Below are 230,686 nucleotides of genomic sequence, written 5' to 3' on the forward strand. Positions count from 1 at the left end.
TCCACCACCAGCGTCCTGATGACGATGCTGAAGTCCACCGGCCCGGACAGCGAGAAGTAACCCAGCGCACCCGAGTAGACACCCCGCGGCCCGGCTTCCAGGCCGTCGATGATCTGCATTGTCCGGATCTTGGGCGCCCCCGTCATCGACCCGCCGGGGAACGCCGCCCTAACCGCCGCCACGGCCGAACCACCCGGCCGAAGTCTCGCCCGAACCGTGCTCACCAGCTGGTGCACGGTGGCGTAGCTCTCCACCGCGAAGATCCTGGGCACCTCGACGCTGCCCACTTCCGCGCAATGCCCCAGATCATTGCGCACCAAGTCGACGATCATCAGGTTCTCGGCCCGGTCCTTCGGGCTGGCCGCCAGGTCCACGCGCAAAGCCTCGTCGGCCGCCGGCGTCGCGCCACGCGGCCGGGTGCCCTTGATTGGCTCCGATTCGACCACCCCCCTCCGGTCTATCCGGATGAACCGCTCGGGTGAAGTGCTGAGGACCGCCAGTGCGCCGAAACGGAGCAGCGCGGCGAACGGCGCGGGGCTTTCCGCGCGCAGGAACCGGTACGCCTCCCACGGGTCCAGGACGCCCCGCCACGTCGCCGTGTTCGACAGGCACACCTCGTAGCTCTCGCCCGCCGCCACCGCTTCCAGGCACGCGTCCACGAGTTTCAGGTAGTGGTCGCGGTCGTGCCGCAGCCGGACCGGGGCACCCGCCGGGCGGGTCGCCGGCCGGGGTGGGTCGGTCGCGGGCAGCTCGCCCAGCACCGCCTCGGTGCGGTCCAGCCACTCGTCACCCGGAGTGAGCGTCAACAGGTACGCGCACCGCTCCGAGTGGTCGAAGACGATCGCCCGGTCGGCGAACACGAACGCCGCGTCGGGCTGCTCCGAGCGGTGCGCGGCCACGCCGCCGCACTCGGCCTTCAGCTCGTAGCCGAGGTAGCCGACCCAGCCCAGGTGGAACTCGAACGGCACGTCCGGCGCCTCGACGTGGTTCGCGGCCAGGTCGGCGGCCAGCCAGTCGAAGAACGGGCCGGGGAACTCGCGGTCGCCCACGGTGATCCGGCCGGTCCACACGTCGTAGGTCGCGACCCGCGCCAACGGCCCGCTCGCGTCACCCATCACGGAGAACCGGCCGCGGTCGCCGGGGAGGCTGCTGTCCAGCCAGAAGGCGTCCTCGGCGGTGCTGTAGAGGGCCGCGAAGACCCGTTCCGGCGACGGGTGGGCGTCGACCCGCCGAACGCTCACGACGTGGGCCACCGGCGCCTCGGTCGGGGACAGCGGCGGAACCGGGGGCGGCGACGAGGCCGGTCCCGCCGCGCTCAGGTCGCGGAAGTTCGCCAGCAGTTCACGGCCGTGGGAGGTGCAGATCGACTCCGGGTGGAACTGCACGCCCCACGCCGGGCGGGTCCGGTGGCGCACGCCCATCAGCAGGCCGTCGGACGCCGACCACGCGATCGGCTCCAGGTCCGGCGGCAGGTCGGTGACGGCCAGCGAGTGGTACCGCACCACGGGCAACGGCGACGGCAGGCCCGCGAACAGGTCGGTCCCGGTGTGCCGGACCTCGTCCACCACGCCGTGCCGCGGCGTCACGAGGTCGACGGTCGCGCCGTGCGCGAGGCACAGCCCCTGGTGCCCCAGGCACACGCCGAGCAACGGCAGGTCACCGTGGTCCACGACGGCGCGGCACAGGCCGAAGTCGGCGGGGACGTGCGGTCGGCCGGGGCCGGGCGACAACACCACGTTGTCGAACCGCCGCAGGTCGGACAGGCGGAAGTCCGGGTCGTCGTTCGGCACGACGACCGGTTCCCGCCCGTTCACCTCGGCCAGGTACTGGAACAGGTTGTACGTGAACGAGTCGTGGTTGTCGATGAGCAGCGTCCGCATGGCAACACGGGACGGTACCCGGCGGACCACCCGATAGGAGTACCCGCGAGGGCACCGCTCCTCCCGGGTTTCCCGGCTTTCGTGGAAACTTGGCGGCACCACCACTGGGGGAGGCCGGCTCTTGTTCGTCGTGCTGTTCGCTGTCGTCATGGGCGCGGCCCACTACTACGTGTGGCGGCGCACCGTGCGCGACACCACCGGGCCCGGCCGCGCGCGCCGGGTCGGCACGTGGGTCGTCGTCGGGCTGTATGCGCTGCTGATGGCCGGTTTGGCGACCAACTGGCCGGTCTTCGCCTGGCCGGGCTACGTGTGGCTGGCGTGCGCGTTCTACCTGGCGTTGCTGTTCGGCGCGCTGGAGATCCCGCGCGTGCTGCTCAACCGCACCGCCCGACGCACGACGCCCGTGCCCGCCGGTCCGGTCGCGGAAGAGGTGAGCACGACCGGAGAAGCCCCGTCACGGCGGTTGTTCATCGCCCGCACGCTGGCCGTCGCGAGCGGTGCGGCGACCGCGGGCGTCGTCGGCTACGGGATGACGCAGGCGCTCGGCGACCCGGTGGTCAAGCGGGTGCCGGTGCTGCTGGACAAGCTGGACCCGCGGTTGTCGGGCTACCGCGTCGCCGTGGTCAGCGACATCCACCTGGGTCCGCTGCTCGGCCGGGCGCACACCGAGCGGATCGTGCGGATGATCAACGAGCAGCAGGTGGACCTGGTGGCGATCGTGGGCGACCTGGTGGACGGCACGGTGGCGGAGCTGGGTGAGGCGGCGGCGCCGTTGCGCGACCTCGTCAGCACGCACGGTTCGTTCTTCGTCACCGGCAACCACGAATACTTCGCGGGCGCCGAGCCCTGGTTGGCCGAGCTGGACCGCCTCGGCGTGCACCCGCTGCGCAACGAGCGGGTGCGGGTGGAGCGGGCGGGCGCCGGGTTCGACCTCGCGGGTGTCAACGACGTCAACGGCCGCGCCTTCGACGACGGACCGGACTTCGCGCGGGCGCTGGCCGGGCGCGACGCGCGCGACCCGGTGGTGCTGCTCGCGCACCAGCCGGTGCAGGCGCGCGAGGCCGCGAAGCACGGTGTCGACCTCCAGCTGTCCGGGCACACGCACGGCGGGCAGATGTTCCCGTTCCACCTGGCGGTCGACCTGCAACAACCCGTGCGCGGCGGGTTGGCGAACGTCGACGGCACCCAGGTCTACACCAGCAACGGCGCGGGTTTCTGGGGACCGCCGGTGCGGGTGGGCGCACCGCCGGACATCACGGTGGTGGAGCTGCATCACAACTTCGCCCGCCGATAGGGCTTTCTTCACCAAGACCACCTAGAGTGGACGGCCGTGCCAGCGAACGGTTGCGGAGGGGGACCCCTAGCGAGATGAAGACGAGCTTTGCCGGCCAACGGCTACACCACGAGGCAACAGCTCGTATTCGTCGTTTCCTGGACCAGGAGCAACCCGGCACGCCCTGCCTGGTCATCGACCTGCCCACGGTGCGCGACCGGTTCACCGCGATCCGCGACGCCCTGCCCGGGGTCGGGGTTTTCTACGCCGTGAAGGCGAATCCCGCGCCCGAGGTGGTGGCGCTGCTCGCCGCCGAGGGGGCGAGCTTCGACGTCGCCAGCCCGAACGAGATCGACCTGTGCCTGGCACAGGGCGCCGCACCGGCGACGATCTCGTACAGCAACCCCATCAAGAAGGCACGCGACATCGCCCACGCGTACCAGCGCGGCGTCCGGTTGTACGTGTCGGACAGCGAGCAGGACGTGCGCGCGCTCGCCGAGCACGCGCCCGGCTCGTCGGTGCTGGTGCGCATCCTGGTGGAGGCCAACAGCTCCACCTACCCGTTCGGCAAGAAGTTCGGCTGCGCGCCGGAGATGGCGGTGGACCTGCTGCGCCTGGCGGGTGAACTGGGCCTGGTGCCGCTGGGCGTGGCGTTCCACGCCGGTTCGCAGCAGCTCGACCCGAACGGCTGGGACGCCGCGATCGCCGACGCCGCCGAGGTGACCGCGAAGCTGCGTGCCGAGGGCATCGCGCTGTCAACGGTCAACCTGGGCGGCGGACTGCCCGCCGGCTACCTGGACCCGCTGCCGCCACTGGCCGACTACGCCGCCGCGATCACCGCCTCGATCGCCCGCCACTTCGGCGATTTCACGCCCCGGGTGATGGTGGAGCCGGGCCGCGCGGTCGTCGCCGAGTCCGGCGTGCTGCGCTCCGAGGTCGTGCTGGTGTCGCGGAAGTCCTATTCGGACGAACGCCGCTGGGTGTTCCTCGACATCGGCCGCTACGGCGGCCTCGCCGAGACCGAGGGCGAGGCCATCGCGTACCCGCTGCGCACCAGCCGCGGTGGCGCACCGCTGGACGGCGGGCCCGCCGGCCCCGTGGTGCTCGCCGGGCCGACCTGCGACGCGGACGACGTGCTGTACCAGAACACCTGCTACGACCTGCCCCTGGAACTGCGCGCGGGCGATCACGTCGACCTGCTGTGCGCCGGTGCGTACACCGCCAGCTACTCCTCGATCGCCTTCAACGGCTTCGAACCGCTGGCCACCTACTGCGTGCGCTGAGCACGCCCCGGTAAGACGTTCGTCCCCACTCAAGGTGTTTGGAGTGATTGATGTCCGAAGTCCCGTGCGAAACCGAGCCGGTCGGCTTGTTCGCAGGACAGCACGTGCTCGCCGAACTGGAAGGCGTGAGCCCGGAACTGCTGAACGACGAGCGGTTCCTGCGGCACGCGCTCGGCGAAGCGCTCACCCAGGCCGACGCCACGGTGTTGGAGGTGGTCTCCAAGCAGTTCGAGCCGCAGGGGGTCACCGTGCTGGCCCTGCTGTCGGAGTCCCACGCGTCGATCCACACCTATCCCGAGGTCGGGAAGGTCTTCGTGGACGTGTTCACCTGCGGCACGCGCGCCAAGCCGGCGCTCGCGGTGCAGTTGCTGGCCGACGCGCTGGGAGCCGAGTCCGCACGGACGGACATGATCAGCCGGGGCAGCAAGGTCCCCGCGCTCATGGGTGAGGAGAAAGCGTGATCCGGGAACCGCTCGCGAACGGCTTGACCAGGCTCTGGGAGGTCGAGGACACCGTCGTCGACACCCGGACCAAGTACCAGCACCTGGTCATCGCCCGCACGTCCCAGGGCCTGTCGTTGTTCTGCGACGACGACCGGCAGAGCACCGAGTTCAGCCAGTTGACCTACCACGAGGCGCTGATGGTGCCGGCGCTGCTGCTCGCCGACCGCGTCGACCGGGTGCTGGTCATCGGGTCGAGCGAGGGCGTGGTCTGCCAGATGGCGGTGGCGGCGGGCGCTTCGGTGGTCGACCACATCGACATCGACGAAGAAGCCGTGAAGCTGTGCGCGGAACACCTGCCCTACGGGTACACGCAAGAGGAACTGGCCGCCGCCGAGCGCGGTGACGGCCCGGTCCGCGTGCGGTACACCGACGGCTGGGAGCACATCCGCACCACCTCGGAGCGCTACGACATCGTCCTGGTGGACCTGCCGGACGAGCGCGAGGAGGAGGCGCAGCACAACCGCTTGTACGGCGAGGAGTTCCTGCGCATGTGCAAGGCGCTGCTCACGCCGGGCGGCGTGGTGGTGACGCAGGCCGGCTGCCAGACCATGTGGCGCAACGGCACGCTGATCCGCTCCTGGCGGCGGTTCCACGAGGTCTTCGGGACGGTCGCGTACTACGGCTCCGACGAGCACGAGTGGGCGTACCTGTTCGGCCGCGCCGACGAGGTCGCCGACCCGACCGCGCTGATGACCGAGCGGCTGCCCGCGTGCGGCTACCGGCCGGAGACGATCGACGACCTGGCGCTGCTGGGCAACTCGGTGCCGCCGTACCAGGTGCGGCACTCCCTGGCCTGATCCGGCTCGGGCCGCTTCCCGCGACGGGAAGCGGCCCCGCCGCCGGTCAGCCGAGGGCGCGCTTGAGGAAGTCCACCTGGAGCAGCAGGAGGTTCTCCGCGACCTGCTCCTGCGGCGTCATGTGGGTGACGCCGGACAACGGCAGCACGGTGTGCGGCCGGCCCGCCGCGAGCAGCGCCGACGACAGCCGCAGCGTGTGCGCGGCCACCACGTTGTCGTCCGCCAGGCCGTGCACGATCATCAACGGGCGCACCAGTTCCGGCGCGTCGCCGATGAGCGAGTTCGCGTCGTACACCTCCGGCTTCTCGTCCGGGTGGCCGAGGTAGCGCTCGGTGTAGTGGGTGTCGTAGAGCCGCCAGTCGGTGACCGGCGCGCCCGCGATGCCCGCGTGGAAGACGTCCGGTCGGCGCAGCACGGCCAGCGCCGACAGGTAGCCGCCGTAGGACCAGCCGCGGATCGCGACCCGGTCCAGGTCGAGGTCGGGTTCGGTGGCGGCGACCGCGTGCAGCGCGTCCACCTGGTCCTCCAGGGTGGCGCCCGCGAAGTCGAACGCGATGGCCCGCTCCCACTCCGGGCCGCGACCCGGCGTGCCGCGCCCGTCCACCACGAGCACCGCGAAACCCTGGTCCGCCAACCACTGCGAGGCCAGGTACGCGTTGCGGGCGCTCACCACGCGCTGCGCGTGCGGCCCGCCGTAGGGGTCCAGCAGCACCGGCAGCTTCGTGCCCGGCACGTGGCCGGTGGGCAGCAGGAGGGCGGCACGCAGGTCGCGCTCGCCGACTGTCAGCAACCGCACGTCCGGCGTCAGCACGGGGGTTTCGGCGTGCGAGTCGATCACGCCGCCGGTCGACACCGCCACCCGCGTGCCGAAGTGCCCCAGCCCGGCCGACGACAGCACCACGACGTCGCCGCCGCGCGCCACGCCGTGCACGCCGTCCTCTGTGGACAGCCGCTCGACGCGGTCCGCCGTCACCCGGTACACGTGCGTCTGCGTCGGGTCGTCGGTGGAGGCGGTCACCAGCACGTCGTCCGCCACGTCCACCACCGAGCGGACCTGGAAGCCGTCGGGCGTCCACACCTCGTCGCCCACCAGCAGCCGGTTCGCGCCGTCACGCGGCAGCACGCGCACCAGTTCGCCGCCCGGCGCCCAGCGCGGCGCACCCGGCACGATCTCCAGCCAGTGCGGGTCTTCGTCCTCGGCGACCGTTCGCACGCCGTCCGGGTCGACCGACAACACCCGCACCCGCCGCTGGTCGCGGGACTGCACCTGGAGCAGCGGCGGACCGGCCGACCAGCTCGCCGTGGTCAGGTAGGGGAACTCGGCGCGGTCCCACTCGACGTCCACGCGGGAGCCGTCCAGGCCCAGCAACGCCGCGGACACGTCGGCGTTGGGCGTGCCGGCCGCCGGGTAGGCGATCTCGGCGGCGGGCACGGAGGGGTTGGCCGGGTCGGCGATGTGCCAGCGCGCGACCGGCGCGTTGTCCACCCGCGTGGCGAGCACGTGCTCGCCGTCCGGGGAGAACCAGTAACCGCGGAACCGCCCCATCTCCTCGGCCGCGATGAACTCGGCCAGGCCCCACGTCACGTCGTCGCCGTCCGGTTCGGCGAGCACCCGGTCCTCGCCGGACTCCAGGTCGACCACGTGCAGCGCGCCGGCGGCCACGTAGCCGACGCGGCGGCCGGTCGGGTCCAGGCGCGGGTCGACGGCGCTGCCCGCCACCGGCAGCTCGCGCACGTCGGCCGACGCCAGGTCCGCCACGAACAGCCGCCCGGACAAGGCGAACGCGGCCCGCGTGACGTCCTGGTCGGTCGAGTACGCCACGACGCCCGCCGCCTGCTCGCGACTGCGCTCACGCCGCGCCCGCTCCTCCGGTGAGAGGTCCTCGGGGTCGGTGAGCAGCTCGCCCGGGTCCACCAGGAGCCGTTCGGCGCGGGTGGCGGTGTCGAACGCCCACAGGCCGTTCGCCCGGCTCGTGGCCGTGGCGGTGCGCAGGAAGTAGACCTGGCTGCCGTCGGGTGCGACGGTGAAGTTCCGCGGCGCCCCGAGGGTGAACCGCTGCGTGCGCGCGTGCTGGCGCGGGAAGGAGATCTCGTTGCCCACGGGCACACCCTATGGCCTCGCCGCTCCGTGAGCCGCCGACGACAGGCCGCTACGGCGGTGGAGGTGGTGGGGACTGCGGCAACACCGACGAAGGGCAGCGGCGGGCGAACGGCGCGGGGCGGGCCGGCGGGGCGGGCGGCGCAAGCGGAAGCTGCGCGGGGCAGGCGGAAAACACTCCAGAGCGCACGGACGGGGCGGGGGCGGAGCGCGGCGGGGGCGGCGGACGGGGCGGGGGCGGCGGACGGGGCGGGGGCGGCGCGCGGCGAGGGCGGCGCGTAGACGGGGCGGGGCGGCGCACGGATGGGCCGGCGCACGCAAGGGCATCGGCGGCGAGGGAGCGGGCGAGGTGAACGGGAACCGCGGGTGCGCGAGCGGCGTGGCGGTGTCAGGGTGGGTCGAAAAACGGTTGTGGGACCGGGGTTGGGGCCGGGTAGCTTGTCCGATGTGTACGCCATCGCCATGATCCGGATCCGCCGCGCCTAGCGGCGGTCCTGTCCGCACCCCGGAGGATCCGCCGCCCGAGCGAGTCAGCGCCAGGCGGCACGACGCGTGCTGCCCGGCTCACCTCGAAGCCGCGGAGCGATTGTGCGCATCACCACCCACCCCGGCCGCCACGAGCTGGGGCAGAACTTCCTCGTGGACCCCGACGTCATCGACGCGTTCGTGGACCTCGTCGCCGCCACCACCGGGCCGATCGTGGAGATCGGCGCGGGTGACGGCGCGCTCACCCGGCCGCTACAGCGGCTCGGCAGGCGGCTCACCGCCGTCGAGATCGACCACCGGCTGGTCGCCCGCCTCCACCGGCTGACCGGCCCGGCGGTGGAGGTCGTCCACGGCGACTTCCTGCGCCACGCGCCACCCGCCGACCCGCACGTGCTGGTCGGCAACCTGCCGTTCCACCAGACCACGGCCATGCTCCGGCACGTCCTGCACGCGCCGGCGTGGACCGACGCCGTCCTCCTCGTGCAGTGGGAGGTCGCCCGCCGCCGCGCCGGTGTCGGCGGTGCGACGCTGATGACGGCGCAGTGGTGGCCGTGGTTCGACTTCCGCCTGGTGCGCCGGGTGCCCGCGACGGCGTTCCGGCCGCGGCCGGGTGTCGACGGCGGCCTGCTCACCGCCAACCGCCGGGCGCGACCCCTCGTGCACCACGTGGACCGCGGGCGTTACCAGTCCTTCGCGCGGCGGGTGTTCACCGGCCGGGGGCGCGGGCTGCCCGAGATCGTCGCCGCGGCGGCACGCCCGCTGACGCGCGCCCGGGTCGAGCAGTGGTCGCGGCGGAACGGCGTGCCGGCCACCGCGCTGCCCCGGGACCTGACCGCGCGGCAGTGGGCCGACCTGTTCCACCTGTGGTCGGACGCCCGCCGATAGGAGAACCGCGATCCCCCGGCACGCGGGGGATCGCGGTGCTCAGCTCACAGGTTGGGGTACAGCGGGTGCTTCGCCGCGAGCACGTCGACGCGCGCGCGCAGCTCGGCCAGGTCCGGGTCCGCCTGGAGCGCCGCGGCGATGACGTCCGCCACCTCGGCGAAGTCCTCCGCGCCGAACCCGCGCGTGGCCAGCGCGGGCGTGCCGATCCGCAGCCCCGAGGTCACCATCGGCGGACGCGGGTCGTTCGGCACCGCGTTGCGGTTGACCGTGATGCCGACCTCGTGCAGCCGGTCCTCGGCCTGCTTGCCGTCCAGCTCGGAGGCCACCAGGTCGACCAGCACCAGGTGCACGTCCGTGCCGCCGGTGAGCACCTTGACGCCGGCCGCCGCCGCGTCCGGCCGGGACAGCCGCTCGGCGAGGATGCGCGCGCCCTCGACGGTGCGGCGCTGCCGGTCGGCGAACTCGGGCGACGCGGCGTGCTTGAACGCCACCGCCTTGCCCGCGATCACGTGCTCCAGCGGACCGCCCTGCTGGCCGGGGAACACCGCCGAGTTGATCTTCTTGGCGAGGTCGGCCTCGTTGGTCAGGATCACGCCGCCACGCGGGCCGCCGAGCGTCTTGTGCGTGGTGGTGGTGACGACGTGCGCGTGCGGCACCGGGCTGGGGTGCAGCCCGGCCGCCACCAGGCCCGCGAAGTGCGCCATGTCGACCATCAGGTACGCGCCCACGGCGTCGGCGATCCGGCGGAACTCGGCGAAGTCGAGCTGCCGCGGGTAGGCCGACCAGCCGGCCACGATCAGCTTCGGCCGGTGCTCGGTGGCCAGGCGCTCGACCTCGGCCATGTCCACCCGGCCGTCGGTGTCGGACACGTGGTAGGGCACCACGTTGTAGAGCTTGCCGGAGAAGTTGATCCGCATCCCGTGCGTCAGGTGGCCGCCGTGCGCCAGGTCCAGGCCCAGGATGGTGTCGCCGGGCTGGAGGAGGGCGAACATGGCGCACGCGTTGGCCTGCGCGCCGGAGTGCGGCTGCACGTTGGCGAAGCCCGCGCCGAACAGCTCCTTCACCCGCGAGATCGCCAGCCGCTCGACGACGTCGACGTTCTCGCACCCGCCGTAGTAACGCCGGCCGGGGTAGCCCTCGGCGTACTTGTTGGTGAGCACGGAGCCCTGCGCCTGGAGGACCGACACCGGGGTGAAGTTCTCCGAGGCGATCATCTCCAACGTGCCCTGCTGCCGGCCGAGTTCGGCCGCGACGGCCTCGGCCACCTCGGGGTCGAACTCCGCGAGGGAGGTGTTGAAGTGCTCGGACATGTGGTCTCCCTTACGAGTTTCGCTTGTAGAACGGCAGCGCGACGACCTCCACGGGCTCCTGGCGGCCCCGGATGTCGACGGCGAGCTTCGTGCCGGGCTCGGCGTGCTCCGGCGTCACGTACGCCATCGCGACCGAGTAGCCCAGCGTGGGCGACAGCGCGCCGCTGGTGACCTCGCCGACCGGCGTGCCCGCCGCGTCGAGCACCGGGTAGCCGTGGCGGGGCGCGCGGCGGGACTCGGTCTTCAGGCCGACCAGCTTCGCGTCCGCGCCGCGCTCGGCGACCGCGGCCAACGCGTCGCGGCCCACGAAGTCCGCCTGCTTGTCGAGCTTCACCACGCGGCCCAGGTTGGCGTGGTACGGGGTGCGCTCGGCGGTCAACTCGTTGCCGTACAGGGGCATCCCGGCTTCCAGGCGCAGGGTGTCGCGGCAGCCGAGGCCGGCGGGCCGGATGTCGTGCGGCGCGCCCGCCGCGAGCAACGCCTGCCACACGTGCGGCGCGTCCGCCGGGTCGAGGAACAGCTCGAAGCCGTCCTCGCCGGTGTAGCCGGTGCGGGCGAGCAGCGCGGGGCGGCCGGCCACCTCGGTCGGGTAGGAGGCGTAGTACCGCACGGCGGCCAGGTCGGTGGTGGTGAGGCCGGCCAGGATCGTCGTGGCGGCCGGTCCCTGCACCGCCAGGAGGGCGTAGTCGGCCGACTTGTCCTCGACGGTGGTCTGGTAGCCCTCCGCCCGCTCCACGAGCGCCTGGAACACCACGGCGGCGTTCGAGGCGTTCGCCACGACCAGGAACTCCTGGTCGCCGGTGCGGTACACGATCAGGTCGTCCAGCACGCCGCCGTCGGCCCGCGTGATCATGGTGTAGCGGGCGCGGCCGACGCCGATCGCCGACGCGTGGCCGACGAGGGCGTGGTCGAGCGCGCGGCCCGCCTCGGGGCCGGCCAGGACGATCTCACCCATGTGCGACAGGTCGAACAGGCCCGCCGAGTTCCGCACGGCGTGGTGCTCGGCCAGCTCGCTGTCGTAGCGCAGCGGCATCCGCCAGCCCGCGAAGTCGGTGAAGTGGGCGCCCAGCGCCTCGTGCTCGGCGTGCAGCGGCGTCCGGCGGGTTTCCACGGGGTCGTCCTCCCTGGTGGCGGGCACGGCAGCGGAACCGACCGGTGTGGTCGGGCTGCCGGGGTGAAGGGTGACACGGTCCATCGGAGACTCCTCGTCGAGTGAGCCTCCCCCTCTGTCATGGGCCTGAGAGCTTCGCCGCGCAGCGCGGCTTGCACCGTGGGCGAGGCGCGCACGCGCCTGCTTTCCAGAGTTGCCTTCGTCGGGCGGTAGCTGTGCCTGAGAGATTCCGGGGAGGAGTTGCTCCTTCGGCGCCCCTGGACGGGGACTCTCCCGCGCGACATCGACGGCCGTGTTCAGTTGGTACCGCCAGACGCTAGTTGTGGCTGGTAGGCACGGTCAACCGACGTGCGGTCACAGCGCGCGCTCGGCCTTCACGCTGTCGACCACCTTGCGCTCGGCGTAGAACGACACGAACGGGATCGTGCCCGCGAGCAGCACCAGGACCGTGCCCTTGAGCGACCACCGCGCCTTGAGCGCCAGGTCGACCGTGAAGACCAGGTAGATGGCGTAGAGGAAGCCGTGGACGGGGCCGACGACGGCCATCATCGCGGAGTTGTCGCCGATGTACTTCACGAACATCGCCACCACGAGCCCGAGCAGGCCGACACCGACCACGTAAGCCATGAACCGGAACCGGCCCAACGCACCGCTCATCGCCCTACGACCCGCCTTCGCTCACCGCTGGTCCCGCGCGTTCAGCTCCCGGAGGTAGCGGTTGTAGGCCGCCAGCTCGTCGTCCTCGTCGTCGTGCGCGGGTGTTTTGACGGGTTCCACGGTAACGACCGGCGCCGCGGCCACGGGCACCGGCTCCTCGTCGGGCGCGGTCGCGCGCTGTGCGGCCAGCCGGCGCATCCGCCACACCATGAACGCGGGGAACAGGCCGAACAGCGGCCACTGGAAGACGTACCCGAGGTTCTGGAACGTGCCGCCCGCCTCGGAGAACCGCTCCCACTGCCAGTAGGCGAGTCCGCAGCACACCACCAGGGCGACCACGCAGACCGCGCCGATGGCCAGTCTCTTGGGGGTCAGGAGGGTGCCGGGCACCCTCCCAGCCTACCTACCTCACGGAGTGGACCTCACGTCGGAAGGGGCTCCCCGCCACGGAGCCCACCCTCCCGGTGACCGCTGGTCCGATCACTGCCGACGCCGCGTCCTCACCACGCGGCGGCGACCGCTCAGGCGACGCCGTCCCGGCGCTGCCGCTGCAACCTGGCCACGCACCAGGCCGCCGCACTGCCCCGACGCAGGTGCTGGAGCACCGTCATCGGGCCGAGGCGACGTCCCAGGTCGGCGGGCGTGAGCCCGGCGGCCCGGTAGTCGAGGGCGCGCTGGTCGAGCGGGCTGATGCCCGCGTCCCACCACCGCTCCGCCTCGGTGAGGTCGCCGACCAGCTGCCAGTAGCTGGCGGCCGCGGCGAGCAGGACGTCGGGCACCTCGGGCGCCCGCTTCCGCATCGCCGCCACGTAAGCCGGGTCCGCGGACTCGACCCGAACCAGTCCGCGTGGCCCGCCGTTCGCCCGCTGCACGGGGATGCCCGGTGCGGAGCGCGGCGGGGCCTCGGCCAGCCACTCGTCCTTGATCCGGTTCACCTCGCGCAGCTCGGCGTCGTCCGAGCGCTCAGCCGCCCACTGCCGCAGCAGCTCGTCGACTCCGGAGTCCTCGACCATTCTGCCTCCTCGTCGGTCGAAGATCAGCCAATGCAGCGCACCGTATTAGCGGGTACCGGCAACCGCTAGACCCCGGTTTGTCAAAAACCCTGTTACCAGCGCGTTATAGCCCTCATTCCACCCATACGGTGCAACGCCCGAGCGCCGGTGTCACCGCTGGTGACCAGACCATCACCGCGCCGGCGACCGGCTAGTCGAACAGGCTCCGGACGAACGTGATGATCGACTCGGCGCCCCGGCGGAGGCCGCCGAGGGCCGCCTTGACCGCGTCCGCGGACTGATCGGGCTGGGTGATCAGGAGGAACAGCAGCAGCGCGACCGCCGCCAGCGTCACCACCTTCTTGACGTTCACGAGTCCCTCTCCGTCCGTTCGCAGGCGCGCGGCCGGCGGCCGTGGTGCCCGCCGCGTCACCGCCCATCGTCCCCCATTCACCCGGACGATGACTGGAGAACGCGCCCTGATCCCACGACGGGGAGCCGCGGCCGGCGGGGAGGCACGCCCGGACACCGGCCTCAGTCACCCGATCGGACGATCAAGACCCGCCACGCCCCCGCCGATGACCTAGATGCGGGCCACTCGCCCCCCACTCCCCTGGCACGAACACCGAGGTTCCGCCGCATCGTCAGCACTCCGCCGCAACACGCGCCGATCACCCGCTTGCGCTGATCCGCACACCGCGCGTCATTCACCGTCACCGGTCGCCGACCATTTCTCACCGCGCCCCGGTCGATTTATCACGACCATTTTCCGCCGACTCCCGATCATCCGACCACTCCGCTCTCCCGCAGTTCCGCTATCTCCGCCGCCGACCGGCCCAACTCCGCCAACACCTCGTCCGTGTGCTGCCCGATCGCGGGCGGCGCGGTGGGCGCGGGTGCCGGGGTGCGGTCGAAGCGGGGCGCGGGCGCGGGTTGCCGCACCCCTCCGACCTCGGTGAACGTGCCGCGTGCCGCGTTGTGCGGCGCGGTCGGTGCCTCGTCGGGCGTGAGCACGGGTGCCAGGCACGCGTCCGTGCCCGCCGCCAGTTCCGCCCATTCGTCCCGGGTCCGCGTGGCCACCGCCGCCGCGATCCGCGTGCGCAACTCGGGCCACCGCGCGGTGTCGTGGCGATTCGGGAGATCAACCGCGGACAGCCCGAGCAGCACCAGGAGATCGGCGTAGAACTTCTCCTCCAGGGCCCCGATGCTCACGTACTTTCCATCCGACGCGGCATAAATGTCGTAGAACGGCGCGCCACCGTCGAGCAGGTTCGTGCCGCGCTCGCCCGGCCACGCCCCGGCGGCCCGCATCCCGTGCAGGAACGTCGTCAGCAGCGCCGCGCCGTCCACCATGGCCGCGTCCACCACCTGTCCGCGCCCGGACCGCTCGCGCTCGTGCAGGGCCGCCAGCACGCCGACCGCGAGCAGCAGCCCGCCGCCGGCGAAGTCGCCGATGACGTTGAGCGGCACGGTCGGTGGCGCGCCCGCCCGGCCGATCGGCTCCAACGCGCCCGCGAGCGCGATGTAGTTGACGTCGTGGCCCGCCCGGTCGGCCAGCGGGCCGTCCTGGCCCCAGCCGGTCACCCGCCCGTACACCAGGCGCGGGTTGCGGGCCAGGCAGTGCGCGGGCCCGATGCCCAGCCGCTCGGCCACCCCCGGCCGGAAGCCCTCCACCAGCACGTCGGCCCGCGCCACCAGGTCGAGCACCAGCTCCGCGCCCGCCGGTCGCCGGGTGTCGACGCCGATGGACCGCCGCCCGCGCCCCAGCACGTCACCGGGCACGGCCGCGACCGCGCCGACCCGGTCCACCCGCACCACGGACGCGCCGAGGTCGGCCAGCACCATGCAGCCGAACGGCGCGGGCGCGAGGCCCGCCAGCTCGACCACGCGCAACCCCGCCAGCGGCCCGCCCACTAGAGCGACCTCGCGATGATTTCCTTCATGATCTCGTTCGTCCCGCCGTAGATCTTCTGCACGCGCGCGTCCGCCCACGCGCGCGCGATCGGGTACTCGGTCATGTAGCCGTAGCCGCCGAACAGCTGAACGCACTCGTCCACCACCCGGCTCAGCCGCTCGGTGGCCCACCACTTGGCCATCGCCGCGGTCGGCACGTCCAGCCGCCCCGCCAGGTGCTCGGTGACGCACTCGTCCACGAACGCCCTGGTCACCCGGGCCTCGGTGGCGCACTCGGCGAGCTTGAACCGGGTGTTCTGGAACTTGATCAGCTCCCGCCCGAACGCCGTGCGGTCCTTGGCGTAGGCCACGGTGAGGTCGACGGCGGCCTCGATGCCCGCGACGGACGCGACCGCGATGATCAGCCGTTCCTGCGGGAGCTGCCGCATCAGCTGCGCGAAGCCCTGCCCCTCGACCGACCCGAGCAGGTTGGCCGCGGGCACCCGCACGTCGTCGAAGAACATCTCGGCGGTGTCCTGCCCCTTGAGGCCGATCTTGTCCAGCACCCGGCCGCGCCGGAAGCCGTGCGCCGCCGCGGTCTCCACGACCAGCAGCGAGATGCCGGCGGCGCCCTGGGCCGGGTCGGTCTTGGCGACCACGATCACCAGGTCGGCCTGCGCGCCGTTGGTGATGAACGTCTTGGACCCGTTGAGCACGTACTCGTCACCGTCCCGGACCGCACGCGTCCGGGTGTTCTGGAGGTCGGAGCCGCCGCCGGGCTCGGTCATCGCGATCGCGCCCACGTACTCGCCCGACGCCAGCTTCGGCAGCCACCGGTGCTTCTGCTCCTCGGTCCCGTAGGCGAGCAGGTAGTGCGCCACGATCCCGCTGTGCACGCTGTTGCCCCACGCGCTGTCGCCGACGCGTGCCTGCTCCTCCAGCAGCACGGCCTCGTGCGCGAACGTGCCGCCGCCACCGCCGTACTCCTCGGGCACGGACAGGCACAGCAGGCCGACCTCGCCCGCCTTGCGCCAGAACTCCCGGTCCACCTGCTGCTGCGCGGCCCAGCGCGCGTGGTGCGGTACCGATTCCCTCTCGAAGAACGTGCGGGCCAGGTCGCGGAGCTGGTCCAGGTCGTCCGTCAGCCACGGTGAACGGCGAGTCTGCATGGGGTCGACGGTCCCACCGGCCGGGCGCGTCCGCCATGACCGACGCACCCACAACGGCCCCCTTATCGTGAGCACAACTGTCAGGGTGTTGCGCAAGACTGCGGTTATGAACCTCCGAAGGCTGTCCCCAGCGGACTGGGCGACGTGGCGTGACATGAGGCTCAACGCACTGGCCAGCGACCCGCGGGCGTTCGGGTCCGCGCTGACCGTCGAGCGGGACTACGACGAGTCCCGCTGGCGCGACCTGCTGCACCCCCGGTGGGGTGTGAAGGTGGTCGCCGAGGCGCCCGACCCGATCGGCCTGGTGGCGGCGGTGCCCCACGCCGAGCGGGAAAGGGCGCTGTACCTGTACTCGATGTGGGTGAAACCGCCGTACCGGCGCCGCGGCGTCGGCGAGGCGCTGGTGGCCGAGGTGCTCGCCTGGGCGCGGGAGCACGGGTGGCGGTTCGTCCAGCTGCGCGTGTTCCGGGGGAACGTCGCCGCCCGCCGGCTGTACGAGCGGCTGGGCTTCACGGGTGACGGCGAGGTGATGGGCCTCGCGGTGAGCTAATAAGTCACTCCCCGGGGTCATGGGCTTGGAGGTCGCGGCTGCCTACCGTGGCAGCATGAGCGAAGCCTTGATCTTCGACGCGGTGCGCACGCCGCGTGGCAGGGGAAAGCGTGGTTCGCTGCACGGCGTCAAGCCGATCACCCTGGCCTCCGGGGTGCTCGCGGCGCTGGCGCGGCGCACCGACCTGGACACCTCGGCGGTCGACGACGTGGTGTTCGGCGTGGTGTCGCCGGTCGGGGAGCAGGGCGCGGACATCGCCCGCACGGCGGTGCTGACCGCCGGGTGGGACCTGCGGACGGCGGGTGTGCAGCTCAACCGCTTCTGCGCGTCCGGTCTGGAAGCGGTGAACCTGGCGGCGGCGAAGGTGGCGTCGGGGTTCGAGGACCTGGTGGTCGCGGGCGGCGTGGAGTCCATGTCGCGGGTGCCGATGGGTTCCGACGGCGGCGCGTGGATGGCCGACCCGGAGACGAACCTGGCGACGAACTTCGTGCCGCAGGGCGTGAGCGCCGACCTGATCGCCACGCTGGAGGGCTTCGGCCGGGAGGACGTGGACGCCTTCGCCCTCCGCTCGCAGCAGCGGGCCGCGCGGGCGCGGGAGGAGGGCCGCTTCGCCCGCTCCGTGGTGCCGGTGCTGGACCGCGCCGGGAACGTGCTGCTCGACCACGACGAGGCGATCCGCCCGGAGACGACCCTGGAGGGGTTGGCGGGCCTCAAGCCGTCGTTCGCGTTCCACGGCGACCTCGGTTTCGACGCGGTGGCGATCGACCGCTACCCGACCGTGGAGCGCGTCGAGCACGTCCACACGGCGGGCAACTCGTCGCAGATCGTGGACGGCGCGGCGGCGATGCTGATCGGCAGCGCCCGCGCGGGGCGGGACCTCGGCCTCACGCCGCGTGCCCGGGTCGTGTCGGTCGCGGTGGTCGGCACCGAGCCGACGATCATGCTCACCGGTCCGGCGCCGGCGGCGCGCAAGGCGTTGGACCGCGCGCGGCTGACGGTGGAGGACATCGACCTGTTCGAGGTCAACGAGGCGTTCTCCGCGGTGGTGCTGAAGTTCCAGCGCGAGCTGGACCTGCCCGACGTGAAGGTCAACGTCAACGGCGGCGCGATCGCGCTGGGCCACCCGCTGGGCGCGACCGGCTGCATGATCCTGGGCACCCTGCTGGACGAGCTGGAGCGCCGGGACCTGCACCGCGGTCTGGCCACGCTGTGCGTGGGCGGCGGCATGGGTGTCGCGACGATCATCGAGAGGGTCTGATGGCCATCCACTACGAGCGGGACGACGAGGGCATCGTCACCCTCACCATGGACATGTCGGGCTCGGCGAACGTGATGAACGCCGAGTACCACGAGGCGATGGGCGCGGCGGTCACGCGGCTGGAGGCCGAGCGGGACGGGATCACGGGAGTCGTGCTCACCTCGGCCAAGAAGACCTTCTTCGCCGGTGGCGACCTGAACCTGCTGGTCCGGCTCACCCCGGAGAACGCGGGCGAGGCGCTCGGCTTCCTGGAGGACGTCAAGCGCCAGTTGCGGCGGTTGGAGCGGCTGGGCAGACCCGTGGTGGCGGCGATCAACGGCGCGGCGCTCGGCGGCGGGTTCGAGATCGCCCTGGCCTGCCACCACCGCGTCGCGCTGGACGACGACCGGATCAGGATCGGCCTGCCCGAGGTCACGCTGGGCCTGCTGCCCGGCGGTGGCGGTGTGACGCGGCTGGTGCGCCTGCTCGGCGTGCAGCCGGCGCTGCCGCTGCTCATGGAGGGCAAGCAGTTGCGGCCGGCGCGGGCGTTGCAGGCCGGGCTGGTGCACGCGTTGGCGTCGTCGCGGGAAGACCTCATCGCGCAGGCACGTGCGTGGATCAAGGAGAACCCCGCGCCACAGCAGCCATGGGACCGGCCCGGCCACGTCGTGCCGGACGTGCGGTTCGGCGACCCGGAGGTGTACGGGCTGCTGGCCGCCGCGCCCGCCGTGCTGCGCAAGCGGACCCACGGCGCGTACCCGGCGCCGGAGAAGATCCTCGCGGCGGCGGTGGAGGGCGCGCTGCTCGACTTCGACACCGCGCTCCAGGTCGAGGGCCGCTACTTCGTGGAACTGGCCACCGGCCAGGTGGCGAAGAACATGATCTCGACGTTCTGGTTCCAGCTCAACGAGATCGGCGCGGGCGGCTCCCGCCCGCCGGGTGTCGGCGCCACCGAGGTGTCGAAGGTCGGCGTGCTCGGCGCGGGCATGATGGGTTCGGGCATCGCCGAGGTGAGCGCCAAGGCCGGCGTCGAGGTCGTGCTCAAGGACGTGACCCTGGAGGCCGCGACGCGTGGCGCGAACGGCGTGCCGGGCATCACCCCCACCGACTCGGACGCCGACCTCGCCGGCTGCGACCTGGTGGTGGAGGCCGTGTTCGAGGACCGCGAGCTGAAGAACCGGGTGCTGCCCGCGGCCGAGGCGGCGGCGCTCCCGGACGCGGTGATCGCCTCCAACACGTCCACGCTGCCCATCACCGGCCTGGCGACGGCGGTGCGCGACCCGGCGAGGTTCATCGGGCTGCACTTCTTCTCCCCCGTGCCGAAGATGCGGCTGGTGGAGATCATCCGCGGCGAGCACACGTCGGACGAGACGCTGGCGCGGGCGTTCGACTACGTGCTCCGGATCGGCAAGACGCCCATCGTGGTCAACGACAGCCGCGGCTTCTACACCTCGCGCACGTTCGGCACGTACGTCACCGAGGCCGTGTCGATGGTCGCGGAAGGCGTTCTGCCCGCGCTGATCGAGAACGTGGCCAAGCGCGCCGGGATGGCCGTCGGCCCGCTCGCGGTGTCCGACGAGGTGACGTTGACGCTGCCGCTGCGCATCCGGGACCAGGCGCGCGCCGACGACCCGGCGGGCGTGCTCGCCGAGCACCCCGCGTTCCGCGTGCTGGAGGAGCTGGTGGCACAGGGCCGCACCGGGCGGTCCGGTGGTGCGGGGTTCTACGAGTACCCGGAGGGCGGGAAGAAGTTCCTGTGGCCGGGCCTGGCGGAGTACGCGCGGGACGACGCGGGTGTCACCGAGCAGGACGTCGAGGACCGCCTGCTGTTCATCCAGTCGCTGGAGACCGTGCGGTGCCTGGACGAGGGCGTGCTGACGTCCGTGGGTGACGCGAACGTGGGCAGCGTGTTCGGCTTCGGCTTCGCGCCGTGGAGCGGCGGCACGCTCCAGTTCGTCAACTCCTACGGGCTGACCGGGTTCGTGGAGCGGGCGGATTACCTGGCCGACACCTACGGCGAGCGGTTCCGGCCGCCCGCGTCGCTGCGCGAGCGCGCCGCGAGGGGCGAGCGGTACTGACGGCGCCGGTGTGCGGGGAGCCGGGCTCCCCGCACACCGGGCCGGTCAGGCGACCGCGCGGCCCCGGTGCGGCCACGCGGTCGTGATGTCGGCGCGTCGCGTCACGCCGTTCACGGTGACCGCGACCGTCGCCTTGCCGGGCCGGATCGCCGTCAGCGCACCGGTTTCCGGGTCGAGCCGGGCGACGTGCCACGGGCGCAGCCCGCCGGGCGGTCCGATGTGGACGTTCAGCGAGCCGGTCCAGTCGGCGCTGACCGGGTAGGCCACCGGCACGTGCCGCCCGCCCTGCGCGACGGTCGCCGACACCTTGCCGGGCGTGCCGACGCGCACCGTGCCGGGCGTGGTGAGCGCCAGGTCGTCCACGTGCGGCCGGATCTCGGCGGCGATCCACTCCCGGTCGCGGCGCGGGTTCGCGTCGACGCCGAGCATCGTCCAGCCGGAGAAACCGCCCTCCGCCGGTGCCTTGCCGGAGTTGCCGTTGACCAGGTAGGGCACGCCGTCGACCCGCGACGCGTGGAACACGCCGACGTGCGAGCCGATGAACATCGCGCCCTTGCCGGTGGTGCGGCGGAAGTCGGCCAGCCAGCCCTCCACCACGTCGGCCTCCAGCCGGTCGCCGACCTGGCTGCCCTTGGTGGGCGTGGGATCACGCAGCGGGTGGTGCTCCACCACCACGACGGACTTCACCGCCCGGTGGTCGCGCAACGCCTCGCGCAGCATCGCGGTCTGGTCGAACCCGCCGCCGCGCAACGTGCCGGTGGACGTGTCGAGCAGCACGAACCGCGTGCCCTTGTGGTCGAAGACCCGGTTGGTCGCGCCGAACTCGCGCCGGAAGTTGTCGATCGTGCCGGGACCCATGATCTCGTGGTTGCCGGGCACGTAGTACCACGGCAGCGCGTCACCCAGCTCCTCCTCCAGGACGCGGCGCGCGAGCGCGAGGTCCGCGGGCGCGGCCTCGTCCACGAAATCGCCGTTGACCACCACGAAATCCGGTTTCTGCGCCTTGATCTCGCGCAGTGTGCGGCGTGCGGCGCGCACCAGGTCGCTGTCCGGGTTCCGGGCCACGAACTGCGCGTCGGACATCACCGCGAACCGCCAGTCCCGACCGCCCAGGTTCCCGTCGCGCACCACCACGCGATCGCGCACCTCGGGCGCTTCGGGCAGGTCGACGGCGGGCGGCACCTCGGCCACGATGTCGTCGACCAGCACCTCACCGGTGTACTGGCGGTCCGCCTTGGTCTCGATGGTGTAGAACCGGTTGACCCGCAACGGGAACTGCATCCCCGGCGGCACCTGCACCTCGATCCGCCGCCAGCCGGTCCACGTGATGTACGGGCCGTACAGCGAGCGGGTGAGCCCGGCGTCGTCGGTCACCGTGAACGCCGTCCACTCGCCACGCCCGTGGCCGTAGACCCACGCGCCCAGCGCCAGCGGCTGGCCCTCCACCACGATCGGCTTCGGCGGGATGGCGTAGGCGGTGCGGGTGCCGGTGGACTGGGTGAAGTCGTACGACAGCTTCAGGCCCGCGCCCGTCCGGCCCTCGGCGACCGGTGTCACCGAGCCGGAACCGCGGGCCGAGCCGAACGTCCAGGAGGCGGCGTCGCCGAAGTCCGCGATCACCTTCTCCTCCAGGCCGACGGTGACCGCGACCTCGGTGGTGTGGCCGCCGACCCGCGCGGTGACCGACGTGGCGCCGGGCTTGAGCGCCTTGACCCGCAACGCCCCGTCGTCGCCGGGCGTGATCTCGACGACCGACCGGTCGTAGCGCAGGGTGAGGTCGGCCGGTTCCACGGGCGCGGTGAAGCCGTCCCCGTCCCGACCGACGACGCCGAACGACCCGGTGCCGCCGACCTCGGGCAGGCTCAGCCGGTTGGCCGTGGCGGTGAGCCCGGCCAGCGAGCCGAGCACCGTCAGCTCCACCTCGCCACGCACGTTCCCGCGCCGTGCGACGGCTTTCGCGGTGCCCGTGCGGTGCGCGCGGAACACGCCGTCGGCGACCCAGCCGACGTCCGGGCGCGTGGAGTGCCAGGACCGGGCCTGGTCGCGGGCCGGGCCGTAGGTCTCGTCGTAGCCGTCCGCGACGAGCCGGCGGGTGAGGCCGGGGAACACGCGCTCCGGGTGGCCGCCCGCGACGGTGTCCGTGCCGGGCGCGCGACGCGGGTCGATCGCGGTGCGCGCCCAGAACCCGGTGAGCCGGCCGCTGCCCTCCGGCGCGTACAGCGCCAGGCCGTTGGGCACCGAGCGCTCACCGCCGTCGGAAGGCGTGTTCTCGACGGCCACGGCCGCTGTGCCGGGGGTGCGCGCGAGCAGGGTCGACGAGCCGCCGCCGTCGAGGTTGAGCGCGTTGTGCGCGCCCATTTCCTTGAGGATCGACGCCATGTCCTTGAGGTTCAGCCCCAGCAGGAACGGTGCTTGGCGGCCGTCCACGGTGAGCATGAACATCTTCTTGCCGTCGGCGGAGAAGCCGACCGCGGTGCGCGGGTGCAGCGCGTCGTCCGGCGCGACCACCACGCCGTCCTTGATCAGCAGCTGGTTGCCGCCGACGGCGGCCTTGATCGCGTTGCCGTCCGCGGTTTTCGTGGTGTAGTCGACGGAGACCCGTTGCCCCGGTTCGAGCGACGCCAGCACGTCCGCGCCGGCCTCGCGGCCGACCAGGACGTAGCCGTCGGACGGGATCGGGTCGTCGCCCGCCGCGGTGCGCAGTTCGACCACGACGTCGGCGCGCACCACCACCTCGGTCACCTTGGTCGCGCCGCGCACGGCGCGGGCGCGGCTGTAGGAGCCCCACAGCGGGTTGAACACGCCGACCGCGCCTGCCGCGATGGACGCGCTGTTGAGCTGCGCCAGGGGGATCGTCGTGCCGTCCTCGCGGGTCACGCGGCCCTCGAACAGGACGTCCATGACGCGGCCGATCCCGGCGGCGTCGACGCCGACCGCGCGGCGGTGGCCGGCGGCGGGCGACTTGACGGTGGCGCCGTCCCGCACGCCGACGCCCTCCGGCGCGTTGGAGTTGTTGATGTCGAAGAAGTCGCCGTTGACGGCGGCCACGGCGCGGGTGCGGCTCGCTTGCGCGGACAGGGGTTCCGCGCTGGTGACCCGGCCGGGGTGCAGGTACTCGACCCTGGTGCCGGCGGTGAGGTCGACGGTGAGCGCGTCACCACGCACCCAGCCGCCGGCGTCGCCGGGTTCGTACCAGTCGAAGGAGTCCAGGGAGACGCCCGGTGCGACCGGGCGGCTGGTGCGGGTGGTCTCGATGCGCCGCGCGGGGTCCACCGCGGACTTCGCGGCCACCGCGTCGGGCAGGTCGAGCAGCCGCACCGCCGGTGGTGGCCCAGGGTGGGCGGGTTCGGCGTGGGCGGGTTCGGCGTGGGCGGTCGGGACGGGGATCAGGGCAAGGACCAGGGTGGCCGCGAGCGGCCACGAGCGTCTGGACACAGGGTCTCCGCGGTCGGTGGAGGGGTTTCACCGGTGGCGGTCCCGTGACTCGGAACCCGTTGGGACGCGCCCGTTCGGCCGCGTCCCCGCGCGCCACCGGAGCACGCCGCTACTGGGTAACAGCTCCCGTCCGGTACGCACCAGGACTGTTGCCCGTCCACCGCTTGAACGCCCGGTGAAATGCGCTCGCCTCGGAGAAACCCAGGCGCAGCGCCAATTCCTCCACCGACTCGCCGCCGCGCACCAGGCTCGCCACCGCCTGGTCGCGCAGCAGCTGCTCGCGGACCTCGCGGAACGACGTGCCCTCGGCGGCGAGCTTGCGCCGCAACGTCGGCCCGCTCACCCCGAGCCGCGCGGCCACGTTGTCCAGGCCCACCACGCCGCTGCCGAGTTCCCGCCGCACCCGGCCGGACGCGTCCGCGCCGTAGTCGCGCCGGGACAGCAGTTCGGCGGGCGAGTCGCGCAGGAACCGCCGCAGCGCCGCCTCGTCCTGCACCACGGGCATCCGCAGGAAGCGGGTGTCGAAGGTCAGCACGGTCTCCGGCGCGGCGAACCGCAGCGGGCAGCCGTAGATCAGGTGGTACTCGGCCGCGTGCGGTGGTTCCGGGTAGGCGAGGTCGAGCGACCGCAGCGGGATGCGCCTGCCGATCAGCCACGACGAGAACCGGTGCCACAGCACCAGCAGCGACTCCACCAGGAACCGGTCCGGGTCGTCCACGCCCTCGGCGGCGAGCGTGAACCGCGCCACGCCGTCCCGTTCGGTCAGCCGCATCACCGGCCGCACGTCGAAGAGCCGGTAGAAGTCGAGGCCGCGCTTGAGGGCGTCGGCCAGGGTCGCGCAGTGCACGGCGAGCAGGCACATGGTCGGGAACGTGCCGCGCTTGCTGCGTTGTGGGCCGAAACCCATGAACTCGTCGTCCAGCACGTCCCAGAGGAGCTGGACCAGCCGGGTGTACTGGGCGGGCGTGACCCGCGCTCGGTCGTCGGCGAGCAGCGCCTCGGGGATGCCCGCGCCGGAGAGCAGGGACGGCACGTCGTGCCCGTGCCGGAGGGCGCCCCGCAGCGCGGCCCGGACGTAGTGGATGGCGATGGTGCGCGTGAGCATCGCTCACAGTGTGGCAGGACCCGGGGCACGGCCGAGTGCGACGGCGCGGTGTGGGGAGAGAGCAGTACCGCGCCGCCGCACCCGGTGGCCCACCCCAGTGAGCCGGCTCCTCGTCGATGGGGCATCCGCCCGCCCATCCACGAGGGACGATGTGGCCTTCACCACTTTAGGTGGTCTAGACCAGATGCGTCAATAGTGCGAAGAGGACCTGGCTGGATCAGACCAATACGAGGCACCTTCGGGCCGTTTCCCAGCAGTCGCGCCCCGGACGAACCCACACCCCGCGCCCGCCCACCGCCCTCCCCCCGTCTTCAGCACCCACGCCGCCGATCCGCGCGGTTCCACTCCGGCTCGCCGGTCCCACGAGCCCCGGCCCCCGCCCCGTGCGCCGCGGACCGAGAGCCGGCCCGCTTCCTCGGCACCCAACGCGGTGCCCGACCCGGTTCCCGGCCACGCCGGCCCAGCCCCCCGACCCGCGAGCGACAGCACCCGGCCCGGACGCCCGGCCGCGGTCCGCCGCGACGCCCGCGCCGGGTGCCCCACTCGCGGCGACGCCGCACCGGACCCGGACGGCCCGTCCTCGGACTCCACCGCGCCGACTCCGGCGGCAGTGGCCCCGACGCCCGTCCGGTCCGATCCGGCGACGCCCGCGCCGACCCCGACGGCCCTCCCGGGCCAGGCGGGTGGCGCCACGCCGCGCCCGACAGCCGCAGGCACGCCCCCCTCGTGCCCCGGAGTCGGGCGCGACCCCGACTCGTGCGGCACAAGAGTCCCGGAAACGCCTGACGAATCTCTGACGTCTCGCCGGCGGCGCGGGTTAGGGTCGCCGGGTGGGTGAACGGACCGGTCTCGTCGTGCTCGCCGCGCTGATGATCGGCAGCGCGGTTTTAGGGCCGTTCCCGCACCCCGTGCCGCTGCTGTTCGCCATCGCCGCCGCGGGCGCGGTGAACGCGGTCTTCCCGCTCATGCGCAGCTTCGGGTCGGCCGTCCTGGGCGGTGCCGCGGTGGCCGGTGTCGGTGTCGCGGCGGTGCCGTTCGTGACCTGTTCGACCGACCGGTTCACCGACGTGTTCACCTGCACCGGCGACGCGCCGACCTGGCACATGACCGGCGCGGTGCTCGTCGCCGCCCTGTCCGGGGCCGCGCTGGTGCTGGCACGCGCGCTCGGCGCGGCCGAGTTGGCACGGCGGCTGGCCGCGATCGAGCGTGCCGTGACCGAGGGGGCACGTCGGTGAAGCTGACCTGGCAGCAGGTCGCCGCGTGGCGCACGCGTGCGCACAGCCTGGACGTCCGACGTCCCGCGGCGGACGCGCTCGACGTGGTCTCCGAGCTGTGCGGGCTCCACGCACAGCTCATGTCCTCCGCCGAGGCCACCCTGCACGCGCGCGTCGACGGGCTCGACCCGGACTTCGTCGCCACCGCCCTGTGGGAGGACCGGACCCTCGTCAAGACCTGGTCCATGCGCGGCACGCTGCACCTGCTGCCGTCCCGCGAGTACCCGCTGTGGCAGGCCGGTTTCGCCACGTACCGGCACTACCGCAAGCCGATCTGGCACCGGAACTTCGGCATCACCGCCGAGGAGCTGGACGAGTTGCTGGACGGCGTGTCGTCGGCGCTGGACGGCGACCCGCTGACCCGGTTCGAGCTGGCCGACGAGGTGGCCGCCCGCACGTCGCCGCACATCGGCGAGAAGCTGCGGGAGAGCTGGGGCGCGTACCTCAAACCCGCCTCGTTCCAGGGTCGGCTGGTGTTCGGACCGGGTGACGGCAGGCTGGTCCGGTTCACCCGGCCCGACCGGTGGCTGCCGCCCGGCGAGCCGGCCCCGGAGGACGCCGTCGCCGAGATCGCGCTGCGCTTCTTCGCCCAGCAGGGCCCGGCGACGCGCGAGGAGTTCGCCCGGTGGTGGGGCGTGCAGCCCGCGGAGGGCGGGCGGGTGCTCAAGGCGTTGGGCGACCGGATCGCGCCCGTGGACGTGGCGGGCGAGCCGTACTGGATGCGTGCCGACCTCGTCGAGGCGGTGCGCGACGCCGAGCCGGTGACCGGGGTGCGGTTGCTGCCCGCGTTCGACCAGTACGTGGTCGCCGCGACCCGGCACGCCGCGCGGTTGATGACCGGGGGCACGCCGGACCGGGTGTACCGGCCGCAGGGGTGGCTGTCGCCCGTGCTGCTGGTGGACGGCCTCATGGCCGGCATCTGGAACCGCGAGGAACGCGGTGGGAAAACCACCGTCACCGTCGAACCGTTCCGCTCGTTGTCCGCACGGGCGCGGAAAGCGGTGCTCGCCGAGGTGGCGCGGACAGCCGGGTCGGCCGAGGTGGACTGGGTCGACTGAGACCTGTCGATCAAGCGGTACTGTGCTGCCGTTCGCGCCGAAGCGCAGCAGTGCGCCGCTACGAGACTCGGAGGTCGGCTGTGCGGGTGCGGTGGGCGGCCGGCGGCCTGGCCGTGGCGGCGTCGGCGCTGACCGGCGTGCTGATCGGCGTCTACATCGACGGCCTGGACCGCCCCAAAGCCGAGCCACCGCCGTCAACCTGGATCACCCGCCCCTCCCCCTCTTCCTCCGCGCCCACCACCACGACGACCAGCGCATCGACCACCGACCCGATCGCGGCGGCGACCACCGCCCGAGCGACGTCCTCCGCACCACGCACCACGGTTCCTCCCCCGCCGCGCGGGACCACCGAGGAGCCGACAGCGGAGTCCCCGACGTGGACCACGACCACCACGACCAAGACCCGCCACACGGAATGGCCCTGCGGCCCCCTCAACCCCTTCCCCCCACCGCGCTGCGACGACTGAGGGGCCGGGTTCGGTCGGCTGGTCGAGGTCGGCGAACCGACGACAGCACCCCCGATGACAGGGGCCGGACGACGATGGCCCGGGCGGCCCGGCGGCCCCAGCGCGGCGGAAGACCGCTAACTTTCAGGCAACCTCCCTGAAAGTTTCCCAGCTCGCTATCTATCAGGCAGGCTCCCTGAAAGTTTCGGGCCTCGCTAACTATCAGGCAGGCTCCCTGAAAGTTCCGCGAGCGCCGGACCGCCGGGCTCGCGACCGCCGAACCGCCACCCGCCCCGCGATCGCCGACCCGGGGTGGCCCAGTGCGCGGGCAGCGGTTCGGGAGCGGTGGTCGGCGTGTTGGCGGATGATCGCCACGGCGGCCGTGAAAGCGCTCTCACCAGGGGCGGGCCGGTTAAGCTGGTTCGGTTCCGAAGCGAGGAGTTGGTCGTCGTGTCCGTCCAGTCGCACCCCGGCCGGCCGACCCTGGAGGACGTGGCGGCGAAGGCGGGGGTGTCCCGCGCGACCGCGTCCCGGGTGTTGAACTCGTCGCCCCGGGTCAGTCCGGAGGCGCAGGAGGCTGTGACGGCCGCCGTGACGGCGCTGGGCTACCAGCCCAACCAGGCGGCGCGGGCGCTGGTCACCCGGCGGACCGGTGCGGTGGCCGTGGTGTTCTCCGAGCCGGAGCCGAAGATCTTCGCCGATCCTCATTTCGCGTGGCTGATCCGCGCCGCCGCCCGGTCGCTCGCCGACGCGGACGTGCAGATGGTGTTGCTGCTGGTCCACTCGCCGGAGGACATGGCGCGCGCCCGGCGGTTCCTCGCGGGCGGGCACGTGGACGGCGCGCTGGTGTTCGCGCCGCACAAGGGCGACCAACTCCCCGCCGCCGCCCGGAAGCTGCCGCTGCCCGTGGTGTACGCGGGCCGACCGTGGGGCCCGCTGCGTGGCCTGCACCTGGTCGACCACGACAACGAGGGCGGCGGTGTGCTGGCCACCGAGCACCTGATCGCCCTGGGCCGCAAGCGCATCGGGTCGGTCACCGGGCCGCTGGACGAGCACTCGGCGGTGGACCGCCTGGCGGGCTGGCGCGCCGCGACCGGCGCGTCGGACGAGGACGTCGCGCTCCTCACCGAGGACGGCGGGTTCTCCCGCGAGGGCGGCAAGCGCGCGATGGCCGCACTGCTGGCCCGGGTGCCGGACCTGGACGCGGTGTTCGTCGCGAGCGACCTGATGGCGGACGGCGCGCTGGAGGCCCTGCGCGCGGCGGGCAGGCGGGTGCCGGAGGACGTCGCCGTCGTCGGCTTCGACGACCACCCGGCGATCGCCCCGCACACCACCCCGCCGCTGACGACCGTCCGCCAGGACACCGGCGACCAGGTCAAGCACATGGTCACCCACCTGCTGCGACTGCTCCGCGAGGAACCGGTGCGGGCGCGTCGCGAGGTGCTGCCGACCGCACTGGTAACCCGGGGCTCGGCCTGACACGCGGACGACGCGGGATTCGGCCCCACGCGGCATTCCGCCGACGCGGGGCCGGCCCGGCCCTCGCCCGGGTCGGCCCCGCACCTGGAGTAGAGGGCCGGGCCACGCGGTCGTGACGCGTGCCGCGCGAAATTCCTGTGAAGCCGGACACACGGACGGCCCGCTCCGCACGCGGAACGGGCCGTCCGGCTCCCCCGGGTTACGCCTCGGCCATCCCTGCCACGACCGAGGTCCGGGCCGCGCGCCGCGCGGGCAGCGCCGCGGCCAGCACGGCAGCCACCACCGCCGCGCCGAGCATGGCGGCGATCTGTCCGAACGGGACGGTCAGCACGACCGCCACCGCGTCGGTGGACACCGCCGTCGTGATCACCCAGCCGAACCCGACGCCGAGCACCAGGCCGATCGCCGCGCCCATCACGGCCATCAGGACCGATTCGACCACCAGCATCAGCCGCAACTGGCCCCTGGTCAGGCCGAGCGCCCGCAGCAGCGCCGACTCCCGCGTCCGCTCCAGCACCGACAGCGTCAACGTGTTGGCGATGCCGAACAACGCGATCACCACGGCCAGGCCGATCATCGCCCACACGAACGCCAGCACCTGGTCGAGCTGCTTGTTGAGCTGCTCCTTCGTCTCCGCCGCCGAGTCCAGCACGGCCAGCGGCGAGGTGTCGGTGACCTGCTCGACCGCCGCGCGGCTGTCCGCGACACCCGGCTTGAGCTTCACCATGATGCTGTCGTAACCGGCCAGCTCGGGGTTCAACGCCTTCGCCGTCTCCAGCGTCACGACGCCGTCGCCGAGGCGCTGGCCGGTGACGATCGCGACGACCTTCAGGTCACCCGACCCGTTCTCGGTCTTCACGGCCTTCGTGGAGCCGACGGTCAGCCCTTCCGCCTTGGCGTAGTCCGACCGCACGGCGATCGTGCCCGCCTTCAGGTCGGCCAGCGACCCGCTCTCCACCTTGGGCCGGAACAGGTTGCCCAGCGAGTCCTGCGCGACGGCGACGAAGTAGGCGCCTTCGCCGACGACCTCCGCGGTCGGCGCGACGCGCTCCACGGCGGGCGACGCGGCGAGCTGGGTGGCCAGTTCGGCGGGCAGCAGCCGGCTCGGCACCGACGACGTCACCGTGTAGTCGGCGGGCATCCGCTCGTCGATCTGGGCGTTGGCGGTCTCCTTGGCGCTGTTGGCGACCACCGTCACCATCGCCACGATGGTCACGCCGATCATCAGCGCGGCCGTCGTCGCGGCGGTTCGCTTGGGGTTGCGGCCGGCGTTGGCCGACGCGAGCTTGGCGGGCACCCCGAACAGGGCGCGCGGCACCACGCCGAGGGCGCGGTTCACCGGGCCGACCAGCAGCGGGCCGAGCACCAGCACGGCGGCCAGCACGATCATCGTGCCCGCGCCGGTCACCATCATCGCCGCCTGCTCCTCCAGGCCGAGGCCCAGCACGATCACGCCCGCGCCGCCGACGCCGAGCAGCACCGCGAGCAGCACGCGCAACCGGCCGGTCCGCGACACCTCCTCGCTGCTGTCGGGCTGGCTGCGCAACGCCGCCACCGGCGGCACGCGGGTCGCCCGCCGGGCGGGCAGCACGGCCGCGAGCACGGTCACCAGCACACCGACGCCAAACGCCGCGAGCACCGTCGTGCCGGTCAGCGGGAGCTGGACCGACGGCGAGGCGCCGCCGGTGACGAACCCGCCGATCAACTGCTGGAGCAGCGCGGACACGCCGAGACCGCCGAACAGGCCGATCACCGACGCCGCGAAGCCCATCACCACGGCCTCGGCCAGCACGCTGCGGAACACCTGCTTGCGGCTCGCGCCGACGCACCGCATCAACGCCAGCTCCCGGGTGCGCTGCGCGACCAGGATGGTGAACGTGTTGTAGATGACCATCGCCGCGACCACCAGCGCGATCACCGCGAACGCCAGCAGGAACGCGGTGAACTCCGCGGCCTGCGAGCTGATCGACCGCAGCGTGTCCGCGGTCAGCTCCTCACCGGTCTGCACCCGGAGACCGGTGCCCTCCAACGCCTTCGCCACGGCGTCCGTGACCTGCTGCTGCGTGTAGCCGTCGGCGGCGACGCCGACCGCCTGGTACGCGAGCCTCTCCGGGTCGAACGACTGGAAGGCTGCGGGCGTGAGCACCAGGTGGTCCGCGCCCGACATGGACATCTCGCCCACGCCCTGCTGGTAGGTGCCGACGAGGGTGAACTCGCGCTTCTGCTCGTCCTTGCCCAGCAACGTGACGGGACCGCCCACGGTCAGCTTGGCCGTGGACGCGGTCCGCACGTCCACCGCGACCTCGTTGTCCGAGGCGGGGTAGCGGCCGGTGGACAGGTCGTACTCGCGCAGCTTCTCGGTCGACCCGAGCGGCACCGCCAGGGCGGGCTTCGCCTTGCCGGCGGACGTGATCAGCGGCACCGGGACGAACCCGCGAGGATCCGCGCCCGCAACACCGGGTGTCCGACGGATCTTGGCCAGCTCTTCCGCGCCGATGCCCTTGGCGTCACCGGACATGGTGACGGCGAAGTCGACGTTGCGCGCGCTTTTGGCGAACTCCTCCCGCATCCCGGCGCTCATGGCGTCGCCGAGCACCAGGGTGCCGGTGACGAACGCGACGCCGAGGGCGATCGCGACCGACGACAGCACCAGGCGGGCGGTGCGGGCCTTGATGCCCGCGAGGATCGTGCGCAGCATCAGCTCACGCACCCAGGTGCTTCAGGGCGGACAGCACGGAGTCGGCGGTCGGGTTGTCGATCTCGCCGGCCAGGTGGCCGTCGGCGAGCAGCACCACGCGGTCCGCGTACGAGGCGGCCACCGGGTCGTGCGTCACCATGATCACCGTCTGGCCGAGCTTGCGCACCGACATCCGCAGGAAGTCCAGGACCTCCGCGCCGGACCGCGAGTCCAGGTTGCCGGTCGGCTCGTCGGCGAACACCACGTCCGGCTTCGCGACCAGGGCGCGGGCGCACGCGACGCGCTGCTGCTGGCCGCCGGACAGCTCGGTCGGCTTGTGCCGCAACCGCTCCCGCAGGCCGAGCACGTCGACGATCGTGTCGAACCAGGCGCGGTCGGGCTTGCGGCCCGCCAGTTCCAGCCCCAGCAGGACGTTCTGCTCCGCGCTCAGCGTGGGCAGCAGGTTGAACGCCTGGAACACGAACCCGATCCGGTCGCGGCGCAGCTTGGTGAGGTCCTTGTCGCCGAGCGAGGTGATCTCGGTGCCGGCGATGTGGACCGTGCCGCCGTCGACGTTGTCGAGACCGGCCAGGCAGTGCATCAGGGTGGACTTGCCGGAGCCGGAGGGCCCCATGATCGCGGTGAACTTCCCGGCCTCGAAGGCGACGCTCACGCCGTCCAGCGCCCGGACGGCGGTGTCGCCCTTGCCGTAGACCTTCACCAGGTTCGCGGCAGCTACAGCGGTGCGCGTTCCGACGTCGGACACCAGTGCGGACATGCTCCCTCATTCCCTCTGCTCAAGCGGACAGGGGAAAACTATGGGCCGCGCACGTGCGCGGTCGTCACCACGGCGGCGGAACCCCGCATCCGCCTCGGGTATGACCCGCCCTAGTCCCGAGGTCGGGCCGGCCCCACCTGCACGGGTGGGGCAGGCACCACCAGGGGTGAGGTGGGGAGGGCGCGCGGCAGGAGATCCACGACGAGGGCGAACACGCGACGGCGCGGCGCGCGGCAGGAAAGGCGTGACGAGGGCGAACACGCGGCGGGGCTGCGGGTGCGCGACCAGGAGCACGCGGCGGGAGCGACGCGCGACCAAGAGCACGCGGCGAGAGCGACGCGCGACAGGGGCGGAAGCGCGGCGGGTGGTCCGGGTCCCGGCCGCACCGGCTCGGCAGTGGCCGGTGGTCGCGAGACCCGAAGGGCCGCAACGGAACCACCGCGAGCCGGAAGCCGACGGCCCGCCGGAACGGCTACCCGGGTTGGTCGAGCAGGCCGCGGTCGTAGGCGATGGCGACCGCCTCGGCTCGGCGGCTCGCGCCGAGCTTCGCCATGATCCGGGTCAGGTGCACGCTCACCGTCTTCTCCGAGATGTACAGCTCCTCACCGACCTCGCGGTTGGTGCGGCCCAACGCCACCAGGCCCAGCACCGAGCGCTCCCGCGGCGTGAACGGGTCCACCCGGGAACGGGGCGCCTCCGCGCCCAGCGACACGCGTGCCCGCCGCGCGGTCAACCGCACGGCGTCCCGCAGCGGCACGGCGGACAGGCGGTCGGCCACGTCCGCCGCGGCACGCAGCTGCGTCACCGCCTCGTCCCGCCGGTCCTCCGCGAGCAGCGCCTCCGCCGCCCGCCACCGGCAGACCGCCTCCTCGAACACCATGCCGAAGGCGAAGGCACCGACCGCCGCCAGCCAACGCGCGACGTCGCCACCGCCCTCCAGCCTGCTCTCCTCGGCCGCCGCCCGCACCAGCCAGGCCCGACCCTCCGGGCCGAGCGAACCGGTGCGCGGCGAGCCCCGCTCGGCGGTGGTCCGCGCGTACCCCGCCAGCTCGCGCCCCGCCGCCACGGCCGACCGCTCGGCCTCCACGTCCTTGCGCCGCCGCGCCCGCGCCGCCAGGTCGGCGTACCCGGACACGCCGATCGCGGCGAGCCGGATGCCCGCCAGCATCCACTCGCCCTCGCGGGCCGACCAGTCGATCGCGTCCGCGACCCGCTCCACGGCGTGCTCCGGCCGACCACGCCACAACGCCAGCTCCGCGCCCGTGCCACCGGTGATCAGGGCGATCTGGATGTCCCGGTGCCAGTCCGCGCGCAACTCGCCCAGCAGCTTCTCCGCCTGGTCGAACTCGCCACGCCCGACCATGACGTGGGTACCCGCGGCGGCTAGTCGCGCGGACACCGTGCTGGACACCCGCAGGCCGGGTGGTTCGGCGGCGACCGCCGCCTGGTCCCAGTCGCCGCGGTAGTACCTGGTCAGCACCTGGAGGATGCGCAGCTCCAGGCCGAACGTGCTCCACGACAACCCGGTGGCACGCGCCCGGTCCATGCCCTCGTCCAGCACCCGCGCCGCGTCCGCCAGCTCACCCAGCTCGTAGTGGTGCAGCCCGAGGTAGTACCGCGCACGCAGCTCGGTGCTGACCGCGCCCACCTCCATCGCGCACTCCACCGAACCCGCGAAGCGCCGCCGCGCCGCCGCCACGTCCGCGCCCGCGTCGTCCAGCAGGCCCAACGTGGCCAGCGCGTCCGCCACGGCGGCCTCCGCGTTCGCCTCCCGGCCGTCACGCACGGCTTCCTCGGCCCGCCGCCGCGCCTCCCCGTACTCGCGCGCCTGCCGCAACGCCGTCGCCCACACGGCGAGCACCCACGCCCGCGCCGGGCTCGCCGGGCGGTCCCGGACCAGCCGCCACGCCTCCTCGATCGCGGTGAACTTCTCGTCGTCGGTGCCGTCGAGCACCTGGAGCGCCTGCGCGAACCGCCGCCACATCTCGGCGGCCTCCTCCGGCGACCGCTCGTCCACCAGGAGCGTGCCGGTGCGGGCGAACGCGATAGCGCGCTCCGGCTGCCCCGCCGTGCCCGCCGCCCAGGACGCACGGCGCAGCAACAACAACTCGGTCATGTCCGCCGGCCGCTGCTCCGGTGGCACCGCCTGCCACAGCCGCAGCGCCTGCTCCAGGTGCCGCAGCGCTTCGGCGGGCGCGCCCGCCGACTGCGCTTCCTGCGCCGCCTCGATCGAGGCGCGCAGGGCACGCGGCAGGTCGTGGCTCTCCAGGCAGTGGTGGGCCAGCGCCGCCGCCGCGCCCCGGTCCGGCAGGGCGGCGATCCGCGCGGCGTAGGCGGCGTGCAGCCGCACGCGCTCGCCCGGCAGCAGGTCGCCGTAGACGGCTTCCCGCAACAACGCGTGCCGGAACGTGAACATCTCGTCCCGGTCCACCAGCAGCACGTGGTGCTGGACGGCCTCGCGCAACGCCTCGTCCAGGGCGACGTCGTCCGCGCCCACCACCTGCCGCAGCAGGTCGTGCCCCACCGAACGGCCGCCCACGGAGGCCACGCGCACCACTTGCTGCGCGGCGGGCGAAAGCCGTTCGATCCGGGCCAGCAGCACCTCGGCCAACGTCCACGGCACGCCGGAGCCGCACGTCGCGACGGCGATCAGCTCCTCGGCGAAGAACGCGTTGCCGTCCGACCGCTCCGCGACCTCCAGCACCAGGTGGTCCGGCAGGCCGTCGGCCAGCGCCGCCACGAAGGAACGCGCGTCGATGGCGCTGAACGGCGTCAGGTCCAGCCGCTGCACGGCGGGCAGCCGCACCAGCTCGTTGAGCAGGGACCGCAGCGGGTGGCCGCGGTGCAGGTCGTCCGACCGGTAGGTGCCGACCACCAGCAGCCGCTGCGACCGCAGGCGGGAGAACAGGAACGACAGCAGGTGGCGGGTCGACGCGTCGGCCCAGTGCAGGTCCTCCAGCACCAGCAGCACCGGCCGCTGCTCGGCCAGGTCGCCGAGCAGCCCGTGCACCGCGTCGAACAGCTGCAACTGGCCGATGTCCTGCTCCGGCCGCCGACCGACCAGGTGCGACGGCAGGCCGGACAACCCGCTGTCCTGCGCCGCGGGCAGCGCCAGCTCCGGCAGCAGCCTGCCCAACGCGGGCCGGGCCGTCAGGTCCAGCAGACCCGCCTCCCGCACCTGGCCCAGCGCTTCGGTGAAGGGCAGGTACGGCAGGCCGGCACCGCCGACGTCCAGGCACCGGCCGGTGATGACGAGCGCGTCGGCGTCGGACGCCAGCTCCTCCACCAACCGGGTCTTGCCGACGCCCGCGTCACCGGCGAGCAGCACCGCGCCCGCCCGGCCGCGGGCCGCTTCGTCGAGGGCGGCGCGCAGCCTGGTGATCTCCCGGCTACGCGCCACCAAGGGGATTCCGGAACCAAGGCGTGCCACGGGTGGCATGTTCGCACACCTCAGGCGGCCGGTCGCGCGCCATTCGCCGACGGCGGCACCCCTCGTGACCCGCCGTGCCGGACCGGTCTCCCCCGTTCGCCGTGTGCCGCGCCCGATCCGCCGTGGTCAGCGGGGCGGTAGGCCGCACGCGGCCCGCCGGGACCGGCCGAACGCGGCTCGCCACTGTTATCCGAACGCGGCTCGCCGCTGTCGTCTGAACGCGGCTCGCCACTGTCGTCCGAACGCGGCTCGCCGCGGTGGACCAACCACTGCCACCAAGACCGCCGCGGCGGACCGCTGCGCCGCCCCACGCGGGCCTGCGCGGCGTCCGCCCGCAGGGCCGCCTGCCGGTAGTCGACCTCCGCCTTGATCGCCTCGGGCGTCCACTCCACGATGCCCCCTCCTCGTCGTCGTCAACGAGGAAGAGGTTGGTGCTGAGGCACCGGCCCCGGCATCGGGTGTTCACGTGCCATCCGGGCCTGGTTCCCTTACCCGCCGCCGTGAGGGGGGACAGACGGCGGGTAAGGGATGCCTCAGGCGGACCTCAGCAGGGGCCGAGGTCCTTCCACACGCCCCACTCACCGGTGGTCCCGGGCTCGTCGCCCTGGGTCCACCACTTGGCCTGCCACTTGTTGCCCTTGTGGGAGACCTGGTTGCCACCGTTGTAGACCTTGCCCGACTCCCACGCGGCGACCGCGCAGCCCGGGTTCTGGGTCGTGGTGGTCGTGGTGGTGCTGGTGGACGGCGAGGTCGACGTCGGCGGCACGTCGCTGCTGCCGCGCGGGTAGTCCGACGCGATCGCGTAGGACTTGCCGCCGAAGGTGAGCTTGAAGTTCGACGGCGAGGCGATCGGCAGCTGGTAGCTGAGCGCCACGTCCACCGACGCGCCCGGCGCGAGCGACTGCCACGACGGCAGGGTCAGCTCGACGTGCTGGAAGTCGCCCTTCAACCCGCCCACGTTCGGCCCGCTGTGACCCCGGGACGTGACGCGCAGCCCGAACCCGGACTGGTCGCTCATGCTGCCCGGCGCGCTGGTGCCGTAGTCGAACTCGATCTTCGCGCCGCCGGGGATCGCGGTGGTGGAGTTGTTGGTGATCTTCAGCTTCGGGTTGATCGGGTAGTTGTTGTCGCCCAGCGCGAAACCGGACACCGTGGCCGACACGTTCAGCACCTCGGACGGCGGCGTGCCCGCGGCCTTCCGGCTGCCGTACGGCGCGGAGCCGCGCAGCCCCTCGTCGATCTTGGTGATGAGGGTGTCGCCGATGGTGTACTGCTTCTTGGTGTCGTCGAAGCGGTAGTCGCCCGCCAGCTCCCAGATCATGATGCCGCCGAGGCCCTTGTCCTTGACGTACTTCGCCTTGGCGACCAGCGACTGCTCGTCCTCAGTGGACAGGAAGACCTTCTTGTCGGCGTTCCACAGCCACGGCGCGCTCATCGTGTTGTCGTAGTAGCGCACGTACTGGCCGGAAACCCGGTCGGCCGGCTTGTTCTTCGGGTCGAGGCCGTACTTCTCCAGGTAGTCCGGCGTGATCTCGTTCTCGAGGTTCTTGGCGTGCCACATGGGGTTCGCGCCCGCCGGGACCTCGGCGCCGGACTTGTCCAGGTCGTGCCAGAGGTTGTCGATGCCGATCGCGCCGTTGCCGCACGGCGTGGTGGAACCGACGTTGGAACCCGTGCCGGGCGGGCACTTCGTCTGGTCGGGCAGCGCCGCCTTGCCCCACAGGCCGTTGGTGCCGCCGGTGACGCCCTGCCAGCCACGCGTGTAGAACGGCACGCCGATGTTGATCCGGCCGGCCTGCATCGCGCCGCGGAAGTAGTGGTACGCCCAGTCGGTGTTCAGGTAACCCGTGCCGTCGTACGCGCCGTAGACGCCGCCCGCCGCGAGTTCGCCGTCCTTGCCGTCGTCGTAGAGCGCGGCGTTCGGGCCGACGAAGTGGTTCCACGCGCCGTGCAGGTCGTAGGACATGATGTTGACGTAGTCCAGGAACCGGGTGACCTGGTACGCCTCCTGGCCGCGCAGCAACCAGCCGGACGCCGGGACGGCCGCGGTGAGCAGGTAGTGCTTGCCGTCGGCGGCGGACGCGCGGTCGAGCTTCTCCCGCAACGTCTTCATGAGGGCGTCGTAGCCCTTCCACAACGTGGCGCGGTTGGCGTCGGAGATCCAGTAGTCGTCCGGGTTGCCCGCGTACTTGTTGGAGGTGGCGTACTCGTAGTCGATGTCGACGCCGTTGAAGCCGTACTTGCGGATGAACTCGACGGCGGAGTCGGCGAACGTGTCGATCGAGGACTGCGACTGGGCCATCTTGTAGAAGCCGCCCGAGGCGTTGCGGGAGCCGTCGGGGTTCAGGAACCCGCCGGTCTCCGCCCAACCGCCGACGGACACGAGGGTTTTGACGTTCGGGTACTGCTTCTTGTACTTGTTCAGCAGGTTGAAGTGGCCCTTGTAGGGCAGGGACGGGTCGAGTTCGACGCCGGGCCACGTCATGCCGGTGGACGGGTTGTCGGGGCCGTCCGGGCCGACCGACACCTTGTTGCCCGCGTCGACGTGGGCGAACGCGTAGTTCAGGTGCGTGACCTTGTTCCAGGGGATGTCCGAGGCGAGGTAGGCGGGCGCGCCGTTCTTGCCGGTGCGCCAACTGGTGAAGTAACCGATCACCCGGCGGGAGTGGTCGGGGCCCATGTTCTCGCGGCCCTCGGTGTCGTAGACTGAGCAGTAGGGGACGGAGACCCCGGGGGTCTGGTAGAGGCCGTCGGGGCGGCACTCCTCCCCCGTGGCCGCGCTGGACGTGGACGGTGACGCGACCGCTATCGCGAGTCCGGCCGCGGTGGCGATGGTCGCCAGTAGCGGCAGCAACCTTCTTGGCACTGAGGTACCTCCTGCACCAGGCGGCGGCCTCGTCGCAGAGTGGAGCCAACGAAACGTAAATAGGTCCAGACCTTTCTGTCAATAGGTCCAGACCACTCAACCGATCGAGCCCCGGTCGGCGCCCCGCCGGGCGGATCCGGCCGAACGGCGCAGCGTCAGGAGGCGGTGGTGGCGGCACGCGCGCGGGCCAGCCGGGCCCGCACCTGGTCCGCCTCCGGGGCGTTCAGCTCCGTGAACAACGCCAGCGCGCGCTGCCAGTGCGCCACCGCGCCCGCCATGCCCTGCCGGTCGAACACCATCGCCAACCGGTCGTGCGCCAACGCCTGGTGGTACGGGCTCATCGCCGCCGAGGCCAGCGACAACGCGGTGCGCGCCGAGGCGACCGCCTCCGCCAGCTCGCCGGACTCCACCAGCACCGCCGCCAAGTCGGTGTGGCACACCGATTCGCCGCACTGCTCGCCGACCTCCTGGTAGATCCGCACCGCCGCGCGCAACCACGTCTTCGCGTCGTCGTAGCGGCGCATCGCCAGGTACAGCGGGCCCAGGTTGTGGTGCGCCGCGGCCTCCGCCCAACGCGAACCCGCCGCGCGCGAGACCTCCAGCGCCTCCCGGTAGTGCCGCTCGGCCTCCTCCATCCGGCCCGATGTCTGGAGCATGTCGCCGACCGTCGTCAACGCCCGCGCCTGCGCCTTCACGTCACCGCTCGCCCGCGCCACGTCCAGCGCCTCGCGCACGCGGTCCAGCGCCTCGTCGTGGCGGTGGAACTGGAGCAGCGCCACGCCGAGGTTGAACAACGTCACGAACCGCGCCTGCGGGTCGCCCAACGACGTGGCCGCCCGCATCGCGGCTTCCGTGGTGCGCAGCCAGGTGACGCGGTCCGCGCGCAGCCAGAAGAACCGCGACAACGCGTACGGCAACTGCCAGGCGTGCACCAGCCACGCCGGGTCCACGCCCTCGCCCGCGAACTCGGCGGCGGCGATCAGGTTGCCCTGCTCGGCTTCCAGCCACGCGGTCGCGTCGCCCGCGCCGGTCAGCCGCGGCACCTCCGCGGGCACCGACTCCGGCGCCACCCGCACGCTGCCCCGGCCGACCGGCAGCAGGCCGTCCGCGAGGTCCGCGCAGTGCAGGTAGTAGTCCAGCATCCGGCTGGTGGCCGCACGCCGCTGCGCCGGCGCCAGCTCGGCCGCCAGCGTCCGGGTGTAGACGCGCACCAGGTCGTGCGCGCCGTACCGGCCTGCCTCGCCGACCGACAGCAGGTTCGCGGCGGTCAACGCGTCCAGCGCCCGCTGCGCCTCCGACACCCGCACCTGCGCCATCGCCGCGACGACGTGCGCCGTCACGTCCGGACCGGGGTGCAGGCCGAGCAACGCCAGCAGCCGCGCGGGCAGCGGCGACAACGCGCGCCGGGACGCGTCCAACGCCGCGCGCACGGTCGAGTCCTCGTCCTCCAGGCCGAGCGCGGCCAGCCGACCGTGCTCGTCGTCCAGCTCCGCCACCAGTTCCGCCGCGCGCAACGCCGGCGACACCGCGAGCCGCGCCGCCGCGATCCGCAGCGCCAGCGGCAGACCGTCGCACAGCACGGCCAACCGGCGCAGCGCGCCGATCTCCGCGCCGTCCCGGCCGGCGACCCGGCCCAGCACCTCGACCGCCGCGTCGGTGTCCAGCATGTCCAGCTCCACCAACCGCGCCTCGGCGTGCGCGACCAGGCCCACCAGCCGCCGCCGGGAGGTGACCACGACGCACGACGGCGGACCCGGCAGCAGCGGCAGCAGCTCGGACGACCCGCGCGCGTTGTCCAGCATCACGACCATCCGCCGGTCCGCGACCAGCGTGCGGAACAACGCCGAGCGCTCCTCCACGGTCACCGGCACGTCCGCCGACGGCACGCCCAGCGTGCGCAGGAACCGGTTGAGCACCTCGCCCGCGCCCAGCGGTTCCTGGTTCGGGTCGTAGCCGTGCAGGTCGACGTAGAGCTGGCCGTCCGGGAACGCCTCGCGCACCCGGTGCGCCCAGTGCAGCGCGAGCGCCGTCTTGCCGACGCCCGCGGGACCGGTGACGACCAGCACCAGGCCGCCGGACGGGTGTGCCGCGAGCATCTTGTCCAGGCGCGCCACCTGCTCGTCGCGGCCGATCAACGACACCGGTCCGCGCGGCAGCTGCGCGGGCGTGGTGGGCAGCGCGGGTTCCGGCGCGGACGCGGGCAGCGCGATCGGTCGCGTCGGCCGCTCGGGTTCCGGGTCCTCGCCCGCCAGCACGGCCTGCTGGAGCCGGCGCAGCTCCGGGCCGGGTTCGACGCCCAGCTCCTCCACCAGCACGCGGCGCGCCTCGCGGTACGCGGCGAGCGCCTCGGCCTGCCTGCCCGCCTGGCACAACGCCCGCATCAGCAGGCCGTGCCCGCGTTCCCGCAACGGGTGCTCGCCGACCAGGGCCGTCAGCTCCTGCACCTGCTCCGCGCCCCGCCCGAGCAACAGCACCAGCTCGGCCCGCTCCTCCAGCGCGGCGAGCCGCCGTTCCTGCAACCGGCCGCGCTCCACCTCGGCGAACAGCCCCGCCACGCCGCCGAGCGGGTCGCCGCGCCACAACGCGAGCGCCTCGTCCAGCGCGCCGGCCGCCGCCTCCAGGTCGCCCGCCGAGCGCAGCCTGCCCGCCGCGACCACGCCGCGCTCGAACGCGTCCAGGTCGACCGCCGACGGGTCCAGCCGCAGCAGGTAGCCGTCGCCCACCGACGTCAGCAGCTCGGCGGGCGCGCGCCGGGCTCGGCTCGGCTCCAGGGCCCGGCGCAGGCCGGCGACGTAGGTCTGCACGAGGTTGATCGCGCTGCTGGGCGTGGCGTCGCCCCACACGGCCTCGATGATGTGGTCCCGGCTGACCGGGGTGTTCCGGCCGAGCAGCAGCACGGCCAGCACCGCGCGCTGCTTCGCGGCGCCCAGGTCCACCTCCTGGCCACCGCGCCGCACCCGGAGCAGGCCGAGCACCTCGAACCGCAAGGGCTCCACGCCGTCGTACTCCACCGACCGATCCTTCGCCGAAGGGCTTTGGCACCAGAAAGTACCCGACCGCGCGACCGGCTCCGGGAGATCACTTCAGTCGGGCTCCAGTCGCGCTGTAGCCGCATTCTTACGCTAAGCGTGTCCGGTCGACCACACAGGGCGAACCCCGGTGCGGGAGGTTGGACCAGACAGCGGATCATCCGCTGCTCTCCCAGAACGACGAGGGCAGGCCGGCGTGCAAGGGGCATCCAGCCCGCGGCGGCGGAACGCCGGCCCGCCCTCGTCCCCGTCTCCACGGGGAAGGCCACCCGGTAGGGGGTGGCCTCTCCCCTTGCCCTCCCCCCAGCCGAAGGGGCCGCGCTCGGGACCCGAACCCCCAAGCGCGGCCCCTTCGGCTGTCGTCACGCGGCAGGACCGCCGATGTCGGACGTTGTCCGGTGTCGGCGGTCCGCGTCTCGACCGGTGGTCAGCCGACCTCCTCCAGCTCCGGTGCGGCGGCGGCCTTGCGGCGGCGGCGCAGGAAGACCACGACGCCGACGACGACCGCGATGCCCATCAGCACCCACATCGCGCCGTTGAACACCGACTCGATGTACTTCGCGGACGCACCCGCCGCCGAGCCGATCCCGATGTGCAGCGCCGACCAGCACACCGCGCCCGCGATGGACGCGGGCAGGAAGCGCCGGTACTCCAGCTTGGACGCGCCCGCCGACGCGGGCACCAGGGTCCGCACGACCGGCATGAACCGGGCGACGAACACCGCCCACGCGCCGCGCTTGCGCAGCAACTCGCCCGCCTTGTCCCAGTGCTGCTGGCCGAGCTTGCGCACCACCTTGCTGTCCCGCATCCGGTCGCCGAACCGGCGGCCCAGGAAGTACCCGATGCTGTCGCCCGCCACCGCGCACACCGACACGATCAGCCACATGACGAGGAACCGCGGCACGCTGGTGACCGTCGTCGCGGCCAGCAGCAGCGCGCTCTCCCCCGGCGCGATGAAGCCGACGCCGATGGTGCACTCCGCCAACGTCAACGCGCCGGTCACCGCCAGCACGGCGGGCTGCGGCAGGCCCGCGAGCCCTTCCAGCGCGTCGGTCAGGAATGCCATGTCTCGTCCCCCAGGTGATACGTCGTGGTCGCGCCCCGCGCGACCGTCCGGTGTCCGACCGCGCCGGGCGGTGCGGAGTCGATCTCGGCGTCCGGTCCCGGACCGGCGGCCCCCGTGACCCGGCGGGATCGTGCCACGCGACCCGGAGCGGGGTCCGGGGTGGTCCGTCCCTCTGGCGACGAGTCCACCGGAACGGGGGTGGCGGGCGCATCGGACCCGGGTCTGGAGGGCGGTCAGACCTTGGTCGTACGGGAACCCCGGCGAAAGTCGGGGGCGTGGCGCCGCTCAACCCCGGAGTTCGCGGGCGACCCGTTCGACGAACGCGGCGGAGTCGGCCGGGTCCAGGGACGCCTCGACCAGCCGCGTGAACACCTCGGAGTAGGTCGCGATGTCCGACGCCTTCTCCGCGTAGACGTCCCCGCCCGCGTTCTCCAGGTACACCACCGCGGGATCGGACCGGTCGGGGAAGGCGAGCAGCACGAACGCGCCGGTGAGCGCGGCGTGGGCGCCGCGGGCGAACGGGGCGACCTGGATGGTGACGTTGTCCAGCCGGCCCACCTCGGTCAGCTTCCGCAACTGGTCCAGCAGCACGTCCCGGCCGCCGACCAGGCGGCGCAGCGCGGCCTCGTCGATCACCGCGTGCAGCCGCAGCGGTTCCTCGTCGTGCAGCAGCGCCTGGCGCGCGGTGCGCAGCTGCACCCGGCGGTCCACCTCGCCGGGTGGCGCGTCCGGCAGCACGGCCTCGATCAACGCCCTGGTGTAGCCCTCGTGCTGGAGCAGGCCCGGGATCATCAGGCCCTGGTAGGTGCGTGCCGACTCGGCCTCCGCCTCGAACCCGACGTACCGGCCGGGCGCGATGTCGCCGAACTCGTCCCACCACGCCTTGCGCCGCGCCTCGCGGGCCAGCTCCACCAGTTCCGCCAGCACCTCGGGGCTCGCGCCGTACGCGGCGAGCATGTCCCGCACGTCGCGCGGCGTGACGCCGACCCGGCCCGTCTCGATCCGGCTGATCTTGGACGCCGAGCACTCCAGGCGCTCGCCGACCTCCTCGATGGTGAGCGCGGCCTGCTCGCGCAGCCTGCGCAGTTCGGTGACGAGCCGCCGCTTGCGCAACGTCGGGCTGGTGCCACGGGCCATCGACACACCTCCTCCGGTCACCACAGCGTGGCCGCACACCGCCGCACGGGCAAAGCGCAGTCATCCATTCGTGTGTTGCAACTTGCAGTCCGCCGGTGACCGTCGCAGGCTGCTGGGGCACCGCCGGAACGCCGATGGTTCGGGAAGGAGCGCTGAAGATGTCCGTCACGGTCTTCAGCCAGCTCGACAAGTCGCTGCACGAGCACCTGGCGGCGCTGGAGCGGCTCGCCGCCACGGGCGACGAGGAGACCGCGGCGGAACTCGCGCGTGCCGAACTGCCCCGCGTCGTCGCCGCGCTCAAGGCGTTGCTGGACGAGCACACCCCGGACGAGCACGGGCGTTGCCCCACCTGCCGCACGAACCGCTGGAGCAGGCGGCTGCCCGCGCCGTGCCGCGCCTACCTGGGCGCGCAGCTCGCGCTGACCGCGACCGCCGAGACGCCCGGCCGCCGCAGGTACCTGCGCGACCCGGTGTAGCGGCACCCCGACGAGCGGGCGCCGTGCCCGCTCCGCGGCGGGCGACGCGCCTCCCCCCGATGATCGAGCCCCACCCGCGTCGTCCGACCGCACCCGACGGCGGAACCGGCCCCGACACCCCCGACCGGTGCCGGTTCCGCCGCGTTCACCGCCCGGCTCCCGCGTAGACGCGGTGCACGGCGAACGCGCCGCAGGCCGTGCCGATGAGCACGGCCGCCACGTGGCCGACCGCGCGGAACTCGGGCACGGTGCCGAACCAGTGGGCGGTGAGCAGCGGCTGGGCCACCAGCAACGCCACCCACGGCCCGCGCAGCACGGCCGGCAGCAACGCGGTGACCGCGCCGCCGGCCGTGAACGCGACGTAGGTGACGCCCACGTCGGTGACGTCGGTCAGGTCCACGGGGTACGCGGCGACCCCGATCGCGACCGCGGCGACCAGGGTCGCGCCGACGTGCCCGACCAGCACGACGGCCGCCGCCCGCCACGGGCCCACCTCGCGCTCGAACGCGCCCAGGCACAGCGCGACCCCGGCGAGCGCGGCGGCGGTGAACGCCGCCCCGGCACCGGGGTCCAGCACGAACGCGCTGCCCAGCAGGGCGTTGACGGGGTGGTCGGCGAGGTTGCCGGGGTTGGTGCTCATGGACGCGGTGATCTGCGCGTCCACGCCCTCGGCGAAGACGAACCGCATCAGCAGGGCGAGCCCCACCACGGCGAGCAGGTAGCCCGCCGTGACGGGGTTGCGCCGGAAGCGATCACGCACCCGGCCATGGTCGGCGCGGGTCCGCGCGGCGGCCACCGGAGGGCGGCAGGTTCACGCTTCCACCTGGGCGCGGTCACCCGACCAGCGGGTGTGGAAGCTGCCCGCGCGGTCGGTGCGGCGGTAGGTGTGCGCGCCGAAGAAGTCCCGCAGCCCCTGGACGAGCGACGCCGGCAGGCGCTCCGAGCGCAGCCCGTCGTAGTAGGCGAGCGCGGACACGAAGCCCGGCACCGGCACGCCCGCGGTCACGGCCTTCACCACGACCCGCCGCCACGCGGCCTCCGCGTTCGCCACCGCGTCCCGGAAGTAGTCGTCCACCAGCAGCGAGGCCAGCTCCGGCGCCTTGTCGTACGCCTCGCGGATGCGGTCCAGGAACCGGGCCCGGATGATGCAGCCGCCGCGCCAGATGGTCGCCATCGCGCCCAGGTCGAGGTCCCAGCCGTACTCGGCGCTCGCCGCGCGCATCTGGTCGAAGCCCTGCGCGTAGGCGACGACCTTCGACGCGTACAACGCCTGCCGCACGTCGTCCACGAGCGAGTCGTCCGGCGCGGGGACCACTTCGGACGCCCCGAACGCCGCCCGCACCGCCGTGCGCTGCTCGACCCGGCCGGACAGCGAGCGCGCGAACACGGCCTCCGCGATGCCGGTCACCGGCACGCCCAGCTCCAGCGCCTCCTGGACGGTCCAGCGGCCGGTGCCCTTCTGCTCGGCCTCGTCGGCGATCACGTCGACCAGCGCCGCGCCGGTGTCCGGGTCGGTGTGGCCGAGCACCTCGGCGGTGATCTCCACCAGGTAGGACTCCAGGTCGCCGGAGTTCCAGTCGCGGAACACGTCGGCGACCTGCGCGGGCGTCCGGCCGCCGACGCGGCGCAGCAGGTCGTACGCCTCGGCGATGAGCTGCATGTCGGCGTACTCGATGCCGTTGTGGACCATCTTCACGAAGTGCCCCGCGCCGTCCGGGCCGACGTGCACGCAGCACGGCACACCGTCCACCTGCGCCGCGATGGCCTCCAGCACCGGGCCGAGGTGCCGGTAGGACTCGACCGAGCCGCCGGGCATGATCGACGGCCCGTTGAGCGCGCCCTCCTCGCCGCCGGAGATGCCGGCGCCGACGAAGTGCAGACCGAGTTCGCGCAGCGCGGCCTCCCGGCGACGCGTGTCGGCGTAGTGCGCGTTGCCACCGTCGATCACCATGTCACCGGGTTCGAGCAACGGCGCCAGCTCGTCGATCACGGCGTCCGTGGGCGCGCCGGCCTTCACCATGATGATGATCTGCCGCGGCGTCTGGAGGCTCGCGACGAGCTGTTCCAGGGTGTCGGCGGGGACGAAGTCGCCTTCGTGGCCGTGCTCTTCGACGAGCGCCTTGGTGCGGGTGGAGGTGCGGTTGTGGACGGCGACGCGGAACCCGTGCCGGGCGAGGTTGCGCGCCAGGTTGCTGCCCATGACGGCGAGCCCGGTGACGGCGATCCGCGCGGGTGCCTCGGAGGTGGTCATCCTCCCAGCCTCCCCGAATCGGGGGCGGTGCGCACGTGTGCGCGTCGTCTCTTCCCGGCTCCTCGTCAACTCGCCCGACACCGCGGTGAAAGCTCCAGCGGGCTGAAACTTTCAGGGAGCCTGCCTGATAGATCCCGCGGGCCGAAACTTTCAGGAAGCCTCCCTGAAAGATCCCGCGAGCCGTAACTATCAGGAAGCCTCCCTGAAAGATCCCGCGGGCCGTAACTATCAGGGAGCCTGCCTGAAAGATCCTGCGGGGCCGCAACCTCCGGTTGTCCCGCTGCGGGTCACGCCGCCAGGACCGTCGCCGCCATGCCGATCAGGGCGGTGCCGCAGAGGCGGTCGAAGACCGGTCGCACCTTGGGCTTGCTCAACAGCTTCGCCAGTCGGCCGGCCAGCGGCACCACGAACGTCCAGAACACCGCGAACACACCGACCGTGACGGCCGACAACAACGCCGCCTGCGGCAGCGGGGGCGCGGCGGGGTCCATCGCCTGCGGGATGAGGCTGAGGAAGGTCAACATCACCTTCGGGTTCAGCAGGTCGCACAGCAGGCCGCGCAGGAAGACCGACTTCTCGGACGGCGGCGCGGCGGTCAGGGTCGAGCGGCGGGCGCGCAGCGTCATCACGCCCAGGTAGAGCAGGTACGCCGCACCGACGGCCTTCACCACCCAGAGGGCCGCCGGAGCAGCCGCGACCAGCGCGGACAGCCCGAGGGTGGCGAGCACGCCGTGCACGACGAGGCCGGTGACGACGCCCAGCGCGGTGAGCGCGCCCAGCCGGACGCTGCGCACGGCGTTGCCGGTGACGAGGACGAAGTCCGGGCCGGGGACGATCGTGATGACCACGAGCGCCAGCAGGAAGGAGGTCCAAGCGATGTGCACGGGCCGAATCATCCGGTCGAAGTTCGGCCGCCAACCACTCCTTCAGTACAGTGTTCGGTTGTGACCGAGACAGCCGAACTCGATTCGGTCGACTGGCGGATTCTGGAGGAGTTGCAGAACGACGCCACGCTGCCGAACCGCACCCTCGCCGACCGGGTCGGCCTGGCGCCGTCCACCTGCCTGCAACGCGTGCGCAGGCTGCGCGACCTGGGGGTGATCACCGGCTTCCACGCCGTGGTCGACCCCCGGCAGACCGGCCTGCCGCTGGAGGCGGTGGTGTCGGTGAACGTCCGCCCCCACACGCGGCCGGTGGTGGCGGCGTTCCGGGCGTTCCTGATGGCGCAGCCGGAGACCCGGTCGCTGTTCCACGTCAGCGGCCAGGCCGATTTCATGATCCACATCGCGGTGGCCGACAGCACCCACCTCCAGGCGTTCCTGATGGACAAGATCGCCTCCCGCACCGAGGTCCGGAACCTGACCAGCTCGATCGTGCTGGAACGGGTGGAGACCCGCGCCCTGACGCCACCCACCGACCGCCGACCGACCCACCGGCGGCGACGCGTGCCCTGACCGGGCTTGAGCCCGCACGGCCGAGTCGGGACCACCGGACCGCCGGCTAACGTTCGGGTATGCAGCCTGACGAGTTCCGCCGGATCGGCCACGAGGTCATCGACTGGATCGCCGACTACCGCGAACGCCTCGGCGACCTGCCGGTGCGGTCCCGGGTCGAGCCGGGCTGGGTGCGGTCCCGGCTCGCCCCGCTACCCGAGCAGGGCGAGGGTTTCGCCGAACTGCTCGCCGACCTCGACCGGGTCGTGGTGCCCGGCACGACGCACTGGCAGCACCCCGGCTTCTACGCCTACTTCCCCTCCAACGCGTCCCTGCCGTCGGTGCTCGGCGACCTGCTGTCGTCGGGCCTGGGCGTCCAGGGGATGCTCTGGTCCACCTCGCCCGCGGCCACCGAGGTGGAGCAGCACCTGATGGACGAGTTGGTCGGCGCGATGGGCCTGCCCGACCGGTTCCGCGGTGGCGGCGTCATCCAGGACACCGCCTCCAGCGCCGCACTGGTCGCCATGCTCGCCGCGTTGCACCGGTCGTCCGACAAGTGGCGCGAGACCGGGGTTTCCGGCGACGAGACCGTGTACGTGTCGTCGCAGACCCACTCGTCCATCGAACGCGCCGCCCGCCTGGCCGGTCTCGGCGAGGAGGCCGTGCGCGCCGTGGAGGTGGGTCCGACGTTGGCCATGGACGTCGACGCGCTCGCCCGGCAGGTGGAGTCCGATGTGGACGCCGGGCGCAAGCCGGTTCTGGTGTGCGCCACCATCGGCACGACCGGCACCGGCGCCGTCGACCCGGTGCGGGAGATCGCGGAAGTGTGCGCGCGGCACGGGATCTGGCTGCACGTCGACGCCGCGTGGGCCGGGCCGGCGGCGTTGCTGCCCGAGCAGCGCGCGCTGTTCGCCGGTGTCGAGCACGCGGATTCGTTCTGCGCCAACGCCCACAAGTGGATGCTGACCGGGTTCGACCTGTCGTTGTTCTGGACGGCGCACCCCGACGTGCTGGTCGACGCGCTCACCATCCTGCCGGAGTACCTGCGCAACAGCGCGACCGAGTCCGGCGCGGTCGTGGACTACCGCGACTGGCAGATCCCGCTCGGCCGCCGGTTCCGGGCGTTGAAGCTGTGGTCGGTGCTGCGCTGGTACGGGCTGGAGGGCGTGCGGGCGCACCTGCGCGGGCACATCGAGCTGGCCGAGCTGCTGGAGTCGTGGGTCGCCGCCGACGAGGACTGGGAGCTGGTCGCGCCGAGGACGCTGGCCCTGGTGACGCTCGCGCACCGGTCGGGCGACGAGGCCACCCGCCGCGCCATGGAGGCCGTCAACGCGGAGGGCAGCGCGTTCCTCACGCACACCGTCGCCAACGGCCGCTTCGCGATCCGGGTCGCCATCGGCGCCGAGCAAACCCGCGAACACCACGTCCGCGCGATGTGGGAGGCCCTGCGCGCGGTCAACGGCCGGCCGAGTTCCTGACCAGGCCGGGGAGGTCGACCGTCGCCGGGAAGGGGCTGAGCACGTCGACCAGCCCGGTCCCCCCGGCGACGTGCTCGTAGTCGCCGTCCACCAGGGTGAACGCGGTGAGCGTGGCCGGCGGGTCGAGTTCGACCAGCCAGAAGTGCGGTATCCCGCCGTACTCGGGCGGCTTGACCCGGCGGTCCGCGCTCCCCGGCGACACGACCTCCACGGCGAGCGAGACTTCGCCCGCGTCGAACCGCGTCGGGTACTCGTCTTCCGGGCGTGCGGCCACCACGACGACGTCCAGGGCGCGCACGGTCATCGGTGGCGCTGCGTCGACCAGCACGTCCACCCCGGCGAAGACCGCGAATTCCGCCGGGGACACGTCGTCCAGGAAGACCGCGAGTCGCTGGGCCGCCCGCTGGTGGATCGGCGCGGGTCGCGGCGTTCGCCGGAGGACACCTGCCCCCGGCTCGAACCGGTGTCCGCCGTCGGCGCGGAGCGCCTCATGCGCGGGCAGGTGGTCCGGCAACGAGATCGCCCCTCGGGTGGTCGGGTCAGGACATGACGCGGAGCAGGCCCTCCTGGACCACGGTGGCCACCAGACGTCCGTCCCGGGTGTAGAAGCGGCCCGTGGCGAGGCCGCGCGCGCCGGACGCCGAGGGCGACTCGCAGTCGTACAGGAACCACTCGTCGGCGCGGAAGCGGCGGTGGAACCACATGGCGTGGTCCAGGCTCGCGCCGAGCACCTTGTCCGTGCCCCAGTACACGCCGTGCCGCACGAGCACCGCGTCCAGCAGGGTCATGTCCGACGCGTACGCCAGCACGCACACGTGCAGCATGTCGTTGTCGGGCAGCTTGCCGTCGGCACGCATCCACACCTGGCTGCGCGCCTCGCCCGGCCCGTCCTCCCGCGCCCGCCACGGCGGCTCGGTGACGTACCGGATGTCGATCGGCCGCGGCATCCGCGCCATGCCCACCCGTTCCAGGTACCCGGCGGCGGACTCGGCGTAGGTCGGCAGGGTTTCCGGCGCGGGCACGTCGGGCATCGGCTCGAAGTGGTCCATGCCCGGCTCGTCGAGCTGGAACGACGCCGACAACGCGAAGATCGCCTTCCCGTGCTGCACGGCCACCACGCGGCGGGTGGTGAACGAGCGGCCGTCGCGGGTGCGGTCCACCTCGTACACGATCGGCACGGTCGGGTCGCCGCCGCGGATGAAGTACGAGTGCAGCGAGTGCACGCGGCGCTCCGGCGGCACGGTCCGCGCCGCCGCCACCAGCGCCTGACCGGCGACCTGCCCGCCGAACACCCGGACGGGCGATTCGGCGGGTGACACGCCGCGGAAGATGTTCTCCTCGATGCGCTCCAGGTCGAGCAGCGCGACGAGGCGGTCCAGCACGGGCTGCCCGTGCGGTACGCCGTCGCTGTCGAGCGGTAGGTCCGCGTAGCCGGCGGCAGCGGCGGCTCGGGCGGCCTCGGTCACGTTCGTCCCCTAAGCGTGGTCGTCCTCTCCGAGGCGGTGGACCCGGATGAGGTTGGTCGAGCCGATGGTGCCAGGCGGGGAGCCCGCCACGACGACGACCAGGTCGCCCGGCTGGTACCGGCCGATGTCGAGCATCGAGGAGTCCACCTGGCGGACCATCTCGTCGGTCGAGCCCACCTTAGGCACCAGGAACGTCTCCGTGCCCCACGTGAGAGCAAGCTGACTGCGCACGCTCTGCTCGGGCGTGAACGCGAGCAGCGGCAGGGGCGTGTGCAGGCGCGCCAGGCGGCGCACCGTGTCGCCGGACTGGGTGAACGCGACGAGGGCCTTGGCGTTGAGGCGCTCGCCGATGTCGCGGGCGGCGTAGGAGATGACGCCGCGCTTGGTGCGCGGGACGTGCGTCAGCGGCGGGACCTGGGTCGACTCGGTCTCGACCGCCTCGATGATGCGGCCCATGGTCTTGACGACCTCGATGGGGTACCGGCCGACGGAGGTCTCGCCGGACAGCATCAGCGCGTCCGCGCCGTCGAGCACGGCGTTCGCGACGTCCGACGTCTCCGCGCGGGTCGGGCGCGAGTTGGTGATCATGGAGTCGAGCATCTGGGTGGCGACGATCACCGGCTTGGCGTTCTCGCGGGCGATCTGGATCGCGCGCTTCTGCACCAGCGGCACGTGCTCCAGCGGCAGCTCGACGCCCAGGTCGCCGCGGGCGACCATGACGCCGTCGAACGCGAGCACGATGGCCTCGAGGTTGTCGACCGCCTCGGGCTTCTCGATCTTGGCGATGACCGGGCGGCGGCCGTGGCCGACGCGGTCCATCACCTGGTGCACCAGGTCGATGTCGGCGGGCGAGCGCACGAACGACAGCGCGATGAAGTCGACGCCCAGGTTCAGCGCGAACTCCAGGTCCTCGATGTCCTTTTCGGACAGCGCCGGCACCGAGACGTCCATGCCCGGCAGGGACAGGCCCTTGTTGTTGCTGACCGGACCGCCCTCCACGACCTCGCAGACCACGTCCGGGCCCTCGATGTCGGTGACGACCAGGCCCACCTTGCCGTCGTCCACCAGCAGCCGGTCGCCGACCTTGGCGTCCTTCGACAGCTCCTTGTAGGTGGTGGACACCCGGTCGTGCGTGCCCTCGACGTCCTCGACGGTCACCCGGACCACGTCGCCGGTGCGCCACTCCACGGGGCCGTGGGCGAACCGGCCCAGGCGGATCTTGGGGCCCTGGAGGTCGGCGAGGATGCCGACCGCGCGGCCCGACGCGTCCGACGCGGCGCGGACGAGGTCGTAGACCTGCTTGTGGTCGGCATGGCTGCCGTGGCTGAAATTCATCCGGGCCACGTCCATGCCGGCCGCCACCAGCTCGTTGACCTTCTCCGCGGTAGCGGTGGCGGGACCCAGCGTACAGACGATCTTCGCGCGTCGACTCACGTCTGTACAGCGTAGTCGCCTTCACTGGACCGATCAGGTTGTACCGGGGGGTAATCTGCCGGAAACAGGCACAATCAGGCTCGTGGGCCGCAGAATCCTTCCATTCGTGACCGCTGTGTTGCTCAGCGTCATCATCCTGTTCACCCCGCAGTCAGGTGTGCCCGACTCGCCGCCGGGCACCGACAAGGTCGTCCACGTGGCCCTGTTCGCGCTGCTCGCCGCCACCGGCTGCTGGGCACGCCTGCCGCGGTGGCCGTTGCTCGGCGGTCTGGTCGGCTACGCCGCGTTGTCCGAAGTGCTCCAGTGGCTCATCACGCCGCTCGGGCGTGGCGGTGACGTGGTGGACGGCCTGGTGGACGTGCTGGGCGTCGGGCTGGGGTGGGTGGTGGCGCGGCGGGTGGTCAGCGGAAGCCGATCTCGCTGAGGCCCACGTGGTCGGCGCACCAGTCGACCAGCGGGTTCACCGCGTGCCACGCGTCGCGGACGCGGTCCAGGCAGGACGGTTCGTGCAGCACGTCGTCCGGCGGCCAGACCCTGGCCACGTACAGGCGCTTGCGCTTGAGCAGGTCGATGCGCGGGTGGTCGGGGTCGAACCCGCGCGGGGCGCGCTTGAGCTGGTCACCGCGCACCTCCCAGCCGGCGTCGGTCAACTCGTCGAGCAGGGCGACCAGCGCCCGGCCGCGCAGGTCGTCGGCGACCGACTCGCGGTAGCGGGCGAGCTGATCGGAAGCCATCGCGAACGACCCGCCGCCGACGAACAGCCCTTCCGGGCCGACCTGGACGTAGTGCGCCCCGCCACCACGCCCGAGTTCCACGACGCCGCCGCAATGATCCTTGTACGGCCGCTTGTCCTTGCTGAACCGGACGTCCCGGTAGGGCCGGAACACCTTGCCCCGCCCGAATTCCGGTTCCAGCGCGGCGAGCAGCGCCTCCATGGGCGCGCGCACGTCGGACAGGTACAGGTGCTTGTGGTCCTCCCAGTACGCCTTGGAGTTGTCGGCTTCCAGCCCGTCGTAGAAGTCGATGGCGTACTCGCCGAAACCGGTGAACTCCACGCAGCCCAGCTTACGACCGCCCCCGCTGCGGCCACGGCCGGCACGGTCGGCCACGCGGCACCGGCCGCGCCCGCAGCGCGGCACCACGGTCCGCGACCGAGACACGAAGGTGCGATGCGCGGTCAGCGGGGCGCGGTCAGTCGGGAGCCGGGAGCCGGGAGCCGGGAGCGAAACTTTCAGGGAGCCTGCCTGATAGATCCCGCGGGCCGGAACTTTCAGGCAGGCTCCCTGAAAGTTTCCGGGGCTAGACGACGGCCAGCGGCAGTTGGTTGGGGATCACCGGGGACGGCAGGTCGGACGAGCCGGTCAGGTAGCGGTCGACCGCGTTCGCCACCGAGCGGCCCTCGGCGATGGCCCACACGACCAGGGAGGCGCCGCGGTGGGCGTCGCCGCACACGAAGACGCCCGGGGCCTGGGTCTGCCAGTCCGAACCGCACGAGATGGTGCCTCGCGCGGTCAGCTCGATGCCGAGCCCGTCCAGCAGCGGCATGTGTTCGACGCCCTCGAAGCCGATCGCCAGCAGCACCAGGTCGGCGGGCAGTTCCTCGACCTCCTCCGACGTCGGCACCACGGCGCGCCGCCCCGAGGCGTCCTTCTCCACCCGCACCTTGCGGAGGCGGATTTGGCGCACGTGGCCGTTCTCGTCGCCTACGAACTCCTCGACCGCGACGGCGAACTTCCGCTCCCCCGCCTCCTCGTGCGCGGGATAGGTGCGCAGCACCCAGGGCCACACCGGCCACGGGGAGCGGGCGTCGTCGCGCTGCTCCGGCGGCCGCGGGTACTGGTCCAGTTGCAACACCGACGCGGCGCCCTGGCGGGTCGCGGTGCCGAAGCAGTCGGCACCCGTGTCGCCGCCGCCGATGATCACCACGTGCTTGCCCGCCGCGTCCACGGCGGGCGCGCCGTCGCCCTCGCACGCGCGGTTCGCGGGCACCAGGTGGTCCATCGCGAGGTGGATGCCCGCCAACTCCCGACCGGGTGTGGTGTGGTCGTCGCGACCGCGCAGCGCGCCCACCGCGAGCACCACCGCGTCGTACCGCTCGCGCAACTGCTCGACGGTCAGGTCGACGCCGACCTCACAGCCGGTGACGAACCTGGTGCCCTCCTCGCGGAGCTGGGCCAGGCGTCGGTCCAGGACCCTCTTCTCCATCTTGAACTCGGGGATGCCGTACCGGAGCAGGCCGCCGAGCCGGTCGTCCCGCTCGTACACGGTCACCTCGTGCCCGGCACGGGTGAGCTGCTGCGCCGCGGCGAGCCCGGCGGGACCCGAGCCGACGACGGCGACGCGCTTGCCCGACGACACCTGCGCCGGCGTCGGTCGGACGATGCCCTGCTCCCACGACACGTCGGCGATGGTCTGCTCGACGCGCTTGATGGCGACCGCGCCGCCCGCGTCGTGGCTGATCGCCAGCACGCACGCCGCCTCGCACGGCGCGGGGCACAGCCGCCCGGTGAACTCCGGGAAGTTGTTGGTGGCGTGCAACCGGTCCGCCGCGAGCGCCCAGTCACCGCGCCGCACCAGGTCGTTCCACTCGGGGATGAGGTTGCCCAGCGGACAACCCGCGGAACCCGAGTGGCAGAACGGGATTCCGCAGTCCATGCACCGCGACGCCTGCGTGCGCACCTGCGCGTCGCGGGTCCGCGGGTCCGGTTCGACGTAGACCTCCGCCCAGTCGTCGAGCCGCTGCGCCGCCGGACGCTTCTCCGCGTCGGCACGCCGGTGCTTCAGGAAACCGTACGGGTCAGCCACGGGAAGCCTCCATGATCGCCTGGTCGACGTCCCTGCCCTCCGCGCGGGCGAGTCTCATCGCCTCCAGCACGCGCTGGTAGTCGCCGGGCATGACCTTCGTGAACGCCGCGGACCGCCGGGGCCAGTCGCCGAGCAGCGACGCGGCCACGGTCGAGCCGGTGAGCCGGTGGTGCCGCGCCACGACCTCGCGCAGCCACCGGAGGTCGTCGGCGTCGGGCCGCTGGGACTCGACCATCGCCGGGTTCACCGACGCGGGGTCGAGGTCCAGCACGTAGGCGATGCCGCCGGACATGCCCGCCGCCAGGTTGCGACCGGTCGGGCCGAGCACCACGGCCCGACCGCCGGTCATGTACTCGAACGCGTGGTCGCCCACGCCCTCCGCCACCGCGAGCGCGCCGGAGTTGCGGACGCAGAACCGCTCGCCGACCCGGCCGCGCAGGAAGATCTCGCCGCCGGTCGCGCCGTAGCCGATCACGTTGCCCGCGATCACCTGCCGCTCGGCGGCGAACGGCGCGTCCGGGTGCGGTCGCACGACGATCCGCCCACCGGACAACCCCTTGCCGACGTAGTCGTTGGCGTCGCCGATCATCTCCAGCGTGACGCCGCGCGGCAGGAACGCGCCGAGCGACTGGCCGGCGGAACCGGTGAACGACACGTGGATGGTGTCGTCGGGCAGGCCGTCGCCGCCGAACCGGCGCGTCACCTCCGCGCCGAGCAACGTGCCCACGGTGCGGTTCACGTTGCGCAGCGGCAGTTCCAGCCGCACCGGGTGCGCGTCCTCCAACGCCGCCTCGGCGAGCTGGATGAGCGTGCGGTCCAGGGCGCCGGCCAGGCCGTGGTCCTGATCGCGGACGCGGCGCTTCGCCGTCCGGTACGGGGTTTCCGGCACGTCGAACACCGGCGACAGGTCGAGGCCCGCCGCCTTCCAGTGCTCGACGGCCTCGTCGGTGCCCAGCAGCTCGGCGTGCCCGACGGCCTCGTCCACGGTGCGGAAACCCAGTGCCGCCAGGTGTTCCCGGACCTCCTGCGCGACGAACTCGAAGAAGTTCACCACGTGGTCGGCCTGCCCGGTGTACCGCTTGCGCAGCTCCGGGTTCTGGGTGGCGACGCCGACCGGGCAGGTGTCGAGGTGGCAGACGCGCATCATCACGCAGCCCGCGACGATCAGCGGCGCGGTGGCGAAGCCGAACTCCTCCGCGCCCAGCAGCGCCGCGACCACCACGTCCCGGCCGGTGCGCAGGGCGCCGTCGACCTGGACCGTGATGCGGTCGCGCAAACCGTTGAGCAGCAACGTCTGCTGCGTCTCGGCGAGGCCGACCTCCCACGGCGTGCCCGCGTGCTTGAGCGAGTTCAACGGCGACGCGCCGGTGCCGCCGTCGTGACCGGAGACCAGCACGACGTCCGCGTGCGCCTTGGCGACACCCGCCGCGACCGTGCCGACGCCGACCTCGCTGACCAGCTTCACGTGGACGCGGGCCTGCTCGTTGGCGTTCTTCAGGTCGTGGATGAGCTGCGCCAGGTCTTCGATCGAGTAGATGTCGTGGTGCGGCGGCGGTGAGATCAGGCCCACGCCCGGTGTGCTGTGCCGGGTGCGCGCGATCCACGGGTACACCTTGTACCCGGGCAGCTGCCCGCCCTCGCCGGGCTTCGCGCCCTGCGCCATCTTGATCTGGATGTCCGTGGCGTTGACCAGGTACTCGCTGGTGACGCCGAACCGGCCGGACGCGACCTGCTTGACCGCGCTGCGCCGCGCCGGGTCGTACAGGCGCTCCGGGTCCTCGCCGCCCTCGCCGCTGTTGGACCGGCCGCCGAGCCGGTTCATCGCGATGGCCAGGGTTTCGTGTGCCTCGGCGGAGATCGAGCCGTACGACATGGCGCCGGTGTTGAACCGCTTCACGATGGCGGAGACCGGCTCCACCTCGTCGATGGGCACCGGTGGGCGCTCGCCGGTGCGGATGCGGAACAGGCCGCGCAGCGTCCCGCCCTGGCGGGACAGGCGCTCGACCTCCGCGGTGTAGCGGCGGTACACGTCCTCCCGGCCGGTTTTCGTGGCGTGCTGCAAGAGGAACACCGTCTCCGGCGTGAACAGGTGCAGTTCGCCCTCGCGGCGGTAGGCGTACTCGCCGCCGACGTCCAGCCCGCGGTGCACGCGGTCGGTCGGGTTGTCCGGGTAGGCGCGGCGGTGGCGCAGCGCCACCTCCTCGGCCAGCACGTCGAGACCGGCGCCGCCCAGCTTGGAGACGGTGCCGGTGAAATACTCGTCCAGCAGGTCGCGGGACAGCCCGACCGCCTCGAAGACCTGCGCCGCGGTGTAGGCGCCGACCGTCGAGATGCCCATCTTGGACATGATCTTGAGCGTGCCCTTGACCAGTGCCGTCACGTAGTTGCGGACGGCCTTGCGCGATTCGATGCCGGTGATCGCGCCCTGCGCGATCAGGTCTTCGATCGTCTCGAACGCCAGGTACGGGTTGACCGCCGCCGCGCCGTAGGACAGCAGCGCGGCGATGTGGTGCACCTCGCGGGCGTCGCCGGTCTCCACGACCAGCGCCACCCGCAGCCGCTCCTTGGTGCGGACCAGGTGGTGGTGCACCGCCGAGACCAGCAGCAGCGACGGGATCGGGGCCAGCCGGTGGTCGGAGTCGCGGTCGGACAGCACGAGGGTGCGCGCGCCGGCCGCGATGGCCTCGGACGCCTCGCGCCGCACGCGCTCGACCGCCTCCCGCAACGCCGTCGCCCCACCGTCCACTTCGTACAGTCCGCTGAGGACGGTGCACGCGAAGCCGGGCAGGTCGCCGTCGTCGTTGACGTGGATGAGCTTGGCCAGCTCGTCGTTGTCGATCACCGGGTAGGCGAGCTTGATGTGGCGGCAGCTCACCGGGCCGGGTTCCAGCAGGTTCTGCTCCGGGCCCATCACCCGCGACACGGAGGTGACGATCTCCTCGCGGATCGCGTCCAGCGGCGGGTTGGTCACCTGGGCGAACGCCTGCGTGAAGTAGTCGTAGAGCAACCGGGGCCGCTGCGACAACGCGGCGACCGGCGTGTCCGTGCCCATGGAACCCAGTGGTTCCGCGCCGCCGACCGCCATCGGGCCGAGCAGGACCCGCAGCTCCTCCTCGGTGTAGCCGAACGTGAGCTGGCGGCGCAGCACGGATTCGTGGGTCTGCACCACGTGCTCGCGGTCGGCGAGGTCGGCGAGGTCGAGCAGGCCCGCGTGCAGCCACTCGTCGTACGGGTGGGCGGCGGCGAGCCCGGCCTTCACCTCGTCGTCGTCGACCAGGCGGCCCTCGACGGTGTCGACCAGGAACATCCGGCCCGGCTGGAGGCGGCCCTTGGCCACCACCTGCTCCGGCGGGACGTCCAGCACACCGGTCTCGGACGCGAGCACCACGCGGCCGTCGGCGGTCTGCCACCACCGGGCGGGGCGCAGGCCGTTGCGGTCGAGCACCGCGCCGACCAGCGAGCCGTCGGTGAACGTGACGCACGCCGGGCCGTCCCACGGCTCCATCAGGGACGCGTGGAACTCGTAGAACGCGCGCCGCTTGGGGTCCATCGACGCGTGGTTCTCCCACGCCTCGGGGATCATCATCAACACGGCGTGCGGCAGCGACCGGCCGCCGAGGTGCAGCAGCTCCAGCACCTCGTCGAACGACGCCGAGTCGGAGCCCTCCGGGTCGCAGATCGGGAACAGGCGCGACAGGTCGCCCGGGATCAGGTCGCTCGCCAGCAGCGCCTCGCGTGCCCGCATCCGGTTCCGGTTGCCGCGCACGGTGTTGATCTCGCCGTTGTGGGCGACGTAGCGGAACGGGTGCGCCAGCGGCCACGACGGGAAGGTGTTGGTGGAGAACCGCGAGTGCACCAGGGCGATCGCGGAGGTGAGCCGCTCGTCACGCAGGTCGGGGAAGAACACCGGGAGCTGCCCGGTCGTCAACATCCCCTTGTAGACCAGGGTGCGGGCGGACAGCGACGGGAAGTACGCGCCGACCTGGGCGGTGACCGTCTCGCGCTCGACCCGCTTGCGCAGCGCGAACGCGGCCCGGTCGAGGTCCACGCCGGACCGGTCGCCGGTCGCGGCACGCACGAACAGCATCGCGAAGTGCGGCATCACGGAGCGCGCGGTCGGGCCGACGTCGGCGGCGTCCGGGTCGACCGGCACGTCGCGCCAGCCGAGGACGTGCAAGCCCTCCTCCTCGGCGACGCGCTCCGCAATCGCTTGCGCCTTGGCCCGCTCCTGCTCGGCGGCGGGCAGGAACGCGATGCCCGCCGCGTAGTGGCCCGCGGGCGGCAGGTCGAAGTCCACGGCGGACCGCAGGAACGCGTCCGGCGACTGCACCAGGATGCCCGCGCCGTCACCGCTGGTCGGCTCGGCGCCGGCGGCGCCGCGGTGCTCCAGGTTGGCCAACGCGGTCAACGCGTCGACGACGATCCCGTGCGACCGCCGACCCCGGATGTCGGCGACCATCGCCACGCCGCAGGCGTCACGCTCCGCGCGCGGGTCGTAGAGACCGCGGGCGGACGGGATGGCGGAGAAGATCACTGCGCAGACCTCCTTCGTCGTCCTTCGAGAGAACGAGTCCTCGTGTCCAGTTGCTGGAGCTGCTGGGCACGGGACGACGATGGCCCGCGTGTTGACGCGACTTTAACAGCCGCGAAACCAGGAGACACCATCCATCGGGTGATCCGGGTCATTGACGCGTAACGATTCAGGCGGCCGGGACGACATCGGAAGCCGACCCCGTCACGCGCCTGGTCACGCGCTGTGAAGCATAACCGAGTGGACGGTGCTCCGCGTCCCTGGCGGAGGTTGCCCTCGTCACCCGTCCGGGTCCGGCGTTCCCCCTGGTCGTCGCAGGTTCACGCGGTCGTGCGAGAGGACACCCCGGACGGGTGGAAGTCACGTTCGGCTTCGGGCTCGGCGCCGTCGCGGCGGTCCAGCAGGTGGTCCACGTCGACGCGGGACGGGTCGTTCAGGACCTCCTTGAGGCGGTCGCGGTCCAACTGGCCCTGCCAGCGGGCGACGACCAGGGTGCCGACGCCGTTGCCGATGACGTTGGTGATGGCCCGCGCCTCGGACATGAAGCGGTCGATGCCGACGATCAGCGCGATGCCCACGGCCGGGATGGCGCTGTTCGCCTCGAACGCCGTCAGCGACGCCGCGAGCGTGACCAGGCCCGCCCCGGTGACGCCCGCCGCGCCCTTCGACGCCAGCAGCATGAACAGCAGCAGGCCGATCTGGGTGCCCAGGCCGACGTCGTGCCCGGTCGCCTGGGCGATGAAGATCGCGCCCATGGTGAGGTAGATGCACGTGCCGTCGAGGTTGAACGAGTAGCCGGTGGGGATGGTCAGGCCCACCACGGACCGGTCCGCGCCCGCCGCCTCCAGCTTCACCAGCATCCGCGGCAGCACCGACTCCGACGAGCTGGTGCCGAGCACGATCAGCAACTCGTCCTTGAGGTACCGCAGGAGCTTGATGATCGAGAAACCCGCGCCCAGGGCGACACCGCCCAGCACCACGAGCACGAACAGCAGGCACGTCGCGTAGAACGAGCCCATCAGCCACGCCAGCTTGCCGAGGATCGTGCCGCCGAACTTGCCGATGGTGTAGGCGATCCCGCCGAACGCGCCGACCGGCGCGGCGTACATGACGATCCGGATCACGCCGAACATCACCTTGGCGACGGTGTCCAGCGCGGACACCACCCGCTCGCCGGCCCGGCCCATGCCGCCCACGGCCACCGCCACCAGGACCGCCACCAGCAGCACCTGGATGAGCTGGCCGTCGGTGAACGCGCCGACGAACGACTTCGGCACCAGGCTCAGCACGAAACCCGTCACGCCGGTCTCCGCGGTCTTCGCCTCGGCCAGCGTCTTGGCCGCCGCCTCGTCGTTGATCGGGATCGGCGGACCGTGGTGGCCGGGCTGCACGAGGTTCACCACGAGCAGGCCGATGGTCAGCGCCAGCGCGGTCATCGCGGTGAAGTAGAGGATGGTGCGCAACGCGAGGCCGCCCGCCTTGGCGAGGTTGCCGAGCCCCGCGATGCCGACGACCACCGTGCAGAAGATGGTGGGCGCGATGACCACCTTCACCAACGCCACGAACAGGTCCGCGAGCCACTTCATGCCGGACGCCTGCGCCGGGAACGCGTAGCCGACGACGACACCGAGCACGATCGACACCAGGACCCAGAAGTACAGGTGTTTGTGGATCGGTTTGCGCGCGGTGGCCACGTTTCCTCCAGCGGTGCGGGGTAGGCCAGTGATCGTGGGCACGCGCCCGGTCCGCGACAAGGCCGCCGCCGGAAACTTCAGACGCCTCTGACGTAACCGGCCGTCCGCTGCTCCGACAGGGCTAGTGTGCTCGCCGTGCGGGTGTCCCGGCGTTCGGTGCTGCTCGCCGCGTTGGCGGCGGGGCTGCCCGCGTGCACCGGGCCCGACCCGGTCGCGCCCGCCGAGCTGGTGCTGGCCACCGGGCCGGACGGCGCGGTGTTCCGCGAGATCGGCGGCGCGCTCGCGCGGGCGTTGGCCGAGCAGCTTCCCGACACGCGCGTGGTCGCCCGGTCGACCGGCGCGTCCGTGGAGAACGTGCGCCTGCTCCGGACCGGCGCGGTCCACCTGGGACTGTCCTCTTTGGACCCGTTGTTCGACGCCGTGCTGAGCGCCGACGACCCGGGCGGGATCAGCGCCGTCGGCCGCCTCTACGACAGCTTCCTCCAGGTGGTCGTGCCCGCCGGGTCGCCGGTGGTCCGGCTGGCCGACCTCGCGGGCAGGCGCGTGTCGTTCGGGCCGCGCGAGTCGGGCACCGAGTTCACCGCGACCCGGCTGCTGGACCTGCTCGGCATCCGGGTGGAGGCGCGGCGGATGGCGCACGCCGAGGCGGGGCGGCAGCTCGCGGCAGGCGGGCTCGACGCGTTGCTCGCCCTGACCGGCATCCCGACGCCCGCGATCGCCGACCTGCCCGCCACGTTCCCGATCCGCCTGCTCGACCTGCCCGCGGAGGCCGAGCGGTTGGCCGCCACGCACCCCGGGCCGTACGTGCCGGTGACCATCCCGGCCACCACCTACCGGTCGCTCGGGCCGTGCCGGACGTTCGCGGTGCCGAACCTGCTGCTGGCACGCACCGCGCTGGACCCGTCGGTGGTCGAGGTGGTGACGCGGACCGTCTTCACCGAGTCCGCGCGCATCGCCGCCGGCCACTCCGAAGCCGCCCGGATCAACGTGCGCACCGGGATCGCCACCGGTCGCGTGCCGCTGCACCGCGGCGCGGAGCGCTGGTTCCGCTCGGTGAAGCGCTGACCACGTCAGCCCGCCCGCAGCACGACCACGACGTCCAGCCCGCGTGGCCGCGCGGCCAGCAGCCGCAGCTCACCGCCCGCCCCGGTGACCAGCTCCGCGCAGATCGCCAGGCCCAGGCCGGTGCCCGCGACGTTCTGGTGCCTCGGCGCACGCCAGAACCGCCGCACCGCCGCCGCCCGCTCCGCCTCGCCGAGCCCCGTGCCGTCGTCGGTGACGTGCAGCTCCACCCGCTCCCCCGGCACCGCCCACAGCCGCACGCGGGACGCGCCCGACAGCCGCACCGCGTTGCCGACCAGCTCGTCCAGCACGCTGCCCAGCCCGCCGGGCGGTGCCAGCACGCGCAGCCCCGGCGGCACGTCCACCTCCAGCGCGATCCCGCCCGCGAGCGCGCGCCAGGCCGGGACGTGCGCGGCGAGCAGGCCGTCCACGTCCACCGGTTCGGCGGCGGACGCGCTGTCCAGGCGGGTCGCGGCCAGCAGGGCGTCCAGCACGCGCCCCATCTCCTCCGCCTCCTCGACCGCGATCCGCCACGCCTCGTCGTCGGTGACGTGCGGGCGGAGGTTGTCCACGGCCAGCCGCAGGCTCGCCAGCGGGTTGCGGAGCTGGTGCGAGGCGTCCGACACGAACGCCCGCTGGCGGCGCAGCGCGCGGCCGACCACGTCGACCATCGCGTTGAACGAGGCCGCCAGCCGACGCAGCTCCGGTGGCCCGCCGACCTCGTCGGCGCGGGCGTCCAGCTCACCGCCCGCGACGGCGGCGGTCGCCTCGTCCAGCTTCCGCACCGGCCGCAGCACCCACCGCGACATCGGCCACGCCACGGCGACCACGGCCAGCGCCGGCACCAGCCCGACCAGTGCCAGCAGCCCCCACTGCCGCAACACCGCCGCACGCAGCCCGTCCGTGGGCGACACCGTGACGACGGCGGCGACCACCTCGCTGTCCCGCCCGACCGGTTCGACCACCACCAGGTCCGCGTCCTGCCACGGCCAGACGACCTGGTGGGCGTCACCCCGGTAGCCGCTGAAGGCGGCGTCCAGGCCGGCTTTGACCAGCGGGTCGGACAGGTCGAACGGCAGGCGTGAACTCTCGATCAGGGCGCGGTCCGTGCCGACCAGGGCGGCGGCGATGCCGTAGAGCCGGTCATACCGGTCGAGTTCTTCGCGCAGGGCCGTGCGGCGGTCCGAGGCGAGGGCGTTCTCGGCGAGCGAGGCGAACCGGCCGGCGTCGCCGAGGCGGTCGAGGTAGGTCTCCTGGCTCTCCCGCTGCACGACCGCCATGGCGAGCGGCACGCCGAGGGCGCCCACCAGGGCCACCAGCAGCGGCACGATCAGGATGAGCAGTCGGCGGAGCATCACGGCCTCGTCAGGGGGTTCGGGCCGTCATCCTGCCGCACGCCGCGGCGGGTGGGTCCACGGCTTGGGGCGGCGCGAGAGGCCGAGGGGGCTCCGGGAGGAAGGCGCGGGGTTCGGTGCGCGGGGTTCGGTGCGCGGAGTGGGGCCGGGGCGCGAGACGCGGGTTCGGGCGCGGGATGGCGCGTGAGTGTCGGGAAGGGGGACGCGCTTGCGGCTCCGGCGCGGAGCGGGGGCCGGGCGTGGGGACCCGGTTCGGCGCGAGACGCGGGTTCGAGGGGCGGGCGGAGAGGAACCGGGTGCGGTGGCCGGCGGGTGTGGGCCGCGAGGCGCGGGGCAGGCGGCGGCTCGCCGAGGCGGGTGGCGGCTCGGCAGGGCGGGTGGAGCGCAGGCTGGGCGGGTACCGGCTCGGCAGGGCGGGTGGAGCGCGGGCTGGTACCGGCTCGGCGGGGCGGGCAGCGGCTCGGCAGGGCGGGCGGAGCGCGGGCTGGTACCGGCTCGGCAGGGCAGGCAGCGGCTCGGCGAGGCGGGCAGCGGGCAGCCGAGGCGGGTGGCGGCTCGGCGAGGCGGTGGGAGGGGCTGGCGGCCTGCTGCGGGTTGTGGGCAACCCGGGTGTTGTGACGCGCGTCATGATGGGTGCCGGGACATCCGGTGTGGAGGAGGGGGATCTTGATGATGGTCCGACGGATTTTGCTGCTGGCCGCCGCCGCGGTGTCGGCGATGGCGGTGGTTGTCGCGCCTGCTTCGGCTGCCGGGGCTTGTTCGGTTGACTGGGGTTCGTTGCCCAAGGCTGCGGACGGCGCTGCTTCCGGGAACCTGACGAACATCCGGTCCGGGCGGCAGGAGTGCTACGACCGGCTGGTGTTCGACCTCTCGGGTGAGAACAGCGGGTACTTCGTGCAGTACGTGGACGAGGTGCAGGAGGAGGGTTCCGGGCGGCCGGTGGCTTTGCGGGGTGAGGGGAAGCTCCAGGTCGTGGTTCGCGCGCCCGCGTACGACTCCAACGGCAACCCGACGTACACGTTCGCCGATCGGGCCGAGTTGGTGAACGTGACGGGCTACGACACGTTCCGCCAGGTCGCGTGGGCGGGGTCGTTCGAGGGGCAGACGACGGTGGGGCTGGGTGTGCGGGCCCGGCTGCCGTTCCGGGTGTTCACGCTGCCCGGCCGGGTCGTGGTGGACGTCGCCCACCAGTGGTGACCGCTAGGAGTGGGCCGCCACCCGGTAGCCCACTCCGCGAACGGTCTCGATGCGCACCGCGTCGCCGAGCTTGCCGCGCAGCGCCGCGATGTGCGTGTCCAGGGTGCGTGACGGCGCCTCCCAGTGGGCCTGCCACACCTGGTCCACGATCAGGTCGCGGCTGACCACCGTGCCCGCGCGGTGCACCAGCAGCGCCAGCAGGTCGAACTCCTTGCGGGTCAGCGGGACGGGTGTGCCGTCGACCAGGGCCTCCCGCGTCGCCGGGTCCAGGGTGAGCGCGCCCAGCGTGAGCCGGTCACCGCGGTCACCGGCCGCGCGGGCGGTCCGGGTGCGGCGCAGCACGGCCTCGATGCGTGCCAGCAGCTCGGCCGTGCCGAACGGCTTGACCACGTAGTCGTCCGCACCCGCCCGCAACCCCAGGACGCGTTCCCGCTCCTCACCACGCGCGGTGACGGCGATGACCGCCGTGCCGGGTCTGCGCCGCAGCTCGCGCAGCACGTCCAGGCCGTCCAGGTCGGGCAGCCCCAGGTCCAGCAGCACCACGTCGGCGGGTGGCGCGGCGAGCGCGTCGGCGGCCGTGGCCGCGCGGTGCACGTCGTAGCCCGCGTGCCGCAGCGCCGTCAGCAGGCCGCGCGCCACCCGGTCGTCGTCCTCGACGACGAGGATGCGCATCGCGGCTACTGCTCCGGTTTGTCCACCGGTTCGGTGCCGGGCACCTTCGTCCGCTGGTCGGCAGCCGTCGCACCGGCGGGTGTCGGGTCGTCGTCTGCGGCGGTCGCGTCACCGGTGTCCGGGTCGGTGGTCTCGCCGCGCTCGATGACCTCGCGGTCGCCCTTCTTCGCGGCCAGCACGAAGTAGGCGATCGCCCCGATGAACACCACGGCCGAGGTGATGACGTTGATCCGCAGGCCGAAGACCTCGGTCGCCGCGTCGGTGCGCATCAGCTCGATCCAGAAGCGGCCCGCCGTGTAGCCCGCGACGTACACCGCGAACGCCCGGCCGTGCCCGAGGCGGAACTTGCGGTCGGCCCAGACGACCAGCAGCGCCACGCCCAGGTTCCACAGCAGCTCGTAGAGGAACGTCGGGTGCACCACCATGATCGGCGTGTGGTCCAGCGCCACGCCGCCCAGCTCGTCCTGGTACCCGGTGACCGGGTTGACGCGCTGGTAGATCTCCAGGCCCCAGGGCAGTGTGGTGGGACCGCCGTACAGCTCCTGGTTGAAGTAGTTGCCGAGCCGGCCGATGGCCTGCGCGACGACGATGCCCGGCGCCACGGCGTCCGCCATCGCAGGCAGCGGGATGCCGCGGCGGCGGCACGCGATCCACGCGCCGACCGCGCCGAGCGCGATCGCGCCCCAGATGCCGAGGCCGCCGTTCCAGATGGCCAGGGCCTCCCACGGGTTCTTGCCCTCGCCGAAGTATTTGTGCCAGTCCGTCGCCACGTGGTAGAGCCGCCCGCCGACCAGGCCGAACGGCACCGCGAACACGGCGATGTCGGTGACCTCGCCCTTCGCCCCGCCACGTGCCACCCAGCGGCGTTCGCCCCACCAGATGGCCACGATGATGCCCACGATGATGCACAGGGCGTAGGCGCGGATCGGGATCGGCCCGAGCTGCCACACGCCCCGGTCCGGGCTGGGGATCGTCGCCAGGAAAGTCGTCACCACGGCCCCCACCGTAGCCGGTGCGCCGGATCCGCTTGCCGGGACAGCTCGATTGTTACCGCGAACGGCCGCGCCGACCGCGGTGGGCCGCCGACGCCGCGCGCCACCCGCGCGACGCACGGGCCGCCGGGTTCAGCGCGGGGGTGGTGGGGCTGCTGCCGGGGATTCGGTCGAGCCCGGGATCGGCGGGCGTCGAGGGCCGGCTCGACGGAGCCGGGCGAAGGGCGGGCACGGCTGGACCTCGTCCCGGAGTCCGGTAGTGCTCCGGGTGGATGAGCGCGGAGGACCGGCTCCCGGGAGCCCGGCGAGGGCCGGGCGCGGTGGGCCGGCGCGCCGGACCCGGGTGAAGCTCGCGCACAACGAGGCCGGGTTCGGGAACCGGGCGAGGGCCGGGCGCGGTGAGCCGGCTCCGCGGACCCGGGTGAAGCTCGCGCACGGCGAGGCCGGGTTCGGGGGCCGGGTGGAACCAGGCCGAGGCGGGCCGGTCGGGGGCAATCGCAGGTCGGGTGGGAGTCGGGTCGCGTCATGCGGCAAGTCTCCCGACCCGCACCGACAATTCCGGGGGTCGAGAGCGACCCCCGGACCCGGCTTCACCCGAACGTGTCGCTCAGGCCGGGGAGGGCACCTGGCGGACGCCTTCCGCCAGTTCGGTGGCCAGCGCGGCGACGGTGTCGGTCTCCACGGCCGTCACGAAGGCCGACCCGACGATGACACCGTCCGCGAACGCCGCCAGCTCCGCGGCCTGCGCGCCCGACCGCACGCCCAACCCCACCGCGACCGGCATGGTGGTGTGCTCCCGCACGCGGCGCACCAGCTCCGGCGCGGCGGACGAGACGACGTCGCGCGCGCCCGTCACGCCCATCACCGACGTCGCGTACAGGAAGCCCCGCGAAGAACGCGCGTTCAGGTCGATGCGCTCCTCCGTGGACGACGGCGCGACCAGGAAGATCCGGTCCAGGTCGTGCGCCTCGGACGCGGCCAGCCACTCCTCGGCCTCGTCGGGCACGAGGTCGGGCGTGATCAACCCCAGCCCGCCGGCCGCCGCGAGGTCGCGCGCGAACGCGTCCGCACCGTACTTGAGCACCGGGTTCCAGTAGGTCATCACGACGGCACGCCCACCGGCCGCCGCGACCGACTCGACGATGCCGAACAGGTCGCGCACCCGGAAGCCCTCGCGCAGCGCGCGCTCCGACGCCCGCTGGATGGTGGGGCCGTCCATCACCGGGTCGGAGTACGGCAGGCCGACCTCGACCACGTCGCAACCCGAACCGACCATGGCCCGCAGCACGTCCTTGGACCCGTCCACCGTGGGGTACCCGGCGGGCAGGTAGCCGATCAGCGCCGCCCGCGACTCCGCGCGGCACGCCTCGAACACCCCGGCAAGCCTGCTCATGACTCCACTCCCAGCCCGAACCACTTGATCGCGGTGTCCATGTCCTTGTCGCCGCGGCCGGACAGGTTCACCACGATCAACCCGTCCGGGCCGAGTTCGCGGCCCAGCACGAGCGCGCCGGCCAGCGCGTGCGACGACTCGATGGCCGGGATGATGCCCTCGGTGCGCGAGAGCAGCGCGAACGCCTCCATCGCCTCCGCGTCGGTGACCGGGCGGTACTCGGCGCGCCCGGTGTCCTTGAGGTGGGCGTGCTCCGGGCCGACGCCCGGGTAGTCCAGGCCCGCCGAGATCGAGTGGGCCTCGCGGATCTGCCCGTCCTCGTCCTGCATCACGTACGACATGGCGCCGTGCAGCGATCCGGGCGTGCCGACGGTGAGCGTGGCGCCGTGGCGGTCCGTGTCGATGCCGTCACCGCCGGGCTCCAGGCCGACCAGCCGCACGGACGGGTCGTCGATGAAGCCGTGGAAGATGCCGATGGCGTTGGAGCCGCCGCCGACGCACGCCGCGACCACGTCCGGCAGCCGCCCGGCCTGCTCCAGGACCTGCGCGCGGGCCTCGATGCCGATCACCCGGTGGAAGTCGCGCACCAGCACGGGGAACGGGTGCGGACCCGCCGCCGTGCCGAGCAGGTAGTGGGTGTCGTCGACGTTGGCCACCCAGTCGCGCAGGGCCTCGTTGATCGCGTCCTTGAGGGTGCGCGAACCCGTCTTGACCGGGATGACCTCGGCGCCGAGCAGCCGCATCCGGGCCACGTTGAGCGCCTGCCGCTCGGTGTCGACCTCGCCCATGTAGATGACGCAGTCCAGGCCCATCAGCGCGCACGCGGTGGCCGTGGCGACGCCGTGCTGGCCCGCGCCGGTCTCCGCGATGACGCGCTTCTTGCCCATCCGCTTGGTGAGCAGCGCCTGGCCCAGCACGTTGTTGATCTTGTGCGAGCCGGTGTGGTTCAGGTCCTCCCGCTTGAGGAAGATCCGCGCCCCACCGGCGTGCGCGGCGAACTTCGGGGCTTCCGTGAGCAGCGACGGCCGCCCCGCGTAGTCGCGCAGCAGCCGGAAGAACTCGTCGAGGAACTCGGGGTCGATCCGCGCCTTCTCGTAGAAGGCCGCCAGCTCGTCCACCGCCGCGATGAGCGCTTCGGGCATGTACCGGCCACCCCACGGCCCGAAGTGGCCCCGGTCGTCGGGGTCGTGGGGCGTCGGTGCCAGTTGGCCGCGCGACATGCGTTTGCTCCCTTACCGGCTGGGCCGGGGACACGCGGGGTGCGATCCCGCCGTCACCAGCTTGTTCACCGCGACCTTGGGGTCGCCGCTCGTCACGAGTGATTCGCCGACCAGCACCGCGTCGGCGCCCGCGCCCGCGTAGGCCATCAGGTCGCCCGGCCCGGTCACGCCGGACTCGGCGATCTTGATGGTCTCGAAGGGCAGGCCGGGCGCGATCCGCCCGAACACGTCCTTGTCCACTTCCAGCGTGTGCAGGTTGCGCGCGTTGACGCCGATGACGCTCGCGCCCGCCTCCAGCGCCCGGTCGGCCTCCTCGGCCGTGTGCACCTCGACCAGCGCCGTCATGCCGAGCGATTCGACCCGGTCCAGCAACGACACCAGCGCGTTCTGCTCCAGCGCCGCCACGATCAGCAGCACCAGGTCCGCCCCGTGCAGGCGCGCCTCGTGCACCTGGTACGGGCTGACGATGAAGTCCTTGCGCAGCAACGGGACCCCGACCGCGGCGCGCACCGCGTCGAAATCCGCCAGCGACCCGCCGAACCGGCGCTGCTCGGTCAGCACGCTGATCGCCCGCGCGCCACCCGCCTCGTACCGCGCCGCGAGGTCCGCGGGCTCCGGGATCTCCGCCAACGCGCCCTTGGACGGGCTGCGCCGCTTGACCTCCGCGATCACGCCCACACCCGGCGACCGCAGCACCGACATCACGTCCTGCGGCGGCGCGACCTTCGCCGCCCGCTCCCTGAGCACGTCGAAGGGCAGTGCCGCCTCGCGCGCGGCGAGGTCCTCGCGGACCCCCTCGATGATCGACTCCAGCACGGTCATCCGAGCACCTCGCCCGTGTCCGTCAGGCCATCCGTTCCGCTCGCCAGCTCCCGCACGTCATGCTCCCCTTCCCGCCACGAGGATGCTAACCCCGGACGGCGCACCGTCCGGCCACCGGGTCGTCCCGTTCACGCAGATGACCGGGGTTCCGCCGAGTCGACGTGCGCGAACGTGCGGCCGCGCCGGGTCAGTCCCGACCCGTCGGGTCGTCGCCGCGCTCCAGCGCGTTCCACAGCTCCCGATCGGGATCCGCGCTCCGCTTGGCCGCACCCGGTGTCTGGTAGCCGCCGCCCAGTCGCGGCATCGCCGATCCCCTCATCACCAGGACAACGCCGGCGACGACCACCAGCATTCCGGCCAGGCAGGCGAAACCACGTCCCAGCAGCTCACCCGGGCCGTTCACGCCGAGCCACGCGGCCGTGCCGCCGGTCGCGACGACCACGACGCCCAGCACGCGCCGCACCCAGCCGCCGAGCGCGACCACGGGCGCGACCTCGGCCAGGCACAGCAGCGCCATCGGCACCAGGGCGGGCACGACGACCTCGCCCCGGCGGTCCGCCGCGGCGTCCCAGACCAGGAGCGAGGAGCACCACAGCGCCGCCGCGCCGAGCACGAGCAGCAGCACGACCGTCCACAGTGGACGCTTCGACGGGCGGTCAGACACGGGCCGGGTCCACCGCCGGTGCCATCGTCTGGGCGGTCGCGATCGCCGACAGCACCGCGCCCGCCTTGTTCAGGCACTCGTTGTCCTCGGCCACCGGGTCGGAGTCCGCCACGATGCCGCCACCCGCCTGGACGTACGCCACGCCGTCACGCACCAGGGCGGTGCGGATGGCGATGGCGGTGTCCGCGTCGCCCGCGAAGTCCAGGTAGCCCACGACACCGCCGTACAGGCCGCGCCGGGTCGGCTCCAGCTCCTCGATCAGCTCCATGGCGCGTGGCTTCGGCGCGCCGGAGAGCGTGCCCGCCGGGAAGCAGGCGGCGACCGCGTCGAACGCGGTGCGCCCCTCCGCCAGCTCGCCGCTGACCGTGGAGACGATGTGCATGACGTGGCTGTACCGCTCCACCTTGAAGAAGTCGACCACCGTCACCGAGCCCGGCTTGCACACCCGGCCCAGGTCGTTGCGGCCCAGGTCGACCAGCATCAGGTGCTCGGCGCGCTCCTTGTGGTCGGCCAGCAGGTCCTTCTCCAGCAGCGCGTCCTCCTCCTCGTCCACGCCGCGCCACCGCGTGCCCGCGATCGGGTGCGTGGTGGCCTTGCCGTCGCGCACCGTGACCAGGGACTCGGGGCTGCACCCGACGACGTCGAAGTCGTCCAGCCGCAGCAGGTACATGTACGGGCTGGGGTTGGAGGTGCGCAGCACCCGGTAGATGTCGAGGGCGTCCGCGGTGGTCCGCATCTCGAACCGCTGCGACAGCACCACCTGGAACGCCTCGCCCGCGCGGATGGCCTCCTTCGCCTTCTCCACCACCGCGTAGTGCTCCTGCTGCGAGCGGCGGCGGGTGAACTCCGGCTTGGGGCGGGAGAACACGGCGGTCGTGGGCGGCGCGGAACTCTGGAGGTCCTGGGTCATCCGGTCCAGGCGGGCCACCGCGTCGTCGTAGGCGGCGTCCACGCGTCCCGGCGAGTCGTCCCAGTTGATCGCGTTGGCGATGAGCGTGACGGTGCCCTCGTGGTGGTCGAGCGCCGCGAGGTCCGTGGCCAGGAGCATGACCAGCTCGGGGATCTTGAGGTCGTCCTCGGCGAGGTTCGGCAGCTTCTCCAGGCGGCGCACGGCGTCGTAGCCGATGTAGCCGACCATGCCGCCGGTCAGCGGCGGGAGGCCCGGCAGCGGGTCGGTGCGCAGGACCTCGATCGTCTCGCGCAGGGCCACCAGCGGGTCGCCGCCCTCCGGCAGGCCCACCGGGCGCGGGCCGAGCCAGAACGCCTCGCCGCCGGTCGCGGTGAGCGCGCCCGCCGAGCGCGCGCCGACGAACGACCAGCGCGACCACGAGCGGCCGTTCTCGGCGGACTCGAACAGGAACGTGCCGGGGCGGTCCGCCGCGAGCTTGCGGTAGAGCCCGACGGGCGTCTCCCCGTCCGCGAGCAGCCTGCGCACCACCGGGATGACCCTGCGCTGCGCGGCGAGTTCGCGGAACTCCTCGCGCGTCGGGCTGACCTCGCCCAGACCCGCTCCTGCACCGATGACGCTCACCATGGGCGTCATTGTGCCGTGTGCCTCGGCGCACGTCCCGGATGAGGGCTTCCGGGCCGCCTGCGGGGTCATCGGGGGCCGCCGTTCGGCTCACGGTTCCCGGGTCGGTTGGCGGGGTGTGGCCCGGGTTGGGGGTGTCCGGTGGGGGCGCTCAGCGGGCGGGGCGGGCGCGGCAGGGCAGGGCGGGACGGCGGGAGGGCACGGCGCGGTGCGGAGGGCGGGGAGGGCGCGACGGGGCAGGGCAGGGTCGGGGCGGCGGGAGGGGACGGCGCGGGGCGGCGGGCGCGGCGCGGAGGGCACGCGGGGCGGGGTCTGGACGGCGGGCGAGGCAGGCGCGGGGCGGCAGAGGCGGGGCGGGGGCCGCGCGGCGGCAACGGTGGGTGTGCGAGGCGAGGGCGGGGCACAGAGCGCGGGACGTGCGGCAATGGCGGGTGCGGGAACTCCGGCACCGCACCGGCGCGGCGGGTGGGTTGCCGTTTTTCGAGGTCGGGGGTGGCCTCCGGCCCCCGGTTCCATTATCCCACTCGACACCGACAATGTGACGCTGCGTGTGCAGCCGCACGGCCGGAGGCGGAGAAGTGGTGGCGGTGGGTGTTCGGGGCGTGTGAGGCTGGCGAGCGGGGCCGCGGCCGGTGGGGGCGGGCACTTTATTTCAGCGCGCGTTGAAAAAAGGGCTGACGTGACACATCATGGTGGCGTGAACGAAGGCACGCGACAGGCCGAGCCCAAGCGCCGGGGACGGCGCGCCGGGGGCGAGGACACCAAGGCCGCACTGCTGGCGGCGGCGCGGGAGGTGTTCGTCGAGCGGGGTTACGAGGGTGCCACGGTGCGCTCCATCGCGGCTCGCGCGGGGGTCGACCCGGCGATGGTCAACCACTGGTTCGGCGGCAAGGAGGGGCTGTTCGTCAAGGCCGTCCTCCAGCTCCCGATCGACCCGGACACCCTGGTGGAACGGCTCCTCGACGGGCCGCCCGAGCAGCTCGGCGAGCGGATCGTCCGGAACTTCATCGGGGTCTGGGACGCGACCGGCGGCGGGCAGTTCGCGGCGCTCGTGCGCAGCGTCACGGCGCACGAGCAGGTCGCCGGCGCGCTGCACGAGTTCATCGTGCGGACGGTGCTGCACCGGGTCGTCGCGACCGTCACCAACGACCGGCCCGAGCTGCGCGCCACGCTCGCCGCGAGCCAGATCGTGGGCATGGGCATGGTCCGCTACGTGCTCGCCTTCGAACCGCTGGCGAGCACGGACGTGGACACCATGGTCAAGGCCGTCGCGCCGAACCTCCAGCGCTACCTCACCGGCGACATCGGCTGACCCTCACTCCGACGCCAGCAGCAGGTCCGCGTCGAAGCACGTCCGGTCGCCGGTGTGGCACGCCCCGCCCACCTGGTCCACGACCAGCAGCAGGGTGTCGCCGTCGCAGTCCAGCCGCACCTCGTGCACGTACTGGGTGTGCCCGGACGTCTCGCCCTTCACCCACAGCTGCTGCCGGCTGCGCGAGTAGTACGTGGCGCGCCGCGTGGTCAGCGTGCGGTGCAACGCCTCGTCGTCCATCCACGCCACCATCAGCACCTCGTTGGTGCCGCGCTGCTGCGCCACCGCGCACACCAAGCCGTCCGCGGTGCGCTTGAGCCGGGCGGCGATCGCGGGGTCCAGCGCGCCGGTCACCGCGGCGCCCCGAAGTACAGGCGGGCGGGACGGGTGTTGAGCACCACCACGCCGAACACGTGCCCCGCGGACAACACGCCCGCCACGACCCGCACCCACACCGGCCCCTGGTTGAGCACGGCCAGCAGGTGCACCAGGGCGACCACGCCGTACACGACGGCGGTGGTGAGGCGGGCGGGCCGCAGGCGCGCCAGCAGGCCCGCCACCGCGAGCAGCTCCAGCACCAGGACGATCAGCGGGAACTTGACCCACGCCCCGTCACCGTCGCCCTGCCAGCGCAGGAGACCCTCCGCCAGGAACAGCAAACCGCCTGCGGCTCCCACCAGGATCGCGAGCCGGACTTCCACCGGCGCTTCACGCAGCACGTCAGCGAACCTCCACGCCCGCTTCGCGCAGGCCCTTCTTCACCTCGGCGATGCGCAGCTCCCCGAAGTGGAACACGCTCGCCGCCAACACGGCGTCCGCACCCGCGTCCACGGCGGGCGGGAAGTGGTCGACCCGGCCCGCGCCGCCGCTGGCGATCAGCGGCACGTCCACCACCGCGCGCACCAGCCGGATCAGCTCCAGGTCGAACCCGTTCTTGGTGCCGTCGGCGTCCATCGAGTTCAGCAGGATCTCGCCGACGCCCAGCTCCTGGCCGCGGGCGGCCCACTCGACGGCGTCGATGCCGGTGCCGCGCCGCCCGCCGTGGGTGGTCACCTCGAACCCGGACGGCGTCGGCCGCTCGCCCCCGGGCACGCGCCGGGCGTCCACGGACAGCACGACGCACTGCGCGCCGAACCGCCGCGACAGCTCGCCGAGCAGTTCCGGGCGGGCGATGGCGGCCGTGTTCACGCTCACCTTGTCCGCGCCCGCGCGCAGCAGCTTGTCCACGTCGTCCGGCGTCCGCACGCCACCGCCCACGGTGAGCGGGATGAACACCTGCTCGGCGGTGCGCCGCACCACGTCGAACGTCGTCTCCCGCTCGGCCGACGACGCCGTCACGTCCAGGAAGGTCAGCTCGTCGGCGCCCTCGGCGTCGTAGGCGCGGGCCAGTTCGACCGGGTCGCCCGCGTCCACCAGGTCGGTGAAGTTGACGCCCTTCACCACCCGCCCCCGGTCGACGTCCAGGCATGGGATCACGCGCACCGCGACTGACATGGGCGAAAGCCTACGGGTGCGGCCGACGGCGAACCGCGTCGCCCGCCGGTGTGGCGCGCGAGGCGCGGGACACCGGCCGGTGGGTTAGCGTGCGCCGGTGAGCCTCGGCGACGACAAGTACCTGCTGCTGACGACCTTCCGCAAGAGCGGCGTGCCGGTGCCGACGCCGGTGTGGGCGGTGCGGCGGGGCACGTCGGTCTACGTCTGGTCGGCGGCTCAGGCGGGCAAGGTCAAGCGCATCCGCAACAACCCGGCGGTGACGGTCGCGCCGTGCGACGTGCGCGGCAACCCGACCGGACCCCCCACGTCCGCACGCGCCACCGTGCTGGACGACCGGGGCAGCGCCGAGGTGCGTGCCCTGATCGCCCGCGAGTACGGCCTGGTCGGTCGGCTGACGCTGCTCGGCAGCGCGTTGCGCCGGGGCAGGCGCGGCACGGTGGGCATCGAGATCGTGCCGTCAACCGGCGGTTGACCCCGCCCACAGCGTCAACCTAGAGTTGACGGATGGTCATCGCGCCGGTGCAGCTCACCGACCTGATCGTCACCGTCGCCCAGGAGCACGCCGACGCGCTGGGCCGCCTCACCGCGGCCGTCGAGCTGAGCGGGCAGCTGGACGAACTCGGCGACCACCTCATCGGGCACTTCGTGGACGAGGCCCGCCGCTCGGGCGCGAGCTGGACCGAGATCGGCGAGAGCATCGGCGTCACCAAGCAGGCCGCGCAGAAGCGGTTCGTGCCCAAGGAGTCGCCGGACCTCAAGCCCAGCTTCGACCGCTACACCGACCGGGCGCGGCGGGTGGTCGTGCTGGCCCGCCACCACGCCCGGTTCAGCGAGCGGATCGGGACCGAGCACCTGCTGCTCGGCCTGATGGACGAGTCGGGCGGCGTCGGCGCGAAGGCCATCGCGAAGCTGGAGGGCGCGGAGGGCACCACGCGCCTGGCGACGCTCAACGCGCTCGACCGGACCAGCCGCGAACGCCCGCCGAACCAGCCGTTCACCGCGCACTGCAAGAAGGCGCTGGAACTCACCGTCCGCGAGGCGCTCCGGCTCGGGCACACGTTCGTCGGCACGGAGCACCTGCTCCTCGGGCTGCTCAGCGTCGAGGAGTGCACCGCGGCCGAGGTCATGGCCACGACGGGCATCACCAAGGCCGCGGCGGAGAGCTACGTCGTCGCGGAGTTCACCAAGGCGATCACCGCACCGCGGCAAGCGCCTCCGGGAGGGTGAACGCGCCCGCGTACAGGGCCTTGCCGATGATCGCGCCCTCCACGCCGTCGCGGCCCAGCGCGGCCAGCGCCACCAGGTCGTCCACACTGGACACCCCGCCGGAGGCGATGACCGGCGCGTCGGTGCGCGCGCAGACCTCGCGCAGCAGCGCGGTGTTCGGACCCTGGAGCGTGCCGTCCTTGCCGACGTCGGTCACCACGTAGCGGGCGCACCCGTCGCGGTCGAGCCGGTCGAGCACCTCCCACAGGTCGCCGCCGTCCCGGGTCCAGCCGCGCGCGGCCAGCCGGTGGCCCTCGGGCGTGATCCGCACGTCCAGGCCGACCGCGATCCGGTCGCCGTGCTCGGCGATGGCCTTGGCGCACCACACCGGGTCCTCCAGCGCGGCGGTGCCCAGGTTGACCCGGGCGCACCCGGTGGCCAGGGCGGCGGCGAGCGACGCGTCGTCCCGGATGCCGCCGGACAGCTCGACCTCGACGTCCAGCTCGCCCACCACGCGCTCGATCAGCTCGCGGTTGTTCCCGCGGCCGAACGCGGCGTCGAGGTCGACCAGGTGCACCCACTCCGCACCCGCGCGCTGCCAGGCGTGCGCGGCGTCCACCGGGGAGCCGTAGGAGGTCTCGGTGCCGGCTTCGCCCTGCACGAGTCGGACGGCCTGGCCGTCGGCCACGTCGACGGCCGGAAGCAGCGTGAAAGTCACGCCGAACAGCCTAGTTGCCGCTGGTCCGAACCCGCCGGGCACCCGTCACCGGAACGTGCCGAGCCAGTTCTCCAGCAGGTGCGCGCCCGCGTCGCCGGACTTCTCCGGGTGGAACTGGGTCGCCCACAGCGGTCCGTTCTCGACGGCCGCCACGAACTCGTCACCGCCGTGCTCGGACCACGTCACCAACGGCGGGCGGATCACGTCGGAGGGCTCCAGCTCCCACCGCCGCACGCCGTAGGAGTGGACGAAGTAGAACCGGGTGTCCGGGTCGAGGCCCGCGAACAGCCGCGTGCCCTCGGGCGCGCGGACCGTGTTCCAGCCCATGTGCGGCACCACGGGCGCGTCCAACCGCTCCACGGTGCCCGGCCACTCGCCGCAGCCCTCGGTGCGCACGCCGTGCTCGATGCCGCGGTCGAACAGGATCTGCATCCCGACGCAGATGCCGAGCACGGGACGGCCGCCGGCCAGGCGCTCGCCGATGATCCGCCCGCCCTTGACCTCGTTCAGCCCCGCCATGCACGCCGCGTACGCGCCGACGCCCGGCACGACCAGCCCGTCCGCGGCCAGCGCCGCCCGGTGGTCCGACGTCACCTCGACGGACGCGCCGACCCGCCGCAGGGCGCGTTCGGCGGAGCGGAGGTTGCCGGATCCGTAGTCCAGTACGACGACTCGTGCCACCCCACCAGGCTAGGCCAACGGCGCGCCGCCCTGCGTCACCGGTACCACCGGCAGCACCGTGTTGATCGCCAGGCCCGCCCGGTCGGGCAGCGCGGTGATCCACGTGTCGGCCCGGCCCTCGTCGACCAGCACGCGCACCTCGGCGACGTCGGCGGGCACCTCGGGCTCGCCCTCGACCGCGCCCAACCGCCACCACCGCAGCGCACCCACCAGGCGGCGGGCCGCGCCGGTGTACCCGGCGGCCGTCCCGTCCGCCCACACCGCGCCACGCGCGTCCCAGCGCACCAGCAACCCCGACCCGCCGACCGCGCGCACCCGCTCGGCGAACCGCCGGGCCGCCGGGAACCCGATCTCCCGGCGGGGCAGCAGCACCGTGCCCGAGGCGACCGGGACCAGGGCGGCCGGCCCGGCTTCGGCGCGGTGCAGCGCCAGTTGCAGTTCGGCGGTCGGCGCGTGTGTCCAGATCAGGGTTCTCGGCGGCACGCTCACGACCGCAGATCATGCCGCAGACCGCCGCGCAGCCGACGAACAGGCAGCCCCACGCGGCCCGCTCGACGCGCCGGCGACCCCCTTGGCACGACGGCGGATGCGGCGGGCGGGTGGGGCGACCGGCATCCCCGACCGGCCGCCCCGCCCCCGGATCGGCGGTCAGGTCGCCGGGTGGTCGAACAGGCGGCGCACGGCCGCCGCGATGCCGAGCACGTCCAGGTCGTGCGCGGAATCGTGGTCCTCGACCGTGCCGTACGCGCGCAGTTCCGCCGCGCGCCGCACGCCCATCGCCCGCAGCCGGTGCGGCACGGCGCACAGCGCCTCGGCGACGGCGTGCGCGGAGGTGCCCTCCAGGTACGGCTCCACCAGCAGCACGTCCGGCCGCGACGCCGCGACCGCCGCTTGCAGCCCGGCGGCGTCGAACGGGCGCACGGTCGTCGCGTACAGCACCGTCACGTCCGCGTCCCGGGTCGCCGCCAGCACCGGGTCCAGCATCGGCCCGACCGCGACCACCACGCCCCGCCCGCCGCGCCGCACCTCGGTGAACCCCTCGACCACCGGGTGCGGCGCGGCGTTCTCCCGCAGGGAGAGCCGGATGTAGACGCGGTCGTCACCGGCCAGCGCCGCGCGCACCACCGGGCCGACCTCGGCGGGGTGCCCCGGCACGTGCACCCGCCAGCCGGGCAGCGTGTCGATCAGCGCGACGTCGCCGGGCGCCTGGTGGGTGCGGCCCCACACCGGGTCGTCGTAGGACCCGCCGATGCTGACCAGCACGCCGCCCACGTCCTGGTGCCCGAAGTCCAGCTTGATCTGCTCGAACGGCCGTTCCACCAGGAACGGCGCGTAGCTGTGCACGACGGGCCGCAGCCCGCTCAGCGCGAGCCCGCCGCCGACGCCCACCATCGCCTGCTCGCGGATGCCCACGTTGATCACGCGCGGGTGCTCGCCGAAGACGTCCCGCGAGATCTCCGCCAGCACCACGACGACCCGCGGGTCCTCGGCCATGGCCTCCCGCACGGTGTCCGCGAACACCTGCCGCATCGATTCGCCCACGACCGCCTACCTCTTCCCGACCCGTGCGACGACCACCATCGGCCGTCCCGGGTGCGCCTCGGTGAACGCGCCGTGCAACGCGTCCTGATCCCTGCCGTCCACAGTGGACGCCTGCCAGCCCTCCACCGCGAACCGCCGGTCGACGCCGCCGGGCCAGCCGTGCGTGCCGGACTCGTTGTCCACCACCACGACCGTGAGGTTGTCCAGGCTCAGGCGACCGGCCAGCGCGATCGCCTCGTGGTTGCTGCCCTCGTCCAGCTCCGCGTCGCCGACCAGCACCACGACCCGCGCCGACCGCCCCTGGATGCGCAGGCCCATCGCCAGGCCGACGCCGATCGGCAGGCCGTGGCCCAGCGAGCCGCTGGAGATCTCGACGCCCGGCACCAGCACCCGGTCCGGGTGCTGCCCGAGCGGGGAGTCCCAGTGCGTCCAGTTGTCCAGCGTCGACGGGTCGATGAACCCCTTCGCGGCGAGCACCGCGTAGTACGCCATCGGCCCGTGCCCCTTGGACAGCAGGAACCGGTCCCGGTCGGGGTCGTCCAGCCGGTCCGGCGACACGTTCAGCACCCGGTCGTAGAGCACCCACAGCACGTGCAGCGTGGACGCCGCCGCCCACTCGTGCTTCTCGTCACCGCTCATCCGCTCGAACAACGCGGGTATGCCCGCGAAGCCCGCACCGCTCGCAACCGCCATGCGACCATCCGACAACCTCGACTATGGTCGAGGTCAAGGCTTAGGATGCACCGGTGAGCAAGCTGCCGGACATGTTGACCATCGGCCAGGTCGCCGAGCGCAGCGGGGTGCCCCACACCGCGCTGCGGTTCTACGAGGAGCGGGGCCTGATCGGGTCCGAGCGCACGACGGGCAACCAGCGCCGCTACGCGCGGTCGGTGCTGCGCCGCCTCGCGTTCATCCGCACGGCCCAGCGGGTCGGGTTGAGCCTGGAGGACGTGCACGCCGCGCTGGCGACCCTCCCGGACAACCGGACGCCGACGAAATCGGACTGGAGCAGGCTGTCCGCGTCGTGGCAGACCGAGCTGGACGCCCGCATCGACGCCCTGGTGCGGTTGCGCGACCGGCTGACCTCGTGCATCGGCTGCGGCTGCCTGTCGCTGCGCAGCTGCACGCTGCACAACTTCGAGGACGAGCAGGCCGCCGACGGTCCGGGCGCGCCGAAGCTCAAGCCCGCCTGCGAGGGCGGCACCTGATCACGCGGAAACCCGCTTCCCCGGCGCGTCCGGACCGTGCTCCACTGTGCGCCGTGCAAGAAGCAGAAGTGATCCGCCTCTCCAAGCGGATGTCGCGCCACCTCCGGCACCGGCCCGAAGCGGTCGGCCTCACCCTCGACCCCGCGGGCTGGGTCGACCTCGACGCGTTGGTCCGCGCGCTGCGGACGACCCGCGCGGCGGTGCTGGAAGTGGTGGCGCGCAACGACAAGCAGCGGTTCGCGGTCGAGGGCGACCGGATCCGCGCCAACCAGGGCCACAGCGTCGAGGTCGACCTCGGCCTGCCCGCCGCCGAACCACCCGCCGTGCTCTACCACGGCACCGCGGAGAAGTCCCTGCCCGTCATCGAGGCGGAGGGGCTGCGGCCGATGTCCCGGCACGACGTGCACCTGTCCGCCACCGCGGACACCGCGCGGCGGGTCGGCGCGCGGCACGGCCGGCCGGTGGTGCTGGCGGTCGCGGCGGCGCGGATGCACGCCGCCGGCCACGAGTTCCGGGTCACCGCGAACGGCGTCTGGCTGACCGCCGCCGTCCCGCCGGAGCACCTGTCCCGCGAGGGTTAGGAACGCGGGACGGGTTCACCGATCGCGCTCGACCGGGAACGCCGCGCGGCCCGCGAACCTAGACCAGCCAGGCGATCGCGCCGCCGACCGCGACGACGACGAGCACCGCCAGCGCGATCGACAACCCGCGGGCCGTCTTCCACGTGCTGTACACGCCGCCGATCAGGAAGCCCGCGAGCGCGAGCAGCCCGATGACCACGTACTCCTTGGGCATCAGAGCACGCCCTTGGTGGACGGCACCCCGACCACCCGCGGGTCCGGCTCCACGGCCGCGCGCAGTGCCCGCGCGATTGCCTTGAACTGGGCTTCCGCGATGTGGTGCGGGTCCCGCCCGTACTCGACCCGCACGTGCAGCGCGATCCCGGCGTGGAACGCCAGGGAGTCGAACACGTGCCGGTTCAGGACGAACGGGTAGTTCCCGCCGATGGTGAACGTGGTGAACTGCTCCGGCTCGCCCAGGTGCACGCAGTACGGCCGGCCCGACACGTCGACCGCCGCGTGCGCGAGCGTCTCGTCCATCGGGATCCACGCGTCGCCGAACCGGCGGATGCCCGCCTTGTCCCCCAACGCCTCGCGCAACGCCTGCCCCAGCACGATCGCCACGTCCTCGACCGTGTGGTGGGCGTCGATCTCCACGTCACCGGTGGCGCGCACCACCAGGTCCAGCGAGCCGTGCACGCCGAACGCGGTCAACATGTGGTCGTAGAACGGGACCCCCGTGTCGATCTCCACCTCGCCCGTGCCGTCGAGGTCCACCTCGACGTGCACCGACGACTCCTTCGTGGTCCGCTCCACCTTGCCGACCCGGCTCACCGGTCAACCTCCTTGCTCGCCGCCAGGAACGCGTCGTTCTCCTCCGGAGTGCCGACCGTGACCCGCAGATGACCTTCGATGCCGACGTCCCTGATCAGCACGCCCTGCTCCAGGTAGGAGCGCCACGCCGCGCCCGCGTCGGCGAACCGCCCGAACAGCAGGAAGTTCGCGTCGCTCGGCACGACCTGGAAACCCATGCCCGCCAACGCCTCCGCCACCCGGTCGCGCTCGGCGGCGAGCCGCGCCACCGACCCGAGCGTCTCGTCCGCGTGCCGCAGCGCCGCGCGTGCCGCCGCCTGCGTGAGCACCGACAGGTGGTAGGGCAGGCGCACCAGCAGCAACGCGTCCACCACGGCGGGCGCGGCGGCCAGGTAGCCCAGCCGACCGCCCGCGAACGCGAACGCCTTGCTCATGGTGCGGCTGACGATCAGCTTCGCCGGGTGCTCCGCGAGCAGCGCGACGGCGCTGTCCCGCGCCGAGAACTCGGCGTACGCCTCGTCCACCACGATCACGCCCGGCGCGGCCTCGACCAGCACCCGCAGGTCGGCCGGCGGGATGCTCTGCCCGGTCGGGTTGTTGGGGCTGGTCACGAACACCACGTCCGGCCGGGTGTCGGCGATGGTCTCCGCCGCGCGCGCCACGTCCAGCGAGAAGTCCGCGCGCCTGGGCGCGGGCGTCCACCGGGTGCGCGTGCCGGCGGCGATGATCGGGTGCATCGAGTAGGACGGCTCGAACCCGAGCGCGGTGCGCCCCGGACCGCCGAACGCCTGGAGGACCTGCTGGATGATCTCGTTGGAACCGTTGGCGGCCCACAGGTTCCGCTCGGTGAGCGGCACACCGGTGGCCGTCGCCAGGTAGGCCGCGAGGTCGGTGCGCAACGCCACCGCGTCGCGGTCCGGGTACCGGTGCAGCCGCGCCGCGACCCGCTCCACCTCGCGCGCGACGTCCGCCACCAGGCCCGGCGTGGGCGGGTAGGGGTTCTCGTTGGTGTTGAGCCGCACCGGCACGTCGAGCTGCGGCGCGCCGTACGGCGTGCGACCACGCAGGTCCTCGCGCAGCGGCAGGTCGGTCAGGGCCACGCGGTCGCCGACGGCGCTCATCCGCGGAACCTCGCCGTCACGGCCTGGCCGTGCGCGGGCAGGTCCTCGGCCTCGGCCAGCGCCACCACCCGCGCCGCCACGTCGCGCAGCGCGGCCTCGTCGTAGTCCACGACGTGGATGCCGCGCAGGAACGTCTGCACGGACAGCCCCGACGAGTGCCGCGCGCAGCCGCCGGTCGGCAGCACGTGGTTGGAGCCCGCGCAGTAGTCGCCGAGCGACACCGGGGAGTGCGCGCCGACGAACACGGCGCCCGCCGCGCGCACCCGTGCCGCGACCTCGCGCGCCGACGCCGTCTGGATCTCCAGGTGCTCGGCCGCGTAGGCGTCGACCACCCGCAACCCGTCGTCCACTGTGGACACCAGCACGGTGCCGGACTGCCTGCCCCGCAACGCCGTGCGGATCCGCTCCTGGTGCTTGGTGACCGCCACCTGGCGCTCCAGCTCGGCGTCCACGGCGTCGGCGAGTTCGACCGACGTGGTGACCAGGACGCTCGCCGCCAGCGTGTCGTGCTCCGCCTGGCTGATCAGGTCCGCCGCGACGTGCACCGGGTCGGCGGTCCCGTCGGCGAGCACCGCGATCTCGGTCGGCCCGGCCTCCGCGTCGATGCCGATCAGACCGCGCAGCAGCCGCTTCGCGGCGGTCAGGTAGATGTTGCCCGGTCCGGTCACCAGGTCGACCGGGACGAGGTCGGCGCCGTCGGTGTCCACACCGCCGTGCGCGAGCAGCGCCACGGCCTGCGCGCCGCCGACCGCCCACACCTCGGTCACGCCGAGCAGCGCGGCGGCGGCCAGGATCGCGGGGTGCGGCCGGCCGCCGAACTCGGCCTGCGGCGGCGAGCACACCACCAGCGACTCGACGCCCGCGGTCTGGGCGGGCACCACGTTCATCACGACGCTGGACGGGTAGACGGCGAGGCCGCCCGGCGCGTACAGCCCGACCCGCGCGACCGGCACCCAGCGCTCGGTCACCGTCCCGCCGGGGACGACCCGGGTGGTGGTGTCGGTGCGGCGCTGGTCGGCGTGCACCCGGCGGGCGCGGGCGATGGACTCCTCCAGCGCGGCGCGCACGCCCGGGTCCAGTTCGGCCAGCGCGCGGTCCAGTTCGGCCGGCGGCACCCGCACGCCCTCGGGGCGCACGCCGTCGAACCGCTCGCCGAACTCCAGCACCGCCTCGACACCGCGGTCGCGCACCGCCTCGACGATGGGCCGCACATGGTGCAGAACCGCGTCGACGTCCACTTCGGCGCGCGGCAGCGCGGCGCGCAGTTCGGCGGCGGACGGGACTCGACCTCGCAGGTCGATGCGGTTGAGCATGGGGTCAAGGGTAAGCCGTCCGGCCGAACCCCCCGCGCCCACACCCCGGTACTCCCATGATTCGAAACGGGTTTCGCGTACGGGCCGGATGGTGGTCGCGGGAGCGGGGCGATGGGCGGAGGCGGAGCGGGCGGCGGGGCCGGGCGGGTGCCGGCGAGCCGGGCGGGCGGAGTCGGGCAGGCACGCGGGCGGGACCGGGCGGCGGGACCGCGCGAGCCCGGCAAGCGGAGTCGGGCAGGCGCGTGGGCGGGACCGGGCGAGTCCGGCAAGCGGGGCGGCCGGGCAGGCACGCGGGCGCGGGAAGGGGCGGTGCGGGCGAGCGGGTTCGGGCAGGCGCGTGGGCGTGGCCGGCCGGGGCGAAGCGAGCAGGGCGGGCTGCGGCATCGGTGTGCGGACCGCCGTGGAGGCCCGCGGCGGGATAAGACCACCGGGGCGTTCTGGTCTGTCAACTGTCAGCCCGGGTACCCGTCAGGAACCCGACAAACGGGGGCTATGTCGATCTGTTACACCCGCGCCACGCTGCGTAGGCACAACTCCGTCGCAAACCCTGCTGATGATGGAGGGGCAATGTCCCGAAAGCGGCGCGGCCTTGTGGCCGCCGCGCTCGGCGTGTGCTTGACCATGGTGCTCCCCCTGAACACCGTGACGGCGCAGCCGAACACCAACAGTTCGCCGCAGCGGACCGTGTTCGAGGTCACCGCGGACAGCCCGGAGGCTCGCACCAGGGTCGCCCGGACCGGCGTGGACGTCCTCGGCGCCAACGGCCCGACGCTCACCGTGATCGCCGAGGCCCGGCAGCAGTGGGCGCTGCGCGCCACCGGCCTGCCGCTCAAGGACCTGGGCGACGCCGACGCCCAGCTCGCCGCGCTCGGCAAGGCCGACTTCACCGACCGCGCGGGTGGTGTCGACCCGCAGGACTTCCCGTCCGGCTACACCGGCTACCACAACTTCCAGGAGACGGTCGCCGAGCTGAACAAGACGGTCTCCGACCACGCGAACCTGGTGAAGCTGAGCAGCCTCGGCAAGTCGTACGAGGGGCGCGACCTGTGGGCGCTCAAGATCAGCGACAACCCGGGCGCGGACGAGAACGAGCCCGAGGTGCTGTTCACCTGCAACCAGCACGCCCGTGAGCACCTGACCGTCGAGATGTGCCTGCGGATCATCAAGAAGTACACCGACGGCTACGCCACCAACCCGACCATCAAGAACCTGGTCGACAGCCGCGAGATCTGGGTGGTGCCCAGCGTCAACCCGGACGGCGCGGAGTACGACATCGCGTCCGGCAGCTTCCGCGCGTGGCGGAAGAACCGGCAGCCGTCCAACGGCACCGACCCCAACCGCAACTGGGGCTTCAAGTGGGGCTGCTGCGGCGGCTCCAGCGGCAGCCCGTCCAGCGAGACCTACCGCGGCCCGTCGGCGTTCTCCGCGCCCGAGACGCAGCGCGTGCGCGACTTCGTCAACAGCCGCGTGGTCGGCGGTGCGCAGCAGATCAAGACGCACATCGACTTCCACACGTACTCGGAGCTGATCCTCTGGCCGTACGGCTACACCACCGCCGACACCGCGCCCGGCCTGGACGCCAACGAGGCGAACGCGTTCGCCACCCTCGGCCGCCGCATGGCGGCGACCAACGGCTACACCCCCGAGCAGTCCAGCGACCTGTACGTCACCGACGGCAGCGTCAACGACTGGATGTGGGCGCAGCACAAGATCTGGAGCTACACCTTCGAGATGTACCCGAAGTCGTCGAGCGGCACGAGCGGGTTCTACCCGCGGGACACCCAGATCGAGCCGCAGACGGCGCGCAACGACAGCGCCGTGGAGCTGTTCCTGACCTACTCGGACTGCGTGCCGCGCATCACCGGCCGCACCTGCTGACCGCTTCCACCGCCTGATCGACCTGCGCGGGCTCGACGAAGTAGTGGGGTGACGCCCGCACGACCTCGTCGAGCCCGCGCCTGGTCATGTCCAGCAACGTCGAACCCGCGTGGCTGGTGGTCACCACGACGCCGCGCCCGGCCAGCTCGTCACGCACCTCCACGGCGCCGCGCCCGGCGACGGTGAACGTGACGATGCCCGCCCGGCGCTCGCCGATGTCGCGCACCTCGACGCCGGGCAGCTCCCGCAGTCCCGCCCGCAGCCGTTCGGCGCGGGCGCCGACCTCGTGCGCGATCTCGGCCAGGCCCAGGTCCAGGGCGTACCGGGCGGCGGCGATCAACCCGAGCCGGTCGGCGATGCTCGCCTCCCACAGCTCGAACACCCGCGCGTCGGTCCGCAGCTCCACGCGGTCGGGTGCGACCCACTCGCCGCTGTGCAGGTCCACCAAGCGTGGCCGCAGCACCTCCCGCGCCCGCCGGCGCACCACCAGCACCCCGGTGCCGCGTGGTCCGCGCAGCCACTTGCGGCCGGTGGCGGAGACCAGGTCCACGTCCAGCTCGGCGGCGTGCACGGGGAGCTGGCCGAGCGACTGGCAGGCGTCCAGCAGGACCAGCGCGCCCACCTCGTGCGCGGCGGCGGCGACCTCGGCGACCGGGTTCACCAGGCCGCTGTTGGTCGGCACGTGCACCAGCGACACCAGCTTGACCCGCTCGTCCAGCATGGACCGCAGCGCGTCGACGTCCACCTGCCCGACCGCGTCGGACGGGATCGCCTCGACGGTCGCGCCGACCTGCGCCGCCCGGTGCAGGACGGGGATCGCGTTGCCCGCGTACTCGACCTCGGTGACCAGCACCCGGTCGCCCGCGCCGAGCGGCACGGCGTCGAACGCGGCCAGCCAGGAGCGGGTGGCGCTGTCGGTGAACGCGATCTCGTCCGGCTCCGCCCCGAGCAGCTCGGCGAACACCCGGTAACCCGCGGCCAGGTCGTCGGCCCGCTCCCGCGCGGCGACGTACCCGCCGACCTCGGCCTCCCGCCGCAGGTGGCCGATCACCTCGTCGAGCACCGGCCGGGGCGGCAGCGACGACCCGGCGGAGTCGAGGAACACCCGCCCGCTCGCGGCGGGTGTGTCGGCGCGCACGGCGTCCAGGTCGATCACGGTGAGGCCCCCCGGTGTGCTGGTTCGCGGACCCCTCCCGTCTACACCATCGGACGGGCCGGGCGCGAGGGTGATCGCGACGCGGTGCTTCGGGCGCGCTCAGCGCGCGGACCACTTCTCCAGGTTCCACCACGGGCCCCAGGACAGCGGGCCGTGCGTGTGCGGGTCCACGACCTCCTGGTAGCCGGTCCAGTTGTCCCGCAGCACGTACGTGTGCTGCACCGCCGCGAGCACGACCATGCCGGGCGCGGCCAGGTAGGCGTGCTGGAACTGCCGGTACGCCACCGCGCGCTGCGCCGGGTCGAGCAGCGTGCGCCCGGCGTCCAGGGCGTTGTCGACCCGCGTGTTCCGGTAGCCCCACGGGTTGTCGGTGTGCAGCTCCGGGTACGCGGTGAGGTCGGGGTCGAACGGCGTGCCGCTGCCGTGCAGCAGGGCGTCCGCGCCGAGCCGCGGCCAGATCGCCTCCCAGCTCAGGCCGGCGAGCTGCACGTCGACGCCGATCGCCTTGGCGTCCGCGGCGAACGCCGTCGCCAGATCCGCGCGCACCACGTCGCCGATGGGGTACATGAGCGTGAACCGCGCGGGCACGCCTTCGCGAGCACGCACGCCGTCCGCGCCACGCGTCCAGCCCGCCTGGTCCAGCAGCAGCTCGGCCTGCGCCTTGTCGTACTGGTAGGCCGCGGCCGGGTCGGCGAACTCCGGCATGGTGTCCGGCACCGGCGTGCTCGCCGGGCTGCCCTTGCCGCCCAGCAGGTTCTCCACCAGGCCCGCGCGGTTCACGGCCAGGTTGAGCGCCATCCGCAGCGCCGGGTCGCCGGTGACCCCTCCGGTGGGCAACGTCACGGCACGCAGGTCGGCCGACCGGTGCGTCACCACCCGCATCCCGCCGGCGCTGGTGAACGGCTGCGCGAGCCGCGCGGGCAGCTCCGCGCCGTCGAACTCGCCCGCCTGCATCCGCTGCGCACGCGTGTTGTCGTCGGGCACGAACACCACGGTCAGCTTGCGGATCTCGGGCAGGCCGCCCGCGTGCTCCGGGTTGGCCTCCAGCACGAGCCGGTCGCCCTTGCGCCACTCCACCAGCCGGTAGGGACCGGTGCCGACCGGCGGCACCTCCTTGAGCGGCACGTGGAACGCCTCGCTGGGCAGCACGCCCAGCGACAGCATGTGCGGGAACGCCGCCCACGGCTTGGCCAACGTGAACCGGACCGAGCGCACGTCGAGCTGCTCCACGCCGGTCAGCCCCGCGTACCGGGGGCGCTCGGTCGCGCCGGCCGCCGGGTCGAGCAGCGCGCGGTAGGTGGCGACCACGTCCTCCGGCCCGAACGTCGTGCCGTCGGAGAACTTCACGCCCTCGCGCAGCCGCACCGTCCAGGACAGCCCGTCGGCGGCCGGCTGCGGCAGGTCCTCGGCGAGCTGCGGGCGCAGCGAGCGGTCCGCGCGGTGCTCGTAGAGGCCGTCGTAGATCTTGGACACGCCGTCGCGGCCGTACCCGAGCAGGGGGTTCAACGTGGCGGGTTCAGTGCTGTCGGCGATGACGATCGAGCTGCCGTCCGCGGTGCCTTCCGCGTTGGGCGTCGCCGCCCCCGTGCAACCCGCTACGGCGAGGACGGCGGCCAGGACCAGCGGGGGCAACAAGGAGCGCACGGTGCCTGACACTACCTAGAGTGGGTGATATGCGTGTCGCCCTCTGCCAGATCAACTCGTCCACCGACCCGGCGGCCAACCTCGACCTGCTGCGGGCCGGTGTGGCCCGTGCCGGCGACGCGCGCGTGGTGGTCTTCCCGGAGGCCACCATGTGCCGCTTCGGCGTGCCGCTGGGCCCGGTGGCGGAGCCGCTGGACGGGCCGTGGGCGACCGCCGTGCGGGAGATCGCGGAGGAGCACGGGGTGGTCGTGGTGGCGGGCATGTTCACGCCCGCGCCGGACGGCCGGGTCGCGAACACGCTGCTGGTGACCGGCGGCGGACGTCACCTGGGTTACGACAAGATCCACCTGTTCGACGCGTTCGGCTTCACCGAGTCGCGGACCGTCGCGCCGGGCGCCGAGCCGCTGGTGGTGGAGGTGGACGGGGTCGGCCTGGGCCTGGCGACCTGCTACGACGTGCGGTTCCCGGAGCTGTTCCGGGCGCTCGCGGACCGGGGCGCGGCGGCCGTCGTGGTGGCCGCGTCGTGGGGCGCGGGGCCGGGCAAGCGCGAGCAGTGGGAGCTGCTGGTGCGGGCGCGGGCGCTGGACAGCACGTCGTGGGTGCTGGCGTGCGGTCAGGCCGACCCGGGCGAGGACCTCGGCGGCGCGCCCACCGGCATCGGGTTCAGCACGGTCGCGTCGCCGCTGGGCGTGGTCGAGGGGCAGCTCGGCGCGGAGCCGGGTGTGCTGGTCGCCGACGTGGACGTGGCGGCCGTCGAGCAGGCGCGGCGGGCGTTGCCCGTGTTGGTGAACCGGCGGCTGTAAACCACTACCCGAATCACTTTCGCGGGAACGGCATCACACGACGGAGTGACTAGGGGCACACCTCGCGACCCCTCGGGTAGTCCGCCTTCGCAAGGAATAGCCGGCGAAGGGGTCAAGCATGATCAACCAAGCCGAAGTGGACAGGCTGTACGACTGCGACGTGATCGACTCGCACGGCGAGCGGATCGGTTCGGTCAAGCAGGTCTGGCTGGACGACCGCGACGGGAAGCCCCTGTGGGTCTCGGTCCACACCGGCCTGTTCGGCACCCGTGAGTCGTTCGTGCCGATCCAGGGCGCGAAGGTGGGCAAGGGCCGCATCACGGTGCCCATCGACAAGCAGCGCGTGAAGGACTCGCCCAAGATCGACGTGGACGACGCCCACATGTCCGACGCGCAGCAGGACGAGCTGTACCGCTACTACGACCTGATCCCGAGCGCGAGCACCGGCGAGCACGACCGCATCGCCGGCACGGGCGGCGAGCCGCAGGCGCGGCACGCGGCCGGCGGCCGGGTGGCCGACCAGCGGCAGGTCCGCGAACAGCAGCTGCGCGAGCAGCAGGAACGCGGCCGGCAGGGGCGCGACCAGGGCCAGGCCGCCGGGCGGATGCCCGAGCAGCAGGTTCGCGGTCGCGAGGGCCTGTCCCGGGGTGACCTGGAGCAGCAGGACCGGACGCGGCAGGAGCAGTCGCGTCACGAGCGGGACCGGACCGAGCGGGCGGGCACCCGGCGTGGCGCCGAGTCGGTGACGCGGTTCGAGGAGCGGCTCGACGTCGGGACGCGCCGGGTGGAGACCGGGCGCGTGCGACTGGTCAAGCACGTCGTCACCGAGCAGCAGACGGTGACCGTGCCGGTGACGCACGAAGAGGTCCGCGTGGTCCGCGAACCCGCCGACGGCGACACCGGCGAGGCGTTCACCGAGCAGGAGGCGGAGGTCACGCTGCACGGCGAGGAGCCGGTGGTCAGCAAGCGCGTCGAGCCGGTGGAGAAGGTGCGGCTGGACAAGGAGACCGTCACCGAGCAGCGCGAGGTCGGCGACCAGGTGCGCAAGGAGCGCGTCGACGTGGAGCGCGACGACGTGACGGGCGACGTGAGCCGCAAGCGCGGCGACGTGACCGGCGACCTGGGCCGCAAGCGCGACGACGTGACCGGCGACGCCACCCGCAAGCGCGACCGCGGGTGACGTGCGGTCCGCCCGCGTCCGGACCGGGCAGGTGGACGCGGGCGGTCGCGCTTCAGCGCAGGTCCAGGCCCAGGTCCAGGGCCGGCGCGGAGTGGGTGAGGCCGCCCACCGCGAGGTACCGGACGCCGGTCTCGGCGTAGGCCCGCGCCACGTCCAGGGTCAGGCCGCCGGACGCCTCCAGCTCGACGCCGCCCGCGCGCCGCACCGCCTCCGCGCACTCGGCGACCGTGAAGTTGTCCAGCAGCACCAGTTCCGCGCCCTCGGCGACGGCCTCGTCCAGCTGTGCCAACGAGTCCACCTCCACCTCGCACGGCAGGTCCGGCGCGTGCTCCCGGACCGCGCGGATCGCGGCGGCCACCGAACCGGCCGCGCGCACGTGGTTGTCCTTGATCAGCACGGCGTCGCCGAGCCCGAGCCGGTGGTTCACGCCGCCGCCGCACCGGACCGCGTACTTCTCCAGCAGCCGCAGGCCGGGCAGCGTCTTGCGGGAGTCCCGCACCAGCGCGCCGGTGCCCGCCACCTCGGCCACCCAGGCGGCGGTCAGCGTGGCGACGCCGGACAGGTGGCACAGCAGGTTCAACGCGGTGCGCTCGGCGGTGAGCAGGCCGCGCACCGGACCGCGCAGCACCAGCGCGGGCTCGCCCGGCACGGCCTTCGCGCCGTCCTCGGCACGCGCCAGCACCTCGAAGTCCAGCACCTCCTCGAACACCGCCAGCGCCACCGGGACGCCCGCGAGCACACCGGCCGCGCGGGGCGTCAGCTCGGCGACCGCCACCGCGTCGGCGGGCACCGTCGCCTCGGTGGTCGCGTCCGGCCCGTAACGCAGGTCCTCGGCCAGCGCCGTGGTGACCACGCGGCGCACGTCGTCCATGTCGAGCGTCATGCCACTCCCCTCGATACCGCGGCGGGATCGGCCAGCACCGGCTGACCGGACGGGTTGAGCCGCACCACCTGGCCGCGCCGCCACGCGTCGTCACGCGCCGGGTGGTCGGTGCGCACGTGGCAGCCACGCGACTCGGTGCGCCGCGCCGCCGCCGCGATCAACGCGCGGGCGGCCAGCGTGAGCGCCGCGTCCTCGACCAGCCGCGGGCTGTCCAGCTCCCGGTCCGCGGTGGACAGGTCGAGCACCGAGCCGACCACGGCCAGGCCCTCGGCGTCCCGGCCGATCGCCGCGTACCGGCTCATCACGCGCTGCAACGAATCCCGGTCGGCGACCGGCGCGGTCGGCAGCTCGGCCGTGCCCTGGCAGCGGGCGAGCACGCCCAGCGCCAGGTCCGCCGCGACGGCCTCGGCGGCACGCGTGCCGACCACCAGGCCCTCCAGCAGGCTGTTGGACGCCAGGCGGTTCGCGCCGTGCAGGCCGGTCCGCGCCACCTCGCCCGCCGCGTACAGGCCGGTCACCCCGGTGCGACCGTCCACATCGGACACCACGCCGCCGCACGCGAAGTGCGCGGCGGGCGCCACCGGGATCGGTCGCACGGCCGGGTCGACGCCGGCCGCCACGCACGCCGCGAACACCGTCGGGAACCGCCGCGCGAAGTCCGGGATGCCGGTGGCGTCCAGGAAGACGTGGTCGTCCACGCCACCGGGCGCGTCCGCCAGGTGCCGGGTGATGGCCGCCGCCACCACGTCGCGCGGCGCGAGGTCCGCCAGCGGGTGCACGCCGCGCATCACCCGCGCGCCGGTCGCGTCGACCAGCACCGCGCCCTCGCCGCGCACCGCCTCGGTGACCAGCGGGCACCGGCCGCGCGCGCCACGCCCCGTGTAGAGGACGGTCGGGTGGAACTGGACGAACTCCACGTCCGCCGCCACCGCGCCCGCGCGCAGCGCCAGCGCGAGGCCGTCGCCGGTGGCCACCTCCGGGTTGGACGTCGCCTGGTAGAGCTGGCCCAGCCCGCCGGTGGCCAGCAGCACGGCGGGCGCGGTCAGCACGCCCGGCACGCCGTCGGCGTCCAGCACCAGCAGCCCGCACACCTGGCCCAGCGGCGTGCGCACGGCGTCCACCGCGACGTGCCGCTCCAGCACGGGCACCCGCCCGTCGGCCGTCGCCGCGAGCAACGCCCGCTCCACCTCCGCGCCGGTCGCGTCACCGCCCGCGTGCACCACGCGGAACGCGCTGTGCCCGCCCTCGCGGGTGCGGGCGAGCAGCCCGTCCGCCGCCGCGTCGAACACCGCGCCGCGCTCACGCAGCCGCGTCACGGCCGCCGGACCGCCCGCGATGATCGCCGCCACCGCGTCCTCGTCGCACAGGCCCGCGCCCGCGGTGAGCGTGTCGCGCACGTGCGCGTCGACCGAGTCGCCCTCGTCGTGCTGGTCGGGCAGCACCACCGCGACACCGCCCTGCGCCCAGCGGGTGTTGCCGTCCGGCTGCTCGCCCTTCGTCACGACGAGGACCCGCAGCCCCAGCTCACGCGCGCGCAGCGCCGCCGTCAGGCCCGCGACGCCCGTGCCGACCACCACCAGGTCGGCGCCCGCCTCCCACAGCGGGGTGCTCACTCTCCGCCGCCGGGCTGCCCGATCTCGATCATCCGCTGCACCGCGCCCTGCGCGCGGCGAGCCGTGTCGAGGTCCACGTGCACCTCGTCGCGACCCTCGCGCAGGCAGCGCAGCAGGGCGGTCGGGGTGATCATCTTCATGTACCGGCAGGACGCCCGGTCGTTCACCGCGCGGAAGTCGATCTCCGGCGCGGCGCGGCGGAGCTGGTGCAGCATCCCGACCTCGGTGGCCACCAGCACCGTCTTCGCGCTGGTGCGGCGGGCGGCGGTGATCATGTCGCCGGTGGAGAGGATCTTCACCTGCTCGGCGGGCACCGCGCCCTCGCCCGCGAGGTAGAGCGCCGACGTCGCGCAGCCGCACTCGGGGTGGATGAACAGGTCGGCGTCGGGGTTCGCCGCCGCCCGCTCGGCCAGCTCGGGACCGTTGATGCCGGCGTGCACGTGGCACTCGCCCGCCCAGATGTGCAGGTTGGCCCGGCCGGTCTCGCGCTTCACGTGCGCGCCGAGGAACTGGTCCGGCAGGAACAGCACCTCGCGGTCCGCCGGGATCGACGCCACCACGTCCACCGCGTTGGACGACGTGCAGCAGATGTCCGTCTCGGCCTTCACCTCGGCGGTGGTGTTCACGTAGGACACCACGACCGCGCCCGGGTGCTCGGCCTTCCAGGCGCGCAGCTGCTCGCCGGTGATCGAGTCGGCCAGCGAGCAGCCCGCCCGCTCGTCCGGTATCAGCACGGTCTTGTGCGGGGCCAGGATCTTCGCGGTCTCGGCCATGAAGTGCACGCCGCAGAACACGATCGTCGACGCGTCGCTCGCCGCGGCGATGCGGCTGAGCGCCAGCGAATCGCCCGTGTGGTGGGCGATGTCCTGGATCTCCGGGAGCTGGTAGTTGTGCGCGAGGATCACCGCGTCCTGCTTGCGCGCCAGCTCCAGCACCTCGTCCCGCCAAGCGGCGTCCGGCGCGATGCCGTCGTACGCACCGTCAGAGGTTCGCTCCACGTAGGCGGTAGCGACCATGGGTAATCCTCCTTCAGCCAGGTTTTCGCCTATCGGGCGAAAACGTGGCCGATAGTATCAGCCCGTGGGTCTCGCGGGACATGAGGTGTTGGCCGCAGTTCTCCAGGTGAGAGACGGATCACTACAGGTGATGCTGTGGGAGCGCGCGCGTGAGCCGCACGCCCGCCGCTGGTCGCTGCCGGGCGGCGGCCTCGGCGACGACGAGGACGTGGAGACCTCCATCCGGCGGCAGCTCGCCGAGAAGGTGGACGTCCGGCAGCTGTCCCACGTCGAGCAGCTGGCCGTGTTCAGCGCGCCCGGCCGGGTGCCCGGTCCCCGCGTCGTGGCCACCGCGTTCCTCGGCCTGGTCCGCTCGGACACCGACCCCGTGGTGCCGTCCGACACGGCCTGGCACCCCGTGGACGCGTTGCCCGCGACCGCGTTCGACCACGAGGCCATCTGCCGCCGCGCCCGCCACCGGCTCGCGGCCAAGCTGTCCTACACCAACCTGGGTTTCGCGCTGGCCCCGCCCGAGTTCACCATCTCCGCGCTGCGGTCCCTGTACTCGGCGGCGCTCGGGTACCGCGTGTCGGCGACCAACCTGCAACGCGTCCTGTCCCGCCGCGGGTTGCTGGAGCCCACCGGGGCCGTCGCGCCGGTCGGTCCGTCCGGTGGCCGGCCGGCCGCGTTGTTCCGGTTCGTGTCGCGGGAGATGCGGGTGACCGATCCGTTCGCCGTGCTACGACCACCGAGCCGCCGTAATTTGGGCACGTGACCACGACGCTCCCGTTGTTCCCCCTGGGCACGGTCCTGCTGCCGGGGACGTCGCTGCCGCTGCACGTGTTCGAGCCCCGGTACCGGCAGCTCACCGTCGACCTGGTCACCGGCAAGCTGCCCGAGCGCAACTTCGGCGTGCTCGCCATCCGCCAGGGCTGGGAGGTGGGGCCGGGCAACGCCACCGCCCTGCACGACGTCGGGTGCGAAGCGCTGCTGAACGACGCCAAACCACTGCCCGACGGCCGCTTCGACCTCGCCACCACCGGCGGCAGGCGGTTCCGGCTGGTCGAGCTGGACACCGAGAGCGCCCCCTACCTGGTGGGCCGCGTGGAGTGGCTGGAGGACACCCCCACGCCCGCCGAGCTGACCGAGCTGACGCCCCTGTTGGAGGAGGGCGCGGTGGCTGCGTTCCGGCGGTACCGGGCGGCGGCGTTCGAGGACAACCCCACGGTCGCCGTCAACGAGGCGCTGTCGTACGCGCTGGCCAACGACTGTCTCCTGACGCCCGACGACCGGCAGCACCTGCTGGAGGAGAGGTCGGAGGTCCGCCGCCTCCGCATGGTCCGCAAGATGATGCACCGGGAGGCGGGCATCATCGCCGCCCTCCACGCGGTACCCGCGCCGATCGCCGAACTGGGCCACCTCCCCCACCGCAACTGACTCCACCCACCGCCCAGCTCGGCACCCCGCACGCACCGCGCCCCCTCCGCGCCTCTCCCCCTCCGCGCCTCTCCCCCTCTGCGCGCCACCCCCCGCAGCCGCTCCCACGACGCCACGCCGCCTCCCGCAGCCGCTCCCGCACGCCACGCCGCCTCCCGCGCCCGCCGCCTTCCGCCCCTCCACCGCCCTGCCTGCCGCCTTCCGCCCCTCCATCGCCCCTGCTCGCGGCCTCCCACCCCACCGCCCCTGCCTCGGGGGCACCCCGCACTCGCCTCGCCGCCTTCTCGCCTTCCCCCGGCCTCCCCTTTCCTCCCACCCTCGCCCCGCCTTCGCGCCTCGAACGCCCCACCGCCGCCCCTCGCCTTCCCGCCCCCGTCTCCGCCTTCGCCCCCGCCCTCGCGCCTCGAAGCCCCCTCCTCCGACACCTCGCCTCGTTCCCACCGCGTCCTTTCGTCCTATTGCCCTCTAGTCGGATTGTTCAACAATCCTCTACCGTGTGTCGCGTCACACACCACAACCCCCGGCGAGGTGAGACGCATGAGCACCAGCACCGCGGAGACCGACCGCGAGGACGGCCCCTTCGCCTGGTTCCGCACCCTCGGCCCCAACGGGCGCAAGGCGTTCATCGGCGCGTTCGGCGGCTACGGGCTCGACTCCTTCGACTTCCAGGTGCTCGCCCTGGGCCTGGTCGCCATCACCGCCCACTTCGGCATCAGCACCGGCGAAGCGGGTCTGCTCAACACCGTCACCCTGGTGGTGAGCGCCATCGGCGGCACGATCGCGGGCGTCCTCGCGGACCGCATCGGCCGCGTCCGCACCCTCATGATCACCGTGGCCACCTACGCGGTCTTCACGGTCCTGTGCGGGTTCGCGACCAACTACGAAACCCTCCTGGTGTTCCGCGCCCTCCAGGGCCTCGGCTTCGGCGGCGAGTGGGCGGCGGGCGCGGTGCTCGTCGCCGAATACTGCAAACCCCGCTACCGGGGCCGCACGGTGGCGTTCATCCAGAGCGCGTGGGCGGTCGGCTGGGCGCTGTCCGTCGTCGTCTACGCGTTGGTGTTCAACCTGTTCCCGCCCGACCTGGCGTGGCGGGTGCTGTTCTGGACGGGCGCGCTGCCCGCCCTCCTGCTCGTCTACGTGCGCCGTGCCGTGCGGGACGCCCCGGAGGCGATCGAGCAGCGGAAGTCCAAGGCGCACAAGGGTTCCCTCGCCGCGATCTTCCGCGGCGACCTGACCCGCACGACCCTGTTCGCCTCCCTGCTGGCGACCGGCGTGCAGGGCGGCTACTACACGCTCGCCACGTGGCTGCCCACGCACCTCAAAGCGGAACGCGGGCTGACCGTCATCGGCACCGGCGGCTACCTGGCGCTCCTGATCTCCGGCGCGTTCATCGGCTACATCACCGGCGGCTACGTGACGGACTGGTTGGGGCGCAAGAAGACCTTCGCCCTGTTCGCCGTCCTGTCGGCCGCGTTGATCATGCTCTACACGCAGGTGCCCGCCGGCGCGAACACGGCGGTGCTGCTGCTGGGGTTCCCGCTCGGCTTCTGCACGTCGGCGATCTTCAGCGGGTTCGGGTCGTTCCTCGCCGAGCTGTACCCGACGGCGTCACGCGGCACCGGGCAGGGGTTCACCTACAACTTCGGGCGGGCCGCGGGCGCGTTGTTCCCCACGCTCGTCGGGTACATGGCGGAGCGGATGGGCGTCGGCGGCGCGATGGTGTTCGGCGCGGCGGCGTACGGGATCGCCGTGCTGGCCCTGCTGGGGCTGCCGGAGACGCGTGGGAGGGAACTGCGATGACCACACCGGCCGAGGTGCGCGACCACGCCACCGGACCGACCACGGGGCTCGCCGACGGGTACGCGCAGGCGAACCTGGTGGCCGTACCCCGCGACTGGGCGTACGACGTGCTGCTGTTCGCGCAGCGCAACCCGAAACCGTGCCCGGTGCTGGACGTGACCGACGCGGGTTCGCCGACCACGGTGCTCGCGCCGGCCGCCGACCTGCGCCGCGACCTGCCCCGCTACCGGGTGTGGGAGCACGGGGAACTGGTCGCCGAACCGGCCGACGCCACCCCGCACTGGCGGGACGACCTGGTGGCGTTCCTGATCGGGTGCAGCTTCACGTTCGAGTCGGCGCTGCGCCGGGCCGGCGTGCCGCTGCGCCACGTCGAGCAGGGCCGCAACGTGCCGATGTACGTGACGGACCGGGCGTGCCGCCCGGCAGGCCGCCTGCGCGGGCCGCTCGTGGTGAGCATGAGGTACGTGCCGGCGCACCTGGTCGACGTCGCCCGCGACGTCACCGCCCGGATGCCCGCGGTGCACGGCGCGCCCGTGCACGTCGGCGACCCGGCCGCGCTCGGCATCGAGGACCTGGACGTGCCCGACTTCGGCGACGCCGCCACGCCGCACGACGGCGACGTGCCGGTGTTCTGGGCGTGCGGCGTGACCCCGCAGGCGGCGGTAATGGCGTCCCGCCCGCCGTTCGCCATCACGCACGCGCCGGGCCACATGTTCGTCACCGACGTCCGCGACGACGACTACCGGGTCTAGCCGAGCCGGCGGCCGAGGTCGTCCATCCCGTTCCAGGCCGCCAGGCAGCCGTACGCCAGCGCCGTGCCCAGGGGCCACGCCAGCACGCCCCACCAGACCTCCAGGACCGGGGCGAGGGTGATCATGTCGCCCGCCTCGGGCGCGGCGCTGAGCGCGTACCGGTTGCCCGCCGTGCCCAGGCCCGTGCGTTGCGCCAGGTACGCCGCCACGGCGCTGCCCGCGATCGCGCCGAGCATCACCACCGGACCGCGCCGCTGCCGCAGCAGCCACACCGCGATACCGGTCAGCACGCCCGCGCCGAGACCGATCAGCACGAACAGCATCAGGCCGTCGAGGCGGTGGTAGCTCTCGCCGGTGACCGGCACCAGGGACGCGTCCTGCGCGACCACGACGTTCTGCGGTGGCGCGAGCCACGACCACAGCCACCCCGCGGGCAGGCCCACCAGCGCCACCGTGGACAGCACCGCGAACGCCGGCAGCAGGTCCCGCTTCACCACCACGCGCGGCCGGGCGGGCGCGTAGCGGAAGACGAAGGCTGGGGGCACGCGGACGGGCGCGGCCCGCTCGTCCACCGGTTGATCCGCCACGCACGCCCTCCCCTGCCGACAAGCCGACGGTGGGCAGGTTACCGCGCTGAGGCGATCTCGCCGTGCCGGCTGCACCGGGCGGTCCACCGGACCGGCGTCACCTGCACCACCATGCGCCGCGCGCAGGCCGCGCAGAACCGCGGCGGGTCGACCAGGGCGAGCCTCCGCGCGCACGCCGCGTGGTCGTTCCCGTCGAGGTCGCCCAGCGTCAGCTCCCGGCCGCCCGCGAAGCGCAGGATCGTGCGCGGCAGGGCGAGGCGGAACGCGCCGATCACGCGCAGGGCGTCCGGGCCGTCCACCACCGGGTAGTCCGCGTAGGGCGTGCCGGGGTTGGGGGTTCAGCGGCACCTCGTCCGGTGCGGCGGACGCGAGTTGGGTGGCGAACTCGGCGCGCTGGGCGAGCGTCTCGCCCATCCCGAGGATGCCGACGCAGCACACCTCCATGCCCGCTTGCGCAGGGTGTCGTGGCGTTCTTCCCGGGGTGACGACGTTGGGGCAGTGGAAGCGCGCGGTTTCCAGGTTGTGGTTGTAGCGGTGGACCACCGGGGAGGGGAACTGGCCGGACTGCGAGCAGAAGTGGCAGTCCTCGGGGCAGCCGCCGGTCTTGAGCGAGACGATGCCCTCGACCTCCACCTCGGGGCCGCACCTCGTGGGCCAGGTCGGGGATTTTGTCGTCGGGGAGGGCGGAGCGCCTGGAGGACCTGCGCCTCCGCCAGGCCGACGCCGCGTTCCAGCACCTGTTCACGGGCGACGGTCAGCGACATCGTCGGTCACAACATCTCCCTCGGCTCGGGTGGGTCCTCCGGTGGCGATCCGGTTCGTCAGTGTGCCGCCCTGCCAGCACGCACCCAGCGAGCCACATCACTGCCTCGGGTGGTCTGCCCTTGGGGGCCTTTCTTCTGGGGACGCCTCCTTGGGACGCCTTGGTCGGGCACGTCCGGGTGAATCCGGTTGAGACAGACAACCTGGGGGCGCGGTCAGAGCATGAGCCTAAATAGGCGGACGGCGGCCCAGGCGGTCGCGGCCTGGCGATGGTGTCCAGGCGGCGGTCCAGGTTGCGGTTAAGGCAGCGGCCAAGGTGACGGCCAGGGCGGTCGCCAGCTATGCGATCCGCTCCGGCGGTGGCCTCCGGGGTCGCCGATGACGTTAGTGGAGGGTGAGGTGGTCAGGTGACTGGTGGCGCGGGCGAACGTGCCCCGCGCGGGATGTCGACGGCTGTGGCGCGCGGGGTGTCGACGGCTGTGGGCTGCGTGCGGCGGGCTTCAGCAGGCGTGCGGCGCGGCGAACTTCTCCGGGTCGAAGGTGCCCCCGAACCACGGGGAGAGAGAGCTGCGGGCCAGGTCGAGGAAGTCCGGGCGGGCAAGGGCGGCGGCACCGTCGGGCAGGACGCCGAGGAGCGGGGCGCCGGCGACTTCGGGGAGGTCCTGGAGGTTGCACCTGGCGGCCAGGTCCGGGTCCGCGGGCCAGCGGCCGATGACGACGCCTACCGACTCCAGGCCGCGGCGGAGCAGGGCTTCGGCGGTGAGGGCGGTGGTGTTGAGGGTGCCCAGGCTCGCGTGGGCCACCACCAGGACCGGGGCGTTCAGCGCCCAGGCGGTGTCGGCGATGGTGGTGCCCTCGTCGTCGAAGCGGACCAGGAGGCCGCCTGCTCCTTCGACCAGGACGAGGTCGTGGGTCTCGTTGAGGGCCGAGGCGGCGGCTGCTGCTTCGCTGGGGTGGACGGTCGGTTGGCCTGCCCGGCGGGCCGCGGTGGCGGGGGCCAGGGGGTCCGGGTAGCGGCGGAGTTCCTTGGTGGTCACGTTGCCCGCCAGGCGGGTCACCTCGGCCAGGTCGCCGGGCTCGCCGGGGGCGATGCCGGTCTGGGCGGGCTTGAGGACGGCTACCCGCCGGCCGTCTGCTGCGGCCAGGGCGGCCAGGGCGGCTACCACCACGGTTTTGCCCACATCGGTGCCCGTGCCGGTGATCACTAGGACGCTCACGGGCTCTCACACTACGACTACACGGAGCGTCGTGGCCGGTCACGTTCTAGCATCGCCTACATGGGTGAGACTGGTGAGATCGTTCTGTACGGTGCGGATTGGTGCGGGGACTGCCGGCGGGCCAAGGCTTGGCTGCGGGAGAACGAAGTGCCGTTCACCGAAGTGGACGTGGAGCACGACGATGTGGCCCGGGACAAGGCGGTGGAGATCGCGGGTGGCCGGAAGAACATTCCGGTGATCGTGTTGCCCGGTGGGGGTGTGTTGATCGAGCCGACTAATTCGCAGTTGGCTGAAGCTGTTGCCGCCCTTGGCTGAAGTTTCCGCCCTCGGCCGGATCAAGGCCGTGGACCCTCGGCCGGACGGAGCTTTGAGTCCTCGGTCTGGCCGGGGCTGTGCGGCCTTGGCTGGGCGGAAGTTGGGCGTCCTTGGCCGGATCCGGGCTGTGCGGGCCTGGGCTGTGCTGGAGCTGTGAGTCTGGCTGGGCTGGGCTGGGCTGGAGCTGTGAGGCTGGGCTGGAGCTGTGAGGCTTGGCTGGACTGGGCCGGTCGCGTCTTTGGCTGAACGGGTTGTTCGGTTGATTGGTTGATCGGGGTGGAGAGCGGGGCGGCTGCGGGCGTGGCTGGTCTGCGGGCTCAGGGGTTGGTGGAAGGCGGACGGCTGGGTGGCCGGCGGTGGGCGTGGTCGACGGGCTGGGCGGCGGGCCGGTGGGCAGCGGGCCGCTGGGCGGAACCGGGGGGTGCGTGGGCGGAACCGGGGGTCTGGTGGGGTCGGCGGGCGGAACCGGGGGTCTGGTGAAGCGGTTAAGCCGCGTCGTGGGGCGGCTCCGCGGGGGGTTGTTGGGCGGGGGTGGTTTGCTCGGCGGTCCGGGTGGCAGCAGTTTTGGGTGATCGTTGGTGTCATCGGGCTGGTGTTGGTGGGGCACTTCGTGCTGTGGCGCGAGCTGATACCGGCCGTGGGGGTTGTGGTTGCTCCTGTCCCCGTGGTGTCCACGGTGGTCGGCTGGCTGTTCGCCGGCGCGGCGTTCGGGGTGGTTGGCGTGTTGCTGATCAACCAGCGCTCGGCGCGCCCGGAAGTGTTGTCCCGGCTGCGTTGGACGGCGGGCATCTGGTCGCTCGTCGCCCTGATGTGCGTGCCTACCGGGGCCGCCGACGAGGTGGTGCTGCCGGTGGACTTCTGGGCCGGTGTCTTCGCGGGCGCCTACGGGGTGGTCATGTCGCCGGTGGCCGCGATCGTGGTCGGGTTGGTGTGGTCGTTGGTGCTGAAGCTCCGGCCCGGGGAGCCGACGGGCCGCGCCGTCGGGTGGGCGTTCGTCGGCTACTCCGCGCTGCTACTGGTGTGGGGCTCGACGTTGCTGCGCATGTGACGCCTCGGCCGCCGCGGTGACGGCGGCGGCGATGGCGGCTACCTCTTCGTCCGTGCAGATGAACGGCGGCATGGTGTAGATCAGGTCGCGGAACGGGCGCAGCCACACGCCGTGCGCCACGGCCGCTGCCGTGGCGGCTGCCATGTCCACCTGGTGGTCCAGTTGCACGACGCCGATCGCGCCCAGCACGCGCACGTCGCCGGGCGCGCCCGCCAGGCCGGCGCGCAGGCCGGCCGAGATGCGGGTGACCTCCCCCCGCCAGTCCCGTGACAGCAGCAATTCCGTGGACGCCAGGGCGACGGCCGAGGCCAGCGGGTTGGCCATGAACGTCGGACCGTGCGCCAGCACGGGCACCTCGCCCCTCGATATGCCGTCGGCGACTCGACTCGTGCACAGCGTCGCGGCCATGCTCAGGTAGCCGCCGGTAAGCGCTTTCCCGACGCACATGATGTCGGGGCTGATGCCGGCGTGGTCGGCGGCGAACAGCTCGCCCGTGCGGCCGAACCCGGTGGCGATCTCGTCGAAGATCAGCAGCACGTCGTGGGTGTGGGCGAGTTCGCGCAACACGTGCAGGTACCGGGGGTCGTGGAACCGCATCCCGCCCGCCCCCTGCACGACGGGCTCCACGATGATCGCCGCCAGCTCGTCGGCGTGCTCCTCGATCAGCCGGGCGAGTTCGGCGACGTAGTCGGTCTCCAGTTCCCGGGGCGGCGCGGGGGCGAAGACCTGGCCGGGCAGGACTCCGCGCCACAGGGCGTGCATCCCGCCTTCCGGGTCGCACACGGACATCGGCTGGAACGTGTCGCCGTGGTAGCCGCCGCGCCACGTGAACAGCCGCCGCTTCTCCGGCCTGCCTTGGGAGCGCCAATACTGGAGCGCCATCTTCACGGCGACCTCGACCGCCACGGAACCGGAGTCGCACAGGAACACGTGTTGCAGCGGTTCGGGTGTGATCGCCACGAGCTTCGCGGCGAGCGCGACGGCGGGCTCGTGGGTGAGACCGCCGAACATGACGTGGCTCATCCGGTCGAGCTGGTCGCGGACGGCGGCGTCGAGGACGGGGTGCCGGTAGCCGTGGATGGCGGCCCACCAGGAGGACATCCCGTCGACGAGTTCGCGGCCGTCGTCGAGCCGGAGCCGGGCACCGCTCGCCGAGGAGACGACCAACGGCTGCTGGGTGCCCGGCATCGGGCCGTACGGGTGCCAGACGTGCGCTTGATCGAGCTTCAGCAGGTCATCGCGGTCCACGGGTTTCGAGGTTAACGGGGAGCGTGTGCAGTCCGCGAATGAGCGTGCTGGCACGCCATTGCAGCGTTTCGGGCTCGGCGGCGGACGTGACGTCGAACCGGTCGAGCAGCGTGCCGACGGCGATCTCGCCTTCGAGGCGGGCCAGTGGCGCGCCCACGCAGTAGTGGACGCCGTGGCCGAACGCGAGGTGCCCGCCGGGCGGCCGGGTGATGTCGAACGTCTCGCCGTCGGGGAAGCGCCGGTCGTCGCGGTTGGCGGAACTCAGGGACACCAGGACGAATTCGCCTTCGGGGATGGTGATGTCGCCGAGGGTGACGTCTTCCGTGGTGTACCGGAAGGTGGCCTGGTTGACGGGTCCGTCGTAGCGGAGGAACTCCTCGATGGCGTGGGGCAGCAGGGTTCGGTCGGCACGGAGCGCGGCGAGCTGGTCGGGGTGCCGCAGGAGGTTGTGGACGCCGTTGCCGATGAGGTTGACGGTGGTCTCGTGGCCCGCGACGAGGAGCAGGAACGCCATGGCGATCAGCTCTTCGTGGTCGAGCCGGTCGTTGTCGTCGGTGGCGTGGACGATGGCGGAGAAGATGTCGTCGCCGGGGTTGGCGCGCTTGTCGTCCACGAGGTTGGAGAGGTAGCCCGCCATGGCGGTGCCCGCCTCCTGGATGCGGTCGGGTTCGTACCCGCCGACGAGGATGTTGGACCAGCGGCGGAAGTCGTCGCGGTCGGACAGCGGGACGTCGAGCAGTTCGCAGATGACGGTGATGGGCAGGGGGAACGCGAGTGCTTCGATCAGGTCGACGTCGCGCTGCCCGGCGACGGCGTCGAGGAGTTCGTCGGTGATCTGCTGGATGCGGGGCCGGAGTTGCTCGACGCGGCGGGCGGTGAACGCCTTGGTGACGAGCTTGCGGAGCCGGCTGTGGTTGGGCGGGTCGGTGTTGAGCATGTGCTTGGCCAGCGACTGGTCCGCCAGGCCGGGCGTGCTCTCGCCGGTGTAGTGCCGTTCGAACAGCGGCTGGAAACCGGTGTAGTCCTTGCTGAACCGCGGGTCGGCGAGCGCGGTGCGCGCCTCGTCGTAGCGGGTGACGAGCCAGACCTTGAGGCCGCGTGGCAGGACGACCTGCCGGGCGGCGCCCTTCACGCGCATGGCGGCGTGGATGGCGTGCGGGTCCTGGAAATACTCGTCGCCGAGCGCTTCCAGGACGACGGTGTTCTCCCCCATGGGAACCCCTCCTGTTTTGAGTTAACCCTGTTCACTCAACGTTCGGAGGAGCGCTCATGTGCCCATCGGAGCAGGATGTCACTCGATCGGAGCAACGAGAGCGCCCGGTACGCCCGATTTTCCCGCGGTGGCGGCCGGAACGCCCGCTGTGCCGGCAGCGGGTGAGACCCGCGCGCGGAAGAGATGCCCGGTGCGCCCGCGGGGCCGGGCACCGCGCCCGGCCCCGCGGGGTCAGCCCAGGCAGCCGGGGCCCAGGAGGGCCTTCAGGTCGCCCATCAGGGACGGGGTGGGGCTGACGCGCAGCGCGTCGTCCAGCTTGAGCAGGGTGTTGCGGCTCGCGTTGATGATCAGGTTGAGGTGCACCTCGGTGGTGCCGGGGTGGGCCCGCAGCACCTCCTTCAACGACGTCACCAGCTTCGGGTCGCACCGGGCGGCGTTGACCTTGAGCTTCAGGGCCTGCGCGCCGAGTTCCGACAGGTCCGGCACGACGAGGTCGTTGGCGATCAGCGAGATCCGGTCCTCCCGCTTCGCGACGCGTGCCTTGACCAGCACGATCGCGTCCTCGGCCACCGACATGCCGTGCACCATGTAGCTCTTGGGGAAGAACAGCACCTCGATGCCACCGGCGAGGTCTTCGAGCTGCGCGGACGCCCAGGGCTCGCCGTTCTTGTTCACGCGCCGCGTGACGGACGCGAGGATGCCGCCGAGGGTGACCTGCGTGCCGTCCGGCACGTCGCCTTCCAGGATGCGCGCGATGGAAGCGTCCGAATAGGACTCCAGCACCGTCTCCACGCCGTTGAGCGGGTGCCCGGACACGTAGAGGCCGAGCATCTCGCGTTCCAGCGTGAGCTGGTGCTTGGGCTCCCAGAACTCCTCGGGGATCTTCACGTCGAAGACGCTGCCCCCGTCGTCGCCGCCGCCGTCGCCGAACAGGTCGAACTGGCCGCGTGCCTCCTCCTTCTTGGTGAGCATGATCGCGTCCACCGCTTCGACGTGCACCATGTGCAGGCCCTTGCGGGGGTGGCCGAGCGAGTCGAACGCGCCCGCCTTGATCAGCGATTCCACGACCTTCTTGTTGCACACGGTCGCGTCCACCTTGCGCAGGAAGTCGGAGAAGTCCGCGAACTTCCCCTTCTCCTTGCGGGCCTTGATGATCGCCTCGACGACGTTCGCGCCGACGTTGCGGATCGCGCCGAGGCCGAACCGGATGTCGTCGCCGACCGCGACGAACTCGCGCTCCGACTCGTTGACGTCCGGCGGCAGCACGGTGATGCCCATGCGGCGGCACTCGGCGAGGTAGATCGCGGACTTGTCCTTGTTGTCCGAGTTCGTGGTGAGCAGGGCGGCCATGTACTCGCCCGGGTAGTTCGCCTTGAGGTACGCGGTCCAGTACGCGATCAGGCCGTAGGCGGCGGAGTGCGCCTTGTTGAACGCGTAGTCGGCGAACGGGACCAGGATGTCCCACAGGGTCTTGATGGCCTCCGGCGAGTAGCCGTTGTCCAGCATCCCCTTCTCGAAGCCCTCGAACTCCTTGTCGAGGATCTCCTTCTTCTTCTTGCCCATCGCGCGGCGCAGCAGGTCCGCTTGGGCCAGCGAGTACCCGGCGACCTTCCGCGCGATCGCCATCACCTGCTCCTGGTAGACGATCAGGCCGTAGGTGGTGTCGAGGATCTCCGCCAGCGGCTCGGCGAGTTCCGGGTGGATCGGCACGATCTCCTGCTGCTTGTTCTTGCGCAGCGCGTAGTTCGTGTGCGAGTTGGCGCCCATCGGTCCCGGCCGGTAGAGGGCGATGACGGCCGAGACGTCCTCGAAGTTGTCGGGCCGCATCAGCCGCAGCAGGTCGCGCAGCGCGCCGCCGTCGAGCTGGAACACGCCGAGCGTGTCGCCCCGGCCCAGCAGCTCGTAGGTCTTCTTGTCCTCCAACGGGACCGCGGCGATGTCGACGGCGCCCTTGCCGTTCAGCTCGATGTTCTTCAGGGCGTCGTCGATGGTGGTGAGGTTGCTCAGGCCCAGGAAGTCCATCTTGAGCAGGCCGAGCGTTTCACACGTCGGGTAGTCGAACTGCGTGATGATCGACCCGTCCTGGGGTCGCTTCCACACCGGGATGTGGTCCATCAGCGGTTCGGCGGACATGATCACCGCGCAGGCGTGGACGCCCGCGTTGCGGATCAGGCCCTCCAGGCCGCGGCCGGTGTCGATGATCTCCTTGACCTGCGGGTCGGTCTCGTAGAGGGCGCGGACCTCCGCGGCCTCCGAGTACCGCTTGTGGGACTGGTCGAACACGCCCGACAGCGGGATGTCCTTGCCCATCACGGCGGGCGGCATCGCCTTGGAGATGCGGTCGGCCACCGCGTAGCCGGGCTGCCCGTACAGGACGCGGGCGGAGTCCTTGATCGCGGCCTTCGCCTTGATGGTGCCGAACGTGATGACCTGGGCGACCTTGTCCGAGCCCCACTTCTCCGTCACGTACCGGATGACGTCGCCGCGCCTGCGCTCGTCGAAGTCGATGTCGATGTCGGGCGGGCTGACGCGGTCCGGGTTGAGGAACCGCTCGAAGATCAGGCCGTGCGCCAGCGGGTCCAGGTCGGTGATGCCCATGGCGTAGGCGATCAGCGCGCCCGCGGCGGAACCGCGGCCGGGGCCGACCCGGATGCCGTTCTCCTTGGCCCAGTTGATGAAGTCGGCCACCACCAGGAAGTACGACGGGAAGCCCATCTGGAGGATGACGCCGATCTCGAACTCGACCTGCTTCTCGTGGACCTCGTCGACACCCTGCGGGAACCGGCGGCGCATCCCCTCCCACACCTGCTCGCGGAAGAACTCGGCCTCGGTCCGGCCGTCCGGGACCGGGTAGCGCGGCATCAGGTTCTGGAACGCGAACATGCCGGTGGTGTCGACCTTCTCCGCCACCAGCAGGGTGTTGCGGCACCCCTCCTGCCAGGCGTCGGACGAGTCGACGGCGTACATCTCCTCCGGCGACTTCAGGTAGTAGCCCTGGCCGTCGAACTTGAACCGGCTCGGGTCCTGGAGCGTCTTGCCGGTCTGCACGCACAGCAGCGCGTCGTGCGCCTCGCGGTCCTCGGCGTAGGTGTAGTGCGAGTCGTTGGTGACGACGAACGGGATGGACAGCTTCTTCGCGATGTCCAGCAGGCCGGTGCGGACGCGGCGCTCGATCTCGATGCCGTGGTCCATCAGCTCGACGAAGAAGTTGTCCGCGCCGTAGATGTCGCGCCACTTGGCGGCGGCCTCCAGCGCCTCCTTGTCGTGGCCGAGCCGCAGTCGGGTCTGCACCTCGCCGGACGGGCAGCCGGTGGTGGCCATCAGGCCCGCCGAGTGCTCGGCGATCAGCTCGGCGTCCATCCGCGCCCACTTGCCCAGCTGGCCCTCGGTGGACGCGCGGCTGGCGACCTTCATCAGGTTGTGCAGGCCCTCGTTGGTGCGGGCCCAGATCGTCTGGTGGGTGTAGGCGCCGCTGGCGGACACGTCGTCCGACTTCTGGCCGGGGTCGCCCCACAGCACGCGCTTCTTGTTGAAGCGGGAGTCGGGCGCCATGTACGCCTCGATGCCGATCACCGGTTTGACCCCGGCCGCGGTGGCCTGCCGGTAGAAGTCGTAGGCGCCGTACATGTTGCCGTGGTCGGTGATCGCCGCGGCGGGCATACCCAGCCGCTCGCACTCGGCGAACATGTCCTTGAGCTTCGCGGCACCGTCGAGCATCGAATACTCGGTGTGCACGTGTAGGTGCACAAACGAGTCGGACACCCTACCCCCCTGAGGATCGAAGCGGGCCCGGGTCGACGCGCGGGCAGAACTCCGGCGAGCCTAATCCACCACCGCCCGTAACCGAACGCGCCACGCGCGACGTGCCCGGCAGGTGCGTTCGGGGTCCCGGCGCGCGCGTTCGCGTGAACCGCGATCGCCCGGCGGGGCGATGGCGCGAAGATCGCCCCAGGCGGGTAGCGTTCGAGGGGTGGTAGCGCCGGATCCCGTCGACGCCCGTCTTCTGGCCATGCTCGCCGAGATGGGCCGTGCCGCCGTGCACGAGTTGGCCGCGAGACTGGGCATGGACCCGCGCGAGGCCGCGACCCGGCTGATCACGCTGTCCGGCAGCGGGCTGCCCCTGCTGGTGGGCGTGGAGTGCGACCCGAACGGCATCCGCAAGGCGCTGGCGAACAGCGTGGCGTGGGGCAACTACGGCGGACCCGCGCAGGGCCAGGCGGTGCGCGGCACCCCGTCGGGGCCGTACCCGCCCGCGCCGGGCACGGTGCGCGGCACGCCGTCCGGCGCGTACCGGCAGGGCCCGCCGTCCGGGCCGTTCCCGGCGCAGCCGCAGCCGGTGCCGGAGCCGATGAGCACCTGGGGTCCGCCGCAGTCGGCGGGGTGGGCGCGTGGCGACCAGGCGGCGGCGCCGAAGCCCCGGACCGGGAAGATCGGCAGCACCCTGGAGACCGAGGGTCTGGAGGGCGCGCGGTTCACCATCCAGCTCGTGGAGGTGGTGGACCCGGCGGACTTCCTGTTCACGGCCGCCGGCTACAAGCTCGCGGGCGGCGAGCGGGCCGTCGTGGTGCACACCGAGCTGTCCAACACCGGTCCGGTGCCGTTCAACGCGCTGCCCGACATGTACCTGGTGCTGATGACGAACACCGGTGAGACGGTGACCAAGGCGCCCGTGTCGCTGTCGTCGCGGCCACCGCACAAGATCGGGGTGCAGCCGGGCGAGACGGCGGGCGGGCACACCGTGTACGTGCTGCCGGAGAACACGGCGATCACGTCGATCCGGTGGAGCGCCCGGCCGGAGACGGACCTGAACACCCTGGTCTGGACGGTCGACGACTAGGTCCGTCGGTGCCGCCGTGCACAATGTCCGCATGGGTGTGGACCTGGACGAGTTGCGGCGGTTGCGGCGTGCGCGCGACCGGATGGACCGCGAGTACGCCCAGCCGCTGGACGTGGCGGCGCTGGCCCGCACGGCGCTGATGTCCGCCGGCCACTTCAGTCGCCGCTTCCGCGACGAGTACGGGGAAACGCCCTACTCCTACCTGATGACGCGGCGCATCGAGCGCGCCAAGGCGTTGCTGCGGCGTGGTGACGTCAGCGTGACGGAAGCCTGCTTCGCGGTGGGCTGCACCAGCCTCGGCTCGTTCTCCAGCCGGTTCACGCAGGTCGTCGGCGAGACGCCGAGCGCGTACCGGGCCCGTGACCACCGGGCGCTGGAGGTCGTGCCGGCGTGCCGGGCGATGGTGCTCACCAGGCCCGCGCGCGGACCGGTCGCCGCCGGGACGGCGGCGGTCCGGGCGGCCACCTAGGGTCGTGCCCATGACGCTTTCCATCGGCACCGTGCACGTCCTGGTCGACGACACCGACGCCGCCCTCACGTTCTACCGCGACGCGCTCGGGCTGACCGTGCGCGACGAGGTCGAGCAGGACGGGCTGCGCTGGGTCACGCTCACCACGCCGGCGCAGCCGGACGTCCGGCTCGTGCTGTCCCCCGTGACGGCCGGCCGCTCACCGCAGAGCGGCGAGGCCATGGCGGCGCTGCTCGCGAAGGGCGAGCTGGGCTCCGTGAACTTCCGCACCGACGACCTCGACGCGACGTTCGCGAAGGTGGCGGGCGCGCCCGGCGTGGAGGTGTTGCAGGAGCCGTTGAGCCAGCCGTGGGGTGCCCGCGACGCCGCCGTGCGCGACCCGGCGGGCAACCACGTCCGCATCGAGCAGGGCTAGACGCGCAGCACCACCTTGCCGCGCACGTGGCCCTGCTCGAAGTAGGCGAGGGCTTCGGCGGCGCGCTCCAGCGGGTAGGTGCGGTCGACCACCGGCCGCGCCGCGTGCCGCACGAGCAGGTCGCGCACCGCGGCGAGCTCTTCGCGGCGGTTGCGGATGAGGAACGGGACCAGGCGTTCGCCGATGAACGCCGACGTGACGCGCAGCAGCACCGGTCGCAGCAGCAGGTGGCGCGGCACCGCCTGCCCGACGCAGACCAGGGTGCCCCGCGGGGCGAGGACGCGGCGGAACTCGCCCGGCGACCGGTTGCCGATCATGTCCAGCACCAGGTCGTAGCGGCCGGACGCGGTGACGTCCGCGGTGGTGTAGTCGATCACGTGGTCCGCGCCGAGGGACCGCACCAGGTCCACGTTGCCGCTGCCGCACACGCCGGTGACGTGCGCCCCGAACGCCTTCGCGAACTGCACGGCGAACGTGCCGACCCCGCCCGCCGCGCCGTTGACCAGGACGTGCTGCCCCGGTTGTAATCGGCCCGCGTCACGCAGCGCCTGGAGGGCGGTGAGCCCCGCCACCGGCACGGCCGCCGCCTCCTCGAACGTCAGGTCGGGTGGTTTCGCGAGCAGCACCGCGTCCTCGGGGAAGCACGCGTACTGGGCGAACGCGGCGCTGCGGTCGTCGGTGGACGCGCCGCGACCGCCGAACACCTCGTCGCCGGGCGCGAAGCGGGTCACGGCGGACCCGACGGACTCGACCCGGCCCGCGAGGTCCGCGCCGAGACCGCCCTTGGGCCGCAGCAGGCCGGTCGCGGTCCGCCGGAGGTAGGGCGTGCCGCGCAGGTGGTGGTCGTCGAGCGGGTTGACCGACGCGGCCCGCACCCGGACCAGCACGTCGTGCGGTCCGGGCACGGGCGGGTCGACCTCCAGGTACTTCAGGACGTTCGGCGGGCCGTAGGAGACATGTCGCATAGCTCTCATGGCCGCCCACGATGCGCCCGCGCGGGTGCTTCGCGAAAGGACCGGAAGGGCGACCGATCAGGCGGACGCGGACGCCGGTTCGGGGTCGGCTTCGGTGATGCCCGCGTCGCCGCGGGTCAGCACCAGCCCCAGCACCAGGGCGAGCACGGTCGCCACCGACATGACCGACACCATCGGCAGCACGCTCGCCGAGCCGGCCGCGCCGACCAGCGGCGCGAGCAGGCCGCCGAGCAGGAACTGGGTCACGCCCAGCACGGACGACGCGCTGCCCGCCGCCTCCGGGTGCCGCGCCAGGGCGAGCGACGCCGCGTTCGGCATCAGCAGGCCGACGCTGACCGTCACCGCGAACAGCGGCACCAGGAACGCGACCAGCCCGCCGCCGGCGAGGGCGCCGCCGAGCAGCCCCAGCCCGCCGAGCGCGCCCGTGACGAGCCCGGTGCGCAGCAACGACTTCGGCAGCACCCGGCCGGTGAGCGCGGTGTTCAGCAGGCCGGCCAGGAAGATCGCCACCGAGTTGGCGGCGAACACCAGGCTGAACGTCTGCGGCGACAACCCGAACACGCCCTGGAGCACGAACGCCGACCCGGCGACGTACGCGAACAACGCGCCCAGCGACAACGCCGCCGCCAACGCGTAGCCGACGAACCGCCGGTCCGCGAGCAGGCCGCGGAACACGCGCAACGTGGAGCCCAGGTCCGCCGGGCGGCGCTTGTCCCGGGGCAGCGTCTCCGGCAGCCAGGCCGCCGCCGCGACCAGCAGCACCAGCGCGATCGCGGCGAGCGCGACAAACGTGCCGCGCCACGACGTGAACCGCAGCAGCTGGCCGCCCAGCACCGGCGCCACGACCGGGCCCAGGCCGTTGACCAGCATCAGCAACGACATGAAGCGGGCCATCGCGAGCCCTTCGAACCGATCGCGCGCCACCGCCAGCGACACCACGAACCCGGCGGCCACGCCGAGTCCCTGGAGCAGCCGGAGGCCGGCGAGGGCGTACGCGTCGGGCGCGACCGCGCACACCAGCGACACCACCACGTACGCGCCGATGCCGATCAACAGCGGCCGGCGGCGGCCCCACGAGTCGGACAGCGTGCCGATCACCAGCTGGCCCACCGACAGGCCGATGATGAACGTGGTCAGCGAGAGCTGGACGGGTGAGTCGCCGACGCCGAACTCGCGCGCGATCGCCGGGAACGCGGGCAGGTAGGTGTCGACGGACAGCGGCCCGAGGCTGCACAGCGTGCCGAGCAGCACCACGAGCTTCGCTCTGTTCTCCATGGAGGGTCCCCCAGAGTCGTTGGTCGGGGCAGAGCCTGCCGACCCGACCGCCCGCGGGACCCTCCGCGCGGCCTCAGCTCACGTGCTACGTCCGAACAGGCGGCCGAACAGGCCGCGCTTCGTCGAGTCGGCCGCGGGTGGCGGGGGTTCGGGGGCGGGCGCGGGTGGTGGGGTCTCCGGCAGCTCGCCGCCGATGACCGCGGGGGCGACGCTCCACCCGTCGCGGGTGGTGTGCGGGTCGTGGTCCGACCGGGTGCCGAACGCGTCGGCGGGTGCCGGGTCGAGGACGTCGCCGGTGAAGGCGTCGCGGTCGGGCTCGACCGGGCCGCGCTCGCGCGTGGTGCCGGGTGGGCCGGCGGGCGGGAACGGGCCGGGCACAGCAGCGGTCCCGGGCGGGACCGGGCCGCGCTCGCGGGTGGCGCCGGGTGGGCCAGCGGGCGGGAACGGGCCAGGCACGGCAGCGGTCCCGGGCGGCAACGGGCCGGGTGCGCCGGCGATCCCCGGCGAGCCGGCGGCGGATGCTCCGCCGTCGAACGGGTCGAAGGCGCGGGTGCCCGGGTCGTCGCCCGACCGGGGGCGGGGTGCGCCCGTCACGTACGGGCGGGCGGCGCGCGGGACGGGCTCCGCGGCCTCGGCCTCCGCCCAGCGGTCCGGGTCGCCCGGTAGCGGGGTTCCGGTTCGGCGCCTGCCCGGCCCTCCCACCGGGAAACCCCTCGGCGGCGTGCGGTCCGGGTCGTCGTAGCGCGTTGACACCACGCGCACCTCCCATGCGAGCGAAGCCGTCACCGCGACGTTACGCGATCGCGACCTCGCGGCGGGAGGTCCCGCCGGGTGTCAGCCCTCGGCGCGCAGCAGTTCCAGCGCGTCCGCCAGGTCGGCCGGGTACTCGCTGGTGAACTCCACCCACTGGCCGTCGGCCGGGTGGTGGAAGCCGAGCGTGCGGGCGTGCAGCCACTGCCTGGTCACGCCGAGCCGCTTCGCGAGCACCGGGTCCGCGCCGTAGGTGAGGTCGCCGACGCACGGGTGCCGCAACGCCGAGAAGTGCACCCGGATCTGGTGGGTGCGGCCCGTTTCCAGGTGCACGTCCAGCAGCGACGCTGCCCGGAACGCCTCCACCACCTCGTAGTGGGTGATGCTCGGCTTGCCGTTGGCCATCACGGCGAACTTGTAGTCGTGCTTGGGGTGCCGGTCGATGGGCGCGTCGATGGTGCCCTTGATCGGGTCCGGGTGGCCCTGCACCAACGCGTGGTACAGCTTCTCGACCGTGCGTTCCTTGAACGCCTGCTTGAGCACCGAGTACGCGTGCTCGCTCTTGGCGACCACCATCACGCCGGTCGTGCCGACGTCCAGCCGGTGCACGACGCCCTGCCGCTCGGCCGCGCCCGACGTGGCGATCCGCACGCCCGCCGCCGCGAGCCCGCCGACGACGGTGGGCCCGGTCCAGCCGGGGCTGGGGTGCACGGCCACGCCCACCGGCTTGTCCACGACGATCACGTCGTCGTCCTCGTGCAGCACGCCCAAGCCCTCCACGGGCACGGCCTGCACCTGCACGGGCCGCTCCGGCTCGGGCAGCGTGACCTCCAGCCACGAGCCCGCGACCAGCCGGTCCGACTTGCCCGCGAGCCTGCCGTCCAGCAGGACCGCGCCGCTCTCGGTGAGCGTCGCGACCACCGTCCGCGACACGCCCAGCAGCTTCGCCAGGCCCGCGTCGACCCGCATCCCGTCCAGGCCGTCCGGGACGGGCAGCGTCCGGTACCCGCTCATGCCTTCTTCTCCACCCTGGTGCCGTCGTAGTCGCGTTGCAGCAGGGCCATCAGCACGATGACCGCGCCGCCCACGCAGATCGCCGAGTCGGCGATGTTGAACACCGGGAAGAACCCGCCGTAGGGCTCGACCACGGAGATGAAGTCCACGACGTGGCCCCGCAGCGGTCCGGGTGAGCGGAACAGGCGGTCGACCAGGTTGCCGAGCGCGCCGCCGAGCACGAGCCCCAGGCCGATGGCCCAGCCGGTGGACCGCAGCCGACGCGCGATCCACAGGATGAACCCGACGACGCCGATCGCGATCAGCGCGAGGATGAACGTCCAGCCCTCGGCCATGCCGAACGCCGCGCCCGGGTTGCGCAGGAACGACAGCCACACCGCGCCGCCGAGCAGTTCGACGGGCTCCTGCCCCTCCAACCGCGCCACCGCGATCACCTTGGTGGCGACGTCCAGCGCCAGCACCACCGGCGCGATCGCCAGCAGCAGCGCCACGCGCCGCTTGGGCGGCGGCTGCGCGCCCGTCGCGGCCCGCGGATCAGCCGGGACGTCCCGGTGCTCCGGCTCGGTGTTGGATTCAGCGCTCACCGGGACATTGTCCCAGCACCCGTTCAGCGCAGGAACGGCGGGAGCGCGCGGTCGTCGTCGGCGGGCGCCCAGCGGCCGTCGACGATCTCGTACCGCCACCGCGCGCCTTCCACCACGAGGGACCGCAGGGCGGCGACGAACCGGTCCACGTGCTCGGTGGTGGTGCCGAGGCCGAGCGACGCACGCAGCGCGCGGTTGCCGTCGGTGAGCCGGTGCACGGCGACGTGCGCGCAGAACGCGCCGTCCCGCACGCCGATGCCGTGCTCGGCGGACAGCGCGGCGGCGAGGAAGCCCGCGTCCTGGCCGGTCACCACGAAGCTCACCACGCCCACCCGGTCGTGGTCGGGTCCGAACAGGGACAGCTCGTGCGCGCCGGGCACGGTGGCGAGCCCGGCGCGCAGCCGGGCGAGCAGTTCCCGCTCGTGGGCGACGGTCTGCTCCCAGTGCCTGCCCAGCACGTCGCACGCGACGGCCAGGGCGTGCACGCCGACGACGTTGGGCGAGCCCGCCTCGTGCCGCTCGGGCACCGCCGACCACGCCACGCCGAGCCGGTCGCCGTGGTCGGTGACCAGGGCCGTCGCGCCGCCGCCGACGAGGTAGGGCTCGGCGGCCTGGAGCCAGTCGGCGCGCCCGACCAGGACGCCCGCGCCGAACGGCGCGTAGATCTTGTGCCCGGACAGCACGGCGTAGTCGACGTCGAGCGCACGCAGGTCGACGGGGCGGTGCGGGGCGAGCTGGGCGGCGTCCAGGGCGATGCGCGCGCCGTGCCGGCGGGCGACGGCGGCGAGTTCGGCGACGGGCCACACCTCGCCGGTGACGTTGGACGCGCCGGTCACCACCACCAGCCGCGGGCCCTCGGGGGTGGCGCGCAGCGCGCGGTCCAGCTCCAGGACGGCTTCGGCGGGCGTGGCGGGCGTGCGCAGGCGCTGCACGTTGGGGCCGCGCCACGGCAGGAGCGCCGCGTGGTGCTCGGTGTCGAACAGCACGACGGCGGTGCGGCGGGGCAGGCTGCGGGCGAGCAGGTTCAGCGAGTCGGTGGTGTTGCGGGTGAACACCACCGTGTCGCCGGTGCGGGCGCCGACGAACCGGCGGACCGAGTCGCGGGCCTGCTCGTAGACGCGGGTGGACACGCGGGACGCGAAACCCGCGCCGCGGTGGACGCTCGCGTACCAGGGCAGCAGCTCGTCCACGGCGTCCCGCACCTGTTCCAGACAGGGCGCGCTGGCGGCGTGGTCGAGGTTGGCGTACTCGACGCGTTCGCCCGTCACCAGCGGCACGCGCAGCGACGCGCCCACGACGCGGGGCAGAGCGGCGATGGATCCGGGAACTGCGACAGTCACGACACCCTCCGGCGGGTCCGGCGGACCCCCTGAGGTGGACGCCCGCGCTTGCCCGACGCCCTGCGCGCCAGGCCAGGTCCTCATCGGGGGCACCCCACCGCGGTAGGAGGGTTGCCGGCCGGCTAGCCCGAGCTTCACACCGGCACTCATGACCTCGGGACCGAAGTTAGCCGACGACCGGCGGGGCAGTCGAGCCGGGTTCACATCCTGGGAGGGCGGGCCGGGTGCCGGCCCACCCCGGGGGAACGCGTCGTGGTGCGAGCGGTCTCAGGGCAGACCGGCGTCGCCCTTCCAGCGGGCGAAGCGGCCGGCGCGGTCGACGGCGCGGATGCGCTGCTCGGTGGCGGTGCGCACGGATTCGGGGCACACCACCAGGAACTGGTCCTGCTGCTGGAGCCGGGTGGTCGGCTCCGGCGCGAACGCCTGGCCCGCGCGCACCACGAGGCTGACCGTCGCGCCGGCGGGCAGGCGCAGCTCGCTCAGGTACACCGAGTGCAGCTTGGAGCCGCGGTGGATGCGCACCTGGAGCAGCTCCGCGCCCAGCTCGTCCAGCGCCGAGGAGTCGACCTGCACCTCCCGCGCCTCGCCGGTCTTCTCCAGCCGCAGCCACCGCGCGAGCCACGGCAGCGTGGTGCCCTGCACCACGGTCAGCACGACCACCAGGACGAACACCACGTCCACCAGGTGTTGCGCGTCGGGCATCCCCTGGATCAACGGGATGAGGGCGAACACGATGGGCACCGCGCCACGCAGCCCGGACCACGAGATGAACGCCTGCTCCCGCCACGGCACGCGGAACGGCAGCGCGGCGACCAGCACCGACACCGGGCGCGCCACCAGCACCAGCACCGCGCCCGCGACCAGCGCCGGCACCAGCGACTCCAGCAGCCGCCCCGGCGACGCGTAGAGGCCGAGCAGCACGAACAGCCCTATCTGCGCGACCCAGCCCAGGCCCTCGGCGAACGACAGGGTGTCCGAGCGGTGCGGCAGGCGGGCGTTGCCGAGCACCACCGCGGCCGTGTAGACGGCGAGGAAACCGGAGGCGTGCGCGAGGTCGCCCGCGGTGTAGGCGAGCAGGCAGACGGCGACCGTCGCCAGCGGGTACAGGCCGGTCGCGGGCAGCGCGGCGCGGCGCAGCGCGAAACCGCCGACCCAGCCGAGCGCGAGGCCGATCGCCGCGCCCGCCACGAGTTCGTAGCCCAGCAGCAGCGGCGCGGTCCACTTCACCGGGTCGGGCGAGGCGAGCAGCACCACGGCGATGTAGACGGGCGCGTCGTTGATGCCGGACTCCAGTTCCAGCGCGCCGGTCAGCCGCTTGCCGACGCCGACGCCGCGCAGCACGCTGAACACCGCCGCCGCGTCGGTCGACGACAGCACCGCGCCCCACAGCAGCGCCGTGCGCCAGTCCAGGTCGAGCAGGTGGTGCAGGGCGAGGCCGGTGACGCCGATGCTCACCGCGACGGCCACTGTGGACAGTGCGATGCCCAGCCCCAGCGCGGGTTTCACCGCCGTCCACCGCGTGGTCAGGCCACCCTCGGTGAGGATCAGGACCAGGGCGGCGGTGCCCAGCGAGCGGGTCAGGTCGGCGTCCTCGAACTGGATGCCGAGCACCGCTTCGCCGAGCAGCACGCCTATCCCGAGGTACAGCAGGAGTGAGGGCAGACCGAGCTTGCTCGACACCCGCACCGCGATGACCGACAACAGCAGTACCACGGCGCCGATGCCCAGAGAAGCCGTCACACCACCCACTCGACCTCCAGTTGTTCCGCCCGTTGCGCGGGCTCATTGTCCACCGGCGCCGCCGATCCGGCGGGCCGTCCACAGAGGACTGCCGATCAGGCGTCGCCGAGCAGTTCCGCCAGGCGACGCGCGGCATCGGGTGGCGCCGGGTCGAGTTCCACGACCTTGTCCCGGCCGCGTTCGCCACGCACGATGCGCACGTCCTGCGCCCGCACGCCGAACGCCGCGGCCAGCGCCTTGCGCACGGCCTCGTTCGCCTTGCCCTCCACGGCGGGCGCGGCGACCGCGACCACCAGCGCGTCACCACGCCACCGGCCGCCGACGGCGGCGTGCTTCGCGCCCGGTTTCACGCGGACGTCCAGCCGGAGGCCGTCAGCCACGCGCCGTCACCACCGCGAGCGTGTCGTCCAGCAACCCGCGCCGCCGCACGAGGTCCGGGGCGGCGGCCAGGAGCTGCGCCTGACCGAGGTAGGCGGAGTAGGCCAGCACGGCGCGGCCCCGGGCGGCGTCGTCGGGGAAGCCGATGTCGTGGAACAGGTCGGTCAGGTAGTCCACGCGGCGGTCGGTGACACGGCGCAGCACGGGCGCCACGGCGGGGTCGTCCTTGGCGGCGAGCAGTGCCAGCTCCACGGCGTTGTCGCGGCTGTCCTCCAGCGCGACGGCGAACAGCCGGCGCAGCCTGCCCAGCGGGGTCGGCTCGGCCTGGACGCGGGCTATGACGGCCTCGGTGTGCTCGCGCTCCCAGCGCTCCAGGGTCGCGGTGAGCAACGCGTCCCGGTTCGGGAAGTGCCAGTAGGCGCTGCCTTTGGTGGCCCCGATGCGGGCGGCGAGCGGTTCCACGGCGACCGCCGCCACGCCTCCTTCGACCAGTGCGCGCAGGGCGATGTCCGTCCAGTCGTCCTTGGTCCGCCGCTTCCGCACCCCCGTACGCTACCGTACGGTTCCATACGGGGGCGTATGGAAGGAGGGCGGGCATGATCCGGAACGTGCACTCGCGGGAGGTGCCCGGCGGGGGCGTCGTGGACCGCGTGGTCGAGTTGTGGCCGAGCGAGTCGTGGCCGCGGTTGCGGTTGGACCGGCCGCTCGCCGTCGGTGCGACGGGTGGCCACTCCTTCGTCCGCTACACGTGCACCGAGTACCTGCCGGGGCGGCGCGTGGAGTTCACGTTCGCGCCCGGGGTCGGGTTGGTGGGGACGCACGTGTTCGAGGCCGTGCCGGGCGGGATCCGGCACACGGTGACCGGGCGGGCCGTGGGGTGGATGCGGTTGGGGTGGCCGTTGGCCGTTCGGTGGTTGCACGACGCGCTCATCGAGGACATGTTCGACAAGGCGGCACGCACGCGCCGCGCTCATTGGTCGCCTTGGGTCCGCATACTCCGCCGGGTTCTCACCAAGGGGTGAATTCCGGGAACATTCCGAGAATTGCGGATTTGGCGCGGGGCGGGGCGTGCGAGAATGGTGATCATCGCCGGGGCGGAACACCCCGGCGATGATCCGGACCAGTACGGCGAGGGCGGTGAGGCCCTGTTCGGGGAACCACCTCCGGGCAGGGCCTCCCGCCTGGTCACGCCGGGGTCGGACGGCGAGGGCGGTTGTCCTCGACGGGACCGCACGGGGGCGTCGACCGGCGCGGTCACCCGGTGCCGGCCATTATCGATGTGGACTCGGCCATGCGCTTCATCGACGGTTCCCGGCGAGCGGTGCCGGTTCCCCGGTTCGCGTGTTGCCGGCGAGTCCGGGCATTCGGAACCGGCGGAATACCGCGCCACCGGGAAAGCAGGCGGGGCGCTGTTCTCACCGCGGGCGGAACCCGGCCCGGGGAGCAGCACCGCGGCCGGGGGTGCGGACAACCCCCGGCCGCGGTTCGGGTCAGGCTCGGGCGACCGCGACCCGCACCTTCGCGCCGTCCCCGACGGCCCCGTCCGACCCCTCGGCGACGTCCCCGTAGGACACCGCGTCGGCCAACGTCTCCGCCGCCACGAACGCCTCGAACCGGCGCACCGCCTCGGTCACCTCGCCGGCCGGCAGCCCGAGCACCAGGCTGATCCGGTCCGACACGTCCAGCCCGGCGTCCTTGCGCGCCTGCTGGACCACGCGCACCAGGTCGCGCGCCACGCCCTCGGCCGCCAGCTCCGGCGTGACCACCGTGTCCAGCACGACCAGGCCCGCGTTCCCCGGCAACGCCGCCGTCGCACCGCGGTCGGTCGCCACCAGCCGCTGCTCGTACTCCTCCGGGAACAGCTCCACGCCCGCCGCGACGACCTTCCCGTCCACCTCGGACCAGTCGCCCGCCTTGACGGCCTTGATCACCTTCTGCACCTCCGGCCCCAGGCGGGGGCCGGCGACGCGGGCGTTGACGGCCAGCTGGAAGTGGCCGTGGGCGTCCACGTCCGCGGTCAGCTCGACCGCCTTCACGTTGACCTCGTCACGCAGGATGCCGGTGAACGGCGCCAGCCGGTCCGCGTCCCGCGCCGCGATGACGAGCTTCGCCAGCGGCAGGCGGACGCGGAGCTTGTTGGCCTTCCGCAGGGACAGCGCGGTGGACGCCACCTGCCGCACCTGGTCCATCGCCGCCACGAGGGCGTCGTCGGCGGGCAGGTCGGCGGCCGACGGCCAGTCGGTCAGGTGCACCGAGCGGCCACCGGTCAGGCCGCGCCACACGACCTCGGCGGTGAGCGGCAGCAGGGGCGCGGTCACCCGGCTCACCACCTCCAGCACGGTGTGCAGGGTGTCGACCGCGTCCTGGTCGCCCGCCCAGAACCGGTCGCGGGACCGGCGGACGTACCAGTTGGTCAGCACCTCCAGGAACTCCCGGACGGAGGCGCACGCGCCGGAGATGTCGTAGGTGTCGAGCTGCGCCGTCACCTGCGCCACCAGGTCGTGCGTCTTCGCCAGCGCGTACCGGTCGAGCACGTGCGACGAGTCGGTCCGCCAACGGCCCTCGACGCCCTCCGCGTTGGCGTACAGCGCGAGGAAGTACCACGAGTTCCACAGCGGCAGGACGGCCTGGCGCACCGCGTCCCGGATGCCCCGCTCGGTGACGACCAGGTCGCCGCCGCGCAGGATCGGGGACGCCATGAGGAACCACCGCATGGCGTCCGAGCCGTCGCGGTCGAAGACCTCGTTGACGTCCGGGTAGTTCTTCAGCGACTTGGACATCTTCTGCCCGTCGTCGCCCAGCACGATGCCGTGCGCCACGCAGTTGGTGAACGCGGGCCGGTCGAACAACGCCGTCGCCAGCACGTGCATGGTGTAGAACCAGCCGCGCGTCTGGCCGTTGTACTCCACGATGAAGTCGCCCGGGTAGTGGTTCTCGAACCACTCCTGGTTCTCGAACGGGTAGTGCACCTGGGCGAACGACATGGAGCCCGACTCGAACCAGCAGTCCAGCACCTCGGGCACGCGGCGCATGGTGGACCGCCCGGTCGGGTCGTCCGGGTTGGGCCGGGTGAGCAGGTCGATCGCGGGCCGGTGCAGGTCGGTCGGCCGCACGCCGAAGTCGCGCTCCAGCTCGTCCAGCGACCCGTACACGTCGACCCGCGGGTGCTCCGGGTCGTCGGACACCCACACCGGGATCGGCGAACCCCAGAACCGGTTGCGGGAGATGTTCCAGTCGCGCGCGTTCTCCAGCCACTTGCCGAACTGGCCGTCCCGGATGTGCTCGGGCACCCAGTTGATCTGCTGGTTCAGCTGGACCATGCGGTCCTTGAACTTGGTGACCGCCACGAACCACGACGACACGGCCCGCTGGATGAGCGGGTTGTCGCAACGCCAGCAGTGCGGGTACGGGTGGTCGTAGGTCTCGTGGCGCAGCAGCAGGCCGGCCTGCTTCAGGTCGGCGATGATCGCCTTGTTCGCCTCGAAGACGTGCTGCCCCTCGTACGGCGGGACCTCGGCGGTGAACCGGCCGTGCGGGTCGACCGGCACGACGACCTCGATGCCGGCCGCGTCCGTGACGACCTTGTCCTCCTCACCGAACGCGGGTGCGATGTGGACGATGCCGGTGCCGTCCTCGGTGGTCACGTAGTCCGCGGCGAGCACCTGGTGGGCGTTCTCGCGGCCGACGAAGAAGGGGAACGGCGGCGTGTAGCGGCGGCCGACCAGGTCCGCGCCCCGCACCCGCGCCACCACCGGCGGCTCCTCGCCCAGCTCGCGGGCGTACGCGGCGACCCGCGCCTCGGCGAGCAGGTAGCGCTCGCCGTTGGCCTCCACCGTCACGTAGTCCACGTCCGGGTGCACGGCGGCGGCCAGGTTGGACGGCAGCGTCCACGGCGTGGTCGTCCACACCAGGGCCAGCTCGCCGGTCTCCAGCCGCAGGCCGACGGTCACCGCCGGGTCCTGCCGGTCCCGGTAGGTGTCGTCCATCTTGGTCTCGGTGTTGGACAGCGGCGTCTCGCAGCGCCAGCAGTACCAGAGCACCCGGAAGCCCTCGTAGACCAGGCCCTTGTCCCACAAGGACTTGAAGGCCCACATGACCGATTCCATGTAGTCCAGGTCGAGGGTCTTGTAGTCGTTGTCGAAGTCCACCCAGCGGGCCTGGCGGGTCACGTAGTCACGCCACTGCCCGGTGTACCGGAGCACGGAGGTCCGGCACACCTCGTTGAACTTCTCGATGCCGAACGCCTCGATCTCGGACTTCGAGGAGAACCCGAGCTGCTTCTCCGCCTCGACCTCGGCGGGCAGGCCGTGGGTGTCCCAGCCGAACCGGCGCTCGACGTGCTTGCCGCGCATCGTCTGGTAGCGCGGGACGACGTCCTTGACGTAGCCGGTCAGCAGGTGCCCGTAGTGCGGGAGCCCGTTGGCGAACGGCGGGCCGTCGTAGAACACGAACTCGTTGGCGCCCTTGTCCCCCGCCGGGCGGGCGGCGATCGAGTCCTGGAACGTCCGGTCGGACTGCCAGAAGTCGAGGACGTCCTGCTCCAGGGCGGGGAAAGACGGCTGGGAGGGCACCGGACCCTCGCCTGCCTTCGGGTAGGCCATCGTGCTGCTCCTCGCGTGCTGCGTCATCCGGCACGCGGGGACGACGCGCCTGGTCCGGCGCACCGCGGTACCACCCCGCTTGCCGACGCGCGCACGCGTGCGACGGCCTCTCGTTGACGGCTGTGACGGGCCGCACCCGGCCGGTTCTACTGGGGCTCGCGCCCGTTCTTCCGGCGGCTCCCCGGTGATGGCCGGATCAACACCTCTGCCGTCAAGCGTAGCCGGTGGGCGCAAACCGGTTGCGGACGCTTCGGATCCGGCGGTTGCGAGGGGTTGCCGCGGGGGAACGTGCGTTCCCGGTCGGTGGCCGCGACGGGTACTGGGCGACGCCCCGCGCAGGAGACGGCTCACCGGGCTGGATCTGGAGGTCGAGCCGCGTGCGCCTGAGCCGCTAGGCGCGGTGCCGCGCCGCCAGCGTCGAATCGGGGCGGCACGCGGCGCACGGCGTGAAACCGAGTTGGCGGGCCTCCCCCACCGGCAGGGCCAGGGACGGGCGGTCCGCCAACCACGTGCACCCGGTCAGGTGGTACCTCGGCCGCTCGTCCAGGACGCGGACCTCGTCGGGCAGGTCCGCCACGGCCAGCAGGTCGACGGCGTCGGTGTCCTCCTCCGCCGGCTCGCCGGTCCGATCGGGTGAAACGGCCACGCCCCTCGTCCCGTTCGGGTGATCACCGGCGCTAATCTGGTGATCAACACCGGCCGATCGCCGCCTCCGCAGCGCCCAGTCCCAGAACAGGACCAGGGCCGCCGCGGCGCTCGCACCCGCGGAGCCCCACGCCCAGGAGTTCTGGGCGGTGGTCAACGCGGGCACGAGCAGCCCCACGGCGGCCAGGACCAGCAGCGCGACGAGGTACAGCACGTGCGCAGACTAGATCAGCACGACCCGTCAGCCGGCTTCGGCGCGTGCTCCGAACGAGTAGCCCTGCTGGCGGCCGTCGGACGGCGCGGCCGGGCCGCGGTCCTGGAGGTCGCGCAACGAGGACTCCAGCATGGTCTTGAGCCGGGTCCGGTACTCGCGCTCGAACGTCTGGAGCTTGTCGATCTGCTTCTCCAGCGTGTTCTTCTCCTGGGTGATGTTGCCCATCACCTCGGCGTGCTTGCGCTGCGCGTCGCGGTCGAGCGCGCTGGCCTTCTCCCGCGCCTGCCGCTCCAGCGTGTCGGCACGCGTCCGCGCGTCGTTGAGCATGGTCTCGGCGCGGGTGCGCGCCTCGTTGACCATGGTGTCCGCCTTGGCGCGGGCCTCGGACAGCAGCTGCTCGGACTTGGTCCGGGCCTCCGAGAGCATCCCGTCGGCCTCGGCCTTGGCCTCACCGGTGAGCCGGTCGGCCATCTCCTGGGCGAGACCGAGCACCTTGGCCGCCTGCACGTGGTGGTCGCCACCACCGCCGGGCGAGGTCTGCTCCAGGGCGGAGGGAGGGGGCACGGGCGCGAGCCGGCGCGGCTCGTCGACGACGCGGCTGGGACCGACGCCGGCGGCGACCTTGGCCCGGGCGTCCTCGAGGTCGGCACGCGCGGTCTCGACCTGCTGGTCGAGCTGCTCGACCTGCTGGCGCAGGTCGTTGTTCTCCTCGATCAGCCGGGCCAGTTCGCCCTCAACCAGGTCGAGGAACGCGTCCACCTCGTCCTCGTTGTAGCCCCGCTTGCCAATCGGCGGCTTGCTGAACGCGACGTTGTGCACGTCCGCGGGGGTCAACGGCATCAGATCACCTCACGCACTCCTGGGCTGTGGACATCCCTGGTCCCCTCACCTGGGATCGGCTACTCGCATCAGAATGATAACGACCAGCAACAGCACAATAATGGACAAGTCCAGCCCGACGCCCCCGATCCGCACCGTCGGGATGAGCCGGCGCAGCAGGCGGACCGGGGGATCGGTCACCGTGTAGACGGTCTCCAGGGCCACCGCGACGCCGCCCGCCGGGCGCCACTCCCTGGCAAAAGTCCTGACCAGCTCCACGACGACGCGCGCCGTGAGGAACAGCCAGAACGCGAACAGCACGTAGTAGACGACCAGCGCGAGAGCGAACACACCGTCAACTGTGCCATCACTCACCCGTGGTTGAGGAACCCGCCCTCCGCGAGTCGCCGACGATCCTCCGCCGTCACGTCGATGTTCGGCGGTGAGAGCAGGAACACCTTGTTGGTGACCTTGTCGATGGACCCCCGCAGGGCGAACGCCAGGCCCGCCGCGAAGTCGACCAGGCGCTTGGCGTCCGCGTCGTCCATGTCGGTGAGGTTCATGATCACCGGGGTGCCGTCGCGGTAGTGCTCGCCGATGGTGCGCGCCTCGTTGTAGCTGCGCGGGTTGAGGGTCGTGATGCGACCCAGCGGCTGCCGGGCGGGCTCGGCCGCCGCGCGGGGCCGGGCGACCGGCTCCCGGGTCGGCTCCACGGCCAGCGCGCCCTGCGTGGGCTCGGCGTTCCACGACCGCCTCGGTGTCCGGGCGCGCTCCGGCTCGTACTCCTCGGCCTCGTCCAGCTCGGCGCGGTAACGCCCGGCCGGGCGGCGGGCGGCGCGCTCGGGGTAGGTCTCGTACTCGTCGGAGTCGGCGTACTCCGGCCGCTCGTAGTAGCGGCCGGGGCGGTCGTGGTCGTAGTCGGGGTCGTCGGCGTACTCGGCGGGAACCATCCCGAAGTAGGCCTTCAGCTTGTGAAACCCGCTCATGGTCGAGCCCTCTCTCCGCCGATCTCCCTACCCGCAAGGACGTCGCGGTCGCCCCAGAGGTTCCGGACAGTTACGGCGAGGCTAGTCTCCGGCTGCCCAGCAACGCTGTTCCGACACGCACGCACGTCGATCCGCGCGTGATCGCATCTTCCAGGTCGCCGGACATCCCCGCCGAGGTCACGGTGGCAGTGGGATGATCGACGCGCAAGCGGGTTACCGCACTGTCAAGAGCGTCAAACGCCTGCGCCGGAGACATTCCGAGGGGTGCGACGGTCATCACACCGCACAGCCGAAGTTCACCCTTCCCGGCGATGTGATCGGCCAACCGAGGCAGGTCCCCGATCGGGTGGCCACCGCGGTGCGGGTCCCCGTCGATGCTGACCTGGATCAGCACGTCCAGCGGCTCGGCCGTCCCCCGCGCCGCCGCCGCCCTGGCGAGGGCGTCCGCGAGCCGCTCGGAGTCCACCGAGTCGACCTGGTCGGCCCACCGCACGACGGACCTGGCCTTGTTGCGCTGGAGGCTGCCGACCATGTGCCAGCGGGCGGGCGCGCCGGGGCGCAGCTCCGCGAACCCGGCCGCCTTGGGCCCGGCCTCCTGGTCGCGGTTCTCGGCGAACTCGGTCAGCCCCAGGTCGGACAGCAGCGCCACGTCCTCCGCCGGGAACGTCTTGGTCACCGCGAGCAGGGTCACCTCGTCGACCGACCGGCCGGCGGCGGCGCAGGCACGCGTGATCCGCTCACGCACCTCGGCCAGGTTGGCGGCCAGCTCGTCGCGGCGGTTCACGCGTCGATCCAGACGACTCCGGCGATCCGGCCCGTGCCGGGGTCGCGGCGGTGGCTGAACAGCTCCCGGTCCTCGGCGGTGCAGCGCGGGTCGACGCCGACGCGGCCGACGCCCGCGTCGGCGAGCTGCTGCCAGAGCCCGGCACGCAGGTCCAGCGCGGGTTTGCCGGACCGGGTCTTCGAGGCGCTGCCCGGCAGGTGCTTCTCCACGTCGTCACGCATCGCCGCGGGCACCTCGTAGCACTGGCCGCACACGGCGGGCCCGAGCAGCACCTCCACGCGCGACAGTTCCGCGCCCTGCGCGCGCATGGCGTCCAGGGCGGCGGGCAGCACGCCGACGCGCGCGCCGACGCGCCCGGCGTGGACGGCGGCGATCACGCCCGCCTCCGGGTCGCCCATCAGCACGGGCACGCAGTCGGCGGTGAGCACGACGAGGGCCAGCCGCCCGGTCGTGGTGACCACGGCGTCGGTGGCCTCCAGGGGGCCGGCCTGCGGGCCGGTCACCACGCGCGCGGTGCGGCCGTGCACCTGCTCCATCCAGACCAGGCGGTCCGGGGTGAGGCCGATGCCCTCGGCGAGCCGGCGCCGGTTCGCGGCCACGGCCGCCGGGTCGTCCCCGACGTGGTCGGCGAGGTTGAAGGACTCGTAGGGAGGCTGGGACACCCCGCCCTGACGGGTGGTCACGACTCGACGGATGCGCACGTGGACAGCCTGCCATGCGCGTCGGGGCCGCCCTCCGACGCGTCGGCGGGCGGCCCCGGGGCACGCGTTGTCGGGTGATCAGCGCCGCATGAACGGCGGCACGTCCACCTCGTCGTCCGGGTCGTCGGTGACCGGCACGGCCCGACCGGGCAGCGTCCCGCTCTGGGACAGCGGCCGGTGGATCGTCGGCGGCTGCGGCGCCTGGTAGGTGGGCTGCGGCAGCACGGCGTTCGTCGGCACGGCCTGCACCGGCTGCACCGGCTGCGGCGGCACGGGCCGCTCGACCGGCTGCTGCTGCTGGTGCTCCACCACGGGTGGCGGGGGCACCGGTGGCGGCACCGGCTGCGGCGCGGGCTGGCGCGGCGCGGCGTCGACCGCGGCCTGCCGCGTCGGACCGGCCAGGGCCTGCGGCTCCAGCTTCTTGTGGGTCGGTCCGCCGCTGTCGAAGCCGGCGGCGATCACGGTCACCCGCACCTCGTCGCCGAGCGAGTCGTCGATCACCGTGCCGAAGATGATGTTGGCGTCGGGGTGCGCGGCCTCCTGGACCAGCGACGCGGACTCGTTGATCTCGAACAGGCCCAGGTCGGAGCCGCCCGCGATGGACAGCAGCACGCCGTGCGCGCCCTCCATGGAGGCTTCCAGCAGGGGCGAGTTGATCGCCTTCTGCGCGGCCTGCACGGCCCGGCCCTCCCCGCGCGCCGAGCCGATGCCCATCAACGCGGAGCCCGCGCCGGACATGACGGACTTGACGTCGGCGAAGTCCAGGTTGATCAGACCGGGCGTGGTGATCAGGTCGGTGATGCCCTGGACACCGGACAGCAGCACCTCGTCCGCGGAGCGGAACGCGTCCATCAGCGAGACGCCGATGTCGCCGAGCTGGAGCAGCCGGTCGTTCGGGATGACGATCAGCGTGTCGCACTCGTTGCGCAGCGCCTGGATGCCCTCCTCGGCCTGCTTGGCGCGGCGCTTGCCCTCGAACGAGAACGGCCGCGTCACGACGCCGATGGTGAGCGCGCCGAGCTTGCGGGCGATGGACGCGACGACCGGCGCGCCGCCGGTGCCCGTGCCGCCGCCCTCACCCGCGGTCACGAACACCATGTCCGCGCCCTTGAGGACCTCTTCGATCTCCTCGCGGTGGTCCTCGGCGGCCTTGTGGCCGACCTCGGGGTTGGCGCCGGCGCCGAGGCCGCGGGTCAGCTCCCGGCCGATGTCGAGCTTCACGTCCGCGTCGGACATCAGCAGCGCCTGGGCGTCGGTGTTCACCGCGATGAACTCGACGCCCTTGAGCCCGACCTCGATCATCCGGTTCACGGCGTTCACGCCGCCGCCGCCGATGCCGACGACCTTTATCACCGCGAGGTAGTTGTGCGGGGGCGTCATCGGATCCGCCTTCCTGATCGTGTCCGTGCTCATGTGCTGGAGTGGATGACCACCGGTGTCACACCCGGACGGATCTCCACCCGGATTGAAACTCTCAACCAGAGGTTCAGAGTTAAGTCAACCCCGTATGTTCCTGCTGGACGTTATGCACCTGGAATGCCTCGGTCCAGCAGCCACGCCGTGTTGTGTCCTGACCGGGTGAGCCGGTGCTACTCGCCGGTCACGCCGTCGAGCAGCTCGCGCACCACGTCCAGGTGCCCCGCGTGCCGACCCGTCTCCTCGATCATGTGGATCAGCACCCAGCGCGCGGAAAGCCTCCGGTCGCCCCGGAACGGCACCTCGTGGTCGAGGTCCAGCCCCGCGACGACGTCGCGACTCACCGCGCACTGGGAAGCGTAGTCGGCCACGAGACCCGAGATCGTCTCCCCCGGCAGGATCCGCCAATCGCCGTCCGGGTCCTCCCGCGAGTACGGGGCCTCGTCGGGGTGGCCGAGCAGGGCCACGCGGAACCAGTAGTTCTCCACCCAGCGCAGGTGCTTGACCACACCGGCGGCGGTGGTGAGGGGTGACGGCAGCACGGGGCGGTGGGCGTCCTCGTCGGACAGCCCGGCCACCTTCAGCTCCACCGTTCCCCGCAGGTAATCGAGGAATGCGCACAGCAGCGTGCGCTCGTCGCCGCGGAACGGCACCTCCACCCGGTCCTCGGGCGAGGTGACGATCGTCGGCGTGGTTCCGGGGCTCGTCATGGCGCGCAGTATCGCCGCCGCGCGCCGCCCGGCGCACCGGGTTTCCGGTGGCCCGGGGTGGCGGATATCACTCCCCGGAAACGGTCGGCAACTCCGGGCTGGACACGTCGAACACCGTGCCGTCGCGGGTCATCAACACCTGGACGACGGCCGCCTTGCGACGCGTGTCGGCGTACGAGCCCCAACGGATCTCGCGGCCCGCCGTCAGGTGCAGCTTGATGTCGGCGCCCGTGGTGGCCGTGACGAGCAGCACCTCCCGCCGCAGCTCCTCGGGCAGGCCGTTGAGCACGCCGACGGCGTCCGGCGTGCCCGCGGGCGCGGCCTTCAGCTCCGGCAGGCCGGCGGGCGGCTGCGCGACGGTGGCGTAGTCGCGGCCGGTGGCGTCCACCAGGTGCGCGCCGTCGGCGGCCTTCACCACGGCCACCGGGTCGCGCTCGTCCACGACCAGCACCACCGTGCCGGGCAGCTCCCGCTCCACGTGGACGCTCGCGACCCGCGACAGCTCGCGGACCCGCGCGGCGACCGCGTCGACGTCCAGCCGCACCAGCGGCGTGCCCTCCTCGACGGCGGCGACCTCGCGCACCCGCTCGGCGCTCAGCTCGACCACGCCGCGCACCTCGACCTCCCGCACGCCGAACAGCGGCGTGAACCACACCGCGCACACCACGACCGTCACCACGAGCAGCACGAGGACCGTCACCACGCGGCGGCGGACGGCCTTGCGGCGGGCGGGCGCGCGCCGGGACGGTGGCCGCTGCGCGCGCGGCGGGCGGCGGCGCGCCGTCCTGGTGCTCATGCCCGGTCCAGCTCCCCGATGATCTCCGGGCCGAGCAGCGTCACGTCGCCCGCGCCCATGGTCACCACCACGTCGCCCTCGCCGACCAGACCCGCGACCAGCGCGGGCACCCGGTCGAACGACGGCTCGTGGTGCACGCGCGCCGGGTCCAGCGGCACCTTGCCCGCGACCAGCGCGCCGGTCACGCCCGGCTCCGGCTCCTCGCGCGCGCCGTACACGTCGAGCACCACGACCTCGTCCGCGAGGCCCAGGGCCGCGCCGAACTCGTCGGCGAACAACCGGGTCCGCGAGTACAGGTGCGGCTGGAACACCACCAGCAGCCTGCCGCCGCCCGCGACCGGCCGGGCGGCGGTGAGCTGCGCGGCCACCTCGGTCGGGTGGTGGGCGTAGTCGTCGTACACCCGCACGCCGCCCGCGCGGCCCTTGAACTCGAACCGCCGGCGCACCCCGCCGAACGCGGCCAGGCCCTCCAGCACGAGGTCGCGGGGCGCGCCCAGCTCCAGCGCCGCCACCAGCGCGGCGATCGCGTTGCCCGCCATGTGCTCGCCGGGCACCGCGACCCGGACCTCCACGGCCTCCCCGTCGAGGTCGACCGCGGCGAGCCCGCCGCCGTCGGCGGGCCGGTAGTCGACCAGCCGCGCCGCGCCGGGCCCGGTGGCGGTGCGGCCGTAGCGGCGGACCCGGATGCCACGTGCCCCCGCGCGTTCCGCGAGGGCCGCCGCGCCCGGGTCGTCCGCGCACGCCACCAGCACGCCGCCGGCCTCGATGCGCTCCAGGAACGCGTCGAACACCGCCACGTACGCCTCGACCGTGCCGTGGTGGTCGAGGTGGTCGGCCTCGACGTTGGTCACCACCGCCACGGACGGCGCGAAGTGCAGGAAGGAGCCGTCGCTCTCGTCGGCCTCGGCGACGAACACGCCGCCCGCGCCCTGGTGGGCGTTCGCGCCGGACTCGTTGAGGTCGCCGCCGATCGCGAACGACGGGTCGAGCCGGCAGTGCTGCAACGCGACGGTGAGCATGGACGTGGTGGACGTCTTGCCGTGCGTGCCGGCGACGCAGGCCACCCGGTGGCCCTCCATCAACGCCGCCAGCGCCTCGGCGCGCCGCAGCACGACCAGGCCGCGGGCGCGGGCGCCGACCAGCTCCGGGTTGTCCTCGCGGATCGCGGTGGACACCACGACCGCGGTGGGACCGCCGGCGAGCTGGTCGAGGTTCGCGTCGTCGTGGCCGACGGCGACCGCCGCGCCCTGCGCGCGCAGCGCGAGGACGGTCCGCGAGTCCTTGGCGTCGGAGCCGGACACCTGCGCGCCGCGGGCCAGCAGGATGCGCGCGATCCCGCTCATGCCCGCGCCGCCGATGCCGACCAGGTGCACCCGGTCCAGCGTGCTCACTTCGCGATCACATCCAGCACGATGCGGGCCAGCACCTCGTCCGCCTCGCGGCGGCCGGTGCCCAGCGTCGCGGCGCTCATCGCGGCCAGCCGGGCGCGGTCGGCGACCAGCGGCACCGCGTTGGCGGCGACCCACTCGGGGGTCAGCTGCTCGTCGGGCACCAGCACGCCACCGCCCGCCTGCACCACGGGGCCCGCGTTGAGCGCCTGCTCGCCGTTGCCGTGCGGCAGCGGCACGAAGATCGCGGGCAGGCCGACCGCCGACACCTCGGCGACGGTCATCGCGCCCGACCGGCACAGCACCGCGTCGGCGGCGGCGTACGCGAGGTCCATCCGCTCCAGGTACGGCACCGGGACGTAGGCCGGCGCGCCCGGCACGGTTTGCACCGCCACGGTGTTCTTCGGGCCGTGGGCGTGCAGCACGCCGACACCGGCGCGGGCGAACGCCGACGCCGCGCCGGACACCGCGTTGTTGATCGAGCGCGCGCCCTGCGAGCCGCCGAACACCAGCAGCGCGGGCGCGGTCGGGTGCAGCCCGAAGTGGGCGCGGGCCTGCGCGCGCAGCGCGGCCCGGTCCAGCCCGGTGATGGAGGTGCGCAGCGGGATGCCGATCACCTCGGCGTCGTTGAGGCCGGAGTCGGGTACGGCGGCGGCGACGCGGGCCGCGAACTTCGCGCCGACCTTGTTCGCCAGCCCGGCTTTCGCGTTGGCCTCGTGCACCACGATCGGCAGCCGGCCGCGGGCGGCGAGGTAGGCGGGCAGCGACACGTAGCCGCCGAACCCGACGACCACGTCCGCGCGGACCCGGTCCAGCACGTCGCGGGTGCGCTTGACCGAGTCGCGGACCCGCAGCGGGAGCTTGAGCAGGTCCGGGGACGGCTTGCGGGGCATCGGCACCGGCGGGATCAGCTCCAGCGGGTAGCCGCGCGCGGGCACCAGCCTGCTCTCCAAACCGCGTTCGGTGCCCAGCGCGACCACGCGCGCGTCGGGCCGCAGCCGCATGACGGCGTCGGCCAGGGCCAGGGCGGGCTCGATGTGCCCGGCGGTGCCGCCTCCGGCGACCACCACGCACGGTCCGACCTGCTGGGGAACCCCGGTCACGCACTTCCTCCTTGTTCGGTGAAAACGGCTATCGCCCGTCGCGCCGACGGGACCGGTCCTGGTTCGCGCGGCGCGAGTCGCGCCGACGGTACTCCGACGGCGGAGCGTGCCTGCCGGCCATCCTCCGCTCGTCCACGGGCGGCGGTGCGGCCTTGCGACCGCGCGGCGGCGTCGACGGGCGGACCGGCTTGCGCTTGGGCGGCGGCTTGTACGCCTCGGGCGCGGGCAGCTTCAGCACGCCGCCGACGCGGCCGGGTCCGAGCTTGCGCAACGCCGACACGGCGGCCGGCTCGTGCCGGGCGCAGCTCGCGAGGATGCCGAACACCACCATGGTGGTGACGATCGACGTGCCGCCGGAGGAGATCATCGGCAGCGTGATGCCGGTGACCGGCAGCAGCTGCACCACGTACCCGATGTTGATCGCGGCCTGCGCCACCAGCCACACGGTGAGCGTCGCGGACACCATCCGGATCCACGGGTCGGTGTTGCGCGCCGCGATCCGCAGGCCGACGACGGCGAGCAGGCCGAACAGCCCGAGCACCAGCAGGCACCCGATGAAGCCGAGTTCCTCGCCGATGACGGCGAAGATGAAGTCGCTGTGCACGTTCGGCAGGTACCGCCACTTGGAGCTGCCGTTGGTGAGGCCCTTGCCGAAGAAGCCGCCCTCGGCGAGCGCGAACAACGCCTGCCGCGCCTGGAGCCCCGCGCCGAGCGGGTCCTTGTCCGGGTCGAGGTAGGTCAGCACGCGCTGGAGCCGGTAGGTCGCGCCGATGGCCAGCACCACCGCGCCGGACACCGCGGCGACGGCGATCACGCCGAACAACCGCATCGGCGCGCCCACGAACCACAGCAGGCTGACCAGCACCACGCCGAGCGTGATGGTGCCGCCGAGGTCGGGCTGGAGCATGACGAGCGCGAACACCACCAGGGCGACCGGCACCACCGGCACCAGCAGGTGGCGGTACTGGTTGAGCAGCGCCCGCTTGGTGACCAGGACGTGCGCGCCCCACAGCGCCAGCGCCAGCTTCGCCGCCTCGATCGGCTGGAACGACACGGGTCCGACCGTGAACCACGACTGCGCGCCGCCCGCGACCGTCCCCAGTGGAGTGAGGACCAGGACGAGCAGCACCACGCAGGCGAGCATCGCCATCGTGCTGCCGTGCCGGATGCGGCGCAGCGGTATTCGCAGCACCACCAGGAAGAGCACCGCGCCGACCACCACGTACAGGAACTGCTTCTGGAACACGCTGTAGGCCGACGCGCCCACGGCGACCTCGCCGGGCGCGGACGCCGACAGCACCATGATCAGCCCGATGGCGGTCAGCAGGCCGAAGACGGCGAGCAGCAGGTGGAAGTCGGCGAGCGGTCGGCTGAGCCACGCGGTGAGCGCGCTGCGGACCGCGACACCCCGCCCGGCGCGCCTGCCGCGCGCGGGCCGTTCCACGATCGCCCTGTCCACCGCTGTCATGGGTGCATCGTCTCCCGGCCGGGTCGGGGAAAGGCGACAATCCGCCGCGTGTCGCGCGGACGCGGCGACGGATCACGTCCGCCGCCGACCACTGGACGCGCGAAACCGGTTGCCGGTTGCCCCGCGGTTCCGGTCGGATGGCGGACGTGGCGGAGATCGCGGTGGACGTGGCGCGGGCGTTGGTGGCGGAGCACTTCCCGGCGTGGGCGGGCAGGCCGCTGCGCCCGGTGCCGTCGGCGGGCACCGACCACACCCTGTTCCGGCTGGGCGACGACCTCGTGCTGCGGTTGCCGAAGGTGGACTGGGCGGTGGGCGGCGTCGAGCACGAGCACCGGTGGCTGCCCGCGATCGCGGCGGCCGTGCCCGTGCCCGTGCCGGAGTCGGTCGCGCTGGGCGGGCCGGCGGCGGGCTACCCGTGGTCGTGGGCCGTGCACCGGTGGTTGGAGGGCTCGAACCCGGCGGTCGGCGCACCGGTCGGGACCGCGTTGGGCGAGTTCGTGGCGGCGTTGCGCGGCGTCGGCGTCGAGGGCGCCCCGCCGACCCGCCGCGGCATCCCGCTGGCGATGAGGGACGAGGTGACGCGCACGGCGTTGGCCGCCCTGGGTTCCCGCGTCGACCCGCGGGTGGTGGACGTGTGGGAGCGCGCGCTGGCCGTGCCCGCGTGGTCCGGCGAGCCGGTGTGGTTGCACGGCGACCTGTCGCCCGGCAACGTGCTGGTGCGTGGTGGCCGGTTGGCGGCGGTGATCGACTTCACGCTCAGCGGCGTGGGCGACCCGGCGGCGGACCTGGTGGTGGCGTGGAACCTGCTGACCGGCGCGGAACGCGACCGGTTCCGCGCCGTCCTGGGTGACGACGACGCGACGTGGGAGCGGGGTCGCGGCCTGGCGCTGTCCATCGCGCTGGTGCAGTTGCAGCACTACGAGGCGAACCCGGTGCTGTTCGAGAACTCCCGGCACGTCGTCGCGGAGATCCTGGCTAGCTCCGCTTGAGGTCCGCGAGGAAGGCGGACATCGCCCGGTCGGAGAATGCCAGCTCCGGGCCGGCCGCGTTCTTGCTGTCCCGCACGCGGAACGCCACCGCCGAGGCGGCAACCTCCACGCAGTTGCCGGCACCGTTGCTGCGACTGCTCCTACGCCACTGAGACCACATGGTTGTACTCCCTTGCCCTACAGGTGTTGCTCGACCAGTGCGACGGACGCCTCCGGGTCGAGCGCTGTGGCACGAAAGTGATCCATGACCAGGCTATACCGCCTGGTCTCCGCGCCGTCGTCCAAGTACAGCCCGCCGGTCAGGTTGTCGATGTAGACGACGGAAGGGCAGGACCTGCACGGTCACGTCCGGCAGCGCGGCCAACGCGAGCAAGTGGTCGAGTTGCGCCGTATGGGCATCCGCGTCGCCGACCACGCGGCGGAGCGCCGCCTCATCGATGACGGCCCAGGCGGCCAACGAACGGCCCATCAGCCGCTGTTGCCGCGTCTGGCGCAGTTCCACCCGCTTGTCGAGCACTTCGTCGGTGGCTTCCGGGGCGTAGGCACGCATGGCCCGCCGCGCGTAGTCCGGTGTCCGGGAGAGGCCGAACGCGTCGGGCGCCGCGGCTTCCGACACTCCGGCACCACGTACTCGGAGAACCAGTCGAAGGCGACGTCGCCGTAGACAGCGGTCGAGCACCTGACCAGCGGCCACAACACCGATCCCGACACGGTCCTCAGCGTCGCCCGCAGCGAGGTCCCGCGGTTGATCGCGGCGCTGCGGGGCACCGTCGCCACGCACCGCTCCGACCACCACGGGCTCTGCCTCGGCTGCCCACCCACCTGGACCGACGGCCGGCTCACGCGTGAACCGTGGCCGTGCCCGACCATCGACCAGGCGCAGGGGTTCCTGAAGGACCCCGACCGCATCTACGAGGCGCTGCCCGGGGAACGGGTCTGAGCCAGGTCCTGCACCGCCTCGGCGAAAGCCGTGCCCCGGTGGGCGTAGTCGCTGAACATGTCCATCGACGCCGCGGCCGGTGCGAGCACCACCGCGTCACCCGGCTCGGCCATGGCGCGCGCCGCACGCACGACGTCCCCCATCGTCGCGTCGGCCAGCACCGCCACGGGCACGGTCGGCGCGTGCTCGGCCAACGCGGCGGCGATGACCTCGCGGTCCGCGCCGATCAGCACGGCGCCACGCAGCCGGTGCGCCTCGGTCCGCACGAGGTCGTCCACCGACGCGCCCTTCAACAGACCGCCCGCCACCCACACGACGCGCTCGTGCGACCGCAACGACGCCTCCGCCGCGTGCGGGTTGGTGGCCTTGGAGTCGTTGACGTACACCACCCCGTCGACCTCGGCGACGAACTCCGCCCGGTGCGCGCCGGGCCGGAAGTCGCGCAACCCGCGCCGGACGGCCTCCGCCGGCACGCCGTGCGCCCGCGCCAAAGCCGCCGCCGCCAACGCGTCCGCCAGACCGGGCCGGCCGGCGGGCCGCACGTCCGCCACGTCGGCCAGCACCTCGTCCGGCCCGAACGCGCGGTCCACCAGCCGGCCGTCCACGACGCCGAGCTGACCCTCCTCGGGGGCGCCCAGCGTGACACCGACGTGCACGGGCGACGGCGACGCGCCCAGCAGGCCCGCGACGTAGGGGTCGTCCACCCCCGCCACGGCGACGTCACCGGCCAGCACACCCGCCTTGGCCGCCGCGTACGCCTCGAACGAACCGTGCCAGTCGAGGTGGTCCTCGGCGAGGTTGAGGAGCACGCCGGCCGCCGGGCGCACCGACGGCGACCAGTGCAGCTGGAAGCTCGACAACTCCACGGCGAGCACCCGGTGACCGGCGAGCAGGGCGTCCACGACGGGCAGGCCGACGTTGCCGCACGCCACCGCGTCGATGCCGGCGGCGGTGAGGATCGACGCCAGCATCCCGACCGTGGTGGTCTTGCCGTTGGTCCCGGTCACCGCCAGCCACACCGGCGCGTCGGCCAGCTCCAGGCCCATCCGCCACGCCAGCTCGACCTCGCCGATCACCTCGACGCCCGCGGCCGCGGCGGCGGTCGGCAGGGGGCCGTCGGGCCGCCAGCCGGGGCTGATCACCACGAGGTCCACCCCGGGCGGCGGGGTGACGAGGCCCGGCGTCAGCTCGACCCCGGGCAGCAGGGGTTCCAGTGCCGCCAGGCGCTCCGCGGAGCCGTCGGTGACGACCACCGACGCGCCCGCCGCGAGCAACGCCTCGGCGGCGGAGCGGCCGGTCACCCCCGCTCCGGCGACCAGGACGTGCCGACCGGCCAGGAAACCCATCGGTGTCAGCTCCCCGCCGCCGTCAGCCACTCGCTGTAGAACAGGCCGAGGCCCAACATGCAGCACATGCCGGCCATCAACCAGAACCTGATGATCACCGTGGTTTCCGCCCACCCGGCCAGCTCGAAGTGGTGGTGGAACGGCGCCATGCGGAACAACCGCCGCCGGGACGTGCGGAACACCGCCACCTGCAACACCACCGACAACGCCTCGACCACGAAGATGCCGCCGATCACGACCATGAGCAGCTCGGTGCGGGTGGTGATGGACAGCCCCGCCACCAGGCCGCCCAGCGCCAGCGAACCCGTGTCGCCCATGAAGATCTTGGCCGGCGCGGCGTTCCACCACAGGAAGCCGATGCAGCCCGCCATCGCCGCCGCCGCGACCAGCGCGAGGTCCAGCGGGTCGCGCACGTCGTAGCAACCCGCCACCAGCAGGTTGGAGCAGTTGTAGCGGAACTGCCAGAAGCTGATCACCACGTAGGTGCCGAGCACCATCGCGGACGTGCCGCCGGCCAGGCCGTCCAGGCCGTCGGTGAGGTTCACGGCGTTGGACCACGCGCTGATCGCCGCGTAGCAGAACACGACGAAACCGACGACACCGAACGACACCACGGCGATGTCGCGGACGAAGGAGAGGTTCACCGACGCGGGCGTGAGGCCGTCCTTGTTCGGGAACTGCATCACCAGGACCGCGAAGATGATGGTGGCCACGAACTGGCCGACCAGCTTGGCCGTCTTGTTCAGGCCGAGGTTGCGCTGCTTGCGGATCTTGATGAAGTCGTCCAGGAAGCCGACGATGCCGAGGGACGTGGTCAGCATGAGCACCAGCAGGCCGGACGCGGTGGGCGTCTGCTCCTGCGCCGACGCGGACATCGAGTTCACCAGGTGGGCGCCGAGGTAGCCCGCCCACATGGCGACCAGGATCGCGACACCACCCATGGTCGGCGTGCCGCGCTTGGTCTTGTGGCTCTGCGGTCCCTCTTCGCGGATCTCCTGGCCGAAACCCTGCCGCGAGAAGATCTTGATCAGGTACGGCGTCAGCATGATCGACGCGATCAGCGCGATGGCCGCCGCGATGAGGATGCTCTTCACTTGCCGACCGCCTCCAGAAGGGCCTCGGCAACCCGCCACAGGCCGTATGAGTTGGATGCCTTCACCAGCACGACGTCACCAGGCCGCACCTGGTCGCGCAGCAGCTCCACGGCCGCCGCGACGTCCGGCACCAGTACCGCTTCTTCGCCCCATGATCCTTCCAGGTGCGCGCCCTGGTGCATCGGGCGGGCGTCCGGACCGACCACGACCAGCTTGTTGATGTCCAAGCGGACCGCGAGGCGGCCGATCTCGTCGTGCGCGCGGACGTGGTCCGCGCCCAGTTCGGCCATCGGCCCGAGCACCGCCCAGCTCCGCCGGGGCGGCGTGGTGGCGCGGGAGATGGTGGCGAGCGACTTCAGCGCCGCGCGCATGGCCTCCGGGTTGGCGTTGTAGGCGTCGTTGACGACAGTCACGCCATCAGGACGTTCGGTGACCGCCATGCGATGCGCGGAAACCCGTTCGGCCTTGCCGAGCGCGTCGGCGACCTGCTGTGGCGTGGCACCGAGTTCGAGGGCGATCGCGGCGGCGGTGAGGGCGTTGCCGACCTGGTGCGCCCCGTGCACGGCCAGCCGCACGTCCGCCTCGCCGCGCGACGTGACGAGGCGGAACCCGGCACGGGCGCGGGCGTCGAGTTCGACGTCGACGGCCCGCACGTCCGCGGCGGCGTGCTCGCCCACCAGCACGACCTTCGCCCGCGTGCGCGGCGCCATGCCGGCCACCAGCGGGTCGTCGGCGTTGAGCACGGCCACGCCGTCCTCGGGCAGCGCCTCCACCAGTTCGCCCTTGGCCCGCGCGATGCCCTCGCGGGAACCGAACTCGCCGAGGTGCGCCGAGCCGACGTTGAGCACCGCGCCCACCTTCGGCGGCGCGACCCGGCACAGCCCGGCGATGTGGCCGGGCCCGCGCGCGGACAGCTCCAGTACCAGGAACCGGGTGCTCTCGTCGGCGCGCAGGGCCGTCCACGGGTGGCCCAGCTCGTTGTTGAACGAGCCGGGCGGCGCGATGGTCGGCCCGAGCGGCGCGAGCACCTGCGCGATCAGGTCCTTGGTGGAGGTCTTGCCGGACGAGCCGGTGACGCCCACGACGGTCAGCCGCTCCAGCCGGTCCGTGACGTGCCGGGCGAGCTTGGCCAGCGCCGCGAGCACCGCCGCGCCCGCGCCGTCCCGGTCGCCGGACAGCACGTAGGCGTTGCCGCCGCCCTGGTCCACCGGCGGCGCGATCACCGCGGGCGCGTCCACCGGGCGACCGGCGAGCAGGCCCACCGCGCCCTGCGCCACGGCCCGCGCGGCGAAGTCGTGGCCGTCGACGCGCTCGCCCGGCAGCGCCAGGAACAAGCCGCCCGCGGCGACCCGCCGCGAGTCGAACTCGACGGTGCCGGTCACCACCGGCGAGCCGTCCGTGTTGTGCAGCGCGCCGCCGACGACCTCCGCGATCTCGGCCAGGCTGAGCGGGATCACCGGTCCACCTCTCTGATGGCTTCCGCGAGCGACTCGACGTCCGAGAACGGGTGCACGACGCCCGCGACCTCCTGCCCCGTCTCGTGGCCCTTGCCCGCGACCACGACCACATCACCGGCGCGGGCCAGCGACACGGCGCGCCGGATGGCCTCCCGCCGGTCGCCGATCTCCAGCACCTCGCCCCGGTCCGCCTCGGGCAGGTCCAGCGCGCCGCGCAGCATCGCGGCGCGGATCGCCGCCGGGTCCTCGCCACGCGGGTTGTCGTCGGTCACGATCAGCACGTCGCTGCGCCGCGCCGCCTCCTCGCCCATCAGCGGGCGCTTGGCGGTGTCCCGGTCGCCGCCGCAGCCGAGGACCGTGATGACGCGGCCGGTGGAGCGGGCGCGGACCGCGTCCAGCGCCAGCGCCACGGCCTGCGGCTTGTGCGAGTAGTCCACGACCGCCGCGAAGTCCTGGCCCTCGTCCACCGGCTGCATCCGGCCCGGCACCCGCACACCCGCGAGACCGCGGCGGATCGCGTCCGGGTCCACGTCCCGGGCACGCAGGCAGGCGATCGCGAGCAGCGCGTTGGCCACGTTGAACGAGCCGGGCAGCCGCAGTTCCACCGGTATCTCTACGCCGGGGCCGCGCGCGGTGAACGACTGCTCGCCGGTCGGGGACACCCGGACGTCCGCGGCGGTCCAGTCGGCGTCGCCGGTGGTGGCCGCGGTGATCGTGCCCGGCACGACCAGGCGGCGGCCCCACTCGCCGTCCACGCACACCACCTCGACCTCGGCGCGGCCGTCGAACAGCAGCGCCTTGGTGCGGAAGTAGTCCTCCATGTCCGGGTGGAAGTCCAGGTGGTCCTGCGACAGGTTGGTGAACGCGCCCACCGCGTACCGCACGCCGCCGACCCGGCCGAGGCGCAGCGCGTGGCTGGACACCTCCATGGTGACGTCGGTGACGCCGCGCTCCGCCATCACCGCGAGCAGGGCGTGCAGGTCGGGCGCTTCGGGCGTGGTGAGGGCGCTGTCCAGGCGCTCGCCCGCGATGCGCGTCTCCACGGTGCCGATGAGGCCCGTCTCGCGGCCCGCGGCCTTCAGCACCGACTCGATCAGGTAGCTGGTGGTGGTCTTGCCGGACGTGCCGGTGATGCCGTACACGGCGAGCTTCGCCGACGGGTCGCCGTACACGCGGGACGCCAGCGCGCCGAGCACCGCGCGCGGGTCGTCGTGCACCAGGACCGGCACGTCGGCGGCGACCTTGGCGGCGCCCACCGCGTCGGTCAGCACGGCGACCGCGCCGCGTGCCAGCGCCTGCTCCGCGAAGTCCGCGCCGTGCGCGCGCGTGCCGGGCAGCGCGGCGAACAGGTCGCCCGGTCGGACGTGCTGGGCCCGCAGCGTCACGCCGCTGACGAGCACGTGCGCCCGGTCGGGCGCGGTGAGGTGGGCGTCGGCGGTGGAGGCGAGTTCGGACACGGCGACGGGCTGGACGCGGGAAGGGCGAGGCGGGGCGGTCGCGACCTTGCCCTCAAGCTTGGCAGGCACGCGCGGAAGGCTACCGGCGCACGGAGAGTATCCGGTCACCACGTCCACCAGAGCACCGAAAGCGCCGGTGGAACGCCCGATCGGCGGGTGTGGCCGCGCATTTTCCCGCAGTTGCCCGAACCACGCCCGGCGATTCACCGGACGTGGTCGTCGGGAGCGGCCCGCGAAACGGTTTTCAGAGCACCAGCGGTACCACCGGGCTCTGCTCGGCCGACATGGGGATGCGGTAGCGCTGCGCCAGGTACGAGGCGATGTCGTGGAACAGCGGCGCGGCGGACGCGCTGAACTCCCCGCCGCCGGTGGGGGCGTCGAGCATGATCCCCACCACGTACCTCGGGTCGTCCGCCGGGAAGATGCCGGCGAACGTGATCCAGTACACGGTTTCGCTGTAGCAGGCGCAATTCTTGTCGATCTGCTGCGCGGTGCCGGTCTTGCCGCTCACCTGGTATCCGGGCAACGCCGCGGACGGCCCCGTGCCGGTTTGCCCCGGCGACTTCTGCACGACCGCGCGGAACATGTCCCGGACCGTTTTCGCGGTTTGCGGGCTGACCACCCGCGTCTTTTCCGGCCGGGGCATTTCCTTGCGAGCACCGTTCGCGTCCACCTCGGCGCGGATGACGCGTGGCGGCACGCGCACGCCGTCGTTCGCGATGGCCTGGTACATCCCGGTCATCTGGAGCAGGGTCATGTTCAGGCCCTGCCCGATCGGCAGGTTGCCGAACGTGGAGCCGGACCACTGGTTGCGCGCGGGCACCGAGCCCGGCTCCTCCCCCGGCAGGCCCGACTGGGTGCGCTTGCCGAGGCCGAACTTGGCCAGCATGTCCGCGTACCGGTCCTCGCCGATCTTCTGGGCGGTCATCAGCGTGCCGACGTTGGAGGACTTCGCGAAGACGCCGGTGAACGTCATGTCCTGCACCGGGTGCCACGTGGCGTCCTTGACCACGCGGTCGGCGATCTTGATGGTCGGTTCGACGGTGAGCACGCTGTCCGGCTGGAAGACGCCGTCCTCGATGGCCGTCGCGGCGGTGACGATCTTGTTGACGGAGCCGGGTTCGAACACCGCCGACACGGCGGCGTTGCGGTGCTGCTCCTCGGTGGCCCGGCCGAAGTTCACCGGGTCGAACGTCTTGTCGTTCGCCATGGCGATGATCTCGCCGGTGCGGCTGTCCAGGACCACCGCCGAGCCGGTCTTCGCGCCGGACTTGGCGGTGTAGTCGGTGACCATGCGCTGCAACGCGTACTGGGTGTCCACGTCGAGCGTCAGCTCCAGGCTGCGGCCGGGTGTCGCGGCGGCCAGCTCGCGGGACCGGCCGGGACCGGGGATCACCACGTTGTTGTTGCCCTGCATGGTGTCCACGACGCGGCGCCCGTTGCGGCCGGCGAGCAGGTTGTCCTGCGAGTTCTCCAGGCCGAGCAGGCCGTGCGTGGCCGGCGGCTGCTGGTCCTTGCGCCAGTTCGCCGCGCCCACGATGTTCGAGGCGAGTTCGCCGTTCGGGTAGACCCGGACCGCGCGGTACTCGGAGCCGATGTCGCCGTACTTCTCGGTGATCGCGGCGGCCTTGCCGGGGTCGACGTTGTCCACCAGCTCCACGTAGGTGGTGTCCTTGGTGAGCTGGGCGTACATGGTCTGCTCGTCGGTGCGTTGACCGGCGACCTCGGTGCCGAGCGTGTCCTGGATGAAGCGGGCGACGCCGCGTGCCCAGTCCTCGTAGCTGCCGATCGAGGGGTCGGCCTCCAGCGCTTTGGCCCACTTCTCGCGGGTCAGCTGCGGCACGGCGTACAGGGCGCGTGCCTCGACGCTGAAGGCGAGCTGGTTGCCGTTGCGGTCCGTGATGGACCCGCGGGCGGCGGGGATGTCGATGAAGGTGGCCCGCTGCTTCTCCGCCTGCGCCGACAACGCCTCCGCCTGGAAGCCCTGCACCTGCACGAGCTTGACGCCCGCCATGACCAGCGCGGCGACCAGCAGCAGCCGCCCGACGGCGAGCCGAACCCGGCTGTTCCCGCCCCGCTTGCGCTTGGCCGGCGCCGTGCCGCGCACGGACAGCGGACGTCGGGCGGTCCTGCCCCGACTGGGCCCTGGCATCACAAACCTCCAGCACTCGCCCCGACCCGCCGGGCCGGGCCGTCGACAACCACCGGCCAGGGACCGGCGGGTTCGCCCGGCCGGCCCGTCACCCCACCGGACCTACCCACGAGGCGCGGCCGGGACACCGGGCCACCGGGTCCACTCTCGACACACAGGCGTGCCCGATCGCCGGGTCTCACGGCACACGGGCACACCGGACCACCGGGACGACCCACGGCACGCGGGCCGCGCGCCGGGTCGCCGGGACGGTCCGGCATCACTGGCCCCCGGGCGGCGGCTGCTGGGTGTTCGGGTCGGGTTCGCCGTTGGCCGGCGGTTGCTGCTCACCGGCCGGCCGGCCGTTGGCGGGAGGTTGCTCGCCGGCGGGTTGGCCGTTGGCCGGCGGCTGCTCCCCGGCGGGCGGCTGCTCCCCGGCGGGCTGCCGGGTGTCGGCGGGCTGCCGGGTGTCAGCGGGCGGAGGTTCCGGCGCCTTGGCCTGCGTCGGCTTGCCGTACACCTCGACCGAGCCGTCCGGCAGCTGCTTGAGCCGCGCCGGGTCGCCGGCCGGGACGAGGCCCAGCTTCTCCGCCGCCTTCGCCAGCTCCAGCGGCGACTCGGCGAGCGCCACCTCCTGCCGCAGCTGCTCCACCTGCCGCGCCAGCCGGGTCTCCTCGGCCCGCGCGTCCTGGAGCCGGTACGAGTCGGCCGTCGCCTGCGTGGACAACCACATGATCGCCGCGATGCCCACGCCGAGCACCACCATCACCATGACCACGAACGGCGCCTTGGGCGTGGCGGCCGGTCGGCGGGTCACCGCGGCGCCCTTCGCCGGCCGGCTGCGCTGCGCCCGCCGCGCGTAGGCGCGCTCGGCCGCGGCCGAGCGGCCGGGCACCGCCTTCAGGCTCCGCTCACGGGGCTTCGCCGCCCTCGACGCGCCGTTCGCCCGCGCGGGTGCGGTCACGTCGCCTCCCGGATGCGCTCCGCCGCGCGCAAGCGCACCGGCGCGGCCCTCGGGTTGTCCTCGATCTCCTGCTCGTTCGCCACCTCGGCCCCCCGCGTCACGAGCTTCACCTCGGGGCCGTGGCCGGGCAGCTCGACGGGCAGCCCGGCGGGCGTGCGGGACGCGGCCAGCTCCGCGAACGCCCGCTTCACCAACCGGTCCTCCAGCGACTGGTAGGACTCCACGACGATCCGACCGCCCACGGCGAGCACGCCCAGCGCCGCGGGCAGCGCGCGCCGCAGCGATTCCAGCTCGCCGTTGACCTCGATCCGCAACGCCTGGAACGTGCGCTTCGCCGGGTGCCCCCCGGTGCGCCTGGTCGCCGCGGGCACCACGGCGTAGAGCAGCTCGACCAGCCGCGCGCTGTTCGTGAACGGCTCGCGCGCCCGCTCCCGCACCACGGCCGAGGCGATCTTGCGGGCGAAGCGCTCCTCGCCGTAGTCGCGCAGGACGCGGGTCAGCTCGTCCACGTCGTACTCGTTCAGCACGTCCGCGGCGGTCATCCCGGAGCCCGCGCTCATCCGCATGTCCAGCGGCGCGTCGCGGGAGTACGCGAAACCGCGCTCCGCGGCGTCGAGCTGCAAGGAGGACACGCCGAGGTCCATCAGCACGCCGTCCACCGGTCCGTCGACGGCGTCCTCGATCCGGTCGTACGTGGTCTGCACGAAGGTGACCCGGTCGGCGAACGGCGCCAGCCGGGCCCGGGACAGCTCGATGGCCTGCGGGTCGCGGTCCAGCCCGATCAGCCGGACCCGCGGGTGCGCCCGCAGCACGGCCTCCGAGTGCCCGCCCAGCCCCAGGGTGCAGTCCACGAACACCGCGTCGCGGTCCGCCAGCGCGGGTGCGAGCAGGGCCAGGACGCGGTCGAGCAGCACCGGCACGTGCCGCGCCCGCTCCGCCATCGCCACTCCCAACCGCCGGACAAAGAAATTCGGGTGTCGTCAGGTCCCCGCCCGCCCGTCGGACCTGGCGCCGGGGAAGGTGCGCCAGGGCCGAAAGCCGAGCGGACCGAGGCCTCACGGCACCCGATACCTCAAGCAAGCCCCACTCAGAAGACGCCGGGCAGCACCTCCTCGCGAGCCTCGGCGTAGCTGTCCTCGTGCTCGTCCAGGTAGCGCTGCCACGCCTGCGCGTCCCAGATCTCCAGCCGGCTGATCGCGCCGATGACCACGCACTCCTTGGTCAACCCCGCGTACCGGCGCAGTTCCGGTGCGATCGTCACCCGGCCCTGGCCGTCCGGCCGCTGCTCGTCGGTCCCCGCGAACAGGTAGCGCTGGTAGGCGCGGACCGCCTCGTTGGTGAACGGCGCATCCGCGACCTTGCGCGCCATCTGCTCGAACTCGGCCCGAGGGAACACGTAGAGGCAGTGGTCCTGGCCCTTGGTGACCATGAGACCCCCCGCTAGCGCGTCCCGGAACTTCGCAGGCAGCGTCAGCCGGCCCTTGTCGTCCAGCTTGGGGTGGTGCGTGCCCAGGAACACGGCAACCCACCTCCCGTCGCCGGGCGGCGAACCGGCAGTGGGGCCCCCGTCTGCCCCACCGGCCGCCACAGTACCCCACTTTTCACCACAGTCAACGCTGAAACGGGTGGTCGCCACCGGCGTCGCGATACGTTTGCGCAGGTAGAACGAAGATGGCCGTGGCGTGGCGTGGTGGGGGACGAGACGCACCTCTACCTCGCCGGGTGAGCGGATCCGCCTCGAAACACACCCGAACGGCCCAGTTGAACCGGACAAAACACGCCCGTTCGGAGGCCCGGTGGGGAATCGTGGCGGAGCGGTGGGTGGACGGGTGGGGAGACCGGTGGGGCGGTCGGTGCGGCGACCGTGGAAACCACCGCCGGGAAACTGTTCAATCAGTGTGTGGCGCTTCGCCATGGTTTGACACACTGCGTGAAACGCTCACCGCCACCGCGAACCGGTCGCGGTGGTTTTCGGGAGGTCGAGTGACTCCGAGTACTCAGCCAGCCGCGCTGCCCGAACACTCGTACGGTGGCGGTGGGCTCAACCACGTGAACAACGCGGCCCACCCGCACCACCGACCCGAAGAGGTGCTGGCCGAACTGCACACCGTGGTCGGCCGCATCGCGGCCAACGTCGAGAAGGTCATCGTCGGCAAGCCCGACGTGGTGCGGATCGCGCTGGTCACGCTGCTCGCCGAAGGCCACCTGCTGGTGGAGGACGTGCCCGGCGTCGGCAAGACGTCGCTGGCCAAGGCGCTGGCGCGGTCCATCGACTGCTCCGTCAGCCGCATCCAGTTCACGCCCGACCTGCTGCCCAGCGACATCACCGGCGTGTCCATCTACAACCGGCAGGACAACGACTTCGAGTTCCGGCCAGGACCGGTGTTCGCCAACATCGTGGTCGGCGACGAGATCAACCGCGCTTCGCCCAAGACGCAGTCGGCGTTGCTGGAGTGCATGGAAGAGCACCAGGTCACCGTCGACGGGAACACCTACGCGCTCAGCTCGCCGTTCATGGTGATCGCCACCCAGAACCCGATCGAGATGGAGGGCACCTACGCGCTGCCCGAGGCGCAGCGGGACCGGTTCACCGCCCGCGTGTCGATCGGCTACCCGGACCCGCAGGCCGAGCTGGCGATGGTGGACGAGCACGCGGGCGACGACCCGCTGAGCCAGCTGCGCCCGGTGTCCGACGCGGACCAGGTGCTGAAACTGGTGCACGCGGTCCGCCGGGTGCACCTGTCGACGGAGGTGCGCCGGTACGCCGTGGAGCTGGTGTCGGCCACCCGGCGGCTGCCGGAGCTGCGGCTCGGCGCGTCGCCCCGGTCGACGCTGCAACTCGTGCGCGCCGCCCGCGCCCAGGCCGCGCTGGCCGGGCGGGACTTCGTGGTGCCCGACGACATCCACGCCGTGGCGGTGCCCGTGCTGGCGCACCGGCTGGTGCTGACCGCCGAGGCGCAGGCCGCCCGCCGGTCGGCCGCGGACCTGGTGCGCAACCTGGTGCAGCGGGTGCCCGTGCCGCAGGGCGCGCTGGACCCGACCGGCCAGTTCCTGCACCAAGTCAACCCGAACCGCTGACATGCGCGGAGCCCTGTCCGGGCTGACCACCCGGGGCCGCTGCCTCCTCGCCGCCGGGTTCGCGGCGGCGCTGTGCGCGGTCATCCTCAACGAGCGCGACCTGCTGCGCGTGGCGGCCTTCGTGGTGGCGCTGCCGCTGCTCGCCGCCGTGCTGGCGCAGCGGGCGCGGGTCGGCCTGCATGCCGCCCGGTTCCTGCACCCCAGCCGCGTCCAGGTGGGCTCGGCGACCGACGTCCGGGTGGAGCTGCGGTCCACCGGTCGGCTGCCCACCGGCGGTCTGCTGCTGGAGGACGCCGTGCCCTACGCGCTCGGCGCGCGGCCCCGGTTCGTCGTGGAACGCCTGCCGCGCAACACGGTCACCGCCCTGCGCTACCCGCTCAAGCCGGTCATGCGCGGCATCCAGCAGGTGGGTCCGCTGATGGCGCGGGTGACCGACCCGTTCGGGCTGGCCGAGTTCGACCGCGAGCTGGCGGGCCGGTCGCGGCTGGTCGTCGTGCCACGCGTGGTCGGGCTGGTGGGGCTGCCCAGCGGTTCCGGCATGGGCGCGGGCGACGACGGCTCCATCCGGCTGCGTGCCGGGCAGGGCGAGGACGACGCGGTGGTGCGGCCGTACCGGCACGGCGACGACCTGCGGAAGGTGCACTGGCGGTCCACCGCGCGGCGCGACGAGCTGATGGTGCGCGTGGAGGAGCGGCCGTGGCGTGGCGGCACCACCGTGCTGCTGGACCACCGGCTGACCGCGCACCGCGGCTCCGGTCCCGGCGCGTCGCTGGAGTGGGCGGTGTCGTTCGCCGCGTCGGTGTGCCTGCACCTGCACCGGTTCGGGCACCAGGTGCGGCTGGTCGGCGACGACGGCCGCGTGCTGGCCGGCGGCACGGGCGACGGCGGGCACAGCGACGCCGTGGTGCTGGACGCGCTGGCGGCGTTGCAGCCGTCGCACCGGCGGGAGCCGGCGGCGGGCCTGGACCCCGGCGCGGGCCAGGAGGTCATCGCGATCCTCGGCGGTGCCACGCCCGCCGTGGTGGACGCGCTGGTGCGCAACCGGCCGCGCGGGATGCGCAGCCTGGCCGTGGTGCTGGACGTGCGGGCGTGGGCGGGTCCCAGCGAGGACCCCGCGCCCGACCCCGACGACGCGCGTGACCTGCTGGGCGCGGCCGGGTGGGGCGCAGTGGTCGCCCGCCCGGCGACGCCGATGGGTCAGGTCTGGCAGGAGCTGTGCCACAGCGCGGGCAACCGCGGTCCCGTGGTGCGCACGGAGGTGGGCTAGAGGTGACCGGCAGGACCGCCCCCGGTGGCAACAACCGGGTGGTGAGCGCGACACCGGCCGTGGCCGGGCTGGCGACGCTGTGCGCGGCGACCGCGCTGTCCAGCGTGATCGCCGGCGGCATGTGGCTGGTGAACCTGGCCGTGGCGATCGTGTTCGTGGCCGGGACGGGCGTGCTGCTGCGTGCCGCGCGCCTCCCGCTGCCGCTGGTCGGCCTCGGGCAGGCGTTCGCGCTGCTGTGCCTGGTAGTGACGATCTTCACGCGGACGGGCCTGCTCGTGGTGTTCCCCGGCCCGCGCGCGCTGGCGGACCTGGGCACCGTGCTGGGTGACGCGTTCGCCGAGGTGCAGAGCGGCGTGCCGCCGGTCGACGACAGCGACGCCATGCGGTGCCTGGTGATGGTGTCCATCGGCCTGGTCGCGGTGCTGGTGGACATGCTGGCGGTCGGCGCGTCCGCGCCCGCCGCGTCCGGCCTGGTGCTGCTGTGCGTGTTCGCGGTGCCCGCGTCGCTGGCCGACGAGATGCTGCCGCTGTGGACGTTCGCGGCGGGCGCGGGCGCGTTCGCGTTGCTGCTGGCGGTCGACGGGCAGCACCGGCACCGGGCGTGGCGTGGCCGGTTGAGCGGTGGCGGCGCGGGTGGTTCGGCGCCGGCGGCGACCGGCGTGGCCGCCGCCGCCGTGGTGATCGCGCTGGTCGCGGGCGGCGGCATGACGCTCGTCGGCACCGTCGGCAGGCTGCCCGGCGCGGGCGACAGCACGGGCGGCGGCGCCGGTCAGCTCGGGTTGGACCCGATGACCGAGCTGCGCGGGATGCTCGACCGGAGCGCGACCAAGGAGTTGTTCCGGGTGCGCGGCCTGACCCAGTCGTCGTACCTGCGGGCCATGACGTTGCGCGAGTACGTGCCCGACCAGGGCTGGCAGATGGGCGGGGCGCTGCCGACCGGCGTGCAGGCCAACGGCGCGCTGCCCGCCCAGCCCGGCGACCCCGGTGACGGCGACGTCACGCAGGTGACCATCGAACCGGTGAACTGGTTGGACAACTGGCTGCCGGTGTACGGCAGGCCGCGGCGGCTCCAGGACGTCGAGGACAACTGGCGTTACGACCCGGTGCGCGGCATGGTCTACAGCGTCCGCGCCCGTGCCGCCGGGACGTACAAGCTGGACACCGTGCTGAAGACACCGCCGGCCGAAGCGCTGCGGCGGGCCGGCGGGGCGGTCGACGTGGAGGACGTGTACCTGGCCGCGCCCGGTGTGTCGCCGGAGGTGATGGAGCTGGCGCGGAACATCACGCGCAACGAGGACAACGCGTTCGACAAGGCCACGGCGCTCTACAAGTTCTTCACCGACGGCACGAACGGTTTCACGTACACGACGGAGACGGCCGGCCCGCAGACCCAGGACGCGTTGCGCGACTTCCTGTTCACGGGGAAGAAGGGGTTCTGCGAGCAGTACGCGTCGGCGATGGCGATCATGGCGCGCGCGATCGGCCTGCCGGCCAGGGTGGCGCTCGGCTTCACCGCCGGGTTCCCGACGAACGACGCGCAGACCATCACGACGCAGGACGCCCACGCGTGGGTCGAGGTCTACTTCCCCGGCTACGGCTGGATGGTCTTCGACCCGACGCCGCTGTCCGACGGTCGCGCCGTCGTGCCGCCGTACATCTCCGGGCTCGAGGCGGACGACGAGGAGTCCGACACCACCGGTGAGACGACGGTGACCACGACCACCGAGACCACCACCGCCGGGCCCACGACGTCCGCCGCGCCTGGCACCCCCGAGCAGGAGGAGGCCGGGGAGGAGGCGGAGCCGACGCCGTTGTGGCACGTGCTGGCGTTGGCGATCGCGGCCGGGTTGGCGGCGTTGCTGACGGTGTTGCTGCTCGTGCGCAGGCGGCTGCCGTGGCCGGTGCACGCGGCGGCGGCCGCAGCCTGGGTGGTGGCGGTGACGTGCGCGTTGGCCCTGTTGTCGTGGTGGTTGGCCGTGCCGGTGCTGGCGGTGCTGCTGGCCGCCGTGCCGGCCGGGGTGCGTGCGGCGCGGCGGAAGGGTCGGCTGCGGCGCGTGGCGGGCCTGGGCCCGGACGCCGCCGGTGCCGCGTGGGAGGAGCTGCTGGCCGAGTCCGTGGACCGCGGCACGCGCGTGCCGCCGACCGAAACCGTCCGAACCGCCGCCCGCCGCCTGGCGAAGGCGCACAACCTGGACGAGCGGGGGCGGGACGGGCTGCGTGCCGTGGTCGGCGCGGTGGAGCGGTCCTGGTACGGCACGCGTTCCGACGCGGACCCCGCCCTGCCCGCCGCCGTCCACGACGTACGCCAGAGCCTGCACCGCAACGCCCCGCTCGCCCTGAGGGCCAGGGTCCTGCCGCGCTCGGTGCTCCAGCCGAACCCGGCCTCGGAGGGACCTGAGGGGTGAGCGCTCGCCGGGTCAGGCGGGTGTGCGGACCAGTCCGGTGTCGGCGGCCACGGGGGGCCAGCGCCCACAGCACGGCCTGCAACCCCCGCAGGGCGAACGTGAACGCCTGGCCGCGGCGGGTGGCGGTGTCGAGGTCGCAGCGGGACCGCGGGCCGGTCGCGCCCAGCGGCAGGCCCCGGTCGATGCCCAGGCCGAGCAGTTCGGCGGTCGAGCACGGCGTACCGGGCGGCTCCGGCACGACTCCGGGCTCCAGCGCATCGGGCGGTTGGACGCGATCGGCCGGTTGGTCGTGGTCGGCGGGCCGGTCGTGGTCAGCGGATCGGCTGCGATCGGCCGGTTCGGCGCGTCCGCCGGATCGGTCGCGATCGCCGGTTCGGCGCGTTCAGCGGGTTGGTCGCGTTCGGAGGGTCGGACGCGCCCGCCGGGTTGGACCTGTCGGTGGGCTGGACCCGTTCCGCGGCGTGGTGGCCGTCGCGGGTCCGGGTCTGGCCGGCGAACCAGCCCACGCCACCCGCCACGGCCGGTACCACCGCCGGCGCGGCCACCAGGCGGTGCGCGCGGTAGCCGTAGCGGCCCAGTCGGCCCCACAGCCAGTGCCGCAGGTGACGTCAGCCAGGTCGAGCAACCCGCCGATGTGGGCGCCGAACAGCTGCACGGCGGCCTCGGCACCCGCACCGCGCACCTCGGGACAGGGTCAGGCCGGTGGACCGCGGTGACCGCGTCCAGGTCGAGCCGGCCGACCACCCGCACGCCCCCGGATGCGCACGCCACGCGGGTCGAGCACGCCGTGGCGGCCCAGCAGCAGTTCCCGGATCAGCTCGGACCGGATATGCCGGTCGGGGTCCTCGGTGGCGGCGAGGCCGCGGGGTGCCGGGCCGGACCCGGCCCGCCTTCCACGCCGGGCGGCGTCGACGACCTCCTGTTCCAGCGGGGACAGCTCCGTCGGCCTGGGCGGCGGAACGGTCCTGGCCGGCCCGGTATTGGGGTTTGGTGAGCGCGGCGAACCGGGCGGCGACGGCCTGGTCGCGGTCGGCTTCGACCGGCGCGCCCTGAACGCCAGCCGGTTCGGTGCCGGTGGCGAGGGTGGGGGTGGTGGCCAGTTCGGTGCCGGTGGCGGAGATGGGTGGTTGGGCTGTCAGTGCGGGGCGTGAGCGGGGTGTGCTTGGAGGTGGGTGGTGCGGGCATACGCACGGCCCGCTCCGCTGGGCGTCGACTTCGGTCGCGTGGAGCGACGGTGGGTCGGGCCGGCGGTCGCGGGCCGGGTGCGTGGGGTCGGGCGGCGCGTCTACTCGTCCTCTAGGCGACGACGGAAACGCTCTTCCATCTTCTGGGAGAACGAGCTGCGGCTCGGCCGGCTTCCCTCTTCAGCGGGTTCCTCGGCAGTCTGGTCACCACGACGCAGTGTCGTCACGGTGAGCAGCACGCCGAAGAACATCATCAGGAAGCCGACAACGCTCACCACCGGGATACCAGCGAGCTTCGGCAGCATCACACCCGTAACGAGCAGTGCCACACCCACGGCGAACAACACGATGCCCTGGATACGACGCCGTCGCGACGGTTTGCGCAGCTTCGCGCCGCGCACGGTGGATGCGAACTTCGGGTCCTCGGCGTAGAGCGCGCGCTCGATCTGGTCGAGCAGTCGCTGCTCGTGCTCGGAGAGTGGCATGGCTCCTCCTCCGGCACAGCGGTCGCGGGCGCCGGGTGTTCACGGTTGCCGCCGGTCCCGGCGGACGCCCCACCCTGGGGGCGTCACAACCAGGATACGATTCGCGAGGCTTGGCGACTACCCAGTCCGTGCCCCTAAGCGGTTCGTTAGGTCACCATCATCCTCACGGGTCAACGGTCAGACCTTCGTAAGGTCGCCCAGCAGCCCCAAAGGTCACAAGCAGTACCGAGGGTTCCCTGTCAACCCCCACCGTTCCCCGCGCGTCACTCCGGACGGCGATGAGTGTGATGCACGCAACACTTGACGCTTGTCGGGCTTGCTGGCGCGGTTGCTGTACGTGTGGTTGTTGTTGCTGTCGGTGGTCGACTTGCGGGTAGGGCGTATCCGTGCTGAGGGCGGGTGGAGTAAGGGACGGTGCGGTCCCCCGGCGACTGATTCTGCGAGTGGACCCCGACCCGAGGTTGGGCACGCGAGGTTGGGCGCGCGAGGTTGGGCCGCGCGCTGATCGGGCACGCGGTGCGCGGTCAGGCGGGGATTGCCCGCCTGACGGGAGGTCGGGCGAGCGGGGTCGGGCGCGCCTGGCCGGGAGGTGGTCGGGTCTGTGGCGCGCGGACAGGCGAGGATCGCCCGCCTGGCAGGAGTTCGGACGCGGGAGGTCGGGCGCGCAGGGCCGGGTGGTGGTCGGGTCCGCGGCGCGAGGATTGGCTGGCTGGTGGGAGGTCGGGCGTGCGCGGCCCGGCCGGGCTGCGCGCTGTACGGGCGCGCGGTGCGCGGACAGGCGGGAATCGCCTGGCTGGCGGTAAGTCGGGCGCGAGGCCGGGCCAGACGTGATCGGGCGCGCGGCGCGCCGACAGGCGGGGATTGGCCGCCTCGTGGGAGGTCGGGTGTGTCAGGTCGGGCCGAGCGGTAGTCGGGGCCGCAGTGCGTCGACAGGTGGGGATCGCCCACTTGGCAGGCGGTTGGGCGCGCCAGGCCGGATTGGGTGGTAATCGGGTTTGCGGTGCGCGGACAGCAGGTGAGGATTGGCTGGCTGGTGGGTAGGCGGGCGTGCGCGGCCCGGCTGGGCGGTCATCGGGTGTGTGGGCGCGTGGCGGTTGGTCGGCTGGGGAGAGGGCGGGCGGCTCCTTTCTTGGCTGTGGGTGGGTGGGCCGGGTGTGGGGGTTGTGCTGGGTTCTGGCGGTTGTGGCCGGGGATTGGCGTGGTGCGGGCGGGGTTCGGACGCCTGCCGCCAGGTCTGCCAGGACCTGCTTCGCGGGCTCCGCTCCCCTGGCCAGACCTCGCGCCAGGTCGGGTACCCGCACCCCGCCGCGGCAGACCGCTTCGGTCAGCACGGCCCGCACGGCGTGGAGGTCCGGGAGCAGGAACCTCGCCGCGTCGGCCGCCGCCCTGGTCAGCGGAGCGGTGAGGAAACCCTTGCGCAGCACCGGTGGCGGCGGGGTGCGGGGGCGGGTGGGGTGGACCTGCGGTGTCGGTTCCACCGGTTTGGTGGTCAGGACCTGGACGGGACCCGTGGCCGGTACGGCACGCATCCCGTGGAGTTGCAACGCGTCCACGCCGGTCAGCTGCGATCCGGGGCCCGCGTAGCGGAGGGCGGCTTGCGCCAATTGCCACCGGGTCGGGGGTTTTCGGCTTAACAGCAGGACTCCGGGCAGGACGCGCTGCCAGGCCGCGCCGGGGCGGCAGCGGGTGGTGAGTTCGGCGGGCGGGACGCCCAGGCTGATCAGCTCGGTGGCCGTGGCCACCTGGTGCGGGAAGAAACCGGCCAGGGCTTCGAGGGTGATGGTGGTTCGCATGTGTCCACCTTGGACGGTGGGTCCGGGGGTGTCCACGGTGAATCCGCGGAGCTGTGGACAACTCGCGGGCTGTGGACAACTCGGGCCCGCACGGCAAAGGAGGCATTCCGCGGACCCGACCGTCCGCGGAATGCCTCACTCGGCGGGGACGGCCACCCCTCGTCGGCCGCCCGTAGCCCTACAGCCGGACCAGGGACTCCCTGATCTCGGCGTCCAACTCGCGCCGGTTGGCGCGCACCCCGCGCCACGCGTCGTGCACCGCCACCAGCCCCCCGGCCAGCACCAGCGCGACCGCGGCTGCCACCAGCGCGGTGGTCTCCAATTGGGTCACGATCACAGCCGCCGCCCACAGCTGGACGACGGTGAACACCAGGGTGCAAGCGAGGCGTTCGGTCAACCGGCGACGTGACCTGGCGGGTTCTTCGTTGCGGTTCATGACTCCCCCTCGGCTGGGCGTACTTCATTTGTAGGGGGGTCGGGCGGGATGTTCTGCGTCAGATGACGCAGAAGGCGAAAAAGAAGGTTCGCGCAGGTGGGAGGGGGTGTGTCAGGACGTCAGATCGTACAGCCGCTCGACCTCTAGGATGTCGATCCGGCGGCGGCCGGTGCTGATGACGCCTTCGGCGCGCAACGCGCGGAGCACGCGCACCAGGGATTCGCGGGACGTGCCGGCGATGCCCGCCAGCTCCTCCTGGCTGAGCGATACCGCGCCGTGGTCGGCGATGCCGCGTTCGAGGGCGACGTCGATCAACACGGCCGCCACCCGCTGCTTCGCGGTGCCGCTGATCTGGACGCGCTGGCGGTCGGCGTCACGCTGGCGGGCCACGATGACGGTGAGGACGGCCCACGCGATGCGCGGGTGGCGGCGGCACAGGGCGGAGAACGCGGAGGCGGACACGATCAGGGCGCGGACCGGGCCCAGGGCGCGGACCGTCGCGGACCGGGGCAGGCCGTCGATCGCGGACCGCTCGCCGACGATGTCGCCCGCGCCCCGCATGGCCAGCACCTTCTCGCCGCCGGTCGCCGTGTTGGCGGTGACGCGGAGCAGGCCGCGCCGCACGACCAGGACGTGGTCGGTCACCTCGCCCTCGTGGCAGATCACGGCGCCCGAGGAGTAGTCGCGCTCCGTGCCCGTCGCGGTGAGCACGGTGTGCTCGGTGGGGGTGAGGAGCGCCCAGAACCGGTCCACGTTGCCCAGGGTGCACGGTGATCGACCCGGACGTACGGTTTGCGACCGGCTACCACCCGAACGGCCCGTTGCCGGGTGAAGGGGCAGAGGACCGGGTGAAGGAGCAGAGGGGAGGAGCGGGCGTGCCGAGTGGCGGCAACGGGTGCCGAGTGGAGGGATGGCAGGGCGGGCCGGTGGGGGCGGTGGCAGGACGGTGGGCGGGCAGGACCCGTGGGGCCGGGCGGGACGGGTGGAGCGGGTGGAGCGGCGGGCACAGAGCGCGGATAGGGCGGCGGGGCTGGGTGGCTGGGGCGGCGGAGGGGGCGGTGGGGCGGACAGCCTGTCTGGCCGGTGGGGAAGGGCGGTGTGGGTCAGCGGTCGGGTTTGGGTTCTGGTTGGTTGGGTTGGAGCGGGGTGGGGGTGAGCAGGGTGGCTGGTTTCACGGCGGCCCGGCCGAATTTGGTTCTGGCTTGGTCGGCGGCTTGTTCGGCTTCCCGCCAACCGCGGTCCGGGGCGTCGAACATCAGTTGCTCGCCGCCCTCGCCGGCCACCAGTTGCTCGATCCGCACGCCGATCAGGCGAACGGCACCCGGGGGCACCTGTTCGTCCAGCAGGGTCGCCGCCGTGCGGTAGACCTCCTGCGCCACGTCCGTCGCCACGCGCAACGTCTTCGCCCGCGTGATGGTGGTGAAGTCCGCGAACCGCACCTTGATGGACACCGTGCGCCCACGCAGCCCGCGTTCACGCAACGTGGCGGCCGACCGCTCGGACAAGCGCAGCAGCTCCCGCCGCAGCAGCTCCCGGTCGAAGTGGTCGACCTCAAACGTCTCCTCCGCGCCGATGGACTTCTCACGCGTCGACGGCACCACCGGCCGCTCGTCCAGCCCCCGCGCCAACGCGTACAGGTGCTCGGCGAGCGCCACCCCCAGCACCCGCCGCAACCTCGGCAGCGGCGTCGCCGCGACGTCGGCCACGGTCTCCAGTCCCACCTGGTCCAACTGCTCGGCGGTGCGCTTGCCGACGCCCCACAACGCCGACACCGGCAACGGCCGCAGGAACTCCAGCACCTGGTCCTTCGGCACGACCATGAGACCGTCCGGTTTGCACATCCCCGACGCGAGCTTGGCGACGAACTTGGTCGGCGCGACACCGACCGAGCAGGTGATGCCGTGCTCCGCCGCCACCTGCCGCCGGACCTCCGCCGCCACGGCGGCCGGTGTCGCGCGCAACCGCCGCAGGGCGCCCGCCACGTCCAGGAACGCCTCGTCCAGGCTCAACGGCTCGACCAGGGGCGTGACGTCGCGGAAGATCGCCATCACCCCGCGCGACACCTCCTGGTACCGCGCGAAGTTGGGCGGCACGAACACCGCGTGCGGCGCGAGCCTGCGCGCGTGCGCGGTGGGCATGGCCGACCGGACGCCGTACTCGCGGGCCAGGTAGTTCGCCGACGCGACCACGCCCCGGTGCGCGGAACCGCCGACCACGACGGGCTTGCCCGCCAGCTCGGGGTGGTCGCGGATCTCCACCGACGCGTAGAACGCGTCCATGTCGACGTGCAGCACGGTGCAGCCGGTGTCGTCCGGCCAGACGTCGCCCCGCGCCCGGAACCGGTCCACCAGGCCGCGCGGCAGGTCTGCGCTGCGGCCCATGACCACCTCCCGACGAGGGCTCGAACGCGTGTTCGACACTCTAGTCCAAGCGGTAGGCGCGGCGCGCGTTCTCTGACCCGATCAGGTGGGATATTCGCACGGCGTCGGCCTCGGTGAACGCCTGGCGGCGCATCCCCACGAGCAGGAAGTCCGACAGCGCGCGCCGGAAGAACAACGCGCCCAGGTGGTACAGCTCGGCGAGGCCGAACGCGTCGGTGGAGAACAGGAACTTGCCGAACGGCACGATCTCCAGCGCCTCCGCCAGCACCCGGCTCGCCTGGTGGCCCGTGTTGTGCGTGGCCAGCCCCAGGTCCACGAACACGTGCGGGAACACCTGCGCCAGGTACCCGGCCGTCCGGTGGAACGGGTAGTTGTGCAGCAGCAGCACGGGCACGCCGAGCCGTTCGGTCGCCCGCAGCAGGTCGGTGAGCAGCGACGGGTCCGCGCGGTGCAGCGTCACGTCCCGGTCGCCGTACCCGACGTGGAACTGCACCGGCAGTCCCCGCTCCAGCGCCTCCCACACCAGGAAGCGCGACAGCACCTCGTCGGCGCACCGCCGCCCGCCCGCCGCGAGCCACCGCTCGCAGGCCGCCACCACCTCGGCGTCGGCGGGCCGCTCCCCCGACAGCTCCAACCCCACCCGGTACGCCGCGATCGACTTCGCCGCCACGGCCGGCGTGCGCGCCAACGCCGACCGCACGCGGTCCGGGAACCCCGTCGCACCCTCCCCGACCAGCTGCTCCGCCAGGCGCTCCAGCCGCAGCACCGCGTGCTCCCGCCCGCCGGTGAACGCCGCGGGGCCGGCCAGCCGCTCCGGCCACAGGCCCGCGTCCACCAGGAACGCCGTGATCCCGGACGCGACCAGGAACGCCCGGTTGACCTCGGCCGCGCCCAGCGAGTGCCGCCGCGCCAGGTACTCGTCGGCGGCCACGTGCGGCGGCAGGTCCAGCAGCGGCGCGCACCAGCGCCGCACCGCGTACCCGACCGACGACTCGAACAACGACGTGCCCCACGGGCTGACCTGGTCGGCTTCGGTGAGCGCCGCCTCGAACCCGGCCCGGTCCAGGTCCTCGCGGAGCACGCCGTGGCAGTGGTGGTCCACCAGGTTCAACTCGGCCACGAAGGGCAGCAGCGGGTCCACTTGTCGCAGCGTAGTCACCTGGTGTAACCACGCACAGCATGGACATCGCGGAGCGGGACCGCCGCCACGCCCACGCCACCGGCCTGCTCGACGGCCTCGCCGAGCGGGACGTGGTGGCCGTGGCGATCACGTGGGTCGACCACAGCGGCATCACGCGCGTCAAATCCGTACCGCTGGACAAACTCCCGCACGCCGCCGCGCACGGCGTCGGCGTCTCCCCGGTGTTCGACGGGTTCCTGCTCGACGACTCGATCGTCGCGGGCCGGTACGCGGGCGGCCCGGTCGGCGACCTGCGGTTGCGGCCGGACCTGGACCGGCTCACCGCGTTGGCGGGCCAGCCGGGCTGGGCGTGGGCGCCGGCGGACCGGTTCGACCAGCAGGGCGCGCCGCACCCGCAGGACGAGCGCGGCCTGGCCCGCGCGGCGGCGGACCGGTTGGCGGCGGACGGCTGCGAGGTGCGTGCCGGGTTCGAGGTGGAGTGGGTGGTCGGGCGGGGCGACGTGGACGGGTTCGTGCCCGCCGCCACCGGGCCCGCCTACGGCCACGCGCGGCAGGTCGAGCTGTCCGACTACTGCGCCGACCTGATCGCCGCGCTGGTGGCGCAGGGCGTGGACGTCCTCCAGTTCCACCCCGAGTACGCCGCCGGCCAGTTCGAGGTGTCCACCGCGCCGGAGGACCCGGTGCACGCCGCCGACACGGCCGTCCTGGTGCGCGAGACGATCCGCGCGGTGTCCTCCCGGCACGGCCTGCGCGCGTCGTTCTCGCCGAAGGTCGTGGTGGACGGCGTGGGCAACGGCGGCCACCTGCACATCAGCCTGTGGCGGGACCGGACCAACCTGTTCGCGGCGGGCGCGGACCCGGACGCGGAGGCGTTCACGGCCGGTGTGCTGCGGCGGCTGCCCGCGTTGTGCGCGATCGGCTGCCCCTCGGTGGCGAGCTACCTGCGGCTGGTGCCGGCGCGGTGGGCGGGCGCGTTCGCGGCGTGGGGCGTGGAGAACCGGGAGGCGGCGTTGCGCCTGGTGGCGGGCCGCGACCTGGAGGTGAAGTGCTTCGACCTGTCCGCGAACCCGTACCTGGTCGTGGCGGCGACGATGGTCGCGGGCCACGCGGGTGTCGTGGACGGCCTGCGGTTGCCGGAACCCGTCACCGTCGACCCCGTGCGCCTCCCCGACGTGCCACGGCTGCCCACGTCCCTCGAAGACGCCGTGCGCGCCTTCGAGCAGGACGAGGTGCTGACGGAGGCGTTCGGGCCGGAGTTCGCGGCCACGATCGCCGACGTGCGGCGTGGCGAGATCGCCCGGTTCGCCGACGCCTCGCCGGAGGAGGTCGTGCGGGTGACGCGCTGGCGGCACTAGCTCACAGCACCGCGTGCCGGTTGCCGATCGCCCGGCGCAGGCGGGACAGCGCCCGGTGCTGCGACACCCGCACCGCGCCCGGCGACGCGCCGACCACGGCCGCCGTCTGCTCCGCCGACAACCCCACCACCACGCGCAGCAGCAGGATCTCCTGCTGCTTCTCCGGCAGGATCCGGAGCAGCGCCGCCACCTGCTGCGACAGCTCGGCACGCAGCAGGCTGCGTTCCGGTCCGTCCTCGTCGGACGGCGCGTCGGGCACTTCGGGCACGGGCTCGGCACGGTTGCGTTGCGCCGCACGGTGCGCGTCGGCGACCTTGTGCGCCGCGATGCCGTACACGAACGCCAGGAACGGCCGCCCGTGGTCCTGGTAGTTGGGTAACGCGGTCAGCACGGCCAGGCACACCTCCTGCGCCACGTCGTCCGCCGAGGCGAACGACCGCTCCTGACCACCGACGCGGGCCCGGCAGTAGCGGACCACCAGCGGCCGGACCGAGGCCAGCAGCCACGCGGTGGCGAGCCGGTCGCCCGCGACGGCGCGGCGGACCTCGTCCTCCAGCCCCTCCGGGGGCGGCTCCGCGGCCATCAGCGGCCCTCGGGTAAGTGCGGATCTCCCATGCGGGACTCCTGGCGCTCGGCTGTGGGTGCCGACGACGTTTTTACCGCAAAGTCACGCCGGGCGACGCGCCAACACGTGCAGTCGCGCCGCCACGTCCCGCAACGGCGACCGGCTCGCGGCGGCCAGCTCCAGCTCCGCCAACGCCTCGGCCGCGCCCGGGTTGGCCTCCAGCACCGAGCCCGGCACCAGGTCGGACACCACGCCGTGCCCCTGGAGCAGCTCCAGCTTCAGGCCCGCGTCCAGCACCAGCGCCTCCAGCCCGGCCACGTCGAACCGGCGCTGGAACGGCTCGCGCGACCCGGCGAGCTGCCCCGCCTCGTCGTCCAGCAGCCGCCGCGCGTCCACCAGGCGGCCGGCGATGGCGCGGTGCAGCACCGCCGCGAACCGGTTCGCCACCAGCACGGACACCGCGCCGCCCGGCGCGACCGCCCGAGCCAGCGCGGTGAGCGCCGCGGAGGCGTCGTCCACGACCTCCAGCAGCCCGTGACCCAGCACCAGGTCCGCCGTGCCTTCGGCGTCCAACGCTTCCGTGTCGCCCTGCACGGCGGTCACGCGCTCGGCGACACCCGCTTCGGTCGCCCGGCGGTGCAGGGTGGCCAACGCGTTCGGGCTGGGCTCCACGACGGTCACCAGGCACCCGGCCACGGCCAGTGGAACGGCCCACACGCCGCTGCCGCCGCCGACGTCGAGCACCCTGGGCGGTTCCCCGTCCCGGCGCTCGCGCGCGGCGGCCAGCTCGGTGTCGAGCACCCTTTGTACGGCGTCCGGTCGCATGGCTCTAGAGCCTAGAGACCGTAGGCTGCACCTCGTGCATACGGTGGCGGTGCTCAGCCTCAAGGGTGGCGTGGGCAAGACGACGGTCGCGTTGGGTCTCGCGTCGGCCGCGCTGCGGCGCGGGGTCCGGACGCTGGTCATCGACCTGGATCCGCAGTGCAACGCCACCTCGACCCTGGAACCCGCGGAGACCGACGCGACCATCTACGACGTGCTCCAAGAACCCACGCTGGACCGGGTGCGGGCGGCGATCGCGCCCAGCTCGTGGGGCGAGGGCGTGGACGTGCTGGCCGGCGCTGAGGACGCGGAGCTGCTGAACCACCCGGACCCGGGCGAGTCCCGGCTGGGCAGGCTGCGCTCGGCGCTGCGGGCGCTGGCGGACGAGGAGGAGCCGTACCAGCTCGTGCTGCTGGACTGCCCGCCGTCGCTGGGTCAGCTCACCCGGTCGGCGTTGGTCGCGGCGGATCGCGCACTGCTGGTGACGGAGCCCACCATGTTCGCGGTGGCGGGCGTGCAGCGGGCGTTCGAGGCGGTGCAGGCCGAGCGCGCGCACAACGCCGACCTCCAGCCGTTGGGCGTCGTGGTGAACCGCGTGCGGCCGAGGTCGCACGAGCACCAGTTCCGCATCGACGAGCTGCGGGACATCTTCGGGCCGCTGGTGATGCCGGTGGCGTTGCCGGACCGGTTGGCCGTGCAGCAGGCGCAGGGCGCGTGCATGCCGATCCACGAGTGGGGTACGCCGGGCGCGCGTGAGGTGGCGTTGGCGTTCAACCTGCTCCTGGCGCGGATGCTGCGGATGAGCCGCAGCCGCCGACGCCCGGTGCACGGCGACTTCGACGACGACGAGATCCAGGAGGCGGTGGAGGCGTGACCACCGCCGCGCTGCTCATGGGTTCGAGGGTGGCGCTCCACAGCCGTGCCCGAGGGTGACACGGTCTTCCTGACCGGGCGGCGGCTGGACGAGGCGCTGGCCGGGCGGACGCTGCTGCGCGCGGACCTGCGGCACCCCCGGTGGGCCGAGGTGGACCTGACCGGGCGGGACGTGGTGGGCGTCGCCACGGTCGGCAAGCACATCCTCACCCGGTTCTCCGGTGACCTGACGTTGCGCAGCCACCTGCGGATGGACGGGTCGTGGCACCTCTACCGGCCGGGCGACCGGTGGCGGCGGCCCGCGCACCAGGCGCGGGTCGTGCTGGAGGTGGCCGACCGGCAGGCGGTCGGGTTCGCGCTGCACGACCTGGAGCTGGTGCCGACCGGTGAGGAGGCGCGCCTGGTCGGGCACCTGGGCCCGGACCTGCTGGGCGCGTGGTCGCCGGCGGACGTGGCGGAGGCCGTGGCCCGGCTCACCGCCGACCCGGGGCGTGAGATCGGTCTCGCGCTGCTCGACCAGCGGGTGGTGGCGGGCGTGGGCAACGTCTACAAGTCCGAGGTGTGCTTCCTGCTCGGTGCGTCGCCGTGGACGCCCGTGTCCGGCGTGGACGGTGCACGGGCCATTGCGTTGTCACGGAAGCTCTTGCTGGCCAACGCTTCGCGTCCGGTCCGCAACACCACGGGCATGGTGGGGCGTGGCCGGGAGTCGTGGGTGTACGGGCGGGCCGGGCGGCCGTGCTTCCGGTGCGGCACGCGTGTGCGCGTGGCCGGGCAAGGCGGTGGTGTGCAGGAGCGCCCGACGTACTGGTGCCCGACCTGCCAACCCGGTCCGATCGCTTAGGGTTGCTGCCGTGGTCTACAAGAGCGTGGTGCGCAAGACGTTGTTCCGGATGCACGGCGGGGACGCGGAGCGCATCCACGAGACCACGTTGGGCGCGTTGACGGCGCTCAGCCCCCTCGCGAAGTTCGTGCAGCGCAAGCCGGTCGCGCCGCGCACGGTGTTCGGCGTGCGCTTCCCGAACCCGGTGGGCCTGGCGGCGGGCCTGGACAAGAACGGCCGGGCGCTCCCCTCGTGGGCGGCGCTGGGGTTCGGGTTCGTTGAGGTCGGCACGGTCACCCGGCACCCGCAGCCGGGCAACCCGAAGCCGCGCCTGTTCCGGCTGCGGGACAGCGAGGCGATCATCAACCGGATGGGCTTCAACAACGAGGGCGCCCTCGCGCTGGCGAACCGGCTGGACCGCCTCGGCCCGCTGCCCGTGCCGCTGGGCATCAGCCTGGGCAAGTCGAAGGTGACGCCCGTCGAGGAGGCCGTGGAGGACTACCGGGCGTCGTTGCGCGCGTTGTACCGGCACGGCGACTACTTCGCCGTGAACATCAGCTCGCCCAACACGCCGGGTTTGCGCAGCCTCCAGGACCGCGCGGCGCTCACCGAGCTGCTGTCGGAGTTGACCGCGACCGCCGACGAGCTGGCCGGGTCGGCGCGGCGCAAGCCGCTGCTGGTGAAGATCGCGCCGGACCTGACCGACGAGGCGATCGGCGAGTTGCTGGAGGTGTGCGCGGCACACGGCGTGGCCGGGTTGATCGCCACCAACACCACCCTGTCCCGGGACGGGCTCGCGCCCGCGGACCGGCCGCTGGCCGACCAGGCGGGCGGGTTGAGCGGGCGGCCCCTGGCTGCGCGGGCACGCGAGGTCGTGCGGTTCGTGAGCCGGGAGACGGACGGGAAGCTGCCGATCATCGGCGTCGGCGGTATCGCGGGCGTGGACGACGCCAAGCGGATGCTCGACGCGGGTGCGAGCCTCCTCCAGCTCTACACGGGCTTCATCTACGAGGGTCCGGGGCTGGTGCACCGGATCGCGCGTTCACTCGTCTAGCGCGTCCTCGTACGCCTTGAGCGTGGCCACGAACATCGTGCGCTGTTCGGGCGTGAGGGGTTCGAGAGCCGTGCGCCACGCCTGAGCGCCCTTCGCCAACCACGTGTCGATCGACGGTCGTTGAGCGTCCGTGATGCTCACGATGCGCCGTCGGCGGTCGTTGTCGTCCTCACGCCGTTCGAGGACGCCCTTACGGCTCAGCTCGGCGACCATCAGGCTCACGGTGGTGGGCGCGACCTCCAGGCGACGGGCGAGGTCGTTGACCGTCATCGGCCCGTCGAACAGCAGGTACGCGAGCAGCGACAGGTGCCGCGGGGCGAGGGACAACGACCGGAGTTCCCCCGGCACGGGGATGCGCTTGGCCCGCCCCACGAGCCGGGGCATGAGCAGCAGCAACGCCCGGATGGCGTCGTCCGTGGTTGACACCTTCGCCGACCCCTTCTACCTTTGCCATCAAAGAGGGTTTGCACTCAAAGCTGTTTTGCCCGATGCGCCGACACACTACCCGGGGGGATCGCGTGAACCAGGCCGTCATCGAGGAGTTCCGGGCCAACGGAGGCGTCGTCGGCGGCGCCTTCGCAGGCACGCCGCTGCTGCTGCTGACCACGGCCGGCGCCCGGAGCGGTCGACCGCGCACGACGCCGCTGGTCTACCGGCAGGACGGCGACCGGCTGCTGGTGTTCGCCTCCAACGGCGGCGACGACCGGCACCCGGCGTGGTTCCGGAACCTCACCGCCGACCCGCAGGTCACCGTCGAGGTCGGGGAGCGCGTCACCGCGGCGCGGGCGGAGGTGCTGACCGGCGCGGACCGCGACGCCGCCTACGCCGCGCAGATCACCGCGAACCCGGCGTTCGGCGCGTACCAGGAGGCGACCGACCGCGTCATCCCCGTCGTCGCCCTGCACCCGGTGCGGCTGGACGCGGAGCGACTGCGCGGGCTCGCCGCGCAGCTCAAGCGGCACCACGCGGAGTTGCGCGCGGAACTGCTCGACCTGCGGCCGGGTCGGGACCTGATGAGCCACTGCCTCGCCTTCTGCGGCCACCTGCGGCTGCACCACGTCCGCGAGGACGGCGCGTTCACCGCCGTCGAGGAGGCGTTCCCCGACCTCGCGCCGGTGATCGCCCGCCTGCGGGCCGAGCACCGGGTGCTGGCCGGGATCATCGCGGAGGTCGAGCGGACCGGGGACACCACCGGGTTGGCGGAACGGCTCGACGCGCACTTCGCGTTCGAGGAGGAGCACCTGACCCGGCTGTGATCAGCGCGTGCCGCGCAGCCGGCGCAGCACCGGGTGCAGGATCACCACCGCCAGCGAGCCCCACACCAGGCCGCCGAGTTCCATGTCGCCGACCCGGAGCGTGAGGTCGCCGACGCCCGCCACCAGGGCCGCGCCGCCCACCAGGGCGTTGCCGGGGTTGGCCAGGTCGACCCGGTTGTCCATCCAGATCCGCACGCCGACCAGCGTGATCAGGCCGAGCAGGACCAGCGTCGCACCGCCCACCACCCCCGGCGGGATGGTGCCCAGCGCCGCCGTGGCCTTCGGCGAGAACGCCAGCAGGACCGCCATCCCGCCGGTCACGGCGTAGGCGGCGGTGGAGTACACCTTCGTCACGCCCATGACGCCGATGTTCTCCGAGTACGTCGTGGTGCCCGGCCCGCCGCCGAAACCCGCCAGCGTCGTGGACAGGCCGTTGGCGATGATCGAGTCGCCGACGCTGCCGTCCAGGTCGCGCCCGGTGAGGCCGGCGACCGCCTTCACGTGGCCGACGTTCTCCGCGACCAGCACGATCACCACGGGCAGCACCAGCAGCGTCACCGACGGCCGCAGCTCCGGCGCGTGCAGCACGGGCAGGCCGAACCACGCGGCCTCGGCCACCCCGTCGGTGTCCACGACGCCCAGGGCGAACCCGAGCACCCACCCCGTCACCACGCCGACCAGCACCGACAGCCGGAAGAACAGCTTCCGGCCGAGCACGCCGCACAGCAGGATGATGCCCATCGTGACCACGGCCAGGGACGGCTGCGCGGAGAACGACGCCGTGGCGCGGTGCGACAGGTTGAGCCCGATAAGGATCACCACCGCGCCGGTCACCACCGGCGGCATGACGGCTTCCAGCAGGCGCACCCCGAGCGCCTTCACCGCGACGCCGATGATGATCACCAGCAGGCCGGCGGCGACCACTCCCCCGAGCTGCGCGGCGATGCCCTCGCTGCGGGCGGCTTCCAGGGGCGCGATGAACGCGAACGACGCGCCCAGGTAGCTGGGCACGCGGTTGCGGGTGATGAGCAGGAAGAGCAGGGTGCCCACGCCGGAGAACAGCAGCGTGGCGCCCACGGGCAGACCGGTGGTGGCGGGGACCAGGATCGTCGCCCCGGCCATGGCGACCAGGTGCTGCGCGCCGAAGCCCACGGTGAGCGGCCAGCTGAGCCGCTCCTGCGGGCTGACCGCGTCACCGTCGGTGGTGCGGCCATCGCCGTGCACGGTCCACAACGCCACTCAATGCCCTCCCCGGAGGCCAGGTCGGACGCCGTTGTCCGACCCGAGGAATCCTGCCACGCCGGGTAGCGGGCACGGACGGGTAACGGTCTGATAATCACACGATCGCAGCAACCCGCACCAGCCCGCCGCGTGGAACAGCGCAACTCGGCTACTCATCGTGAACCAGCGGCTGTTCGTGCGGATGGCCCCGGCGCACCGGTCGGGACGTCGGGGTCAGGCCGGCTCGGGGCGCGACCAGCGCGACAGCTCGCGCAACGCGGACGCCAGGCCGGCCAGGTGGTCGGCGGCCTCGCCGAGGACCTGCCCCGGGTGGGCGGCGGTGCTCTCCGCCAGCACGCGACCCGCCGCGGCGACCAGGCCGCAGTAGCCGTCGACGCCCTCCTCCAGCTGGGTGCGCAACCGCTGGACGCCCTCCACCAGCGGACCGCGCTCCAGCGGCGGCGCGGTGTCGCGGGCCCGCTCGACGGCCTGGAGCTGGTACGCGACGGCGCGGATCGCGGCGGACGCCTCGTCACCGGTCGCGCGGACCTGGGCCACCGACGCCGCGGGCACGGAGGTCAGGGCGGCCGAGTCGAGCTGGCGCAACAGCTCGCGGAGGGTGTCCTCCGCGTCCTCCAGGCGCTCCACCGGCTGCCGCGCGGCCGAGCGGCGCGCGGGCAGCGGCGTGCGGACCGGCGCCGCCGCCAACTCGCCGCGTGCCGCGTCGATGCGGCGCAGGTGCGCGTTCGTGCGCAGCGCCAGCACGCCCGTGCCGGCCATGCCGACCGCCGCGGCCACCCCGGCCGCCGTCGGCAGCGCGCCGACCAGGGTCAGCGTGCCGACGACCGCCAGGATCGCGAGGACGATCAGCCAGAAGGTGAGCACCCGGCTCGACCGGCGGTGCTGCCGGTCGAGCTTGGCACGTGGGTCGTTCCAGGCGGCGAGCCGCCGTTTCACCTGGTCCGCGAGTTGACCCTGGAGGTGCGCCTCGACCGCGCCACGCACGGTCCGGCCCACTTCGCCGGCCATCCGCCGGGCGTCGTCCATGCTCGGCCGGTCCACCGCGGACACCGCTCTCAGCCCTGGCTCGCGGGCGGGTTCTGCTGCGGCTGGGGCGCCTGCTGCGCCTGCTGCACCCGCTGCTGGATCTCCTGCTGGATGCTCGCGGCGGCGCTGCCCGGCTTGCCCGCGGTGACCTCGCCCGCGACGTTGCCGCCACGCATGGACGCCCGGATCTGCTCCAGCCGCGATGAGCCCGCCATCTGCGTGGTCGACTGCTGGACCTCCAGCATCCGGCCCTGCACGCTGTTCTGCGCCAGCTCCGCCGAGCCGAGCGCCGTGGTGTACCGCTTCTCGATCTTGTCGCGGACCTCGTCCAGGGACGGCGTGTTGCTCGGCGCCGCCAGCTCGCTCATCTGGCGCAGCGACGAGGAGACCTGCTCCTGCATCTTCGCCTGCTCCAGCTGGCTGAGCAGCTTGGTCCGCTCGGCGAGCTTCTGCTGCAACACCATCGCGTTGCGCTCGACGGCCTGCTTCGCCTGCGCCGCCGCCTGGAGCGACTGGTCGTGCAGCGTCTTGAGGTCCTCGATGCCCTGCTCGGCGGTCACCAGCTGGGTCGCGAACGACTGCGCGGCGTTCTCGAACTCGGTCGCGCGCTGCTCGTCGCCCTTGGCCCGCGCCTCGTCGGCGAGCACCAGCGCCTGGCGTGCGGACGCCTGGAGCTTCTCCACCTCACCGAGCTGCCGGTTGAGCTTCATCTCCAGCTGGCGCTGGTTGCCGATCACGGCGGCGGCCTGCTGGGACAGCGCCTGGTGCTGCCGCTGCGCCTCCTCGATGGCCTGCTGGATCTGCACCTTCGGGTCGGCGTGCTCGTCGATCTTGGACGAAAAAGCCGCCATGAAGTACTTCCATGCCTTCACGAAAGGGTTGGCCATCTCCTACGCCTGCCTTCTCCGCACTTCCCTGGCTCGCGCTCGTGATCGGCAACGACCCGGTGCCGGTGTTGGTTCCATCGTGTCAGTTGTGCCCGCTCGCTTCCACCGACCTGGGGTGATATCCGGGTTCACCCTGAGTCACCCCTGAAACTTCGGTGGCACGGTAATCCTGCCCGCCCGTCGTCCGGGTGGACGCGGCGACCCCGCGCGGTTGCCAACTCGTTGCAGTGTGCCGACCACCTCGGCGGACGACGAACAGCCGAGCCGGTGCTCCGGCTCGGCTGCGCACGACGGGTGCTCGGGGCTATGCCGCCACCACGGCGCCGCGCGGCTCGCTGATCGACGTGGTCAGCCGGTGCGTGAGCATCGGCTGGAGCCGCAGGTCGGAGAGGTCGTTGCCGATCACGGCGGGCACCAGGGCGCCGCCTTCCAGGCCGGCCGCGGCGGGCTGCGCCCGCTCGGTCAGCTCGGCCGGGCTGGTCACCGGCTGCTGGACGGCGCCGATGTCCGACGCGACCAGGTGCAGCAGCTCCGACAGGGGCAGGTCCAACGCCTCGCAGATGGCGGCCAGCAGCTCGCTGGACGCCTCCTTGCGGCCACGCTCCACCTCGGACAGGTACCCCAGGCTGACGCGGGCGGTCCTGGAGACCTCGCGCAGCGTGCGGCGTTGGGTGGTGCGGGCATGGCGGAGCCGATCACCGATCGCCTCGCGTAGCAGCACGGTCATCGCGCGCCTCCTTCCGGCCGGCCGTGCCACCACGTTACCGACCCGTCCCGTCGACGGGCAGTGACTTCCGGGCACGTCCGCCCAAAGCGAACGAGTGAACCGGCCGGATGGTTCCCGCGCACGCGGCGGTCGGTGACCGGGATCGCGCAGGTCACCTCACCCGACCGGGTCCCGGAGGTGGTCCAGCAGCAGGTCCAGGGCCGCCGCCGCGGCACCCCGGCGGACTTCGTGACGATCCCCACCGACGGTGACCGATCGGGTGACGACACCCGTCGGGCCGGCCAACCCGATGTGCACGGTGCCCGGCGACGCGCCGTCCTGGGGCGTGGGTCCGGCCACGCCGGTCAGCCCGATGCCCCACACGGCCCCGCAGCGGGCCCGTGCGCCGTCCGCGAGCTGACGGGCCACCTCGGGGTGCACCGCGCCGTGTTCGGCCAGCAGAGCGCCGTCCACGCCCGCGAGGGACCGCTTCAGGTCCGTCGCGTACACGATGAGCCCACCGCGCAGCACGGCGCTCGCGCCGGGCACGGTGGTGATCTCGACGGCCACCAGCCCGGCGGTCAGCGATTCGGCGGTGGCGACCGTCTCGCCACGCGCCAGCAGCGCCGCGACGACCGCCTCGGCGCTCACGCGCCCGCCACCGCGCGCTTGCCCCGCGACCGCAGCCGGATCGCGCGCACCACGTAGTCGATGCCCGTGACGACGGTCAGCACCACCGCCGCGTACATCGCGACCACGGCCACCGGCACCAGGCCGGACGGCAGCGGCAGCAGGTAGAGGCCGATCGCGATGATCTGCACGAGCGTCTTGGCCTTGCCGCCGCGGCTGGCCGGGATGACGCCGTGGCGGATCACCCAGAACCGCAGCAGCGTCACGCCGAGTTCGCGCACCGCGATGACGACCGTGATCCACCACGGCAGCTCGCCGAGCAGGCTGAGCCCGACCAGCGCGGCACCGGTGAGCGCCTTGTCGGCGATCGGGTCGGCGATCTTGCCGAAGTCGGTGATCAGGCCGTGCTTGCGGGCGAGGTTGCCGTCCACGTGGTCGGTGACCGACGCGACGGCGAACACCGCGAACGCCGCCAGCCGCCACCACCGGTCCTGCCCGCCGTCGGCGAACAGCAGGTAGAGGAACACCGGCACGAGCACCAGCCGGGACATCGTCAGCACGTTGGCGATGTTCAGCACCGGCACGCGCGGCGGTTCTGTCACCGCGGGAGCACCTCGATCGCGGAGACCACCAGGTCCACGCCCTCGGCCGCGTCGACCCGGCAGCGCACCAGGTCGCCGACCCGCAGCCCGTCCGCGTTGGTGACCACGCACTCGCCGTCGACCTCGGGCGCCTGGTGGGCGGCCCGGCCGACGCAGTCGTTCTCGTCGTCCTCCTCGGTCTCCACCAGCACCACGACCTCCTCGCCGACGCGGTCCTCCGCGCGCTGCGAGGTCAGCTCCTCGACCAGGTTGGAGATCCGGGTGACGCGCTCGGCCACCACGTCCGGGTCGATCTTGTCCGGCAGGCCCTCGGCCTCGGTGCCGTCCTCGTCGGAGTAGCCGAACACGCCGACCGCGTCCAGCCGGGCCTCGGTGAGGAACCGCTCCAGCTCGGCCACGTCCTCCTCGGTCTCGCCCGGGAAGCCGACGATCACGTTGCTGCGGATGCCCGCGTCCGGCGCGAGCGCCCGGATGCGCGTGATCAGGTCGAGGAACGACTCGGTCGAGCCGAACCGGCGCATCCGGCGCAGCACGGGCTCGCTGGAGTGCTGGAAGGACATGTCGAAGTAGCGGGCGACGTTCGGGGTGGTCGCGATGGCCTCGACCAGGGACGGCTTGGTCTCGGCCGGCTGGAGGTAGGAGACGCGGACCCGGTCCACGACGCCCGCCAGGCGCTCCAGCAGGTTCTCCAGGCCGCCGAGCTGCCGCGGCAGGTCCTTGGCGTAGGAGGTGGAGTTCTCGCTGACCAGGAACACCTCCCGGACGCCCTGCTCGGCCAGCCACCGCGCCTCGGCGACGATCTCGTCCGGGTGCCGGGACACGAACGCGCCCCGGAAGCTCGGGATCGCGCAGAACGAGCAGCGGCGGTCGCAGCCGGAGGCGATCTTCAGCGGCGCGACGGGCGTGTCCGCCAGGCGGGTGCGCAGCACGCGCGGGCCCCAGCCGTGGCCGGGCACCTGGACCTCTTCGGCGGCCTTGGGCCGCTGCACGGGCGTGAGCGGCAGCAGGGTCCGGCGGTCGACCGGCTGGTGGGACGCCACGACCTGCCCGTCGAGCACCTGGTCGAGGCGGTCGGTGAGCTTGTCGTACTGGTCGAAGCCGAGGACCGCGGCGGCCTCGGGGAGGTTGTCGGCGAGTTCCGCGCCGTACCGCTCGGCCATGCAGCCGACCGCGACGACCTTCGCGCCGGAGTCGGCGGCGGCGAGCAGGGTGTCGACGGAGTCCTTCTTGGCGGACTCCACGAAACCGCAGGTGTTGACCACGATCACGTCCGCGTCGTCGTCCACCAGCTCCCAGCCGCCGGCGGTGAGCCTGCCCGCCAGCTCCTCGGAGTCGACTTCGTTGCGGGCGCACCCGAGGGTCAGCATGGCGACGCGCTTGGCCGTGGTGGGGGAAGACACGGTGCTCAGGGTAACGGGCCGCCGGCACCGCGCCGGACCTCAGCGGTCGCCACGGCTGCGGACGACCGCTCCACGCGGTCCCGGCGGTGCCCGCCCCGCGCCTCGCCGGGCACCGCGCGTGGGCGTCGCCGGGCACCTCTCGGACGCATCACCAGGCACCTCGCGGGTGCCTCGCCGGGCACCTCTCGGACGCATCACCAGGCACCTCGCGGGTGCCTCGCCGGGCACCTCGGGCGCATCACCGGGCACCACGCGTGTGCCTCGCCGGGCACCTCTCGGACGCATCACCAGGCACCTCGCGGGCGCATCACCAGGCACCTCGCGGGCGCATCACCGGGCACCTCGCGTGTGTCTCGCCACACCCGCCGGTCCCGCGCCGCCCGGACGCGCGGACCAGCGGGAACGGCGTGACGGGCGTCGCCGAGAACACTCCCGGAGCGGCACCCGCGCGGGCGCGCGGGGCGCTAGGTTTGGCGGGTGGCAGACCCGATCGACGTCCGGCGGGCCCGCGCCGGTGACGTGCGGGCCATGAAGGCCCTCATCGACCAGTACGCGGGCAAGGTGCTGCTGGCGAAACCGCTGGTCACGCTGTTCGAGGACATCCAGGAGTTCTGGGTGGCCGAGGAGGACGGCGTCGTGCTCGGCTGCGGCGCGCTGCACGTGCTGTGGGAGGACCTGGCGGAGATCCGCACGGTCGCGGTGTCCCCGACGGCGGTCGGGCGCGGTATCGGGCACCGGCTGGTGACCCGGCTGGTGGAGACGGCCCGCGAGTTGCAGCTGTCGCGGGTGTTCGTGCTGACGTTCGAGACGAAGTTCTTCGGCAGGCACGGGTTCGTGGAGATCGACGGCACGCCGGTGTCGCCCGAGGTGTACGAGGAGATCATGCGCTCGGCGGACGAGGGCGTCGCCGAGTTCCTGGACCTGTCGTACGTGAAGCCGAACACGCTGGGCAACTCGCGGATGCTGCTCCACCTCTGACTATTCGAGTTTTCATTCGAATAGTGTTGACTCAACGAACGCCGACCCGCGAGGATGGTCGCGTGGAGCGGCTCACGGTCGACGAACTGGCGGTCCGGGTGGGCCTGCCCGGCAGCACCATCCGGATGTACCAGACCAAGGGCGTGCTCCACCCGCCCAACCGGCAGGGCCGCCAGGCGTTCTACGACGCGTCCCACATCGAGCGGCTGACCCTCGTGCAGCGCCTCCAGTCCCGCGGTTTCTCGCTGCCCGCCATCGCGGAGCTGGTGAAGGCCCGCGAGCAGGGCGCGAGCGTCGCGGCCGTGCTCGGCGTCGGCGACACCGAGGGTCCCGACGACTGGGTCCGGGTGCGGGTGCGGGACATCAGGCGGCTGGTGCCGATGGGCGACGTGCGGCCGAAGGTGCTGCGGCGCGCCATCCAGCTGGGGCTGGTGCGGTGGCGGCGCGGCTGGCCGCACACCCGCCGCTGGGCGCTGGAGGCGGGTTACCGGCTCGCCGGCATGAACGTGCCCGCCGAGGACGTGCTGGACAGCTTCGCGAAGCTGCGCGCGGGCACCGACGCCATCGCCGCCGACTTCGTGGAGGTCTTCGAGCGGCGGCTGTGGCCGCAGCTCGCCGCCGAGTCGGCGCGGGAGGACCAGCTCGACCGCATCCGCGCGCTGCTGGTGGAGCTGACCTACACCGCGGAGACCGCCGTCGTGGGCACGCTGCGCGAGTCCATCCGCGAGGCGGCCGAGGAGTTCGCCCGGCGGCACGGCCTGCTGCCCGGCGACGACTTCCGCCCGGTGTGGGCGGCGGAACCGCTGCCCATCGCGGAGCGTCTGATCGACCGCGAGAACGAGATCCCGGACGAACCCGCGATCCGGCGCTTCCTCGACCAGGGCGACGACGCCTGACGCCCTGACCTCGCCACCGGCCGCGGCCGGGTGGAACGAGCCGGTCGGAGGGGTGCGGCTCGCCCAGCCGGCCGCACCCGGCGGGGAACGCGGTCAGGACTCGTCGGCCTCCGGCGCCGAGCCGCCGCGGATCAGGTGCACCACGGAGGCCAGCTCGTCCGGCTTGATCAACACCTCGCGCGCCTTCGAGCCCTCGGACGGGCCGACCACCCCGCGCGTCTCCAGCAGGTCCATCAGGCGGCCCGCTTTCGCGAAGCCCACCCGCAGCTTGCGCTGGAGCATCGACGTCGAGCCGAACTGCGACGTGACGATCAGCTCCGCCGCCTGGAGCAGCAGCTCCAGGTCGTCGCCGATGTCGGCGTCGATCTCCTTCTTCTCGCCCGCCTTCGCCGCCGTGACGCCGTCGGTGTACTCGGGCTGCGCCTGCTCCTTGGTGTAGTTGACGATCTCGGCGATCTCCTCGTCGCCGACGAACGCGCCCTGCACGCGCACCGGCTTGCCCGCGCCCATCGGCAGGTAGAGCCCGTCGCCCATGCCGATCAGCTTCTCCGCGCCCGGCTGGTCCAGGATGACCCGCGAGTCCGTGAGCGACGACGTGGCGAACGCCAGCCGCGACGGCACGTTGGTCTTGATCAGGCCGGTCACCACGTCCACCGACGGCCGCTGCGTGGCGAGCACGAGGTGGATGCCCGCCGCACGCGCCTTCTGCGTGATGCGGACGATGGCGTCCTCCACGTCGCGCGGCGCGGTCATCATCAGGTCAGCCAGCTCGTCGACGATCGCCATGATGTACGGGTACGGCCGGTACTCGCGCTCGGAGCCGGGTGGCGCGGTGATCTCGCCCGAGCGCACCTTCCGGTTGAAGTCGTCGATGTGGCGCACCCGGTTGACCTGCATGTCCTGGTAGCGCTGCTCCATCTCCTCGACCAGCCAGGCCAGCGCGGCGGCGGCCTTCTTGGGCTGGGTGATGATGGGCGTGATCAGGTGCGGGATGCCCTCGTACGGCGTCAGCTCGACCATCTTCGGGTCGATCAGGATCATCCGGACCTCGTCCGGCGTGGCCCGCGCCAGCAACGACACCAGCATCGAGTTCACGAAGCTCGACTTGCCGGAACCGGTGGAGCCCGCGACCAGCAGGTGCGGCATCTTCGTCAGGTTCGCGGTGACGAAGTGGCCCTCGATGTCCTTGCCCAGCCCGATGACCATCGGGTGGTTGTCCTTGACCGTGCCCGGCGAGCGCAGCACGTCGCCCAGCCGCACCATCTCGCGGTCGCTGTTGGGCACCTCGATGCCCACGGCCGACTTGCCGGGGATGGGCGCGAGCAGCCGCACGTTGTCCGTGGCCACCGCGTAGGCGATGTTCTTGGTCAACGCGGTGATCTTCTCGACCTTCACGCCGGGGCCCAGCTCCACCTCGTACCGGGTGACCGTCGGGCCGCGGGTGAACCCGGTGACCCTGGCGTCGACCGAGAACTGGTCGAGCACGCCGGTGATGGCCTCGATCATCTGGTCGTTGGCCTTGCTGCGGGCCTTCGGCGCGTCGCCGTCCTTGAGGATGGTGGGCGGCGGCAGCCGGTAGTCGCCCTCGACCGCGCGCACGGCCATCGCCGGCTTGGGCTTCTCGGCGGGCTCGGCCGCCTTCACCTTCGGCGCGGGCCGCGGCGGTGGCGGCTCCTCCTCCTCGTCCAGCGGCAGCGGCGGCTGCTCGTCCGCGGGCGCCGCCGCCTGCCTGCGCCGCGCCGGGCGGCGCAGCTTCGCGACCCTTGACTCCTCCTTGGCGGGCTCCTCCTCGGCGGGCTCCTCGTCCTCGCGGCCGAAGCCCTCCAGCTCGTCCGCCGGCCGCCTGCCGCCGAGCAGGGAGCCCAGCTTCGCGGGCAGGTCGCGCACCGGCACGTGGGTGAGCACCAGCAGCCCGTAGCCGAAGATCAGCACCAGCAGCGGGCCCGCCACCCACGGCGTCAGGCCCTGCGCGAGGAATCCACCCGCCAGGTAGCCCAACGCGCCACCGGCGGTCCGCCGCGCCGCCGGATCGGCGGGCAACCCGCCGACGAGGTGGAACATGCCGAGGAACCCGACCGCCACCAGCACGCCGCCGATCACCAGGCGGGGCCGGGCCTCCGGGTTCGGGTCGGTGCGCATCAACGCCACGCCGACGCCGAGCAGCACCAGCGGCACGACCAGGGCGGGCACGCCGACGGCGCCGCGCACCGCCTCGTCCACCCACTGCCCGACCGGGCCGCCCGCCTGCCACCACACGCCCGCGCCGGTGATCACGGCCAACGCGATCAGCACCAGCGCGAGGCCGTCCCGCCGGTGCGCCGGGTCCAGGTCCTTGCCGCGGCCCACCGCGCGCACCACGCCACCGACACCACGCCCGAGCAGGCCCCACGTCCGCCCGACCGAACCGGACGACCTCTTCGCGGGACCCGACGGCTTCTTCTTCGACGCGGACCGGGACGTCGACCTCGACCGGGGCGCGGCGGCACGCGGCTTCGACCCGCCCCGGGAGCCACGGGACGTGCCCTTGCCGCGCGAGGTTCCGGTTCGGCCAGCCATGTCTCTAAGTTAGTCCCTCTGATCACAGCGGCCCCACTTGTCACCATGGCCGTCACGTGGAGCGCGCGACGCCGCTCATAGTTCCCCCGATCGTGTGCATCCACACCTCGACACGCCGTAGCCTTCCCCGCTGTGTCCACCCCACTGCTGTGGCGCGCGCTGACCATGGTCGACCGCGGTTTCGTCGGCCTCAGCGGACGGCTCCGGGTCACCGGCGACATCCCGGCGGGCCTCAAGGGCCGTCCCCTCCTGCTCGCGTCCAACCACATCGGCAACCTCGACCCGTTCGTGCTCATCGCGGCGTGCCGCGAGATCGGGGTCGCGCCCCGGTTCCTGCTCGCGGGCGGCCTGCTCGACGCGCCCGTCATGGGCCCCGTGCTCAAGGCGTGCGGGCACCTGCGGGTCGACCGGGCGTCCGCCTCGGTCGGCGACGCCTACCACCGCACCGTCACGGCGCTGCGCGCGGGCGGCGACCCGATCGCCGTCTACCCCGAGGGCAAGATCAGCCTCGACCCCGGGCTGTGGCCCGAGCGCGGCAAGACCGGCGCGGCGCGGCTCGCGCTCTCCGGCAAGGTGCCGGTGATCCCGGTGAGCCAGTGGGGCGCGCACGAGGCCGTCTGCTGGGGCAATACGCACGTGGCCGGCTGGGAGGACTTCAAGCCCTACCTCACCTCGTACGCGCGCGGCCTGCGGCGGCGGCCCACGTTCCAGGTGCACTTCGGCAAGCCAGTGGACCTGTCCGACCTGCGTGACGGCAAGCCGGGCGACGCGCGCCGGGCCCACGAGCGGATCATGCGCGCCATCACGGCGGGCCTCGCCCCGCTGCGTGCCGACGAGATGGACGCGCCGAAGTTCCACGACCCGACCCGGCCCACCACGGGGCGCAGCCCGTGGCGGCCGGAAGCGGCTTGAGCGTCCGGGGCACCTCCCTCGCCGTGCTCTCGGCGCTGCTGTTCGGCATGTCGGGCGTGCTGGCGAAGCCGGTCATGGCGGCCGGTGTGTCGCCGACGGCCGTGACCAGCGCCCGGATCGGCGTCTCGGCGGTGCTGCTGCTGGTGTTCGTGGCGCTGGTGCGCCCGCGCGCGTTGCGGTTCACCCGCCGCGAGTGGGGTCTGCCGCTGGCCTACGGCCTGTTCGGGGTGGTCGGCACGCCGTTGCTGTTCTTCGTCGCCGCGTCACGCGTGCCGGTGAGCATCGCGATGCTGCTGGAGTTCACCGCGCCCGTGCTGGTGGCGCTGTGGGTGCGGTTCGTGCGACGGGTGCGGCTCGCGCCCGCCGTGTGGTGGGGCATCGCCGTGGCGCTGCTCGGCCTGGCCGTGGTCGGCGAGGTGTGGCGGACGCCCACCCTGGACGCGGTGGGCGTGCTCGCGGGCCTCGGGTCGGCGGTGTGCACCGCCGGGTACTACCTGCTGGGCGAGCGCGCCGCGGACCGGCACGACCCGCTCGGCGTGCTGGCCGCGGGCATGGTGGTGGGCGCGGTGCTGCTGGCCGTGGCGAGCCCGCCGTGGCTGGTGCCGCTGAGCCGGGACACCGACCTGGGCCCGGTGTGGTTGCTGCTGGCCGTGCTGGCGTTCGCCGCCACGGCGGTCGCGTACCTGGCGGGGATCATGTCCCTGCGCCACGTCCCGTCGTCGGCGGCCAGCGTGATCGGCCTGGTGGAACCGGTGGTGGCGACCGTGCTCGCGTGGTGGCTGCTGGCCGAGGCGTTGAGCGCGGCGCAGGTCGCGGGCGCGGTGGTGCTGCTCGCGGGCGCCGCGGTGGTGCAGGTGGCGAGCAGCCGCGCGGCGACCGGCAGCCCCGGGCCGGGGCTGCCGGTCGAGGTCACACGGGGATGATCGTCGGGACGATCATCGGGCGGCGGCGGTAGGTCTCGGCGACCCAGCGGCCCACCACGCGGCGCACGGCCTGCGCGATCCGGTGCGAGTCGGTGATGCCCTCGGCCTCGGTGCGCGACAGCTCCATCTCCACCAGGGAGATGGCCTGGTCCAGCGCCTTCGGGTCGTCCGAGAAGCCGCGGCCGGACAGCGTGGGCGGCGCGACCGCGCGGCCCGTGCTGGAGTCCACCGCCACGGTGATCGCGATGAAACCGCCCTCGCCGAGCACCAGGCGGTCGGACAGCGTCGACTCGCCGACGTCGCCCACCGACAGGCCGTCCACGTACACGTGGCCCACCTCGACCCGGCCGGAGATGGCCGCCTCGCCGTCGACCAGGTCCACCACGACGCCGTCCTCGGCGATCACGACCCGGTCCTCCGCGACACCGGTCGCCACGGCCAGCGCCGCGTTCGCCCGCAGGTGCCGCCACTCGCCGTGCACCGGCATCACGTTCGACGGCCGCACGGCGTTGTAGAGGAACAGCAGCTCGCCCGCCGGCGAGTGGCCGGAGACGTGGACCTTCGCGTTGCCCTGGTGCACGACCGTCGCGCCGAGCCGCGCCAGGCCGTTCACGACGCCGAACACCGCGTTCTCGTTGCCGGGGATGAGCGAGGACGCCAGCACGATGGTGTCGCCCGCGCGGATGGAGATCTGGCGGTGCTCGCCACGCGCCATCCGGGACAGCGCCGACAGCGGCTCGCCCTGCGAGCCCGTCGACACGAACAACACCTCGTCCGCGGGCAGGTCCATGGCCTCGTTGAGGTCCACGAACAGGCCGTCCGGGACGTGCAGGAAGCCCAGCTCGGCCGCGATGCCCATGTTGCGCACCATGGACCGGCCGACCAGCGCCACCCGCCTGCCGTACCGCACGGCCACGTCCAGCACCTGCTGCACGCGGTGCACGTGCGAGGCGAAGCAGGCCACGATGACCCGCTGGTTGGCCTTGCGGATCACGTTCTCCAGCACCGGGCCGATCTCCCGCTCCGGCGCCACGAAACCGGGCACCTCGGCGTTGGTGGAGTCCACCAGGAACAGGTCCACGCCCTCGTCGCCCAGCCGGGAGAAGCCCGCCAGGTCGGTCAGCCTGCCGTCCAGCGGCAGCTGGTCCAGCTTGATGTCGCCGGTGTGCAGCACCAGGCCCGCGGGCGTGCGGATGGCGACCGCCACCGCGTCCGGGATGGAGTGGTTGACGGCGAAGAACTCCAGCTCGTACGGACCGAACGCGCGGCGCTCGCCGTCCGAGATCTCCACCAGGTTCGGCGTCTGCCGGTGCTCCTTGCACTTGGCGGCGAGCAGGGCGAGGGTGAACCGCGAACCGACCACCGGCACGTCCGGGCGCAGCTTGAGCAGGAACGGCACCGCGCCGATGTGGTCCTCGTGACCGTGGGTCAGGACCAGCGCGTCGATGTCGTCCAGGCGCTCCTCGATGGCCCGGAAGTCGGGCAGGATCAGGTCCACCCCGGGCTGGTCGTCCTCGGGGAACAGCACCCCGCAGTCGACCACGAGCAGCCTGCCCGCGTGCTCGAAGACGGTCATGTTGCGGCCGACCTCGCCGATCCCGCCCAGTGCGACGACGCGCAGACCTCCGTCGGGCAGTGCGGGCGGGGGTGAGCTCGGGTTGATCACGCGTTGACTCCCAGTTCGGCCGTGATGGCCTCGATGTCCTCGGTTGACGCCGGCACCAGGGGCAGCCTCGGCTCGCCCGCGTCCACGCCCCTGAGGCGCAACGCGGCCTTCGTGTAGACGACCCCCGGCATCCGGTTGAACGGCCGCAGCAGCGGCAGAAGTGCGTGGTGGACCGCGGTCGCGCGGACGACGTCGCCCGCCTCGAACGCGTCCAGCATCTCGCGCAGGCGGTCGCCCGCCAAGTGCGAGATGACGCTGACGAAGCCCACCGCCCCGACCGACAGCCACGGCAGGTTCAGCGGGTCGTCGCCGGAGTAGTAGGCCAGGTCGGTGGCGGCGATGACGCGGCTGCCCGCCAGCAGGTCGCCCTTGGCGTCCTTGACCGCCAGGATGCGCGGGTGCTCGGCCAGCCGCAGCAGGGTGTCCACCTCGATCGGGATCACCGTGCGCGGTGGGATGTCGTAGAGCATCACCGGCAGGCCCACCGCGTCGGCGACGGCCCGGAAGTGCGCCTCGACGCCCGCCTGCGACGGGCGCGAGTAGTACGGCGTCACCACCAGCAGGCCGTGCGCGCCCGCGGCCTCCGCCTGCATCGCCAGGTGCACGCTGTGCGCGGTGTCGTAGGTGCCCGCACCGCTGACGACCGTCGCGCGGTCGCCGACGGCCTCGACGACGGCCCGGATCAGGTCGGCCTTCTCGGCGTCGCTGGTGGTGGGGCTCTCGCCGGTCGTGCCGTTCAGCACCAGACCGTCGCTACCGCTCTCGACCAGGTGTTTCGCGAGCTGCTGCGCCTTGTCCAGGTCGAGCGCCCCGGAGGCGTCGAACGGGGTCACCATGGCGGTGAGGACGCGGCCGAACGGGCGGCCGGGCGAAGCGGTGGGGCATCCGGTCATGGCCAAACGCTACCGCCCGACCGGGGCGCGCCCCGTGCTGACCCCCGGTCTTCACACGCTCCGGTCCAGCGCTTTCACCGCCGCGACGGCGTCGGCGGCGCCGTCGTATTCCACGTGGCACCGCTCGCGGCCGAAGGCGTGCAGCAGCAGTTCCGACACCTGCCCGGTCAGCACGACCGGGTTCGCACCGGCGCGCGCGGTCACCGCCGCGCCGTCGGGGCGGCGCAGCACGACGCCCACCGGGCTGCGGCGGTAGTTGAGCTTCGCGGTGCGCTTGAGGCCGTTCCACAGCGCGGCGTCCCGCCCCGGGTCCGGTGAGCGCGGCGCCCAGTCGGCGGGTGCGCGGCGCACGTCCTCGTGGTGCACGAAGAACTCGACGGCGTTCACCAGCTCGTCCAGCAGGGCGTAGGGCGACCAGCGCGGCGGGCCGGTGCGGACCAGCGCGACCAGCTCGTCCCACGGTTTCGCGGCGTACCGGTCCTGCACGGCGCGGGTGTGCCCGGCGAGCGGCTTGACCAGGATGCCCGCCGCCGCGTCCGGGCGGCGCTCACGCAGCACCAGGTGGGCCGCCAGGTCCCGGGTGCGCCACGGGTCGCACAGCGTGGCCGCGTCCGGGCCCACGGCGGTGAACAACTCGGTCAGCAGCCTGCGTTCGTCCTGCGCGACGCCCATGCCGCCCACGCTACTTGGCGTAGACCCGCTTGGTCAGTTCCGCGCCGCTCTTGTCCCACAGCACGCAGTAGATCTCACGGGTGCCCTTGGAGGCCGAGTAGTTCTCCTTCCACTCGGACCGCACGGGCACCACGGCCGCGTACCGGAGCTTGTCGTCCTTGTCGGCCAACGACACGTTGTCGGACTTGAAGTGCAGCGTGCAGAAGTCCTCCGCGTACTTGCGCAGCCACTCGTCACCCGGGTGCGCCACCTTCTCCGACGACCCGAACGGCGAGCCCTCGGCGAACACCTCGATGCGGTGCGGCTCGTCGCAGTCGGTGCTGCCCACGCGCACCGAGGGCGCCAGGAAGTTGTCACCGCACTGGCGCGCGCTCAGCTTGAAGTCGGGCAACGTGCCGCCGTCGCCGAAGGTGACCGTCTCGGCCATCGCGGCGGGCGGCCGGTCGGTGAACAACCACCGGTCGACCGCGATGCCGGCCGCGAAGAGCCCCGCCGCCGCGACCGCCGCGCCCACCGCGACCAGGTTGCGCAGCCACCGCTTGCGCACCGGCGGTGCCGGGTAACGCGCGGTCGGCGGCGGGCCGGCGAAACCCTGTGGCGGAGTGGGTTGGGCGGCGGCGCTCTCCAGCATGGCCCGCGCCTGCGGCCCGGTGAGGCGGGCGTTGGGGTCGGGCATCAGCAGGCCGGTGATCACCGCGGCGAGCACGCCGGTCGCCCTGGTCAAGCGCGGCACCTCGGTCATGATGGCGTGCAGCGTGGACGCCGTCGTGGTCCGCTCGTACGGGTTGGCGCCCTCGACCGCGTAGCAGAGCGTCGCGCCGAGCGCCCACAGGTCGGAGGCGGGCGACGCCTCGTGGCCGTGGATGCGTTCCGGCGACAGGTAGGCGGGCGAGCCGATGAGGCTGCCGCTGGTGGTCAGGCGCGGGTCGTCCACGGCCTGGGCGATGCCGAAGTCGGTGAGCTTCACCCGGCCGTTCGGCTGGACCATCAGGTTGCCCGGCTTGACGTCCCGGTGCACGATCCCCGCCTGGTGCGCGGTGTCCAGGGCGGACAACGCCTGCACCGCGATGGCGATCACCCGGTCCGGCGGCAGCGGCCCGCCGCGGGTGATGATCGCGGACAGCGTGGCCGCCTCGACCAGCTCCATCACGATGTAGGTGGTGCCCTGCTCGACCACGACGTCGAAGACGGTCACCACGGCCGGGTCGTTGAGGCGGCCCGCGGTGCGCGCCTCGCGCAGCACCCGCTCCTCCAGGACGCGGCGCTCCTCGTGCGCGATGCCGTCCGGGAGGTGCAGCTCCTTGAGCGCGACCTGGCGGCCGATCACGTTGTCCTGCGCACGCCACACGACGCCCATGCCGCCGCGCCCGAGTTCGCCGAGCAAGGCGTACCGGCCCGCGATGACGCGTGGTTGCGCCGTGCTCGCACCTTTTGGGCTCACACCTTGTGGAACAGACACCGTCGTACTCCTCAGCCGTGGACGGCGGAACGCTACTTGAGACCGCCGTCGACGACGCGTGGTTTCACGGTTCCGCGACCTCGTGGCCGTTCGCGCGCAACGCGCGCACGGCCCGCTCCAGGTCGGCGTCCTTCACCAGCAGGTGGTCGGTGTCGTAGGTGGACAGCGCGAACAGGCTCACGCCCGCCGCGGCGAGTTCGCCGGACAACGCGGCCATGATCCCGGTGAGCGTGAACTCCAGCGGTCCGCGCACGGTGAGCAGCCGCCAGCCGCGTTGCGCGGTCGTGGTGTCCGGCACGACGCCCGCCGGGCACACCACGGACAGCTCGTCGGGCGTGCGGGTGACCGAGACCAGGCCCGCGGCGTCCAGCAGCCCGGCGGGTACCGGCGCGTCGGCGGCGAGCCGCGCGATCGCGTACTCACCCGGCCGGACGTCGACGATGAGCCGCTTCACGCCCCTAACCCTCGGTCACCAGCGGGCTGGACGCGACCTCGGTGCCGTCCGGGAGGGTGGAGATGGTGAAGTCGGCGAACGCGTTCGCGACCGCCTTCTGGAGCTGGCGCAGGCACTCGACGGCGAGGGCGCGGATCTCCACGTCGGCGGCCTCGGTGGCGCGCATGGCGATGAAGTGCCGCCACGCCCGGTAGTTGCCGGTGACGACGATGCGGGTCTCGGTGGCGTTGGGCAGGATCGCGCGGGCCGCCTGCCGGGCCTGCTTGCGGCGCAGCGTGCCGCTGGCCACGTCGGAGAACTTCTCCTCCAGGCCCTTCAGCAGCTCGTTGTACGCGTCCACGCTGGCCTGCGCGGCTTCGAGGAACTTCGCGTGCAGCTCGGGGTCGTTCGCGATGACCTCGGGCTCGACCATCGCGGCCTCGCGCTCGGGCACGTACCGCTGCGAGAGCTGCGAGTAGGAGAAGTGCCGGTGGCGGATCAGCTCGTGGGTGAGCGACCGCGAGATGCCGGACAGGTAGAAGCTGACCGTGCCGTGCTCCAGCACGGACAGGTGGCCGACCTCGATGATGTGCCGGATGTAGCCCGCGTTGGTGGCGGTCTTCGGGTTCGGCTTCGACCAGGACTGGTAGCAGGCGCGGCCGGCGAACTCCGCGAGCGCCTCACCGCCGTCGGCGTCGGTGGACCACGGGACGTCGTCCGGGGGGAAGAACTCCGTCTTCGCGATCAACTGCACCTTCGGCGACACGGTCTCAGCCATGGCCGGAACCCTAACCGACCGGCCCGGACCGCTCTCAGTCACCACGACCGCTCGCGGTGCGTGGTCGGGCTGCTCCGGACCGCGTGTGCTGTCACGCTGACACCACTGCTACTTGCATGATGTCGATGATGACGCCATAGTGGTGTCATGGATCTGTCGCCGTACATCACACAGCTGCGCGAGGACCTCGCGACAGCCGCGTCCGCCGGGGACGACGACACCCGGCGCACCGCGGCCGTGCTGTCCGCCGCGTTGGAGCCGGCCGCCCGGCTGGCCCTCATGAACGCCCTGTCCGACCTGGCCGCGGAGGTGACCGCCGCCCTCGACGGGCCGGTCGTCGAGGTCCGGTTGGACGGCCGGGACGTCCAGGTGGCCGTCACCGGCGCGACCGCGCCCCGCGATGACCACGAACCGGAGCCGCGGGAAGTTCCCCGGCCCACCGCCGGTGACGCCACGCGCATCACGTTGCGGCTCCTGGACGAGCTGAAGTCGAGGGCCGAGCAGGCCGCCGCCGCCCAGGGCATGTCGTTGAACACGTTCGTCGCCCAGGCCGTGCAGGGCGCCGTCGGCGCGCGGCGGTCGCGGGCGCAGGAGCCCGGCCGGTCGCAGCCCAAGGACGGCGGCTCCCGGGTCAACGGCTGGGTCCAGGGCTGAGGGGGCGCGTCGTGGAGGCGGATGTGGTGCGGCAGCAGAGCTTCGAGGTGGACGGCGTCGCGGAGGTCGACGTCTCCCTCATCGCGGGTGGTGTGCGGGTGCACCTGGTCGACGAGCCGGGTGTGCACGTGGAGATCAGGCAGTCGGCGGGCGAACCGTGGACCGCGGGGTTGAACAACCTGCTGAGCTGGGTGAACGACCAGTTCGGCGGCGGCCGGGACGCGGGTGCGGGCGACGCGGTGCGCGGTGCGCGCGTCGAACTGGCCGGGCGGCGGGTGCGCGTGCAGTCGTCGGAGGCGCTGGCGTTGCGCGCCGTGGCGCTCGACGTGACGGTCCGCGCGCCGATCGGGTCGAACGTGACCGCCAAGACCGGTGCGGCCGACGTGACGGTGACCGGCCCGGCGGGCAGGCTCGACGTGAAGACCGGCACCGGCCACATCACCGCCGACCGGGCGGACGGCGCGGCCCAGATCAACACGGCGGCCGGGAAGGTGCGCCTCGGGCCCATGCTGGGCGGGCTGCGCGCGAAGACCGGGCGGGGTGACATCGAGGTGTCGTCCGTCGGCGGGCACACCGTGTTGTTCACCGGCACGGGCGACGTGTGGCTGGGAGCCGTGCAGGACGACGTGCAGGTGCGCACCGGCAGCGGTGACGTGACCGTGGCCGACGCGGCGTCCGGTCGCATCCAGATGGGCACCGGCTCGGGTGACGTGCGCGTGGGCGTGCGGCCGGGGGTGACGGCGAAAATCGACCTGGTGTCCACCTCGGGATCGGCACGCAGCGACCTGGCCGTCTCCGACACGCCGCCGGCGGACGGCGAGGCGACCCTGCACGTCACCGGCCGCACCGCCAGCGGTGACGCGCTGGTGACCACGTCGAACGGCTGACCCCGCGCGCGGGGCGGCCCGCGCGGTCGCGGTGCGAGTGCCGGAACCGCGCGGGCCGCCGGCCGTGCTAGCGGACCACGGCCTTGAGCGCCGGGGCGAGGTCGCCACGCGGCGCCACCGCCACGTCGTCCAGCTCCAGCCAGTCCGCCATGTGACGCAGCTCCGCCGCCAGCTCCACCGCCACGCGGCCGTGGTCGGCGGTCGGCTCGGAGTGCGCCGCCTGCACCCGCAGCACGCCCGCGGCCCGGTCCGCCTTCAGGTCGACCCGCCCGACCAGCTCACCGTCCAGCAGGAACGGGAACACGTAGTACCCGTGGACCCGCTTCGCCTCCGGCACGTAGATCTCGATGCGGTAGTGGAAGTCGAAGATCCGCTCGGTGCGGGCGCGTTCCCAGATCAGCGGGTCGAACGGGCACAGCAGCGCACGCCCCGGCACGGCACGCGGCACGCGGGCCGACACGTGCCGGTACGCGGGAGCCGCCCAGCCCCGCACCGCCACGGGCTCCAGCACGCCCTCCTCCACCAGCTCCGACACGGCCTGCCGGCTGCGCTCGGGCGCGAGGCGGTAGTAGTCCCGCAGGTCGGGCTCGGTCGCGACGCCCAACGCGGCCGCCGCACCCGCCACCAGCTCCCGCGCGCCCTCCTCCGCCGTGACCGAACGGGACAGCACCTCGGGCGGCAGGACGCGCTCGGTCAGGTCGTACAGGCGCTCGAACCCGCGCCGCGCGCCGGTCGTCAACGCACCCACGCCGAACAGGTACTCGCAGACCTTCTTCACCTCGGACCAGTTCCAGCCCCAGTGGTCCTTGGCACGCGGACCGCCCGCCACCAGCGCCCGCTCGATCGCGCCCGCGCCGACCGGCCCGAGTTCCTTCACCACGGCCAGGATGTCGTCCACCAACCCCGGCTGCCGCTCGGCGATCGCGGTGTGGTGGTGCCACCACCCCACCTTCTTCGCGCCCGAGCGCAGCAACGGCCAGTCCGCCACGGGCACCAGGCTCGCCTCGTGCGCCCAGGACTCGACCAGCAGCCGCGGCTTGCGGGCGCTGTGCGACCACGCCGCGTCGTCCACCAACTCCCGCGGGTACGCCCCGAGCCGGCTGAACACGGGCATGTAGTGGGCGCGCACGGCCACGTTGACCGAGTCGAGCTGGAGCAACCGGACCCGCGACAGCACCCGCTGGAGGTGCCTGCGGGTCGGCGGGGAGGCCGGCCTCGCGTCGGCGAAACCCTGCGCGGCCAACGCGATCCGGCGGGCGACGTCTGCGCTCATCGTCTGCACGGTCCGGATGATCCCACCCGGGTACGACAACCGGCCCCGGCACTTGATCACCGGCCCGACCGCCGCCGCTAGGGTGCCCCCATGGCCGATGCCGCGGTGCGCACCGCGAAGCCCGAAGACGTGCCGGAGATCGCCCGGATCCACCGGGACACCTGGCGTGCCGCGTACCGGTCGCTGCTGCCGGACGAGGTCCTGGCGGGACTGGACGGCGCCGAGCCCGCGTGGGCGGACGCCGTGGCCCGCGAACGGGTGCTGGTCGCGACCGAGGGCCGCTGGCTGGTGGGGTTCTGCGTGGCCGCGCCCGCGCCGGCCGACGAGGTCGCGCACGCCGACGGCACGCTGCCCGCGGACGCCGCCACCACCGCCCTGTTCCACGTCCTGGTCGAGCCGCGCTGGGGTCGGCGTGGGCACGGCGGCCGGTTGCTCGCCACCGCCGCGCAGGCGTTGAAGGCGACCGGGAGCACCCGTGGCATCGCGTGGGTGCCGGAGGCGGACAAGGCCACCACCAACTTCTACGCACGTGCCGGTTGGGACGCCGACGGCACCGTGCGCACCCTCGACGCGGGCGGGCGTCCAGTGCGCGAAATCCGCGTTTCCGGGGGGTTGACCCTACTGCTGGAGCCCTGACCGGTTGCTAGCCTCGAACGGGTGTGGGCATTGCTGGGGTGGCTCGGCCTGACCTTCGGCGTGGCCTTCGGGTCGGCGATCCTCCCCCTCATCAGCATCGAGGTCTTCGTGCTCGGCCTCGTGACGCAGCAGCCGCACATCGCGTGGTGGTGGATAGCGCTGGCCGTCGCGGTGGGTCAGGTGCTGGGCAAGATGTGGTACTTCCTCGCCGCGCGCGGCGACTGGCACCTGCCGCGCTGGCTCAAGCGCGCGGACCGGCCGGCGAAACCGCTGTCGCCGTGGCGTGCCAGGTGGCGCACCCGGCTGGAGTGGGTGCGCGACCGCTGCCACCGCCACCCGCACTGGATGTTCGGCACGCACGCGGTGAGTTCCGTGGTGGGCCTGCCGCCGTTCATGTTCACGACCGTGCTGGCGGGCCTGGCGGGGATGTCGTCGTGGCTGTTCATCACGACGGGGATGGTGGGGCGGTTCGCGCGGTTCAGCGTGCTCGCCGCCTCGCCCGGCCTGATGGCCGGGTGGCTGCTGCACTGAGAGTTCACCTCCGCGGGTTCACGGCCGCTCGCGGCGGACCAGGCGCTGCGAGGGCACGACGAGCCCGTAGTGGTCGTGCAGCTCGACGTGCTCCAGGTCGGACAGCTCCTCGCCGACCCGGGGCGCTTCCTCGATCTCGCGCTTCTCGACCGGGACGACGACCCTCCGGTCGTGCACCTGCGCACCCCGGATGGGCACGAGGGTCACCGCGTCGTCGGTGCGCACGGCCGCCCAGAGCGGGCGGCCGTCGTCCAGCCACACGTCGGCGACGGTCCCGACGCGTTCGCCGTTGCGGTCGAGCAGGTCGCAGCCGTAGAGGTCGTCGAGGAGATCAGTTCGGTCCATGCCACCGGCTACCCGACCAGCACGCCGAACGCCCTCTTTTCCACCCGGACGAGGGATGCGAATTCACCTAGGTGAGAGCGAGCGCAGCGCCGAGCGCGGTGCAGATGACGAGGCATGCGATGGTGAGCCGCAGGTTCTCGAAGGTTTTCGGCACACTCCCACGGTACCGGCACGCGACCGGACAAACCAAGGCAATACGCCGTTACGGCCGGATGAACTGCATCCACGCCCGGGATTCACGCGCGATTCGTCGGCACCTGGAACAGGTCGATGGCCTTCCGCATGGTCTCCCGCGCCCGTCCGCGGTCACCCGCGAGGTCGTACGCCTGCGCCAGCAGGAACCAGCGCCGCCAGTTCTCCGGGTCGGCCACCACCTCGGCCTCGCGCGCCTCGAACCACGCGTCCGCCGCACCCCGCTCCACCCGGCCGGACGGGCGGCGCGGCAGGTCCGATGTGTCCGGCAACCCGCCCTCCGCGGCGAGCTGCCGGGCCATCCGCTCGGTGGTGAACCCGAACCGCAGGTTGGTCCACGCCACCCACGCCCCGAGCAGCGGCAGCACGAGCACGCCGATGCCCAGCCCGACGCCGACCGCGTCCCCCGTGCCGATGAGCACCACCGCGCGCCCGCCGAGCAGCACGAAGTACACCGCGAGCGCGGCGGTGATCAGGAACGCGGTCGTCCGGGTCTTCACAGGTCCATGTACTTGTCGAGCCCGACGGACAGCCCGGGGTGGTCGGCCACCGAGCGCACCGCGAGCAGCACGCCCGGCATGAACGACTTCCGGTCCAGCGAGTCGTGCCGCAGCGTCAGCGTCTCGCCCTCCGTGCCGAACACGACCTCCTGGTGCGCGATCAGCCCGGCCACCCGCAGCGAGTGCACCCGGACGTCGCCGACCAGCGCGCCGCGCGCGCCCGGCGCCTCCTGCGTGGTGGCGTCCGGCATCGGCCCGACACCCGCCGCCGCACGCGCCTGCGTGATCAGCCGGGCGGTGTGCGCGGCGGTGCCGGACGGCGCGTCCACCTTGCGCGGGTGGTGCAGCTCCACGACCTCGGCCGAGTCGTAGTAACGCGCCGCCAGCTCCGCGAACCGCATCGACAGCACCGCGCCGATCGCGAAGTTCGGCGCGACCAGCACCCCGACCCGCGGCTGCGCGCCGAGCCGGCCGGCGACCTCGTCCAGCCGCTCCGCGTCGAACCCCGACGTGCCGACCACCGCGTGGATGCCGTGGTCGACGCAGAACCGGAGGTTGTCCATCACGACCTCGGGGCTGGTGAAGTCGACCACGACCTCCACACCCGCGTCGGTCAGCACGGACAACGGGTCGCCCGCGTCCACCTCGGCCGCGACCTCGACGCCGGCCGCGGCCTCGACGGCACGCACCACCTCCGCGCCCATCCGGCCACGCGCGCCCAGCACGCCGACGCGGATCGGTCCGGCAGAACGGTCACTCAAGAGATCACCTCGTGCACCTGGGAGGGCAAGTCGTCGGCGTGAGCGTAAGGGCCGACCACCGCGGCGGCGACGGGGCGCCGCAACAACTCACGTGCGAGCGCCGCCACGTCCTCGCCGGTGACCTCGTCGATCCGCGCCAGCGTCTGCTCCACCGACAGGTGGTCGCCGTAGTTCAGCTCGCCCTTGCCGATCCGGGACATCCGCGAACCGGTGTCCTCCAGGCCCAGCACGAGGCCGCCGCGCAACTGGCCCTTGCCGCGGGCCACCTCCGCGTCGGACAACCCGCCCGCCGCGACCACCGACAACACGTCCCGCACCACGCCCGCGACGTCGCCGAGCCGGTCCGGCTGGCACCCCGCGTAGACCGACCACGTGCCGGCGTCCGCGTACAGGCCCACCGACGAGTACACCTGGTACGCGAGCCCGCGCCGCTCGCGTACCTCCTGGAACAGCCGGGAACTCATCCCGCCGCCCAGCGCCGCGTTCAGCACGTTCAACGCGAACCGCCGCTCGTCGTGGCGGTCCAGGGCGCGCACGCCCAGCATCAGGTGCGCCTGCTCGGTGTCGTCGGTGTGCAGCACCAGCTTCCGCGACGCCGGGATGCGCGCGCGACCGGTGCGCGGCGCGACCGGCGAGCCCGCGCGCGCCAGCCGCTCCCCGATCTGCTTGCGCGCCAACCGGAGCACGTGGCCGTGGTCGACGTTGCCCGCCACCGCGAGCACCATCCGCGGCAACGTGTAGCGGCGCTTGTAGAAGCCGAACAGGGCGGTCCGGTCCATCTCCCGCACGGACCGCTCGGTGCCCAGCACGGACCGGCCGAGCGGGTGCTCGCCGAGCAACGCGTCCAGGAACGCGTCGTGCAGCAGGTCCTCCGGGTCGTCGTCGCGCATGGCGATCTCTTCCAGCACCACGCCGCGCTCGGTCTCGAAGTCCTTGGGCGCGCACAACGCCTCGAACACCACGTCGCACACCAGGTCCAGCGCCAACGGCAGGTCCTCGTCCAGCACGTGCGCGTAGTAGCAGGTGTGCTCCTTGGCGGTGAACGCGTTCAGCTCGCCGCCCACGGCGTCGATCTCCTCGGCGATGGCCGCCGCCGACCGGTTCGCCGTGCCCTTGAACAGCAGGTGCTCCAGGTAGTGCGCCGCACCCGCCACCTCGGACCGCTCGTCGCGCGACCCGACCTGCACCCACAGGCCCACCGACGCCGACCGGACGCCGGGTATCCGCTCGGTGATCACCCGCAGCCCGGACGGCAGCACGCTGCGGCGCACGCTGACGCCGCCCTCGCTCTGCTCCAGCACCCGCGTGCTGCCGGGCCGCTGCAAGTGACCGAGCCTGCCGCCGCTGTTACGCGGACGGCCGCGCGTGCCCGAGGCACGCGCGGCCGTCCCGTTGACGCTCTTGGTCACTGCGCCGAGGACTCCGCCGGAACGGCGTCCTGCGCCGGGGCGTCCTTCGCGGCGTTGTCGTCCTCGTTCACCAGGACGAGGCTGATCTTGCCGCGCTGGTCGATGTCGGCGATCTCGACGCGGAGCTTGTCGCCGACCTTGACGACGTCCTCCACCTTGCCGATGCGCTTGCCGTTGCCCAGCTTCGAGATGTGGATGAGGCCGTCCTTGCCGGGCAGCAGCGAGACGAACGCGCCGAACGCGGCCGTCTTCACCACGGTGCCCAGGAAGCGCTCGCCCACCTTCGGCAGCTGCGGGTTGGCGATGGCGTTGATCAGGCCGATCGCCGCCTCGGCCGACGGGCCGTCCGCCGCGCCGACGTAGATCGTGCCGTCGTCCTCGATGGAGATGTCGGCGCCGGTCTGCTCGGTGATCGAGTTGATCATCTTGCCCTTGGGCCCGATCACCTCGCCGATCTTGTCGGTCGGGATCTTGACCGAGGTGACGCGCGGCGCGAACGGGCTCATCTCGTCCGGGGAGTCGATGGCCTCGGCCATGACCTCCAGGATGGTCAGGCGCGCGTCGCGGGCCTGGTTCAGGGCCGCGCCGAGCACCTCGGACGGGATGCCGTCGAGCTTGGTGTCGAGCTGGAGCGCGGTCACGAACTCCTTGGTGCCGGCGACCTTGAAGTCCATGTCGCCGAACGCGTCCTCCGCGCCCAGGATGTCGGTCAGCGCCACGTACTCGGTCTTGCCGTCGACCTCGTCGGAGACCAGGCCCATGGCGATGCCGGACACCGGCGCCTTCAGCGGCACGCCGGCGTTGAGCAGCGACATCGTCGACGCGCACACCGAGCCCATGGACGTCGAGCCGTTGGAGCCCAGCGCCTCGGACACCTGGCGGATCGCGTACGGGAACTCGTCGCGCTTGGGCAGCACCGGCACGAGGGCCCGCTCGGCGAGCGCGCCGTGGCCGATCTCGCGGCGCTTGGGCGAGCCGACGCGACCGGTCTCACCGGTGGAGAACGGCGGGAAGTTGTAGTGGTGCAGGTAGCGCTTGTGCGTCTCCGGGGACAGCGAGTCGATCTGCTGCTCCATGCGCAGCATGTTCAGCGTGGTGATGCCCAGGATCTGGGTCTCGCCGCGCTCGAACAACGCCGAGCCGTGCGCCCGCGGGATCAGCTCGACCTCGGCGGACAGCGACCGGATCTCGGTCAGGCCGCGGCCGTCGATGCGGACCTTGTCACGCAGGATGCGCTGCCGCACCAGCTTCTTGGTGAGCGAGCGGAACGCCGCGCCCAGCTCCTTCTCGCGGCCCTCGAACTGGCCGACCAGCTTGTCCAGCACCGACGCCTTGACCTCGTCGATGCGACCCTCGCGCTCCTGCTTGCCCGCGATGGTCAGCGCCTGCGCCAGGTCGGCCGCGCCCGCCTGCTCGACGGCCTCGTACGCGTCCGGCTGGTAGGCCGGGTAGGTCGGGAACTCGCCGGTCTCCTTCGCGGCGTGCTCGGCGAGCTTCGCCTGCGCATCGCAGAGCACCTTGATGAACGGCTTCGCGGCCTCCAGGCCGGCCGCCACGACCTCTTCGGTGGGCGCGGGCGCGCCCTCGGCGACCAGGTCGATGACCTGCTCGGTGGCCTCCGCCTCGACCATCATGATCGCCACGTCGTCACCGACCACGCGACCGGCGACGACCATGTCGAACACGGCCTTCTCCAGCTGCTCGTGGGTCGGGAACGCGACCCACTGGCCCTCGATCAGGGCCACCCGCACGCCGCCGATCGGGCCGGAGAACGGCAGGCCGGCGAGCTGCGTGGACGCGGACGCGGCGTTGATCGCCACGACGTCGTACAGGTCGACCGGGTTCAGGCTCATCACCGTGATGACGACCTGGATCTCGTTGCGCAGACCGTCCACGAAGGAGGGGCGCAGCGGCCGGTCGATCAGCCGGCAGGTCAGGATCGCGTCGGTCGACGGGCGGCCCTCGCGGCGGAAGAACGAGCCGGGGATGCGACCCGCGGCGTACATGCGCTCCTCGACGTCCACCGTCAGCGGGAAGAAGTCGAAGTGCTCCTTGGGCTGCTTGGACGCGGTCGTCGCGGACAGCAGCATGGTCTCGTCGTCCAGGTAGGCGACGACGCTGCCCGCCGCCTGGCGGGCGAGCCGACCGGTCTCGAACCGGATGGTGCGGGTGCCGAACCGACCGTTGTCGATCACGGCGGAAGTCTCGTGGACCTCGGTGTCCGTCATGCGTAGAACTCCTCGTCATGCGGGCCGCAGCGCGTACGGGCGCGGGATCGCGGTCCGGACGAGGCCGGTCTTCGATCGAAGTCCCCTGGGTTCGTCCTCGCCAGGGGGCCACTACCGAGGACCGGCGAACAAGTCGTCCCGGTGCGCCGCGCGTGCGTCCCTCGTCTTCGTTTGCGTTTCGCGCCGAGGGGGAGCGACCGGACCGATCACTCCCCCTCGGCGGCTGTCACCTGCGCAGGCCCAGTCGCGAGATCAGCGACCGGTAGCGCTGGATGTCCACCTTCTGGAGGTAGTTGAGCAGCCGGCGACGACGGCCCACCAGCAGCAGCAGACCACGACGCGAGTGGTGGTCGTGCTTGTGCTGCTTGAGGTGCTCCGTCAGGTCCGCGATGCGCTTGCTCAGCAGCGCGACCTGAGCCTCGGCGGAGCCGGTGTCCGTGTCGTGGACGCCGTACTCGGCGAGGATCGTCTTCTTCTCCTGGGTGGTCAGTGCCACGTTTTCGCCACTCCTCGTACCTGGTGTGATGTTCCGTGCGGCCCCCGGGAACCGGGGGTAGTCGGTCATGGCCGCCACGGACCGCAGCCAGACCCAACTGTCGAGGCTACCAGTAGTCGCGGTCCGCTACCCGTTTGGCGTGCTCAAGGGCACCCGGTCGAGAATTTCGTACCCCTCGCCGGGGCGGCTGCGGACCAGCGCCACCTCGGTGACGGTCCACTCGCGACCGGTGAACTCCACGCGCGGCCACCGCTCCGCGCGCCGCCGCGACCGCGCCACCGTCAGGTGTGGACGCCACGCGCCGGTCGCGCCCGCCGCCACCGCGAGCGGGCGCAGCGGCCCCTCGACGCCCACCCACAGCACACCGGGGAACGCGCCCGAGCCGGCGAGCCGGACCGCGGGCGCGGGCAGGCCGCGCACCGCGTCGAGCTGCCCGCCGGGCTCCGCGTCGTCGCCGTGGAAGCAGAGCGTGACGTGCCAGCGACCCGGCGTGCTCCACCTCAGGTCGGGCCGCGCCACGCGCACCGGGCGCAACGCGGCGGCCAGCTCGGCGACCACGTCGTCGGGCGGGAACACACCGGTGAACAGCCTCAGGAGTCGCGCCCCCGGCTCGCGCGGCGCAGCACGTCGGCCAGCGCCGGGAAGTCCTCGCCCAGCACGTCCGCCGCCTGCGACAGCTCGCGCCGGTCGGCGACCCGGCGCAGGTACGGGAACACCGCGGTCTCCACGTCCACGCCGTTCACCGGCAGCGAGTCGCGGCTCACCGTCGGCTTCGAGTCGCGCACCTCGTCCAGCGCGCGCTGGAGCGCTTCCGGCGCGCCGGTGGACACGTCCGGCGTGAGCACCTTGCGCTCCAGCATGATCATCCGCGCGAGCACGGACGGGTTGCCGATCTTGGCGCGGCGACCGCTCATCACCTGGCTCAGCATCGGGGCGCTGATCCCCAGCACCTCCGCGAGCTGGGCCTGCGACACGTTGAAGGCCACCACCAACCGGCGCACCCGGTCCCCCAAGGGCTCCCCGTACCACTCGCGTTGCAACGCGAGGTTGCGCTGGACGATCTTGTGGTCCTCCACCTTCGCCTCTCCCCTGACCGGCATGGACGTGACGTGCATCTTGCCAGGCGAGTGGCGTGCATATGCTCGGTTCCACCCAGGTGGTTCAACCTGTCACGAGTCGGTCTCCCGCAGTACGCCACGCGTTTCCTCGACGTCGCGGTGCATCTGCTCCAACAACGCCTCGACGGTGTCGTAACGCTCCATGCCGCGCAGCCGCTCCACGAAGTCCAACGCCACCCGCTGACCGTAGAAGTCCTCGTCCACGTCCAGCACGAACGCCTCCACCCGCCGCTCCCGACCGGAGAACGTGGGGTTCGTGCCGACGGACACCGCCGCGCGCAGCCGCCGTCCGCTGGAGTGGATGAACCAGCACGCGTACACGCCGTCCGCGGGCACCGCCGCGAAGCGGGTCGTGGACAGGTTCGCCGTGGGGAACCCGAGTTCCTTGCCGCGGCCGTCGCCGCGCACCACGATGCCCTCCAACCGGTGCGGCCGGCCGAGCGCCTGCGCCGCGGCGCGCACGTCGCCCGCGTCGATGCACGCCCGGATGTAGGTCGACGAGTACGTGACGCCGTCGTCGGTCACCAGATCCGCCCCCTCGGTCCCGAAACCGAACCGCTGCCCCAGCGCGCGCAGCAGCTCCACGTTGCCCAACGCCCTGCTGCCGAACGTGAAGTTCTGGCCCACCACCACCGACGCGACGTGCAGCCGTTCCACCAGGACCTCGTGCACGAACTCGTCGGCCGGCATCCGCGACACCTCGACGGTGAAGGGCAGCACGCAGAACACGTCCACCCCGAGCCGCTCGACCAGCTCGGCACGCCGCCGGAGGGTGGTCAGCTGCGCCGGGTGGCTGCCCGGCCGGACCACCTCGGAGGGGTGCGGGTCGAACGTCATCAGGACGGACGGCACATCCCTGGCCGCGGCCAGCTCGACGGCCCGGTTGATCAGCGCCTGATGCCCCCGGTGCACACCGTCGAACACGCCGATGGTCACGACACAGCGCCCCCACCCGCCCGGCAGGTGTTCCAAGCCTCGCCACCGTTGCACGGTGGAAGCCTACGTAGCGGACGGGCGGCCCGTCACTCCGGGCGGCGGCCCCGGTCGAGGTCGACGTCCCGCCCCGCCTGGTACACCACGCCGCCGTCGTGGGCGGTGGCCGTCTGGTCCACGTGGACACCGGAGTTGATGGTGACCGAGCCCAGCGTGGACGCCTGCACGACACCGCCGTGCACCGTGCCGGACACGCTGTTGCGCACCGCCGGCGGACCGCCGTCATGCACGTCGGGCCGGGCTCGCTCGCCCCCGCGCGCGTCGGGCCGGGCGAGCCCGCCCACCGCGACGCCCACCAGGGTGAGCACCACCACCCCGCCCCACGTCCAGGGGTTGCGCACCTGCTCCGTCGCCAGGTTGATCAGCACCCCGGTCGCCGAGGCCACCACGCCCGCCACGGTCGGCCACACCCATCGCGCCATGGCACCCACGGTAAGTCCGTCAGGCCGGTGTGAGTACCACCAACGGCTTGGCGATCCGGCCTTCGTCCTCGGCCAGTGCCACGTGCCCGTCCGAGCCGAGACCTCAGGCCGGTGTGAGCACCACCAGCGGCTTGGCGATCGGACCCTCGTCCTTGGCCAGCGCCACCACGTGCCCGTCCGGGCCGAACACGCCGTACGTGCCGACCAGGCCACCCGCCTTCAGCCGCTGGCCGTGGGACAGGGCGACCACCTCGCGAGGCGCGATCTCGCGGCGCGGGAACGCCTTCGCCACCGCCGCGTCCAGGTCCAGCGACAGGCCGGGCTCGTCGGCGAGCTGCGCGAGGGTCCGGGCGACGCGCAGGTCGAACGGCCCGACGCGGGTGCGCCGCAACGCCGCCAGGTGCCCGCCGACGCCGAGGTCCGCGCCGAGGTCACGCGCCAGCGCGCGCACGTAGGTGCCGGACGAGCACTCGACCATCACGTCCAGCTCGGTCGCCGCCTCCTCGCGGCGGATGGCGAGCACGTCGAACCGGTGCACCGTCACCGGCCGCGCCGGGATCTCCACGACCTCGCCGTCGCGGACCCGCGCGTACGCCCGCTTGCCGTCGACCTTCACCGCGCTGACCGCGCTCGGCACCTGCTGGATGGCACCGGTGAGCTTCGCGACACCCGCGCGGATCGCGTCCTCGGCCACGCCCGAGGCGTCCGCTGTGGACAGCACCTCGCCCTCGGCGTCGTCGGTGGTGGTGGCGGAGCCGAGCCGGATGGTCGACAGGTACGCCTTGCTGTCCAGCGCCAGGTGGCCGAGGAGCTTGGTCGCGCGTTCCACGCCGAGGACCAGGACGCCGGTCGCCATCGGGTCGAGCGTGCCCGCGTGCCCGACCTTGCGGGTGCCGAGGATGCGGCGGACCTTCGCCACCACGTCGTGGGAGGTCATCCCGTCGGGTTTGTCGACGACGACGAGACCTGGCTGCACAGCGGAAGATGATGCGGACACGACCGCACATCCTAAGCCTCGGCGAGGACGTCCCACCGCCGGCGGCGCAACCGCACCGGCACCCGCTCGCCCCGGTCCGCGGCGGCGAGCACGACGGCCCGCGCCCGGCGCCACCACACCGCGGTCCGCCACGCGCCGAGCGCCAGCACGGCGGCGACGGTGAGGAACGCAACCCGGTACGCCTGCGCCGACGGCAGCCCCGCGAACAAGTCGAGCACCACGCCCACCACGAGCGCGGCGAACGTGATGGCCGCGAACCCGCCCACGTTGGCCACCCCGGTGGCGGTGCTCACCCGGTGCAGCGGGTTGTAGTCGCGCACCAGCGCGAACGCCACGCTCGACGTCGGACCGCCGAACGCCAGCACGACGAACACCGCGTCGACCACGCCCACCGGCACCACGCCGCCGGGCCAGCCGAGCAGCACGGCCCAGCCGACCAGGGCCGCGCCCAGGTAGCCGCCGACGATCGGCATCCGCCACTCGGGCCGCCGCGCGATGACCGCGCCCAGCACCGGACCGGCGACGATCGCCACGACCACCAGCAGGCTCAGCACCGCGGACGCCTGCGGCCGGCTCATGCCCTGCGCCTCCACCAGGTAGGGGAAGCCCCACAGCAGGCCCAGCAACGCGGGCGTCGACATGCACGAGAAGTGCACCCAGAACCCGAGGCGGGTGCTCGGCTCGGACCACGCCGCGACGACGCGCTTGGCCACCGTCCGCAGCGGTACCGATTCCGCGACGGGCTGGGGAACACCCTCCGGGGTCTCACGCACCCGCCACGCGACCACGGCCGCGTAGGCGCCCGTCAGCGCTCCGGCGACCAAGAAGGTCACCGTCCACCCCACGTCGACCAGGAGGAGCGACAGCGGGACCGTGGCGGCGAGGTTCCCCGCACCGCCCAGGGCGGCGGACAACGACATCACGACGGTGAACCTGCGTGGCGGGAAGTGCGCGGCGGCCAGCCGCAGCACGCTCACCCACGTCATGGCGTCCCCGATGCCCAGCACCGCCCGCGCGGTCAGCCCCAGCGGGTAGGAGGCGGCGAGGGCGAACATCGACTGCCCGACACCCATCAGCACCGCCGCGACGACCAGCACCCGCCGCGGCCCGAACCGGTCGACCAGCAGCCCCGTGGGGATCTGCATCAACGCGTAGAGGCCGATCTGGAGCACCGCGAAGGTGCTCAACGCGGCCGGCCCGACGTGGAACCGCTCGGCCGCTTCCAGGCCGGCGACACCCAGCGAGGTGCGGTGGAACAGGGCGGCGACGTAGACGACGACCGCGGTGGACCAGATCAGCCAAGCCTGTCTCGCGGCACGATCGCCCGGCAACGGAAACGCCTCCTGTGAACTGCGTCGACACTCCTTCCGGCGGAACAATTTGTCGGTGCTAAGCATTCCCGGACGTGCCCGTCACCACACCGCGCCCACCCGCGCCCAACTGCCCGAACGCGTCCGCACGAGCAGGGAAGCCAAGCGCACCACCATGAACGCCGACAACCCGCTCCAGATCCCGACCAGCCCCCACCCGAACGCGTAGGACGCCCAGATCAGCGGGAGGAACCCCACCCCCGCGGCGACCAGGGTGGCCGTGCGGAGGAACTTCGCGTCACCCGCGCCCAGCAGGACGCCGTCGAGCGCGAACACCACGCCCGCTATTGGTTGCAGCAGCACGAAGAACCACCAGGCGTGCGGCACCTCCGCGAGCACCGCGGGGTCCGCGGTGAACAGTCCGGGCAGGACACCGGAGAGGGCGGCGAAGACGACGCCCAGCCCGATCCCGAAGACCAGGCCGTACCCGGTCACCTGCCACGCGAAGCGCCGGGCCTCGTCCCGGCGGTGCGCGCCGAGCGCCTGCCCCACGATGGCCTGCGCGGCGATCGCCAGGGAGTCCAGCACCAGGGAGAGGAAGGTCCACAGCTGCAAGACGATCTGATGCGCGCCCACCGCGGCGACCGAGCTGCGCGCGGCAACCGACGTGGCGGACAGGAAGCAGGCTTGGAACGCGAGGCTGCGCAGGACGAGGTCGCGCCCCAGCCCCAACTGCGCGCGCATCAGCGAAGCGCGGGGGGCCAACGAAACCCGTTCCACGACGAGCGCGCGGAAGAAGAGACCCGCGGACAACGCCTGCGCCACCACGTTGGCGACCGCGCTGCCTTCCAGCCCCCAACCGGCCACGTGCACCAGCAGCGGGCAGAGGACGGCGGAAATCCCGTTGCCCAGCAACACGTAGCGCAACGGGCGGACCGTGTCCTCGACCCCGCGCATCCACCCGTTGCCCGCCATGGTGACGAGGACGAACGGAGCCCCGAACAACGCGATCCGCAACCAGGCCACCGCCTGGCCCGCGACCTCGTCCCCGGCCAGCAGTCGCGCTGCCGGACCGGCTGCGGCCTGTCCCACGAGGATCACGAAGAGCCCGGCGAACAAGGCGAGCCAGGTGGCCTGGACCCCTTCCTGGACCGCTTCACCGCGCCTGCCGGCCCCGAACAACCTGGCGGCGCGTGCGGTCGTGCCGTAGGAGAGGAAGGTCAGCTGGGAGGCGACCTGCGTGAACAACACGCCGCCGACGGCCAGGCCGGCCAGCGGCAACGCCCCCAGGTGCCCCACTACAGCGGTGTCGACCAGGACGTACAACGGCTCGGCCGCCAGCACGCCCAACGCGGGCGCGGCCAAACCCAGAACCCGCCGTGCGGGCACCTTGTCACTCAAAGCGATTCCCCATCCCGCGCCGCTTTTCGCGCCGCCGGGCATTCTCCGTCTGGATTAAAAGCGTCCTCGCCGGACGGGCAGACCGCCAAGGAGAACGTTCAAGAGCGCCGTCGTGTTCTCCCCGTATGGCCTGGTCGGAGACAACCACCCTTGGTCAGGGAGGGCAAGCGAAAAGCGTGCTTGCCCTCCCTGACCAAGCGCGGTTCGCTGGCGCGCAGGCCATACGGGGAGAACACGACGGGGGGACTGGTGTGCCGGGAGCCGGCTATCCCAGTGCTTTGGACCCCACGGCTTCCAGTGCTCCGCGCAGCTTTTCCAGCACCACCGCGGCATCGCCCTCGGCGGTGAAACCGGCTGCCAGCCGATGGCCTCCCCCGCCCAGCAACTGGGCTACCTCCCGCACGTCCACCGCGCTGACCGCCCGCAACGACACCGACCAGTAGGACGGTCGCAGTTCCTTGAGCACCGCGGCGACCTCCGCCTCGGCCGTGGTGCGGACCAGGTCCACGACGCTCTCCACCTCTTCCGGGCGCATCCCGGCGGCGTCTTCCAGCGTCACCACGGCGTGCACGAAGCCGCGACCCCCAACCGCGGCTACGTCCAAAGAGGCGCGGGCCAGGACCTTCGCCAGCATTCCCAGGTACCCGAACGGGTGGGAGTCCATCAACGGCCGGGCGACGGCCTCGCCGTCCACCCCGGCCGCCAGCAGGCGTGCGGCGACCTCGTGCGTGGCGGGTCGGGCGTGGCGGAACGACCGGGTGTCCGTCACCAGCCCCGCGTAGACGCAGCGCGCCACCGGCTCGTCCAACTCCACGCCGAGCACGTCCAGCAACCGCAACACCACCAACGCGGTCGCCTCGGCCTCGACGTCCACCACGTTCACCGTGCCGAAACCGGGGTTGGACACGTGGTGGTCCAGCACGACGACCTGCCCCGCGGTGCCGAGGCGGTCCGCCAGCGGCCCGAGGCGGCCTACGGACCCCGTGTCCAGCGCCACCAGGACCTCCGGGGACCGCGGCACCTCGGTGGCCGGCACGAGCAACCCGGCTGCGTCGAGGTCGCGCAGGGTCTCGGGCACCTCCTCGGGCGCCCCGAAGGACACCCGGACGGTCTTGCCGAGCCGGCGCAGCGCCAGTCCCAGGGCCAACGCGCTGCCCAGGGCGTCCGCGTCGGGGTTCACGTGCGCGAGGAGGGTCACGTCGGTGGCGGCACGCAGCACTTCGGCGGCGGCTTGGAGCGAAGCACTCAGGTCGTCGGTCACGCTTTGCACGCTAGTCGGCCGACCGGCCCTTCAGCCGCCCTCTTCACCCGCCACGTACGGCTTCTCCCGAACCCCCGGCTACTCCTCGTCGTCCTCGCGCGGCGGCTTGTACGGATCGGCTTCGCCGGCGGGCTCCGCACCGGACGCGATCCGCGCCACCTCGGCGTCCGCTTCCCGCGCACGGGCCAACAACTCGTCCATCCGCCGAGCCTCGTCGGGCACGGTGTCGGTGACGAACGACAGGGTGGGCGTGAACCGCACCCCGGTCTGCTGCCCGACCATGGTCCGCAGCACACCTTTGGCCTTCTCCAACGCCGCCGCCGCGCCCGCGAAATCCGGCTCGGCGTCGAGCCGCTCACCGAGCACCGTGTAGTACACGGTGGCGTCGTGCAGGTCGCCGGTCACCCGGGTGTCGGTGATCGTCACGCGCGCGAGCCGCGGGTCCTTCACCTCGTGTTCCAGCGCGGAGGCCACGATCTGCGAGATCCGCTTGGCCAGCTTGCGCGCCCGAGCCTGGTCGGCCACGGCGCTCCCTCCTTCTTCTCCCACGGACGGCCCCCGGGTCACCGGGGAGCGGTCCGCCTCAGTCCTCCGGCCCGACGAGTCGACGGCGGGCCGAGAGCAGTTCCAACTCGGGCCGCCCCGCCACCAGCCGTTCGCAGGCGTCGAGGACGTCCCTGACATGCTCGGCACCGGCCGCGACGACCGCCACTCCGATCAACGCGCGCCGGTGCAGGTCCTGGTGCCCGGCTTCCGCCACGGACACCTCGAACCTGCGGCGCAGTTCGGCCACGACGGGTTTCACCACGGACCGCTTCTGCTTCAACGAGTGGACGTCGCCGAGCAGCACGTCCAGCTCAAGGGCACCCACGTACACAGCGCATCACCCGGGGGGTAAGCGGGGGTCGCCGCCCGCGCAGGCGGGCAGCGACCCCCGGTTCCGACATCCGTCAGACGCGCGGCTTCTCGCGCATCTCGAACGTCTCGATGACGTCCCCGACCTTGAGGTCGGAGTAGTTGCCCAACGTGAGACCGCACTCGAAGCCCTCGCGGACCTCGGTCGCGTCGTCCTTGAACCGCCGCAGCGAGCTGACCGGCAGGTTCTCCTGGACCACGTTGTTGTCGCGCAGCAGGCGGGCCCGCGCGTTGCGGCGGATCTCGCCCGACAGCACCATGCAACCGGCGATCGTGCCGACCTTGGAGGACTTGAAGACCTCGCGGATCTCCGCGCGGCCCAGCTGGACCTCCTCGTACTCCGGCTTGAGCATGCCCTTGAGGGCCTGCTCGATCTCGTCGATCGCCTGGTAGATCACCGTGTAGTAGCGGACGTCGACGCCCTCGCGGTTGGCGAGTTCGGTCGCCTTGCCCTCGGCCCGGACGTTGAAGCCCAGGACGATCGCGCTACCCGCGACGGCGAGGTTGATGTCGCCCTCGGTGATGCCACCGACGCCCCGGTGGATGACCCGCAGCTCGACGTCGTCGCCGACCTCGATCTTCATCAGCGCGTCTTCCAGCGCCTCGACGGTGCCGGAGTTGTCGCCCTTGATGATCAGGGTGAGCTGGCTGGTCTCCTTCAGCGCGGCGTCCAGGTCCTCCAGGCTGACCCGCTTGCGACGCGCCGCGTTGAGCGCGTTGCGGGTGCGTGCCTGGCGGCGCTCGGCGATCTGCCTGGCCACCCGGTCCTCGTCGACCACGAGGAACGAGTCACCCGCGCCCGGCACCGAGGTCAGACCGATCACCTGCACCGGACGCGACGGGAACGCCTCGGTGACGTCCTCGCCGTGCTCGTCCACCATGCGGCGGACGCGGCCGTAGGCGTCGCCCGCGACGATCGAGTCGCCGACCCGCAGCGTGCCGCGCTGCACCAGCACCGTCGCCACCGGACCGCGACCGCGGTCGAGGTGCGCTTCGATCGCGACGCCCTGGGCCTCCATGTCGGGGTTGGCACGCAGGTCGAGCGACGCGTCGGCGGTCAGCAGGATCGCCTCCAGCAGCCCGTCGATGTTCGTGCCCTGCTTCGCGGAGATGTCCACGAACATGGTGTCGCCGCCGTACTCCTCGGCGACCAGCCCGTACTCGGTGAGCTGCTGGCGGATCTTGGCGGGGTTGGCCCCCTCCTTGTCGATCTTGTTGACCGCGACCACGATCGGCGCGTTGGCCGCCTGGGCGTGGTTGATCGCCTCCACCGTCTGCGGCATGACGCCGTCGTCGGCCGCCACCACGATGACCGCGATGTCGGTCGAGTTCGCACCGCGGGCACGCATGGCGGTGAACGCCTCGTGACCCGGGGTGTCGATGAAGGTGATCAGGCGCGGCACGCCCTCCAGCTCGGTGCGCACCTGGTACGCGCCGATGTGCTGGGTGATGCCGCCCGCTTCGCCTTCCGCGACCTTCGCCTTGCGGATGGTGTCCAACAGGCGCGTCTTACCGTGGTCGACGTGACCCATGACGGTCACGACCGGCGGTCGCACCTGGAGGTCGTCCTCGTCACCGGCGTCCTCGCCGTAGGTGATGTCGAACGTCTCCAGCAGCTCGCGGTCCTCCTCCTCGGGGGACACGACCTGCACGTTGTAGTTCATCTCGGAGCCGAGCAGCTCCAGGATCTCGTCGGACACGGACTGCGTCGCCGTGACCATCTCGCCGAGGTGGAACAACACCTGCACCAGCGAAGCCGGGTTGGCGTTGATCTTGTCGGCGAAGTCGGTCAGCGAAGCGCCGCGTGGCAGCCGGATGGTCTCGCCGCTGCCCTTGGGCAACCGCACGCCACCGACCGACGGCGCCTGCATGTTGTCCATGTACTCCTGGCGCTTCTGGCGCTTGGACTTCCGGCCGCGACGGGCCGGACCGCCGGGGCGGCCGAACGCGCCGGCCGCGCCACCGCGACCCGCGCCACCGCCACCCGGGCGACCGCCGCCACCGCGGAAGCCACCACCGGCCGGTGCGCCGCCGCCACCGCCACCGGGGCCACCCCGGAAGCCGCCGCCACCGCCACCGCCACCGGGACCGCCGCGGAAGCCGCCACCGCCGCCGCCCCCACCGGGACCGCCGCGGAAGCCGCCGCCACCGCCACCGGGACGACCGCCGCCACCACCGGGACGACCGCCACCGCCACCGGGACGGCCACCGCCGCCGCCGGCACCGGGCCGGGGACCGGCCGGGCGACCGGGCATCATGCCCGGGTTCGGCCGCGGCGGCATGTTGCCGGGGTTCGGGCGCGGACCGCCGGGACCACCGGAGCCACCCGGACGCGGGCCCGCGGGACGCGGGTCGCCGGGCTTGGGCGCGTTGGGCCGGTCACCGCCGCGCTCGGGGCGGTCACCGCCGGGCGCCTGCGGGCGCGGGGCCTGCGGACGCGGCGCGGGAGCGCCACCGCCGACGCCGAACGGGTTGTTGCCCGGACGGGGCGGACGCGGACCCGCGGGCTTGGGCGCCTGCGGCTTGGGCGGCACCACGGACTGGTTCTGCTGCGCCGCGGGCTGGGCCTGCGGACGCGGACCGGGCCGCGGGCCGGCGGGCTTCGGCGCCTGCGGCGCGGGTGCCGCGGGCGGGGCCGCCTGAGCGGCGGGCGCGACCGGAGCCGGCGCGGCCGGAGCGGCCGGAGCCGCGGGCTGGGCCTGCGGCTTCGGGGCCGGAGCCGGGCGGGGCGCCTGCGGCTTCGGGCCGGGCACCGGGCGCGGGCCCGGCTTGGCTGCCGGCGCCGCGGGCTTCGCGTCGGACCTGGACTCGCCCTGCGGCGCGGGCGCCTGGGGCTTGGGGCCGGGGACCGGGCGGTGTCCACCCGGCTTCGGCTTCGCGTCGGACTTCGACGCGTACGCGTCACGCAGCCGCCGGGCCACGGGGGCCTCGACGGTGCTGGACGCGGACTTCACGTACTCGCCCTGATCGGCGAGCTTGCTCAGAAGTTCCTTGCTCGTGACGCCGAGCTCCTTGGCGAGCTCGTGCACGCGGGCCTTGCCTGCCACTGCACTCCTCTGGTGATGAGGCCGGCGGCAGTCCCGTCGACCTCGTCTTAACGTCGCGCGTTCATGTCTTCAGCTTCACGGCTGACTCATGACGGGTCGACCTGCTTCCTTGCTTCCTGCCGGCCGTGAGGCGATCCCACGACCTCTTGCTCCAACTCCGCGAGGTGCCCGCGAAGCCGCACCACGTCGAGCGGCCCCTGGACCCGGAAGGCCCGGGGGAACGCCCGCCGCTTCTCGGCGTTGCGGAGGCAGCCGGAGTCGGGGTGCAGCCATGCTCCCCGACCGGGCAGCCGCCGCCCGGTGTCCGGGACGACCGCCCCGGCCACCACCACCAAGCGCAGCAACTCGGAGGGCGACGTCCGGGCGCGGCATCCTATGCACGTACGAACCGGGCCGTTGTGCGTGAAAACCGATCCCCGACGTCGAACCACTGAGAAGTCTATCTCCTGCCGCTCAATCAGCCGAACCGGATGTCGCCGCACCTGCGGGGGCAGCCCCTCCGGTGTCGGCGTCACTGCGGATGTCGATGCGCCAGCCGGTGAGCCGGGCGGCGAGCCGGGCGTTCTGGCCCTCCTTGCCGATGGCGAGGGAGAGCTGGAAGTCCGGGACCACCACGCGGGCCGTCTTGGCGCGTTCGTCGAGCACCCGCACGGACACAACCTTCGCAGGTGACAGCGCATTCCCGACGAAGGTGGCCGGATCGTCCGAGTGGTCGATGATGTCGATCTTCTCACCGGCCAGCTCGCTCATCACGTTGCGCACGCGCGCGCCCATCGGGCCGATGCACGCGCCCTTCGCGTTGACGCCGGGCACGGTGGACCGGACCGCGATCTTCGAGCGGTGACCTGCCTCACGTGCGACCGCGGGGATCTCCACGGTGCCGTCGGCGATCTCCGGCACCTCCAGGGCGAACAGCTTCCGCACGAGGTTCGGGTGCGTGCGGGACAACGTGATCTGCGGACCACGCGTCCCCCGGGACACGCCGACCACGTAGCACTTGATCCGCGCGCCGTGCTCGTACGCCTCGCCGGGCACCTGCTCGGCGGGCGGCAGCACGCCTTCGGTGTCGCCGACCTGCACGACGACCATGCCCCGCGCGTTGGCCCGCGCGTCGCGCTGCACGACGCCGCCGATGATCTCGCCCTCCTTGGCGGAGAACTCGCCGAACGTGCGCTCGTGCTCGGCGTCGCGCAGGCGCTGCAAGATCACCTGGCGAGCCGTGGTGGCGGCGATGCGGCCGAAACCCTCCGGGGTGTCGTCCCACTCCTCCACGACCGCGCCGTCCGCGCCCAGCTCCTGGGCCAGCACCCGGACCACGCCGGTCTTCCGGTCGATCTCGACCCGCGAGTGCGGGTGGTGCCCGTCGGTGTGCTTGTACGCGGTCAGCAGCGCGGTCTCAATGGCTTCCAGCACGGTGTCGAAGGGGATGTCCTTGTCCCGTTCGATCGCCCGCAGTGCGGCGATGTCGACGTTCACTCCGACTCCTCCTCCTGCTCCGATGACCGGTCTTCCAGGAGCGCCAGCTCCTCGACCGGAGGCTGCTTGAACTCGACCTCCACCACGGCTTTCTCGATGGTGCGGTACTCGACCCGCGTCAACCGGCCCTTGACGAGCAGCGTGACCCCGCTCTCGTCGGCGTCGCCCACCCGGCCGAACCACTCGACCTGGTCGGGCTGCTTGACCTTGACCAGCCGCAACCGGGCACGCCGCCAGTGGCGGGGCCTGGTCAGCGGGCGGTCCGCGCCCGGTGACGTGACTTCAAGCGTGTACGGGCCTGCGATGAGGTGTTCGTGCGCGTCGAGCGCGGCGGACACGGCGCGGCTGGCCTGGGCGACTTCGTCCAGTCCGATGCCCTCGTCGCCGTCCACGACCACCTTCACCAGCCTGCGACGCCCAGCCTGGTTCACGTCGAGCGATTCGAGGTCGAAGCCGATGGCCTCGACCGCCTCCCGCACGACGGGGGTCAGCTGCGCGGCGAGTTCTCCGCGCGGCGGGCTGGACACGTGGTGACTCCTTTCGGGTGCAGAAGGCACGGCAACCCCGGCCGACGCTGCACTCGCCGGCCGTTGGTCGCCCAGACTATCTGGTCCGCGACACCTCGCACGCTCCAGAGCCGATCACCCCGCCTCTGGCAGGATCGGAACATGTGATCGGAAGAACGGCGCCCAGCAGGCGCGCCATCCTCGCGGCGGTGGCCATCGCACCCCTCGCGGCAGCAGCGTGCACCACCACACCGCCCCCGGCGCCGGCCCCGGACGAGCTGGAGGAGATGCTGCGCGCGGCCCGCGCGGACGCCGCCCTCGCGACGGCCGTGGGAGCGCAGGAGACGGCGGCGGCCAGGACCGAGCACGCGCAGCGCCTGAAGGCCGAGGTGGACCGCGCGACGCCCAAGGTCCCCGGCGAGACGACGTCGGCCCAACCCGAACCGACCCCGACCACACCGGCGAACCCCACGAGAGAGGCCCTGGTCACCGCTTTGCAGACGGCCCAGAAGCAGGCGGCGGACCTGGCGATCAAGGTCCCGACCCACCGAGCGGGCCTGGTGGCCTCCGTGTCGGCGGGCTGCGCGAGCCTCGTGGAGGCCCTGGTATGAACGTCGACGCACTGCAAGACGCCTTGGCCGCCGAACACGCGGCCGTGTGGACCTACGGACTGGTCAGCGCTTTCATCGACCAACAGGCCGCAGCCGTGGCAGAGGGCGCAAACGCCCACCGCGCCCGCCGCGACACCACGGAACGCCAATTGCGGGACGCGGGCGCACAACCCAAACCACCGGCCCCGGCTTACCTCCCGCCGACCCCGGTGAACAACGCGACAACGGCGATCGCGGCCCTGATCACCGTGGAGAACGACGCGTGCGCAGCCTGGCGAGGCGTACTGGAACGAACCGACGACACAAACCTGAGAAAATCAGCCCTGGACGCCCTGACGAATTCGGCAGTACGGGCAACCCGCTGGCGAAAAGCAGCCGGCACCACTCCCACCGCGATCCCCCTACCAGGCACCGCAGTAGGCTGAGCCCACCCACAGGCCAACCGCGTCGTGTTCTCCCCGTATGGCCTGCGCGCCAGCGAACCACGCTCGTTCCCGGGGCGCAAGCACGCTTTTCGCTTGCGCCCCGGGAACGAGCGTGGTTGTCTCTGACCAGGCCATACGGGGAGAACACGACCCGCTCTTGAATGTTCTCCTTGGCGGTCTGCCAGTCCGGCGAGGACTCTTTTAATCTTTTAAGTTTTTAAAGTCCCACCCACCGGCACCAGCCAGCCTTCACTCCAACTCGGCCACCAACCGAAACGCATCCTCGGACACTCTCTTCATCAACGCGTTGTGCGCACCCGGGTCCGCCCCGTGCTGCACGGTGTCCGACTCGATGATGATCAGATCCCGGTCGTCCAGCCGAGCGGCGAACCCGCCGTTGCCCAACGTCCGCAGACCAGGCACCTGAACGGCACCGTCCTTCACCAGGTCGTTGACGTTCCCCGTGCCGTCCCGGGAAGTCAGCTCCTTCAGCTTCGACGCGTCCGCGGTCGTCTTCATCCGCACCACCGACACCGACGTGTACACCGTCTTCCCGTCCGGCGTCTTCGTGGTGAAGAGCCCACGCGTCAACTGCTGACACGGCGTAGCGGTCAGGAAGACCTTCGTCTCGCCGTAGGCGTGCGGTGCGCACTGGCTGTCCTTCAACGCCTCGGGCACCTGCGGGGACCTCTCGAACTCGAACTCCCCGGTCGGCGCGGGCGTCTCGGCGGGCGGCGCGGTGGGGGTCTCCTTCGGCACCACCACGAACCAGATCAACCCGGACACCGCCGCCACGCCGAGCAGGCCAAGCGCCTTCAGGAGCAGGCCGCGCTTCTTCGAGGGCGGCGGCGGGTGAGGCGCGCCCAGCAGGGAGTCCAACTGCCCCATCTCGGACGGTCCGAACTGGGTGGTGTCCCCGACCCGCGGCGCTGCCGGCGACATCCCAGGCACCCCAGGCACCCCGGGCACACCTCGCGGCACTCCAGGTGCCCCGGACATGCCCGGCGGCACTCCCACCACCCCGTGAGGGGGCACACCAGGAGGCGGCCCCGGCACACGGGGTAACCGCTGCGTCACCTCTTCAGGTGATTCAGGAGGAACCGACACAAACGACCACGGTAACGGACGGCCGCTAGCGCAGCGCTTCGAGCACGAGTTCGACGTCCTCGACCGTGTTGTACAGGTGGTACGCGAACCTCACCCGACCTGCGCGAACAGAGGACCGCACCCCCACCGCCGCCAACCGCGACGCCGCAGCGTCCGGCAACTCCAGCGACACGATGGCCGACCTGCGCGGCGCCAGCCCCAACCCGGCGAGCAGCGAGTCCGCCAGCCCCACGTTGTGGTCCCGCACCGCGGCCAGGTCCAGCGAGGCCAGGTAGCCCAACGACACCGCCGCGCCGTACTGCGCCAGCCACACCGCCGAGATGTCGAGCCGCCGGGCGTCGTCCGCCAGCCGCAGCGGCAGGCCGTACACCGAGGTCCACGGGTCTTCGCCGGCGAACCAGTTGGCGGCGACCGGCCGGGCCGTCGCGAGCCCGCGCGGCGAGACGGCCAACCACGCGCAACCACGCGGGGCCATGAGCCACTTGTAGCCGACGGACACGATGTAATCCGCCCACTCCAGCGAGAGCGGCAGCCAGCCGACCGCCTGGGAGACGTCCAGCAGCACCGGCACGCCGGTGGCCCGGAGCCCTTCGAGGTCGGCGATCCGGCCGTCGGCGGACTGGACGACGCTCACCGCGACGAGGTCGTGGCCGTCGACCGCGGACACCAGCTCGTCCAGGTCGACCTCGGTCACATCCAGGCCCCGGGCGGCGAACGGGAAGGTCAGCGACGTGAACTCGCCACGCACCACCAGCACCCGCGCCCCGTCCCGCAGACCGGCCGCCACGGTGGACACCACCTGGGCCACGGACGCGCCGACCGCGATCCGCTCCGCCGGCACACCCACCAACCGCCCGAACGCCGCCCGCGCCGCCGTCACCGACGCGTCGGCCGACGCGGGCGTGTCCTCACCGGCCGCCCACCGCTGCACCGCGGCGGCCACCGCGGACGCCGCCGGCGCCGGTGGCACGCCGACGCTCGCGGTGTTCAGGTAACCGGCAGGTACGTCGAAGTCAGCTCCGAAAGCAGTGCGCACACCTCACACCTACTCCACGCGATCACCCAGCGTCCAGCGACTTCTCCTGAGCACTCCGCTCTGCGCCCCGCTCAGCCCCCCGGTCCTTGCGCCGCACGTAGACCTGCTTCCGCACCCGCGCGACCACCGTGCCGTCCGCGGCCACGACCTCCACCGGGAACCACAACAACGCCCGCCCGCCACCAGCGGCCTCGGCACGCAGCGACTCCAACTGCTCGTCGGTGAGCCGGAACTCGGCGTACACCGTCCCCCGACCCGGGGACACGAAGTCGATCTCACCGGCGCGGTCCCACACCACGTGCTCGCGCCCCAGGTGCCGGAGCACCATGAGCATCCAGAACGGGTCGGTCATCGAGAACAGCGAGCCCCCGAAGTGCGTGCCGACGTAGTTCCGGTTGTACCAGCGCAAGCGCATCCTGACCTTGGCGTACCGGAAGTCGTCGGACAACGCGACGACGCGGATGCCGGCGAACAGGAACGGCGGCCACAGGTTCATGCCCAGCCGCAGACGAGATGCCTTCACACGCGGGACATTACCCGTCGGTAACCTCACCGCAGCAGGATGATGTTCCCCGTCACACGCGCCGCGGCGTCCGAGCACAGGAACGCCACCACCGGCGCGACCTCCTCGGGCATCGCCACCGGGAACCGCTCGCGCACCGCGTCGTTGACCCACCCGGTGTCCGTCACGCCGGGCTTGACCATGTTCGCGGTGACCCCGTGCGGCGCCAGTTCCGCCGCCGCCGACAGCGTGTAGTTGTTCAACGCGGCCTTCGCCGCGCCGTAGGACACCTCGCCCGGGAAGCCGTCCGGCCCGCCGGAGGTCATCCCGACGATCCGGCCCCAGTTGCCGCCACGCGCCAGGTGCCGCCGGGCGAACTCGGCGATCAGCACCGCGCCGGCCCGCGCGTCCACGGCGAACTGGGCGTCGAACGTCTGCGGCGTCACCGCGCGCTGCACCCGCCCGAACTGGTCGACCTCGTTCGCCAGGAACGTGTCCTGCACCCACCCCGACGCGTTGTTGACCAGCACGTCGACCGGGCCGAACACCCGCTCGGCGGTGTCGAACAGCATCGCGGGCGCGGACACGTCCGCCAGGTCCGCCTCCACCGCGTGCGCCCGCCCGCCGCTCTCCACGATCGCCGCCACGACGTCGTCCGCACCGCTCTCCCGCGCCCGGAAATACTCGTCGGGCACCTGCGGGTCGGGTGCCGGCGCGTACCGCAGGTAGGTGATCAGGACCGCGACGCCCTGCGCCGCCAACGCCCGCGCCACCGCCGCGCCGATGCCCTGGTTCGCGCCCGTCACGATCGCCGTGTGCCTGTGCTCCACAACGTCGACTCTGCTACTCCCCACCGCCCCCGGTCCACACCATTTCCCCCCGCACACCCGGCCCAGCACCCCTAAAATCGCAGGACATGCGCACCGAAGAGATCGAGATCCGGACCGGTGGCACCGAGGTGGTGCACGACCTGACCCGGACGTGCGAGGAGTTCCTGGCCGACGTCGACGGTGACGGGCTGCTGCACGTGTGGGTACCGCACGCCACCGCGGGCCTCGCCGTGCTGGAGACCGGGGCGGGCAGCGACGACGACCTGCTGGCCGCGCTGCGGGACCTGCTGCCCAAGGACGGCCGCTGGCGGCACAAGCACGGCAGCCCCGGTCACGGCCGCGACCACGTGCTGCCCGCGCTCGTGCCGCCGTACGCGACGATCCCGGTGCTGGGCGGCGTGTTGGCGCTCGGCACGTGGCAGTCCGTGTGCCTCGTGGACACCAACGTCGACAACCCGGTGCGCAAGGTGCGCTTGAGCTTCCTCGCGGGCTGAATTTCCCGGCACGCCCCGACTTCCGGAACCGGCGGGGTACCGTGCAGCCGTGACATACCCAGGTGACGGACAGAGCGGCTGGGGTGGTCAGTCCGGTCAGCAGAACCCGGGTTACGGGCAGCAGGGCTCCGGCTACCAACCCGACGGCGGGCAGTACGGCTACGGCGGCGTCCCGCAGGACCCCCAGTACGGGCAGCCGAACTACGGCGCGTCCTACGGCGGCCTCGGCGTGTTCTCCGGCGGGCAGGAACCACCGCGGAAGAAGAGCAACGCCAAGCTCTGGGTGGTCATCGGCGTCGTCGCGCTGCTCCTGGTCGGCGGCGGGCTCACCGCGTACTTCGTCACCCGGCCCGACGAGTCGCAGCCGGTCGCGGGCACCGACACCTCGACGCCTACCACCACGAAGCCCACCACGACCACGAAGACGTCCGACCGGGCCTCGTGCGAGGCGGCGAAGGCGGGCTGGAACTGCCTGCCGGTGGAGAGCCTGTCGTACCGCTACGACGTGCCGAAGGCGTGGACGCCCAACCCGCAGTCCGCTCCCGTCGAGGGGATGGACAACGTCAAGCTCACCGGGCTCACCGTGTACGGCGTGTACGAGTGCGGTGGCTCGCGGTTCAACCGCGGCAGCACGGGTGGCGTGGTCGTGCCGCAGACCGACCTCACCACCGTCGCGAAGGACTTCGCCCAGAAGCTGGGCGCGCAGTATTACCAGTCGGCGAAGAACGCCGAGGTCAAGCTCAGCGAGCCGAAGCCGGTGAAGGTGCCCAACGGCAGCCGTGCGCAGATCGAGGGCGTGCAGGTCGACGCGACGATCACCACGTCGGGCAGTGACTGCCTGGCTTCGCAGGGCATGGTGAAGGTGTTGGTGCTCAAGGGCACCACGGGCTACCACGTGTTCATGGCGAACGGCGACCTCGCCGGCGGACCGGCCACCCCGAAGCCCGCGACCGAGGCCGACCTCCAGGCGATGGTCGACTCCGTGCAGCCGTTGTCGCGCTGACCCTTCTTCTCCCCCCCCGCTCAACCCTCCCGACCGGAAAGCGTGCGACTGCTGTGAGTGCTGCCGAAACACTGGTGCTGTGGGACATCGACCTGACCCTGATCGACGCGCGGGGCCTGGGTCACGGCTGGTACCGCACGGCGTTGCACGCCGTCGCCGGCCTGGAACTCGTGCACACGCCGAGCTTCCCGGGCCGCACCGAGCGCGCGATCACGCAGGAGTTGCTGCTCGCCCACGACCTCGAACCCACCGAGGAGCTGATCGCCCGGCTGCACGCCGCGTTGATCGACGTCGCCACGCGGGAGCACGGGTTGCTGCCGACCAGCGGCCACGCGCTGCCGGGCGCGGCGGAGGCGCTGGCCGCGCTCGCGGGCCGACCGGCCGTCGTGCAGTCGCTGGTGACCGGGAACCTGGTGGAGATCGCGCGTTACAAGCTCGGCGCGTTCGGCCTCGACACGCACGTGGACTTCGAGATCGGCGGCTACGGCTCGGTGTCCGAGCACCGGCCGGAACTGGTGCTGGAGGCCGTGCGGCTCGCGTCGGCCAAGCACGGCAAGGACTTCGAGGCCGTCGTCATCGGCGACACGCCGCACGACGTGGACGCCGCCCTGCACCACGGCGCGTTCGCGATCGGGGTGGCCACCGGCCGCAGCAGCGTCGCGGAACTCCGCGACGCCGGCGCGCACGTGGTGCTGACGGACCTGTCCGACACCGCCGCGGTGCTCACCGCGGTGCTCGACCGCTGAAAGGAACCCCCCGGGGGACACGCCCCCGGGGGTTCGCTCAGCCCCTCACCACGTCCAGCAGGTGCCGCACGGCGTCGTCCACCGGCACCTCGACCCGCTCGCCCGTCCGGCGGTCCTTGACCTCGACCAGCCCGTTGGCCAGGCCGCGGCCCACCACCAGGATGGTCGGCACGCCGATCAGCTCGGCGTCGGCGAACTTCACGCCGGGGCTCGCCTTCCGGTCGTCCAGCAGCACGTCCAGCCCGGCCTCGGCCAGCTCGCCCGCGAGCCGCTCGCCACCGGCGAGCAGGGTCTCGTCCTTGCCGGCCACCACGACGTGCACGTCGGCGGGCGCGACGTTGCGGGGCCAGATCAGGCCGCGGTCGTCGTGGCTCTGCTCGGCGATGACCGCCACCAGCCGCGAGACGCCGATGCCGTACGAGCCCATGGTGATCCGCACGGGCTTGCCGTCGGGACCCAGCGCGTCCAACCCGAACGCGTCCGCGTACTTGCGGCCGAGCTGGAAGATGTGGCCGATCTCGATGCCGCGCGCGGCGACCAGCACACCCGCGCCGTCGGGCGACGGGTCGCCCTCCCGCACCTCGGCGACGTCGAGCACGCCGTCCGGCGTGAAGTCGCGGCCCTGCACCAGGTCCACCACGTGGTGGTCGGCCTTGTCCGCGCCGGTGACCCAGGCGGTGCCGCGCACCACGCGCGGGTCGACCAGGTACCGCACGCCGTTGGCCTGGAGCGCGCCCGGCCCGATGTAACCCTTGACCAGGAACGGGTTCCGCGTGAAGTCGGCCTCGTCCAGCATGGACACCTCGGCGGGCTCGACGGCCGCCTCCAGGCGCTTGAAGTCCACCTCGCGGTCGCCGGGCAGGCCGATGGCGAGCAGCTCCGACTCGCCCGCACCCGGGCGGGTCAGCTTGACCAGGACGTTCTTCAGCGTGTCCGCCGCCGTGAACTCGCGGCCGAGGCCCGCGCCGTTGAGGAAGTCCACCAGGGACTCGATGGTCGGCGTGTTCGGCGTGTGGTGGACCTGCGCGGCGGGCTTGTCCTCGACGGGCTGCTCGGCGGGCGCGGGCGTCACCACGGCCTCGACGTTGGCCGCGTAGTCCGATCCCGTGCTGCGGACGAACGTGTCCTCGCCGGTCGGCGCGACGGCCAGGAACTCCTCGGACGCCGAGCCGCCCATCGCGCCGGACGTCGCGGAGACGATCACGTACTCCACGCCCAGCCGCCCGAAGACCTTGATGTACGCCTCGCGGTGCTTGCGGTAGGACTCCGCCAGGCCCTCGTCGTCCAGGTCGAACGAGTACGAGTCCTTCATGACGAACTCGCGACCGCGCAGGATGCCCGCGCGGGGGCGCGCCTCGTCGCGGTACTTGGTCTGGACCTGGTAGAGCGTGACCGGGTAGTCCTTGTACGAGGCGTACTCGCCCTTCACGGTGAGCGCGAACAGCTCCTCGTGGGTGGGGCCGAGCAGGTAGTCGGCGCCCTTGCGGTCCTTGAGGCGGAAGAGGGTCGGGCCGTACTCGGTCCACCGGTTGGTGGCCTCGTAGGGCTCCCTCGGCAGCAGCGCGGGGAAGTGGATCTCCTGCGCGCCGATCGCCTCCATCTCCTCGCGGACGACGCGCTCGATCTTGCGCAGCACCCGCAGCCCGAGCGGCAGCCACGAGTACCCGCCCGGCGCGACGCGGCGGACGTAGCCCGCGCGGACCAGCAGCTTGTGGCTGGGTACTTCGGCGTCGGCCGGGTCCTCGCGCAGCGTGCGCAGGAACAGCGACGACATCCTCGTGATCACGGTGGGTGCTCCTCTGGCGCGGCTTGTCCGCAAAGGGTAATGAACCGACCCCGCGCGGCTCCAACGGGTTGATTGTCGGTCCCCCCGGCTACCGTCCCGGGCATGAGCCTCGTCATCGACATGATCACCATCGACACGGCGGACCCGCGTCGGCTGGCCGATTTCTGGACCAAGGCCCTCGGCACCGACGTGCAGGAGGACTTCGGCGAGTTCCTGATGCTCGCGCCGACGGCCGAGGGCGGCCCGCGGCTGGGCATCCAGCGCGTCGACGACCCCACGCCGGGCAAGAACCGGCTGCACTTCGACGTGCACGTGGCGGACCGCGCGGCGGAGGTGGCGCGGCTGGTCGGCCTGGGCGCGACCGAGGTGGCCGAGCACACCGTGCCCGGTCTGAGCTGGACGGTGCTGGCCGACCCGGACGGCAACCAGTTCTGCGTGGGCCAGGAGGGCTGACGCACTAGGCTTGCCGCCCGTGCTGGTGCTGCTCCCCCCGTCGGAGACCAAGGCGACCGGCGGCCGGGGCCGGCCGCTGGACCTCGACCTGCTCGCGCTGCCCGTGCTGAACCCGGTGCGCGCGAAGCTGGTGGACGCCCTCGTGGACCTCGCCCGCGACGTGCCGGCGAGCCTGGCCGCGCTGGGCCTGTCCGAGCGGCAGGCCGACGAGGTGGCGCGCAACGCCGAACTCCGCACCGCGCCGACCCTGCCCGCCCTGGAGCGCTACACCGGTGTGCTCTACGACAACCTGGACCTGAAGACGCTGACGAAGGCCGAGCGGTCACGCGCGGAGGGTCGGCTGGCCGTGGCGTCGGCGTTGTTCGGCGTGGTGCGCGGCGGCGACCCGATCCCGGCGTACCGGCTGTCCGGTGGCAGCGCGCTGCCCGCCACCGGACCGCTGGGCGCGTTGTGGCGGCCGGTGCTCACGCCGGCGCTGGCCGACGTCGAGGTGGTCGACCTGCGGTCCGCGCCGTACACGTCGTTGGCGAAGATCCCGCACGCCATCACGGTGCGCGTGGTCACCGAGGGCGCCGACGGGCGGCGGCAGGCGGTGAGCCACTTCAACAAGGCCCACAAGGGGCGGCTCGCCCGCGCCGTCGTGCGGTCGCGGGCGGAGGTGCGGTCGGTGCGCGGCCTGGTGAAGATCGCCGGCGGCGCCGGGTTGCGCCTGGAGCCGACCGGCGAGAGGTCCCTCGACCTCGTCGTGTGACGTCAGGCGGCCTCGCTCACCGCCCGACGCCGCGCACGCACCCACACCGATCCCCGCACCTGTTCGGCGTTCACCGCGGCCGCGTGCAACTCGTGCTCCAGGCGGCCCGCGTCGCGGTCGTGCACGTCGGAACTCCCGGCGGGCCATGGGTCCCGCAGGCGGCGGTGATTGCGCTCCAGGCCGAGGACGACGAGTGCCACCACGGCCAGCACGCAGAGCAGAGCAGTCATGGCGCCAACTGTGCGACCGCCAAGAAACAGCCACAATTGGCAGCTTTGCCGTTGTTCGTCAATATCCAGCCACCTACGCTCGATCCATGCTCACCTCCGTGGCCGTACCCCTCGTGGACGGCGTGACACCGTTCGAGTTCGGCGTGCTCTGCGAGGTCTTCGGCCTCGACCGGGCCGACGACGACGTGCCGCCGATCGACTTCCGGGTGTGCGGCGAGGAGCCGGGCAAGCCGATCCGCACCTCCGTCGGCGTGGCGCTCGTGCCGGAGCACGGGCTGTCCGCGCTGGCGGACGCGGACCTGGTCGCCGTGCCCGCGCTGAGCATCCGCGACGAGTACCCCGAAGCGCTGGTGGACGCCGTCCGGCACGCGCCCACCGTCCTCTCGGTGTGCAGCGGCGCGTTCGTGCTCGGGGCGGCCGGACGCCTCGACGGCAAGCGGTGCACGACGCACTGGCGGTACACCGACCGGCTCGCGGAGCGGTTCCCGAACGCGCGGGTCGACCCGGACGTGTTGTTCGTGGACGAGGGCGACGTGATCACCGGCGCGGGCACGGCGGCGGGCATCGACGCGTGCCTGCACGTCATCCGCCGCGAGCTGGGTTCCGCCGTGGCGACGACCATCGCCCGGCGCATGGTGGTCGCCCCGCAGCGGGACGGCGGGCAGCGCCAGTTCACCCGGCCCGTGCCGGTGCGGGCGGACAGCCTCCAGCCGACGCTGGTGTGGATGTTGGAACGCCTTGACACCGAGCACTCCGTGGCCGACCTGGCCGCGCACGCGCGCATGTCCGAACGCACGTTCGCACGGCGGTTCACCGCCGAGACCGGCACCACGCCGCACCGCTGGCTCACCGCGCAGCGCGTGCTGCGGGCGCGGCAGCTGCTGGAGGACACCCGGCTCGGTGTGGAGGACATCGCGCGGCGCTGCGGTTTCGGCACGGCGGCGTTGCTGCGGCACCACTTCCACGCTTCCGTCGGCGTGTCGCCGAAGGACTACCGCCGATCGTTCTCGTGCGCGTAGCGCATCGCACCGGTCGGCGGCCGAACGCATGACTCCAAGCGAGTGCGATGTCACCTCACGTGACGGTGCTGACACAATGGGCCAGTGAGTCTCGACACACCGGGTGAGCGCGTCTCCGCCGACGACGACCCACCCGACCCGTTCCCGGGTCGCCCGGTTTCGCCCGCCGCGTTGCGCCTGATCACCGAGGACCTGGAGTCCGGCGGCGACCTGTCCGGGCCGGAGGCGCTGGAGCACGTGTGGCACGGCCTGTGCGCGGCCCGGTTGCTCGGCCTGCGCCTGGCGGCGTCGGGCCTCGCGCGGCTCCAGGTCAACGCCGAGTCCGTCGAGCACCAACTCGCCGCGGACTTCGCCGGCACGGCGGCGTTCGCGCGGCGGCGGCTCACCCTGCCGACCCCGGCCACGTCCGCGCCACTGGCCCCGACCGAGGTGGGCGAGGCCGTCGAGGCGCTGGTCGAGTTCAGCGCCGCCGCCCGCCGCCGGATGCTGGCCTCCGCGCGGCTGGCCGCGGAGTGGCACGACGAGCGCGTGCTGCGGCACGACTCCCTGGTGATGGGCGAACTCGGCGCCGCGTGGTTGGGCAACCGGCGCAGCTACCGCGTCGACCGCTGACGCACCAGTCGCCGGCCACGCAACCCATCGGCACACCGCACCGGCCCACCATCGGCACGCCGCCCACCGGCCGCCGTCCCCCGCGCACCGGGTCGTTCCCCCGCGCACCGCGCAACCGGCCGCCGTTCTCCGCGCACCGGCCGCCATTCCCCCACGCGCCGCCCACCGCGCACCGCCCACCGCGCACCGCCCACCGCGCAACCGGCCGCCATTCCCCCCGCGCACCGCGCCGGAAAACCCCGCCGGAAAAACCGTTTGCGCTCCCCCCACCCCAACCGGCAAGCTGTCCCCGAACGCGCAGGGAGCCGGGCCGACCGGCGGACGCAGAGGAGGTGCCCCCATGGCGATCGCTGTCCTGGACGTGGCGCCGACCCGTCCGCTCGCCCCGAACGCGTAGCGCGCCGACCACACGCGCCGCCGGGGCGATCCTCCTCCCGGTCATGGAGCCCACCCCGTGCGCAAGCACCAGCGTTTTTCCCACCGTGCCTCGGACCACTTCACCGAGGAGCACGACGACTACGACGACTACGGCCACGCCGACGACCTGGGCAAGCGCGCCAAGCGCCGCACCCGGGACGACGACGAGCCGGCACCGGCCCGCCGGGGCCGCCTCACCGAGGACGCCCGCGAGCGCCTGGCGCAGGCACGCGACGACGCGGAGACCGCTGACGTCCCGGACGGCGGCGACCGCTGGTCCAACTGGGACGCCGCCGACCACGGCCCGCAGCCGTGGCCCGAGTGGCTGGTCACCGACCTGTCCGCGGTGGACCGCGAACTGGGGATCGTGAAGACCGGCAAGGAGGCGGACGTCTTCCTGCTGGAACGCGCGGTGCCCGGCGACGACAACCGCTCGTGCCTGCTGGCGGCCAAGCGGTACCGCAGCAACGACCACCGCATGTTCCACCGCGACGCGGGCTACCTGGAGGGCCGCCGGATGCGGCGGTCGCGGGAGAACCGCGCGATCGAGAACCGCACGGCGTTCGGGCGCAACCTGATCGCCGAGCAGTGGGCGGTGGCGGAGTTCGCGGCGTTGTCCCGGCTGTGGCAGCTCGGCGCGCCCGTGCCGTACCCGGTGCAGCGGGCGGGGACCGAACTGCTGCTGGAGTTCGTCGGCACGGACGGCGCGTCGGCGCCGCGGCTGGCACAACTGCGGCCGGAGCCGGACGAACTGCTCGACCTGTGGCGGCAACTGGTCGACGCGCTGAGCGTGCTGGCGTCGGCGGGGCTGGCGCACGGCGACCTGTCGGCGTTCAACCTCATGGTGCACGACGGCAGGCTGGTGGTGATCGACCTGCCGCAGGTGGTGGACGTGGTGGCGAACCCGCGTGGTGAGGAGTTCCTGGAGCGGGACGTCCGCAACATCGCGGGTTGGTTCACCGGTCGCGGGCTGCCGCCGGACGTGGCCGACCCGGACGAGCTGACGGCGATGCTGCTCGAAGTCGCCCGCCTGGGCTGATCCACCGGGCCTGACCGCCGGCGAACGCGGCGGTCAGGCCCGCACCAGCGGCCACACGGCGGCGAACAGCGGCTCGGCGGGCAGCACCTCGTCGGTGGCCAGCCAGTGGTAGACCAGCGGCCCGAAGAGCAGGTCGCGCACCAGCACGGGATCGACGTCGGCACGCAGCTCGCCACGTGCCACGCCCCGGCGCACCACCTCGGCCACCAGCGCGTGCCGCCCGGCGAGGAACCCGTCCAGGACGCCCGGCACGCGACGTGCTTCGGCGTGCACGGCCAACAGCACCCAGGACAGCCCGCGCACCAGGGATTCGGCCAGCACCAACAGGTCTTGGCGCGCGCTGCCGGTGTCCGGGTCGGTCATCGGGACCTGCTCCGCCACCACGTGCGCGACGAGGTGCAGCTTGGTCGGCCACCGCCGGTACAGCGCCGGCCGGCTGACGCCTGCGCGCGTGGCGACGGCGTCCAGGGTCAGCGCGTCGTAGCCGACTTCGTCCAGCAGGGCCAGCGCGGCGGTGGCCAGCGCTTCGTCGATGTGCGTGCTCCGAGGTCGTCCCGCCATGCGTTACATGATGTAACGTAATGACATGAACCGCAAGAACGTGGGCAAGAACGTCACCTGGGGACTGCTCGCCGCGTGGGTCGTCCACGACCTCGAAGAGCTGCTCACCATGCCGGGCTGGACCCGGCGGCACCCCGTGGTCCCGACCACCACGCCCGCGCAGGCCGCCATCGCGATCGGCGCGGTCGGCGCGGTGGTGGCCGCCGCGTCGGCGGCGGGCGCGCGCACCGGTGGGCGGTCGCCGTTCTTCCAGTCCGTGCTGACCGGGTTCGGGCTGCACTCGATCACGCACCTCGCGGCGACCGCGGCGCACCGCGGCTACACGCCTGGGGTGGCGACCACGCCGATCGTGGTGATCCCGTTCAGCGCGTGGGCACTACGTCGACTCCGCCGTGCGGGCGTGGCCGGAAACCCTTCCCCAAGTGCACTTCTCTGGTTCCCGATCACGGTCGGCGCGGCGCACGGACTTGCCCGTTTGGCCACCCGTGTGCGGCAGAACACCGCGGGGGTGCGCGCGCCGGCCGCGTGATCGGCTACACTGAGTGGTGCATCGCCCGGAGGCGCAACGACCGTTCGCGGCCCCAGACCCGGCAGGGCGGCGATGCTCCGAACGGTGTTCCCACCGTGATGTGAACCGTGCTCCCAACCGCAATCGGCGCGACACCGCGCCGGGCCCGTCCTTGCGATTCGCGCCTGCGCCAACGGCAGAAGCAATCCCCGAGACGTGCCTTGTCCCGGAGGTAAGCTTTGCCACCCATGTCCCAAGGCCGTTCCGAGCGCCCGCAGTTCCGCAAGCCGCGCAAGCGCCAAGGCCAGGGCAACAACCGGCGTACCCAGCCCGTGCTGGAGACGACCGTTCCCGATCACGTCGAGAGCACGCTGCCCGAGGGGCCGCTGCCCTCGTTCGCCGAACTCGGCCTCCCCGAGGAACTGGTGAGGGCGCTCGACCAGGCGGGCATCGCCGAGCCGTTCCCGATCCAGGCCGCGACGCTGCCCGACGCGCTCGCCGGTCGTGACGTGCTGGGCCGGGGTCAGACCGGCTCGGGCAAGACGCTCGCGTTCGGCCTGGCCCTGCTGTCCCGCCTCGCGGGCGGTCGTGCCAAGCCGTTGAAGCCGCGCGCGCTGGTGCTGGTGCCGACGCGCGAACTCGCCATGCAGGTGGAGGAGGCGTTGTCGCCGTTCGCGCGCGCCCTCGGCCTGTGGTGCCGCACGGTGGTCGGCGGCACGTCGTTCCCGCGGCAGATCGACGCGCTGCGGCGCGGGGTCGACCTGCTGATCGCCACCCCCGGTCGGCTGTCCGACCACGTCCGCCAGGGCACCGCGGACCTGTCCGAGGTGATGTTCGCGGCGCTGGACGAGGCCGACCAGATGGCGGACATGGGCTTCATGCCGCAGGTGCGCGCCATCCTCGACCTGACCCCGGAGCACGGCCAGCGGCTGCTGTTCTCGGCGACGCTCGACGGTGACGTCGACAAGCTGGTCCGCCAGTACCTGCACGACCCGGTGGTCCACTCGGTCGCGCCGCCCACGGGCAGCGTCACGACGATGGAGCACCACCTCCTCTTCGTGTCCGCCGAGGACAAGCAGTCGGTGGTGACCGAGGTCGCCGCGCGCGAGGGTCGCACGATCATGTTCGTGCGCACCAAGCACCACGTCGACCGGTTGGCGAAGAAGCTGCGTGCCGTGGGCGTGCCGGCGGGCGCCCTGCACGGCGGCAAGGCGCAGAGCGCCCGGACGCGCGTGCTCGGCCAGTTCCGCGAGGGCACCACGCCCGTGCTGATCGCCACGGACGTCGCGGCGCGCGGCATCCACGTGGACGACGTGAGCCTGGTCGTGCACGTCGACCCGCCCGCCGACCCGAAGGACTACCTGCACCGAGCGGGCCGCACGGCACGCGCGGGGCAGTCCGGCACGGTCGTCACGCTGGTCACGCACGACCAGAGGCGCGCCGTGCAGGGCCTGACGGCGCGGGCGGGCATCCGTCCGGCGTCCACCAAGGTCCGTCCGGGCGATGAGGACCTGGTGCGGATCACCGGCGCCCGCACGCCGAGCGGCGTGCCGGTCGCGGAACCGGAGATCCCCACCCGCGCCCCGCGCCGCAACACCCCCCGCCGAGGCGGCAACCCGCACTTCCGCGGCGGCCGAGGCGACCGGGACCACTCCACCCGGGACCGCGACCGCACCGGCCGCCCTCGCCGGGTCGCCCAGCACTGAGCCTGAGCACCACCGAACCGCCCGCCCCGCACTCCGCGAGGCGGGCGGTTCCGCTTTCCCACCACATCGGCCACCGCCCGGCCGACATCTCGCCCGCCCCCAACGGCGGCGCGGGGCGGACAGTGGCTGTCCGGCGCGGACGAAGTGGTTGGTGCGGCGCAGTTCGCGGCCCCACCGTTCAAGCCCAGTCGGACTCTCGGCCCTCGCGCCAGGATCTATCAGGCAGGCTCCCTGAAAGTTTCGGGGTCGGATCTTCTTTCAGGGAGCCTGCCTGAAAATTCGCTACCCAGCCGGTCTGCGCCCGCCCCGCACCGGCACCCCACCGCTCGCACCCACCGCCCGCACCCGCGGTCGCAGCCTGCCGCCCGCAGCCGCGCTCCACGCCCGCAGCCGCGCTCCACACCCGCGCTACGCGTCCGCCATTCGCGCCCGCCGCCCGCACCCGCGCTCCGCATCCGCCATTCGCGCCCGCCATTCGCGCCACCGTCGCGTATCCGCGGGCTGGGCGGCGGAGGGCAGCCCTTCCCCGGCCAGGGGGGTAGGCCCTACTCCGGAACGCCGGCCGACACCAGTGATCAACCGGCGGCGAAATCGGAAGCTCTACGCCATGACAAAGACCTGGCACCGCCCCACGCTGTGGATCGCGTGGCTGATGGCCGCCCTCACCCTCGTCACCATCGGCGGCCTGCTCTTCGACGGCCGTGTGCTCCAGGGCGCTCCGATCTGGCTCAAGCCGTTCAAGTTCGCGGTTTCCCTCACCGTCTACTCGGCCACCCTCTCCTGGCTGCTCTCCCTGCCCCACAAGGGACAGCGCTGGACCTCCGCCCTCGGCACGCTGGCCTCCACGATCCTCTTCGCCGACGTCGCCCTGGTCGCCATCCAGGCGGCACGCGGCACGTTCAGCCACTTCAACACCAGCCCCGACCTGATGAACCGCATCGTGCAGGGCACGTTCGCGCTCTCCATCCCCGTGATGTTCCTCGCGAACGTGGTCCTCGCGGTCTGGCTCTCGTTCCAGCGCCTGCGCGACCGGCCGACCACCTGGGGCATCCGCTCCGGCCTCTACATCGCGGTGCTCGGCATGGCGTCCGGCTACCTCATGTTCATGAGCGTCGGCACGAAGAGGACCGTCAGCGACGCCGCCGGCAGCACCGTCGACCTCCGCGGCGGCCACAGCGTCGGGGTTCCGGACGGCGGCGACGGGATGGCGGTCACCGCGTGGAGCACCACGGGCGGCGACCTGCGCATCCCGCACTTCTTCGGTATGCACGGCCTCCAGGTGATGATCCTCGTGGCACTCGGCGTGTCCGCGCTGGCGCTCAGCGAACGGGCGCGGACCCGCCTGGTCCTCGTCACCGCCGTCGGCTACACGGGGCTGTTCGGCCTGCTGACCTGGCAGGCGATCAAGGGCGAGCCGCTGCTCCGGCCCGGCACCACGACGCTGATCGCGCTCGCCTGCCTGGTGACCCTCGTCGCCGCCGGGGTGGCGTGGACGTTCACGCTCGAAAAGGCAGCTCTCCCGCCAACCCGGCGACCGGCCCCACAACGATGATCGCGGGCGGGCGGATGCCGTGCTCGACGATGTCGTGCCCCAGATCGTCCAAAGTGGACCGCACGACCCGTTGGGCGCGGGTGCTGCCCTCCTGCACCACGGCCACCGGCGTGTCACCGGGCCGCCCCGCCCGCAGCGCCGCCGCGAACGCGCCCGCCCGCTCGACGCCCATCAGGATCACCACGGTGCCGCGCAGGCGGGCCAACGCGGCCCAGTCCACCAGCGACCGCTCGTCGTCCGGCGCGACGTGCCCGGACACCACGACGACCTCGTGCGCCACGCCGCGGTGCGTCACCGGCACGTCGGCCAGCGCCGGCACGCCGAACGCGCTCGTCACGCCCGGCACGACGGTCACCGGCACGCCCGCCTCGGCGCAGGCGATCAGCTCCTCGAAACCACGCCCGAACACGTACGGGTCGCCGCCCTTGAGCCGCACCACGAACTTGCCCGCCTTGGCGTTGTCCACCAACGTGGTGTTGATGAACTCCTGGGTCGCCGCCCGCCCGTACGGGATCTTCGCGGCGTCCACCACCTCCACGTGCGGCGGCAGTTCGTCCAGCAGTTCCATCGGGGCCAGCCGGTCGGTCACGACGACGTCGGCACGGGCCAGCAGCCGCCTGCCGCGCACCGTGATCAGGTCCGGGTCGCCGGGCCCGCCACCGACCAGCGCCACCCCCGGCGGCTGGTCGTGCTGGTCGCTCAGCGAGCCGTCGTGCAACGCCGCCAGCAACCCGTCCCGCACCGCCGCCGAACGCTTGTGCTGCCCACCCGCGAGCACTCCGAGCAGGAGGCCGTCGTGCTCGCCCACGGCGGGCGTGACGGCCGTGCCCTCCACGGCCACGTCGGCACGCACGCAGAAGATGCGCGACTCCGTCGCGTCGGCGGTGACGCGTGCGTTGACGTCGGGGTCGGACGTGCAGGTCAGCACGTACCAGGCGCCCTCCAGGTCACCTGCGGCGTAACGGCGGCGGTGCCACACCGCGCCGCCCGCGTCCACGATCCCCTGGACGGCGGGGGTGACCTCGGGCGAGACGACCTCGACCCGCGCGCCGGACGCCACCAGGCGCGGCAGCCGGCGCTGCGCGACCGTGCCGCCACCGACGACGACGACCTTCCGCCCGGCCAGGTCGAGGCCGACGAGGTAGTGCTGTTCACCGTGCATGGGTAGAAGCATCCACATCAGACATGCCCTGTTCCAAGCGGGGTGCGTCACACCACCGCCGCGGCACGCGCCTCCGCCCGCCGCACCAGACCACCGTGGACGGCGGCGAACGCGCCGGCCAGCACCGCCGCCACCGCGGCCACGGCGAAACCCCCGCCCGGACCACCGGTGGCGAGCACGGCGGCCACGACCGCGCCGGCGAGGCTGCTGCCCACGACCCGCACCAGGGCGTTGATCCCGCCCGCCACCGCGGTCTTGGCGGGTTCGACGTGCTCGACGGCCATCGTGCCCAGCGCCGCGTAGCCCAGGCCGATGCCGAGCCCCAGCACGGCCGTCGCCGCGTAGAGGCCGAACCCGTCGCCCGGCAGCGGCACGAGCCACAGCGCGGCCACCGCCACCACCGCCGAGCCGGCGGCGACGAGGGTGCTCGCCGCGAACCGGCGCATGAGCGCGCCCGCGCACACCGACACCAGCAGCATCAGCACCGTCGTCGGCAGCAGGTGCAGCCCGACCTGGAGGACCGACGCGCCGAGCGCGGTCCGCGCGTGGGCCGCGAAGGTGGTGATCGTCGCGAACAACGCGAAGCCGAGCAGGAGCGACGCCACGGTCGCGCCGACCGTCTTCCGGTGGAGCAGCAGCGGGATCTCGACCAGCGGTTCGGCGGTGCGGCGCGCGGTGCGCACCCACACCGCGGCCAGCACCACCGCGGCCACCAGGAGGCCCATGGTCGCGGGTGACGTCCAGCCCCACACCGCGCCCTCGCTGACGGCGACCAGCAGGCAGACCAGCCACCCGGACACCAGGGCCGCGCCGAGGAGGTCCGGCCGACCGGCCGACGTGCGCACGCGGTCAGCCGGCACGACCACGACCACCAGCGCGAACGCCAGCACGCCCAGCCCCGCCAGGAACCAGAACGCGGTCCGGTGGTCGCCGCCGACCAGTCCCGCGAGGATCATCCCGCCACCGCTGCCGACGCCGATGGTGGCGCTGAGGACACCGATCGCGGCGGGCAGCCGCGGTCCCGGCAGCAGGTCGCGGGCGACGCCGACGGCCAGCGGCAGCAGCGGCGCGGACATGCCCTGGAGCACCCGTCCCGCGACGACCACCGGGAACGCGTCGGTCACCGCGCACAGCACCGCTCCCACCACCAGCAGGGCGAGCGCGACCAACGACACCACGCGCCGGCCGTGCCCGTCACCGAGCCGCGAGAGCAGCGGGATCGCGACGGCCCCGGACAGCAGTCCCGCCGTCAGCACCCACGACGCGGTGGTGGGCGCGACGCCCAGCGCGGCTTGCAGTCCGGGCAGCAGCGGCACCACAACGGTCATCTGGAGGGTGCCGACGGCCACCGCGAACGCCAGTGCCGACACCGTGGCCCACGATTTTTTATACATGTATAGAAAGTAGCATGGGCCCATGCCAGCACGCACCGGACGACCGCCGAGGATCTCCCGGGCCGACATCGTGGCCGCCGCCCACCGGGTGATCGGGGAAGACGGCGTCGAGGGCCTGACCATGCGCAGGCTGGCGCGTGAGGTCGGCAGCACGGCCATGGCGCTCTACCACCACGTGCGCGACAAGGAGGAGTTGCTGCTGCTCCTCCTCGACGACTACGCCGAAAGCCGGCCCAAGCCCGCGGACCTGCCCGACGAACCCCGCGAACGCGTGGTCGCCGTCGCGACGGCGATGCGTGAGGCGTTGTCGGAGTGCCCCTGGGTGGTCGACGTGCTGCGAGCCGACGACCTGCTGTCCGTGGGCGCGCTGTGGTACCCCGAGAAGATCATCGACGCGGCCGTGCACGGCGGGTTGACCCCCGAAGACGCCGTGGACGCCTACCGCGTCATCTGGCACTACACGGCCGGGGAGATCGCCGTGCGCGCCGCGGCCCGGCGACGTCGGGCGCAGGGCACGAGCACCTACCGGGAACGCGTGTTCGCGGACCTCGACGCGCACGACTTCCCGACCCTCGCCCGACTGGGCCCCCGCTGGGAGTCCTTGACCGCCAAGGACACCTACGACCGCGGTCTGCGCGCACTCGTCGCGGGGCTGCTGCCCTGAGGCGTCAGGGGTTCCGCCTTCGGGCGACCAGCAAGGCGGCCACACCGGCGATCGGCAGCACCAGTCCCGCGCCGACCCACCACGCCGTGCCGCCCCGGAGCCCGGTGTCGGCCAGCGGCGGTTTCCCGCCGGCGGGGGCGGGCGGCGTGCCGGTCGGCGGCTCCACGCCGGTCGGTTCCGCCCCAGTAGGGGCAGGCTCAGTGGGGGCAGGCCCGGTCGGCGGTGGCCCGGTCGGCGGCGGGGTCGAAGTCGGGTCGGTCGGCGGCGGCCCGGTCGGGGGCGACGTGGTGGGAGCCGTGGTGTCGGTGGGCGGCGGGTCGGCGCCGGGCGGGGTGGTGGTCGTGGTGGGTGGCGCGGCTTCGCACTCGACGCGGACCTCGCCCAGCCGCACGGACGTCACCGGGCCCTGGTAGACGACGTTGCCGCTGGTGTCGGTGAAGGTCCCGTCGATCCGGATGTCCAGCCACGCCTCGGCGGTGGACTGGCGCGACTGCGTCGCCGGGTCCTGGTGCGGCGTCACGGTCGAGGTGATGGTGCCGCGGCTGATGGTGTCCACGCCGATGTCCTGGCCGGTGATCTCCAGGTTCGTCGTGCCCGCGCCGACGCGCCGACCCAGCACGGTGATCTCGGCGGAGTCCGTCCGGCTGTACGCCAGGGCCAGCGGTCCGATGGGCGGTGGCAGGCACTCGGCGTAGGAGTCGAGCGACGCGACCGCGCCCACGACCGGCCGGACCTCCAGCAGCTCCTGTGTGCGGAAGTGGACCTCCATGCCGGTGAGCTGCGCCTGCGCGAAGTTCTTCGAGGCGGACGCGGAGGTGCGGACGTTGGCGGTGGAGATCTCGACCCGCGTCAGCACGCCGTCGGGATCGCTGTAGTCGCCGTTGTCCTCCACGCCGGGCGCGGGGCTGATCGCCCGGCCGTACTCCCCGCTGAAGGCTTCCAACCCGATCGCCGGAACCCGCGTGGTGTCGAGCCGCACCAGGACCGCGCGCGCGGGCACCGCCCGCACCGCCGACACCGGCACTACGCCGCTCAGCACGACGAGCGCGGTCACGGCACCGAGCGCGAGGGTCGCGGCGGCCCACGGCCGCATGACGGCGGTCATCCCTGGACGGGGTGGGGCGACCGCTCGATCTCCGCACCCACCGCGCGCACGTCGCACCAGACGCCCATCAGCCCCTGGCCGCCGCGGATGGTGAGCCACGGGCCGCGGGCGAACCGGCCGTCCGCGCACGCCACCACGACCCGGAACGTGCCCGCGCCCCGGCACCAGCCCGTCCCGGCGCGGCCCTGGACGAGCACGCCGCAGTTGTGGAGCCCGACCGGCAGGGGGGCGGCGGTCTGGGGACCGGTGGGCCCGACCGGACCGTTGTCGGCGTGCGCGGTCGCGGGGAGGGCGAGCAGGGACAGCAGCACAGCGGCCAGTAGACGTCGCATGGCGCGGATCGGAACACGGGTGCCGTGCCCACGGCCGGGAATCACCCGGACGTGGGCACGGCGGGAACTCACGCGTTGATCTGCGCCGTCAGCTCCGAGTGGTACGTGGCGATCCGCGCGTACACGCCGGGGTAACCGGCCTGCGCGCAGCCGCGGCCCCACGAGGTGGCGCCGATCAGCTTGCCGCCCGCGACGATCGGGCCGCCCGAGTCGCCCTGGCAGGTGTCCGTGCCGCCACGCGGGTAACCCGCGCACACCATGGCGGAGCTGTTGTACTGCGGGTAGGACTGGCGGCAACTGGTGTCCGCCACCACCGGCACGTTGGCCTTGAGCAGGTAGCGCGACGCCGAGCCGCCGGACGACGTGGTGCCCCAGCCGAGGATCGTGGTGCTGGTGCCCGCCGCGTACAGCGCCGTGTCGGCCGACGACGCCAGCGGCAGGTAGGCCGACGTGATGTTGCGGTCGAGGGTCAGCACCGACACGTCGTAGCCGGACGTGGCGGTGCGGTAGCTCGGGTGGACCCAGATGTTGGTCACCGAGGCCACGATGCCCGCGCTGCTCTGCTTGTCCTCCCGGCCCCACACGACGCGGGTGCTCGCCGCGGAGCGGTTGACGGTGCAGTGGGCGGCGGTGACCACCTTGTTGCCCTTGACCAGGGTCCCGCCGCAGAACTGGCCGCCGCTGGACGAGGCCAGGTAGACGGTCCACGGGTACTCGCTGACGGACGCCCGGGTGCCACCGACGATGTACGGCGTCACGTCGGCGTTGGCGGGCGCCACCGTGAGCAGGCCGACGGCGGCGACGGCCGCGGCCAGAGCGGTGATCAGGCGATGCAGGGTTCTCGCCATGGTGCGCTCGATCCTTCCGGCTGGTTGGGGGTGCGGAGGCGGAGTGCTTCCAGCTAGGACCACGACCGGGGCACGCGACAAGAACCGAATGATGTTTCACAGTTGACGCATCAGCGGTT

General features: G+C 72.9%; 214 protein-coding genes, 2 pseudogenes and 3 riboswitches (1 of these 219 running past the window's edge). Of the genes and pseudogenes, 67 read left to right on the top strand and 149 right to left on the bottom strand.

Translation table 11 applies throughout. From position 1 onward, the window contains the following. Positions 1–1,880: the 5' portion of an aminodeoxychorismate synthase component I gene (gene pabB, locus KZQ38_RS22665; protein WP_219444256.1), read on the bottom strand. Its footprint begins 193 nt before the window's first position; 1,880 of the gene's 2,073 nt are visible here — the first part of the coding sequence; its start codon is at positions 1,878–1,880; the stop codon falls past the left edge of the window. Between the two features lie 130 nt (positions 1,881–2,010). On the opposite strand from pabB, the gene KZQ38_RS22670 reads away from it, so the two are divergent. From KZQ38_RS22670 to KZQ38_RS22685, 4 genes are all read left to right on the top strand, one after another. Next, on the top strand, positions 2,011–3,174 hold the full coding sequence (locus KZQ38_RS22670; protein WP_372452276.1) for a metallophosphoesterase: 1,164 nt from the start codon (positions 2,011–2,013) through the stop codon (positions 3,172–3,174). Between the two features lie 74 nt (positions 3,175–3,248). Continuing rightward, a complete protein-coding gene (locus KZQ38_RS22675) occupies positions 3,249–4,436 on the top strand; it encodes a type III PLP-dependent enzyme (protein ID WP_219444260.1) in 1,188 nt (395 codons plus the stop codon). A 50-nt stretch (positions 4,437–4,486) separates the two neighbouring features. Continuing rightward, a complete protein-coding gene (gene speD / locus KZQ38_RS22680; protein WP_219444262.1) occupies positions 4,487–4,897 on the top strand; it encodes an adenosylmethionine decarboxylase in 411 nt (136 codons plus the stop codon). Continuing rightward, complete coding sequence (locus KZQ38_RS22685; RefSeq protein WP_219444264.1) at positions 4,894–5,736, top strand: spermidine synthase; 843 nt, start codon at positions 4,894–4,896, stop codon at positions 5,734–5,736. Before speD ends, KZQ38_RS22685 begins: the two co-directional genes overlap by 4 nt. A gap of 46 nt (positions 5,737–5,782) precedes the next feature. Here the strand turns inward: KZQ38_RS22685 and KZQ38_RS22690 are convergent, their stop codons facing one another. Next, positions 5,783–7,837: a S9 family peptidase gene (locus tag KZQ38_RS22690; RefSeq protein ID WP_219444266.1), complete on the bottom strand. Its 2,055-nt coding sequence runs from the start codon at positions 7,835–7,837 to the stop codon at positions 5,783–5,785. Between the two features lie 591 nt (positions 7,838–8,428). Here KZQ38_RS22690 and erm point away from each other — a divergent pair. Beyond that, entirely contained in the window at positions 8,429–9,205 is a 777-nt protein-coding gene (gene erm / locus KZQ38_RS22695; RefSeq protein WP_219444656.1) for a 23S ribosomal RNA methyltransferase Erm, read from the top strand. Between the two features lie 44 nt (positions 9,206–9,249). Here erm and glyA read toward each other — a convergent pair whose 3' ends face one another. The 8 genes from glyA to KZQ38_RS22735 all read right to left on the bottom strand — a co-directional run bounded on the left by glyA (position 9,250) and on the right by KZQ38_RS22735 (position 16,337). Then, on the bottom strand, positions 9,250–10,515 hold the full coding sequence (glyA, locus tag KZQ38_RS22700; protein WP_219444268.1) for a serine hydroxymethyltransferase: 1,266 nt from the start codon (positions 10,513–10,515) through the stop codon (positions 9,250–9,252). A gap of 10 nt (positions 10,516–10,525) precedes the next feature. Continuing rightward, positions 10,526–11,626: a glycine cleavage system aminomethyltransferase GcvT gene (gene gcvT, locus KZQ38_RS22705; RefSeq protein ID WP_308258558.1), complete on the bottom strand. Its 1,101-nt coding sequence runs from the start codon at positions 11,624–11,626 to the stop codon at positions 10,526–10,528. Positions 11,627–11,734: 108 nt separating this feature from the next. After that, positions 11,735–11,822: riboswitch (glycine riboswitch) on the bottom strand. Position 11,823: 1 nt separating this feature from the next. Then, a riboswitch (glycine riboswitch) is annotated at positions 11,824–11,912 on the bottom strand. Positions 11,913–11,980: 68 nt separating this feature from the next. Continuing rightward, on the bottom strand, positions 11,981–12,283 hold the full coding sequence (locus KZQ38_RS22710) for a DUF3817 domain-containing protein (protein WP_219444272.1): 303 nt from the start codon (positions 12,281–12,283) through the stop codon (positions 11,981–11,983). Positions 12,284–12,304: 21 nt separating this feature from the next. Further along, complete coding sequence (locus KZQ38_RS22715; RefSeq protein WP_219444274.1) at positions 12,305–12,673, bottom strand: hypothetical protein; 369 nt, start codon at positions 12,671–12,673, stop codon at positions 12,305–12,307. Between the two features lie 131 nt (positions 12,674–12,804). Continuing rightward, a complete protein-coding gene (locus KZQ38_RS22720) occupies positions 12,805–13,296 on the bottom strand; it encodes a helix-turn-helix transcriptional regulator (RefSeq protein WP_219444276.1) in 492 nt (163 codons plus the stop codon). A 190-nt stretch (positions 13,297–13,486) separates the two neighbouring features. Further along, positions 13,487–13,648, bottom strand: a complete 162-nt coding sequence (locus KZQ38_RS22725) for a hypothetical protein (protein ID WP_219444277.1) — start codon at positions 13,646–13,648, stop codon at positions 13,487–13,489. Between the two features lie 410 nt (positions 13,649–14,058). Then, positions 14,059–15,189, bottom strand: coding sequence for a CaiB/BaiF CoA transferase family protein (locus tag KZQ38_RS22730; protein WP_219444279.1), 1,131 nt, complete (start codon positions 15,187–15,189; stop codon positions 14,059–14,061). Further along, on the bottom strand, positions 15,189–16,337 hold the full coding sequence (locus KZQ38_RS22735; protein WP_219444281.1) for an acyl-CoA dehydrogenase family protein: 1,149 nt from the start codon (positions 16,335–16,337) through the stop codon (positions 15,189–15,191). Before KZQ38_RS22735 ends, KZQ38_RS22730 begins: the two co-directional genes overlap by 1 nt. A 106-nt stretch (positions 16,338–16,443) precedes the next feature. Here KZQ38_RS22735 and KZQ38_RS22740 point away from each other — a divergent pair, with 106 nt between their 5' ends. Genes KZQ38_RS22740 through KZQ38_RS22750 form a run of 3 tightly spaced genes read left to right on the top strand, consistent with a single transcriptional unit; the run spans position 16,444 to position 20,202 of the window. Continuing rightward, positions 16,444–16,887: a GNAT family N-acetyltransferase gene (locus KZQ38_RS22740; protein WP_219444283.1), complete on the top strand. Its 444-nt coding sequence runs from the start codon at positions 16,444–16,446 to the stop codon at positions 16,885–16,887. Between the two features lie 55 nt (positions 16,888–16,942). After that, the gene (locus KZQ38_RS22745; protein ID WP_219444285.1) at positions 16,943–18,145 is read left to right on the top strand and encodes an acetyl-CoA C-acetyltransferase; all 1,203 of its coding nucleotides are present in this window, start codon (positions 16,943–16,945) and stop codon (positions 18,143–18,145) included. Next, the gene (locus KZQ38_RS22750) at positions 18,145–20,202 is read left to right on the top strand and encodes a 3-hydroxyacyl-CoA dehydrogenase NAD-binding domain-containing protein (RefSeq protein ID WP_219444287.1); all 2,058 of its coding nucleotides are present in this window, start codon (positions 18,145–18,147) and stop codon (positions 20,200–20,202) included. Before KZQ38_RS22745 ends, KZQ38_RS22750 begins: the two co-directional genes overlap by 1 nt. 45 nt (positions 20,203–20,247) lie before the next feature. Here KZQ38_RS22750 and KZQ38_RS22755 read toward each other — a convergent pair whose 3' ends face one another. Next, the gene (locus KZQ38_RS22755; RefSeq protein ID WP_219444289.1) at positions 20,248–23,637 is read right to left on the bottom strand and encodes a phosphodiester glycosidase family protein; all 3,390 of its coding nucleotides are present in this window, start codon (positions 23,635–23,637) and stop codon (positions 20,248–20,250) included. A gap of 109 nt (positions 23,638–23,746) precedes the next feature. Next, positions 23,747–24,742 carry an AraC family transcriptional regulator gene (locus tag KZQ38_RS22760; protein ID WP_219444291.1) on the bottom strand — a complete coding sequence of 332 codons (996 nt, stop codon included), beginning with the start codon at positions 24,740–24,742 and terminating at the stop codon, positions 23,747–23,749. 830 nt (positions 24,743–25,572) lie between these two features. Between KZQ38_RS22760 and KZQ38_RS22765 the strand changes: the two genes are divergently transcribed. Then, positions 25,573–25,977 (top strand): hypothetical protein, encoded by a 405-nt coding sequence (locus KZQ38_RS22765; protein ID WP_219444292.1) that lies wholly within the window; start codon positions 25,573–25,575, stop codon positions 25,975–25,977. Continuing rightward, the gene (locus tag KZQ38_RS22770) at positions 25,974–27,074 is read left to right on the top strand and encodes a winged helix DNA-binding domain-containing protein (RefSeq protein ID WP_219444294.1); all 1,101 of its coding nucleotides are present in this window, start codon (positions 25,974–25,976) and stop codon (positions 27,072–27,074) included. The genes KZQ38_RS22765 and KZQ38_RS22770 overlap by 4 nt, the downstream gene beginning before the upstream one ends. Positions 27,075–27,225: 151 nt before the next feature. On the opposite strand, the gene KZQ38_RS22775 is transcribed toward KZQ38_RS22770, so the two are convergent. Next, entirely contained in the window at positions 27,226–27,486 is a 261-nt protein-coding gene (locus tag KZQ38_RS22775; protein ID WP_219444296.1) for a hypothetical protein, read from the bottom strand. A 484-nt stretch (positions 27,487–27,970) separates the two neighbouring features. Between KZQ38_RS22775 and KZQ38_RS22780 the strand changes: the two genes are divergently transcribed. Beyond that, positions 27,971–28,999 carry a LacI family DNA-binding transcriptional regulator gene (locus KZQ38_RS22780; protein WP_219444298.1) on the top strand — a complete coding sequence of 343 codons (1,029 nt, stop codon included), beginning with the start codon at positions 27,971–27,973 and terminating at the stop codon, positions 28,997–28,999. A gap of 199 nt (positions 29,000–29,198) precedes the next feature. On the opposite strand, the gene KZQ38_RS22785 is transcribed toward KZQ38_RS22780, so the two are convergent. The 7 genes from KZQ38_RS22785 to KZQ38_RS22815 form a co-directional block, all read right to left on the bottom strand. Next, the gene (locus tag KZQ38_RS22785) at positions 29,199–31,709 is read right to left on the bottom strand and encodes an ABC transporter permease (protein WP_308258532.1); all 2,511 of its coding nucleotides are present in this window, start codon (positions 31,707–31,709) and stop codon (positions 29,199–29,201) included. Next, entirely contained in the window at positions 31,702–32,454 is a 753-nt protein-coding gene (locus tag KZQ38_RS22790) for an ABC transporter ATP-binding protein (protein WP_219444300.1), read from the bottom strand. Before KZQ38_RS22790 ends, KZQ38_RS22785 begins: the two co-directional genes overlap by 8 nt. 472 nt (positions 32,455–32,926) lie before the next feature. After that, complete coding sequence (locus KZQ38_RS22795; RefSeq protein WP_219444302.1) at positions 32,927–35,893, bottom strand: helix-turn-helix transcriptional regulator; 2,967 nt, start codon at positions 35,891–35,893, stop codon at positions 32,927–32,929. A 535-nt stretch (positions 35,894–36,428) separates the two neighbouring features. After that, positions 36,429–38,750 carry a chitinase C-terminal domain-containing protein gene (locus KZQ38_RS22800; RefSeq protein ID WP_219444303.1) on the bottom strand — a complete coding sequence of 774 codons (2,322 nt, stop codon included), beginning with the start codon at positions 38,748–38,750 and terminating at the stop codon, positions 36,429–36,431. Positions 38,751–38,905: 155 nt separating this feature from the next. After that, a complete protein-coding gene (locus tag KZQ38_RS22805; RefSeq protein ID WP_219444305.1) occupies positions 38,906–41,761 on the bottom strand; it encodes an AfsR/SARP family transcriptional regulator in 2,856 nt (951 codons plus the stop codon). 445 nt (positions 41,762–42,206) lie between these two features. Next, complete coding sequence (locus KZQ38_RS22810) at positions 42,207–42,845, bottom strand: DedA family protein (RefSeq protein ID WP_219444307.1); 639 nt, start codon at positions 42,843–42,845, stop codon at positions 42,207–42,209. 285 nt (positions 42,846–43,130) lie between these two features. Further along, on the bottom strand, positions 43,131–43,982 hold the full coding sequence (locus KZQ38_RS22815; RefSeq protein WP_219444308.1) for a helix-turn-helix domain-containing protein: 852 nt from the start codon (positions 43,980–43,982) through the stop codon (positions 43,131–43,133). A gap of 158 nt (positions 43,983–44,140) precedes the next feature. Between KZQ38_RS22815 and KZQ38_RS22820 the strand changes: the two genes are divergently transcribed. Continuing rightward, a complete protein-coding gene (locus KZQ38_RS22820) occupies positions 44,141–44,458 on the top strand; it encodes a hypothetical protein (RefSeq protein ID WP_219444310.1) in 318 nt (105 codons plus the stop codon). A gap of 145 nt (positions 44,459–44,603) precedes the next feature. Here the strand turns inward: KZQ38_RS22820 and KZQ38_RS22825 are convergent, their stop codons facing one another. From KZQ38_RS22825 to KZQ38_RS22835, 3 genes are all read right to left on the bottom strand, one after another. After that, complete coding sequence (locus KZQ38_RS22825; protein ID WP_219444312.1) at positions 44,604–45,218, bottom strand: rhomboid-like protein; 615 nt, start codon at positions 45,216–45,218, stop codon at positions 44,604–44,606. A gap of 51 nt (positions 45,219–45,269) precedes the next feature. Then, positions 45,270–46,709 (bottom strand): NADP-dependent phosphogluconate dehydrogenase, encoded by a 1,440-nt coding sequence (gene gnd / locus KZQ38_RS22830; RefSeq protein WP_219444314.1) that lies wholly within the window; start codon positions 46,707–46,709, stop codon positions 45,270–45,272. A gap of 287 nt (positions 46,710–46,996) precedes the next feature. Continuing rightward, on the bottom strand, positions 46,997–47,593 hold the full coding sequence (locus KZQ38_RS22835) for a LysE family translocator (protein WP_219444316.1): 597 nt from the start codon (positions 47,591–47,593) through the stop codon (positions 46,997–46,999). Between the two features lie 60 nt (positions 47,594–47,653). On the opposite strand from KZQ38_RS22835, the gene KZQ38_RS37210 reads away from it, so the two are divergent. Together KZQ38_RS37210 and KZQ38_RS22845 are read left to right on the top strand one after the other, a co-directional pair. Next, positions 47,654–48,163 carry an Lrp/AsnC family transcriptional regulator gene (locus KZQ38_RS37210; protein ID WP_219444318.1) on the top strand — a complete coding sequence of 170 codons (510 nt, stop codon included), beginning with the start codon at positions 47,654–47,656 and terminating at the stop codon, positions 48,161–48,163. A gap of 59 nt (positions 48,164–48,222) precedes the next feature. Beyond that, entirely contained in the window at positions 48,223–49,620 is a 1,398-nt protein-coding gene (locus KZQ38_RS22845; protein WP_219444319.1) for a pyridoxal phosphate-dependent decarboxylase family protein, read from the top strand. On the opposite strand, the gene KZQ38_RS22850 is transcribed toward KZQ38_RS22845, so the two are convergent. From KZQ38_RS22850 to pyk, 3 genes are read right to left on the bottom strand one after another with little or no spacing between them, the layout of a single operon-like run. Beyond that, a complete protein-coding gene (locus KZQ38_RS22850) occupies positions 49,598–50,134 on the bottom strand; it encodes a Uma2 family endonuclease (RefSeq protein WP_219444321.1) in 537 nt (178 codons plus the stop codon). The genes KZQ38_RS22845 and KZQ38_RS22850 overlap by 23 nt on opposite strands. A 25-nt stretch (positions 50,135–50,159) precedes the next feature. Then, the gene (tesB, locus tag KZQ38_RS22855) at positions 50,160–51,086 is read right to left on the bottom strand and encodes an acyl-CoA thioesterase II (RefSeq protein WP_219444323.1); all 927 of its coding nucleotides are present in this window, start codon (positions 51,084–51,086) and stop codon (positions 50,160–50,162) included. Positions 51,087–51,095: 9 nt separating this feature from the next. Next, positions 51,096–52,520: a pyruvate kinase gene (gene pyk / locus KZQ38_RS22860; RefSeq protein ID WP_219444325.1), complete on the bottom strand. Its 1,425-nt coding sequence runs from the start codon at positions 52,518–52,520 to the stop codon at positions 51,096–51,098. A gap of 106 nt (positions 52,521–52,626) precedes the next feature. On the opposite strand from pyk, the gene KZQ38_RS22865 reads away from it, so the two are divergent. After that, positions 52,627–52,944: a VanZ family protein gene (locus tag KZQ38_RS22865; protein WP_308258533.1), complete on the top strand. Its 318-nt coding sequence runs from the start codon at positions 52,627–52,629 to the stop codon at positions 52,942–52,944. Here the strand turns inward: KZQ38_RS22865 and KZQ38_RS22870 are convergent. The 4 genes from KZQ38_RS22870 to dctA all read right to left on the bottom strand — a co-directional run bounded on the left by KZQ38_RS22870 (position 52,922) and on the right by dctA (position 61,550). After that, the gene (locus tag KZQ38_RS22870) at positions 52,922–53,575 is read right to left on the bottom strand and encodes a DUF2461 domain-containing protein (protein ID WP_219444329.1); all 654 of its coding nucleotides are present in this window, start codon (positions 53,573–53,575) and stop codon (positions 52,922–52,924) included. The two genes, KZQ38_RS22865 and KZQ38_RS22870, sit on opposite strands and share 23 nt — an antisense overlap. 244 nt (positions 53,576–53,819) lie before the next feature. Further along, the gene (locus tag KZQ38_RS22875; RefSeq protein WP_219444330.1) at positions 53,820–55,325 is read right to left on the bottom strand and encodes a glutamate synthase subunit beta; all 1,506 of its coding nucleotides are present in this window, start codon (positions 55,323–55,325) and stop codon (positions 53,820–53,822) included. Beyond that, positions 55,318–59,859 carry a glutamate synthase large subunit gene (gene gltB, locus KZQ38_RS22880; protein ID WP_219444332.1) on the bottom strand — a complete coding sequence of 1,514 codons (4,542 nt, stop codon included), beginning with the start codon at positions 59,857–59,859 and terminating at the stop codon, positions 55,318–55,320. The genes KZQ38_RS22875 and gltB overlap by 8 nt, the downstream gene beginning before the upstream one ends. A 317-nt stretch (positions 59,860–60,176) precedes the next feature. Beyond that, complete coding sequence (gene dctA / locus KZQ38_RS22885) at positions 60,177–61,550, bottom strand: C4-dicarboxylate transporter DctA (RefSeq protein WP_219444334.1); 1,374 nt, start codon at positions 61,548–61,550, stop codon at positions 60,177–60,179. Between the two features lie 135 nt (positions 61,551–61,685). Between dctA and KZQ38_RS22890 the strand changes: the two genes are divergently transcribed. After that, positions 61,686–62,615, top strand: a complete 930-nt coding sequence (locus KZQ38_RS22890; protein ID WP_308258534.1) for a TAXI family TRAP transporter solute-binding subunit — start codon at positions 61,686–61,688, stop codon at positions 62,613–62,615. Between the two features lie 5 nt (positions 62,616–62,620). Here the strand turns inward: KZQ38_RS22890 and KZQ38_RS22895 are convergent, their stop codons facing one another. Next, the gene (locus tag KZQ38_RS22895) at positions 62,621–63,967 is read right to left on the bottom strand and encodes a sensor histidine kinase (protein WP_219444335.1); all 1,347 of its coding nucleotides are present in this window, start codon (positions 63,965–63,967) and stop codon (positions 62,621–62,623) included. A gap of 669 nt (positions 63,968–64,636) precedes the next feature. Here KZQ38_RS22895 and KZQ38_RS22900 point away from each other — a divergent pair. Beyond that, positions 64,637–65,164, top strand: a complete 528-nt coding sequence (locus KZQ38_RS22900; RefSeq protein WP_257901970.1) for an AMIN-like domain-containing (lipo)protein — start codon at positions 64,637–64,639, stop codon at positions 65,162–65,164. A 3-nt stretch (positions 65,165–65,167) separates the two neighbouring features. On the opposite strand, the gene KZQ38_RS22905 is transcribed toward KZQ38_RS22900, so the two are convergent. The 7 genes from KZQ38_RS22905 to KZQ38_RS22935 all read right to left on the bottom strand — a co-directional run bounded on the left by KZQ38_RS22905 (position 65,168) and on the right by KZQ38_RS22935 (position 72,461). Next, positions 65,168–65,836, bottom strand: a complete 669-nt coding sequence (locus KZQ38_RS22905) for a response regulator transcription factor (RefSeq protein ID WP_219444336.1) — start codon at positions 65,834–65,836, stop codon at positions 65,168–65,170. A 5-nt stretch (positions 65,837–65,841) separates the two neighbouring features. Further along, positions 65,842–66,828 carry a prolipoprotein diacylglyceryl transferase gene (lgt, locus tag KZQ38_RS22910; RefSeq protein WP_219444660.1) on the bottom strand — a complete coding sequence of 329 codons (987 nt, stop codon included), beginning with the start codon at positions 66,826–66,828 and terminating at the stop codon, positions 65,842–65,844. 607 nt (positions 66,829–67,435) lie between these two features. Continuing rightward, positions 67,436–68,221, bottom strand: a complete 786-nt coding sequence (gene trpA / locus KZQ38_RS22915; protein ID WP_219444337.1) for a tryptophan synthase subunit alpha — start codon at positions 68,219–68,221, stop codon at positions 67,436–67,438. Further along, positions 68,218–69,441 (bottom strand): tryptophan synthase subunit beta, encoded by a 1,224-nt coding sequence (gene trpB / locus KZQ38_RS22920; RefSeq protein ID WP_219444338.1) that lies wholly within the window; start codon positions 69,439–69,441, stop codon positions 68,218–68,220. Before trpB ends, trpA begins: the two co-directional genes overlap by 4 nt. A gap of 12 nt (positions 69,442–69,453) precedes the next feature. Next, entirely contained in the window at positions 69,454–70,263 is an 810-nt protein-coding gene (gene trpC, locus KZQ38_RS22925; RefSeq protein WP_219444339.1) for an indole-3-glycerol phosphate synthase TrpC, read from the bottom strand. A 187-nt stretch (positions 70,264–70,450) separates the two neighbouring features. Further along, positions 70,451–70,927: a Trp biosynthesis-associated membrane protein gene (locus KZQ38_RS22930; RefSeq protein WP_219444340.1), complete on the bottom strand. Its 477-nt coding sequence runs from the start codon at positions 70,925–70,927 to the stop codon at positions 70,451–70,453. Beyond that, positions 70,920–72,461 (bottom strand): anthranilate synthase component I, encoded by a 1,542-nt coding sequence (locus KZQ38_RS22935; protein WP_219444341.1) that lies wholly within the window; start codon positions 72,459–72,461, stop codon positions 70,920–70,922. The genes KZQ38_RS22930 and KZQ38_RS22935 overlap by 8 nt, the downstream gene beginning before the upstream one ends. 694 nt (positions 72,462–73,155) lie before the next feature. Here KZQ38_RS22935 and KZQ38_RS22940 point away from each other — a divergent pair. Continuing rightward, positions 73,156–73,770, top strand: a complete 615-nt coding sequence (locus KZQ38_RS22940) for a TetR/AcrR family transcriptional regulator (protein WP_219444343.1) — start codon at positions 73,156–73,158, stop codon at positions 73,768–73,770. Positions 73,771–73,773: 3 nt separating this feature from the next. Here KZQ38_RS22940 and hisI read toward each other — a convergent pair whose 3' ends face one another. From hisI to hisF, 3 genes are read right to left on the bottom strand one after another with little or no spacing between them, the layout of a single operon-like run. Continuing rightward, on the bottom strand, positions 73,774–74,124 hold the full coding sequence (hisI, locus tag KZQ38_RS22945) for a phosphoribosyl-AMP cyclohydrolase (RefSeq protein WP_219444344.1): 351 nt from the start codon (positions 74,122–74,124) through the stop codon (positions 73,774–73,776). Beyond that, the gene (locus KZQ38_RS22950) at positions 74,121–74,489 is read right to left on the bottom strand and encodes a hypothetical protein (protein ID WP_219444346.1); all 369 of its coding nucleotides are present in this window, start codon (positions 74,487–74,489) and stop codon (positions 74,121–74,123) included. The genes hisI and KZQ38_RS22950 overlap by 4 nt, the downstream gene beginning before the upstream one ends. 1 nt (position 74,490) lies before the next feature. Continuing rightward, on the bottom strand, positions 74,491–75,264 hold the full coding sequence (hisF, locus tag KZQ38_RS22955; RefSeq protein ID WP_219444348.1) for an imidazole glycerol phosphate synthase subunit HisF: 774 nt from the start codon (positions 75,262–75,264) through the stop codon (positions 74,491–74,493). A 97-nt stretch (positions 75,265–75,361) separates the two neighbouring features. Between hisF and KZQ38_RS22960 the strand changes: the two genes are divergently transcribed. Together KZQ38_RS22960 and KZQ38_RS22965 are read left to right on the top strand one after the other, a co-directional pair. Beyond that, positions 75,362–75,736 (top strand): PPOX class F420-dependent oxidoreductase, encoded by a 375-nt coding sequence (locus KZQ38_RS22960; protein ID WP_219444350.1) that lies wholly within the window; start codon positions 75,362–75,364, stop codon positions 75,734–75,736. A 32-nt stretch (positions 75,737–75,768) separates the two neighbouring features. Beyond that, a complete protein-coding gene (locus KZQ38_RS22965) occupies positions 75,769–76,491 on the top strand; it encodes a Clp protease N-terminal domain-containing protein (RefSeq protein WP_219444351.1) in 723 nt (240 codons plus the stop codon). On the opposite strand, the gene priA is transcribed toward KZQ38_RS22965, so the two are convergent. From priA to KZQ38_RS22990, 5 genes are all read right to left on the bottom strand, one after another. Continuing rightward, on the bottom strand, positions 76,457–77,188 hold the full coding sequence (gene priA / locus KZQ38_RS22970) for a bifunctional 1-(5-phosphoribosyl)-5-((5-phosphoribosylamino)methylideneamino)imidazole-4-carboxamide isomerase/phosphoribosylanthranilate isomerase PriA (protein ID WP_219444352.1): 732 nt from the start codon (positions 77,186–77,188) through the stop codon (positions 76,457–76,459). The two genes, KZQ38_RS22965 and priA, sit on opposite strands and share 35 nt — an antisense overlap. Positions 77,189–77,233: 45 nt before the next feature. After that, positions 77,234–77,869 (bottom strand): imidazole glycerol phosphate synthase subunit HisH, encoded by a 636-nt coding sequence (gene hisH / locus KZQ38_RS22975; protein ID WP_219444353.1) that lies wholly within the window; start codon positions 77,867–77,869, stop codon positions 77,234–77,236. A 9-nt stretch (positions 77,870–77,878) separates the two neighbouring features. Continuing rightward, positions 77,879–78,358, bottom strand: coding sequence for a hypothetical protein (locus tag KZQ38_RS22980; protein ID WP_219444354.1), 480 nt, complete (start codon positions 78,356–78,358; stop codon positions 77,879–77,881). Positions 78,359–78,517: 159 nt separating this feature from the next. Then, the gene (locus tag KZQ38_RS22985; protein WP_219444661.1) at positions 78,518–79,399 is read right to left on the bottom strand and encodes a transketolase family protein; all 882 of its coding nucleotides are present in this window, start codon (positions 79,397–79,399) and stop codon (positions 78,518–78,520) included. A gap of 18 nt (positions 79,400–79,417) precedes the next feature. Next, positions 79,418–80,104 carry a thiamine pyrophosphate-binding protein gene (locus tag KZQ38_RS22990; RefSeq protein WP_219444355.1) on the bottom strand — a complete coding sequence of 229 codons (687 nt, stop codon included), beginning with the start codon at positions 80,102–80,104 and terminating at the stop codon, positions 79,418–79,420. Positions 80,105–80,175: 71 nt separating this feature from the next. Here KZQ38_RS22990 and soxR point away from each other — a divergent pair, with 71 nt between their 5' ends. Both soxR and KZQ38_RS23000 read left to right on the top strand, forming a co-directional pair. Beyond that, the gene (soxR, locus tag KZQ38_RS22995; protein ID WP_257902042.1) at positions 80,176–80,619 is read left to right on the top strand and encodes a redox-sensitive transcriptional activator SoxR; all 444 of its coding nucleotides are present in this window, start codon (positions 80,176–80,178) and stop codon (positions 80,617–80,619) included. Between the two features lie 53 nt (positions 80,620–80,672). After that, complete coding sequence (locus tag KZQ38_RS23000) at positions 80,673–81,200, top strand: RNA 2'-phosphotransferase (protein WP_219444357.1); 528 nt, start codon at positions 80,673–80,675, stop codon at positions 81,198–81,200. 58 nt (positions 81,201–81,258) lie between these two features. Here KZQ38_RS23000 and KZQ38_RS23005 read toward each other — a convergent pair whose 3' ends face one another. Genes KZQ38_RS23005 through hisD form a run of 4 tightly spaced genes read right to left on the bottom strand, consistent with a single transcriptional unit; the run spans position 81,259 to position 84,426 of the window. Then, positions 81,259–81,414 carry a CG2302 family histidine operon protein gene (locus KZQ38_RS23005; RefSeq protein ID WP_219444359.1) on the bottom strand — a complete coding sequence of 52 codons (156 nt, stop codon included), beginning with the start codon at positions 81,412–81,414 and terminating at the stop codon, positions 81,259–81,261. Next, the gene (gene hisB, locus KZQ38_RS23010) at positions 81,414–82,013 is read right to left on the bottom strand and encodes an imidazoleglycerol-phosphate dehydratase HisB (protein WP_219444361.1); all 600 of its coding nucleotides are present in this window, start codon (positions 82,011–82,013) and stop codon (positions 81,414–81,416) included. Before hisB ends, KZQ38_RS23005 begins: the two co-directional genes overlap by 1 nt. Then, on the bottom strand, positions 82,010–83,113 hold the full coding sequence (locus KZQ38_RS23015) for a histidinol-phosphate transaminase (protein ID WP_219444363.1): 1,104 nt from the start codon (positions 83,111–83,113) through the stop codon (positions 82,010–82,012). Before KZQ38_RS23015 ends, hisB begins: the two co-directional genes overlap by 4 nt. Beyond that, positions 83,110–84,426 carry a histidinol dehydrogenase gene (gene hisD, locus KZQ38_RS23020; protein ID WP_219444365.1) on the bottom strand — a complete coding sequence of 439 codons (1,317 nt, stop codon included), beginning with the start codon at positions 84,424–84,426 and terminating at the stop codon, positions 83,110–83,112. The genes KZQ38_RS23015 and hisD overlap by 4 nt, the downstream gene beginning before the upstream one ends. Positions 84,427–84,993: 567 nt before the next feature. On the opposite strand from hisD, the gene KZQ38_RS23025 reads away from it, so the two are divergent. Then, the gene (locus KZQ38_RS23025) at positions 84,994–86,304 is read left to right on the top strand and encodes a M14 family metallopeptidase (protein ID WP_219444367.1); all 1,311 of its coding nucleotides are present in this window, start codon (positions 84,994–84,996) and stop codon (positions 86,302–86,304) included. On the opposite strand, the gene KZQ38_RS23030 is transcribed toward KZQ38_RS23025, so the two are convergent. Continuing rightward, positions 86,285–87,460, bottom strand: coding sequence for an aminotransferase class V-fold PLP-dependent enzyme (locus KZQ38_RS23030; protein ID WP_308258535.1), 1,176 nt, complete (start codon positions 87,458–87,460; stop codon positions 86,285–86,287). The genes KZQ38_RS23025 and KZQ38_RS23030 overlap by 20 nt on opposite strands. A gap of 99 nt (positions 87,461–87,559) precedes the next feature. After that, positions 87,560–89,104: an ABC transporter substrate-binding protein gene (locus KZQ38_RS23035; RefSeq protein ID WP_308258536.1), complete on the bottom strand. Its 1,545-nt coding sequence runs from the start codon at positions 89,102–89,104 to the stop codon at positions 87,560–87,562. A 29-nt stretch (positions 89,105–89,133) separates the two neighbouring features. Between KZQ38_RS23035 and KZQ38_RS23040 the strand changes: the two genes are divergently transcribed. Next, the gene (locus KZQ38_RS23040; protein WP_219444371.1) at positions 89,134–89,907 is read left to right on the top strand and encodes a carbon-nitrogen hydrolase family protein; all 774 of its coding nucleotides are present in this window, start codon (positions 89,134–89,136) and stop codon (positions 89,905–89,907) included. Positions 89,908–90,025: 118 nt separating this feature from the next. Beyond that, the gene (locus KZQ38_RS23045) at positions 90,026–91,087 is read left to right on the top strand and encodes a DUF2382 domain-containing protein (RefSeq protein WP_219444372.1); all 1,062 of its coding nucleotides are present in this window, start codon (positions 90,026–90,028) and stop codon (positions 91,085–91,087) included. 52 nt (positions 91,088–91,139) lie between these two features. Here KZQ38_RS23045 and nadC read toward each other — a convergent pair whose 3' ends face one another. The 3 genes from nadC to nadA are packed head-to-tail and all read right to left on the bottom strand — an operon-like array spanning position 91,140 to position 94,599. Next, positions 91,140–91,970, bottom strand: coding sequence for a carboxylating nicotinate-nucleotide diphosphorylase (gene nadC / locus KZQ38_RS23050; protein WP_219444374.1), 831 nt, complete (start codon positions 91,968–91,970; stop codon positions 91,140–91,142). Continuing rightward, positions 91,967–93,583 carry an L-aspartate oxidase gene (locus KZQ38_RS23055; RefSeq protein WP_219444376.1) on the bottom strand — a complete coding sequence of 539 codons (1,617 nt, stop codon included), beginning with the start codon at positions 93,581–93,583 and terminating at the stop codon, positions 91,967–91,969. Before KZQ38_RS23055 ends, nadC begins: the two co-directional genes overlap by 4 nt. Continuing rightward, positions 93,580–94,599: a quinolinate synthase NadA gene (nadA, locus tag KZQ38_RS23060; RefSeq protein WP_219444378.1), complete on the bottom strand. Its 1,020-nt coding sequence runs from the start codon at positions 94,597–94,599 to the stop codon at positions 93,580–93,582. Before nadA ends, KZQ38_RS23055 begins: the two co-directional genes overlap by 4 nt. Positions 94,600–94,663: 64 nt before the next feature. Between nadA and KZQ38_RS23065 the strand changes: the two genes are divergently transcribed. The 4 genes from KZQ38_RS23065 to KZQ38_RS23080 all read left to right on the top strand — a co-directional run bounded on the left by KZQ38_RS23065 (position 94,664) and on the right by KZQ38_RS23080 (position 98,567). Further along, a complete protein-coding gene (locus KZQ38_RS23065) occupies positions 94,664–95,353 on the top strand; it encodes an NUDIX hydrolase (RefSeq protein ID WP_308258537.1) in 690 nt (229 codons plus the stop codon). Beyond that, complete coding sequence (locus KZQ38_RS23070; protein ID WP_219444381.1) at positions 95,350–96,015, top strand: LON peptidase substrate-binding domain-containing protein; 666 nt, start codon at positions 95,350–95,352, stop codon at positions 96,013–96,015. Before KZQ38_RS23065 ends, KZQ38_RS23070 begins: the two co-directional genes overlap by 4 nt. 537 nt (positions 96,016–96,552) lie before the next feature. After that, positions 96,553–97,815 (top strand): MFS transporter, encoded by a 1,263-nt coding sequence (locus KZQ38_RS23075; protein WP_219444383.1) that lies wholly within the window; start codon positions 96,553–96,555, stop codon positions 97,813–97,815. Further along, positions 97,812–98,567, top strand: coding sequence for a putative hydro-lyase (locus KZQ38_RS23080; protein WP_219444385.1), 756 nt, complete (start codon positions 97,812–97,814; stop codon positions 98,565–98,567). Before KZQ38_RS23075 ends, KZQ38_RS23080 begins: the two co-directional genes overlap by 4 nt. Here the strand turns inward: KZQ38_RS23080 and KZQ38_RS23085 are convergent. The 4 genes and pseudogenes from KZQ38_RS23085 to bioD form a co-directional block, all read right to left on the bottom strand. Next, positions 98,564–99,154 (bottom strand): DUF2567 domain-containing protein, encoded by a 591-nt coding sequence (locus KZQ38_RS23085; protein ID WP_219444387.1) that lies wholly within the window; start codon positions 99,152–99,154, stop codon positions 98,564–98,566. The two genes, KZQ38_RS23080 and KZQ38_RS23085, sit on opposite strands and share 4 nt — an antisense overlap. 38 nt (positions 99,155–99,192) lie before the next feature. Beyond that, on the bottom strand, positions 99,193–99,360 hold the full coding sequence (bsaP, locus tag KZQ38_RS37605) for a biotin synthase auxiliary protein BsaP (protein WP_443706243.1): 168 nt from the start codon (positions 99,358–99,360) through the stop codon (positions 99,193–99,195). Beyond that, positions 99,349–99,918 (bottom strand): annotated as a pseudogene (locus KZQ38_RS23090) (biotin synthase BioB); the annotation flags it as partial. The gene bsaP and the pseudogene KZQ38_RS23090, both read right to left, overlap by 12 nt. A gap of 498 nt (positions 99,919–100,416) precedes the next feature. Beyond that, positions 100,417–101,133 (bottom strand): dethiobiotin synthase, encoded by a 717-nt coding sequence (gene bioD, locus KZQ38_RS23095; RefSeq protein WP_219444389.1) that lies wholly within the window; start codon positions 101,131–101,133, stop codon positions 100,417–100,419. Between the two features lie 60 nt (positions 101,134–101,193). Between bioD and KZQ38_RS23100 the strand changes: the two genes are divergently transcribed. Further along, the gene (locus KZQ38_RS23100; protein WP_219444391.1) at positions 101,194–101,448 is read left to right on the top strand and encodes a glutaredoxin family protein; all 255 of its coding nucleotides are present in this window, start codon (positions 101,194–101,196) and stop codon (positions 101,446–101,448) included. A 568-nt stretch (positions 101,449–102,016) separates the two neighbouring features. Beyond that, positions 102,017–102,496, top strand: coding sequence for a hypothetical protein (locus KZQ38_RS23105; RefSeq protein WP_219444393.1), 480 nt, complete (start codon positions 102,017–102,019; stop codon positions 102,494–102,496). Here the strand turns inward: KZQ38_RS23105 and KZQ38_RS23110 are convergent. From KZQ38_RS23110 to dnaE, 3 genes are all read right to left on the bottom strand, one after another. Then, entirely contained in the window at positions 102,461–103,744 is a 1,284-nt protein-coding gene (locus KZQ38_RS23110) for an adenosylmethionine--8-amino-7-oxononanoate transaminase (protein ID WP_219444395.1), read from the bottom strand. The genes KZQ38_RS23105 and KZQ38_RS23110 overlap by 36 nt on opposite strands. Further along, a complete protein-coding gene (locus KZQ38_RS23115; protein WP_219444397.1) occupies positions 103,731–104,957 on the bottom strand; it encodes a cytochrome P450 family protein in 1,227 nt (408 codons plus the stop codon). The genes KZQ38_RS23110 and KZQ38_RS23115 overlap by 14 nt, the downstream gene beginning before the upstream one ends. 231 nt (positions 104,958–105,188) lie before the next feature. After that, complete coding sequence (dnaE, locus tag KZQ38_RS23120; RefSeq protein WP_219444399.1) at positions 105,189–108,719, bottom strand: DNA polymerase III subunit alpha; 3,531 nt, start codon at positions 108,717–108,719, stop codon at positions 105,189–105,191. Positions 108,720–108,927: 208 nt separating this feature from the next. Between dnaE and KZQ38_RS23125 the strand changes: the two genes are divergently transcribed. From KZQ38_RS23125 to KZQ38_RS23135, 3 genes are read left to right on the top strand one after another with little or no spacing between them, the layout of a single operon-like run. Then, on the top strand, positions 108,928–109,794 hold the full coding sequence (locus tag KZQ38_RS23125) for an Lrp/AsnC family transcriptional regulator (RefSeq protein WP_219444401.1): 867 nt from the start codon (positions 108,928–108,930) through the stop codon (positions 109,792–109,794). A gap of 31 nt (positions 109,795–109,825) precedes the next feature. Next, positions 109,826–110,263 carry a helix-turn-helix transcriptional regulator gene (locus KZQ38_RS23130; RefSeq protein WP_219444403.1) on the top strand — a complete coding sequence of 146 codons (438 nt, stop codon included), beginning with the start codon at positions 109,826–109,828 and terminating at the stop codon, positions 110,261–110,263. A 10-nt stretch (positions 110,264–110,273) separates the two neighbouring features. Further along, on the top strand, positions 110,274–110,678 hold the full coding sequence (locus KZQ38_RS23135; protein ID WP_219444405.1) for a VOC family protein: 405 nt from the start codon (positions 110,274–110,276) through the stop codon (positions 110,676–110,678). On the opposite strand, the gene KZQ38_RS23140 is transcribed toward KZQ38_RS23135, so the two are convergent. The 9 genes from KZQ38_RS23140 to KZQ38_RS23180 form a co-directional block, all read right to left on the bottom strand. Then, positions 110,675–111,652, bottom strand: coding sequence for an NAD(P)-dependent alcohol dehydrogenase (locus KZQ38_RS23140; RefSeq protein WP_219444406.1), 978 nt, complete (start codon positions 111,650–111,652; stop codon positions 110,675–110,677). The genes KZQ38_RS23135 and KZQ38_RS23140 overlap by 4 nt on opposite strands. Before the next feature lie 57 nt (positions 111,653–111,709). Next, entirely contained in the window at positions 111,710–112,927 is a 1,218-nt protein-coding gene (locus KZQ38_RS23145; protein WP_219444408.1) for a multidrug effflux MFS transporter, read from the bottom strand. Between the two features lie 78 nt (positions 112,928–113,005). Beyond that, positions 113,006–113,680 (bottom strand): hypothetical protein, encoded by a 675-nt coding sequence (locus KZQ38_RS23150; protein ID WP_219444410.1) that lies wholly within the window; start codon positions 113,678–113,680, stop codon positions 113,006–113,008. 81 nt (positions 113,681–113,761) lie between these two features. Continuing rightward, complete coding sequence (locus KZQ38_RS23155; protein ID WP_219444412.1) at positions 113,762–114,691, bottom strand: RluA family pseudouridine synthase; 930 nt, start codon at positions 114,689–114,691, stop codon at positions 113,762–113,764. Then, positions 114,688–115,275, bottom strand: a complete 588-nt coding sequence (lspA, locus tag KZQ38_RS23160) for a signal peptidase II (protein WP_308258538.1) — start codon at positions 115,273–115,275, stop codon at positions 114,688–114,690. Before lspA ends, KZQ38_RS23155 begins: the two co-directional genes overlap by 4 nt. Positions 115,276–115,298: 23 nt before the next feature. Then, a complete protein-coding gene (locus KZQ38_RS23165; protein ID WP_219444414.1) occupies positions 115,299–116,615 on the bottom strand; it encodes an aminotransferase class V-fold PLP-dependent enzyme in 1,317 nt (438 codons plus the stop codon). A gap of 39 nt (positions 116,616–116,654) precedes the next feature. Then, a riboswitch (SAM riboswitch) is annotated at positions 116,655–116,769 on the bottom strand. Between the two features lie 113 nt (positions 116,770–116,882). Next, positions 116,883–118,355 carry a potassium/proton antiporter gene (locus tag KZQ38_RS23170; RefSeq protein WP_372452271.1) on the bottom strand — a complete coding sequence of 491 codons (1,473 nt, stop codon included), beginning with the start codon at positions 118,353–118,355 and terminating at the stop codon, positions 116,883–116,885. A 95-nt stretch (positions 118,356–118,450) separates the two neighbouring features. Further along, positions 118,451–118,735, bottom strand: coding sequence for a DUF167 domain-containing protein (locus KZQ38_RS23175; RefSeq protein ID WP_219444418.1), 285 nt, complete (start codon positions 118,733–118,735; stop codon positions 118,451–118,453). Then, entirely contained in the window at positions 118,728–119,276 is a 549-nt protein-coding gene (locus KZQ38_RS23180) for a TetR/AcrR family transcriptional regulator (RefSeq protein ID WP_219444420.1), read from the bottom strand. Before KZQ38_RS23180 ends, KZQ38_RS23175 begins: the two co-directional genes overlap by 8 nt. A gap of 53 nt (positions 119,277–119,329) precedes the next feature. Here KZQ38_RS23180 and KZQ38_RS23185 point away from each other — a divergent pair, with 53 nt between their 5' ends. Further along, a complete protein-coding gene (locus tag KZQ38_RS23185; RefSeq protein WP_219444422.1) occupies positions 119,330–119,755 on the top strand; it encodes an SRPBCC family protein in 426 nt (141 codons plus the stop codon). A 468-nt stretch (positions 119,756–120,223) separates the two neighbouring features. On the opposite strand, the gene ileS is transcribed toward KZQ38_RS23185, so the two are convergent. From ileS to ftsW, 13 genes are all read right to left on the bottom strand, one after another. Then, positions 120,224–123,334, bottom strand: coding sequence for an isoleucine--tRNA ligase (gene ileS, locus KZQ38_RS23190; RefSeq protein WP_219444424.1), 3,111 nt, complete (start codon positions 123,332–123,334; stop codon positions 120,224–120,226). 391 nt (positions 123,335–123,725) lie between these two features. Then, positions 123,726–124,193: a hypothetical protein gene (locus KZQ38_RS23195; RefSeq protein WP_219444425.1), complete on the bottom strand. Its 468-nt coding sequence runs from the start codon at positions 124,191–124,193 to the stop codon at positions 123,726–123,728. A gap of 27 nt (positions 124,194–124,220) precedes the next feature. After that, positions 124,221–125,033: a DivIVA-like cell division protein Wag31 gene (gene wag31 / locus KZQ38_RS23200; protein ID WP_121008364.1), complete on the bottom strand. Its 813-nt coding sequence runs from the start codon at positions 125,031–125,033 to the stop codon at positions 124,221–124,223. A gap of 45 nt (positions 125,034–125,078) precedes the next feature. Next, on the bottom strand, positions 125,079–125,363 hold the full coding sequence (locus KZQ38_RS23205; protein ID WP_219444426.1) for a YggT family protein: 285 nt from the start codon (positions 125,361–125,363) through the stop codon (positions 125,079–125,081). A gap of 20 nt (positions 125,364–125,383) precedes the next feature. Beyond that, positions 125,384–125,998, bottom strand: coding sequence for a cell division protein SepF (locus KZQ38_RS23210; RefSeq protein ID WP_219444427.1), 615 nt, complete (start codon positions 125,996–125,998; stop codon positions 125,384–125,386). Positions 125,999–126,068: 70 nt separating this feature from the next. Further along, a complete protein-coding gene (locus tag KZQ38_RS23215) occupies positions 126,069–126,782 on the bottom strand; it encodes a YggS family pyridoxal phosphate-dependent enzyme (protein ID WP_219444428.1) in 714 nt (237 codons plus the stop codon). Next, entirely contained in the window at positions 126,779–127,483 is a 705-nt protein-coding gene (pgeF, locus tag KZQ38_RS23220) for a peptidoglycan editing factor PgeF (RefSeq protein WP_219444429.1), read from the bottom strand. Before pgeF ends, KZQ38_RS23215 begins: the two co-directional genes overlap by 4 nt. 78 nt (positions 127,484–127,561) lie before the next feature. Then, complete coding sequence (gene ftsZ / locus KZQ38_RS23225) at positions 127,562–128,863, bottom strand: cell division protein FtsZ (protein ID WP_219444666.1); 1,302 nt, start codon at positions 128,861–128,863, stop codon at positions 127,562–127,564. A 209-nt stretch (positions 128,864–129,072) separates the two neighbouring features. After that, positions 129,073–129,609, bottom strand: a complete 537-nt coding sequence (locus KZQ38_RS23230; RefSeq protein WP_219444430.1) for a DinB family protein — start codon at positions 129,607–129,609, stop codon at positions 129,073–129,075. Between the two features lie 67 nt (positions 129,610–129,676). Next, positions 129,677–130,405, bottom strand: coding sequence for a cell division protein FtsQ/DivIB (locus KZQ38_RS23235; protein ID WP_219444431.1), 729 nt, complete (start codon positions 130,403–130,405; stop codon positions 129,677–129,679). After that, entirely contained in the window at positions 130,402–131,796 is a 1,395-nt protein-coding gene (gene murC / locus KZQ38_RS23240) for a UDP-N-acetylmuramate--L-alanine ligase (RefSeq protein ID WP_308258539.1), read from the bottom strand. The genes KZQ38_RS23235 and murC overlap by 4 nt, the downstream gene beginning before the upstream one ends. After that, the gene (gene murG / locus KZQ38_RS23245; RefSeq protein ID WP_308258540.1) at positions 131,793–132,896 is read right to left on the bottom strand and encodes an undecaprenyldiphospho-muramoylpentapeptide beta-N-acetylglucosaminyltransferase; all 1,104 of its coding nucleotides are present in this window, start codon (positions 132,894–132,896) and stop codon (positions 131,793–131,795) included. Before murG ends, murC begins: the two co-directional genes overlap by 4 nt. Before the next feature lie 28 nt (positions 132,897–132,924). After that, complete coding sequence (gene ftsW, locus KZQ38_RS23250) at positions 132,925–134,364, bottom strand: putative lipid II flippase FtsW (RefSeq protein WP_219444433.1); 1,440 nt, start codon at positions 134,362–134,364, stop codon at positions 132,925–132,927. A 137-nt stretch (positions 134,365–134,501) separates the two neighbouring features. On the opposite strand from ftsW, the gene KZQ38_RS23255 reads away from it, so the two are divergent. Next, the gene (locus KZQ38_RS23255) at positions 134,502–135,353 is read left to right on the top strand and encodes an aminoglycoside phosphotransferase family protein (RefSeq protein ID WP_219444435.1); all 852 of its coding nucleotides are present in this window, start codon (positions 134,502–134,504) and stop codon (positions 135,351–135,353) included. Here the strand turns inward: KZQ38_RS23255 and KZQ38_RS23260 are convergent. Together KZQ38_RS23260 and KZQ38_RS23270 are read right to left on the bottom strand one after the other, a co-directional pair. Further along, a complete protein-coding gene (locus KZQ38_RS23260) occupies positions 135,340–135,462 on the bottom strand; it encodes a DUF397 domain-containing protein (RefSeq protein WP_308258541.1) in 123 nt (40 codons plus the stop codon). The genes KZQ38_RS23255 and KZQ38_RS23260 overlap by 14 nt on opposite strands. A gap of 68 nt (positions 135,463–135,530) precedes the next feature. Then, a pseudogene (locus tag KZQ38_RS23270) lies at positions 135,531–135,903 on the bottom strand (Scr1 family TA system antitoxin-like transcriptional regulator). A 195-nt stretch (positions 135,904–136,098) separates the two neighbouring features. On the opposite strand from KZQ38_RS23270, the gene KZQ38_RS23275 reads away from it, so the two are divergent. Then, positions 136,099–136,293: a hypothetical protein gene (locus KZQ38_RS23275; protein WP_219444440.1), complete on the top strand. Its 195-nt coding sequence runs from the start codon at positions 136,099–136,101 to the stop codon at positions 136,291–136,293. Here KZQ38_RS23275 and murD read toward each other — a convergent pair. From murD to mraZ, 8 genes are all read right to left on the bottom strand, one after another. Then, positions 136,263–137,639 carry a UDP-N-acetylmuramoyl-L-alanine--D-glutamate ligase gene (gene murD / locus KZQ38_RS23280; protein ID WP_219444670.1) on the bottom strand — a complete coding sequence of 459 codons (1,377 nt, stop codon included), beginning with the start codon at positions 137,637–137,639 and terminating at the stop codon, positions 136,263–136,265. The genes KZQ38_RS23275 and murD overlap by 31 nt on opposite strands. Before the next feature lie 5 nt (positions 137,640–137,644). Further along, positions 137,645–138,733 carry a phospho-N-acetylmuramoyl-pentapeptide-transferase gene (mraY, locus tag KZQ38_RS23285; RefSeq protein WP_219444442.1) on the bottom strand — a complete coding sequence of 363 codons (1,089 nt, stop codon included), beginning with the start codon at positions 138,731–138,733 and terminating at the stop codon, positions 137,645–137,647. Then, the gene (locus KZQ38_RS23290) at positions 138,730–140,190 is read right to left on the bottom strand and encodes a UDP-N-acetylmuramoyl-tripeptide--D-alanyl-D-alanine ligase (protein ID WP_219444443.1); all 1,461 of its coding nucleotides are present in this window, start codon (positions 140,188–140,190) and stop codon (positions 138,730–138,732) included. The genes mraY and KZQ38_RS23290 overlap by 4 nt, the downstream gene beginning before the upstream one ends. After that, positions 140,187–141,716 (bottom strand): UDP-N-acetylmuramoyl-L-alanyl-D-glutamate--2,6-diaminopimelate ligase, encoded by a 1,530-nt coding sequence (locus KZQ38_RS23295; RefSeq protein ID WP_308258542.1) that lies wholly within the window; start codon positions 141,714–141,716, stop codon positions 140,187–140,189. The genes KZQ38_RS23290 and KZQ38_RS23295 overlap by 4 nt, the downstream gene beginning before the upstream one ends. A 175-nt stretch (positions 141,717–141,891) precedes the next feature. After that, complete coding sequence (locus KZQ38_RS23300) at positions 141,892–143,799, bottom strand: peptidoglycan D,D-transpeptidase FtsI family protein (RefSeq protein ID WP_219444468.1); 1,908 nt, start codon at positions 143,797–143,799, stop codon at positions 141,892–141,894. A 259-nt stretch (positions 143,800–144,058) separates the two neighbouring features. Beyond that, complete coding sequence (ftsL, locus tag KZQ38_RS23305; protein WP_219444469.1) at positions 144,059–144,742, bottom strand: cell division protein FtsL; 684 nt, start codon at positions 144,740–144,742, stop codon at positions 144,059–144,061. After that, the gene (gene rsmH, locus KZQ38_RS23310; RefSeq protein ID WP_219444470.1) at positions 144,739–145,683 is read right to left on the bottom strand and encodes a 16S rRNA (cytosine(1402)-N(4))-methyltransferase RsmH; all 945 of its coding nucleotides are present in this window, start codon (positions 145,681–145,683) and stop codon (positions 144,739–144,741) included. Before rsmH ends, ftsL begins: the two co-directional genes overlap by 4 nt. Positions 145,684–145,829: 146 nt before the next feature. Further along, complete coding sequence (mraZ, locus tag KZQ38_RS23315) at positions 145,830–146,261, bottom strand: division/cell wall cluster transcriptional repressor MraZ (protein WP_219444471.1); 432 nt, start codon at positions 146,259–146,261, stop codon at positions 145,830–145,832. Positions 146,262–146,725: 464 nt separating this feature from the next. Between mraZ and KZQ38_RS23320 the strand changes: the two genes are divergently transcribed. The 3 genes from KZQ38_RS23320 to KZQ38_RS23330 are packed head-to-tail and all read left to right on the top strand — an operon-like array spanning position 146,726 to position 151,492. Then, positions 146,726–147,820: an AAA family ATPase gene (locus KZQ38_RS23320; RefSeq protein WP_219444472.1), complete on the top strand. Its 1,095-nt coding sequence runs from the start codon at positions 146,726–146,728 to the stop codon at positions 147,818–147,820. Between the two features lies 1 nt (position 147,821). Continuing rightward, complete coding sequence (locus KZQ38_RS23325; protein ID WP_219444473.1) at positions 147,822–149,087, top strand: DUF58 domain-containing protein; 1,266 nt, start codon at positions 147,822–147,824, stop codon at positions 149,085–149,087. Between the two features lie 2 nt (positions 149,088–149,089). Beyond that, positions 149,090–151,492, top strand: a complete 2,403-nt coding sequence (locus tag KZQ38_RS23330) for a transglutaminase TgpA family protein (RefSeq protein ID WP_219444474.1) — start codon at positions 149,090–149,092, stop codon at positions 151,490–151,492. Between the two features lie 1,285 nt (positions 151,493–152,777). Here KZQ38_RS23330 and KZQ38_RS23335 read toward each other — a convergent pair. The 5 genes from KZQ38_RS23335 to KZQ38_RS23355 all read right to left on the bottom strand — a co-directional run bounded on the left by KZQ38_RS23335 (position 152,778) and on the right by KZQ38_RS23355 (position 158,912). Continuing rightward, complete coding sequence (locus KZQ38_RS23335) at positions 152,778–153,161, bottom strand: SCO2097 family morphological protein (RefSeq protein ID WP_219444476.1); 384 nt, start codon at positions 153,159–153,161, stop codon at positions 152,778–152,780. 1,971 nt (positions 153,162–155,132) lie between these two features. Beyond that, positions 155,133–155,390, bottom strand: coding sequence for a hypothetical protein (locus KZQ38_RS23340; protein ID WP_219444478.1), 258 nt, complete (start codon positions 155,388–155,390; stop codon positions 155,133–155,135). Positions 155,391–155,501: 111 nt separating this feature from the next. Continuing rightward, positions 155,502–156,143 carry a Crp/Fnr family transcriptional regulator gene (locus tag KZQ38_RS37215; protein WP_219444479.1) on the bottom strand — a complete coding sequence of 214 codons (642 nt, stop codon included), beginning with the start codon at positions 156,141–156,143 and terminating at the stop codon, positions 155,502–155,504. A 350-nt stretch (positions 156,144–156,493) separates the two neighbouring features. Continuing rightward, positions 156,494–157,771: a DNA polymerase IV gene (locus tag KZQ38_RS23350; protein ID WP_219444481.1), complete on the bottom strand. Its 1,278-nt coding sequence runs from the start codon at positions 157,769–157,771 to the stop codon at positions 156,494–156,496. Positions 157,772–157,811: 40 nt separating this feature from the next. Continuing rightward, positions 157,812–158,912 (bottom strand): amidohydrolase family protein, encoded by a 1,101-nt coding sequence (locus KZQ38_RS23355; protein ID WP_219444483.1) that lies wholly within the window; start codon positions 158,910–158,912, stop codon positions 157,812–157,814. Positions 158,913–158,950: 38 nt separating this feature from the next. Here KZQ38_RS23355 and KZQ38_RS23360 point away from each other — a divergent pair, with 38 nt between their 5' ends. Continuing rightward, positions 158,951–160,267, top strand: coding sequence for a type I glutamate--ammonia ligase (locus KZQ38_RS23360; RefSeq protein ID WP_219444485.1), 1,317 nt, complete (start codon positions 158,951–158,953; stop codon positions 160,265–160,267). A gap of 1 nt (position 160,268) precedes the next feature. On the opposite strand, the gene KZQ38_RS23365 is transcribed toward KZQ38_RS23360, so the two are convergent. Together KZQ38_RS23365 and KZQ38_RS23370 are read right to left on the bottom strand one after the other, a co-directional pair. Continuing rightward, complete coding sequence (locus KZQ38_RS23365; protein WP_219444487.1) at positions 160,269–160,850, bottom strand: sigma-70 family RNA polymerase sigma factor; 582 nt, start codon at positions 160,848–160,850, stop codon at positions 160,269–160,271. An 84-nt stretch (positions 160,851–160,934) separates the two neighbouring features. After that, positions 160,935–161,657 (bottom strand): class I SAM-dependent methyltransferase, encoded by a 723-nt coding sequence (locus KZQ38_RS23370; RefSeq protein ID WP_219444490.1) that lies wholly within the window; start codon positions 161,655–161,657, stop codon positions 160,935–160,937. Positions 161,658–161,691: 34 nt separating this feature from the next. On the opposite strand from KZQ38_RS23370, the gene KZQ38_RS23375 reads away from it, so the two are divergent. The 3 genes from KZQ38_RS23375 to KZQ38_RS23385 are packed head-to-tail and all read left to right on the top strand — an operon-like array spanning position 161,692 to position 164,401. Beyond that, positions 161,692–162,528: a ParA family protein gene (locus KZQ38_RS23375; RefSeq protein WP_308258543.1), complete on the top strand. Its 837-nt coding sequence runs from the start codon at positions 161,692–161,694 to the stop codon at positions 162,526–162,528. Positions 162,529–162,573: 45 nt separating this feature from the next. After that, a complete protein-coding gene (locus KZQ38_RS23380; RefSeq protein WP_219444493.1) occupies positions 162,574–163,368 on the top strand; it encodes an Fpg/Nei family DNA glycosylase in 795 nt (264 codons plus the stop codon). Between the two features lie 10 nt (positions 163,369–163,378). After that, positions 163,379–164,401, top strand: a complete 1,023-nt coding sequence (locus KZQ38_RS23385) for a quinone-dependent dihydroorotate dehydrogenase (protein WP_219444496.1) — start codon at positions 163,379–163,381, stop codon at positions 164,399–164,401. Here KZQ38_RS23385 and KZQ38_RS23390 read toward each other — a convergent pair. Further along, positions 164,390–164,785, bottom strand: a complete 396-nt coding sequence (locus KZQ38_RS23390; protein ID WP_219444671.1) for a MarR family winged helix-turn-helix transcriptional regulator — start codon at positions 164,783–164,785, stop codon at positions 164,390–164,392. The two genes, KZQ38_RS23385 and KZQ38_RS23390, sit on opposite strands and share 12 nt — an antisense overlap. A 134-nt stretch (positions 164,786–164,919) precedes the next feature. On the opposite strand from KZQ38_RS23390, the gene KZQ38_RS23395 reads away from it, so the two are divergent. Beyond that, positions 164,920–165,657 carry a nitroreductase/quinone reductase family protein gene (locus tag KZQ38_RS23395; RefSeq protein ID WP_308258544.1) on the top strand — a complete coding sequence of 246 codons (738 nt, stop codon included), beginning with the start codon at positions 164,920–164,922 and terminating at the stop codon, positions 165,655–165,657. Here the strand turns inward: KZQ38_RS23395 and KZQ38_RS23400 are convergent, their stop codons facing one another. The 7 genes from KZQ38_RS23400 to rimO all read right to left on the bottom strand — a co-directional run bounded on the left by KZQ38_RS23400 (position 165,658) and on the right by rimO (position 172,117). Further along, on the bottom strand, positions 165,658–166,896 hold the full coding sequence (locus tag KZQ38_RS23400; protein ID WP_219444500.1) for a uracil-xanthine permease family protein: 1,239 nt from the start codon (positions 166,894–166,896) through the stop codon (positions 165,658–165,660). It lies immediately after the preceding gene. Positions 166,897–167,112: 216 nt separating this feature from the next. Then, complete coding sequence (gene pspM / locus KZQ38_RS23405; protein WP_219444501.1) at positions 167,113–167,940, bottom strand: phage shock envelope stress response protein PspM; 828 nt, start codon at positions 167,938–167,940, stop codon at positions 167,113–167,115. 14 nt (positions 167,941–167,954) lie between these two features. After that, positions 167,955–168,812 carry a PspA/IM30 family protein gene (locus tag KZQ38_RS23410; RefSeq protein ID WP_219444503.1) on the bottom strand — a complete coding sequence of 286 codons (858 nt, stop codon included), beginning with the start codon at positions 168,810–168,812 and terminating at the stop codon, positions 167,955–167,957. Positions 168,813–169,116: 304 nt separating this feature from the next. After that, on the bottom strand, positions 169,117–169,539 hold the full coding sequence (locus KZQ38_RS23415) for a helix-turn-helix domain-containing protein (RefSeq protein WP_219444505.1): 423 nt from the start codon (positions 169,537–169,539) through the stop codon (positions 169,117–169,119). Between the two features lie 156 nt (positions 169,540–169,695). After that, the gene (locus KZQ38_RS23420) at positions 169,696–170,169 is read right to left on the bottom strand and encodes a CinA family protein (RefSeq protein WP_219444507.1); all 474 of its coding nucleotides are present in this window, start codon (positions 170,167–170,169) and stop codon (positions 169,696–169,698) included. Next, complete coding sequence (gene pgsA, locus KZQ38_RS23425) at positions 170,166–170,750, bottom strand: CDP-diacylglycerol--glycerol-3-phosphate 3-phosphatidyltransferase (protein ID WP_308258545.1); 585 nt, start codon at positions 170,748–170,750, stop codon at positions 170,166–170,168. The genes KZQ38_RS23420 and pgsA overlap by 4 nt, the downstream gene beginning before the upstream one ends. Then, positions 170,747–172,117, bottom strand: coding sequence for a 30S ribosomal protein S12 methylthiotransferase RimO (gene rimO, locus KZQ38_RS23430; protein ID WP_219444673.1), 1,371 nt, complete (start codon positions 172,115–172,117; stop codon positions 170,747–170,749). The genes pgsA and rimO overlap by 4 nt, the downstream gene beginning before the upstream one ends. A gap of 510 nt (positions 172,118–172,627) precedes the next feature. Between rimO and KZQ38_RS23435 the strand changes: the two genes are divergently transcribed. Together KZQ38_RS23435 and KZQ38_RS23440 are read left to right on the top strand one after the other, a co-directional pair. Further along, a complete protein-coding gene (locus KZQ38_RS23435) occupies positions 172,628–173,128 on the top strand; it encodes an amino-acid N-acetyltransferase (protein ID WP_219444511.1) in 501 nt (166 codons plus the stop codon). A gap of 62 nt (positions 173,129–173,190) precedes the next feature. Next, positions 173,191–174,024 (top strand): MerR family transcriptional regulator, encoded by an 834-nt coding sequence (locus KZQ38_RS23440; RefSeq protein ID WP_219444513.1) that lies wholly within the window; start codon positions 173,191–173,193, stop codon positions 174,022–174,024. A gap of 93 nt (positions 174,025–174,117) precedes the next feature. Here the strand turns inward: KZQ38_RS23440 and KZQ38_RS23445 are convergent, their stop codons facing one another. Further along, positions 174,118–176,580 (bottom strand): DNA translocase FtsK, encoded by a 2,463-nt coding sequence (locus KZQ38_RS23445; protein ID WP_219444514.1) that lies wholly within the window; start codon positions 176,578–176,580, stop codon positions 174,118–174,120. 165 nt (positions 176,581–176,745) lie between these two features. On the opposite strand from KZQ38_RS23445, the gene KZQ38_RS23450 reads away from it, so the two are divergent. Continuing rightward, positions 176,746–177,492 (top strand): lysophospholipid acyltransferase family protein, encoded by a 747-nt coding sequence (locus tag KZQ38_RS23450; protein WP_219444674.1) that lies wholly within the window; start codon positions 176,746–176,748, stop codon positions 177,490–177,492. Continuing rightward, the gene (locus KZQ38_RS23455) at positions 177,489–178,415 is read left to right on the top strand and encodes an EamA family transporter (protein WP_257901971.1); all 927 of its coding nucleotides are present in this window, start codon (positions 177,489–177,491) and stop codon (positions 178,413–178,415) included. Before KZQ38_RS23450 ends, KZQ38_RS23455 begins: the two co-directional genes overlap by 4 nt. Here the strand turns inward: KZQ38_RS23455 and KZQ38_RS23460 are convergent. The 6 genes from KZQ38_RS23460 to thyX form a co-directional block, all read right to left on the bottom strand. Next, positions 178,402–180,081 carry a ribonuclease J gene (locus tag KZQ38_RS23460; RefSeq protein ID WP_219444515.1) on the bottom strand — a complete coding sequence of 560 codons (1,680 nt, stop codon included), beginning with the start codon at positions 180,079–180,081 and terminating at the stop codon, positions 178,402–178,404. The genes KZQ38_RS23455 and KZQ38_RS23460 overlap by 14 nt on opposite strands. Then, the gene (gene dapA / locus KZQ38_RS23465; RefSeq protein WP_219444516.1) at positions 180,078–180,974 is read right to left on the bottom strand and encodes a 4-hydroxy-tetrahydrodipicolinate synthase; all 897 of its coding nucleotides are present in this window, start codon (positions 180,972–180,974) and stop codon (positions 180,078–180,080) included. Before dapA ends, KZQ38_RS23460 begins: the two co-directional genes overlap by 4 nt. Positions 180,975–181,025: 51 nt before the next feature. Continuing rightward, complete coding sequence (locus KZQ38_RS23470) at positions 181,026–181,646, bottom strand: TIGR03085 family metal-binding protein (protein ID WP_219444517.1); 621 nt, start codon at positions 181,644–181,646, stop codon at positions 181,026–181,028. Between the two features lie 10 nt (positions 181,647–181,656). Continuing rightward, the gene (locus KZQ38_RS23475; RefSeq protein WP_308258546.1) at positions 181,657–183,087 is read right to left on the bottom strand and encodes a serine/threonine-protein kinase; all 1,431 of its coding nucleotides are present in this window, start codon (positions 183,085–183,087) and stop codon (positions 181,657–181,659) included. 82 nt (positions 183,088–183,169) lie between these two features. Continuing rightward, positions 183,170–183,559 carry an ACT domain-containing protein gene (locus tag KZQ38_RS23480; protein ID WP_219444519.1) on the bottom strand — a complete coding sequence of 130 codons (390 nt, stop codon included), beginning with the start codon at positions 183,557–183,559 and terminating at the stop codon, positions 183,170–183,172. A gap of 4 nt (positions 183,560–183,563) precedes the next feature. Next, complete coding sequence (gene thyX, locus KZQ38_RS23485; protein ID WP_219444520.1) at positions 183,564–184,316, bottom strand: FAD-dependent thymidylate synthase; 753 nt, start codon at positions 184,314–184,316, stop codon at positions 183,564–183,566. Between the two features lie 147 nt (positions 184,317–184,463). Between thyX and KZQ38_RS23490 the strand changes: the two genes are divergently transcribed. Continuing rightward, positions 184,464–184,970: a toxin-antitoxin system HicB family antitoxin gene (locus KZQ38_RS23490; RefSeq protein WP_219444522.1), complete on the top strand. Its 507-nt coding sequence runs from the start codon at positions 184,464–184,466 to the stop codon at positions 184,968–184,970. Between the two features lie 11 nt (positions 184,971–184,981). Continuing rightward, positions 184,982–185,857 carry a DUF4097 family beta strand repeat-containing protein gene (locus tag KZQ38_RS23495; RefSeq protein WP_308258547.1) on the top strand — a complete coding sequence of 292 codons (876 nt, stop codon included), beginning with the start codon at positions 184,982–184,984 and terminating at the stop codon, positions 185,855–185,857. Positions 185,858–185,924: 67 nt separating this feature from the next. Here KZQ38_RS23495 and KZQ38_RS23500 read toward each other — a convergent pair whose 3' ends face one another. Then, entirely contained in the window at positions 185,925–187,130 is a 1,206-nt protein-coding gene (locus tag KZQ38_RS23500) for a winged helix-turn-helix domain-containing protein (protein WP_219444524.1), read from the bottom strand. Positions 187,131–187,220: 90 nt separating this feature from the next. On the opposite strand from KZQ38_RS23500, the gene KZQ38_RS23505 reads away from it, so the two are divergent. Continuing rightward, the gene (locus KZQ38_RS23505) at positions 187,221–187,766 is read left to right on the top strand and encodes a GNAT family N-acetyltransferase (protein ID WP_219444526.1); all 546 of its coding nucleotides are present in this window, start codon (positions 187,221–187,223) and stop codon (positions 187,764–187,766) included. A 30-nt stretch (positions 187,767–187,796) separates the two neighbouring features. Beyond that, positions 187,797–188,297: a YqaA family protein gene (locus KZQ38_RS23510; protein WP_219444679.1), complete on the top strand. Its 501-nt coding sequence runs from the start codon at positions 187,797–187,799 to the stop codon at positions 188,295–188,297. Positions 188,298–188,315: 18 nt separating this feature from the next. Here KZQ38_RS23510 and KZQ38_RS23515 read toward each other — a convergent pair whose 3' ends face one another. From KZQ38_RS23515 to rimP, 20 genes are all read right to left on the bottom strand, one after another. Then, a complete protein-coding gene (locus KZQ38_RS23515; RefSeq protein WP_219444528.1) occupies positions 188,316–188,642 on the bottom strand; it encodes a PRC-barrel domain-containing protein in 327 nt (108 codons plus the stop codon). Between the two features lie 236 nt (positions 188,643–188,878). Next, entirely contained in the window at positions 188,879–189,334 is a 456-nt protein-coding gene (locus tag KZQ38_RS23520; RefSeq protein ID WP_219444530.1) for a tetratricopeptide repeat protein, read from the bottom strand. Continuing rightward, the gene (gene dapB / locus KZQ38_RS23525) at positions 189,331–190,095 is read right to left on the bottom strand and encodes a 4-hydroxy-tetrahydrodipicolinate reductase (protein ID WP_219444532.1); all 765 of its coding nucleotides are present in this window, start codon (positions 190,093–190,095) and stop codon (positions 189,331–189,333) included. Before dapB ends, KZQ38_RS23520 begins: the two co-directional genes overlap by 4 nt. Continuing rightward, positions 190,092–191,420: a M16 family metallopeptidase gene (locus KZQ38_RS23530; RefSeq protein ID WP_219444681.1), complete on the bottom strand. Its 1,329-nt coding sequence runs from the start codon at positions 191,418–191,420 to the stop codon at positions 190,092–190,094. The genes dapB and KZQ38_RS23530 overlap by 4 nt, the downstream gene beginning before the upstream one ends. A gap of 80 nt (positions 191,421–191,500) precedes the next feature. Beyond that, on the bottom strand, positions 191,501–193,732 hold the full coding sequence (locus KZQ38_RS23535) for a polyribonucleotide nucleotidyltransferase (protein WP_219444534.1): 2,232 nt from the start codon (positions 193,730–193,732) through the stop codon (positions 191,501–191,503). A 226-nt stretch (positions 193,733–193,958) separates the two neighbouring features. Next, positions 193,959–194,228, bottom strand: coding sequence for a 30S ribosomal protein S15 (gene rpsO / locus KZQ38_RS23540; protein WP_121008423.1), 270 nt, complete (start codon positions 194,226–194,228; stop codon positions 193,959–193,961). A 126-nt stretch (positions 194,229–194,354) separates the two neighbouring features. Then, a complete protein-coding gene (locus KZQ38_RS23545) occupies positions 194,355–194,804 on the bottom strand; it encodes a 2'-5' RNA ligase family protein (protein ID WP_219444536.1) in 450 nt (149 codons plus the stop codon). 14 nt (positions 194,805–194,818) lie between these two features. Beyond that, positions 194,819–195,304 (bottom strand): helix-turn-helix domain-containing protein, encoded by a 486-nt coding sequence (locus tag KZQ38_RS23550; RefSeq protein WP_219444682.1) that lies wholly within the window; start codon positions 195,302–195,304, stop codon positions 194,819–194,821. Between the two features lie 93 nt (positions 195,305–195,397). Beyond that, complete coding sequence (locus KZQ38_RS23555; RefSeq protein WP_219444538.1) at positions 195,398–196,336, bottom strand: bifunctional riboflavin kinase/FAD synthetase; 939 nt, start codon at positions 196,334–196,336, stop codon at positions 195,398–195,400. A gap of 32 nt (positions 196,337–196,368) precedes the next feature. Further along, entirely contained in the window at positions 196,369–196,761 is a 393-nt protein-coding gene (locus KZQ38_RS23560) for a hypothetical protein (protein ID WP_219444539.1), read from the bottom strand. Positions 196,762–196,864: 103 nt separating this feature from the next. After that, positions 196,865–197,758 carry a tRNA pseudouridine(55) synthase TruB gene (gene truB / locus KZQ38_RS23565; protein ID WP_219444541.1) on the bottom strand — a complete coding sequence of 298 codons (894 nt, stop codon included), beginning with the start codon at positions 197,756–197,758 and terminating at the stop codon, positions 196,865–196,867. Positions 197,759–197,769: 11 nt separating this feature from the next. After that, entirely contained in the window at positions 197,770–199,089 is a 1,320-nt protein-coding gene (locus tag KZQ38_RS23570; RefSeq protein WP_219444543.1) for an MFS transporter, read from the bottom strand. 81 nt (positions 199,090–199,170) lie between these two features. Then, positions 199,171–200,469 carry an MATE family efflux transporter gene (locus KZQ38_RS23575; protein WP_372452272.1) on the bottom strand — a complete coding sequence of 433 codons (1,299 nt, stop codon included), beginning with the start codon at positions 200,467–200,469 and terminating at the stop codon, positions 199,171–199,173. Between the two features lie 265 nt (positions 200,470–200,734). Beyond that, positions 200,735–201,730 (bottom strand): DHH family phosphoesterase, encoded by a 996-nt coding sequence (locus KZQ38_RS23580; RefSeq protein WP_219444547.1) that lies wholly within the window; start codon positions 201,728–201,730, stop codon positions 200,735–200,737. Between the two features lie 78 nt (positions 201,731–201,808). Continuing rightward, complete coding sequence (rbfA, locus tag KZQ38_RS23585) at positions 201,809–202,255, bottom strand: 30S ribosome-binding factor RbfA (protein ID WP_219444549.1); 447 nt, start codon at positions 202,253–202,255, stop codon at positions 201,809–201,811. Between the two features lie 58 nt (positions 202,256–202,313). Next, on the bottom strand, positions 202,314–202,607 hold the full coding sequence (locus tag KZQ38_RS23590; protein ID WP_219444550.1) for a DUF503 domain-containing protein: 294 nt from the start codon (positions 202,605–202,607) through the stop codon (positions 202,314–202,316). A gap of 73 nt (positions 202,608–202,680) precedes the next feature. Further along, positions 202,681–205,692 (bottom strand): translation initiation factor IF-2, encoded by a 3,012-nt coding sequence (gene infB / locus KZQ38_RS23595; RefSeq protein WP_219444551.1) that lies wholly within the window; start codon positions 205,690–205,692, stop codon positions 202,681–202,683. Between the two features lie 86 nt (positions 205,693–205,778). After that, positions 205,779–206,036 (bottom strand): YlxR family protein, encoded by a 258-nt coding sequence (locus tag KZQ38_RS37515; RefSeq protein WP_372452273.1) that lies wholly within the window; start codon positions 206,034–206,036, stop codon positions 205,779–205,781. 109 nt (positions 206,037–206,145) lie between these two features. Beyond that, positions 206,146–207,168, bottom strand: coding sequence for a transcription termination factor NusA (nusA, locus tag KZQ38_RS23605; RefSeq protein ID WP_219444553.1), 1,023 nt, complete (start codon positions 207,166–207,168; stop codon positions 206,146–206,148). Continuing rightward, complete coding sequence (rimP, locus tag KZQ38_RS23610) at positions 207,165–207,695, bottom strand: ribosome maturation factor RimP (RefSeq protein WP_219444554.1); 531 nt, start codon at positions 207,693–207,695, stop codon at positions 207,165–207,167. Before rimP ends, nusA begins: the two co-directional genes overlap by 4 nt. A gap of 188 nt (positions 207,696–207,883) precedes the next feature. On the opposite strand from rimP, the gene KZQ38_RS23615 reads away from it, so the two are divergent. Then, on the top strand, positions 207,884–208,285 hold the full coding sequence (locus KZQ38_RS23615) for a hypothetical protein (protein ID WP_308258549.1): 402 nt from the start codon (positions 207,884–207,886) through the stop codon (positions 208,283–208,285). Continuing rightward, positions 208,282–208,710 (top strand): ferritin-like domain-containing protein, encoded by a 429-nt coding sequence (locus tag KZQ38_RS23620; RefSeq protein WP_219444555.1) that lies wholly within the window; start codon positions 208,282–208,284, stop codon positions 208,708–208,710. Before KZQ38_RS23615 ends, KZQ38_RS23620 begins: the two co-directional genes overlap by 4 nt. 249 nt (positions 208,711–208,959) lie before the next feature. On the opposite strand, the gene KZQ38_RS23625 is transcribed toward KZQ38_RS23620, so the two are convergent. From KZQ38_RS23625 to KZQ38_RS23640, 4 genes are all read right to left on the bottom strand, one after another. Continuing rightward, complete coding sequence (locus tag KZQ38_RS23625) at positions 208,960–209,652, bottom strand: hypothetical protein (RefSeq protein ID WP_219444556.1); 693 nt, start codon at positions 209,650–209,652, stop codon at positions 208,960–208,962. 190 nt (positions 209,653–209,842) lie between these two features. After that, positions 209,843–210,853, bottom strand: coding sequence for an aminotransferase class V-fold PLP-dependent enzyme (locus KZQ38_RS23630; protein ID WP_219444558.1), 1,011 nt, complete (start codon positions 210,851–210,853; stop codon positions 209,843–209,845). A gap of 22 nt (positions 210,854–210,875) precedes the next feature. After that, positions 210,876–211,376 (bottom strand): DUF4442 domain-containing protein, encoded by a 501-nt coding sequence (locus KZQ38_RS23635; RefSeq protein WP_219444559.1) that lies wholly within the window; start codon positions 211,374–211,376, stop codon positions 210,876–210,878. Between the two features lie 26 nt (positions 211,377–211,402). Further along, complete coding sequence (locus tag KZQ38_RS23640) at positions 211,403–212,185, bottom strand: SDR family NAD(P)-dependent oxidoreductase (protein WP_308258550.1); 783 nt, start codon at positions 212,183–212,185, stop codon at positions 211,403–211,405. 86 nt (positions 212,186–212,271) lie between these two features. Between KZQ38_RS23640 and KZQ38_RS23645 the strand changes: the two genes are divergently transcribed. Genes KZQ38_RS23645 through KZQ38_RS23655 form a run of 3 tightly spaced genes read left to right on the top strand, consistent with a single transcriptional unit; the run spans position 212,272 to position 214,428 of the window. Beyond that, positions 212,272–212,679, top strand: a complete 408-nt coding sequence (locus KZQ38_RS23645; protein WP_219444563.1) for a YjbQ family protein — start codon at positions 212,272–212,274, stop codon at positions 212,677–212,679. Positions 212,680–212,728: 49 nt separating this feature from the next. Further along, a complete protein-coding gene (locus KZQ38_RS23650) occupies positions 212,729–213,682 on the top strand; it encodes a DUF8017 domain-containing protein (RefSeq protein WP_219444565.1) in 954 nt (317 codons plus the stop codon). Between the two features lie 53 nt (positions 213,683–213,735). Further along, positions 213,736–214,428, top strand: coding sequence for an HAD family hydrolase (locus tag KZQ38_RS23655; RefSeq protein WP_308258551.1), 693 nt, complete (start codon positions 213,736–213,738; stop codon positions 214,426–214,428). A gap of 37 nt (positions 214,429–214,465) precedes the next feature. On the opposite strand, the gene KZQ38_RS23660 is transcribed toward KZQ38_RS23655, so the two are convergent. Then, positions 214,466–216,214 carry a proline--tRNA ligase gene (locus KZQ38_RS23660; RefSeq protein ID WP_219444567.1) on the bottom strand — a complete coding sequence of 583 codons (1,749 nt, stop codon included), beginning with the start codon at positions 216,212–216,214 and terminating at the stop codon, positions 214,466–214,468. A 102-nt stretch (positions 216,215–216,316) separates the two neighbouring features. Here KZQ38_RS23660 and KZQ38_RS23665 point away from each other — a divergent pair, with 102 nt between their 5' ends. Then, on the top strand, positions 216,317–216,667 hold the full coding sequence (locus KZQ38_RS23665) for a VOC family protein (protein ID WP_219444569.1): 351 nt from the start codon (positions 216,317–216,319) through the stop codon (positions 216,665–216,667). A gap of 19 nt (positions 216,668–216,686) precedes the next feature. Then, positions 216,687–217,418: a peroxide stress protein YaaA gene (yaaA, locus tag KZQ38_RS23670; RefSeq protein WP_219444570.1), complete on the top strand. Its 732-nt coding sequence runs from the start codon at positions 216,687–216,689 to the stop codon at positions 217,416–217,418. A gap of 2 nt (positions 217,419–217,420) precedes the next feature. Here the strand turns inward: yaaA and KZQ38_RS23675 are convergent, their stop codons facing one another. Then, a complete protein-coding gene (locus KZQ38_RS23675; RefSeq protein ID WP_219444571.1) occupies positions 217,421–217,648 on the bottom strand; it encodes a hypothetical protein in 228 nt (75 codons plus the stop codon). Between the two features lie 86 nt (positions 217,649–217,734). On the opposite strand from KZQ38_RS23675, the gene KZQ38_RS23680 reads away from it, so the two are divergent. The 3 genes from KZQ38_RS23680 (at position 217,735) to KZQ38_RS23690 (ending at position 220,735) form a co-directional block, all read left to right on the top strand. Continuing rightward, positions 217,735–218,667, top strand: coding sequence for a helix-turn-helix domain-containing protein (locus KZQ38_RS23680; RefSeq protein WP_219444572.1), 933 nt, complete (start codon positions 217,735–217,737; stop codon positions 218,665–218,667). 84 nt (positions 218,668–218,751) lie between these two features. Continuing rightward, positions 218,752–219,279 (top strand): hypothetical protein, encoded by a 528-nt coding sequence (locus KZQ38_RS23685; RefSeq protein ID WP_219444573.1) that lies wholly within the window; start codon positions 218,752–218,754, stop codon positions 219,277–219,279. A 454-nt stretch (positions 219,280–219,733) separates the two neighbouring features. Continuing rightward, entirely contained in the window at positions 219,734–220,735 is a 1,002-nt protein-coding gene (locus KZQ38_RS23690; protein ID WP_372452274.1) for a serine protein kinase RIO, read from the top strand. Positions 220,736–220,768: 33 nt separating this feature from the next. Here the strand turns inward: KZQ38_RS23690 and KZQ38_RS23695 are convergent, their stop codons facing one another. Next, entirely contained in the window at positions 220,769–221,296 is a 528-nt protein-coding gene (locus KZQ38_RS23695) for a TetR/AcrR family transcriptional regulator (RefSeq protein ID WP_219444574.1), read from the bottom strand. 25 nt (positions 221,297–221,321) lie between these two features. On the opposite strand from KZQ38_RS23695, the gene KZQ38_RS23700 reads away from it, so the two are divergent. The 3 genes from KZQ38_RS23700 (at position 221,322) to KZQ38_RS23710 (ending at position 225,062) form a co-directional block, all read left to right on the top strand. Continuing rightward, on the top strand, positions 221,322–221,825 hold the full coding sequence (locus tag KZQ38_RS23700; protein WP_219444575.1) for an HXXEE domain-containing protein: 504 nt from the start codon (positions 221,322–221,324) through the stop codon (positions 221,823–221,825). 227 nt (positions 221,826–222,052) lie between these two features. Beyond that, a complete protein-coding gene (locus KZQ38_RS23705; protein WP_257901974.1) occupies positions 222,053–223,510 on the top strand; it encodes a DEAD/DEAH box helicase in 1,458 nt (485 codons plus the stop codon). A gap of 607 nt (positions 223,511–224,117) precedes the next feature. Then, positions 224,118–225,062: a hypothetical protein gene (locus KZQ38_RS23710; protein ID WP_219444579.1), complete on the top strand. Its 945-nt coding sequence runs from the start codon at positions 224,118–224,120 to the stop codon at positions 225,060–225,062. On the opposite strand, the gene cobA is transcribed toward KZQ38_RS23710, so the two are convergent. After that, positions 225,007–226,224: a uroporphyrinogen-III C-methyltransferase gene (gene cobA, locus KZQ38_RS23715; RefSeq protein ID WP_219444580.1), complete on the bottom strand. Its 1,218-nt coding sequence runs from the start codon at positions 226,222–226,224 to the stop codon at positions 225,007–225,009. The genes KZQ38_RS23710 and cobA overlap by 56 nt on opposite strands. Positions 226,225–226,271: 47 nt before the next feature. Beyond that, positions 226,272–227,618: an MFS transporter gene (locus KZQ38_RS23720; protein ID WP_219444582.1), complete on the bottom strand. Its 1,347-nt coding sequence runs from the start codon at positions 227,616–227,618 to the stop codon at positions 226,272–226,274. 22 nt (positions 227,619–227,640) lie between these two features. Here KZQ38_RS23720 and KZQ38_RS23725 point away from each other — a divergent pair, with 22 nt between their 5' ends. Then, complete coding sequence (locus tag KZQ38_RS23725) at positions 227,641–228,282, top strand: TetR/AcrR family transcriptional regulator (protein ID WP_219444584.1); 642 nt, start codon at positions 227,641–227,643, stop codon at positions 228,280–228,282. 4 nt (positions 228,283–228,286) lie between these two features. Here the strand turns inward: KZQ38_RS23725 and KZQ38_RS23730 are convergent, their stop codons facing one another. The 3 genes from KZQ38_RS23730 to KZQ38_RS23740 form a co-directional block, all read right to left on the bottom strand. Continuing rightward, positions 228,287–229,387 (bottom strand): hypothetical protein, encoded by a 1,101-nt coding sequence (locus tag KZQ38_RS23730; protein ID WP_219444585.1) that lies wholly within the window; start codon positions 229,385–229,387, stop codon positions 228,287–228,289. Continuing rightward, the gene (locus tag KZQ38_RS23735; protein ID WP_219444587.1) at positions 229,384–229,719 is read right to left on the bottom strand and encodes a hypothetical protein; all 336 of its coding nucleotides are present in this window, start codon (positions 229,717–229,719) and stop codon (positions 229,384–229,386) included. Before KZQ38_RS23735 ends, KZQ38_RS23730 begins: the two co-directional genes overlap by 4 nt. 68 nt (positions 229,720–229,787) lie before the next feature. Beyond that, positions 229,788–230,567 carry a S1 family peptidase gene (locus tag KZQ38_RS23740; RefSeq protein ID WP_219444589.1) on the bottom strand — a complete coding sequence of 260 codons (780 nt, stop codon included), beginning with the start codon at positions 230,565–230,567 and terminating at the stop codon, positions 229,788–229,790. Positions 230,568–230,686 lie beyond the last annotated feature (119 nt).

The organism is Saccharothrix obliqua (assembly GCF_019375475.1).
GTDB classification, from domain to species: domain Bacteria; phylum Actinomycetota; class Actinomycetes; order Mycobacteriales; family Pseudonocardiaceae; genus Actinosynnema; species Actinosynnema obliqua.

Excerpts from the sequence above, each read along its gene's own strand:
- KZQ38_RS22675 (WP_219444260.1), top strand. The coding sequence starts at position 3,249 with ATGAAGACGAGCTTTGCCGGCCAACGGCTACACCACGAGGCAACAGCT.
- speD (WP_219444262.1), top strand. The coding sequence starts at position 4,487 with ATGTCCGAAGTCCCGTGCGAAACCGAGCCGGTCGGCTTGTTCGCAGGA.
- glyA (WP_219444268.1), bottom strand. The coding sequence starts at position 10,515 with ATGTCCGAGCACTTCAACACCTCCCTCGCGGAGTTCGACCCCGAGGTG.
- KZQ38_RS22710 (WP_219444272.1), bottom strand. The coding sequence starts at position 12,283 with ATGAGCGGTGCGTTGGGCCGGTTCCGGTTCATGGCTTACGTGGTCGGT.
- KZQ38_RS22720 (WP_219444276.1), bottom strand. The coding sequence starts at position 13,296 with ATGGTCGAGGACTCCGGAGTCGACGAGCTGCTGCGGCAGTGGGCGGCT.
- KZQ38_RS22735 (WP_219444281.1), bottom strand. The coding sequence starts at position 16,337 with ATGCAGACTCGCCGTTCACCGTGGCTGACGGACGACCTGGACCAGCTC.
- KZQ38_RS22740 (WP_219444283.1), top strand. The coding sequence starts at position 16,444 with ATGAACCTCCGAAGGCTGTCCCCAGCGGACTGGGCGACGTGGCGTGAC.
- KZQ38_RS22745 (WP_219444285.1), top strand. The coding sequence starts at position 16,943 with ATGAGCGAAGCCTTGATCTTCGACGCGGTGCGCACGCCGCGTGGCAGG.
- KZQ38_RS22750 (WP_219444287.1), top strand. The coding sequence starts at position 18,145 with ATGGCCATCCACTACGAGCGGGACGACGAGGGCATCGTCACCCTCACC.
- KZQ38_RS22760 (WP_219444291.1), bottom strand. The coding sequence starts at position 24,742 with ATGCTCACGCGCACCATCGCCATCCACTACGTCCGGGCCGCGCTGCGG.
- KZQ38_RS22790 (WP_219444300.1), bottom strand. The coding sequence starts at position 32,454 with ATGTCCGCACTGGTGTCCGACGTCGGAACGCGCACCGCTGTAGCTGCC.
- KZQ38_RS22795 (WP_219444302.1), bottom strand. The coding sequence starts at position 35,893 with ATGCCACCCGTGGCACGCCTTGGTTCCGGAATCCCCTTGGTGGCGCGT.
- KZQ38_RS22810 (WP_219444307.1), bottom strand. The coding sequence starts at position 42,845 with ATGGCATTCCTGACCGACGCGCTGGAAGGGCTCGCGGGCCTGCCGCAG.
- KZQ38_RS22815 (WP_219444308.1), bottom strand. The coding sequence starts at position 43,982 with ATGGCCCGTGGCACCAGCCCGACGTTGCGCAAGCGGCGGCTCGTCACC.
- KZQ38_RS22820 (WP_219444310.1), top strand. The coding sequence starts at position 44,141 with ATGTCCGTCACGGTCTTCAGCCAGCTCGACAAGTCGCTGCACGAGCAC.
- gnd (WP_219444314.1), bottom strand. The coding sequence starts at position 46,709 with ATGACCACCTCCGAGGCACCCGCGCGGATCGCCGTCACCGGGCTCGCC.
- KZQ38_RS22845 (WP_219444319.1), top strand. The coding sequence starts at position 48,223 with ATGCAGCCTGACGAGTTCCGCCGGATCGGCCACGAGGTCATCGACTGG.
- KZQ38_RS22895 (WP_219444335.1), bottom strand. The coding sequence starts at position 63,967 with ATGCTCCGCCGACTGCTCATCCTGATCGTGCCGCTGCTGGTGGCCCTG.
- KZQ38_RS22900 (WP_257901970.1), top strand. The coding sequence starts at position 64,637 with ATGATGGTCCGACGGATTTTGCTGCTGGCCGCCGCCGCGGTGTCGGCG.
- KZQ38_RS22905 (WP_219444336.1), bottom strand. The coding sequence starts at position 65,836 with ATGCGCATCCTCGTCGTCGAGGACGACGACCGGGTGGCGCGCGGCCTG.
- trpA (WP_219444337.1), bottom strand. The coding sequence starts at position 68,221 with ATGAGCAGGCTTGCCGGGGTGTTCGAGGCGTGCCGCGCGGAGTCGCGG.
- trpB (WP_219444338.1), bottom strand. The coding sequence starts at position 69,441 with ATGTCGCGCGGCCAACTGGCACCGACGCCCCACGACCCCGACGACCGG.
- trpC (WP_219444339.1), bottom strand. The coding sequence starts at position 70,263 with ATGACCGTGCTGGAGTCGATCATCGAGGGGGTCCGCGAGGACCTCGCC.
- KZQ38_RS22935 (WP_219444341.1), bottom strand. The coding sequence starts at position 72,461 with ATGGTGAGCGTCATCGGTGCAGGAGCGGGTCTGGGCGAGGTCAGCCCG.
- hisF (WP_219444348.1), bottom strand. The coding sequence starts at position 75,264 with ATGTCAGTCGCGGTGCGCGTGATCCCATGCCTGGACGTCGACCGGGGG.
- KZQ38_RS22965 (WP_219444351.1), top strand. The coding sequence starts at position 75,769 with ATGGTCATCGCGCCGGTGCAGCTCACCGACCTGATCGTCACCGTCGCC.
- KZQ38_RS22985 (WP_219444661.1), bottom strand. The coding sequence starts at position 79,399 with ATGCGGCAGGTGTTCGCGGACACCGTGCGGGAGGCCATGGCCGAGGAC.
- KZQ38_RS22990 (WP_219444355.1), bottom strand. The coding sequence starts at position 80,104 with ATGGCGGTTGCGAGCGGTGCGGGCTTCGCGGGCATACCCGCGTTGTTC.
- soxR (WP_257902042.1), top strand. The coding sequence starts at position 80,176 with ATGTTGACCATCGGCCAGGTCGCCGAGCGCAGCGGGGTGCCCCACACC.
- KZQ38_RS23005 (WP_219444359.1), bottom strand. The coding sequence starts at position 81,414 with ATGCCCAAGGAGTACGTGGTCATCGGGCTGCTCGCGCTCGCGGGCTTC.
- KZQ38_RS23015 (WP_219444363.1), bottom strand. The coding sequence starts at position 83,113 with ATGAGCGCCGTCGGCGACCGCGTGGCCCTGACCGACCTGCCGCTGCGC.
- hisD (WP_219444365.1), bottom strand. The coding sequence starts at position 84,426 with ATGCTCAACCGCATCGACCTGCGAGGTCGAGTCCCGTCCGCCGCCGAA.
- KZQ38_RS23025 (WP_219444367.1), top strand. The coding sequence starts at position 84,994 with ATGTCCCGAAAGCGGCGCGGCCTTGTGGCCGCCGCGCTCGGCGTGTGC.
- KZQ38_RS23040 (WP_219444371.1), top strand. The coding sequence starts at position 89,134 with ATGCGTGTCGCCCTCTGCCAGATCAACTCGTCCACCGACCCGGCGGCC.
- KZQ38_RS23045 (WP_219444372.1), top strand. The coding sequence starts at position 90,026 with ATGATCAACCAAGCCGAAGTGGACAGGCTGTACGACTGCGACGTGATC.
- nadC (WP_219444374.1), bottom strand. The coding sequence starts at position 91,970 with ATGACGCTCGACATGGACGACGTGCGCCGCGTGGTCACCACGGCGCTG.
- nadA (WP_219444378.1), bottom strand. The coding sequence starts at position 94,599 with ATGGTCGCTACCGCCTACGTGGAGCGAACCTCTGACGGTGCGTACGAC.
- KZQ38_RS23075 (WP_219444383.1), top strand. The coding sequence starts at position 96,553 with ATGAGCACCAGCACCGCGGAGACCGACCGCGAGGACGGCCCCTTCGCC.
- KZQ38_RS23080 (WP_219444385.1), top strand. The coding sequence starts at position 97,812 with ATGACCACACCGGCCGAGGTGCGCGACCACGCCACCGGACCGACCACG.
- KZQ38_RS23100 (WP_219444391.1), top strand. The coding sequence starts at position 101,194 with ATGGGTGAGACTGGTGAGATCGTTCTGTACGGTGCGGATTGGTGCGGG.
- KZQ38_RS23115 (WP_219444397.1), bottom strand. The coding sequence starts at position 104,957 with ATGGGGGAGAACACCGTCGTCCTGGAAGCGCTCGGCGACGAGTATTTC.
- KZQ38_RS23130 (WP_219444403.1), top strand. The coding sequence starts at position 109,826 with ATGGGTGTGGACCTGGACGAGTTGCGGCGGTTGCGGCGTGCGCGCGAC.
- KZQ38_RS23135 (WP_219444405.1), top strand. The coding sequence starts at position 110,274 with ATGACGCTTTCCATCGGCACCGTGCACGTCCTGGTCGACGACACCGAC.
- KZQ38_RS23140 (WP_219444406.1), bottom strand. The coding sequence starts at position 111,652 with ATGAGAGCTATGCGACATGTCTCCTACGGCCCGCCGAACGTCCTGAAG.
- KZQ38_RS23145 (WP_219444408.1), bottom strand. The coding sequence starts at position 112,927 with ATGGAGAACAGAGCGAAGCTCGTGGTGCTGCTCGGCACGCTGTGCAGC.
- KZQ38_RS23155 (WP_219444412.1), bottom strand. The coding sequence starts at position 114,691 with ATGAGCGGGTACCGGACGCTGCCCGTCCCGGACGGCCTGGACGGGATG.
- KZQ38_RS23185 (WP_219444422.1), top strand. The coding sequence starts at position 119,330 with ATGATCCGGAACGTGCACTCGCGGGAGGTGCCCGGCGGGGGCGTCGTG.
- ileS (WP_219444424.1), bottom strand. The coding sequence starts at position 123,334 with ATGGCCTACCCGAAGGCAGGCGAGGGTCCGGTGCCCTCCCAGCCGTCT.
- wag31 (WP_121008364.1), bottom strand. The coding sequence starts at position 125,033 with ATGCCGTTGACCCCCGCGGACGTGCACAACGTCGCGTTCAGCAAGCCG.
- KZQ38_RS23210 (WP_219444427.1), bottom strand. The coding sequence starts at position 125,998 with ATGAGCGGGTTTCACAAGCTGAAGGCCTACTTCGGGATGGTTCCCGCC.
- ftsZ (WP_219444666.1), bottom strand. The coding sequence starts at position 128,863 with ATGACGCCCCCGCACAACTACCTCGCGGTGATAAAGGTCGTCGGCATC.
- KZQ38_RS23230 (WP_219444430.1), bottom strand. The coding sequence starts at position 129,609 with ATGACGAGCCCCGGAACCACGCCGACGATCGTCACCTCGCCCGAGGAC.
- KZQ38_RS23235 (WP_219444431.1), bottom strand. The coding sequence starts at position 130,405 with ATGAGCACCAGGACGGCGCGCCGCCGCCCGCCGCGCGCGCAGCGGCCA.
- ftsW (WP_219444433.1), bottom strand. The coding sequence starts at position 134,364 with ATGACAGCGGTGGACAGGGCGATCGTGGAACGGCCCGCGCGCGGCAGG.
- KZQ38_RS23255 (WP_219444435.1), top strand. The coding sequence starts at position 134,502 with ATGGCGGACGTGGCGGAGATCGCGGTGGACGTGGCGCGGGCGTTGGTG.
- murD (WP_219444670.1), bottom strand. The coding sequence starts at position 137,639 with ATGGGTTTCCTGGCCGGTCGGCACGTCCTGGTCGCCGGAGCGGGGGTG.
- KZQ38_RS23300 (WP_219444468.1), bottom strand. The coding sequence starts at position 143,799 with ATGCCAGGGCCCAGTCGGGGCAGGACCGCCCGACGTCCGCTGTCCGTG.
- rsmH (WP_219444470.1), bottom strand. The coding sequence starts at position 145,683 with ATGGCGGAGCGGGCGCGGCACGTGCCGGTGCTGCTCGACCGCGTCCTG.
- KZQ38_RS23325 (WP_219444473.1), top strand. The coding sequence starts at position 147,822 with ATGCGCGGAGCCCTGTCCGGGCTGACCACCCGGGGCCGCTGCCTCCTC.
- KZQ38_RS23335 (WP_219444476.1), bottom strand. The coding sequence starts at position 153,161 with ATGCCACTCTCCGAGCACGAGCAGCGACTGCTCGACCAGATCGAGCGC.
- KZQ38_RS23340 (WP_219444478.1), bottom strand. The coding sequence starts at position 155,390 with ATGAACCGCAACGAAGAACCCGCCAGGTCACGTCGCCGGTTGACCGAA.
- KZQ38_RS23350 (WP_219444481.1), bottom strand. The coding sequence starts at position 157,771 with ATGGGCCGCAGCGCAGACCTGCCGCGCGGCCTGGTGGACCGGTTCCGG.
- KZQ38_RS23360 (WP_219444485.1), top strand. The coding sequence starts at position 158,951 with ATGGACATCGCGGAGCGGGACCGCCGCCACGCCCACGCCACCGGCCTG.
- KZQ38_RS23365 (WP_219444487.1), bottom strand. The coding sequence starts at position 160,850 with ATGGCCGCGGAGCCGCCCCCGGAGGGGCTGGAGGACGAGGTCCGCCGC.
- KZQ38_RS23370 (WP_219444490.1), bottom strand. The coding sequence starts at position 161,657 with ATGCGACCGGACGCCGTACAAAGGGTGCTCGACACCGAGCTGGCCGCC.
- KZQ38_RS23390 (WP_219444671.1), bottom strand. The coding sequence starts at position 164,785 with ATGCCCCGGCTCGTGGGGCGGGCCAAGCGCATCCCCGTGCCGGGGGAA.
- KZQ38_RS23410 (WP_219444503.1), bottom strand. The coding sequence starts at position 168,812 with ATGGCCAACCCTTTCGTGAAGGCATGGAAGTACTTCATGGCGGCTTTT.
- KZQ38_RS23415 (WP_219444505.1), bottom strand. The coding sequence starts at position 169,539 with ATGACCGTGCTGCTACGCGAGGCGATCGGTGATCGGCTCCGCCATGCC.
- rimO (WP_219444673.1), bottom strand. The coding sequence starts at position 172,117 with ATGCTGACCCTCGGGTGCGCCCGCAACGAAGTCGACTCCGAGGAGCTG.
- KZQ38_RS23445 (WP_219444514.1), bottom strand. The coding sequence starts at position 176,580 with ATGGCTGGCCGAACCGGAACCTCGCGCGGCAAGGGCACGTCCCGTGGC.
- KZQ38_RS23450 (WP_219444674.1), top strand. The coding sequence starts at position 176,746 with ATGGTCGACCGCGGTTTCGTCGGCCTCAGCGGACGGCTCCGGGTCACC.
- dapA (WP_219444516.1), bottom strand. The coding sequence starts at position 180,974 with ATGACCGGATGCCCCACCGCTTCGCCCGGCCGCCCGTTCGGCCGCGTC.
- KZQ38_RS23470 (WP_219444517.1), bottom strand. The coding sequence starts at position 181,646 with ATGGGCGTCGCGCAGGACGAACGCAGGCTGCTGACCGAGTTGTTCACC.
- thyX (WP_219444520.1), bottom strand. The coding sequence starts at position 184,316 with ATGGCTGAGACCGTGTCGCCGAAGGTGCAGTTGATCGCGAAGACGGAG.
- KZQ38_RS23490 (WP_219444522.1), top strand. The coding sequence starts at position 184,464 with ATGGATCTGTCGCCGTACATCACACAGCTGCGCGAGGACCTCGCGACA.
- KZQ38_RS23500 (WP_219444524.1), bottom strand. The coding sequence starts at position 187,130 with ATGAGCGCAGACGTCGCCCGCCGGATCGCGTTGGCCGCGCAGGGTTTC.
- KZQ38_RS23505 (WP_219444526.1), top strand. The coding sequence starts at position 187,221 with ATGGCCGATGCCGCGGTGCGCACCGCGAAGCCCGAAGACGTGCCGGAG.
- KZQ38_RS23515 (WP_219444528.1), bottom strand. The coding sequence starts at position 188,642 with ATGGACCGAACTGATCTCCTCGACGACCTCTACGGCTGCGACCTGCTC.
- KZQ38_RS23535 (WP_219444534.1), bottom strand. The coding sequence starts at position 193,732 with ATGACGGACACCGAGGTCCACGAGACTTCCGCCGTGATCGACAACGGT.
- KZQ38_RS23560 (WP_219444539.1), bottom strand. The coding sequence starts at position 196,761 with ATGGCGCGATGGGTGTGGCCGACCGTGGCGGGCGTGGTGGCCTCGGCG.
- KZQ38_RS23620 (WP_219444555.1), top strand. The coding sequence starts at position 208,282 with ATGAACGTCGACGCACTGCAAGACGCCTTGGCCGCCGAACACGCGGCC.
- KZQ38_RS23625 (WP_219444556.1), bottom strand. The coding sequence starts at position 209,652 with ATGTCGCCGGCAGCGCCGCGGGTCGGGGACACCACCCAGTTCGGACCG.
- KZQ38_RS23645 (WP_219444563.1), top strand. The coding sequence starts at position 212,272 with ATGCGCACCGAAGAGATCGAGATCCGGACCGGTGGCACCGAGGTGGTG.
- KZQ38_RS23665 (WP_219444569.1), top strand. The coding sequence starts at position 216,317 with ATGAGCCTCGTCATCGACATGATCACCATCGACACGGCGGACCCGCGT.
- KZQ38_RS23675 (WP_219444571.1), bottom strand. The coding sequence starts at position 217,648 with ATGACTGCTCTGCTCTGCGTGCTGGCCGTGGTGGCACTCGTCGTCCTC.
- KZQ38_RS23680 (WP_219444572.1), top strand. The coding sequence starts at position 217,735 with ATGCTCACCTCCGTGGCCGTACCCCTCGTGGACGGCGTGACACCGTTC.
- KZQ38_RS23695 (WP_219444574.1), bottom strand. The coding sequence starts at position 221,296 with ATGGCGGGACGACCTCGGAGCACGCACATCGACGAAGCGCTGGCCACC.
- KZQ38_RS23700 (WP_219444575.1), top strand. The coding sequence starts at position 221,322 with ATGAACCGCAAGAACGTGGGCAAGAACGTCACCTGGGGACTGCTCGCC.
- KZQ38_RS23705 (WP_257901974.1), top strand. The coding sequence starts at position 222,053 with ATGTCCCAAGGCCGTTCCGAGCGCCCGCAGTTCCGCAAGCCGCGCAAG.
- KZQ38_RS23710 (WP_219444579.1), top strand. The coding sequence starts at position 224,118 with ATGACAAAGACCTGGCACCGCCCCACGCTGTGGATCGCGTGGCTGATG.
- cobA (WP_219444580.1), bottom strand. The coding sequence starts at position 226,224 with ATGCACGGTGAACAGCACTACCTCGTCGGCCTCGACCTGGCCGGGCGG.
- KZQ38_RS23720 (WP_219444582.1), bottom strand. The coding sequence starts at position 227,618 with ATGTATAAAAAATCGTGGGCCACGGTGTCGGCACTGGCGTTCGCGGTG.
- KZQ38_RS23725 (WP_219444584.1), top strand. The coding sequence starts at position 227,641 with ATGCCAGCACGCACCGGACGACCGCCGAGGATCTCCCGGGCCGACATC.
- KZQ38_RS23730 (WP_219444585.1), bottom strand. The coding sequence starts at position 229,387 with ATGACCGCCGTCATGCGGCCGTGGGCCGCCGCGACCCTCGCGCTCGGT.
- KZQ38_RS23735 (WP_219444587.1), bottom strand. The coding sequence starts at position 229,719 with ATGCGACGTCTACTGGCCGCTGTGCTGCTGTCCCTGCTCGCCCTCCCC.
- KZQ38_RS23740 (WP_219444589.1), bottom strand. The coding sequence starts at position 230,567 with ATGGCGAGAACCCTGCATCGCCTGATCACCGCTCTGGCCGCGGCCGTC.